This is a genomic window from Bacillus sp. FSL K6-2971, from assembly GCF_038006405.1.
Taxonomy (GTDB): Bacteria; Bacillota; Bacilli; order Bacillales; family Bacillaceae; genus Bacillus; species Bacillus pumilus.
Genome location: NZ_JBBOVD010000001.1, coordinates 2,693,776 through 2,924,461, shown reverse-complemented (window position 1 = coordinate 2,924,461; position 230,686 = coordinate 2,693,776). Strand labels below are relative to the sequence as shown.

Here is a 230,686-nt window from a genome sequence, read left to right as displayed (position 1 = left end):
ATCTTCCTGCACTCGCAGAAAACGTACGTGATCTACTCTTAAACGGAATACATCAATCTTAAAGACATTTTGAAAAAGGATGATTGACATGGAAAAGATACTCACCTTACATCATGAAGGACAGACAGCACTTATCACGATTCAGCATCCACCAGCAAACGCCTTATCTTCCCAGCTGCTCACCGAGCTTAATGACATGTTTGACCAGCTCGAACAAAATGAAGAAGTAAGAGCCATTGTGATCCACGGAGAAGGTAGATTTTTCTCAGCAGGTGCTGATATTAAGGAATTTACGACGTTACAGGAAGAGTCTGACTATTCAAGCCTTGCAGACAGAGGGCAGCAGGTCTTTGAACGGATTGAACAATGTCCAAAACCGGTCATTGCTTCAATTCACGGAGCTGCATTAGGCGGGGGCCTTGAGCTTGCCATGTCTTGTGATATCCGAATCGCAACAAAAGATGCGAAGCTTGGATTGCCGGAACTAAACCTCGGCATCATTCCGGGATTCGGCGGTACGCAGCGCCTGCCGCGCTATGTTGGTTCTGCTAAAGCGCTGGAAATGATGGGTACAGCTGAACCGATTACAGGTGAAGAAGCATTCGCCTGCGGACTCGTTTCAAAGCTGGCAGAAACAGAGGAAGAGGCGCTCGAAGCAGCCAAAACACTTGCGTCAAAATTTGCAACGAAAAGTCCAAAGTCACTCGAGTATGTGCTGGATTTATTGAATGCGACAAAATTGTATTCATATGATGGCGGTATGAAGCTAGAAGCCAAAAAGTTCGGTGAGATTTTCCAATCGAATGACGCCAAAGAAGGTATACAAGCCTTTATCGAAAAGCGCAAACCGAATTTTAAAGGGGAATAAAGGATTCAAACGAAACAAGGGGGAGAAATGGATGAATATATTTGTTTTGATGAAGCGTACGTTTGACACGGAAGAGAAGATTTCCATTCAGTCTGGTGCAATTCAAGAAGATGGAGCAGAGTTCATTATTAATCCTTATGACGAGTACGCCATAGAAGAAGCCATCCAGCTTCGCGACGAGCACGGGGGAGAAGTGACCGTTGTGACAGTTGGCAGTGAGGATGCGGAAAAGCAGCTGCGAACAGCGCTTGCTATGGGCTCCGATCAAGCCGTTTTATTAAATGTGGAAGACGACTTAGAAGAGTGGGATCAATATTCAGCTTCTACGATTCTTTACCATTATTTAAAAGACAAAGAGGCTTCCTTGATTTTAGCAGGGAATGTGGCAATTGACGGGGGCTCTGGACAGGTTGCCCCGCGTCTTGCTGAATTACTTGGGTTTTCATATGTCACAACAATTACAAGTATTCAAATTGACGGCGGCTCTGCTTCGATTGAACGAGATGCAGAAGGTGATGTGGAAGTCATTTCTGCTGAGCTCCCGCTTGTTGTCACTGCGCAGCAAGGTCTCAATGAGCCTCGCTATCCATCATTACCTGGCATTATGAAGGCAAAGAAAAAGCCTTTAGAAGAATTGGAACTGGATGATTTAGATCTGGATGAAGACGATGTGCCATATAAAATCAAAACAATTGAACGTTTCTTACCGGAGAAAAAAGAGGGTGGCAGGGTGCTGAGCGGTGAGCTTCAGGATCAAGTCAAAGAACTGACGCATTTATTAAGAAATGAAGCAAAGATCATCTAAACATCCACTTTACGATATCACGAGAACAAGGGGGAACTTGAAAGATGAGTAAAAAAGTTGTTGTACTTGGAGAAAGTCGTGACGGTAAATTAAGAAATGTGACATTTGAAGCCATTGCTGCCGCTCATCAAGTGGCAGTTGGCGGTGAAGTCATTGGCGTGTTAATAGGGGAAGACGTCAAAGACCTAGCGAATGAACTGCTTTACTATGGAGCGGATCATGTCATGATTGTGGAGCATCCGCATCTTTCATATTATACGTCAGATGGTTTCGCGCAAGCACTTCAAGCCATATTAGATCAGGTCAACCCAGATGCCGTCCTCTTTGGCCATACGTCTATCGGAAAAGACTTGTCGCCGAAAATAGCTGCACGCTTGCAGACTGGTCTCATTTCAGATGCGATTGATGTAAGCGTTACCGGAGAACATCTTGTTTTCACAAGACCGATTTACTCTGGAAAAGCCTTCGAAAAAGTGATTTCAACAGATCGTCTGCTTTTGGCGACTATACGCCCGAACAATGTGGCACCTCTTGAGCGGGATGCCTCACGAAGCGGAGACATTACACCCGTTTCTGTCGATATTCAGAACCTGCGAACGATCGTGAAGGAAGTCATTAAAAAAACGTCAGAAGGTGTAGATTTATCTGAAGCAAAGGTCATCGTCGCCGGGGGACGCGGGGTCAAGAGCAAGGAAGGGTTTGAACCGCTGAATGAACTCGCTGAGACGCTGGGCGCAGCAGTCGGTGCCTCGCGTGGTGCCTGTGATGCAGACTACTGTGATTATGCCCTGCAAATTGGGCAAACAGGCAAGGTCGTCACATCTGATCTCTATATTGCGTGCGGGATATCAGGGGCGATTCAGCATTTAGCTGGAATGTCTAACAGTAAAGTCATTGTAGCGATTAACAAAGACCCAGAAGCCGAGATCTTCAAAATTGCCGATTACGGAATCGTCGGTGACTTGTTTGAAGTGGTACCGCTTTTGAATGAAGAGTTAAAAAAGATGAATATCCACTCGTAACGCTCATACACTCAGAATGCCTAGGTATTCTGGGTTTTTTTGTATGTAATCAATACACAAAGGAGCGGTTGACAAGTGAAGGGGACAGTAAAAGTCAATGACGTGATCGGACGTATTTCTAAACACATCTATGGACATTTTCAAGAGCATTTAGGAAGAGGGATTTATGACGGGATTTGGGTCGGAAAAGATTCAGAGATTGAGCATATTGAGGGGATTCGGACTGATGTGTTAAAAGCCCTTCAAGCATTACATATTCCGGTGCTTAGGTGGCCGGGCGGCTGCTTCGCAGACGAGTATCATTGGGCAAATGGTGTGGGAGATCTCAGCGAACGAAAGCCGATGGTGAACACTCATTGGGGTGGTACGGTTGAATCCAATGCATTTGGTACGCATGAATTTATGAAATTGTGTGAGCTGCTTGAATGTGAGCCTTATATTTGCGGAAATGTGGGAAGTGGGACTGTTCAAGAATTAGCAGACTGGATCGAGTACATCACTTTTCCAAAGGGAACACCTATGTCTGATTGGCGCATTCAAAATGGAAAACAAGAACCTTGGGATTTGACCTATGTTGGTGTAGGAAACGAAAGCTGGGGCTGCGGCGGGAATATGACGCCTGAATACTATGCCGATTTATATAAACGATATCAAACGTATGTGAGAGAGTTTGCAGGTCAATCCATATACAAAATTGCGTGCGGCGCCAATTCAAATGATGTGAATTGGACAAAAGTATTAATGGAGCGGGCCGCACCTTGGATGGATGGACTCAGTTTGCATTACTACACTGTACCTGGTACGTGGGAGAAGAAAGGGTCAGCGACTGAATTTGATGAAGATGAATGGTTTATCACGTTGAAAAAAGCCTATGAGATGGAACGGCTTGTCGTGGATCATGGAGAGATCATGGATCGTTATGATCCAGACAAGCGAATTGGGATGATTATTGATGAATGGGGAACATGGTATGACCCAGAACCAGGGACGAATCCAGGATTTTTGTATCAGCAAAACACACTAAGAGACGCACTTGTTTGTGCCCTTCATTTTCATATCTTTCATCGTCATTGCCAGCGGATTCATATGGCGAATATTGCCCAGACAGTCAATGTTCTGCAAGCAATGGTGTTAACGGAAGACGAAAAGATGCTTCTGACGCCTACGTATCATGTGTTTCACATGTTTCAAGTGCATCAAGAGGAGGAAGCACTTGAAGTGGAATTCGTGTCAACGCCTTATGAACGCAGTGGTGAAAAAATACCTCAGGTTAGTGTGTCAGCTTCGCGTTCGTCAGATAAGATGCATATTAGCTTCTGTCACCTGAATCCACATGAACAAAACGAAGTATCCCTAGCCATTGAAGGTTTGGATGCAGAAACGAAAGTCACAGGCCGCGTGCTGACAGCAGACCGCATGAATGCGCACAACACATTTGATGATCCTCATGCTGTCCAGCCAGTAGAGTTTCAGCAATTTGCTGTAAAACCCGGTGAGTTGACCATAGAGCTGCCGCCAATGTCTGTGGTGATGATTACGATTGATCTCGCTTGATCGCATATTTAAATGTTTGATGAGCAGGATGTTGGGGCATCTTACATTGTAAACAAAGCGGAAAGGGAGTTATTTATATGCTTAGAACGATTCTCATGATTATCGGTGCAATTGTTGTCATTGGTGCGATTGTACGGTTTGTTTTTTAATTCATTTCATAAAAAAAGATTCGTAAGCATTTCATTCGCAAGTCACATTGGTAGATGCTATACTAAAAATCATAATTTACATTGGAGGAATGAATAATGGCAATCGTAAAAGCTACTGACGCAACATTTTCACAAGAAACTGCAGAAGGTGTTGTTCTTGCTGACTTTTGGGCACCATGGTGCGGACCTTGTAAAATGATTGCTCCAGTTCTTGAAGAACTTGATCAAGAAATGGGCGATAAAATGAAAATTGTAAAAGTTGATGTAGACGATAACCAAGAAACTGCTGGTAAATACGGCGTGATGAGTATTCCAACACTTCTTGTTTTAAAAGACGGTGAAGTCGTAGAAACGTCTGTTGGTTTCAAACCAAAAGAAGCACTTGCTGAGCTTGTTAACAAACATCTATAAACCTGTCTATGCCCTAGCGGCATACTCACTGAAGCGGTTCTCGTAAAGACGAGAGCCGCTTTTCTTTCAACATGGTATAAAACAAATGTTCGTGATACACTAGAAGGAGTGAAAGAGGAAAACAAGGACGGATGAAAATATGAACAAAATGATCAAAGAAAAGCTATCGGTCTTGCCAGATCAACCAGGCTGCTATTTAATGAAAGATCGACAAAATACAGTCATTTATGTGGGGAAGGCAAAGGTCTTAAAAAATAGAGTACGCTCTTATTTCACTGGATCTCATGATGCCAAAACGCAGCGGCTTGTCAGTGAAATTGAGGACTTTGAATACATTGTCACCTCTTCTAATATCGAGGCACTCATTTTAGAGCTAAATTTAATCAAAAAATACGACCCAAAATACAATGTCATGCTCAAGGATGACAAAACGTATCCTTTTATTAAAATTACGAATGAACGGCATCCTAAGCTGATCGTCACACGCAATGTGAAGAAGGATAAAGGGAAATATTTCGGACCATACCCGAACGTACAGGCAGCACGTGAAACGAAAAAACTGCTCGACCGTTTATATCCTCTCAGAAAATGTGCCACCCTCCCTGATCGCGTCTGTTTATATTATCATCTTGGACAATGTCTCGCGCCATGTGTGTATGACATTTCTGAAGAAACGAATAAGCAGCTCGTGGACGAAATCATAAGGTTTCTAAACGGAGGACATCAGCAAATCAAAAAAGAACTCACCGAAAAGATGCAGGAAGCCGCCGAACAACTAGAGTTTGAACGGGCAAAAGAACTGAGAGACCAAATCGCTTACATTGACTCTACGATGGAAAAGCAGAAAATGACGATGAGCGATTTATCAGATCGAGATGTTTTTGCATATGCCTATGACAAGGGCTGGATGTGTGTCCAGGTCTTCTTCATCAGGCAGGGGAAATTGATTGAACGCGACGTCAGCCTGTTTCCTATGTATCAAGACCCTGAGGAAGAGTTTCTCACGTTTATGGGACAATTTTATGCAAAGAACAACCACTTTCTTCCGAAGGAAATTTTGGTGCCAGATAGCGTAGATCAAGAGATGATTGAACAACTGCTTGAGACGAACGTTCATCAGCCGAAAAAAGGAAAGAAAAAGGATTTGCTTTTACTTGCTCATCAAAATGCCAAAATTGCCTTAAAAGAAAAATTTTCGCTCATTGAGCGTGATGAAGAGCGGTCCATTGGTGCGGTGAAGCAGCTTGGAGATGCGCTAAATATTTATATGCCTTACCGGATTGAGGCATTTGATAACTCGAATATTCAAGGTGCAGACCCGGTTTCTGCCATGGTTGTCTTTCAGGATGGGAAGCCGTATAAAAAGGAATACCGAAAATACAAAATTAAAACCGTCACAGGTCCAGATGATTATGCATCGATGCGTGAAGTCATTAGAAGGCGATATACCCGCGTGTTAAAGGATGAGCTCCCGCTACCAGATTTGATTTTAATTGACGGAGGAAAGGGACAGATCAATGCAGCGATAGATGTGCTTGAAAATGAATTGAATCTGTCTGTCCCAGTAGCAGGTCTAGTCAAAGATGAAAAGCACCGGACGTCGAATCTGATGATGGGCGATACACTGGAAATTGTTGCACTAGAGCGGAATAGCCAGGCCTTCTATTTATTGCAGCGTATTCAAGATGAAGTACACCGGTTCGCGATTAGCTTTCACCGGCAACTGCGCGGAAAAAATGCATTTCAATCTATTTTAGACGATGTGCCAGGTATCGGAGAAAAGCGTAAAAAACAGCTTCTTAAACATTTTGGCTCTGTGAAAAAGATGAAAGAAGCCTCTATCCAAGACTTTCAGGAGGCTGGCATCCCGAAACAAACGGCCGAGCTTTTAATGGAAGCGTTAAAAAAATAGATTGTACTTTTTCCAAAAGTCTGTTAAGATTGTGACTAAATTTAATAAATGAACGTGTTGTTTGTTGAAGATAGAGGTGCGAACTTCAAGAGTAAGCCTTCAGAGATCGATGGGGTCTAGGAAGAGGGCTGAAAGGGGAGCGTCGCCGAAGTGAATAAAATCCACTCATTTTATTCGCTGGCTGTACATTGAAGAAATGTAGGGCTGTCAAGAATTTATTTCTTGGAGGGCTATCTCATTGTTTGCATCGTTTGATGATGATTATAAAGCAATGGGAGATCTGTTCTCTCATTGCTTTTTTTATTTGCAGTGAGCAGGCAGTCTCCAAAGCCGCTTCTTGCCTCTTCTCTCACACGTGATCTTTTGAAAAAGGGTGGTAGACATGGGACTAATTGTACAAAAATTTGGCGGAACGTCTGTTGGATCGACAGAAAAAATTCGCAATGCTGCAGAAAGGGTCATCGCTGAACGCGAGGCCGGACATGATGTGGTTGTGGTTGTGTCGGCAATGGGTAAATCAACGGATGTTCTAGTAGACCTAGCGGAAGAACTCACAGATCATCCGAGCAAAAGAGAAATGGATATGCTGCTTGCAACTGGAGAGCAAGTGACCATTTCCTTATTAACGATGGCGCTGCAAGCAAAAGGCTATGATGCCATTTCCTTTACAGGCTGGCAGGCTGGTATGAAAACAGAGCAAGTACATGGTAACGCAAGAATCGTCGATATTGATGAATTAAGAATAAAAGAGGAATTAAGTGCTGGGAAAGTGGTTGTTGTGGCAGGCTTCCAAGGAATTGCAGATAATATGCATATCACAACACTTGGACGTGGTGGATCAGATACGACAGCTGTGGCACTTGCTGCTGCACTAAAAGCGGATAAATGTGATATTTACACAGATGTATCAGGTGTGTTTACGACAGATCCGCGTTATGTACCGGCCGCGCGGAAACTTGCAGGTATTTCATACGATGAGATGCTCGAACTGGCTAATTTAGGAGCTGGCGTCTTGCATCCAAGAGCTGTCGAATTTGCGAAAAATTATCAAGTCCCACTAGAAGTCCGTTCTAGTATTGAAAATGAATCGGGTACGTTAATTGAGGAGGAATCATCCATGGAACAAAATTTAGTCGTCAGAGGCATTGCATTTGAGGATCAGATTACACGCGTGACGGTGTGCGGTCTTTCAAGCGGTCTCACCACATTGTCGACCATCTTTACGACACTTGCGAAGCAAAATATCAATGTCGATATCATCATTCAGTCCGTCACAAGCACCAATCAGACGTCGATCTCTTTCTCTGTGAAAACGGATGATTTGTCTAAAACAGTTGAAGTGTTAGAAGAATATAAAGGAGCACTTGGCTACGAACAGATCGAGACAGAAAGCAAATTAGCCAAAGTATCCATCGTTGGATCTGGTATGGTCTCAAATCCAGGTGTAGCCGCTGAAATGTTCGCTGTGTTAGCGGAAAAAGATATACAAGTGAAAATGGTCAGTACGTCTGAAATCAAAGTCTCAACAGTGGTTGGCCGGGACGATATGGTCAAAGCAGTTGAAGCACTGCATGATGCGTTTGATTTATCAAAGGTAGCTGCGCATTCTTAAAGAGGCAGGGAGGTGTATCTCATGAAAGAGTGCACCTCTTTTTTATATTCGAAACCGCCGCATACAAGAAAGGAAAACGTGCGTAAACCCATTCACTAAGTATGCTATGATAGAAGAAGACAAACAAAAAAAGGCGTGACCTGAAGTCCGCGCCTTTCATAAAGAGTGTTAGCTAGGGTCTCTTAAATCCCATTTAACGGTTAAAATGACTTTATCAGCACGCTTTTTCACTTGTTCATAAGATTCAGCCACGTGCTCGTTGAGAAGCTGGATTTGTTCAGCAATAAAACCTGCTTCCATCTGAAAGCATGGCTCCTTTTGATAGGTGAGTCGATTTGATACAAGTGGACCTTCGAGCTCAAACTCAATTTCCTGTTTTTTCGAATGGACCATCGTGAGAGTTCCCCATCCGGCATCATGGAAAAATTCGGGGATTTTCTCCCATGACTCTTGAGGAAATTTACGAGCAAGCAGCTTACCCGCAAAATACATCATAGATGAATGATCCTGACCAAGAATATCAGGCAGCAGAACTTCGCGTATCAGCTCGTAGGCAAATCCATTGACTTCAATTTCTTTTAGCTGTTCTAAGTTAGATTCGAATTTATTCATTGTACGGCTCCCCTCTTTCAACAATTTATTATAGCTTATGTGAGCATATGATGACAGAGTTTTCCCTGAAGTCTAAGAAATTCTTATTGTAGTAAAACGAATTTTGATTTAAAACTTTTAAATTTCGGAAAATTTTAATTTATGTACGCGGTTTCTTGACGCTTTTTTGACATAGGAGTAAAATGAAATTGTCAATAAATTTGAATAAAGTGCTTACAATTGAAAGAAGCGGGGGTAAGACAATTTTCAGCAATTGCACTTTTTACTAGGGGGTAAAGTAATGTCGGGGAACAAAGAATTTTTTTATCGGAGATTGCATTCTTTGCTTGGCGTCATTCCGGTCGGTCTATTTTTAATTCAGCATTTAGTGGTGAACCACTTTGCGACGAGTGGACCAGAGGCGTTTAACAAAGCTGCACACTTTATGGAACAGCTTCCATTCAGATATGCACTTGAGCTGTTCGTGATTTTCTTACCACTGATCTATCATGCTGTTTATGGGGTGTACATAGCCTTTACGGCACAAAATAACACGTCTCGCTTCAGTTACTTAAGAAACTGGTTGTTCAGACTGCAAAGGGTTTCAGGTATCATCACATTGATTTTTGTCACTTGGCATGTATGGGAAACGCGAATTCAAGCGCAGCTTGGAGCTGAAGTGAACTATGACATGATGGCGAATATTTTAAGCTCTCCATTTATGCTAGGCTTCTATATTGTCGGCGTTTTATCTACTATTTTCCACTTTGCTAATGGCTTGTGGTCATTTGCTGTCAGCTGGGGAATTACTGTTTCACCACGCTCACAAAGAATCTCCACATATGTGACATTAGGTATATTTATAGCGCTTTCATATGTAGGGCTAAGAGCAATTTTCGCTTTTGTTTAAGAGGAAATAGATTAGTAGAAGAGGGAGAGGGGCTACAATGAGTAATTCTAGCATCATCGTTGTCGGAGGCGGCTTAGCTGGTCTTATGGCAACTATTAAAGCAGCAGAAGCGGGAACAGCTGTTAAACTATTTTCAATCGTACCTGTAAAACGTTCGCATTCTGTATGTGCACAGGGCGGAATCAACGGAGCGGTGAATACAAAAGGTGAAGGGGATTCACCTTATGAACATTTTGATGACACGGTGTATGGCGGAGACTTCTTAGCCAACCAGCCGCCAGTAAAGGCAATGTGTGAAGCAGCGCCGTCCATTATCCACTTACTTGATCGGATGGGTGTTATGTTTAACAGAACACCAGAGGGATTACTGGACTTCCGCCGTTTCGGGGGAACACAGCACCACCGTACAGCATTTGCTGGAGCTACAACAGGTCAGCAGCTATTATATGCACTTGATGAGCAGGTTCGCCGCTATGAAGTAGCAGGACTTGTCACGAAATATGAAGGCTGGGAATTCCTTGGCGCTGTGTTAGATGACGAGGAAGTATGCCGAGGCATTGTCGCGCAGAACTTGACGACAATGGAAATTGAATCCTTCCGTTCAGATGCAGTGATCATGGCAACAGGCGGTCCTGGAATCGTGTTCGGAAAATCAACAAACTCCATGATTAACACTGGCTCTGCTGCATCTATCGTCTATCAGCAAGGGGCTCATTATGCAAATGGAGAATTCATTCAAATTCATCCAACAGCGATCCCTGGAGATGACAAGCTTCGTCTCATGAGTGAATCGGCTCGTGGTGAAGGTGGACGTGTTTGGACATATAAAGACGGGAAGCCTTGGTACTTCCTTGAAGAGAAATACCCGGCATACGGAAACCTTGTACCGCGTGATATCGCAACGCGTGAGATCTTTGACGTATGTGTCGAGCAAAAGCTTGGCATCAACGGAGAGAACATGGTATATCTCGATCTTTCTCATAAAGATCCAAAAGAACTTGATATTAAACTAGGCGGCATCATTGAAATCTATGAAAAATTCATGGGTGATGACCCGCGTAAGCTTCCAATGAAAATTTTCCCTGCTGTTCATTACTCAATGGGCGGATTATGGGTTGATTATGATCAAATGACGAATATCAAAGGCCTATTTGCTGCCGGTGAATGTGATTACTCTATGCACGGCGGAAACAGACTTGGTGCAAACTCACTGCTTTCAGCCATTTACGGCGGAATGGTCGCTGGACCAAATGCTGTGAAGTACATTAGCGGCCTTGAAAAGTCTGCGGAAGACCTATCTTCTGCAACATTTGACAGCGCTGTGAAGAAAGAGCAGGAGAAATGGGACAACATCCTCGGCATGGATGGAACAGAAAATGCGTACGTGCTTCATAAAGAGCTTGGAGAATGGATGACGGATAACGTCACAGTTGTTCGTTACAATGACAAACTCTTAAAAACAGATCAGAAGATCGAAGAACTAATGGAGCGCTACAAGCAGATCAACATCAATGATACAGCTTCATGGAGCAACCAAGGCGCTGCCTTCACACGTCAGCTTGACAACATGCTTCAGCTGGCAAGAGTCATTACGATCGGGGCTTACAACCGAAATGAAAGCCGAGGCGCACACTACAAACCGGACTTCCCAGAGAGAAACGATGAAGAGTTCCTAAAAACAACGATGGCTACGTTCAAAGGAAAAAATCAAAAGCCTGCATTCCACTATGAGGACGTCGATGTATCGTTAATTGCACCTCGTAAACGAGATTACTCGAAGAAAAAGGTGGAGAAATAAGATGAGTGAAAAAAACACGATTCAATTCATAATCACACGTCAAGATACAGCAGATGGAAAGCCTTATGATGAAGAATTCGAAATCCCTTACCGCCCAAATATGAACGTCATTTCCGCACTCATGGAAATTAGACGGAACCCGGTCAATAAACAAGGGAAAAAAACAACGGCGATCAACTGGGATATGAACTGTCTTGAAGAGGTGTGCGGAGCTTGTTCTATGGTCATTAATGGAAAACCGCGCCAATCATGTACAGCCTTGATTGACAAGTTAGACCAGCCGATTCGTCTTCAGCCGATGAAGACATTCCCGGTTGTGAGAGATTTGCAGGTTGATAGAAGCCGGATGTTCAATTCCTTGAAAAAGGTGAAGGCATGGGTACCGATTGATGGTACGTATGATCTTGGTCCTGGACCAAGAATGCCTGAGAAAAAACGTCAATGGGCATACGAGCTTTCTAAATGTATGACATGTGGTGTCTGCCTTGAAGCTTGTCCAAACGTGAATGATAAGTCTTCCTTTATGGGACCTGCACCGCTTTCGCAAGTTCGTCTATTTAACGCACATCCGACAGGTGCGATGAATAAGTCTGACCGTCTAGAAGAAATTATGGGGGACGGTGGTCTTGCGAACTGCGGGAACTCCCAAAACTGTGTGCAGTCTTGTCCGAAAGGAATCCCGCTGACAACGTCAATTGCTGCACTTAACCGAGATACAACTTTACAAGCATTCCGTAACTTCTTCGGAAGCGATCACGCAGAATAACATTACATTCAGTCCTCTTTGCCAATCATGATGAGTGTTTAAGAGAGGCTGGATGCAACATATAAACAAACGCCTCTTCCAATACGGGAGAGGCATTTTGTTTCCAAATAAGGAGATGGTCAAGTGAGATTGCCGTCATATATTGAAGAACCGTTTGAAGAGTGGAGGGCATCCTTTCGATTTTATGTCGAAACGACCGTTCGTTTTTCAGAAACGGATATGTTTGGCCATATGAACAATGTTACCCCTTTTGTGTATTTTGAAGAGGCGCGCATTGCCTTTTTTCAAAAAACAGGAATTGTTGATAAACGGATGAAACGTGTGAGAGAAACCATGACAGTCGTCGCTAACCTGCAATGTGATTACATCAAGCAGGTAGAGATTGGAGAGAGGCTTCGTGTGTATGTCAAGCCGGAAAAGGTAGGCTCAAGCTCACTCATTCTTCATTATTTAGGAGAAAATGAGCAGCAGGAACCATGCTTTACAGGCTCAGTCACCATGGTGCAAATTAGTAAAGACACAGGCACATCAGTCCCATTTACTGAAAAAGAAAAAGAGACATTTCAGGCGCAGCGAAATGAGTAGCATGCTGGCTCATCAACGTGTACGCTTCATTTTGTTATAATAAAAGCATCATATCAAGAAGAAACAAGAGGAGAACATATGAAGATTTTTCAATATGACACCATTGATAGTACAAATAATGAAGCAAAAAGGCTTATGCAGCAAGGAGAAAAGCCTTCATTTGCTGTCTATGCACGCCAGCAGACAGCAGGAAGAGGCAGACTCGGCAGGCCGTGGGAAACAACTTTAGGGAATGTGGCGGTAACCATGACAGTCTTACCGCCAGAAGAACTCTCCACCCAGTCAACGATCGCCCCGCTGACAGCACTAGCAATCTATGATGTGCTGAAACCACTCATAAGAGCGAACGATCAACTGGCGATCAAATGGCCGAATGATATCCTCATTAATGAAGCAAAGGTATCCGGCACATTAATTGAAGCAGACCGCAGCGCCATTTATATCGGTGTTGGCATCAATGTAGAGACGAAGCCGGAGCATGTCCCGTACAAAACCATTTGCTTATTAGAGCTGACAGAGGTGAAAGCCGATCAGCTAGTGAAAGACCTGGCAGCGGCTTTTAAAAAATACCATACACGCTGGCAGAATGAAGGGTTTGAAGCACTCACTGCCCTCTATAATAAACGGTTATATCGTCTCAACAAGCCGCTTCGCATTTCGTTAGATCGTGAAAAACAAACATGGGAAGAAGGCATTTGCTGCGGCGTTAACCGCTTTGGGCATCTTCAGCTAAAAGATGATAAAGGACAGATCAAAGCTCATTCTGCCGGAGATATTGATGCCCCGCTTCAACATTAAAAAAAGCAGACGATGTTCTCGTCTGCTCAGCGTGTAGACAAACCCTCGCATTCGTTGTCAGGTCTGCGCGCTGGTGCTCGCGAATGTTCAATTCGCTCCGCAAAAGTAGCTGCCCTTCCTAGACTTCAAAGGTTTTCTATCACGCTGAAAAGAAGACAAAGTGCTAAAATAAAAATCATTTTAGCACTTTGTCAACAATCTAAGCAGACGATGTTCTCGTCTGCTTTAGGCTTCTCTTTTAATATGAGGCTGCACAATATAATCTTGTTTCGTAAAGACAACCCCGTCTAGTATTTCTCTTGCGGTTCGAATGACTTTGACTCTGTTTTGAGACACGTCAATGTCCGTTTGCATTATCCCAGCAGGATGCCCAATTCGAAGCGTATCATGTTGTCCATCATAAAGCTGTGCAGGAAGCGTATGTTCCATAAAACAGCTGGCTGACACGCAGACAGAGCCGGTAATGGCAAGCGCTTGGTGTGGTCTTTGCATCGATAGCATGCGTACGACGATATCCATATCGGCTGCTCGTCTCATCACTCCGTTTGTATCCACATAATCAGCAGGCTCGCTAATGATCGCAAGCTTCGGAACAGCTGGTGACTGTAATGTCGCCATGTCTTTTGGTGCAAAGTGACACATTTCAGCAGCGATGGAACGAATCTCTTCTAAATCATCCAGTAATTCGTCTGTAAACTCTTCAGGCAATTCAGTTCCTTTTAAATGAAGATCCTTCGCTCGGACAAAGGCAATGGGATTTGCGATGTCAACGATCGAGATCGGAATCTCTCCGAATTTTGTCTGAATCGTATCCATGCGGTTCCCTGTCGGAAAGGTTTTACCTGTCACAGCGCCTTCAGGATTTTCAAAAGATAAATAAATGGGAGAACCTGTCCCTTTTACTCCTGGAATTTCTGCCTGTCCCTCAAATTTTACTTCTCCATTTTCGACTTCGACCTCTGCTGTAATGACTTTATTTGTGTTGGTATTGAGGATACGTACAGTCGTAATGGGCTCAACCGCTTGAACAAGTCCTTTAATGATGGCGTAAGGTCCAACCGCTGATGAGATATTCCCGCAGTTCCCTTTAAAGTCGACATATCTCTCATTGATGCTGACTTGTGCAAACGTATAGTTCACATCCACATCTGGACGTGTGGCTTTATCGATAATGGCCACTTTGCTTGTTAAAGAATTACCGCCGCCGATTCCATCGACCTGCAAACGGTCAGGGCTGCCCATAATGTCTAGTAGAAATGCCTCGAGCTCATCGTGTTCAAATGGTGCATTGTTTGCTTGAATGAATACCCCTTTACTTGTACCGCCTCGCATGATTGTGATTGGAACTTTTCTCATTACTCTCACCCTCAATTTTTTAATGAACTGTTTATCTAATCAAAATGGTAAAGTATAATAAGAAATAAGTTAAATACATTATTTTAAGATGAATCAATAAAATTTTTTTATAACTAGTGAAAAAGGAGGGCACACAATGGATGAGAAAGACTGGCGGTTTTTAAAGGTGCTTTATGAAGAAAAGAACATCACAAAGGCGGCAGAAAAATTATTTGTCTCTCAGCCTGCCTTAAGCTATCGGTTGAAGCAGCTTGAAGAAGAGTTCGATATGAAGCTTTTCTTTAAAAGAAAACGAGGGATTGAATTTACGTCAGAAGGCGAGTACTTGGCTGCATACGCAAATGACATGCTCAAACAGCTTCAGCAAACGAAAGATGGCATGCTGAATATGCAAAAAAAGGTCAAAGGGACAATCCGGTTAGGGGTCTCAAGTAACTTTGCTCAGTATAAGCTCTCAGAAATTTTAAGAGAATTTTCTAAGCAGTATCCACATGTTCAATTCATGGTGAATACAGGCTGGAGCACGAAAGTCATGGATTTATTAGGCACATCAAGTGTCCATTTAGGGATTTTAAGAGGGGATTACGACTGGAATGGAGAGCGGTTTTTGCTCGATAAAGAGCGGCTTTGTATCATTTCAAAATCAGAAATCCAGCTGAAAGACCTCCCAAATCTGCCGCTCATTGACTATCATACAGATAGTTCATTAAAACGATTGATTAACAGATGGTGGCAGGAAACGTTCACCATGCCTCCACTTGTGACGATGGAGACAGACCGCCAGGATACATCAAAAGAGATGGTCAAGCATGGTTTAGGCTATGCCATTGTCCCAGAAATTTGCCTCAGACCAAGTGATGAGCTATTTGTAAAAGGTCTTTCGTATAAAGATGGACAGCCCGTTTTAAGAGATACATGGCTTATGTACCAGCCAGACTCCCTTCATTTATCTGTTGTGAAAGCATTCATTGAGTTTTTAAGAAGTCAGCAAGGCTGATTATAAAAAAAATTTATAGAATATACGAAAAAATCAATATTTTCATTATGAAAAAAGCTATTATATCCTTGAAATAGAAAGCGCTAACATATAGATCGCAAGTGCAAGGGGGCGCTTGCAGATCATGTAAAGAAGAGGATGGAGGGATATAAAGTGCTAGCTATTTTAGGGATCTTAATGGTCTTGACATTTACATTTCTTATTATGACGAAACGTATGCATCCGGTGGTGGCTCTAACCGTTGTACCTATCATATTTGCATTGATCGGTGGCTTTAACAAAGGATTAGGGGACATGATGCTTGATGGACTGAAAACTGTTGCACCATCAGCTGCTTTATTGTTATTTGCCATTTTATTCTTTGGTGTCATGCTGGATGCTGGATTATTTGATCCTCTGATTAAACTCATTTTACGTATTGTAAAAGGTGATCCTGTCAAAATTGCTTTTGGGGTAGCGATTTTGTCTATGCTTGTTGCTTTAGATGGTGATGGAACAACAACGTATATGATCACCGTATCAGCAATGCTACCACTTTTCTTAAGAATTGGGATGAACCCATTAATTTTAGGAACGATTTCATTATTGTCTTTAGGAATTATGAGCGGAATGACGCCTTGGGGCGGTCCGGCTACCCGTGCCATCGCGGCGCTTGGATTAGATGCTGGTGAATTTTTTATTCCATTAATTCCAACAATGGTTGGAGGCGGTCTTTTTATTCTTTTTACTGCGTATGTGCTTGGAAAAAAAGAGCGGAAACGAATTGGGGTTGCAGAGATTCAGTACAAAGAAGAGGCCTCGATCTCCCCTGAATTGGCAGCGTCAATAGAAGATGGAGTAGAAGATATGAAAAGACCCAACCTCATTTGGGTGAACTTCTTCTTGACGATTGCGGTGATGGCGACACTTGTTTTAGATATCGTACCGATTCCAGTTCTCTTCTTAATTGGATTTGTCATCGCTCTCATGATCAACTATCCAAAGGTTGAAGATCAGCGCGAGAGAATTTTGTCGCATGCAGGAAATGCCTTAACGGTCATTACCCTTGTGTTTGCAGCAGGGATTTTCACAGGCATTTTTTCGGGGACAAAAATGGTGGAGTCCATTGCTCATTTGGTCATTTACATGATTCCGGATTCCTACAGCTCATTTTTTCCGCTGATTGTTGCTTTGACGAGTATGCCATTTACATTTGTTCTTTCAAATGATGCTTATTATTTCGGGGTGCTGCCCATTCTGGCTGAGGCCGGTGCAGCATACGGAATTGATCCGGTGGAGATTGCACGTGCCTCTATTATCGGACAGCCTGTTCACTTGCTGAGCCCTCTTGTGGCTTCAACGCTGCTTCTTGTCAGTATGCTGAACAAAGATATTGGTGATTTGCAAAAATATGCACTGCTGTGGACTGTGTTAACTGCCCTTTTTACAACGCTTATTGCTTTGTTAACTGGAGCCATTTCTATCTTTTAAATATGTGTATGAAAAGGACGATGTCTCAGGTAGGAGACTCGTCCTTTTTTGTGCGGATAAAAGCGCACAAAATGGACGCTCATATGCGGGATTTCTTGATTTTAACGTCACCTACCTCGAGCAACCGGCATATGATATCTCGACTATACAGAATCCCATTCTATAGAGACTAGAGCTCTCACCTTAGCAAGGAGGGTTACAATACTTGAAGGAGAAAGAGTTTCAATCCAAGCCGCTATTAACCAAAAGAGAAAGAGAAGTATTCGAATTGCTCGTCCAAGATAAAACAACAAAAGAAATTGCAAGCGAGCTTTTTATTAGCGAAAAGACTGTTCGAAATCATATTTCGAATGATAAGCATACCCTTTGCAAACCAACCCCTCTAATAAATAAAAAAATGACTCCGAAAGTCATATGTTAATAAGTTACACAAAAGGATTATAATTGAATCTAAGAAAGCAATTACTTAGATATTAGATCAAAAATTCATACTTCTGCGACAATTTCCGACAACATTTTTTTGTACTTCATGATAAATTTAACAATGGTAAGGTGATCATATATGACAAGTACAATCGCGAAAGACTTACGGACACATTTAAGAAACTCAATAGAAATGTCTAAAGAAAGTCAAAAACAAGTTGCAGCAAAGCTTGGTATAAGCAGTAGTTATTTAAGTAAATTTTTAAATGGCAAAGATGTCTCGTTCTGGATTGTTCATAAGATCATTAATCACATTGACAAAGCGAACGAAATTGAACTTATTTTGAATTATTTTAAAGAAGGCATTAGTTCTAAAAATATTCCTGCTGCTTTGGAATATTGTTATTCCAAACAGTTGTACGATTATACAAGTGTTATTGCACGAGAGTATAAAAGCAAAAGGAATCCCAAGACTCAAGAGTTATGTTCTTTATATTCATTAATGATTGAGTCGAGATTTACATTTGAAAGGATTGCTTTTTTAGATAACTTGAGAAATTTCAAAACCACATTTTTGGAAACTGAGATCATGGTGAAGGTCTTACAAGTTTATTACTATTATTTGAATGGTCTTTATGATTTAACCATATATACTATTGATCAAATAAATGACTTGTTGTTTCAGATTAGTGATCCGTTTCTAAAAATGGCATATGGCGCTAGATTAGATGAAATTCAGGTTAATATTTACTTAAAGCAAAAAACAGAATTATTCCAATCAAGAAAAATAGCTAACAGGATTTTGGATAGAAATTTCAGTACGGCTCACAATATTACTGCTTATCATATTTTAGGTCTTTCATATTTTCTGGAATCTTATGAACAATCAATATCTTATTATCTTAAATGTATTGACCTTTATTCAAACTTCCCTGATAGGCAGGCCGAAATAATTGAGAATAAAGAAGAGATTGCTTTTCTTCAAAAATACTGGAATAAGAGAATCAATGATGAATTTGCAGCTGTGAGTGAATTTACCATTTTGTTAAAAGATGATGGAGATTTAAGCGAATATTATAAAGATGAAAAATATCATAAATATGCACTTCTTTTTGATGGAATAAAAGAATCTTCATCAGAAAAATTACTATTATCACATCATTATTTTTCAAAAAGCAAAGATTATTTCAGGGCAAGTTTTCCAAAAAATGAATTGAATAGAATTGGATTTAGGTATACACTCTAAGAGTTAGGGGGTGCTATACATGACTAAACGTTTCAATGTAATTGTTTTAACAGTTACACTAGGAGCAACAATAGTTGTTTCGGAAATTCACTCACTTATCACTAACAACCCAGAAACAATATATGAAACAAAAGATGTAAGACCGGGAATGTAAATATAAGATGTTAAAAAGACGTTACCTATAATCAGGTATCGTCTTTCGTGTTTTCTGGGGAAGTTTCCTGTTTTCAAAAAAAACGAAAACAGGAAATTCTTTTAAATATTTCTAATATGGATTAAAATATAAACAGAACAAATGTTCCTTGGAGGGAAGAGAAATGGCTATAAAATATGAAGAATTAATGGAAATCTTAGAAGCAACAAAAAAAGAAGATCAAAATCAATCCTCTTCAGGTGAATCGTCTTCAAAAAATTTAGCTTTAGAAGCTCTGTAATTTTTAAGGGCATCTAACATGAAATTACGTTCATCATCTGTTATTTGTTTGCCCTCTGCATCTATAATGTTTGCATTTTTGATATTCTCAAGAGTTAGTTCTTTCGCGAAAACTACTTTTTCAGCCTCTTTACCCATTTTTTCAATGTCCTTTGAATTTGTTACAAAGTACGTGGGATCAACATTGAAAAAATCTGCGAGTTTTGTCAAAGCTTCCAAAGAAGGTTTTTTAATTTTTCCCGTTTCAAGTTTTGATAAGTAGCCGTTACTTAAACCAACTTCATCAGCAAGTTTTCTGATAGACAGCTTTGGCTTTTGTTCTTCTCTTAGTCTTTTTAAGTTTATTCCGATTAACTCATTTTTCTTTTCATCCATAAAATAAAGTCACCTCGATTTAACGCTACTGATTAGTAACAACAACTTTAATTATATCATGTTTAAGATTCCTATAAGAAACATTTATGAAATTTATGGTTGCACTTAAAGTAGAAGGATGGTATATTTTACTTGTGCTTCCTAAAGGAAGCGTTCAGGAGGTGAAAACAATGGACCGTGAACCTGTTTCTTTTGCAGAAAAAATCAAAAAAATAAGGTCAGAAAGAAATGAAACTCAACGCCAATTCGGCTTGGTTACAGGGTTTTCTAGTTCTTATATTTGCAAGCTAGAAAAAGGAAGAGCTAACCCGTCGCACTCTTCTTTAGTTAAATTAAGCGAAAAACTAAATTTGCCACCAGCTTATTTTTTTTAAACTAAGTGCTTCCTGTAGTAAGCGAAATTCGAAGGGTAGTCCCTCCGTCCACATTGCATATTATGTTTCGAGGTGATCTTATGGCTCAAAGAAAAAAAAAGAAAAAAAGCAACCTGTTCGTGGGAGAGGTTTTCTTTGGAACAGAAGATCGAGAAAAACTCTTTATTGAAGCAGTAGCGCCATATTACACAGTAGTAAAAAAAGAAAAACTTAAAGAAATAAAAGAGGCTTGAAACTATTTGTTTCACCTTTTTTTGAAGGACAAGCTTAATCAAAAAAAGAGGTGAGTAACTCGTGGCAAAATTTCGCCATGTCTATACAACTTTTTGGCAAGATCCCAAAGTTACAGAAGAACTAACACCAGAAGATAGATATTTTTATCTGTACCTTATTACCAATCCTAACACTACTCAAATAGGAATATACCCAATTACCAAAAAGCAAATGGCTTTTGATTTAGGATATTCCATTGAGTCGGTCAACAGCTTGATGGATCGTTTTGTAAATCATCATAAACTGATCCTTTATAACAATGACACAAGGGAAATGGCAATAAAGAATTGGCCTAAATACAACTTGAATAAAGGTGGAAAGCCAATCTTAGACTGTGTCACGAAAGAATTAAGAGAGGTTAAAGATAAATCTCTTATGAGGGTACTTTATCCAAAAATCGAGAACACCAACATTCGGGATTTATTTGAACGATACGCCGACGATACGTTACACGACACGCCGACGACAAGTGGACAAGAAGAAGAAGAAAAAGAAGAAGAAAAAGAAAAGAAAGATATATTGTCGGGCAACCCGACTGCGGATGAATCAGAAATCCCATTCAAACTCATAACGGATCTTCTCAATCAAATGTCAGAGAAAAATTACCGTCACACTACACCAAAGACACAGCAACTAATAAAAGCAAGGTGGAACGAGGGATTCAGGTTCGAGGACTTTAAAAAGGTCATCTTAGCAAAGTGCTATGAATGGCGTGATAACCCTGACATGAGTAAATTTCTTCGTCCCGAAACACTTTTTGGGACAAAATTCGAAGGTTACTTAAACAACAGTGATGAGGTGATAAAGCGTGCACAGCATAAAGGCGGTGGCAGCCGAAGTAACCGACAAAATGACCTTCCATTCTGATTATTGTAATAAGCACACATACACTCGTGGCAGTGAAGATGTTGTAAAACCTGTCCGAATGATGGTGATGAACGGGAAAGTTATTTGCCCTCGATGTGAACTGGAAGAAGAATCGAAGAAATTGCAAAAAGACTTAGAAAGTCAAATTGAATATAGCCAGCGGCAGAAAAAATATAACACGTTGGAAAAACGAAGCATGTTCAGGGATCGAACTGTCTCTCAAGCAGCGTTTGATAATTACGATGTATCTGAGCCAGAAGAGACAAAGAATAAAAAACGAATGATGGATCTTGTTAAACACTTGCAACAAGGTGAAGTGTTCAACATATTTTTGCAGGGCCATCCGGGAGTGGGGAAGAGTCACCTTGCATATGCAGCACTTAAAGAACTTAATGTGCCTCCAGATCCCAACAACCCTAAAGACAAAGGTCAATCATGTTTGTTTATCAATATGGAAGATGCTGCTACGGCAATTAAAGATTCATTCAGCAACAAAGAGAGCAAGTACACAGAAGCATATGTGACTCAGTTGATGGGGGAAGCCGATTATCTCGTGATAGATGACATCGGTGCAGAAACAGGGTCTGAACATTCGGATAGTAAAGCCAGTGATTTCATTCATCGCCTCATCTACAAAGTCACATCCGCTAGGCAGGATAAAGTGACGATCTATACCACAAACCTGACTAGCGAAAAGCTGTATCAAATGTATGACAGCAAGTTAGTATCACGCATCACCCAAAAGCAGCAGTACATCATTTTTAAAGACACATCGGACAAGCGTAAAGAAGTATTGCCGTTCTAAGGGAGTGTAAAACATGAGCAAAATCACATCTGAGAAGGTTGATAGTTTAATAGATCAGCTGAAAGTAAGTCTGAACGAATATAAAAAACATAAGGAGGCGCGCTGAAATGAAAAAAGGCGGCAGAAAACCAACACGCTCAGAAAGAAAAATCCTAGTAGTGAATGGGTTGAACCCTCGTTACTGGCACGTGGAAAAGAATCTGGCAGCATCCATGCATATTGTGCATAAAGAGGTTGGGCGAAGAAAGGAAATTGCGAAATGAGTGTCATTAGAATCATTTTGGATCATGTCAATTTCGAATGGACGATTGTTGGCCTCAAGAGATTTTTGGATTACTGGTACGAAGGCAGATCGATCGAAGAGATGGCGGAGTTATTTAACCGACCATCAGAAGAAGTGTTGCTACTGATGATTGATTTTTCGAAAAGAGGAAAGATCAAGGAGCGTCCTAACGGTGTCGGCGCAAACGAGCCTATCTATATCAAAAAAAGCGCAATGAGCTACAAAAAAAGAGATTTACGCAGGCTGTTTGAACAACAACCGGTTTACTACGCTTGTCCGCACAGCGATTTCATATGGGATGAAAAAGACATTATTTTATTTAGACAAATGTGGCAGGAACATGAGCCGATTAGACACATCGCAAATCGTTTGGCCCGCAATGTCCATGACATCCTGTTGCTGATTATAGATCAAGCCGAACTAGGCAAGATCGAACCACGTAAAGGCGGCGCACTAGGAAAGGAGTACAAGCATGAAAAGAAAAAGCATCCTGTTGCCATTTGAGAAAGCAACGGCAAGACAACTCGAAGTCATTGCGAGATATGAAGATTGTCCGAAACAGCTAAAAACAGTAGCTGTTCGCCACCTCAAAAAGAGGGGAGGCATCAAGTGATGACCAGTGATGATAGAGCGTTAATGATCGAGTGGTTGAGTCTCAACAATGTTGGTCGCGAATATTGCGAAAAACTATCAGACGAAGAACTCGAAAGAATCTTTAATCTCAACGTTCCGCAACGTGATGAATAAAAGGAGGTGAGCATATTGGAAACTGTAGTGAATCCATACAAAGCAGGTCCAGTGAAAGCGTGGGTTATGTCAGAGGATGAACTAGAAGCATATAGGCAGCAGCACCCACCAAAACCATATAAAAAGAGACTCAAACGTAAAGACTGGCGTTGGAAGCGCACAGATCAATCCGTTGAATCTCAGTGGTAAGAATTCACATCTGTTCAATGTGAGTAATTAAAACTTAGGAACCTTAATTATATCACATTGGAGTGAAGATTGTGAATAGACCACAGACTGTCTCATTAACAAAAAACGAGCCTTTCACAACAGTAGTTGAACAAGGAAAGGTGCAAGTGATCGTGCTGGACGGGATCAACAACACTGCGCATTACATAGAGGCTCCAGAACACGGTCACACAATCATTGAAACGATTAAAGGGAGTTTTGACCGAGTTAGATTTGATTTCAGTTATAAAACTAAACAATAGCAGGGGTTCATCCCCTGCGGGGGAGGAACCACGATGTTATCAAAAGATCAATTAAGCGTTGAGGCCCTTTCGCATGAGGTCGAATGTTTAAAAAGAGAAATAGAGAAAAAGAATGATGCTCTTTACTCATTCTCACAGTTTTTCTTAAACGAACTGGATTGGGAGCAGAAACAATTTAAAAGAACTAAATCTGAGTTTCACAGAGGTGGATCAGAAGTCCTGAAAAACCTTGAGAAGCATTATGAATTTGTTTTTATGAAGCGATTGGACGGTGAAAAAGTATGAGTCAGAAACTCAAAAAAGGCGACATGGTAGTCATGCATACATGCGTGGAAGCGGTGCTAAACGAAGGAAGAGTATGGAAGTGTAAAGGTGATGAATTTAATCCAAGCGCACCTGCTGTTTTCCTAGAAGGTTTTTCAGGACACTTCGCTACTGAATTTCTTCAAAAAGTAGACGTGCCTGTCATTGAGTCAGAAATGGACCTATACAACGAGATTCAGAGATTGAAAGGCGAATTAAGAAAGTCTAATAGGAAGAACGAACAGTATTTGAACGAGTGGAAAAAAGCCGAGACACAGGCGAATTTAGCTACGGAGCAACTAGCCGATGTCACCATTGAACTGAAAAACTTACAGCGATCTTTACTAATGGAGGCGGGGAAATAATGAGTCTTTCAATTACTACTTCTTCAAAAATCGAGTTAACTAAAGAACAAGCCAAGGCGGTAGAAGCAGGCGTGAAATATTACGAATCACACGGGATGGAACGTGGCGTTAGATTAAATGGATTGTTTGTATTTGAACATTGGCTAGTAAAAAGAGGCGATACACCGCCGTGGGAACTATTATTCACACCTTTAAATGATGTTGATCCGCATGACTTAATGAGTGCTTTAACAAATGGCTATGTGGTGAAGGAGGAGCAACGATGAGTCTACCAAAACATATCGAGCTTTCACAGACTGTCAAAGCCTGCAAACATCAAGCGATCACGATTCAGGATGCTGCTGTCCATCTTAAAGTGCCGGAAAACGTTGTACCAATGCTGGTGCGTGAAAATGATGACCTTGTAATAGAGGGTAATGTCGTCATGGCTAAAAGGGAATCAAACGGGCCTGTTATTTTCACGCTACTGTTTTTCATGGGGATTATTGCGGTTGCTGGGTTAGTCGGAAACTAGAAAGGGGTGCGATATGGAACTAAATCAAATCATTCAAGGTGATTGCATAAAAGTTGTTCAATCGCTGCCACCGGATACAATTCAAACCGTGATCACAAGCCCGCCTTATTGGGGGTTAAGAGACTACGGCATGACTGAACAAATCGGTTTAGAAGAAACCGTTCAAGAATACATTCAAAAGATCGTCTCTTTATTCAGAGAGATTAAGAGAGTTTTAAAAGATGATGGCACCGTCTGGCTGAATCTAGGTGACGCTTATGCTGGAAGCGGCCGCGGAAGAATTGCGAATGGCCGTACTCATCCAGGTACTGAACATAAACAATCTATTGGTCAAAGAAGCGGCGTTATAAATCTTTCAAACAAAGTAGTCGGATTAAAATCAAAAGATTTAATAGGCTTGCCGTGGCGTGTCGCTTTCGCTCTTCAAGAAGATGGCTGGTACCTGAGAAAAGACATCGTTTGGAATAAACCCAATGCCATGCCGGAGAGTGTGAGGGATAGACCAACAAGCTCACATGAATATATTTTTCTTCTCTCAAAATCACAAAAGTATTACTACGATTATGAAGCAATTAAAGAAGAAGCTGCCTATAAACCGTTTCCGGATCCACCAAGAGGATCACGAGGCGCATTCGGAATGGAACAACAAGGGCGAAGAGAAGACAAGCCCCGTGGTTCATTCAAAGGGAAGTATGGTGACTTAGCATTCAGAGCTATCAGAAATAAGCGGAATAAGCGTTCAGTATGGACCGTTGCAACCAAGCCAACCAAAGACGCTCACTTTGCAACATATCCAGTGGAGCTGATAGAGCCGTGTGTATTAGCTGGCTGCCCTGTTGATGGCATTATATTGGATCCATTCATGGGATCAGGAACAACGGGCATAGCGGCACTCAAGCATAGTAGAAATTTTATCGGAATTGAATTGAATCCTGAATATATAAAGATCGCAAATAAACGCTTAAACGGCGTGCAAATCGAACTGTTGCACCATCTATAAACAGCCTAGCGGCTTAGGAGGAAACGGTATGAGTGAACAAGTGTTAAAAGATTTTGAAACGCTCAGGGAAGCGGTTGATTTTATAAAAGAAGAACTGAAAAAAACGGACGAGCGAAACACAAGAAACCTAAATGTAATTCGAACCTTGGACCCTAGTTCAGCATCAGAAACTATGGAGGAAGGTAACATGCACGATGAATTGTTTCTACTGTATTCGCTCGATGATGGTGATTCTTTCTTCGTCTTTGAATCAGATTATGATTTAGAAAGTTGGCTAGAAAGTGATGCATGGGATGATTGGAACTTATGGGAACGTAAAGATATTGAAGGTTCGTTGAATGAAGAGTTAATGATATGGAAGTTTCATAGAGATATTTGTAAAGAAATGTTTGAGTCTCTTTACAGAGATTCAAAACCATTTATAAACGGATGGTCAAGACAACGCAAACACATTGAATTCCGAGCAGTTCCATCATTCTCGTTAAATTAAATCGAAAAGGGGCCAACTTAAATGAACCTACAAAAAATGTTTGAAATGCAAAAAGAGCTAGATGACCGCATCATCCGAGAAAAAGGGCTGGAAGGTCAAGACCTTCTTCCTAACACATATGTTGCACTTATCACCGAACTAGGCGAATTTGCTAATGAAGGTCGCTGGTTCAAGCATTGGAGTAATATTCAAGAGCCTAAACAACCTGAATACAACTGGATGACATATAGGGATGATCTTGAATGGAAGCCTGAATACGGTTATAAATCCTATCCGTTGCTAGAAGAATATGCGGACTGCCTACACTTCTTCTTATCAATTGCCCTTAAAAAGGGATGGAAAGAGGAGTTAAATGTATCAGAAGAAGCGATTGTGGATTTCAAAGAAGCAGGATTTGACGGAGGGCTTTCAGGAGTTTTCGTGGAGATGCAATGGAGCTTATTGAATTCTCGAATGCTCAAGGATGAAGAAAGTAAAAAACAACACTTCCATATAGCTTGGGGATTGTTCTTGGCGATTGGAGTCGTTGGCTTCGGCTTCACACCTGAACAAATAGAAAAAGCGTACATGGAAAAGAACGCCGTCAATCACAAACGGCAGCAGGAGGGATACTGATGGATATTGTTATCAGATACATTTTCAAGCATCGTTTTTCAGGAAACATTGAGATCAAAAAGTATTCTACTAGTCAACTAGAAGCGCGGGTAGCAAAAAAGCTGTCACCGTGCTTCGATGAAACTGAATACGAATTGATCTCTCGTGATCTATGCGTACCCTTAGAGCAAAAACTAGATGTCTTTGTAGGTGACTTAATCAAAGTTTCTCATTTCGCAGGTGATTATGTGGCTGTTGTGAAATTCGGAAAATATGAACAGGATGGGAGCGGCAATGAGTACGAACCTTCAAAATGTGTAGGTTTTTATGCGGAAGCGGTAAATCCAAAGGCCACTGATGAAGACGGTTTTGAAGTTGTACCTGAATATCTCGTTCAAAACTCAATGATTGAGCTTGATTACTATCAACGTATAGGCAACATCTATCAAAATCCTGATCTATTGGAGGAAGCAGAGTTATGAAGAAAAGAGAAGAACTCAGAGAGTTACTTGAAAACTTGTCTTGCGAAAAAAACCTTTTGGCGCAGCAGAGGATCATTAGAGAAATTTTGAAAATGTTCGACGAGAAGGAGGAAGCACGATGAACGAAAACAACCCGATTATATCATCTGTAATTACAAAGCTACACAAGCAGCAGGAAAAAGGCCTGAAAAAGTACGGGGGTGAGGTCAAAACCTCCTCCTATGATTTGAAAGGCTGGATGAAACACGCTCAAGAAGAGACGCTTGATTTTGCGACATATCTCGAATCTGCAATTCAGCTACTTGAGGAACAGGCTAAAAGCAAAAAAGAAGAAATGAAGTTTTATGAGGTAAACGAGCCGTATTACGCACTGATCAAAGCGAAAAACGATGAAAATGCTATGACAATCTATACTGATGTTGTCGCTGATGATAATGGCGGATTATCAGAAGAAATAACCGAAGTTACAGAAGCATATGCAGCAATCATATACAGCCGAGTAAATGGAGAGGACAACAATGTGATCCCGGTCAAAGAAGTGCTTGAGCATTTAACAAACGAAGAAGAAATGGTGCTGATCATTGACGGGAGCCTACTATGAAATATTCAATTTTGAGTGTTCGTGATGCTTCTAAATATGTTCCAAGAGATCAACTAACGAAATTTTTGGAGCATCTAGTAGAGGTGGAAATGTATATAGAAGAAGGTCGGAAAAAAGATGGAAAAAAGCCTTCTAACAACTATGTGATTATTAATCAAGATGAGCCATATATCCATGAAATAATTGACGTTATGAAAAGAAATGGGCACTGGGAAGGGGAATGAATCATGGGATTAGATTTTACTCATTGCGCTGCACATTGGGCATACAGCGGATTCGGTAATTTTAGAAGAAAGTTAGCAGCATGTATCGGAATGAATTTAGATGATATGCAGGGCTTTGGTGGAGATATACCATTTGAGAACTATGATGATGACATCATTCCATTGCTGGATCATTCAGACTGTGAAGATGACTTACCGCCTGACGTTTGTAAAACTGTTGCTGCTAGATTGCGTCAACTTGTCCGTGATTGGCCGGATGATGATAGAGATAAAATCAACGCTCTCTATCTTGCAGAGGGAATGGAACTAGCGCATCAACAAAATGAACCATTGGAATTTAGATAAGAGGGGGAAAATGATAATGAAAAAACTACTAATCACACTAACTATTATTATTGCGGCGGTGCTTTATGCGCCGTCTGCTGCGGCAGTATGGTCAAACTGGCAAACCGAGGGATATGGTCATCAAGCACGAGTCTTTACCGATGACACCAATTACTATGCAGGAGCAAAAACGGTCGATTGGAGAGCGGAAAAGAAAGGAGCGAGTACGCTTTATTACACCGCTGGCGTTTACAAAAAGCGAAGCGGTGGCGGTTTAACAGATACGAATCTTGTGCAAAGAGGCAGCTTCAAAGCGGCCACGCCTCTAAAGTCGTTTAGTGTTAAAGAAATCCGCAAACGCACTGGCAAAGGAACATACGTGATCCAGCTGGACTGCTACACGGATTCAGCAAAAAAGAAGTATATCGGAACGTTTGAATCAGTTAAATTTAATATCCGATAGGCGGTAGCGGAATGGATGAGAAAAAAGAGTTAGAAAAAATAAAAGAGTCTTACTCAGATTGTGTTGATATGGCACTGTCTGTGGGTGAGACTTTACCCTATTACGATATAGAGGTATCCGATATGGCGTTCCTTATTAGACTGGCTGAAAAGGGTCTGAATAGCGATAGGGAGTTAAGAGGCTTATACGAATGTGTGAAAGTAATGCAGGAAATCAAATTAATATGTGTAAGGGCAAAACATCATTATGTCGAAAAAAAGGACATCGAAGATATTTTGAAATTACTTGAAGGCATAGTATGAGATTGGAGGTAGCGGAATGAAAGCAGAAGAATTGCACAGCTACTACTGTGAAGATTGTGATGAATGGACATACATTGACGAGCTTAATCATCCGGGAAACATCTATTGTGCTCACTGTGGTGAAGCAAATGTGAATATCAGCGCAAAGGATTACGAATTATTGAGATATGCAAGGTCGAAAGTTTTCGAATGACTATAAAAAGCGGCACGAGCCAAAAGGAGAATAAAGTATGAATCCAAGACAAGCATTTAGGAATTTCTTTAAATTTCAGTTAGAGAATGGAGAAGGTCTATCGGAATTAAAGCTTAATGAAAAAGACATAGAGAAATTCATAAACGGCGCGGAAGATGATTCGTTCTTTTACGATAAATTAGATGATTTTTTGAAGGAATTCATTGAGGATCATGGTGATGAATACGGAATCGAATTTAATTAATCAAACAACTAAATAAGTCCAAGACGGAGAGCCTGCGGACACTGATCAACACCTTTTACGGGTGCTGGTTGGTGTCCGTTTTTTATTTGTCTGAAAGGAGAGGCACCATGAAGAAGGAGAAACCAAAAAAACAGCCGCAGAAGCTCACTGACAGAGATTTAAGAGAGTTGATGGGGCAAAACATGCAGAGGTTAAAACGAGCCAAAGGCGGGGCAATGCGCAGAAAATAAAGGGGGGATTATCATGAATCAAACAAGTTTAGACATTCCGCAGATCGACGAGGAAAAAACAAGATTAAAAATGGAAAAAATGATGGAAAAATATAAAATGCTTAGGTTACAAACGCCGGAAGACTTTCTTCCGAAGATCACAACAACATATACCATTACACCGCCTAGTTTTTCCAATCAGTTTCATTCATCGACCGAGGATGCAGCCCTTAAAAAAATGGATTGGGAAATCGAGCGTGATCAATTCATGAAACGGATTCAGCGTGCAATTAATCGCCTTACGCAAAAAGAGCGCCGCATTTTAGTTATGCTCTATATGCAGGATGAAGAAATGTTCGATTACGAGATTTATGTGGACATGGGTCTCAGCCACCGGAACTATTACCGATTCAAAAATAAAGCCTTTTACCGTTTAGCCTTCGCGCTTAGGGAAGAAGTGTACAAGGGGGACAAGTCATGAATTTTGTTCAGCCCATAAGAGACTTTGAAAAGGTGGAGCAAATGAAGGCTTATCTAAAAAGGAAAAACCGAAGGAATTATATATTGTTCATATTGGGGATCAGTACCGGCTTAAGGATATCTGATATCCTTAAGGTCAAAAAAGAAGATTTGCTGAAAACACATCTGATCCTCAGAGAAACAAAAACAAAGAAGCGAAAGAGAATTCGTATACCGCCATCAGTTAGAAATGAATTGATTGCCTATGCTAAGGACCTAAAAGACGGTTCATACGTGATTAAAAGCAGGCAAGGGGAAAATAAAGCAATAGATAGATCTGTGGCATATCGGATTCTTAGAGAAGCGGCTGAACAAGTGAACATTACTGAAATTGGCACGCACACATTAAGGAAGACCTTCGGCTACCATTTCTATAAACAGACAAAGGACGTGGCAATGCTTCAAGAAATATTCAATCATGCCAGCCCAGATATTACATTGAGATACATCGGAATCAACCAAGACAACATGGATTCCGCAATGATGAAGTTTAAGATATAATTTTTTTTAGATATATCTGCACCAAAAAATATCAAAGAGTGCAGTCATTAAAGAAATTCCGAAAAAGGTTTATGTGGCAAGGATTTCAGCGATCCCGTGAGTGCAACACGCTATGTTTTATAATGCAGTCAAATTTACTCAGGAGGAAGATGATAAGCATGAACATTGAACAGGCAAGAAATCGAATTAGAGAATTGGAGAATTTCATAGAGATGGTGGAGAATTACAATGCCGATACGTTCGAAAAAGAAGCGGTTAAACTCTATGTGTTGAATGAAAGCGTCAGCAAGGTTGCGGATGAACTTAACGATAAAGGGTACAGAGTTGGGAATAGGAAAGTGATTGGTAAAGATGTTTCTGATATCCTTAGAAGTAAAGCCGAAGATGATTTGCACGCTTTGGCCAATAAAATGTTTAGTAGGAATAAAAATAAAGCTTCTAGGAGGTGGTGAATAAAATGATTAAAGCTATCACAAAAGGTAATTAATTTAAGAGCGGCTTCCATTGCGGAGGTCGCTTTTTTGATTGGCATGAAAATGGCACATTTTTGGCACGATCTTGGCACAGCATTTTGTCTGAGAGCGGTTATAATGGTATTAGGTGATAAATTGAGAGCGGCTTCCATTGTGGAGGTCGCTTTTTTATATGGAGGTGTTAGCTGTGGTAGAAGTAACTGTAATTTCTATGGAGCGACACATGAAAGAAGAAGTTGAGGAGTTATATCGAGGAGCAGATTTACTCATACCGTTTAAGAGTGTTCCTTATGTCGTTGTGAATGCTGAAATTAAACACAAGGGCAATATGATTAAATCAGAGTATACATTCCTTGATGCCGAGGATATGTCTTTCAAGGAAGCGCAAGAGCGCATAATTGATATGCTGATGAATGGTCTTGCTGATTGAATCTGCGTAATAAAGACAGGAGGTAACAGTATGAGCGACAAAAATAAAACAACCCCTGCGGCAACAGACAAAGGTGTAGGGGGTAGTGCTGCAGTCAAAAAGTGGGTTGCACAGGCTATAAGCATCACTGGAATTTCTCCATCCTATGCAAAAGCATTAGAAACCATTGCCATGAAGGAATCAAGCGGAAACCTGACGGTTGATGATGAACGAATGCAAGCTGAACAGCTTTTGAATGATATTAATTCTGGAAATATCTCAATTAACGAAGCAAGGTCTGTTCTAGGTTTGCCACCGTTAGCGAATATAGAAGCTAATCTAAAATATATTGCTTTTCAAAAAGAAGAAAAGAGAATGACGAATAAGAACATTATTGTTTATTCAAAAAAAGATGGCGTCAACAGACTATTACCTATTGACACCAACGATTTGATTTCTTTGACAAAAATCGTTGAAAAGAATTATCCGACAGAGAAAGATTTTATCTATGCCTTAGTGCAAGGTGTAGAGATTAAATTATTCTAAGCGAGTGAAATAAATTACAGGAGGTAATGGTATGACAATAGAACCGCCTTTAGGTGTTATTCCTAAGTGGATACATGATGAACGTAGAGTCGAAGATCTAGCGGCAGCTATTGAACGAAGAATATCAGCAAGATCAGAAATTCCCCTTGAGTGGTTTGAAGAGTATAACAACCTCATCAAGCATCAAGTGAAGAAATAAATGTGAAGCGCCTTTCCATTGGATAGGTGCTTTTTATATGGAGGAGTTATCTGTGGTAGAACTCTTAATCTTAAAAGGATGTTCAAAGCAATGCACAAGGACTTTCATTGTAGGGAAAACTACAAGGCATGCAAGAGCGCTATGGCAAGATTTAAAAAAGAAATTTCCACAGTATAAATACCCGCGCTATGTTTCTAGGGATGCAGCAATGTTAGACGGGGTGAATCCTAGCGAAACAATTTTAATTTTACTGCCGGGCTATTATCGAAATCCAATAATCAACTGCTATGAATTTCAATGGTTAAAGGAGAATGCTATTGAAGTAATTCATATCAATGAGGAGGAAATCAAATGAAAATATTAGTTATTAAAACGAATTGTATACTAGATCAGGGGACAAAGGAGAACATTAGAGAAGAAGCTATGAAAGCAGCACAGACTGGTATTATGATTCTTGATGGGGGAATGTGTTTGGATGTTATTGAAGTAGACAAGTCAACTCTATTAGATGAAAAGAGAATTGCAGCGAGTTTTGAACAAGCAATGAAAAAAGTTAGGGAAATGACGGTAGATGGAAAATATGTTCCGTACGAAGAACGCAAAATTGATAAAGATGATCTAGTTTGGGACAAAGAACGAGGGGTCTACATTCTCCAAAAAGGTAATATGAAATGAATGATGTTTTGTGCGAGAAATGCCAAACATATTATGCTGTGGAAGTGAGAGAGATAAAAGAAGCGAAAGGAATTGTAGTTCAATTCTTTCTTTGTCCTCATTGCGGAAACGTAAATATTGTTTCTGTAACGAATAAAGTCATACGTCAGAAATTGCGAGAATTGAGGAAGGCGCGCACCTTTTATGAACAAGCAACGACACATAGAAGCGCACAACGGCGTTTTGAAAAGTATACACAGTTACATGAAAGTGTCAAACGTCTTATGCTGCCTTTAATTGATAAAGTAAAACAACAATATAGTTAATTAGCATCCTTCGGGGTGCTTTTTATTTTGGGGAGGGACACAACGTGGACAACTCACTCAGGGAACTAATCATCAACACAGCAATTGGACACGCAATAAGGACAGACCAATTGTATAACGGTCTTAAAGCCCTTAATAAAAGGGGATGCATATGGGCGGATGGGGAGATCATCAGGGGGTTAGGGATGCTTGGGTCTTATGGTGTGAGGGATAGGCAAGCTATAGACAGCCTCCTACATGTCAGCCAGACTCTGTCCTATGAAGCAGCTCGATCCTATCTAGCATCATATCAAAAAGAGTACAGGGAGTTTTATGCCGTACAGAAAGTAGGGCATCTCCATGCCTTTGTTTTGTTTGCAATGATAGATCAGTGGGAAGCTGGTGAATCCAATGCCACCTAAACCATTGAGAGAGTGTAAGGTGCGAGGGTGCAGAGATTTAACAAGGGATGGTTATTGTCCTGCTCATGCTGATGGCAAGCAGCAGGAAGCGAAGTATTACAACAATCATGTTCGAGATAAACAATCAACAAGTTTTTATAAATCAAGAGAATGGAAACAGACAAGACAACTTGTTCTAATGAGAGACAATTACCTTTGTCAAAGCTGTTTAAAACAAAATCGTGTCGTACCTGCTGACATGGTTCATCACAAGATCGAACTTAAACAAGATTGGGGCAAGCGATTAGACCTAAACAACCTTGAAAGCTTGTGTAATAGCTGTCACAACAAGGTTCATGGTAAGCGAGGGTCATAGGTACCCCCCGGCGTTAAATCCCTAGAAAACGGCTTTGTGAAGATCGGTGAGCCGTCGTCTGCAAACAAACACCGCTTTTCAAAGTTTCCAAAAACACGAAAAACCCCCTCGGTGAAAATACCGAGAGGGCTTGGTATGACTGGTTTTGTTGTTAATTCGATCATAGCATGATTATGCTCAAAAACAAGCATAAATTTCAAAAATTTGAAACGGAATGAGGTGAAAAATATGCCGAGACCTGCAAAATCCGCAACGCTTCAATTGATACAAGGTAACCCAAACAAGAAAAATACTAACGAATTGGAAATGCGTGCTGAGCAAGAACAGAAAATGAAAATGCGATCAAACAATATCAAACCTCCATCCTGGTTAGATAAGGTTGCAAAAAAGGAATTTAAACGGATTGCCGAGCTATTAAAGGAAGTGGACATTATAACGGAGGCAGACATCAGCATGTTGGCCGCCTATTGTAATGCCTATTCTCAATATATTTCTATTACCAAGGTGATAGAGGAAGATGGACTCATGGTTCATAAAGATGGATTTGATGAGGACGGAAATCCAATTGAATTGATTGGAGAAGAACACCCATTATTGAAAAGACAAAAGAACTTCTTTGATCAAATGAAGTCAGCTGCAAATGATTTTGGTCTTACTCCATCAGCCCGCGCAAAACTAGCGATCACCAAAACGCAGGAGATTCGGGAAAAGACGGCTGCTGAGAAGGAGTTTGATAACGTGTGACAATTAAGCAGTTTATGATTGATTACTCAAATGATGTTCTACAAGGGGAAATTGTAGCTTGCCAAAAACACATTTGGGCTTGTCAACGTTTTTTGAATGATGTTGAACGAGAAGGAACAGAAGAGTTTCCGTATGTATTCGATGAAGAAAAAGCACGCAGATTTCTTTTTTGGATGACTCAATTTAAACATACCAAAGGGCCATTAGCAGGCGAGAATATTGATCCTGATCCTATTCAGATTTTTATTTTTGGCAATGTCTATGGATGGGTCCACAAAGATACTGACACTCGCCGTTTTACAACTGTATATTGGCAAGTTGGCCGTAAAAATGCAAAGACTCAAAGTTTAGCAACTGTTGGGTCTTATGAAGCAATGGCGCTTGGAGAAAGTATGTCGGAAGTGTATATAGGTGCCACCAAAAAAGAGCAGGCCAAGATTTGCTGGAAAGAAATAAATGCTCAAATTGAGGGTAGCGATCTTCTCAATAAACCATCAAAAAAATATAAGGTAGCATATGGGACAATTGAACATATTAAAACAAAATCAATTATCACACCACTTGCAAAAGATGCCGGGAAAACAGGAGATGGATTTAATCCCCAATGTGGAATTATTGATGAATATCATGCTCACCCAACATCAGAAATATATGATGTTATTGAATCGGGTATGGGAGCAAGATCACAACCTTTAATGGTAATTATCACAACTGCTGGACCTGAATTGAATAATCCTGCTTACCGTGTCGAGTACAATTTTGCTTCTCGTCTTTTAGATCCAAATATGGTAGAGAAAAATGACCATTACTTTGCAATGATTAATGAGTTAGATGCAGATGATGATATTAAAGACGAGAGTAAATGGGAAAAAGCGAATCCGATACTTGCAAAACACGAGTTTGGCATAAATTATTTAAGACGGCGTTTGGAAATGGCTTTGAATGTACCGGAAAAAATGCGTGATTTCCTCACCAAAAATATGGATATTTGGGTGAACATGCGATCAAACGGATATATGGATATGCAAGCATGGTCTGATTGCGGGTTGAGTGAGGGTCTACCAGATTTAAAAGGTAAGGAATGTTATGCAGGGATTGACCTATCAAAACGTATTGATTTAACAGCCGCCAGTTTTGAATTTCCACTCGAAAATGGGATGTATTATGTTACAGCGCATGGCTTTATGCCAGAAGATACGTTTCATGAAAGGATGAAAACTGACAAGGTACCGTATGATTTGTGGGTCAAAAAAGGTTGGCTAACTCTTACTGATGGTGCTGTCGTTGACTATGACTATATTCGTGCGTACATCAAAAGAATGGAAATAGAAAAAGGGTGGAAAATCAAAGAGATTGGATATGATCCATATAACGCAACGCAATTTGCGCAACAAATGGAAGCTGATGGATATGTCATGATCGAGATTAGGCAAGGGGTGCAAACCTTATCTGAGCCGACCAAAGATTTACGTGAGAAAGCTAAATCGCGAAAATTAATCCATGACAACAATGATCTATTAACGTGGGCGATGGGGAATGCCGTCACGAAGATTGACGCGCAGGAGAATATCATGCTTGATAAATCAAAATCGTCACAACGTATTGATCCAGCAGCTGCACTTATAAACGCTCATGTGAGAGCCAGTCAAGTAAATCAGCATTTTGACTTAAATGAATATATCCAGTCTGGCCAATTTAGTTTTTAGAAGGAGAGCTGTTGAATGAAAGAGTGGTCAAAATACTTAGAGGATGTTTTTCTTATACTTGGAATGGTTTTAATTGCAATTGCATGTTTTAGAATATCAGTAAACACCGGGCTTTTTGTCTCAGGTGTTTTTTTCGTTTCCACTGCTTTTTTAATTAGCAGAATCACCCTGAATCAAAATAAAGAAGATGAAATAGATAGGGGTGAATGAATTTGTTATTACGAGGACGACCGAAGATTGAAAATCGTGTAGCGGAAGAAGATAGCGGGTCTCTATTGAATCCTGCTAAGTGGTTTCGAAACATATTTGCTGGTGTTGAAACGTCATCAGGGGAGCATGTCTCTTCTGAAAATGCGATTTTACATCCAGATGTGTACGCTTGTGTGAAAGTGCTTGCCGAAGATGCAGCCAAACTCCCTATAAAATTATTTCAGAGCAAAGAAGGAAGCGTAAAGACTATTCAAAACGACATTAGCAGGATGATTTTGCATAAGGTAAACCCGTATATGACCAGTTTTACGTGGAAAGCTCTTGTCATGTTAAGAATGGCAACCTGGGGGAACAGCTACAATCGTCTTGTCTATAATAGTGATGGTGATGTCAAAGCGATTTACCCACTTAATCCCGAGTCAACAAATACAAATATTGACCCGGATACGGGGAAAGTTTGGTACTCAACTACGATCAATGGAAAGTATATTGAACTGCACTATCATGAAGTCCTGCACTTCAAAAACCTATCTTTAGATGGCATCGTAGGTCAAACACCTATATCTGTTATTCGAGATAATATTGGATCAAATAGGGCAGCCACAAAATTCAATGCTAAGTTTTACAAAAATGGTGGGGCACCGTTTGGTGTCATCAAAACACCGTCTTTGTTGAATAGAGAGAGTAAGAAGGTTCTTAGAGATGATTGGGAAGAAGTCAACGCAGGTCAATCCATTGCGGTACTTGATGCGGGTCTTGATTATTCACAAGTAACAATGCCTATGAAAGATGCTCAATTTATTGAATCTATGAAATGGAATCGTCAGCAAATAGCCTCCATCTATAAAGTGCCACCTCATAAAATTGGGGAATTGGACCGGGCGACCTTTTCGAATATCGAGTCACAGTCTTTGGATTACGTGAAAACAACCTTGCAGCCTATTGTGACAAATATTGAACAAGAATTGAACGATAAAATCCTTACTCCTGCTCAATTAAAAGAAGGCTTTTATTTTAAATTCAATTTGGAAACAGAATTACGTGGAGACAGTAAAACAAGAGCTGAATTTTACGAAGTCATGCAGCGTGTAGGAGCATTCACTATTAATAAAATCCTAGAAAAAGAGGATATGACAGGTATTGGAGAAATCGGAGATGAGCATTTTGGCAATTTGAATCTAGTTCCCCTTTCAATCATGAAAGAATATCAATTAAGCAGGGTGAGTAATAAGACTCTGGAAGGGGGTGATAGAGATGAAGAAAAAGAAGAAGTATTGGAACATGAAACCACTGAATGATGTTTCTGCAGAAATAACTTTGTATGGTTCTATTACTGGAGAAGGTTGGTTTAGTGAAAGTTCTTCTAAAGCATTTCAAGCAGATTTGAAAGATTTGGGCGAAGTCGCTGAAATTGATCTTTATATTAATTCACCGGGTGGTGATGTATTTGAGGGACAAGCAATTCACTCGATGCTGCAGCGGCATAAAGCGAAGATCAACGTTTATGTCGATGCGTTAGCAGGAAGCATAGCTTCTGTCATTGCAATGGCTGGCGACACTATCACGATGCCGAGTAATTCAATGATGATGATCCATAACCCTTACATGGGTATGATCGGTAATGCAGCGGAATTTAGAAAAGCTGCAGAAGACTTGGACAAAATCACTGATAGCATTGTTTCAACCTATTTGGCAAAGGCAGGAGAGAAACTAGAAGAATCGACCTTGCGCGACCTTTTAGATAATGAAACATGGTTAACAGCTGATGAGGCGTTGCAATATGGGTTAGCTGATGCAGTCACCGAGGAGAAAAACGTTGCAGCTCAGATAGATGAGAACATTGTTTCTCAGTTCAAAAATATACCTGCTAAGATCGTTGCAAAACTATCCAAAGAACCTGAAAGCAATCAAGAGAACATCATAAACTTGAAACAACAACAGAATGCCATACATGCAGCACTCCTAGAAATTTAGGGGTGTTTTTTTATGGGAAATTTGAGGAGGAAACCATTTTGAAAAAATCAAAAACACAGAACAAATTGCTACGCCTGCCTATCCAATTCTTCGCTAAGGAAGGTATGACAGTAAAAGAAAGAGAACTACGCCAATCTTTAGCGGAAAAACGTGATATGATCATGGCCCTAAATGATGAGGGCAAGGTTGATGAAGCGAAAACTATGCTTGCTGAGGCGCAGGTTTTGAAAGAACAAATTCAAAACTATGAAGAAATGCGAAATATGTACGTTGATTACGGTGATGAGGATCAGCAGGATGATCAGGGTGTTAAATCGCAGGTTGTTTCAAACGATGTCAGCGGTAAACAAGTATTAAATCATACAGAATTATTTGCTGATGCCATCATGAAAGGTAAGGCACCAAAACCATTGGCTGCAATGAAAGAGTCTGTGGATGAAGATGGAGGCTTAATTGTACCAGAAGACATCACCACAAAGATCAACGAAAGACGACGTCAATTTGATACGCTGGCTAATCTGGTTGATGTTATTCCAGTTGGCACAAATAAAGGTGCAAGAACGCTTGAGAAAAATGCTGATATGCAGCCTCTGGTCGACATTGATGAATTAGAAGATATTGAAGAATTGGAAAATCCAAAGTTTGAGAGAATTAAATACGACATTAAAAATCGAGCTGGTATTTTAGTTCTTTCAAATGATCTATTGAGTGATACGAGGGAAGCCCTCATGCAATTCTTAGTCAATTGGTTGGGAAAAAAATCAGCTGTTACACGCAACGTGAACATCTTGAAAGTATTGAACAAATTAGACAAAAAAGCTGTTTCCACCACAGATGACATTAAAGACATTACAAATGTACAGCTCGATCCAGCTATCAATGAAACTTCTGTATTTGTCACAAACCAGTCAGGATTTAACTATCTTGATAAGTTAAAAGACAACCAAGGAAGATACCTTTTACAGCCAGATCCAACAAACAAAACAAAAAAACTATTATTTGAAAAAACTGTACATGTGATTTCAAATAAATATCTTCCAAATGGCGGTAAAACAAAACCTAAATATCCTCTGATTATTGGTGATTTGCGTGAAGCAGTAAAACTTTTCGACCGTCAGCAGTATTCCATCCGATCTACTGATGTAGGTGGAAAAGCGTTTTATAGAAACTCAACAGATGTACGAGTTATCCAAAGGGATGATGTTGTGCTATGGGATGAAGAAGCTGTCGTGTTTGCTGAATTTACTGGAATTGAAGTCATTGATGAAAAGCCACCTGAAACTGATGATGATAAAGCTGTAGACGCTGGAAAATAAACAAAAAATGAAAGGAATTGATCTAACATGGCAAAAGATTTTTTGAATGAAAGTAATGGAGTATACACATCTGCAGAGGAGGGGGTAGACGGTAAGCCTATCACGCCTGTTTATGTAAAAGGAAACAGTGAAGAAAATCCTCTTATTGTTAAGGGATTAAAAGGTGATCCTGGTGAACAAGGTCCTCAAGGTCCTCAAGGTCCAAAAGGTGAAAAAGGGGATCAAGGAGAGCAGGGGCCGAAAGGTGATAAGGGTGACGCAGCAGTATTAGAGTCTGGCTCTATTAAAAATGAACATCTAAGTGATGGCTCAGTAAATTCCCGGACGATCGGCAAAGGCAGCGTTATGTTGGAAAATCTCAATTCTGCTGTAAAAGACTTGATCACCGAATTGCAAAATAGAGTCGAAGCTTTAGAAAACCCAAAATCTGATTAAAGGTGATGCCAAATGACTGAGGCAGAACAAAAAGAGCTTGAAAAAGCCAAAAAATACCTCCGCATTGATGGTGATGCGGAGGATGATTTGATTTTACATTTTATCGCTGCAGCAAAAGAGTACATCAGCTCTGCAACGGGTCTGAAATTTCCTAATAATTTAGCACGAGCAGAACTGGCCGTTATGTCTTTTGTGACTCACTGGTATGAGAATAGGCAAATATCCGGAACGACATCAAATCTTGATGGTGTGCTCACAACAATGGTCAATCAACTCAAATACTTGGTTGTGGATGGTGAAAAAGATGCTGAATGACATGAGACATCGCATCCAGTTTCAGCAGAAAAAAGAAAAGACTCGTTTACCTGTCGATGGTGACAACGGTTGGGAAACCGTGGTTGAATGCTGGGCCAAAGCAGAGGGATTAAAAGGTGCTGAATATTATGCGGCAGCTGCTATCCAAAAAGAACATACAATCAAGTTCACCATTCGCCACCGGGAAGACATTGACGAACATATGAGGATCTTATTCAAAGGGAAAACCTACGAAATTGAGTCTATATTACCGAATCATTCAAGGCTTCATTTCCTCACAGTTAGGGCAAAGGCGGTGAAGTGATGTTTAATTTACAAATCGATGGCTTAGAGGAATTAGAAAACGCCATTGGCAACATGCAAAGAAAGGTCAGCAAGATGCATAAAGAAGCTCTTACAGCTGGCGCAACAGTCATAAAAGATGAACTTCACCCAAACACACCAAGGTCCGACAAAGCACAGAAACACATGCAAGATGATCTTAATATTACGCGGCTTCGTACTGATGGAGACGGGATAAAATACGTCGCGGTTGGTTGGCCGAAATCTAAGTCGAGGAAGGATACTCAATGGAGAATCCATTTCCCTGAATTCGGTACATTACATCAGCCTGCGCAAAAATTCTTTACAAGAACTGTTGATGCAAAATGGGATGAGGCTATACGAAGAGTAGCAGATAAATATCGACAGGCGCTGAGTAAACTATGATCAATCAAAATTTAATAAGGCGTGCAGATACTTGCAAGAATGCCATTTTTGAAGCGTTGGAGAATGATCCAGCGCTTTTGTCTTTAATAGACAAAGGTGACATCTATGAGCTTGCAGTCCCAGAGGGTACAAAGTCGAGTCCGCCGTATGTTGTGCTGCAAGAAATCAACTACAAACCGATCAAATGGGCTGATAACAGGCCCATACAAGATAGTGCAACCTATCAAATAGATGTTTATCACAATGCCGATCCGCAACCCATCATGGCTGCAATCGGGGATGTGATGGAACGTTTAGATTTTGCGCCCACTATACCCATCAATGACTTTTTAGAGAAAGAGAGATTGATAAGAAAAGGGTATCGTTTTGAAAAAAATATAATACTAGGAGGCTAACTATGGCTGAGTACAGTTCAGTAACTGGTTTGGAAAATGTTCAGTTTGCACCACTGCAAAAGAAAGGGAAATTCTTTGTGCCTACTGAAATTTTAAAATACGAATATGCAATCAATATGAAGGTGGAAACTGAAACATCAACCGAAAAGCAGTACGCAGATAACAAACTGGTTGATTTAGTGGTTTCAACTGGTTCCACTAAGCTTGAAATTGAAATGCGGGATCTGCCTATGGAAATTCTTGCGAAGCTGCTAGGAATCGAACAGGACAAAAACGGGTTGTACTTGTTCAAAAAGAACATTACCCCACCATGGGTCGCAATGACGTTTGAAGGTCCAAAAGCAAACGGGAAGTCTCGTCATGTCGGTTTAGTAAAAGGGCGTTTTTCTCTTCCAGGCGATGAGTGGAAGACAAAAGAAGATAAGACAGATTTCCAAACCATTAAACTGTCTGCGGAATTTGTTGATCGTGAGCAGGACGATCTTTTTAAAGTGGTCACAGATGAAGATGCAGAAAACTTTAATCTTGATGCCTTTTATAAATCAGTTTTTGGTGATGCATACAAAGACGAAACAGAAAAAAGCAGCAGTGTTGATATTGGAAAAGGTGCTTAGAGGGCTGATAAGCTCTCTTTTTTAATTGGAAAATAAAAAATAAGGGGGAGTCACTATGACTCAGAAAAGAATCACTATCAAATTATGGTCTGATGCAGAACAAAAAGAAAAAACCTATGTAGCGCCACGCACAAGTGCTAAAACACTTCTAGATGCTTTGCGTTTGAATAAAAAGGCCGAGGATACCGCAGAGGACTTGGAAAAAAGCATCAAAGTATTAGAAGAACAGATTAAATTCATGGTTGATATTTTTGGAAAACAGTTTACTTATGATGAATTTGCCGAAGGATTACAGTCATTTGAAATTTCTGCTGAAATCAGTCGCGTGTTGGCCGAAGTAGTTGGTTATAAAAAAATTGATGAAGAAGATCCCGATTTTTTGCAACCGACGGAGACTGGAGCTACGAGCGAGCAATAAACCAAATGCAGAATATTTATAAACAGCTCCTAGAACAGGGATGGAGAATGAAAGAAATTGATGAAATGGATATTTATCATTTCTTAGAATTGAACGCTGAATCAAGAAAAAATAAAGAAGTTACGATTGATCAAATATTCTAAGTCTTGAAATCTTCGTCAGGAAAGCGGGGTGATACATAAATGACTCAAGCAATTGGCAATATGGTCGCTAAGGTCAATCTGGATGATTCGGGTTTTAATAGAGGTATAACAGGGCTTCAAAGGCAATTGAGATTGACCAACTCTGAAATGAAGGCATCTGCGGCCATTTATAAAAATACTGGTGATAAATCAAAGCAATTACAATCGCAAGTAGAGGGACTTAACAACAAATATCGCCTTCAAGGTCGAATTGTTCAGGAACATCGAAAACGATATGAACAGCTTGTGAGAGAAAAGGGCCGTGATGCGCGAGAAACACAAATACATGCCCGCAAACTGAATGACTCCATCGCTGTTCATCAAAAGCTAGAAAAAGAATTGCGAGATGTATCTAAAGAATTTGAGCATTTGCAAAGCACCGGCAATAAAGCAGCTGGTGTTTTTTCTGTTTTTAAGAAGAACGCTGGAGAAGTATCAGAAGAGTTACAATCTGTCTACTCTGCTGCGGGAATGGCAGGGAAGGCATTAACAGGTATCGGTGTAGCAGGCACCGTCGCAATAGGTGGAGCTGTTAAAGTGGCCGCAGACTTTGAAAAGGCTATGAGCAGGGTCGGTGCTGTGGCGAATGCATCGAATGACGAGATGGGCCGTCTCACAGAAACGGCGCGTCATTTGGGGGCTACGACACAATTTACAGACGGACAAGTTGCCGAAGGAATGCAATACCTTGCAATGGCTGGTTATAAGACAAATAACATCATTGGTGCTATGCCGGGCTTGCTTGCTACTGCGGCAGCAGGGCAAACAGATTTAGGTGTAACAGCAGATATTGTATCTGACATCTTAACGGAATTTCACATTGCTGCAGAAGATACAAACCGTGTGGCGGACGCCATGACCTACACGTTCACCAACTCAAACGCCACGCTTCAACAGATTGGACAAACAATGAAATACGCGGGGCCAGCAGCAAAAACTGCGGGTGTCAGCATGGAGGAGTTAGCGGCCGCAACAGGTATCATGGCGAACAGTGGAATCAAGGCAGATATGGCAGGTACCGCATTACGATCCACATTAACGAGGCTTGCAGCACCTCCGAAGCCAGCAGGTAACGCGATACATGAACTTGGCCTTAGTGTTACTGATGCCAGTGGCCGTATGCGACCATTGTCAAATATCATTGATCAGATCAATGATAAAACGAAAAATTATACAGAAACCGAGAAAATCCGAATCGCAAAACAATTGGCTGGTCAACATGCCTTATCTGGTTTTATCACTTTGCTTCATGCAGGCGGTGATAAGATCGACAAGTTCACTAAGCAGATTGAAAACAGTGGCGGTGTGGCTGAAAAAGTGGCAAAAGGTCAAATGGACAACCTTGCGGGGTCAATGGAGTACCTGCGTTCTGCAGCAAATAACGCAGTCATTTCATTGGGTAATCAGTTTATACCAGTGATCCGCGCCACTACAGATGGATTAACAAAGATCGTTAACTGGTTTGATCATTTGCCTCCTTCTGTTATGCAAACAATTGCCGTTACTGGTGCAGCCGTAACAGCTTTCAGCCTTTTAGGTGGGGCTTCATTATTGTTGTTGAGTGCCATTCCTAGGATGGCCGAAGGATGGAGAGTGCTTAGAACTGCTGGGACGTATCTGACAGGCACTGTCAGAGGATCATCAACAAGTCTTGGAGTATACACGACACAAGTTACTGCAGCTGGGGTTGCTTCGCGAACTGCTGCAACTGGTATCAACACAGCTGCAGCATCAACGGCCGTTATGTCCACTCGTATGGGACGTTTACAACAAAACACTGGTTTAGCGACTACACGCATGGGCCGTCTAAATCAAACGGCCACAAGAACATCAAGGACAATGCGTGGACTTGGCGGCGCGTCTCGAATTGCTGGCGGTGGTTTAATGATGTTTGGTGGGCCTATGGGTATGATTGGAGGTCTTGCTCTCTCTTTTCTTCCTGAGATACTCAAATTCGGTAAAGGTATAGTCATGGCGGGGGTAAACGCAGTAAAAGGTGCAGGAGGATTTTTGAAACTTGCAAAGGGCGGTTTTGGCCTGTTTAACATCCTAAAAAAAGGCGCAGGTGTTGTGAGTTTGCTTAGAGGCGGCTTATCGTTGCTTGGTGGTCCTGTAGGTCTTTTAATAACGGGAGTCACGCTTCTTGGTGAAGCAGGGTTTAAATATTATGACAACCTTGAAAAACGAGTCTTACCAGCAACAATTGATTTTGGCGATAAAGTGTCTGAATCCACTTCGAAAGCTGTAAATGCTTATTCGGAGATGGAGACAAAAGCCAATGCCAAATTAAATAGCCTTTATCTCAATCAAACGAAGATAACGGATAAGATAGCTGACAACTTGAATAAACGATTCTCAAAAATGGCTGACACTATAAAAAAAGGCTATCAAGATAGTGCTGACAAATCCCTTGACGTTTTAGGTGATTTCTATTCGAAGAACAATTCTCTAAAAAAGAAAGATGAGGAAAATATTCTCAATAAAATTAAAACGGGCAATGAGAAGAAGCAGAAGCAAATAGAAAAATACGAGAGCCGAGTCAAAAAAATATATGACAAAGCAGCAAAAGAACATCGTTCTCTCACCCAAAAAGAATGGGATGAGGTCAAAGGCATCACCCAAAAGATGAGTAAAGAAGTCGAAACGGCTCTTACAAAAAGCAAGGATGAGCAAACGCTCATTTCTAAAAAGCTAAAAGAAGAGTCGTCTACTTTGTCGGCCAAACAAGCAGCCGCGACAGTTAAAAATAGTAAATCAGCAAAAGACAAAGTTATTAGTAATGCTGAAAAACAATACAATGCAGTTGTGAAAGCTGCAGATGACCAGTATTACGTCAAAGGTACTATTACCAAAAAGGAACATGATGCTACGGTAAAGGCAGCGGAAAAACAAAAAGAAAAAACAATAAATGAAGCTGAAAAAAGTCATAAGGGCGTTGTAAAAGAAGCGAAAAAACAGGCTGCAGGACATATCGAGCAAGTTGATTGGGAGACTGGTGAAGTTCTCGGCGCTTGGGATACGTTTCTTGTGGATTTAGCAGGTGTGGTCAATACCATTACTGGTGGTATTAATAAAGTTCTTGAATTCATGAACTTAAAAACTATCCCAACTTGGAAACCTAAAGGATATGGGGGCAAAAAGGATGGAGCAAAGCATTCTTACGCCAAAGGAACTGACTATCATCCGGGTGGCCGCGCGCTTGTAGGTGAGGAAGGATATGAGCTTGCTCATACTCCGGGTATTGGAACATATATGGTCGGCGTTGGTGGCCCTCAAATTTGGGATTTACCTCGCGGAACATCGGTACTGCCACATGACGAGACCAAAAAAGTCACTTCACAGGGATTACCGGGTTATGCTGGCGGCGTTGGTGATTTCTTTAAAAAAGGTGTTAAAAAAGCTGGTGAAGTAGTCGGCAAGGTGAAAGATTTTGGATCAGATATGTTTGATCTTGTGATGGCTGGTCCAAAGAAAATTATCAGCAATATATTTGGTGGTCTTATCCCGTTTAAAACTGGTAAAGGAATAGATGGTCTTGGAACAGGTATTTTAAAGACGATCCAAAAAGGTGCTTTGGGGTTTCTAACGAAATCATTAGGTGATTTTGGAGGGGACGGAGGGTCATTCAAAGGTGTAGGTGGTAGTGCTGCGGTCAAAAAGTGGGTTGCACAAGCTATCGGTATCACAGGCATTTCCCCATCCTATGCAAAAGCATTAGAAACCATTGCCATGAAGGAATCAAGCGGAAACCCGACATTAGTTAACAGATGGGATAGTAACTGGAAAGCAGGACACCCATCACAAGGGCTTATGCAGTTTATACCAAGTACATTTTCTGCATACAAAAAGCCCGGATACGGAAACATCAAACATCCAGTTCATCAAATTGTTGCCGCGATTAACTATTTAAACAAAAGATACGGCGGAATATACAATCACCCGGGTCTTAAATCTATGGCGCGCGGTGGCCCTTACATCGGTTATGCATCTGGTGGTGTCATTGACAATCATCAAATTGCGCAACTGGGAGAAAACGGCTGGCGAGAATATGCGATCACGACGGAGCCTAAGTATCGTAAACGCTCTTTACAGTTATACTCTAATCTCGGTAAAGAGCTTGGAGTGCCTAGTTTTGGGGATGGTATGATCTCCACGGCTTTACAGATGCTTGACCGTATTAGTAACAAAGGAGACAAGCCTCAGAGCAGGCAGCAAGACGGATCTGACATGAGACAGATGATTGAGAATCAAAACAAGCAAATTGGTCTGATGGCTCAACAAATAGACCTGCTGTCTCAAGGATTAATGATGATGCAGAAGGGGTTTGAACAATTAATTGCGAAGGACCCTAACTTCAAAATTGATGGGCGTAAAGTTGATCAAACCACTGGAGACAGATACAGAAAAGAAGCATTTATGAGTGGGGTGAGGTAGATGGAATTGTATATTGATTTTAACAATGGACTGGGTGAGCAAAGCCTAAATGACTTGCTTCCTCATTTTCAACCGTTGAGTCTGACACCTGCCTCACCAATTGTTGAATTTGAGAAAGTGACATTACAGAGAGTGAATGGAATCATTTTGCCACAGCATCCACGGGACGTACAGTACAAAGAGAGATCAATTCAAGTTGAAATATACATGAACTCTAGAATCGCTGAGAATTTTTATAGTTATAGAAGTGAGCTTTATGCTTTATTGGTTAAACCATACCCTTATTTTATTTCTTGTGATTTATTCCCTAATAGGCGCTTTCGAGTTACTTGTGAGGGGAACTTTTCAGTGCCGAAAGAAAAAGAAAAGAATCACGTTGTGTTTACTGTAGAATTTACGGATGTTTTAGGGGCAGCAGAATCAAAAAGTACATCACTAAATCCTCAAGCATTCGAGGGTGAGCGATGGAGTCCCGGAATGAATATTGAGATGCGTGATGACCTAGAGTATTCATTCAAGAATAAAAAAACGTTCAGCATATATAACATTGGAGATTTTAGTATTAACCCACTTTGTCATGATTACCAAGTCACGTTGAAAGCTAAAGGAAAAGGTGTGACTATCATCAATCATACGACAGGTGAGCGTTTGAAAATTGAAGATGAATTATCTAATTCAAGGGAAGTTTCTTTTGTGAAACAGTACACCATTGCGAACAAGAAGCGTCTAAAGACATCTGGTAGGCTTCCCTCACTTGATATTGGACGTAACGACTTTGAAATACAAAACGCAAGCGAAATTGAAATTGTTTTCGACACGAGATTCTATTATGCATAAGGAGGGATGGCATGGCTGCGGCTGATTTTATCAAAAAACTGGCACCGGGAGCGCAAAAGGTTTACAAAAAATACAACGTTCTTGCAAGCCTTGTCATTGCTCAAGGGTGCCTTGAAAGTGGCTTCGGAGCAAGCGATCTATCTAAACAAGCTTACAACCTCTTTGGAGTCAAAGGGACTTATAACGGAAAATATGTATTAATGTGGACCAAAGAACAGGACAAGCACGGCAATGAAACGAGAGTACAAGCGCGCTTTAGAAAGTATCCATCATATGCTGAGAGTCTCGCGGATTTAGGAAGTTTGTATACTCGTTTGAGTCGATATAAAGATGTGGTAGGGGAAAAAGATTATAAAAAGGCTACTGCAGCAGTTTCAAAAGCTGGTTACGCCACTGATATCAATTATGCTACAAAATTAAACAGCATCATCTTTACTTACAAGCTCACACAATATGATAATTTGGATGATCTACCAGAAGAACCGAGTGAACCAGAAACACCAACGGGCCCTGAGTTTCCAAGTAAGGAATACGATGGGATAGACATGCCACTCAATCAAAATTTGCCGTCTGATGTGGATTTTCCACAGCTTCACGTATCAAGTAAGGATGGAAAGGATGTCATAGAGATCACGGGCGTGTCTGTTGATTTTACAGCCGATCCAACAGGTAAAAAATCGTTTAGTTTTACACTGCCACGCACACAGGAAAATGGTGCAGAGTTTGAGCTGTTAATTGTTGACAATGTTTTATATCTTGATGAAAAGAAATATAATCATCAAAAATACTACATTACGAATGTAAGTTTGCATCAGGAAAATGGAGTGCTAACAAAAACGGTTACAGCTGCGCATATTTTCTCCGTTCTGTTAATTAATAACAGAATTGAAAAAACAGTTTCTAAGAAATTAAGCATAAAAGAAGCGCTTGATATTGCTCTTAAAGGAACTGATTTCAAGTATGTCATACATGCAAAAGCGGGTGAAATTCCTTCCGCAGAACAAGAAAACTTCGGTGAAAAGAATTCCACAGAATTGATGGATGAAATCATTGAAGATTATGGCATAGAGTTAGACGTGGATAATTACAAAATCCATGTTTACAAAAAAATGGGACAAGAAATAGACTTTGTGCTTGATAGTCGTTATAACATGCCAGGCATTACTATTACGACAGATTCTCAGAATTGTACCACTCGTGCGTGGGGATACGGCGCACAAAAAGAAACAGATTCCGTCTCTGAATCAAAAGGTGATGGCAAAACGAAAGAAGATGGTAAAGAAGAGTCAAAAGAAGAGAAAGAGCCTGAGTATATATTTGAACCAGTTCTATATATTCATCCTGATGAAGACAAATTTTTGATCGAAGGTAAACCACGCTGGGCGGAGCCGATAAAAGATGAGAGATACAAAAAATCTAGCAGCATCATTTCAGCATTAAAAAAGCATGTAAATCCATATCCTGAAATGACAGTAGAGGTGGAGTTTCAGAAAATATATGAACCAAAACTTCTTGAAATTGAACAAGATTTCTGGTTAGGTGACACGATACATGTCATCGCTGACACTGCAGACGGAATAACCTTTGAGGATGATCTAAGGGTCGTATCAATTCAGCATAACCCTCTCAATCCGTATAGCAGCCCAACGATAACATTTGCGAACTTCCGCAAGGACATTCAGCGTATTAATGTAGACCAAGTGAAGAAAATGAAAAATTTACAACGGTATATAAATGACATGCTCAAGACGCTTAGATAGGGTCTTTTTATTTTTGCCAAAAAGGAGAGTGAGAACATGGTAAGGCTGAGAAAACAATATGATACAACCCGAAACTCGAAATACGCAGAGCAGCTGCGAGAGGATATGCAGTCTATAGAAACTCATTTGAATCAGAATGCAGATGATTTGAAACGGCATAAAACAAACGATATAGCTCATACATCGAATCAAATCAAACATGGGTTATTCTCTGTTGCCAATCGAATAGACAACATGTGGTCAAGGATTATCAATCTAGTATTAAATCACGATGGAAAAGATGTTAAAGAAGTGGTTGATATTCGTGTCGCTAGGGATGCATCCATTCATCCCACCGCAAAAGATCGTCTTGATTATGATTTCCAAATACTTGAGCAAGAAATTGAAGATTCTGCAGTTTCTCTCAATCTCAAAAAATTCATCAAGAAATACGGGAGCTTCACAGCGGGCTTTAAAGCTGCGCTAAGCCTTGCGAAATTATATCCTGTGCATATTGTCGTGCCACCCGGAAAATACAAGCTGATGGAAACAGCACGCATCTATAAAAATACACATTTAACCTTACAAGCTGGTGCCGTTATAAGGCGTGGCTTTGTAGGATCAATGCTTGTAAATGGGGATAAAGACGATCGGACTCAAGGTTATAATGGCCACGGAAACCTACTGATCGACGGTCAAGGGGTGTTTGATAGTGCAGGGGGAGAGATCAAAGAGCAATGTTCAGTCTTGGGATTCGCTCATGCTGAGCGCATTATCATCCGCGACATCACAATCAAGGATGTGTGCGGCGGTCATGCGTTTGATTGTGCAGGTAATAAACACGTATTAATAGAGAATGTATGGTTTAAAGGTTTTGCTGATTATAAAGGCGACAGATGGTTTTCTGCTGCTGTCCAGCTGGACTTGATGAGATCGGCGGGCAACTTCGGTGCATTTGGAGCTTATGACCAAACCGTGAGCAAGCATGTTACCGTTAGGGATTGCTATTTCAGCAGATCAGAGAATCTAGGAGGATATGCGAGGGGGATAGATTCTCACACCAGCACTGATGGCTTTTGGTATTCTGATATTCGTATCGAAAACAACGATTTTGAAGATACGACCGAGTACGCAATTTCAGGGAACAAATGGGAAGACGTTTTAATAAGCCGAAACCGATTTAAAAATTGTGCATCCGGCGTAAGGCTCATGATTCCAAGAGTTGAATCGGTTTACACGCAAGATGCAAACGGCAATCCTACGAACAGGGTCAACAAGGTAAAGCGTCTATCAGTCAAAGATAACACCTTCACCAATATCAAAGTGCGTCATGCCATTCAGGTATATGGCCGTAAAGGGATTCAAAAAATTGACGACGTGGATGTTTCCGGTAATAAAATCAATGGCGTAAAGGTCAAGCACGCTATCCATTTATCAGACGTGGATGGCTTTTTGGTGTCTAACAACCAATTTAGAGACATCAAACATCACGGGGTACTCTTAACACGCTGCAGCAATGGTAAAGCTGATCTAAACGTTGGACGAGACATCGAAGGAAACGGCGTGCGTGTGGAATTAGGTAGTAAAAATATTGATATAACTTACACAACTTTACGTGAAGTTGGATATTCAGGGATTTCTGTTTCAGGTGATTCAGAGGACATAAACGTTGATTTCAGCGATATTCAAAACGCCGGTAAAAGAACATCATCCTCAAACCCGTATTACGGAATTATCTTCATGGATGGAGTCACAGATTCAGCAGCAAGATTCAACAAAGTGCGCGGAAAAAAATGCAGATACGCGATGTATTTTACTAGCAAGTGTTCTCGTATTCAGCATTTCGGCAATCGACTTAAAGGAGCTGGCGCAGAAGGCAGCTTGAAAGATAATAGTGTCGATCCAATTAAAACAATAGAAAATGTAATTTGAGTGAGGTGATAACAAATGATTCATAAGAACGGTCCACTTGATTTCAATGTAAACGCATATACCAGTTCAAGTGTATCAACCAGTATTAATTTTTGGACACAAGATCGACAGACAGCTAGATTAGTATTTCATCTCACGAAAGACGGAGTTCCATTGCCTCTGGCAGCTGTCACAGGCAAACTTGTATTAGTTATGGCCGACGGCAGCCGATTCATTCGAGACGTAACTATTATTGATCGAGTGGAAGGTCAAGCGGAATACATCTTGTCTGATCAAGAGATCAAGCATTATGGAGACGTACAAGCTGAGTTGAATTTGTACTATGCAAATGATCAATCTTTGTCTGTGCATCAGTTCTCTTTTAACATTTCAAAGTCCCTCATTGATCAAGATATTGTGCCGATAACGGAGTATTACGTGGATGAGTTTGAGGCATTAAGAGCTAAGATAAATGAGCTTTACGATGAGTCTATTAAAACGATTGCAGATTTGAGGGCCAAGTTTGAGGACTTGGAAAAGATCGAAACAAAGGAAGGCGCGCAGTCTAAAGTAGATGCTGCGCTTAAGGCAGCCAATAAATACACGGATGCTCACGCGGAAACACCTGCTGGTGCAAAAGATAAAGTAGCGGCGGCGCTGGAAGCGGCAAAAGAATACGTTGATCCGCACCTTGAAAACAAAAAGATTCACGTAACGGAATCAGAAAAAAGTAACTGGAATAACGGCCAGCTGCACAGGCTTACACCTAACGACGGTAAAGTTGCAAGGTTGCCAAACGGTACTGATATTTTTTTACTGCCAACGGGTTTTTATATGGGAGCAAATCTGATAAATCTGCCTGTAGAGAATGATTCCAGTTTCTATTACATTGAAGTTTTAGAAACATCATATGTACAAAATGAAGTTAATTACAAAAGGATTATTGCCACGAGATCATTTGATAATATGACTTGGATTGGCACGTTCCATGCACAAGGCTTTCGAGGATGGAAACGTCTCTTAACAGACGGAGATGATGTAACGATGCTAAAAAAACAAGTCGCTCTCCTTACATTACAGCTTTCGCAGTTGCAGAAAGGCGGGGCATCATGATTTATCCAACGGCTGCCGATATAAAAGTATTTTGGGATTGGGGCGTTTACACTCTTGAGATCATGCGGAAATATGTCGCATTAGAAGTAATAACAAAAGAAGAGTTTGAGCAGATCACTGGCGTTTCGTTTGATAAGCCAGCTGCTTCTGCGGATTTAGGAACAACAGCATCTTAACAGGTGCTTTTTATTTTGCCTTCGAAAGGAGGTGGACAAAATGAGGGAGTAGGTGAGTGAAATGGAAATGGATTTGGCGCAGTATTTAATGACACAAGGACCGTTTGCGGTGTTGTTTTGTTGGGTGCTGTTTTATGTGCTCAACACAACAAAAGAGCGTGAAAACAAACTTATTGAGCAAATAGATGCTCAAAACCATGTGCTAGAAAAATTCAGTGAGAAATATGACGTTGTCATTGAAAAACTAGATCGTATCGAAAGAAACCAAAAATAAAAGAAATGGGGAATTGAATATGAATAATTTAGACAAAGGCACTGTGATCCGTACGGTGCTTCTTTTAGTTGCTTTGATTAATCAGTTTTTAGTGATGTTTGGAAAGACACCTTTACCATTGGATGAAGAATCAGTAAACAATTTAGCAGATGTTTTATATGTAGCTGGCTCAACACTCTTTACAACGGTTATGATGCTCATCACATGGTTTAAGAACAACTATGTGACATCTAAAGGAAAGAAACAAAAAGAAGTCCTAAAACAAAAAGGATTAACGAAGTAAAGGGCTGCCCTAGGCGGCTTTTTTTATCCAAAAAATGATTGGAGAGATTTAATATGACAAAGAAAATTATGATTGATCCGGGACACGGCGGGCACGATCCAGGAGCGACTGCAAACGGATTAAAAGAAAAAGACCTTGTACTAACTATCGCAAAGAAAACAAAAGTGATTCTTGAAAAGGTGTATGGGGCATCAGTTAAGCTCACACGATCAACCGATGTTTATATTGATCCGTCTCAAAGAGCAAGACTAGCAAATAATTGGGGTGCTGAGTATTTTGTTTCAATCCATATCAATGCTGCTGGTGGCACAGGCTTTGAGACGTTTCGTTTTGATAAGCTATCAGCAGCATCCAGCACTGGCAAGCAGCAAAAGATCGTACATGATGCGATCTATAGAAAAATTAAAGGTAAAGTAGGGGACCGTGGTACCAAGTCTAAAGATCTTGCAGTATTGCGAGAAACAAATATGCCAGCGATTCTAACCGAGAACCTTTTTATTGATCGTAAAGAAGACGCAGCGCTGTTAAGACAAGATTCGTTCCTGAACCTATTGGCCGAGGGTCATGCTGATGGGATTGCGGCAGCCGTCGGACTCAAAAAGGTATCTTCTTCAACTAAAACAAAGCCTAAAAAGGAAACGGCGCCAAAAGGCGTTAAAATGGCCGTGGTGAAGCCGAATGCTGACGGGTGGCTATGGGTCTATGATAAGTCAAGTTGGTCAGCAAAGCACAAAAAAGTAAAGTCGGGAGAGGCTTTTACAATTGATAAAACCGTCAACGTAAACGGATCGAAAATGTATAAACTGAAATCAGGACTGTACATCACTGCTGCCACGAAATACGTTCAGGTAAAACAAAAGTAAATGAAAAGCCCTTCCTTATCGGAGGGGCTTTTTTTGTTTGGTATTTAATTAACGCTATCAATGTTAGTATCTACTTCTGAAATCCACTTTTTTGTTTTGGTCGTTTTGTACTTACCTTTAACATATATTTTTGTTGTTGCTTGATACTCTGCTTTGGTATATTTCTTAATCCATCTGTACTTTTGTACTGACTTTAATTTTATATCACCTTTTGATGCTACATAACCGGTTACCATTCCAGTAAATGCAACTGCTGCAGCTGGACCAAGTTGAAAAGTTGCGGTTAAATATCTTGTAATATGGTACATACCGGAGGATGCAGCTGATGCAACTACATAAGCTGGTATAGTGTAAGTTGAAGTAAATTGACCGTCCCATTTTGCTTGAGCTTCCAATTCAGTGTTTAATAAATTCTTGTTGATTAAAGAAGATTCGTAGTTTACTTGTTTTTTCGGAATCACTTCATTATGCTGCGCCATTAAAGGAGTACTTACAGAAAACACTAATACCACAGACAAACATGCAAGAAACAAAGATTTGAAGATTTTCATCAACCCTCTTTCTGGAAAAAATGTAATTCATTTATAATTATAGATAAAAAAGTCTTTTAATGCCAGCTTTTATGTAATAAAATGTATATGATTTATACAAAGGGGTGAGATGGTGGTGAAGCATTTTTTAACGGCAATCGCAGTGGCTGTAGTTGTGGGGATAATTGTTTATGTTGCAGATGATCGCTTAAGTATGTTTCCATTGATGTTGATTTTAGCGGTTGCGATCTATATCGTAAGCAGGATTAGTGAAACGCTGATTAAGAAATATTCAAAAGAAGATAGTCATTAACACAGCCCCTCCATTGGAAGGGCATTTTTTATTTAAATCGCCATTCCTTCTTCTCCTTATCCCACGCCAGTTCATTTCTAGTCATAAGGTTTCTAACGGCTTTTCTAATGGACTTTTCGTCTTTACCTGTTTTCCGTTTAAGCTCATCTATTGATGGGTTTCGTCTGAATCTGCTCATGTTATAGATGATTCTGTATAACTTCCTTTCAAGATCGGTCACGCCGTACCCTCCTATAAAAGAATGTATGTTCGATTATAAATGTAAATAAAAAACCCTTCAAGTCGAAGGGTCATCTTAAAGAAGATACTTTATCAGTGATTATCATTTGTTCTCCTGAACGTTCGTATGAGAATTTAGCTAATATTTCATCTTCATCTATATAAGGAACTTTCCAAAATACAGCGATTTGGTTAATCGTGTTATTGTCAGTTCCAATTTTTGAAGCTAAATCATCACTAAACATTTCCACCATGTTATAAGAAGTTTGAGCAGAATTTTTAAAATCAAACGACAGGTAAACAAGAGCGATTAGTTTGTTATCTTGGTCAGTACTCATATCTTGATTAATTTCGATCTTTTCAATTGAGGCAGTCTTGTAATTATCCTCTACAATAGATTCAATTTCATATTCCGCCTCACTTTTCAAAGTAGACAGTTCTTTATCCTTCTTTTTAGTAACTTCTGCAGCATTGTCTTTCTTACTTTTTTGTTTAACTTTTGAGGAGTTCTTAATTTTAAAATTAATTTCAGCAGTAGCTACTCGACCATTTTCACCGCTAACATTAGAACCCGCAAGATTAGCCCCATCTTCTCCAAAAATCTCTTTAACATGGTCAGTTTGCAGATTTTCGGGTAACGTTTCTACATAAGCAATATACTTCCCTCCGTCAAAATCCTCGCCTTCTTCATTAGAAAATTGATAATCAAACATTCCACCTTCTTTAACTATTCCCTTAGCTAGCTCGCTTTGATCAGAATTTGGTGCATCTAAGTAAATGTTTATTTTTGTCTCTTTAGGTAAGTTGCTTTTTCCGCTAATGAGAATTTTTTTATTGTCTTTAATTTTTTTATTCAAGGTGATCTTTACATTTAATTTTTCTTTAGTTTTAATGCTTTCTTCTTTTTTACTGGAGTCACTTGTGGATGTGTTTTCTGCTTTGCCACAAGCAGTTATGAATAAGGTACATGTACACAAAATTAAAAGGAAAAAAGTTTTAATAAGATTCAATATAGACCCTCCGAAACAAATATTTTCCAGATAAGTCTATCATATTATTGAATTAATAAGAGGATGAAATAATGTTTTTTTCCAAATTGAGAATATTACGGAATTGACATTCGAGATGTTATAATTTAGTAAGAACAATTAACAATTGGGGTGTGTTATATGTATTTCCGCAAAAAATCATTAGTTGAAGAAATCATCAAATATGACGACTACCCTTATAAAGTTTATACAAGGGTTTCGACGGACAGAGATGAACAAATAAGTTCTAAAGAAAACCAGATCGACGTTTGCAGGTATTGGATCGAACAACATAATTATGAATGGGATGACCGTTCTGTTTTGTTAGATGATGGTATTAGCGGAACCGTCCTTGAAGATAGGGCAGCAATGAAATACATTTTTTCATTGGCGAAAAAGAAAGAAATAAAAATGGTGATTTTTAAATCCATCACACGTCTTGCACGTGACCTAAAAGATGCGTTATATATCAGAGAGATTCTAGTGTCTAATGGGGTTCGTGTCGTTACACTCGAAGAAGATTATGACTCCCTTTACGAGAGTAAAGCGTCAATGAAATTTGAAATGTCTGCCCTGTTTGCGGAGCAGTTACCTAAGTCAATGTCAGTCAATATAAGTGGTGTACTTGCAGCAAAAGCAAGGCGTGGGGAACATTCTGGTCGAGTACCCTATGGTTATATGAAAGAAGGCAAACACCTTGTGATTAACGAAAATGAAGCGCAAGTTATTAGATTGATTTTTCATCTTTATAATAACGAGGGCTTGGGCCAGAAAAGGGTTACATACGCTTTGCAAGAAAAATGTAAGCTAGGTGAAATACCACCTCCAAAAAAACGTAGCAATTGGCAGCTTACAACAGTTCAAACAATATTGAAAAACCCTATATATTGCGGCGTGCATATAGCTAATAGGCATACTACAATAAAAGTTGATGGTCGAAAAAAATTTATTAGGAATCCACCCGAAAAGTGGAATATTTACGAAGACTTTTGCCCTCCGATTGTATCGAGAGAGGATTGGGAAAAAGCAAACAATAAACCTACTGTCAATAAAAAAACTAAATTCACACCGTGGAATGAGTTGAGACAATTACTCATTTGCGGTAAATGTGGTTCTAACATGGTCATTATTCAAACAAGTAGAGTCAAACAAAATGGAGAAAAAACGTATTGGAAATATGTTAAATGCAGTAATTTCAGAAGAGCGGGTCAAGAAGGTTGTGTTAACCATGTTCCAATTACTTATGAAGAGGTTAGGGATTTAATCATTGAAAACCTCATCGAATTCTCCAAGGATATATCACACGATTTTAAAAGAAATGCTTTTGAGCAAAAGGAAAAACAAATTAAATCAATAAAAGTAGAGTTAAAATCCTTAGAGACTCAGAACAAAAGGTTATTGGAGTTATACTTGGAAGATCAATTGATTACCAAATCCGAGTTTCAAATAAAACGTAATGACATTCAATCTAAAATAACTATGCTTGAGCAGAGTTTATTTTCATTACAACAAGTACAGGATGAGAAAAATTCAATGGTTGAAATGAAGGCAGTTCTCCGAGAACTTGAGGATAGGGAAAAAGATTTAAAGCATGTGTTTGACAAACTCATTGACCGTATCGTCATTCATCCTAACGGGAAGATGAACTTTCACTATAGATTTAAATAATCATCTACGCTATAATCATTTGCAAAAGGTATGCATTCCAAATGCCATGCAAAAGCTAGGAGTCAAAGGTCGTTCACAGGCCGTAGTCGAGCTTCTGCGTATGGGTGAGCTAGAGCTCTAAAGTCAGCCGGTTTTCCTTCCATACAAGGGAGGAACCGGTTATTTCTATATGGTTTCCATGAGTCTCTTCTTGCATTTTCTCTGAAAAACGAGGAAAATAGGAATGTACGTTTTAATCAAAGTGAGATGCTATAGTGAGGTATCAATGAAATGGAAACGAATGAGTTCGACCATGTAGCAGAGATTGAAAAATCATTGCGCCATATTGCTGCAATTATTAAGCAAAAAGGCAGAGAAATCCTGAATCAATATACGATTACACCTCCTCAATTTGTAGGGCTTCAGTGGCTTTATGAATTCGGAGATATGACAATAGGTGAGCTATCACAAAAGATGTATTTGGCTTGCAGTACAACCACCGACTTAATTGATCGAATGGAAAAAAGTGAACTTGTCGAACGAGTAAAAGATCCTTCTGACCGCCGCGTGGTTCGCATTCATTTATTGCCTGAAGGCGAGCGGATCATTCAAGAAGTGATTGTTAAACGCCAAGAATACGTCAGTGAACTTCTAGGGGCTTTCTCAGAAGAAGAAGCCATCGTTTTCAATCAATCCTTAACGAAACTACAGCAGCAAATGAAAAGAAAATGAGGCGATTTTGTTGGATCAACCAATTGGCGTCATTGATTCCGGCGTCGGCGGTTTAACCGTTGCAAAGGAAATCATGAGACAACTGCCAAAAGAAAAAATCATTTACGTAGGCGATACAAAACGGTGCCCGTATGGCCCACGGAAAGAAGAAGAAGTTCTTCAATATACTTGGGAAATGGCACACTACTTATTAAGACATCACCATATTAAAATGCTCGTCATCGCATGCAACACAGCGACGGCAATTGCCCTTGATGAAATCAAAGCAACACTCGATATCCCGGTCATTGGTGTGATTCAGCCCGGTGCTCGCACAGCGATCAAGGTGACAAACAACCAGCAGATTGGTGTCATCGGTACAGCCAATACGATCAAAAGTGAGGCTTACAAAGAAGCTCTGCTATCTTTAAAAGCAGGACTAGCGGTTCAAAGTCTGGCATGTCCGCTGCTTGTTCCCTTTGTGGAAAGCGGTACATTTTTAGATCAGACAGCAGATGAAGTGGTGAAAGATTCCCTTGAACCGATGAAAGAAACAGGAATTGATACACTCATTCTTGGCTGCACACACTATCCGATTTTAAAAGAGTCGATTCAGCGCTTTATGGGCAGTGATGTAAGCATCATTTCATCAGGGGATGAGACCGCTAGGGAAGCGAGTACAATTCTTTCCTATAAAGGACTGTTAAACACTTCTAAGGAAGCGCCTGTTCATACATTCTATACAACAGGGCAGCAGCAAAATTTTGAAAACATCGCTCGTGACTGGTTTGGCTACCTGCCAGGGAAGGTCGAAACCGTATCACTCGAACACGTCTATCAGCAATAACCCGCTTCTTCTTGTGGTGGGTTATTTTTTTATGAAAAGGGTCTAATCCGCAGAGGGAGCTCGTATACATAGTAGTACAAACTACTAGAGGAGGGTGAAGTATGCTGAAAAAAGGATCTACAGCAGCTGTGACGTGTATCGCGTCAGCCATGCTTTTGTCAGGATGCGGATTGTTTCAAACAGACCAAGCGAAAACAGAGATTGACCCGCCACAAAACGTCACATATGTGAAAGATAATAAAGAAGATAAACAAACAGCCAAAGAAGGAAAAGAAGAGAAGCAGGCAGATACAGTCATGAGAGAATTATATTTAATTGATAAAAACGGGTATGTCGTCTCTCAATCCATGCCACTGCCGAAAAATGAAGGAAGTGCCAAACAAACCCTTGAATACCTTGTGGACGGAGGACCGATTTCGAACCTCATGCCAAATGGATTCCGGGCTGTTTTGCCGGCCGACACGAGCGTATCTGTCGATATTAAAGACGGAACGGCCGTAGTGGATTTTTCAAATGAATTCAAAAACTATAAAAAAGAAGATGAACAGCGCATCCTGCAATCTGTCACTTGGACGTTAACACAGTTTGATTCTATCGCCAAAGTCAAATTGAAAATGAATGGTCATGAACTAAAAGAAATGCCTGTGAACGGTACACCGATTTCAGATGATTTAAGCAGAGAAGACGGTATTAATATTCAGCACGAGGCTGCTGCTGATATGACATCGACAAAGCCAGTGACGGTTTATTACTTAGCTGAATCTGATGAACAGACGTATTATGTTCCGGTGACCAAAAGGGCGCCAAAAGATGAGGATGATCAAATTACAGCGGCCATTGATGAGCTCGTTTCTGGACCAAGCAAAAAAAGCCATTTGCTCACAGACTTTGATCAAGATGTCAAGCTGAATGATATCCCGAAAGTAAAAGACGGGCATGTGACACTTGATTTCAACGAATCCATTTTCGGCAGCGCGAATGAAAAGAAAAAGGTGATTTCACAAAAAGTTCTTGATAGCATTGTGCTCACATTAACAGAGCTGCCGGACGTCAAAAGCGTCTCCGTTAAGGTAAACGGCAAGGCTGAACTTGTGAACGAAAAAGGAACAGAGCTGACAGAGCCAGTTTCAAGACCAGAACAAGTGAATACAGGTAGTTTTTAACGGCACACATTGATATAATGGAGAAAAAGAGGCATGCATATTCGCTGCCTCTTTTTTATTCCAAGCGATTAGAACGAGCCGAGGTTGTCAAAGTTAGTAGGAGAACCCCGCTGGCATACGCGCGGAATGTATATTGTAACGGAGGTAAATCATGAGATTAGATGAAAGACACTATGATGAATTAAGAAAAGTTGAAATAGAGGCAGGCTACATTACGCATCCAGAAGGCTCTGTCTTAATCTCAGCGGGCAATACGAAGGTGATTTGTAACGCATCCATCGAAGACCGCGTACCTCCTTTTTTAAGAGGAGAAGGAAAAGGCTGGATTACAGCAGAATATAGCATGCTTCCAAGAGCAACTGCTCAAAGAACCATTAGAGAATCATCTAAAGGAAAAGTGACAGGACGTACAATGGAAATTCAGCGATTAATTGGACGAGCACTCCGTGCAGTCGTTGACTTAGAAAAGCTTGGCGAACGCACGATTTGGATTGACTGTGATGTCATTCAAGCAGACGGCGGCACACGCACAGCATCCATTACAGGTGCTTTTGTCGCCATGACACTTGCGATTCAAAAGCTTCGAGCAGAAGGAGTCATCAAACAAAACCCGATCACTGATTATTTAGCGGCGATATCCGTCGGAATTGATTCTCAGCAGGGTCTTCTGTTAGATTTAAATTATGAAGAAGATTCTTCAGCTGAAGTAGATATGAATGTTATCATGACAGGCGCTGGACGCTTTGTTGAACTTCAAGGCACAGGCGAAGAAGCGACATTCTCAAGAGAACAGCTAAACGGACTGCTTGATTTAGCCGAAAAGGGCATCAAAGAATTAATCGAAAAGCAAAAAGCAGTGACAGGAGAAGTCATCGAATAAAAAGAAGGGTTTGATCAGGATGAAAACAGCCATCATTGCAACGCACAATGCGGGCAAAGCGAAAGAATTCAAAGCCATTCTTGAGCCAAAAGGATTCACGGTCAAAACACTAGCAGACATCAGCTTTACTGAAGAAATTGAAGAAACAGGACATACCTTCGAAGAAAATGCCATTATCAAAGCCGAGGCGATTCAAGCCAAAGCGGGTGAAATGGTCATTGCAGACGATTCTGGTTTGTCGATTGACTATCTTGGCGGAAAACCTGGCGTCTATTCAGCCAGATACGCTGGAGAGCATAAAAACGATGCTGAGAATGTAGAAAAAGTGCTGAGCGAACTTCAAGGCATTGAAAAAGAAGACCGCACAGCTAGATTCAGATGTGCCCTGGCTGTCAGCATACCAGGTAAAGAAACAAAGACGGTAGAAGGATCAGTAGAAGGTTTTATCGCAGAGGAACCAATCGGCGAAAACGGCTTCGGATATGACCCAATTTTCATCGTCAAAGACAAAGACCAGACGATGGCCGAATTATCACCAGAAGAGAAAAACAAGATCAGCCATCGAGCGGTCGCGCTTCAAAAGCTTTCATCACTGCTAGACGCAAATGAATAAGGGGGAATGAAGCCATGAAGATACTCATCATTAGTGACAGTCATGGACTCACAGACGAACTTCAAACCATTGCCAAACGGCATGCGGCTGAAGTCGACATGATGATTCACTGTGGAGATTCAGAACTCGAAACGAACCACCCAGCACTCGAAGGATACAAAGTCGTCAAAGGAAATTGTGACTTTATGGGCGATTTTGAAGAAGAGCTCCTGCTCCCACTTGATGGAGGCGGAAAACTATTTCTCACTCACGGACATCTGCATGGCATCAAACAATCCTTGCTTCAAGTCTACTACCGTGCAGAAGAGCTAGGTGCAGACATCATCTGCTTTGGCCACTCGCACATCCCAGGCAGTGAGTGGCTAAGAGGTAAACTACTCATTAACCCAGGCAGCGTGCACCTGCCAAGAGTGCGAAAAGAGCGCAGCTACGCTATACTGACACTAGATGGAAGCGAAGCAAACGTACAGTTTTTCACAGACGAAGGTCAGGTCATACAAGACCTCGAAAACACTGTCACATTGGAAGGTATTTCATAAGGGTGCAGCATTTGCCCCTTGTGAAAAAACTTTCGAAAAACCGTTGACTTTAAAGAACAATAGTAATATAATAAATCTTGTCGGTGAGGTACTCACCAACAGAACACTACATAACAACATGTCCCAGTAGCTCAGCTGGATAGAGCAACGCCCTTCTAAGGCGTCGGTCGGGAGTTCGAATCTCTCCTGGGACGTAATTATTTACAGTATCAAGCCTTGATATGACATGGTTTTGGGCTGATAAGGGATGCTAACGCAGATTAGAACACTGTGGGAGTATCCCCTTTTTTATGCCTACAAATATTTCAGCAACTGTTCTGTTACCTCCAATTCATTTTTTAACTGGAGGAGACAGTATGACAAAGAAAAAAGGCATCTTTGATGTAGATGCAGACATTAATCTGTTTAAACAAGGAAATATTACAGGTATACAGGAAAAGTTATCAGGTGCTAAGGCATCTACAACAGTTACAACAAGTAAGAGAGATGGCTAAGACTTAGACAATGTTATGAATATAATTATTCAGCAAATGACAGTTAGTGGATACAGAGAGAGGACTATTACTGACTACATCAGCTATATGGCTCACTTTAGGAAGGCTACAAATGTAGAATATATTGAGGATATTACAACAGATAGCATATATCTGTGGCTTGATTCAATGGCTGTTTCAAATCAGACTAAGCTAACAAGATTAAAATGTCTCAAGGCTATATTAGGTAAATGTTTCAATAATGGGTGGTTCAGCTCAAAGTTTTGGCATGGCATCAATATCAAAGTTGATAAGCAGGTTAAAAAAGGTGCTAAAAAAGATGATGTAATGGTTCTGTTATCTTTGTTAGACTTAAATATAGGTTTAAGGGATGCTGTAGCAGTCCTTACTCTTTATAGAACAGGTGTAAGGATTAACACACTTGGGCAATTAGAAGAAAGACACATTGATTTTGAAAATAAGTTACTCTGTATGGAAGGTACAATTTTAAAAAATCATAAAATTTTAAAGTTACCTCTTGATGATGAATTGTTACATTTGTTAATGATACTTATAAGCCAAAACAATAAAATTAGAGCCTATTATGGTCAAAGAAACTCATACTTATTTATTGGGTACAAAGGAACTTCTCTTAATACAAAGTTAACAAACAATGCTATTTCTAAGCAATTAAACAAATATGCTAAAAAGTATAACTTACAGAATATTAATCCTCATGCCCTTAGAACGGGTTATGCAAAGAGCTTGTTAGACAAAGGGGCAAACCTTGCATTAATCTCGAAAGCCTTAGGACATTCAAATTTAGCTGTAACAACTCAGTATCTAGATTTAGATGTTGAGGAAGTTGTTGATAACCTCAGGGAATATTTATAAGTGTCTTTACCTCCTGCTAAATTTGGTAGGGGGTTGGCTTTTAAAATTATCCACTCTCTAATGAGCTGTATTATAAAAATGCAGAAAAGGGTTCAAGTCTTTTAATATTTTATTTAGAGGTTAATACAGACACATTATAAATATTGTATGAGGAGCTGTTAGGATGGGCTGGACAATAGGTTATATGAGGGGAAGTACAGATAAGGAGTCACAAAAGTTTGACAGACAGCAAGTACAGTTAGAGGCTTTGGGGTGTAATCATATCTATGCAGACAGAATATCAGGAGCAAAGAGAGACAGACCTGAACTTAACAGGATGCTCTCTGATCTACAGGCAGGAGATACAGTTTACATAGTGGAGATTTCAAGATTGAGCAGGAGTACAAAGGACTTACTTGAGATAGTGGAGGCAATTAAGACAGCAGGAGCATCCTTAAAGAGTATTAATGACTCTTGGCTAGATACATCTACAGAAAATCCAATGTCAGACTTTCTTTTAACTGTAATGGGAGCTTTAGGGCAGATGGAAAGGCAGATGATACAACAGAGGATTAAAGAGGGTGTCAAAGTAGCTCAGGAAAAAGGAGTTAAGTTTGGCAGACCAACAGCTAACAGGAACAAGGTAGTCTATGCCTTGGAGCTGTATCATTCAGGTAGGCACACTACCAGAGAAATAGCAGACATTACAGGGGTCAGTAAGGCTACATTATATAGAAAGTTAAAGGAGCAGGCTTAAGTGCCTAGCTCTTTTTTTGTAAAATTTTGTTGAAAAAAAGAGGGTTTAGTGTGTAGAATTGTAATTATATTGTAGTAGTTGTAAAGGTTGTGTAAATAATATGCCTGAAAGAAGAAATTTAACACCTCAGGAAAATGCCATATTGTTAGCTGAGGTTGGGAGTTTGTGTCCTATTGATGCAAAAACTTTAACTTATGAAAAGAAGGGTAGACAGTATAAGTCATGGGAAGGTGCTCATATATATCCTCTAAATCCTACAGAAGAAGAAATAGAATTATTAAAGGATGAGGAGAGAATACATGAGGATGTAAATAACATAAGAAATTTTATAGCTTTGTGTAAAGAATGCCATACAAGATATGACAATCCCAGAACAGTTGAAGAATATAGGCAGTTATTAAGCATAAAGAAAAATATCTTGTCAAAAAAAGAGACAAGGTCAAAATATGCTGATTACCAAATAGAAAAAGAAATAAAAGAAGTTATTAAATCATTGGTGGAGGAGTCAGATGAGGAATTATACACCCCATTAAATTATGATGCCTTACAATTAGATATTAAAGCTGATGATACATTATCCAGAATGACAAAAAATAGAATCAGGCATGAGATAACAGAAAATTATATATATATTAGACAACTGTTTAAAGAAATGGACAGCCAATACCCCAGAAAATTCAAGTCTATAGCATCCCAAGTTAGGTCATTCCATGACAATATGAGTGTAACAGAGCCTTCTCAGGAGGTTATGTATGATCTTCTTACTGAGTGGTTGTATAAAAAAACTGGAAATATTTCTAAAGGTGCTTGTGCCATTATCATCTCATTCTTTATTCAAAATTGTGAGGTGTTTTCATGATAGTACCTAACAAAGTAATTAGATTTAATGAGTCAATTATTGGAAAAATGACCATTATTCTTAACTTTTTATCAGAGAAAGAAATGACAGTAAAGGAACTGTTTTTTATAACTCAAGATTACTTTGATGAAATTGATGAATTCATATATTCACTTGATGCTTTGTTTCTACTTGATGCCATTCAAGTAGATTTTGATAAAGGAGTAGTTACATATGTTAACTAGGATAAAAAGTGCAATATTTGCAGAAGGAACTATAGATTTCCATGAAGGGTTAAATGTTGTATTAGGGGATAACAAAGGCTCTAACTCTATTGGTAAATCAACTTTACTTATGATTATAGATTTTGTTTATGGTGGTAATACATATATTTCCCACAATAGTGATGTTGTTGCAAACTTAGGACATCATGAGTTTGGCTTTACATTTGAATTTAATAAGACTAAATACCATTATGTAAGAGGCACAGAAAATTCAGAGGTTGTCTATGAGAGCAATAATAAATATGAAAGATTAGTTGGAATCAGTGTTGATGACTTTACAAAGCAATTAAAGAATTTTTATGAACTTGAATCAGAGCAATTAAGTTTTAGATCTGCTGTGAGTAACTATTCTAGAGTTTGGGGCAAAGAGAATAATAATGTTAAAAAACCATTACATAGCTTTGCTCAAGAAAAATTCACTCAAACTGTAACCAGTTTGATTAAGCTTTTTAATGAATATGATGCCATTGAATTACAGGACAAGGCAGTAAAGAATCTTGAAGATCAAAGAAAAGTATTAAATAAGGCAGGTAAACACAAGTTAATTCCTAAAATAAATAAAACTAAGTTAAAGAAGAACTTAAAAGAAATAGAGGCATTAACTAAAGAAATAGAAAGAATAGGGAAAAGTGCATATAGCGGCTCAGGTGATATTAGTGAGATTGTTTCAGGAGAAATGATAACAATTAGGGAAAAAAAGAAAAAACTTATAGATGAAAAAGAGTATTATGTTTCAAGGTTAAATAGAACAAATAAAACTATTGAGAAATCTTCAGTTGCTGGCTTTGAAAGCCTCTTAGAATTTTTTCCAAATGTAAATGTTGATAAATTACATAATATAGAATCATTTCATCAAGGCATCAGCTTTATACTTACTGATGAATTAGAGAATGCCAAAAAAGAACTGGCAGATAAAATAAATGAGCTAAATAAAGAAATTGATAAAGTAGTTAAAAAGCAAGATCAGCTATTAAAGCCAGATGAGGAACTTACTGTATTTATTGATAGTTTGATTGAAATGTCCTCAATGCTAAAGAATTTACAGCTTGAAAATGATTACTACAATAAATTGGCAGTAATAAAAGAAGATATTAAAACCAAGAAAAGTGAGCTTGAAGAGTTAAAGGAAAAAATTGTTGAAAGAATTAGCAGGGCAATCAATAAAAAACTAACAGAGATTAATGACTTAATTCATGAGGATAAAAGAACAGCTCCTAAGTTAAATTTGTCTTATAACAAATATGATTATGAGGTCTTTGATAACACAGGAACAGGTAAAGCATATGCCAATCTTATTATTTTTGACTTAGCAATACTCACACTTACTAAAATGCCATTTATAATGCATGACTCCTTTTTATTTAAAAATATTGAAAATGAGGCTGTTGAACATATTATAAAATTTTATAATTCAATTTCTAAACAAGTGTTTGTAGCAATTGATAATACTGATATGTACAACAAAGAAACTCAGAAGATATTAGAGGAGAAAAAAGTAATTCAGCTATCTAATGAAAAGTTATTAACCACTAAGGATTGGGGAGATAAGAGTAAGAAAGAAACTGAGTAAAAGTGTGATTAAATATAGCAATAGAAAGTATTATTAAGATATTATGCTAACTTAAGGGGAGCGCTTACATAGAATATTTTGGAGGCTTATTATAAATACTGCTGTTGAAGAACCATCTCTAAAAGAAGAAGAGTTTAACCAAGTTCTAGGTTTATGGTTGATACTCGGGGTTCAAGTAATGGTTGTCGGAGCTTTTTTGTATACTGGTATACATTATGCCCAAAAAATTTTAAGTTCGAACAAAAACTACAAATTATTAGAAAAGCTTTTTTATAGCTATCTTTTAGAGAAAAACTTGAATACTTCAGTAAATAAAAAAGCAAAAAAGTCTAAGAAGAGAAAATAAACAAAAAATTTGCAACTAATCAATAAAATGTTATTAACCAAGAGCACAGAAATAATAAGCTATTTTAAGATGTCATGATTACAATAGGCTTCGGCCACGGAATGTATCCAAGCTTTTGGGGACTAGATGAAAATGGAGAACCTGCTTGCCTTGTGACGGATTTTCTTATCATTGAATGACGAGAAACCCATGAAATCATGGGTTCTTTTTTTGTTCTTTGATCATAATTTCAGTGTGTTCATAGATATATCATCAAGTGTATAATGAGGTTTTATACGAAAGTGACTTCAGCCACTTTCGTCCTGCGAACGATTTTAAGAGCCAATTAGTCCCGGCGAAATTTGTTCAACTCTTGCCCAATCAAATATGGTTTCGATTTGCATTTGATTCTTACAGTTTATTTTTAATAACCCTTCATTCTCTGTTGTGCTAATCTCAAAATGATGAATTATATTATTATTTCCTAAGTGATTAATTTTTAAATCCGTTACACCAATGAATGATAATTCAACGTAGACAACATCAAAATTTCCCCAACGTTTAGGTTTATTCTTCACGGAGTCTTTTGTCATTAGTCTTATAAATAGGGTAGGACCATCTCTGTTTAAATCAACATTCATGATTTCTGCGTTTTTAAAATGAGGGATCCCCCCGAAAATTTGAGTCATCGCTTGTGGGTTCATAAATTTTTCTTCTCTAATCATTTGGATACTCCTCGTTTGGGTTATTTATTGTTTCTTCTTTCAAAATAATAATGGTCTTCTACACCTTCAACTTTACCATTGCGTGTGTTGTTTTCAGGTCTTACATTGTGGTGTGAAGGTTGATTTCCGACGCCACCTTCTCCAAAATCGTGACCATTTGAATGATCCTGAATAACAATCTTCTTACCATTAACTTCATACGTAAGTTCTCTCGTAAGAATTGGTTGGTTTTTTTCATTTAATAATCGTTTTCCATTCTTATCTGTTAAGGGCACCATCTTTTGACTTTCAGGATTCTGTGTTCTTGGTATATTTAATTGGCGTTTAATTTCTTTTAAACTAGCTTTTCTAGATTCATGATGGTTTTTATTTAAGTTTTTCGGTACGTCTAGTGTTGCTTTAGTTTTTAATTTATTACTTACACCATTTAGCCCAAACGGCAAAAGCATTCCAAGCGCCGCGTTCATACTCGCTTCCTGCTGTTCTTTCGAAATCTTATTTCCAAACATGTCTCGTCCTGTGATCGCTTCGCTGAAGCCATTGGTGGCGGTGAGGCCATATAAACCTTTTTGAGATGTTTTCAGGGCGTCAAAGGATTTTTGTGATGTCTTGTAGATGTCGACTGCCCTAACTGCGGCTGACGTGGCTTGAGTCGTTTTGTAGACAGCTTTTCCGCCTTTGAAAATGCGCCCTGCCCAACCCACGATAGGGATGTAGCCGGCTGCTGCCATGCCGCCTGCCGCGACTCGCTGGCCTGCGGTGAGCTCTTCGCCTGTGATTGGATCAACGCCTGTTGTAGCACGTTTTGCATCGTTCACACCTGTCAATTCATTGACGATATTTTCGCCATAATCAAGTGCTTTTTCATACCAAGGGCGGTTGGCGAGTGCTTCTTGTTCTTTTGCGATCTCGCGGGCTTCCTCTTGTTCTTTTTTGATTTTCAGATATTCAGAAGTTTGCTTCTCAATATCGCTTTTTGCCTTGTAGATTTCACTATTTTGATACGCTTTTTTGTCAAAGTTCATAGGCGAAATGGATTTTCCGTCATTTGTCGCATTCATCATTTCTGCGTACAATGCCATTGTAGCTTGCTGCTCCGTCTCTGACAAAGCATATTCATCTTTTAAATTTTGATCAAGCTCTCGTAGGTCTTTCACTGTCTTTTTTCGCTCGTCTTCCGCATCTGCAATTTTTTCATCAAAGGTTTGACTATCAAATACCTCTAGAGAAATGAGGTCGTCGATGTCTTGAAAAATCGTTTTAAGCGCCTTTTTTTGATCCTTCACAATGCTTTTGGCATTTTTGATGCCCATATGTACAGCGTTGTCTAAAAAGTGTTCTTCTACAAAGGTGTCGCCGCCAAAGTTTGTATCATCTAGTGTCCCAGAAACACCTTCATGAAAGGCTTTTTGCTTATCAATGAAGCTGATAAACATATCTACATTTCCAGCCAATTCTTTATAGAAGCTTTTAATGTTATCGGCACCTTTTCCAGTGAAATCATCACCGAGGTTAGCCACGCCTTGAAGTGTCTTTTTTAAATCTACCATTTGTTCACGGAGTTCCTGGTAGTGTTTTGCCCTTGCATCCATGGCACTTGTTAGTGCTTTTGCATCAAGTATTTTGCCCAGAAAGGTTCACTCCCTTCTCACATAAGTATGTTTTATTTTAACAATATAAAAAAATGTAATGAATAGGAAAAAAGTAGTGAGTGATAAAGCTTTAAATACATTCTATTGGTCAACACTTTGCTGAAGTAGTATGACCTCTCCATGAAAGAAGTCAACGCTTTCCTATCCTGGTACAAAAAGCGTGATGCCGGAGAAGGACCAGGGTTTTATGAAATTGATGAGCATGACAACAATAAAGGTCCCTTTGAAAGTAAAAAGGATTATGTGGTGTTCAAAAACATTCTCATGTTCGAAGTCAATAAATATAAGAAGTAATTGAAATCAAAGCCATCTAGGCAAACTAGGTGGCTTTTGTGTTTATTCGACAGCTTTCACCAATTTTAAGGCAAATTTAAGCTCGGATTTCATTTCAAATACATTAAATCTTTGTTACAATAAGACAGCTTTGCGCAAAAGTGGCGTTCAAAGGTTCGACAACTTTTTTATCATTTCTTAAAAATTTTATGTTTTGATATGAAACTCTTTGAATGATTCATGCGTCTCTATAAGTGTCAAAAGAAAAGAGGTTATCAATATGCTATTCAAAAAGCTATCAGAAAATAAGTCTGTAAAATGGATAGGATATACGAGCTTTTACTTACTTATTTTGCTATTATTGTTCTTTATTTACGGATTCCACACAGCTAATACGGGATCATTCATTTACAACGATTTTTAATTGGAGATTAAACTATGAAACTATTACACACGATTCAAGAATACCAACAAACGAAACCAACACAGCCAGCATTTGTTTCTCAACAGGCTTCGATCACATATGATGAGCTTTGGCATCTATCAGACCAAATGGCTGGTGCGATCGATGCAGTCGCAACTGGCAGTGCACCTGTCATTGTATACGGTCATATGGAGCCAGAGATGCTCATTTCTTTCTTAGGCAGTGTGAAATCAGGCAGACCTTATATTCCGGTCGACATCTCAATCCCTGCCGAGCGTATCGTCTCAATTATTGAAAGCTCAAAAGCCAGTCTGTTGATTTGTGCAAATGAGCAGAATGTACTGGATGTAGAAGAACACATTGAAGTGAAAAGTGCGGCATCTCTTTTAGCTCTTGAAAAAGAAGCACCGCCATCCACGCAGTGGGTTCAACAGGATGATGTTTTTTACATCATTTATACGTCTGGCAGTACCGGAAAACCGAAAGGCGTTCAGGTAACAGCCGATAATTTAGAAAGCTTTACAGAATGGATGTGCCGAGACTTCCCAATTGGCGGGGGACGCACGTTCTTAAATCAAGCACCATTTTCTTTTGACTTATCAGTGATGGATTTGTATCCAGCGCTTCAATCAGGCGGCACGCTTTACTGTTTAGTGAAAGATCTAGTGAATAAGCCGAAGGATATGTTTGCAGCACTTGGTCAATCTGACGTTGAAGTGTGGACATCAACCCCTTCATTTGTGCAAATGTGCTTAATGGACCCTTCCTTTACAGGGGAGCTTTTACCAGAGCTGAAAGTTTTCATGTTCTGCGGAGAGGCACTTCCTGTATCGGTAGCAAGTGCACTCCTTGAGCGTTTTCCAAAAGCGCAGATCTTTAATACGTATGGTCCGACTGAAGCAACTGTTGCGATCACATCGATTGAAGTCACGCAGGCCATTCTTGATCAGCACGATTCTTTACCAGTCGGCTATGCCAAACCGGATACAGATATCGTCATTTTAGATGAAGAAGGCAAGACCCTTCCTGATGGTGAAAAAGGGGAAATTGTCATCGTGGGGCCAAGCGTCACGAGAGGCTACTTAGGTGAACAAGCCTTAACGGATAAAGTGTTCTTTGAATACGAAGGGCGCCCTGCTTACCGCACAGGTGATGCAGGTGTGGCGCAGGATGGTTTGATTACGTGCCACGGTCGTCTGGACTATCAAATTAAGCTGCACGGATACCGAATGGAGCTTGAAGAAATTGAATATCATGTGAGCGAGACAACGTATGTCAATGCTTGTGTGATTGTGCCGTTCCAGCCAAACGGTCATGTGGAGTACTTAATTGCAGCCATTGTTCCAGCAGCACATTCTTTTGAAAAGGAATATCAGCTGACAAGTGCAATTAAGAAAGAAATGGCGGATTCACTGCCTGCGTACATGATTCCAAGAAAGTTTATCTATCTTGAGCAGCTGTACATGACGCCAAACGGGAAGGTTGACCGTAAAAGAATCGCGAAAGAGGTTCTTCTATGATTCCGTTTAGTTCATTCTTTTTCTTCATTCTAATTGCTGTTCTTCTTTTGCCGACGATCATTCTTGGTCTTCGCGGCAAAAGAATGCAGGGCTACAACATGTTTGCAACGGTTGTGGCACTCGCGCTTATTTTCTCAAAGGATGCACATGGCGCGCTGCTGCTCTTCTTGTTTACAGTGTGGCAAGTCTTGATCATCCGCTTGTACCTTTCGTACCGGTTGAAAGCAAATCAAGCGTCTGTCTTCTATATGGCAGTGGTGGCATCGATTTTGCCGCTTGTACTATCAAAGGTTTTACCGTTCTTTTTAACTCATCAGCCGCATCAACCGCCGCCAATGAACTGGCTGAGCTTTTTAGGGATCTCGTACTTAACATTTAAAGGTGTTCAGTTAATTATCGAGACAAGAGACGGCTTGATTAAGAAGAAAATTCCGATTCACCGTTTGGTCTATTTCATTGTCTTTTTCCCGACGATTTCATCAGGTCCGATTGATCGTTACCGCCGGTTTGAAAAGGATATGGATACGCCGCCTGAAAAGGAAGCGTACAGTGATCTTTTATACGCCGGTATGCATAAAATTTTTATCGGCTTCTTATATAAGTTCATTATTGGTTATCTGATTCACACGTATATTCTGATGAATATTCATCACATTAGCAGCAGTCACTTTGTTCAACAGTTAACGTATATGTACGCATACAGTATGTATTTGTTCTTTGACTTTGCTGGCTATACAGCATTTGCTGTTGGTGTGAGTTATATGATGGGCATTAAATCACCAGAAAACTTTAACAAACCGTTTATCAGCCGGAACATTAAAGACTTCTGGAATCGCTGGCACATGTCCTTGTCCTTCTGGTTCAGAGACTACGTGTTTATGAGATTTGTGTTCTTTATGACAAAAAAGAAGTGGATCAAGAACCGTATGGCTGTATCAAATATTGGGTACTTTGTCCTCTTTCTATTGATGGGTGCTTGGCATGGTCTAGCACTTCAATATATTATTTACGGACTATATCACGCAGTTGTGATGTCCGGTTACAATTTATTCGAAAAATGGAATAAAAAACACAAGTGGTGGCCGGATAATAAGGTCACAATGGTTGTGTCGATCATTATTACATTCCATGTGATTTGTTTCGGATTTTATATTTTTTCAGGAAAACCATTTCATCATTAATGATTAAGGGAGTAGAAAATTATGGAATTTAAAAATCAAGTATACGGTATTATTGCAGAGGTTTGTCAGGACGACGTTGTGAAAGAAAATCCAGAGATTGCAATTTTTGACGAGGGTCTTCTAGATTCATTTGGTACAGTAGAACTGCTTATGGCCATCGAAAGTCAACTTGGAATTACTGTTCCGATTACAGAGTTTGATCGTGATGTGTGGGATACACCGAATCACATTGCTGAGCAGCTGGCAGAGATGAAGTAATGAAAAAGCGTTTTTTTGGGCCGCTTATTTTAGCGGCTGTTCTATTCATTGGTGTTCTTCTTGTACCAAATGCATGGCTCTCACATCTGATCCCAAAAGACAAATTACAAAAGTCAGCCACAGAATTAGATCCGGGGATGTTCCAAGGGCTTTATTTACAAGATGAAATGCTAAAAGATCCAACTTATTTGCCGATCTATGGATCTTCTGAACTATCACGTTTTGATCCATATCACCCTTCGAATTTCTTTCATGAGAACCCTCAAGGGTTTACACCTTATCTTATTGGAAAAGGTGGATCGCAATCATTAATTCATGCGATGAACTTCGCAGCGCATATGGATGAGTTAAAAGGGAAGAAGCTTGTATTTATCGTGTCCCCGCAGTGGTTTGTAAAATGGGGATCTGACGAAAATCACTTTGCACCGAACTATTCAGCGCTTCAAGCACTGAATCTTGCTTATAATAAACAAATTGATCCAACTGTGAAAAAAGAACTGATTAAGAGAATCATGACGTTTAAAGCAGTAAAGAACGACATGGTCATCACAGAGCTTTTTAAAGCAGAGCTTTCTGGGAACAAATTCGCTTATGGCGCGATTTCTCCTATTGCAAAAATGTATTATGGCATGCTTCAAAAGAAAGACATGTACTATACAATTGGATCAGGGAAAGAGCGTAAGCTTCATCCGTCTCCATCAGTCAAAGGAAAAACATGGACTGAGCTTGAAAAAGAAGCGAGCGTTTTTGGTGCGAAAAGAGCAGGGGACAACCCGTTTTATATTAATCAAAAACTGTTTGAGCGCAAGCTGAAACCGATTATGAAAAAGATGAAAGATTCTCGTGAAGACCACTCTTATGCGGAATCACCAGAATACAAAGATTTTCAAATCATGCTGGATATTTTAAAACAGGCAGGGGCAAAGCCTTTGTTTGTGACGATTCCTGTCAACGGAAAATGGTATGATTATACCGGTTTTCCAAAAGAGGGACGTACAGAGTATTATGAGAAAATCAATCGTCAAATACGTGATAACGGGTATGAAGTCGCAGATTTGACTAAGCATGAGTATGATCCTTACTTCTTTAAAGATACGATTCACGTGTCTTATAAAGGATGGGTGTACATCGATAAGGCAATCGAAAAGTTTTACAAAGAGCAGTAGAATGCAGCAGCTTTCTGCTGCTTTTTGTTTGTCGAATCGGCGGATATCTTGTATAAAGAAGGGAAAAGGGCTATGCTTTAAATGGAGGCGATATGATGAATCGTTCTGAGAAAAAAGAACTATTGAAGCGTTCAAAGAAGCATTTTAATGATCATGCCTTTTGGGAAAAGTTAAAAAAGACGGCACAAAAAGCTGGTGTCTCTCTTGTCTATGCTGTGCTATTACTTTACTATACATTGCAAAAACCTGAAGTACCTGTCAAAGCAAAAACCCTTATTATTGGGGCGCTCGGATACTTTATCCTTCCAATTGACCTTATTCCCGATACATTGATTGGTGTCGGCTATACAGATGATTTAGGCGCGATCACATTTGCTCTGATTCAAGTAGCGGTCTACATTGATGATGATGTGAAAGGAAAAGCGCAGGACAGGCTGTCAAAATGGTTCGGTGAAAAAACCGATACGTCTCTGATTGATCAAAAACTTTAAGATGGCGGGATGCCGTCTGCACACTGAAAAGAAGACAAAGGGCTAAAATCAAGATCATTTTAGCCCTTTGTCAACAATCTGAAGCCTCCACAGCTGGAGGCTTTTTTTCATTACCCTAAAAATTTCACGCAAACTGGATGAGGGACTGAGATGTCTGATTGTAAGACAGTAAGTCGTCCTGTTTCTTTGTCGCGTTTGTATAACACTAGGTTGCTAGATTCTTGGTTTGAACCAACGAGGAATTCTTCAGTTGGATCAAGCACAAAGTCTCTAGGCCAGTTTCCTTCAGAAGAAGCAATCTCGACAAGACTTAATTGGCCTTCAGCGTCTGCTTTAAAAATCGCAATACTGTCATGTCCGCGATTTCCTGCATAAACAAATTGGCCGTCTGAAGAGACGTGAATCGCACTGCCTTGATTGTTCTCTGTAAAGTCGCTTGGAATGGTTGCGATCGTTTGGATCTCTTCGAAATGACCATCTTCAAAGTAACGAAGCACAATCACCTCTGAGCTTAGCTCTGTCATCACATATGCCACAGGTTTCGTTGGATGGAATGTGATATGACGAGGCCCGGTGCCTGGTTTTGTTTCAAATGTATGAGCAAGCTCGAGTTTGCCGTCTTCTTTCTTATACGTATAAATGCCATCTGTCCCAAGGTCAACAGCCACTGCAAATTGTTCATCTGGTGTCAGACCCATAAAGTGAGTGTGTGGTTTTTCCTGACGATCTTCGTTAGGGCCAGTTCCTTCATGCTGCGCCTGTGACAGAGTGCGGATCACTGAGCCATTTTCAGCATCGATTTCATACATCTCTGCTGTTCCTTTATGATAGTTTGCTGTAAAAGCTGTTTTTGTTTGACTGTCCACGCTGACGTGACAAGGAGAAGCGCCTTCGGCAAGTTCTTGGTTGATGAAACGAAGTGTGCCGGTTTCTGCATCAATTTGATAAGCAGCCACGCCGCCCTGTGATCCTTCTTTCACAACAGCATACACAAACTTTTGAGAATCTGAAACGGTTAAATATGTAGGATTTTCAAGTTCAGCAGCTACTTCTACTTTCTCAATCTGCTGTTTGTCCGTATTTAATGTAAAAGTATAAATGCCTTTACTGTCTCCCTTTGTATACGTTCCGATATAACCTCTGATGTTAGCCATGTATTGCCCTCCTTCTATAAGATGCTCTCATTCTATCATAAATTCATAGGAAAACGCTTTAGAAAGGCATGACGAAAGAAAATCAAAAGCGTTGGAATCTACCAGTATTCATTAAAAAAGATGTGAAAAAATATGACAAACGTTTTCTCAAATGAAAAGCGTTCAGGTAAAGTAAATAAATTGAAGAAAAAATACAAAAAATTTTAAGTTTTTTCATTCCTTGTCTAGCAAAGGTGTAAGCGTATACATTTAATTTTGATTAGTCTAAATTGTCTAATAATTTTAAAAATGCTGTTGACACTGTATGGAAAGCGGCGTAAGATGGGTTCAACAAAAGCTAAACAAACACTCAGAGCAAGCGTGAGACGCTTCAATATAAAATGTCTGAAAATTCAACTACTTTTTGTTTGAAAGAGAGGGTGCTCACTGAAAATGGAAGACCAAAAGGAACAGTGGATCTTTTTAAACGATGAACTCGTGAAAAAAGAGGATGCGAAAATTTCAGTTTATGATCATGGCTTCTTATACGGTGACGGTGTGTTCGAAGGGATACGCGTGTATAACGGAAATATCTTTCGAATGAAAGAACATTTAGACCGCCTGTATGATTCCGCCAGATCGATTATGCTGAACATTCCATATTCACTTGAGGAACTCACGGAAAAAATGATTCATACAGTTGAAAGGAACGGCCTAAAGGATGCCTATATCCGTCTTGTTGTCTCAAGAGGAGCTGGTGATCTTGGTTTAGATCCAAACAACTGCGGGAGAGCCAACACAGTGATCATTGTAGAGCCGCTGGCCATCTTTCCAAAGCACCTATATGAAACAGGGATTGACATTGTGACGGTACCGACGAGACGAAATCGTCCAGATGTACTGAGTCCAAAAGTGAAATCATTAAATTATTTGAATAACATCCTTGTCCGAATCGAAGCCCATATGGCCGGTGTGAGTGAAGCGCTGATGCTGAACGATCAAGGGTACGTGGCAGAAGGTTCTGCAGACAATGTGTTTATTTATAAAAAAGGTAAGCTCTATACACCGCCAGGTTATATCGGCGCTCTTGAAGGCATCACAAGAAATGCCATCATGGAGATTGCAGAAGACTTAGGCTACGAAGTGAAAGAAGAACCATTCACAAGGCACGATGTGTATACAGCAGAAGAAGCTTTTCTAACAGGAACCGCAGCCGAAGTGATCGCCGTTGTAAAGGTTGACGGCCGTACAATCGGTGAAGGAAAACCTGGGATCCACACAAACAAACTTCTTGAACAATTCCGCAAGCGAGTAGTTGAAGAGGGAGAAAAAGTCGTTTTTACAGATGAAAACATTCACGCAAGCTAAATAGATATCGATAAACGTTGAAGAGGACTAGTAGTTTTAGAGTCAGTATCTACAGAGAGCCGGTGGTAGCTGGAAACCGGTGTTACTTTCTAAAATGAACTCACCTCTGAGTGTCTGCTTGAATTGATAGTAGGGCAGACCGAGTGACATTGCTCACTCGTTACCAAAATGGATGAAAGATGTCCATGAGACGGCAGCAGATGTTGCCGTGAACAAGGGTGGTACCGCGAAAAACAAAGCTTTTTCGCCCCTTTGACCTAGTGAAAAGTAGTGTCATTGTGGGGTGAGAAGGCTTTTTTATATGGTTAAAATCACGATCTTGAATAGAAAAGGGTGAAAAAACTTGACTGAAGCAAGACAAAGAGGAGGAAAACAAATGGGGACAAATGTACAAGTGGAGACGGAAACATCTAAAGCACCACAAACGATGAACGGTGCACTCATGCTAATTGAAGCACTTAAAAGAGAAAAAGTAGAAGTCATTTTCGGATATCCAGGCGGAGCGGTTTTACCGATCTACGATAAAATTTATGATTCTGGGTTATTTCATGTCCTGCCAAGACATGAACAGGGAGCGATTCACGCGGCAGAAGGATACGCAAGAGTATCAGGCAAGCCGGGTGTTGTCATTGCAACATCAGGACCTGGAGCGACAAACCTTGTCACAGGAATTGCAGATGCAATGATTGATTCACTTCCTCTTGTTGTCTTCACCGGGCAGGTGGCAACCTCAGTTATTGGATCAGACGCTTTCCAGGAAGCAGATGTGCTCGGCATCACAATGCCTATCACAAAGCACAGCTATCAGGTGAGAAATCCAGAGGAATTACCAGGTGTCATTAAAGAAGCGTTCCACATCGCAACGACAGGGAGACCTGGTCCAGTCTTGATTGATATTCCAAAAGATGTGGCAGGTATTGAAGGAACGTTTGAATACGATCAGCCAATCGATTTACCTGGTTATCAGCCAAAAGTGGAGCCGAACTATTTGCAAATTCGCAAATTAGTAGAAGCTGTCAGTAGAGAGAAGAAACCGGTCATTCTAGCAGGAGCTGGCGTTCTTCATGGCAAAGCATCTGAAGAATTAAGGCAGTATGTAGAGCAGCAGCAAATCCCAGTCGCTCATACACTGCTAGGACTTGGCGGCTTTCCGGCAAAGCATCCTCTTTTCCTAGGGATGGCTGGTATGCATGGCACATATGCGGCGAACATGGCTCTTCATCAATGTGATTTGCTCATTTCAATCGGTGCGAGATTCGATGACAGGGTAACTGGCAATCTCAATCACTTTGCGAAACATGCGAAGGTAGCACATATCGATATCGACCCAGCAGAAATTGGCAAGAACATTCATACTCATATCCCGGTTGTTGGAGACAGTAAGCTAGTCCTTGAAGAGTTGATTAAGCAAGACGGGAAGCAAGGAGAGTCAGACGAATGGAAAAACCAACTAGATCAGTGGAAGGAAGAATATCCACTCTGGTACGTTGAAAACGAAGCAGAGGGCTTTAAACCTCAAAAGCTGATTGAATACATTCATCAATTCACAAAAGGTGAAGCCATTGTGGCAACTGATGTTGGACAGCATCAAATGTGGGCAGCGCAGTTCTACCCATTTGAAAATGCAGATAAGTGGGTCACATCTGGGGGCCTTGGTACGATGGGCTTCGGTTTACCGGCAGCCATTGGCGCTCAGCTGGCTGATCAAGAGGCAACGGTTGTGGCGATTTTAGGAGACGGAGGTTTCCAAATGACCCTGCAAGAACTTGCCGTTATCCGTGAGCTGAACCTTCCAGTGAAAGTGATTGTTCTAAATAATCACAGCCTTGGAATGGTAAGACAATGGCAAGAAATTTTCTACGAAGAACGCTACTCATATTCTAAATTTTCAGAGCAGCCAGACTTCGTTAAATTATCTGAAGCTTATGGCATTAAAGGAATCAGAATCTCATCAGACGAAGAGGCGAAAGAAAAGCTTGAAGAAGCGCTAACCTCTAGAGAGCCTGTTTTCATCGATGTCAATGTAGCAAGAGATGAAAAAGTATTCCCGATGGTAGCACCGGGGAAAGGACTTCATGAGATGGTGGGGGTGAAACCTTGAAAAGAATTATTGTGTTGACTGTATTAAATCGATCAGGCGTACTGAACCGAATCACAGGCCTTTTTACCAAACGACACTACAACATTGAAAGCATTACGGTCGGCCATTCTGAGATTCAAGATGTATCACGCATCACGTTCGTCGTCCATGTAGACCAAGAGAAAGACATCGAACAGCTGACAAAACAGTTGAACAAACAAATTGATGTTCTCAAAGTAACAGACATTACAAACCAATCAATCGTCCAGCGAGAGCTGGCTTTGATAAAAGTCGTTTCTGCACCAGCATCTAGAATGGAGATCACAGGGGTCATTGAACCGTTTAGAGCTTCTATTGTAGATGTGAGCAGAGAGAGTGTCGTCATTCAGGTGACAGGTGAGTCTTCAAAAATTGAAGCACTCATTGAATTACTTAAGCCATACGGCATTAAAGAAGTCGCCAGAACTGGCACCACGGCCTTTGCGAGAGATAATCAGCAAAAGCCGCAACAAAATAAAACAATTTCAATTGTCTAAACAAAAGGAGAGAGTCAAATGGTAAAAGTATATTATAACGGTGATATTCAAGAAAACGTATTAAATGGTCAAAAGGTTGCCATCATTGGATATGGATCACAAGGTCATGCACATGCATTGAACTTAAAAGAGAGCGGCGTAGATGTCATCGTCGGCGTGAGAAAAGGCGGATCTTATACAAAAGCACAAGAAGACGGCCATCAAGTATTCACAGTAAAAGAAGCGACAGCACAAGCAGATGTCGTGATGGTACTACTACCAGATGAGCAGCAAAAGAAAGTATATGACGAAGAAATCAAAGATCAATTAGAAGCAGGCAACTCACTTGTTTTCGCACACGGATTCAACGTTCACTTCCATCAAATTGTTCCTCCTAGTGACGTAGATGTGTATCTTGTGGCTCCAAAAGGTCCAGGACATCTTGTGAGAAGAACATATGAGCAAGGCGCTGGTGTACCTGCACTATTTGCTATCTATCAAGATGTATCTGGTCAAGCGAAAGACAAAGCACTTGCTTATGCAAAAGCAATCGGTGGAGCAAGAGCGGGCGTTCTTGAAACAACATTTAAAGAAGAAACGGAAACGGATCTATTCGGTGAGCAAGCAGTCCTTTGCGGGGGTCTTACTTCACTAGTGAAAGCAGGATTTGAAACATTAACAGAAGCAGGTTATCAGCCAGAGCTTGCATACTTCGAGTGTCTACATGAACTGAAACTGATCGTTGATCTTATGTACGAAGAAGGATTAGAAGGCATGAGATATTCAATCTCTGATACAGCACAATGGGGTGACTTCGTATCAGGACCACGCGTTGTGGATGCAAACGTAAAAGAATCGATGAAAGCTGTCTTGACTGATATCCAAAACGGAACATTTGCAAAAGAATGGATTGTTGAAAACCAAGTGAATCGTCCACGTTTCAATGCGATCAATGCTAATGAAAATGAGCACCAAATTGAAATCGTCGGAAGAAAGCTTCGTGAAATGATGCCTTTCGTCAAACAAGGAAAGAAAAAGGAAGCGGTGAGCGTCGGTGCGGAAAATTAATTTTTTTGACACAACACTTCGAGATGGAGAACAATCACCAGGAGTGAACTTAAATGCACAAGAAAAGCTAATCATTGCAAAGCAGCTTGAGCGCCTTGGGGTTAATATCATTGAAGCGGGTTTTCCCGCTTCATCCCGAGGGGATTTCTTAGGCGTACAAGAAATTGCTAGAACGATCAAAAACTGTTCAGTTGCTGGTCTTGCGAGATGTGTAAAAGGTGACATTGATGCTGCATGGGAAGCATTAAAAGATGGAGTGGAACCAAGAATTCATATCTTTATTGCTACTTCTGATATTCACTTGGAGCATAAACTAAAGAAAACACGTGAAGAAGTCGTAGAACAGGCTGTCTCCATGGTGAAATACGCGAAAGAACGTTTTCCAGTTGTCCAGTGGTCAGCAGAAGATGCGTGCCGTACAGATCTTGCTTTCTTAGCAGAAATTGTAGAGAAGGTCATCGACGCTGGAGCGAGTGTCATTAACTTGCCAGATACAGTTGGATATCTAGCGCCAAAAGAGTATGGCAATATTTTTAAATATATGAAGGAACACGTTCCAAATATCGACCGCGTCAACTTGTCTGCTCACTGTCATGATGATCTAGGAATGGCTGTAGCAAACTCACTTGCAGCCATTGAAAATGGAGCAAATCAAATTGAAACGGCTGTTAACGGAATTGGAGAACGTGCAGGAAATGCCGCATTAGAAGAAATTGCAGTCGCTCTTCATATTCGAAAAGACTTCTACAAGGTCGAATCAACGATTCAATTGAATGAAATTAAGCGTACAAGTGATGTAGTGAGCAAATACTCAGGAATGATTGTACCGCGTAATAAAGCAGTCGTTGGCAACAACGCTTTTGCACATGAATCAGGTATCCACCAAGATGGTTTCCTCAAAGAAAAAACAACCTATGAAATCATTTCTCCAGAGCTTGTCGGTGTGACAACAGACGTACTTGTCCTTGGGAAACACTCCGGAAGACATGCGTTTAAAGACCGCATGAAAACGCTAGGTTTTAAACTAACAGAAGAAGAAATCAATAAGTTCTTCGAAACCTTCAAGAACTTGACAGAGAAGAAAAAAGAAATCACAGATGATGATTTGATTTCTATTATATTGGAAGAAAAAGTAGCAGACCGAAAAATTGGCTACGAATTTGAAAGTCTTCAAGTGCATTATGGAACAGAACAGATGCCGACAGCAACGGTCTCTTTGAAAAATCAAGAAACGCAAGAAGTCATTCAAGAAGCAGCTACAGGCGCAGGCAGTGTAGAAGCTGTGTACAACACGCTGGAGCGCTGTATGGAGGAAAGAATTCATTTGCTAGACTACCGTATTCAATCAAATGGAAAAGGCAGAGATGCACTAGCCGAAGTATATGTCACTGTTTCAATAGAAGGAAAAGAAACAGCAGGACGCGGTGTGGCGCAAGATGTGCTGGAAGCATCAGCGAAAGCCTACGTCAATGCAGTAAACAGGCATTTAATCTTTAAATCAAATCTCATTGAAATTGAGAAACATCACGCGATCTCATAGGAAAGGAGGTAGGTCCTCATGAAAAAGAAAATTGCACTTTTGCCCGGCGATGGAATCGGACCGGAAGTTGTGACATCAGCGGTCGCTGTCCTCAAAGAGACAGCGGCTCAATTTAGGCACGAATTCGAATTCGAAACGGCGCTCATTGGTGGTATCGCAATAGATGAAAAAAACAATCCGCTCCCAACAGAAACGGTTGATGTATGCAAGAGCGCTGATGCGATTTTATTAGGAGCAGTCGGCGGACCAAAATGGGACCAAAACCCACCAGAGCTTCGTCCGGAAAAAGGCTTGCTCGCCATTCGTAAACAATTGGACTTATTTGCCAACATCCGTCCTGTTAAAGTGTTCGATAGCTTAAGCGAGGCGTCACCGCTAAAACAGGATCACATTAACGGAGTCGATTTTGTCATCGTTCGTGAATTAACAGGCGGTCTCTATTTTGGTGAACCAAGCGAACGCTACACAGATGAAGAAGGAAAAGAAGCTGCGGTTGATACGCTTCTTTATACAAAGGAAGAGATTGTCCGTGTACTAAAAGAAGCATTCGACATGGCGTTAACGAGACGGAAAAAAGTAACGTCTGTGGATAAAGCAAATGTTCTGGCTTCTAGTAAACTATGGCGGGATGCGGTAGAAGAAGTGGCTTCTCAATATCCAGACGTTGAATTTGAGCACATGCTCGTTGATAATGCCGCCATGCAGCTGATTTATAAGCCTGCACAATTTGATGTCATTGTGACAGAGAATATGTTTGGTGACATTTTAAGTGACGAGGCTTCAATGATTACTGGATCACTCGGTATGCTACCATCTGCTAGTCTATCAAGCACCGGCCTCCATTTATATGAGCCGATTCATGGATCAGCACCCGATATTGCGGGGCAAAACGTCGCAAACCCTCTGGCAACTATTTTGTCGGCAGCAAGCTTGCTTAGAACATCCTTTGCGTTAGAAGAAGAAGCGGCTGCCATAGAAGAAGCTGTGGAAGTTGTTCTTGCCTCTGGCAAAAGAACAAAGGATTTATCGACAAAAGAGGGAACGTATCAAACAACTGAAGACATCACTCATGCAGTTGTAGACGCACTAAAGCAGCGCGTGAAAACAATTGTATAAATAGAATCTTGTGGAATTAGGTAGAGGGAGGAAAAGGGTTATGCCTCGAACAATCATCGAAAAAATATGGGATCAGCACGTTGTCAAAAGCGGCGAGGGGAAACCAGACCTTTTGTATATTGATCTGCACTTGGTGCATGAAGTCACATCACCTCAAGCGTTTGAAGGATTAAGACAAAAAGGGCGCAAGGTGAGAAGACCTCAAAATACGTTTGCAACAATGGATCACAACATCCCGACTGTGAATCGATTTGTGATCAAAGATGAGGTTGCTAAAAAACAAGTGAGTGCTCTAGAGCGTAACTGTGCTGAATTTGGTGTCCGTCTAGCTGACCTTCACAGTGTAGACCAAGGAATTGTCCATGTCGTTGGACCAGAGCTTGGTTTGACACTTCCAGGAAAAACAATCGTTTGCGGAGATAGTCATACATCCACTCATGGCGCATTTGGCGCACTTGCTTTTGGAATCGGTACAAGTGAGGTTGAACATGTACTTTCCACACAAACACTTTGGCAGCAGCGTCCGAAAACATTAGAAATTAGAGTAGACGGAAAGCTACAAAAAGGGGTAACGGCCAAAGATGTCATTTTAGCAGTCATTGGTGCGCATGGCGTGAAGTTCGGATCAGGTTATGTCATTGAATACACAGGGGAAGTATTCAGAAACATGACGATGGATGAACGTATGACCGTTTGTAATATGTCGATTGAAGCAGGCGCAAGAGCAGGATTGATTGCACCTGATGAAGTCACCTTTGAATATTGCCGCGGCCGCAAATATGCACCGCAGGGAGAAGACTTCGAAGCAGCGATTAAAGAATGGGAAGAACTTAAAACAGATCCGGGTGCAACCTATGATAAAACGATTGTTTTAGATGGGAATGAGATTTCACCAATGGTCACATGGGGAATTAACCCAGGAATGGTGCTGCCTGTAGATGCATCCATCCCAGGACCTGAAGATTTTGCGCAAGAGGATGACCAAAAAGAAGCGATTCGTGCGTACGAATACATGGGTGTTCATCCGCATCAGCGTATTGAAGATATTACGATTGAGCATGTGTTTATTGGCTCATGTACGAACTCAAGAATGACTGACTTACGCCAAGCAGCTTCTATGATAGAAGGACAAAAGGTAGCTGAACATGTCAGAGCGATTGTCGTGCCTGGCTCTCAAAGCGTCAAATTGCAAGCAGAAGAAGAAGGTCTTCATGAAATCTTCCTTGAAGCAGGATTTGAATGGAGAGAATCTGGCTGCAGTATGTGTCTAAGCATGAATAACGATGTGGTACCAGAAGGCGAACGCTGCGCATCCACATCAAACCGTAACTTTGAGGGTCGTCAAGGAAAAGGTGCGAGAACGCATCTTGTCAGCCCGGCAATGGCTGCAATGGCTGCAATACATGGCCGATTTGTCGATGTCAGGAAGTTTAATCAAGAGAAAACAGTCGTGTAAGGAGTTGTCATAAATGGAGCCTTTAGTCACACACAAAGGAAAAGCCGCTGTGCTTAACCGTATCAACGTAGATACAGATCAAATTATTCCGAAGCAATTTTTAAAAAGAATTGAACGAACAGGTTATGGCCGGTTTGCCTTTTTCGACTGGCGGTATTTAGCCGATGGCAGCCCAAATTCTGATTTCGAACTGAATCAGCCGATTTATGAAGGTTCATCCATTTTGATCGCAGGAGAAAACTTTGGCTGCGGATCATCAAGGGAACATGCCCCTTGGGCACTTGATGATTATGGTTTCAAAATTGTCATCGCACCATCATTCGCAGATATTTTTCACCAAAACTGTTTTAAAAATGGGATGCTTCCGATTCGTCTTGATTATGATGTGTGGAAAACATTCGCTGCGTCATATGAGAACAAAGGGTATGAGATGACGGTTGATCTTGAAAAACAGCAAATAGAAGATCACGAAGGGAATATCACTCCTTTTGATGTGGATCCTCACTGGAGAGAAATGCTCCTGAATGGCTATGATGAGATCTCATTAACTTTACTACTAGAAGATGACATTCAAGCATTTGAAGATAAGCGCAGCAGCTGGCTGCGTGCGTAAACAACAAGAAGACGTCCGCCCGAGGTGTGACGGCTTCTTTTTTGCATGAAAACCTCTCGTTACTTGTGTTTACTAACCTTCGTTGGTAAACTGATAAAAAATATGCGCCCGAAAGGAAAGTAAGCATGAAACATGACAAGAAGAAAGATAATGTCATTTTGTTTCCTGGTCTGAAAGAAAGACTGATTGAAAAAGGAATGGCAGCATTAAAAGATAAACAGTATCAAGAGGCGCTTCACTTGTTTTCAGAAGCAAAATCTTATGATGACGATGAAGAATCCGATATTCATCTCGGTATGGCGATTTGTTTTCTGGAGCTGGGCGAGCTGCAGGATGCAAAACGTGTGTGTGAAAAGATGCTGAATGAGGGATATGGTCATTACTTCACCGTGCTTCAAGTGTATATGACAATCTTAATTCAGCTGAAAGAATATGAAGAAGTGAAGCGGACAATTGAGGCAGTACTTGAGGAAAACCACCTTCCAGCAGAAAGCGCAGAGCATTTTTACAAGCTGCTCGAATTTAGTAGAAAAATGATCGAATCGCCTGAACAGATTTTAGATGAAGATGAGGAGGTCGGCAGTGAAATCAATATAGATGATATGCTCGAGCGGCCAGAAGAGCAGGTGCAGTTCATCCATTCGCTGAAAGACCGAAACATCACGCCGCACATGGGTCTATTAAATACGATCCTACAAAAGCCTGATGGAAACCCTTTGGTCAAATCATTGATTTTGCAGCTTCTGTCAGATCATGATGTGGCAAAGCCGGTTCATGTCACGAAATTCGGTGATTCTTTAACGCTTGTTCCTTCTGAGGCTGTTAAACCAGAGCAAATGCCGCTGCTTCAGCAAGTCCTTCGTAAGCTCGATGACACACTTGGCAATGAGAACCCAACCCTTTATCAAGGCGTGGAAGAGTTATGGCGCCGGCACTTATTTGTGCTATATCCATTTCTTCCTAAATACACAGATCCGAATCTTTGGGCAGCAGCACTTCATAAAGTCGGTTATGAAATGCATGGGATCGAGATTGACCTCGAAGAATTGCATCTATTGTATGAATTTGATGAACGAGAGCTGAGAGAAGCTTGCACAATGCTGAAAGATATTGAAGAAATTTCTTATTTGTAATTTGTCGATTTAGTTGAAAGACGGACTTGTTATGTTATAATATAATGGTTGTATTTGTGCATATATCGTGCAGTTGTCGATTCCAATGGTTGAAAGACGATATGTATAATCAAGTCAAATGTTGTATACATAATACCGCTTCTTTAGCGGCGTGCGTGGTTTTTAATTGGACGAAGTCTTTATGATGCTTTAGAATGTAACAACGCACAATCTGAATAGATTTTTGGAGGGAAACACACATGTCAGTAAAATGGGAAAAACAAGAAGGTAACGAAGGCATCTTAACGGTAGAAGTTGATGCTGAAACATTTAACAAAGCACTTGATGATGCGTTTAAGAAAGTTGTTAAGCAAGTATCAATCCCTGGATTCCGTAAAGGGAAAGTACCACGTGGTCTTTTCGAACAGCGTTTTGGTGTAGAATCTCTTTATCAAGATGCATTAGATATTCTTCTTCCAGTTGAGTATCCAAAAGCAATCGACGAAGCTGGTATCGAGCCAGTTGACCGCCCTGAAATCGATGTTGAGAAAATCGAAAAAGGCGAAAGCTTAATCTTCACTGCAAAAGTAACAGTGAAGCCTGAAGTGAAACTTGGTGACTACAAAGGTCTTAACGTAGAAAAAGACGACGCTACTGTCACTGATGAAGATGTACAAGAAGAGTTAAAAGGCATGCAAAACCGTCAAGCTGAGCTTGTTGTCAAAGAAGAAGGCGCAATCGAAAACGGCGATACAGTTGTTCTTGATTTCGAAGGATTCGTTGATGGAGAAGCATTTGAAGGTGGAAAAGCTGAGAACTACTCTCTTGAAGTAGGTTCTAATTCATTCATCCCTGGTTTTGAAGAGCAGTTAGTTGGTCTTGAAACTGGAGCTGAAAAAGATGTAGAAGTCACTTTCCCAGAAGAATACCATGCTGAAGACCTTGCAGGTAAACCAGCTGTATTCAAAGTGAAAATTCACGAAATCAAAGCAAAAGAACTTCCAGCACTTGACGATGAGTTCGCGAAAGATGTTGATGAAGAAGTAGAAACTCTTGCTGAACTAACTGAAAAAACAAAGAAACGTCTTGAAGAAGCGAAAGAAAACGAAGCAGAAGGTAAACTTCGTGAAGAGCTAGTTGAGAAAGCTTCTGAAAATGCGGAAGTTGACATCCCACAAGCGATGGTTGACACAGAGCTAGACCGTATGATGAAAGAATTCGAACAACGCCTTCAAATGCAAGGAATGAACCTTGAGCTTTACTTCCAATTCTCAGGACAAGATGAAAATGCGCTGAAAGAGCAAATGAAAGAAGATGCTGCTAAACGCGTAAAATCTAACCTAACACTTGAAGCGATTGCTGCTGCAGAAAACTTACAAGTGTCTGATGAAGAAGTAGAAGAAGAGCTTTCAAAAATGGCTGAAGCATACAACATGCCAATTGAAAATATCAAACAAGCGATCGGATCTACTGACGCAATGAAAGAAGATTTAAAAGTTCGTAAAGCAATTGATTTTCTTGTAGAAAACCGTTAATATGGTGCATAATAATAAAACAGGGCGCGAGTGACTCGTGCCTTGTTTTGTACAATTTTTGACTTATCATCGCTTCTTTTGGAAACGATAGTGTAAGTCGCATCTTTCTGTTATACATATCTCGATGTGCAGTGTTAGAAACACATCATTACCGTCTTTTAGGAAAGTATGGTAAAATGCATACATACTGGACCCAGAAAGGTAGCTGACTGTTAGCTACAGGCAAGTGAAGAAGAATAAGGGGTGAAAGAATGTTTAAATTCAACGAGGAAAAAGGTCAATTAAAATGCTCGTTTTGCGGAAAAACGCAAGATCAAGTGCGTAAACTGGTCGCAGGACCTGGCGTATATATATGTGATGAATGTATCGAGCTTTGCACGGAAATAGTTGAAGAAGAGCTCGGCACTGAGGAAGAAGTTGAATTCAAGGATGTTCCGAAGCCTCATGAAGTTCGGGAGATTCTTGATGAATATGTCATCGGCCAAGAAAATGCGAAGAAATCCTTAGCTGTAGCGGTTTATAATCACTACAAACGGATCAATTCCAACAGCAAGATTGATGATGTTGAGCTTTCGAAAAGTAATATCTCTATGATTGGGCCAACAGGAAGCGGTAAAACATTACTTGCTCAAACGCTTGCTCGTATTTTAAATGTGCCATTTGCGATTGCAGATGCAACATCACTAACTGAAGCAGGTTATGTTGGTGAAGACGTAGAGAATATTTTACTAAAGCTGATCCAAGCAGCCGATTATGATGTAGAAAAAGCGGAAAAAGGCATTATCTACATCGATGAGATCGATAAAGTAGCAAGAAAATCAGAAAACCCTTCTATCACTCGTGATGTCTCTGGGGAAGGTGTTCAGCAAGCACTATTGAAAATTCTTGAAGGAACTGTCGCTAGTGTACCGCCTCAAGGTGGACGTAAGCATCCTCATCAAGAATTCATTCAAATCGATACAACAAATATCCTCTTTATTTGTGGTGGAGCCTTTGACGGCATTGAGCAAATCATCAAACGCCGCCTTGGTCAAAAAGTCATTGGATTCGGTGCGGAAAATAAAATCGAAGATCTTGAAAAAGAAGTTCTTCTATCAAAAGTACTCCCAGAAGACTTGCTTCGCTTCGGTTTAATCCCAGAATTCATCGGTCGTCTACCGGTTATTGCAAGCCTAGAGCCGTTAGATGAAAAAGCACTTGTAGAGATCTTGACGAAGCCTAAAAATGCACTCGTTAAGCAGTATACAAAAATGCTTGAGCTTGATGATGTAGAGCTAGAATTTGAAGAAGATGCTCTTAGCGAAATTGCGAAAAAAGCAATTGAGCGTAAAACAGGAGCTCGTGGTCTACGTTCAATCATTGAAGGCATCATGCTTGATGTGATGTTTGACCTTCCGTCACGTGATGATATTGAAAAATGTGTCATCACTGGTGCAACAGTTGCTGATGGCGAGTCACCGCGTCTTGTGTTAAAGGACGGCACAGTTGTCAATAAAGATACGAAAACATCTGCATAAGAGTAGTCTCACTCCTGAATCTTTTTGATTCAGGAGTTTTTTATTTATCGATGAAGTGGTGTTTATTCCGTCCAGCTCTAGGAAATACTAGCAGACAGAAACCAATACATACGAAAGATAAAGGAGGGAGCACCGATTGAGCTGGACAGGAATCGTACTATTCATACAGCTGTTCTTTGGTATCGTCATCGGGCTGTACTTTTGGAACTTACTGCGAAATCAGCGCACACAAAAGGTGACGATAGACAAAGAGTCAAAGAAAGAAATGGAAGCACTCAGAAAGATGCGATCAATCAAGCTGAGTGAACCTTTATCAGAGAGAGTCCGGCCAAAGGGGTTTCAGGATATTGTAGGGCAGGAAGACGGCATTCGTGCACTAAAAGCGGCACTATGTGGGCCGAACCCACAGCATGTCATCGTCTACGGACCACCGGGAGTCGGTAAAACAGCCGCTGCCCGTCTTGTGATGGAAGAAGCAAAGCGTCACGCTGATTCACCGTTTAAAAAAGATGCGGTCTTTGTAGAGCTCGATGCCACAACCGCGAGATTCGATGAACGAGGCATTGCAGACCCGCTTATTGGTTCAGTGCATGACCCAATTTACCAAGGGGCAGGGGCAATGGGACAGGCAGGCATTCCGCAGCCAAAACAAGGAGCCGTCACACATGCTCATGGCGGGGTTCTGTTTATCGATGAAATTGGCGAGTTGCATCCGATTCAAATGAACAAAATGCTCAAAGTGCTGGAAGATCGAAAAGTCTTTTTAGACAGTGCATACTACAGTGAAGAAAATACCCAAATCCCGAATCACATTCATGATATTTTCCAAAATGGACTTCCGGCTGATTTTCGATTGATTGGTGCCACGACAAGAACACCTGACGAAATTCCACCAGCGATCCGGTCAAGATGTCTGGAAATTTTCTTTAAAGACCTTGACCAGCATGAACTGAAAATCGTCGCTGCCAAGGCTGTCCAAAAAATTCAAAAGGAATTAAGTGATGAAGGGCTTAACCTGTTAACCTCCTATGTGAAAAATGGACGTGAAGCCGTCAACATGGTGCAGATTGCCGCTGGCATGGCGGTCACGGAAAACCGAAAAGACATCACGATCGAAGATGTAGAATGGGTCATTCATTCGAGCCAGTTGACACCAAGATATGAACAAAAAGTACCGGAAAAGCCAAAAGTGGGGGTAGTCAATGGACTGGCCGTTTATGGACCAAACAGCGGTGCCTTGCTTGAGATTGAAGTGAACATCTGTAAGGCGCTTGAAAAAGGCAGTATCAACATTACAGGCATTGCAGAAGAAGAAAGTATTGGCAATCAATCGAAATCCATTAGACGAAAAAGTATGGCCAAAGGGTCAGTCGAAAATGTATTAACGGTGCTACGAAATTTAGGTATTCGGACAAATGAATATGACATTCATATTAATTTTCCAGGCGGTGCCCCTATTGATGGGCCGTCTGCTGGGATTGCCATGGCGACCGCAATCTTCTCAGCCATACATCAAATCCCGATTGATCATCTAACAGCCATGACGGGTGAAATCGGATTGCAAGGTCAGGTGAAGCCGATCGGTGGTGTGATACCGAAGATTAAGGCAGCGAAGCAGGCTGGTGCCACAACCGTCATTATTCCTTATGACAACCAACAGTCAATCTTAAAAGAGATTGAAGGGGTCACCATTGTGCCTGTGAAGCACTTCCAAGAAGTGCTGGATCAGTGTCTGGTTAACCCGCCAGACGAGAAGAAAGATGGACTAGAAGACGAAATGAAAAGAAAATCTGTTTAATCCCCATCACATATGGGGATTTTTTAGTGAAATAGATCTTTTTTTCTTTTTCAAGATAAAAAGAAAGGGTATACTACGGTAAGATCAACATTTCTTAAGTCTTTTACATTGTACAAGACTGAAACAGGTATATTATAATGATTCATACTAGTGACGGAGGTGTCAATCAACATGGCAGATGAAATCAAAAAGAATGTTCCGCTCCTTCCATTGCGAGGTTTGCTTGTTTATCCAACAATGGTCTTGCATTTGGACGTTGGACGCGAAAAGTCTGTTCAAGCATTAGAACAGGCGATGATGAACGATCATATGATTTTTCTAGCAACACAGCGGGAAATTTCAATAGATGAACCAGGTGAAGAGGAAATTTTCAAAGTCGGCACCTACACAAAAATTAAACAAATGCTGAAGCTGCCAAATGGAACGATTCGTGTACTCGTTGAAGGCCTAAATCGAGCACAGATCGAATCATATGTCGAGCTGGAGGACTATACGTCTGTCGACATTAAAGAATTGGCAGAAGAAGAATTAAAGGACGCAGAAGCAGAAGCACTCATGCGTACATTGTTAGATCACTTTGATCAATACATAAAAATTTCAAAAAAAATCTCAGCTGAAACATATGCAACAGTGACGGATATTGAGGAACCGGGGAGAATGGCAGATATCGTTGCTTCTCACCTGCCGCTCAAACTAAAGGACAAACAAGAAGTACTGGAAACAGTGGATGTCAAAAAACGGCTGAACCGGGTCATCAGCTTAATTCACAATGAAAAAGAAGTACTCGAGATTGAAAAGAAAATCGGGCAGCGCGTGAAACGTTCAATGGAACGGACGCAAAAAGAATATTATCTACGTGAACAAATGAAAGCCATTCAAAAAGAGCTTGGAGACAAAGAAGGGAAAACTGGCGAAGTCAGTTCTTTAATGTCTAAAATCGAAGAGTCGAGCATGCCGGATTCTGTTCGTGAAACGGCGCTCAAAGAATTGAACCGTTATGAAAAAATTCCTTCAAGCTCTGCTGAGAGCTCTGTGATTCGAAATTATATTGATTGGCTGATCGGTCTCCCGTGGGGCATCTATACAGAAGATCGTCTAGATTTAAAGCTTGCAAGTGAAATTTTAGATGATGAGCATCACGGGCTGGAAAAGGTCAAAGAACGGGTGCTTGAATATCTTGCTGTACAGAAGCTGACCAATTCATTAAAAGGACCGATTCTTTGCTTAGCAGGACCTCCTGGAGTAGGGAAAACATCACTTGCCAAATCGATTGCCAAATCACTTGACCGAAAGTTTATCCGTATCTCCCTTGGCGGTGTGCGTGATGAATCCGAGATTCGTGGACATAGAAGAACGTATGTAGGTGCGATGCCAGGCCGTATCATTCGCGGAATGAGCAAGGCAGGAACGATGAATCCGGTCTTCCTTTTAGATGAAATTGATAAAATGTCCTCTGATTTTAGAGGTGATCCATCTTCTGCGATGCTCGAAGTCTTAGACCCAGAGCAAAATCATAACTTTAGCGATCACTATATTGAAGAAACATTTGATTTGTCTCAGGTGTTATTTATTGCCACTGCCAACAATTTAGCAACCATTCCAGGTCCACTTCGTGATAGAATGGAGATTATCACGATTGCAGGGTATACAGAGGTTGAAAAAGCAGAAATTGTGAAAGATCATCTTCTGCCGAAGCAGCTAAAGGAGCACGGATTAAAGAAAGGGAACTTGCAGCTTCGTGAAACAGCGATTTATGATACGATTCGCTATTACACAAGAGAAGCTGGTGTTCGTGGATTAGAGCGTCAGCTTGCGGCGATATGCCGTAAAGCGGCAAGAGCGATTGTGGCTGAAGACCGCAAACGCATCACGGTGACAGAAAAGAACTTATCTGAATTTCTCGGAAAAAGACTTTACCGTTATGGTCAGGCTGAAACGACAGACCAAGTGGGAGTTGTCACAGGACTTGCGTATACCACTGTTGGCGGAGACACCTTGTCAATTGAGGTATCACTTTCTCCGGGTAAAGGCAAGCTGTTGTTAACAGGTAAGCTTGGTGATGTCATGAGAGAATCTGCACAGGCGGCATTCAGTTATATTCGTTCCAAAGCAGATGAACTGAACATTGATCCTAATTTTAATGAAAAGCATGATATTCATATCCATGTTCCAGAGGGTGCGGTTCCAAAGGACGGGCCATCAGCTGGTATCACCATTGCGACGGCTCTTGTATCAGCCCTCACAGGACGACCTGTGTCAAAAGAGGTTGGTATGACAGGAGAGATTACGTTAAGAGGAAGAGTGCTTCCAATTGGCGGACTAAAAGAAAAAGCATTAGGCGCACATCGCGCAGGACTGAAAACCATTATTCTTCCAAAGGACAATGAGAAGGATATTGATGATATTCCTGAAAGTGTGAGAGAAGGACTAACCTTTATTCCAGTCTCGCATTTAGATGAGGTGCTTGAGAAAGCGTTGGTAGGAGAGGGAAGATGAAAGTAACAAAATCAGATATCGTCATCAGTGCGGTAAAACCAGAGCAGTACCCGAGCGGGGGACTGCCTGAAATCGCTCTTGCTGGACGATCAAATGTTGGGAAGTCCTCGTTCATCAACTCATTGATTAATCGTAAAAATTTAGCACGTACGTCTTCTAAACCAGGTAAGACTCAAACGCTTAATTTCTACATCATCAATGATATGCTCCATTTTGTGGACGTTCCAGGTTACGGCTTTGCTAAAGTATCAAAGACAGAGCGTGAAGCCTGGGGTAGAATGATCGAAACGTATATTACAATGCGTGAAGAATTAAAAGCAGTCGTCCAAATTGTGGACCTGCGTCATAAGCCATCAGTAGATGATGTGAACATGTATGAATTCCTGAAATATTACGGAGTTCCTGTGATCGTCATCGCAACAAAGGCGGACAAAATTCCAAAAGGCAAATGGGAAAAACATGCGAAAGTCGTCAAACAGACACTCGACATTGCCCCATCAGATGAACTAGTCCTATTCTCTTCTGAAACAAAAAAGGGAAAAGACGAAGCCTGGAATGCCATCCTTGCGAAGATTAATAACTAAAAAAAGGCATCTGTCATGAGCAGATGCCTTTTTATTGTATAAGTTATTTCCTTTTTAAAAATAATAAGAGGAGACTGACAGCAATCAGTACATAAGGCCAGTACAATTCAAAACCGGAAGTAGGGATCGAAAGGGAACTTAGCTGTTTTGTAATTTGCTGAAAGAAATAAAGGAACAGACCGAGTGCAATGAGAACAACACTTTCAATACGATATTCTTTTTTCTGAGATGATTTCACAAAAAGAGCAAGTCCAACGATGAATACGATCATCGTAAATGTGTCTGGCCAGTAGTCCAATTTTGGCTGAAGAATAAAGTGTAGCGAAAGGCCCGTCATCAGCATACCGATAAACACATGAGCGCTTTCTTGCTCCTTCTTTCCTTGATATAAGAAAGCAAGGCCAAAAAGCAGTACGAGTGTATACCATTTCTCTTGGTCCTTCCAAATGTCAAATTGACTTCCTGAGAGAATGGCATATAGCGCTACAGCCAGCAAAGTGAGCGGTAGCAAAATGGATTTCTTCTTCAAAGATGTCACCTTCTTTTAAGCAGATCATTTGTCCGCACGCGCCAAATCTGGTAAATTGCTTGAAGTGATGATATGGCTTAATGGGTGTCGAACATTTTTCTACTATATCACAACATTTTTGAAATCTGTTCACAATTTTCATCCAGTTAAAAATGAATATATGTTATAATCACTATAAATAATAAATTCTATATTGTAATTATTATAAATTAGACAGGGCGTTGGGGGTGCAAGCTGAAGTTATGCATATTCTTGTTGTGGGTTTAGATTATAAAACAGCCCCTGTTGAGATACGGGAACAGCTGAGCTTTGAACCGAGCGAGCTCGGAACAGCGATGTCCAAGCTTAAAGAAGAAAAAAGCATTCTAGAGAATATCGTCATCTCAACATGTAATCGAACAGAGATCTACGCAGTGGTAGATCAGCTTCATACTGGACGGTTTTATATAAAAAGATTTTTAGCTGATTGGTTCGGTTTAGAAAAGGAAGATGTCTCGCCATATTTGAAGTTCTATGAAAATGATGGAGCGGTCGAGCATTTATTCCATGTGGCCTGTGGACTTGATTCCATGGTGATTGGCGAAACACAAATACTTGGTCAAGTGCGCTCTAGCTTTAAAGTAGCTCAAGAGGAGAAGACCATTGGTACCGTTTTCAATTATTTATTCAAACAGGCGGTCACCGTTGCAAAACGGTCTCATGCGGAAACAGACATTGCGTCTAATGCCGTGTCTGTCAGCTATGCAGCTGTCGAGCTTGCGAAAAAAATCTTTGGACGTCTTTCTGATAAACATGTCCTGATTCTTGGTGCGGGTAAAATGGGCGAACTAGCGGCTCAAAACCTTCAAGGTCAAGGGATTGGTCAAGTAACGGTTATCAATCGAACGTATGAGAAAGCAAAAGAATTGGCAGGCCGTTTTTCAGGAGAGCCTAAAAGCTTAAACCAATTGGAAAAAACATTATCCGAAGCTGACATTTTAATTAGTTCCACTGGTGCGAAACAATTTGTCATTACAAAAGAAATGGTCGAAAGTGCGAATAAAAAGCGGAAGGGCAGACCTCTATTTATGGTGGATATTGCTGTCCCTCGTGATTTAGATCCAGCCATTTCTGAAGTAGAAGGTGCTTTTTTGTATGACATTGATGATCTTGAGGGCATCGTGGCAGCTAACTTAAAAGAGCGTCGTGCGGTGGCTGAGCAGGTTGAGCTTCTCATTGAAGCAGAAATTGTGGAATTTAAGCAATGGCTGAATACGCTTGGTGTGGTTCCTGTCATTTCTGCACTTAGAGAAAAGGCGCTAACGATTCAAGCGGATACGATGCAGAGTATTGAGCGAAAGCTTCCGAATCTCACACATCGTGAAATGAAGCTATTAAATAAACATACGAAAAGCATTATCAATCAAATGCTGAAAGATCCTATCTTAAAGGCAAAAGAAATTGCCGCAGAGCCGAATGCAGAAGAAAAACTTTTACTGTTCAAAGAAATCTTTGATTTACAGGTTGAAGATGAAGAGCAAAAGGCGGAGCCGATGCAGGTGGAGCAAGGGTCATTTCAGCTGTTTAAACCAAATATGGCACAAGGCTTTGCTACAGTTGCCAGTGAGTGATTAAGCGATGATGGAATCCATTGTAGCGAGACTAGGCGAAGCGACGACCTTGATCTATGCACTAAGTGTCTTGTTCTATTTCATAGATTTTCTTCAACACAACCGGAAGGCTGGAAAAATGGCTTTCTGGTTGCTTTCTATTGTCTGGCTGCTGCAAACAGTCTACATGTTCTATATTATGATGGAAACAGACCGATTCCCTGTGTTGAATGTAGCAGAGGGGTTATATTTTTATACGTGGGTGCTTGTGACACTTTCACTTGTTCTCACAAAAATATTGCGTGTTGAATTTATCGTCTTTTTTACAAATGTCATCGGTTTTTCCTTGATGGCGATTCACACCTTTACACCATCTGATCTCCACTCAGCAGAACTAACTGGGAAGCTGACGAGTGAATTGCTTGTGATTCATATTACGATGGCGATTTTATCATACGGTGCCTTTTCACTTTCATTTGCTTTCTCTCTACTCTATCTCTTTCAATATCGTTTGCTGAAAAAGAAAAAATGGGGAAAATGGCTTCTGAGAATTGAAGATTTATCGAAACTTGATCATATGGCATACGTATTAAACATTATTGGCGTGCCGATGCTCTTACTTAGTTTGATTCTTGGCATCATTTGGGCATATGTTTCGTATGATACGTTGTACTGGACAGATACAAAGGTGCTTGGTTCGTTTATTATGCTGTTTTTATATGGTGTTTACTTATATATCAGATTGGTGAGAAATATGCAGGGCAAAGTCGTGGCACTGTGGAATGTCGGTTCATTCTTTGTGCTGATGATCAATTATTTTCTGCTTGGTAGCTTATCAACCTTTCATTGGTTTCAATAAATAATGATGAGTCTTAAGGGCATTGTCGGGAGGAAGACGAATTGCGTACAATTAAAGTAGGTTCTAGAAGAAGTAAGCTTGCAATTACACAAACAAAATGGGTCATTCAAAAGCTGTCTGAACTAAACCCTTCTTATTCTTTTGAAATAAAAGAGATTGTGACAAAGGGTGATCAAATTTTAGATGTGACCTTATCAAAGGTTGGCGGAAAAGGACTGTTTGTCAAAGAAATTGAACAGGCGATGCTGAATCACGACATCGATATGGCAGTTCACAGTATGAAGGATATGCCGGCTGCTCTTCCTGAAGGATTAGTCATTGGCTGTATTCCTGAGCGTGAAGATGTAAGGGACGCTCTAATTTCGAAGGATCATCTGCGTCTTCATGAGCTGCCGAAGGGTGCTATTGTGGGAACGAGCAGCTTACGGCGCAGTGCCCAGCTTCTTCAGGAAAGGCCAGATCTGAACATTAAATGGATTCGAGGAAACATTGATACACGATTGGAAAAGCTGAAAAATGAAGAATATGATGCCATTATTCTAGCGGCTGCCGGTCTGTCCAGAATGGGATGGAGCAAGGAGGTCGTGTCTGAATTTTTATCTCCTGAGACTTGCCTGCCCGCAGTTGGTCAAGGCGCTTTAGCAATTGAGTGCCGCGGAGATGATGAAGAGCTATTGCAGCTTCTCGCTCAATTTACGAATGAATACACAAAGAAAACGGTTCTCGCAGAAAGAGCCTACCTCAAACAAATGGATGGCAGCTGTCAGGTGCCGATCGCTGGCTATGCAACGATGAATGAGCGTGATGAAATTGAACTGACGGGTCTTGTGGCATCTGCTGACGGACACACGATTATTCGAGAAACTGTATCAGGCACTGACCCTGAAGCAATTGGAACAGCATGTGCGAAGCAGATGGCTGATAAGGGAGCAAAGGATTTAATCGACAAGGTGAAAAAGGATCTGTCCTCCCAATGACCATAGGGCAATCGCTTCACGGACAGACGGTGCTTGTCACTCGAAATGAACGTCAAGCGGGTGTGTTTCAGCAGAAGATTGAAGAGCTGAACGGCCATGCTGTTTTAACCTCTCTTATTCGATTTGAGCCTACGCTCACAAATGAAAAAGCGCAGGCCTTTTTAAAGGACTTAGAAAATAGCCAATGGCTTGTTTTCACGAGTGTAAATGGCGCGTCTTTTTTTCTGAGCTACATAGAAGACCATCATTTACATAAGAGTTTATCCCATTTGAAAGTGGCTGCGGTAGGTGAGAAAACCTCTGCCTATCTTGAGCAGCACGGCTTGAAGGTGGATGTAGTACCAGAACGATTCATAGCGGAAGAGCTCGCAGATGCGCTGCTTGACCATGTGCGTCTGGGAGAGCGTGTGTTTGTAGCAAAAGGACACCTGTCTCGAGATGTCGTGAAGAAAACGCTTGTTCCACTTGGCATAGAAGTAAAGGAATGGATTTTATATGAAACGGTCAAGGATGAGGAAGGAATTGCCGCTCTCAAAACGGCAATGACGAAGCAATCATTTGATTTTATTACATTTACGAGCTCATCCACTGTCCATTCATTTATGCATGCCATGGAGGCAGATGCAGCGAAGCTGGCTGCTTCTGACACCTGTTTTGTGACGATCGGTCCTCTGACAAAAGAGGCACTGCTTCAATACGGGATTTCTTCTGAAACCCCAGATACTTATACGATAGACGGAATGCTTGAATTGATGTGCCGTTTATCTGAAAGGAAGTTGAACCAATGATGAAATTTAACAGACACCGCAGACTGCGGACAAGTGCAGGAATGAGAGAATTAGTCAGAGAAACCTTTTTAAGACCATCTGATTTCATTTATCCGATCTTTTTTGTAGAGGGAGAAAATGTCCGAAAAGAAGTCCCTTCAATGCCGGGTGTTTATCACATTTCAGTGGACCTTGTAAAAGAAGAAGTCCAAGAGCTTGTTGAACTTGGCATCAAATCAATTATTGTATTTGGTGTTCCAGATCATAAAGACCATGTGGGCAGTGAGGCGTATCACGATCATGGCATTGTGCAAAGAGCGACGCTTGAGATCAAAAAGCATTTCCCAGAGCTTGTGATCATTGCAGACACTTGCTTATGCCAATATACAGATCATGGACATTGCGGGATTGTTGAAGATGGTGAAATTTTAAATGATGAATCTCTTCAGCTTTTAGCGAAAACAGCTGTTAGCCAAGCGCGCGCAGGTGCAGATATCATTGCGCCTTCAAATATGATGGACGGATTTGTGGTTGCCATTCGTGATGCGCTTGATGAAGCTGGCTTTATTCATGTACCTGTCATGTCATATGCTGTGAAATATGCAAGTGCGTTTTACGGTCCGTTTCGTGACGCAGCGCATAGCACACCGCAGTTTGGAGATCGTAAAACATACCAAATGGACCCTGCAAACCGTTTAGAGGCACTAAGAGAAGCGCAGTCTGACGTAGAAGAGGGAGCTGACTTCCTCATTGTGAAACCATCTCTTTCTTATTTAGATATTATGCGTGATGTCAAAAATGAATTTACACTCCCAGTTGTTGCATACAATGTGAGCGGAGAATATGCAATGGTCAAAGCCGCTGCTCAAAATGGGTGGATTTCTGAAAAAGAGCTTGTTCTTGAAATGCTGACAAGCATGAAACGTGCAGGAGCAGAACTCATCATTACGTATCATGCAAAAGATGCAGCAAAATGGCTCTCAGAATAAAGAACGGATAGATAGGAGGACATTGAAATGGGACGTAGCTATGAAAAATCAAAGCAAGCATTTGAAGAAGCGCAGCATTTAATGCCTGGCGGTGTCAACAGCCCTGTGCGTGCATTTAAATCAGTGAACACAGACCCGATTTTTATGGAGCGAGGCAAAGGCGCCAAAATCTATGATATTGATGGAAATGAATACATCGATTATGTCTTATCATGGGGACCACTTATTTTAGGGCATACGAATGACCGTGTGGTTGAAAGCATTCAGCGAGTGGCAGAAAAGGGGACAAGCTTTGGTGCTTCCACATTAGTTGAAAATGAATTAGCTAAGCTTGTATCAGAGCGGGTTCCTTCTATCGAAGTCATTCGTATGGTCAGCTCTGGTACAGAGGCAACTATGAGTGCACTTCGTCTAGCTCGAGGCTTTACAGGCAGAAATAAAATTGTGAAATTTGAAGGCTGCTATCATGGACACGGCGATTCCTTGCTCATTAAAGCAGGTTCAGGCGTCGCAACGCTTGGGCTTCCAGATAGCCCAGGTGTACCTGAAGGGACTGCAAGCAATACGATCACAGTGCCTTACAATGATTTAGAAAGCATTCAAGTTGCATTTCAGGAATTTGGAGACGATATTGCAGGTGTCATTGTCGAGCCGGTTGCAGGAAATATGGGGGTTGTCCCTCCGCAAGACGGTTTCTTACAAGGGCTGAGAGACATCACAGAGCAATACGGAGCTTTACTCATTTTTGATGAGGTCATGACCGGCTTCCGTGTGGACTATCACTGCGCGCAAGGCTATTTTGGCATCACACCTGATTTGACGTGTCTTGGTAAAGTGATTGGTGGCGGCCTCCCGGTTGGCGCTTATGGCGGAAGAGCGGATATTATGAGACAAATTGCGCCAAGCGGTCCAATTTATCAAGCAGGAACGTTATCTGGTAACCCACTTGCGATGACAGCAGGCTTAGAAACCTTAAAACAGCTGACACCTGAGTCTTATGAAGAGTTTAGACGAAAAGGAGACCGGCTGGAAGAAGGCATTTCAAACGCGGCGAAAACACAAGGAATTCCATTAACGTTTAACCGTGCGGGTTCGATGATTGGATTCTTCTTTACAAATGAAGAAGTGGTCAATTATGACAAAGCCAAAACAGCTGATCTCGCTTTATTTGCTGAATTTTACAAGGAAATGGCCGACCACGGCATCTTCCTTCCGCCTTCTCAATTCGAAGGACTATTCCTGTCAACTGCTCACACAGATGAAGACATCGAATATACGATTGAGACAGTGGAAAAAGTATTTCAAAAACTACGTCGATAAACGAAAGCTGATATGGAGACATATCGGCTTTTTTGTGTTGCTGAAAACCAATCATATTTTCACTGCCTCTCACATACATCTGTATTGACATCTAATTTTATTTTGAAGGATTAGATGAAAGGAGGACACCGACTTGTCTCAAAACAATCGATTACAGTTTTCAGTAGAAGAATCAATCTATTTCAAAAGCGGACAGGAAGTCAGTGAGCTGCTGTCTATTTCTCTCGATCCTGACATTCTCGTTCAAGAAGTGAATGATTATGTTTCGATTAGAGGTTCACTCGAGCTAACAGGAGAATACAACATAAATCAAGAGGAGCTATTGGGTGAATTGAGTTCCTATGCATCATACAGAGAAGCTGATGAGGTGAAGGTCAGAGAAGACGGGACGGCGGAGCTTCTGCATCAATTCCCAGTCGATATCACGATTCCTAAAAACAAAATCAGTCATTTAAATGATGTGTTTGTGTTTATTGATGCGTTTGATTACCAGCTGACAGAAAATCGTTTGCTGACCATTCAAGCTGATCTAGCGATTGAGGGTCTTTTAGACGAGGAAACGCCTCAAGCGCCTGTAGAGGAGCCGTATGAATTTGTTCATCGTTCTGAAGAAGAATATGGCGACGTGACCTACGATTATCAGCTGCAGCCAGAAGATGAAGAGCAAGAAGAGCTACAAAACTATGAACGTGAGATTGATGAGGATCAGGCTGTATTACAGCATGACACACGCGCCGAAGAAGAAAAGCAGGAAGAAGAAATTGAGATAGAGCTGGTGAGTAGGGAAGAAGAAACCGAAGAACTGGAAGAATCGGAAGAACGGGAGGAAACGGAGAGCCAAGAAGAAGTGGCGCTTGGTTATCGCTCCTTACCTGATGCTCAGGTGCAAGAACCACCATTTTTTGAACCGCCTAAGCTCTTAGAAGAAGAGAAACGGGAGGATACATTCTTTGAGTTGGAAGTGAGAAAAGATCCCGAAGCAGCTGAAGAGCTGGAAGAAACGGTTCAGCCGTATCCAGTATTTGAATCACCCGCTTATCACGTGGAAGAGGAAGAGGCGCAGGATGATACGTACCAGCTCGGACGGTTATATGAACGAGAAGCACCAAAAGTATATGAGTCAGCTCAAGAAGAAGAGGAGTTTGAAGAAGACGTGAGAGAAACGTCTGGCAGTGAAAACTCTCTTTATTTAACAAAGCTGTTTGCTAAGCAGGAGGAGGAAGATTTTTCTCGCATGAAAATATGTATAGTTCAACAAGAAGATACGGTCGATCGTATTTGTGAGCGATATCAGTTGAATGTGCAGCAGCTCCTTCGCACAAACTCATTATCGATGGATGCGGAGCTTGAAGAAGGGCAGCTTCTTTATATTCCTGAATATCAAAAAAGCAATGCCTAACAAGAGATGACCGATCGAGAAAATGTGGTGAGTGAACGTGGATGAGATCCAATCTGTCCTATACGAATACGGGCTTGAGGCGGAATACGTTGAACCTGTCAGTCCTGCTGTCGTCAAAGTGTATACAAAGCAGGGCGTATTTGCCTTAAAGCGAGTAAAAGCTAACAGGCATATGCAGTTTACAGAGCAAATGCTTGAACTAGAATCAAAGGGCTATCGCTCTTTTGTGCCGATTTATCGGACGAAGAGCGGTTCTTTTTTCTCAAGTCATCGTGAAAGCCAGTACGCATACTATCTCATGCCTTGGCTGACGAATGAAAAGAGAGAAGAGCAGGACGATAAACATGAATATTTATTTCAAGAAATTGCAAGACTTCATAAGCGGACTGAAGTGATGATGGATATCACAGAGCAAGAGATCGAAGCGCACTACACACAAATCAAGACCAAATGGGAAACAGAGAAAGACATGTATGAACGATTCATAGAGCGGGCAGAGCAAACTTGGTATATGTCGCCATTTGAACTGGCTGCTGCGATGTATTTTTCAGAGGCGATGTCTGCCAGCGAATTTGCCCTTGAACGACTAGAAGACTGGCATGAAGAAATGAAAGATAAAGAAACAACACGTGTTGTGTTAAATCATGGGCAGCTGTCGATTCATCACTTTTTGTATAATGATGTGGGTACAGGACATTTCACCAATTTTGAGCGGTCTAAAAAAGCCGCCCCGATTTATGACCTTCTGACCTTTTACTTTCGGACATTCAAAACCTATCCCACATCTTGTCCTGAATGCACTTCCTTGTTTTATACGTACCAAAAAGGAAATCCTCTTCGGGAGGAAGAGCTTCATTTGTTTCTTAGTTACCTTGCTTATCCGCAAGGTCTGTTTGATACAGTTAAAACCTATGAAGCAGGCGGGCAGGATGAGATGGAAAGCTGCCAACAGCTGTTAAGAGCGTATTGGCAGATGAAAAATTCAGAGCCGACCGTCATGAAAATTCACGAGATTGAGCAGGCTAGACGGCTTGAAGAAGAACAGAGTGCCTCGTCATCAACGGAATGACGAGGTTATTTTGTGTTCATATTGGCCGGTACATAAGCGCGAGTGTTTAAAACCAATCAAGGTGAAAGGCGCAGGCGAGAAAAATGAGAATACCTAGGATGAGGACGTCAAATGTTGTGGGAAAAATGATCGTACGAAACCCTTGAAATATTGCAATCGGGAGAACGACTTGGGAGGCCACTGCCCGAATTTGTCTCAGCCAGGGGGGAAGTGTGTAAGGATTGATCTTTTTCAAAGCAAACGCCCTCCTTCTTTATTTTGTTATTATCATATGGGCAAAAAGGCAAAGGGTGCTTGCCCAATTTGTATAAAGAAGAAGAAAAGCGGAAAAGATGATTGACGAAAACAAAAGGCATTTAGTAATATAAATAAAAGATGAGTATGTGCTGATGAACGTGATATATCGTAAGCGTGGATCAGGAAGAGTACAAGCAAGACCCTAAAGAGAGGGAGACCATGAGCTGAAAGGTTTCCTAGGATGTACTTGTTTGGAAGGTCGCCTGTGAGCTTAATTTCTTGAATGAACAAGTAGAGAAATTCGGGAGAACCCCGTTATCCTTTAGAGTGTATGGGACACGTCTATGTGTTCCATGAAAAAAGGTGGTACCGCGAAAAAGCTTTTTCGTCCTTTTATAAGGATGAAAAGGCTTTTTTTATGTTTCATCAGCCGAAAAAATGTGGAGGTTACATAAATGGAAACAAATAATCAAGAAATGCCAACAAAGTACGACCCAAATGCGATTGAAAAAGACCGCTATACGTACTGGCTTGAAGGAAAATTCTTTGAAGCACAAAATGACAAAACGAAAGATCCATATACAGTCGTCATTCCTCCACCAAACGTGACAGGAAAACTGCACCTTGGGCATGCGTGGGATTCTACACTTCAAGACATCGTGACACGTATGAAGCGGATGCAGGGCTATGACGTTCTATGGCTTCCAGGAATGGATCATGCCGGTATTGCGACCCAAGCAAAGGTTGAGGCAAAGCTTCGCGAAGAAGGCGTAAGCCGTTATGACCTTGGCCGGGAGAAATTTGTGGAAGAAACGTGGAAATGGAAAGAAGAATATGCGGACTTTATTCGCAGTCAGTGGGCGAAAATGGGACTTGGTCTTGATTACTCACGTGAACGTTTTACATTAGATGAAGGTCTGAATAAAGCGGTACGCCAAGTGTTTGTTCAATTGTATGAAAAAGGGCTTATCTATCGTGGAGAGTACATCATTAACTGGGATCCAGCGACGAAAACGGCACTTTCTGATATTGAAGTCATTTATAAAGATGTTCAAGGCGCGTTTTATCACTTAAGATACCCACTTTCAGATGGCACGGGTTCAATTGAAATTGCGACGACAAGACCTGAAACAATGCTCGGAGATACAGCCGTTGCCGTGCATCCTGATGACGAACGTTATCAGCATTTGATTGGAAAAACAGTGGTCTTGCCAATTACAGGACGCGAGATTCCAATCGTTGCTGATGACTATGTCGATATGGAATTTGGCTCAGGAGCTGTGAAAATTACACCTGCTCATGACCCGAATGACTTTGAGCTTGGAAATCGCCATGATCTAGAGCGTATTCTTGTCATGAATGAAGATGGCACAATGAATGTAAATGCACTGCAATACAAAGGAATGGACCGCTTTGAATGCCGTAAACAGCTTGTTAAAGATTTGCAAGAAGAGGGTATTTTGTTCAAAATTGAGGACCATATGCATTCAGTTGGTCATAGTGAGCGAAGCGGAGCTGTCGTTGAACCTTATTTATCTACTCAATGGTTTGTAAAAATGCAGCCGCTGGCAGACGAAGCCATCAACCTTCAAAATGGGGACGACCAAGTTCAATTTGTTCCAGACCGCTTTGAAAAGACGTATTTACACTGGATGGAAAATATCCGTGACTGGTGTATTTCTCGTCAGTTATGGTGGGGACACCGCATACCAGCTTGGTATCATAAAGAAACGAAAGAAGTATATGTTGGACTGGAAGCACCAGAAGATTTAGAGAACTGGGAACAGGATAACGATGTGCTTGATACATGGTTTAGTTCAGCGCTTTGGCCTTTCTCTACAATGGGCTGGCCGGATGCAGATAGTGAAGACTTCAAACGCTACTATCCAACAAACCTGCTTGTTACAGGCTATGACATCATTTTCTTCTGGGTCTCTCGCATGATCTTCCAAGGTCTTGAATTCACAGGAGAAAAACCGTTTAAAGATGTTCTGATTCATGGGCTGATCCGTGACGAGCAAGGACGGAAAATGAGTAAGTCGCTAGGTAACGGAATTGATCCAATGGAGGTCATCGACAAGTACGGTGCAGATTCATTAAGATATTTCTTAGCAACTGGAAGCTCACCAGGTCAGGATCTTCGCTTTAGCTTTGAAAAGGTTGAATCCACTTGGAACTTTGCGAACAAAATTTGGAACGCATCACGTTTTGCTTTAATGAACATGGATGGCTTAACGTATGATGAGCTTGATTTAACTGGAGAAAAATCAGTTGCTGACCAATGGATTTTAACTCGCTTAAATGAAACGATTGAAAGTGTCACACAGCTAGCTGACAAGTATGAATTTGGTGAAGTGGGCAGACATTTATACAACTTCATTTGGGATGATTTCTGTGATTGGTACATTGAGATGGCGAAGCTTCCGCTTTATGGAGAAGATGAAGCAGCGAAGAAAACGACTCGTTCGATCCTTGCGTACGTATTAGATCAGACGATGAGACTTCTTCATCCGTTCATGCCATTCTTAACAGAAGAAATCTGGCAGCATCTTCCGCACGAAGGTGAATCGATTACTGTAGCGTCTTGGCCTGAGGTGAAACCGGAGCTTTCAAACGAACAAGCGTCTGCTGATATGAAACTGCTTGTGGAACTCATCCGCTCTGTTCGTAACATCCGCAGTGAAGTGAATACGCCAATGAGCAAACAGGTGGAGCTTTACATTAAAGCTTCTACATCTGATGTGCAGGAACGCTTAGAGAAAAACCGTTCATATATTGAACGCTTTACGAACCCAAGTGTACTTGAAATTGGTACAGATGTTCCAGCTAGTGATAAAGCGATGACGGCTGTTATTTCTGGAGCAGAGCTCATTCTGCCGCTTGAAGGCTTAATCAACTTAGATGAGGAAATCGCTCGTCTGCAAAAAGAACTTGATAAGCTGACAAAAGAAGTAGAGCGCGTCCAGAAAAAGCTTGGCAACGAAGGCTTTATGAAAAAAGCGCCTGAAAGTGTCGTAGAAGAAGAGCGTGCGAAAGAACGTGACTATGTCGCAAAACGCGAAGCTGTTCAAAAGCGTATTGAAGAGCTGAAAGCATAAGGTTGAAAAGACGGCTCCTAACAAAATGGAGTCGTCTTTTTTGAAAATTTCGGATGAAATGAGAGATGACATTGTTTACAACCTATCATGAAGCCATTGAGTGGATTCACAGTAGACTGGCCTTTGGTGTAAAACCGGGTCTTGAAAGAATGAAGTGGCTGATGAACAAACTAAGCCATCCGGAACAACGCATAAAAGCGTTACATGTTGCAGGTACAAATGGAAAAGGTTCAACGATTGCGTTTACTCGTTCCGTTTTACAGGTAGCAGGCTATTCAGTCGGCACCTTCACCTCCCCGTTTATTTTAACGTTCAATGAACGAATCAGCGTGAACGGAGCACCTATACAGGATGAAGAATGGCTGAGTTTGGTGAATAAAATCAAGCCTTTTGTTGATGAGTTAGATCAAACAGAGCTTGGCGCAGCAACAGAGTTTGAAATCATTACCGCATGTGCATTTGCTTATTTTGCCGATGTGCAGCAAGTAGACTTTGTCCTATTAGAGACAGGACTTGGTGGAAGACTTGATTCAACAAATGTTGCCGTACCTATCTTAACAGCGATTACGTCGGTTGGTCATGATCATATGGCGATTCTAGGTGACACACTTGAACAAATTGCATCTGAAAAAGCAGGCATTATCAAAGAGGGTATTCCGATGATCACCGCAGTTCATCAACCGGAAGCACTTGCGGTCATTCAAAACATCGCAAAAGAAACGAAGGCGGAATGCATTTCATTACAGGATACTTGTACCTTCAGTCATCAGCAGCCAACAGAAACAGGAGAACGATTTACGCTAAGCACATCAAAAAGGCAGTATCCGCAGCTTGAAACAGGGTTAATCGGAACGCATCAACAGCAAAATGCTTCCCTTGCTGTTCTACTCATTGAATGGCTGGAGCAAGAAGGCTATATTAGCGTGACAGAAGAGCAGGTATATGAAGGTATTCGGCATGCTGTTTGGGCTGGGCGATTTGAAAAAGTCAAAGATCATCCACCAGTGTATATAGACGGCGCTCATAATGAAGAAGGAATCGACCGTTTAATTGAAACCGTGCAAGCCCATTTTTCTAGTAAACAAGTACATGTCTGTTTTAGTGCTTTAAAAGATAAGCCGTACAAGCAAATGATTCAAAAGCTTGAAACAGTTAGTTCCTCTATCCATTTTGTTTCATTTGATTTTCCAAGAGCTGAATCAGCGGAAAAGCTTTATGCGTGCAGTCAGTTAGAGGCAAAATCGTATGATGATGACCCTCGTGCAGTGATTGAATGGATTCAGAAAAAGAGTGATGATCCTTCAGCGGTGATTATAGTGACAGGCTCTCTTTATTTTATTTCAGATATACGAAATCGTATGTTCGGGTAACGAAAAGACGCAAATGGCTTTGATGCCTCCTGCGTCTTTTTCTTTTTATATGTAGAATAGGGGGAAAATCATATTTTCACTAGATGCTTTAGTGGGTAGGGTCATGGTAAAATCCAATCTATCTTATTACCGGAAGGAGCACCACATATGATTGAGATTTTTCTGTTTCTTGCAGGCATCACGATGGGGTCGTTCTTTCATCTCGTTGGCGAAAGACTGCCAGTGAAGCGATCTATTATCTTCCCTCGATCTCACTGCACAGCCTGTAAACAGCCGCTATCCCTGCACGAGATGGTTCCGCTCGTTTCTTATGCTGTATGGAAGGGGTCTTGTAAACATTGCGGCATTCAGCTGCCTAAGCTATATCCAATGGTTGAGCTGCTGACAGGCGGTCTTTTTTTGTTCATTTATAGGATCGCTGGTTTTTCGTTTGAAGGTCTTTTTCTTGTGATTCTTTGTAGTTTATTCGTGATTGCTGTCGTGAGTGATCTTCTCTATATGAGGGTTCCGAACGAGCTGTTTCTCTTCTTTTTCCCTCTTTTCGTCATATACCGCACGCTGGAACCGCTTCTTATTTGGTGGGAAGGGGCGGCTTCTCTGATTTTTAGCATTCTTTTGTTTTCTAGTTTAGATTATTTTAAGCCGAATAGTATGGGCGGAGCTGATATGAAGCTATTCAGTGTGCTTGCGTTTTGCTTTGGCTTCAAGCCGTTCCTTCTCATGCTTTTTCTCTCATGTATCGCTGGAATGGTTTATGCAAGGGTCTTTTCCTTTCGAGTAAACGAGCCATTCCCTTTTGTTCCTTCGATCACTATTTCTTTTTTGATGTATCTTTGTGGTGCTCCTGTCTTGTTTTTATTTGGCTAGTCGAAGGGGTGAAAAAATTGGCGAACACTTTTTTGCCCTGCCGACAAAAGTCTTGTTCTTTTTTTTTACTGCTATGGTAAAGTGTGAAACAGAAAGAAGGACGGGTTAAATTCGCGCTGATTCATTGGACAGAAAGGTCTTTCTTACAAACATGTCAGAAAGCGGGGAATGACAGTGAAAAAGAGGCAGGCAAAAAAACAAGGGCTAAAGGTCAATATTAATGGCAAGGAAGAAATGGTGCATGAAGATGATCATCAGCCTCCAAAACAGCAAGAGGATCAAGTGACGTTTTCGAATTGGGAGGAAAAGAGACATTCGGAACAGGAGACAGCGGCTTCTCAGGAAGATTCGTCTAAACCGAAAGAAGAAGATTTCCAGTGGGATGATGCTGCTGATCATATTTATCATTCTGATCCAAAAGTCGTCACACCTTATCAAAAGAAAAAAAGCTCCTTTGATCAGAAGTTCGGTAAAAATCGCGGTCCCTTCAAGAGAGTGATGACAACGATTGTGTTTGCGGTCGTTCTTGGGACAGGCCTTGGGGTGTTTGCGCTTAGTTTAAGTCAAGATGGTACACCAAATCCTTCAGGTGGAGATATCAGTGTCTCGGCATCTGGTTCTGAAAATCAATCATCGATGAAAGCTGGCGGGGATGCGCCGAATGCAGGTACTACAGATGAATCAAAAGAGAACAAAGATGAAAAAAGTGCCTCTGGCAGTTTATCAACCTTTGTTGTACAGGCTGGGAAATTCTCTTCTGAAAAAGGAGCAGATGACTTAGTTGGCAGTTTAAAAGATGCAGGGTATGCAGGGAAAAAGATTTCCATGGATGATGGATATTATGTCATTGCCGGGCTTGCGACAGAGCAGGGGATGACAAGCGCTGTAGGGAAGAAATTGATTGATCAGCACTTTGAGGCGTGGGGAGGAAAGGAGCTCTCATTTCAAGTACCGGATGAGCTGACTAGTTTAATAGAAAAGGCATCTGTATTATCATCCAAAGTAATTGCAGGCGATGAAGTGGATCAAAAGGAAGTCACGCAGCTAATTTCTGAGCTTGAAAGTGCCAAAACAGAGGATGCACCGGCTAAAAGCAGTTTGCTGAAAGCTGTGCAGCTATTAAATGATCCAACCGCTGAAAACGGCTGGAAATCTCAGCAAGCATTGCTTGATCAATTAAATACGTAAAATCATTTTTTAAGAAACGAAACTAGTCAAAAAATGACTAGTTTTTTTCTTTTGCATCCAACATAATGATGAAGGTACATGAAAAATGAATTTTCGTAAATTGTCGGTAAGATGTACATTTGCTAGGATGAATGGGTATCTTACTTCTTAGGCTAAACCCTGAAAGGATGAACAAACATGAACCAATTGATTCTCGCATCGCAATCACCTAGAAGAAAAGAATTGCTTGATCTAGCAGGGTTTTCTTATGACATTCAAGCAAGTCATTTAAAAGAAGAAATAAATCGAAACCTTTCCCCTGCTGAGAACGTCCAATGGTTGGCAGAACAAAAAGCAAATGATATTCAAAGATTAAATCCCAAAGCTGTGGTCATTGGTGCAGATACAATTGTTGCAATTGACGGCAAATATCTTGGGAAACCAAAAGATAAGAAAGAAGCGGCTTTTATGCTTCAATTATTATCAGGAAAGACACATCAAGTCTTGACGGGTGTCACGGTTCAGTCAGAGAATAGAAAAGAAACATTTTATGAACAGACAGAAGTGACATTTTGGACGCTGACTCAAAATGAAATAGACCGCTATATTGATACGGGTGAACCCCTTGATAAAGCGGGAAGCTATGGCATTCAAGGGAAAGGCGCACTGTTTGTTCAAAAAATAGATGGTGATTATTTTTCCGTTGTCGGTCTACCTATTGCGAAAACAGTCAGAGTGCTTGAAACCTTTGGAATCACCCCTTTTTGAAGACAGGAAGGAATTCTAAAAGGAGTGGTCACCCTGAACGATTTCCCTATGCTGCTAAAGCATCTCCCTCATGATGAAAAACCGAGAGAACGATTTATCAAATACGGGCCCAGCAGTTTGTCAAATCATGAACTTGTTGCGATCCTTCTAAGAACAGGCACAAAAAAAGAATCAGTTCTCCAAATTTCTGCAAGACTTCTGCAAACATTTGGCGGGCTTCGCTCTGTAAAAGAAGCCTCAATTGAAGAAATGTCGAAGATTCGAGGAGTTGGAAAGGCGAAGGCGATTTCTCTTTTAGCTGCTTTAGAACTCGGCACTAGATTACACCATCAAACGACGGATAACCGCTATGTGATCCGCACACCAGAAGACGGAGCGAATTTTGTGATGGAAGATATGAGGTTTTTACAACAGGAGAATTTTGTTTGTTTATATCTGAATACTAAAAATCAAGTTCTTCATAAACATACTGTGTTTATTGGAAGTCTGAACTCATCCATCGTTCACCCGCGTGAAATTTTCAAAGAGGCCTTTAAACGTTCGGCCGCTTCATTTATATGTGTGCACAACCATCCATCTGGAGATCCGACGCCCAGCAGGGAAGATATTGAAGTTACACAACGACTTTTTGAATGTGGAAAGCTGATTGGAATACAGCTGCTTGATCATCTGGTCATAGGTGATCAAAAATTTGTGAGTTTGAAGGAAAAAGGGTATTTGTAACACTTTTTTTTTCAATGTTTTACGATATAATAGAGTTTATGAGTTTTTCCCTAAAGGGAATTTTGGTTTAAGAAAGGAAGATACATACATATGTTTGGAATTGGTACAAAAGACCTTGGAATAGATCTTGGAACAGCGAATACGCTTGTTTTTATTAAAGGGAAAGGCATTGTTGTAAGAGAACCTTCGGTCGTAGCTTTGGAAACTGATACGAAGTCTATAGTGGCGGTTGGAAATGACGCGAGAAACATGATTGGCCGTACACCTGGTAATATTGTGGCACTTCGCCCAATGAAAGACGGAGTCATTGCAGATTACGAGACGACAGCAACAATGATGAAATATTACATTAATCAAGCATTAAAAGGCAAAGGGCTTTTTGCTCGTAAACCTTACGTGATGGTATGTGTACCATCTGGTATTACAGCTGTAGAAGAGCGTGCAGTTATTGATGCAACAAGACAAGCTGGTGCACGTGACGCATACCCGATTGAAGAGCCATTTGCTGCGGCGATCGGTGCTAACCTGCCTGTATGGGAGCCAACAGGAAGTATGGTTGTTGACATTGGCGGCGGTACAACAGAGGTAGCCATTATTTCTCTTGGCGGTATTGTGACATCACAATCAATCCGCGTGGCAGGAGATGAAATGGATGATGCGATTAGCAGCTACATCCGTAAAACGTATAACCTGATGATCGGTGATCGTACGTCAGAAGCTATCAAAATGGAAATCGGTTCTGCGCAGCCTGATGTACATGATGAAATGGATATTCGGGGCCGTGATCTTTTAACTGGTCTGCCAAAAACAATCTCGATTACAGCAGATGAGATTGCAAAAGCGCTTCGCGATACAGTGGAAACAATTGTTGATGCGGTGAAAATGACACTTGAAAAAACTCCGCCTGAGCTGGCAGCAGATATTATGGACCGTGGAATCGTCTTAACTGGCGGCGGTGCATTGCTTCGTAATCTTGACAAAGTCATTAGTGATGAAACGAAGATGCCAGTCATTATTGCAGAAGACCCGCTTGACTGTGTGGCAATCGGAACAGGAAAAGCACTAGAGCATATTCATTTGTTCAAAGGAAAATCAAAAGATAATCGATAATCGGGCGTAAATAAAGAGGTGTAAGACATGCCGCAGTTTTTTATGAATAAAAGATTAATGTTGCTCCTTGTCTGTGTCATCGTACTGGTGGCCATGATTGGTTTTTCAGTGAAAAGCGGCAGAGGTGCTTCATGGCCGGAAAAATTAGTGGGGGATACGACAGGCTTTTTTCAAGGTGTCTTTCATAAACCATCACAATTTATCGCCGGTATTTATGGGAACGTACAAGATTTAAAGAACACATACGATGAAAACGAACGTCTTCGAAAAAAACTTGATGGACAAACCCAATATGAGGCGAAGCTTCAAGAACTAGAAGATGAGAACAAAAAGCTACGCAAGCAGCTCGGTTATGTGAACTCTATTCGTGATTATACGCCAATTCTATCTACGGTTATCGCGAGAAACCCGTCCCTTTGGGATAGCTTTGTCATGATTGATAAAGGGAAAAAACAAGGCGTTGACAAAGATATGGCGGTCACAAATGAGAGTGGTGCGTTAATTGGGAAAATTGAAAGTGATAAGCTCAACAATTTTACTTCGACTGTAAGGTTGCTAAGCTCTACTGACCAAAATAATAGAATTTCAACGAAAATTTTTGCGAAAAAGGGCAAAGAAGAACTCAACGGAATTATTAACGGCTATGACAGTAAGAAAAAAATGCTGACAATGAATATTCTGAAATCTGATGCAGATGGAGATGTCAAAAAAGGAGATCTTGTTGAAACATCTGGAGCAGGGGGCGTATTCCCTCAAGGCTTGACGATTGGTAAGGTGAGTGAAATCGAGCCAGATCATTACGGCCTGACAAAAATCATTTATGTAGAACCAGCGGCTGAACTCAACAATTTAGACCGCGTGATTGTGGTGAATCGCAGCTCAAGTACGGCAGATGCATCAGAATTGACGAAGGAGGAAGGCTCGTGAGACGTGTCCTTCTTGCTTTCGTCATGTTGTTTATCTTCGTATTTGACAGTATTTTTGTCGATCTAGTGAAGCTCCCATTTGTTTCAGACAATCAAATTTTAGCTCCTCATTTCATCTTACTCGCACTTGTATTTATGACGGCTTTTGTGAATCAAAAATATGGTGTGATTTTCGGTTTTATCTTTGGACTTTTATATGATATTTCGTATACAGGCATACTTGGTGTTCATATGTTTGGCTTTGGAGCGCTCTGCTATTTGCTAGCGAAAGCCTTTAAAGTTTTGCAAACGAATATGTTAGTGGTCGTCTTTCTGTCGATTATTGCTGTTTCCGTGATGGAGTTTTATGTATACGGCGTTCAAGCGACAATTCAACCAGGTATTATGCCGTTTAATACGTATGTCATCGAACGCTTTATTCCAACGATTCTTTTAAATACTGCTGCGTCTCTCATACTTGTTGTGCCGCTTAGGCTCTTTTTCATCAATATGAAACAAGGACTGATCGACGAATAAAAGCAGGAGTTTGTCCAAATACGGCGAAATGAGTATGTTGTTGAGGTGAGCATCTTGAAAACTCAAAAACAGCAATATGTGACAATAAAAGGTACAAAAAACGGATTAACATTACAGTTAAATGATGACTGTTCGTTTGATGACCTTCTTTCTGGCTTGCGAGAGGTTCTTTTACTTGAGCAATATACAGATGGAAGGGAAGGTCATAAGGTTAATGTGCATATTAAGCTTGGTTTTCGGTATTTAACAGAGGATCAGGAAATGCGTTTGACTGAAGCAGTCTCTGAAAATGAACATCTCGTCATTCACTCTATTGAAAGTGACGTCATGTCAACTGAAGAGGCGAGACGATTAAAAGCAGAGGCCGAAATTACCTCTGTAGCCAAAATTGTGCGCTCTGGACAGGTACTGTATGTTGAAGGAGATCTCTTATTAGTAGGAGATGTCAATCCTGGCGGAACGATTCGTGCAGGGGGAAATATTTTTGTGCTCGGCGCTTTAAAAGGCGTGGCACATGCTGGATGTAATGGGAATAAACAAGCTGTCATTGCGGCATCTCATATGATTCCAACACAGCTTCGCATCGCACAAGTGTTTAACCGTGCACCAGATCAAAAAGAAGATGGAAATGAAATGGAATGTGCTTATTTAGATATAGATGGCAACATGATCATTGAACGCCTGCAGCAATTGGCTCATATAAGACCTAATCTGACAAGGCTTGAGGGAGGAATGTGAAATTGGGCGAGGCTATTGTGATTACCTCAGGAAAAGGCGGCGTTGGCAAAACAACAACATCTGCAAACTTAGGCACAGCACTAGCAATTCAAGGGAAAAAGGTGTGTCTAGTTGATACCGATATTGGCCTTCGGAATTTAGATGTCGTGATGGGGCTTGAGAACCGCATTATTTATGATCTAGTCGACGTAGTAGAAGGAAGATGTAAAATTCACCAAGCGCTTGTAAAAGATAAGCGTTTCGAGGATCTTTTGTATCTTTTACCCGCTGCTCAAACAAGTGATAAAACGGCTGTAGAACCAGAGCAGATCAAAGAATTAATTCAATCATTGAAACAAGACTTTGATTATGTCGTCATTGATTGCCCTGCTGGAATTGAGCAAGGCTTTAAAAATGCTGTATCTGGTGCAGATAAGGCAATTGTCGTGACGACGCCTGAGATCTCAGCTGTGAGAGATGCCGACCGTATCATCGGCTTGTTAGAACAAGAAGATATCGAACCACCTCGTTTGATTGTCAACCGTATTCGTACACACATGGCGAAAAGTGGCGATTCAATGGATGTGGATGAAGTTGTCCATCACTTATCGATTGATCTTCTTGGCATTGTCGCTGATGATGACGACGTGATTAAGGCTTCAAACAATGGTGAACCGATTGTCATGGATGCTAAAAATAAAGTCTCGATTGCATATCGTAATATCGCCCGCCGCGTACTAGGCGAATCTGTTCCACTTCAATCATTTGAAGATGAAAACAAAGGAATGTTTGCTAAGCTGAAAGCATTTTTTGGTGTAAGAGCTTAATAAGCATTCAGGTAAGATGAGACCGATTCGATCAGAATCGGTTTCAGCGTGTAGACAAACCCTCGCATTCGTTGTCAGGTCTGCGCGCTGGTGCTCACGAATGTTCAATTCGCTCCGCGCCAGTGCTCGACCCTTCCTAGACTTCAAAGGTTTTCTATCACGCTGAAAAGAAGACAAAGGGCTAAAATAAACATCATTTTAGCCCTTTGTCAACAATCTAAGACCGATTCGATCAGAATCGGTCTTTTTGTTGCATATCAGATGAGGTCGTCACATAAAATGTACAAACTGTTTGTATGTAAAGGGTGATCTCATGAAAAGAGTGGACGAGTACCGAAAGAAAATCGCGCAGCGCCGCAAAACGAAGCAGTCAGCTGCTCCATCTAAGAAGACGACTTTTAAGAAAAAAGAAGATATCCCTCCATGGGTCATGCTGACAGAGGAAGAAAAGCATTCAGGGTCGTCTTCCTTTGAATCGTCGTCTCATCAGCCGAAGAAATATCAGCATCCGCTATTTAACCCCAATGCCTTTGTGCTGAAGTGTTTATTATCTGCATCCCTTGTCTTGATTGCAGCCATTTCATTTAAAGGTCAGGCAGGGCCGTTTCAGCAGCTGAAGCCGATCATTACGCAGACCTTTGAGCAAGATTTTCAATTTGCTGCTGCCAATCGCTGGTTTGAGAAAACAGTTGGAAACCCCCTTGCCTTTTTAACAGACAAAAAGGAAGACCAAAAAGATGTACAAGCGAACCAAGAACTGGCCGTACCTGCTTCTGGAAAAGTGCAGGAATCCTTTATGCAAAATGGAGCAGGTGTCAAAGTCGAAACATCGGCTGAAGCGATTGACAGTATGAAGGAAGGCTATGTAGTAGAAGTGAAAAAGAAAAGTGACACAGGGCTGACAGTGGTCGTGCAGCATGCGGATAACAGCTATAGCTGGTACGGTCAATTAAAGGAAGCCAATGTGGCTTTATACGATTTTGTCGATAAGGGTGAGAAAATTGGCCAGATCTCACTTGATGATCAAGGAAAGGGCACATATTACTTTGCCATTAAGCAAAATGAACAGTTTATCGATCCTATTCAGGTGATGACCTTTGAATAGATGGCTGATCATGCTGACGAAAATTCACATTCATCCGCTGCTGTGGATTGTAATGGCGTTTGCGATTCTCTCTGGTCAAATCAAGCCGCTGCTTTGTCTGCTCATTATCGTCTTTGTCCATGAGCTTGGACATGCAGCGGCTGCTTGCTATTATCATTGGCGCATTCGGCGGATTTTTCTACTCCCGTTTGGCGGAGCGGTAGAAGTAGAAGAGCATGGGAACCGCCCGCTAAAGGAAGAGCTGGCGGTCATTTTATGCGGGCCGCTCCAGCATGTACCGCTCCAGCTTATGGCATGGTTTTTCATGGAAGCTTCTTTTATTTCACACGACATTTTTACGATGTTCACTTTTTATAATATGGCGATTTTCCTTGTGAATCTTTTGCCGATTTGGCCGCTAGATGGCGGAAAATTATTCTTTTTGCTCTTATCAGCATATTACCCGTTCCAACGTGCACATGCCCTTGCCATAAAAGGCTCCCTTGTCTTTTTCATTCTATTGACAGGCGGATTACTTTTGTTTGCGCCGCTTCAATTTAACGGCTGGGTGCTGCTTACCTTTTTAGCCTATTCACTCGTGATGGAGCACCGGCAGCGGCATTATGTCAGGGTTCGTTTTTTACTAGAACGCTATTACGGTAAAAAAGAGCAAAAGGTAGAAAAGCTGATTCCGCTGAGAGCGAGCGCTGAGGAAAAAGTATATGAAGTAATGGCGCGATTCCAAAGAGGCTGTAAGCATCCGATTATTATTGAAAGAGATGGAGTGAAAATGAGCCAGCTTGACGAAAATGAACTGCTTCATGCGTATTTTTCAGATCGAAGAACCACCTCCTCAATGGAAGAGCTTCTTTTGCCGTACTAGTGATGAAAATACGTTGACATTCTGCGTCTAATTTGATATATTTTTTAATGTTATGGATATGTAGCACCCGTGCTACAACCGCGCGAAGCAGGTGTAAAGAGCCTAAGGCCCCCTGTATTCGGCGAGTCTGAGTTTATTAGGAGGTGCAGAGATGTACGCAATTATCGAAACTGGTGGTAAACAAGTAAAAGTTGAAGAAGGTCAAACTGTTTATGTTGAAAAACTAGCTGCTGAAGCAGGTGAAACAGTAACTTTTGAAAACGTATTGTTTGTCGGCGGAGACACTGTCAAAGTGGGTAACCCTTCAGTTGCTGGAGCAACAGTAACGGCTAAAGTTGAAAAACAAGGTCGCGGTAAGAAAATTACTGTGTTCAAGTACAAACCGAAGAAAAACAACCACAAGAAACAAGGTCATCGTCAACCTTACACTAAAGTTGTTATCGAAAAAATCAACGCTTAAGGCGTGTGAGTGATATGATCAAAGCAACCATTACTCGGTCGGCAGCAGATGAAAGCATTACGTCTTTTCAGATGACTGGACATGCCGAGTTTGCTGAAAAAGGTCAGGATCTCGTTTGTGCAGGAGTATCTGCTGTTGTTTTCGGCTCAGTCAATTCAATTATTGCACTGGCAGGATTGGACCCTCTGCTCGATATTGGTGACGAAGGCGGCTATTTCTCTTTTGAATTGCCAGCTGATACAGATCCAGTATCCTTTGAAAAAGCCCAGCTGCTTTTAGAAGGCATGGTCGTTTCCTTAGAAACAATCGAACGAGATTATCACGATTATGTGAGAATATCTACAAAAAAATAGGAGGTGAACTTCATGCTTAGATTAGATCTTCAATTTTTCGCATCTAAAAAAGGGGTAGGTTCTACAAAGAACGGACGTGACTCTGAGTCTAAACGTTTAGGCGCTAAACGTGCTGATGGTCAATTCGTAACTGGTGGTTCTATCCTTTATCGTCAACGTGGAACTAAAATCTATCCAGGTGAAAACGTTGGACGCGGAGGCGACGACACTCTTTTCGCTAAAATCGACGGAACAGTTAAATTCGAACGTTTCGGTCGTGACCGTAAAAAAGTGAGCGTATATCCTGCGGCACAATAATTGCTAAAAACTCCGGTCATTGACTGGAGTTTTTTTCACTTTTTACAAGTAGTATCGAAGATGAAAAAGAGATGCACTCCATCAATATCAAAGAACGTTTGCTGACTTTGCCTCATTTTCTCCTATAGATCAGAAAAAACAACCTTTCCTCACATAACTAGTGTTTTTCTATGCTGTCTTCTCTGTTATAATTCAGGGAGACATAGTGATGATAAGACTCCTAAAAGAGAGACCAAACGATTGGGAGTGCGATAATGGAAGAGATATCAAGTAAACAAAACGAAAAATTAACTCACGTTGCATTAACAAATGAATTGATCTATCTGCTCAGTCGTTCAAGACATGACTGGATGAATAAATTGCAGCTGATCAAGGGCAACTTGACATTAGAAAAATATGACCGTGTGTTTGAAATTATAGAAGAAATGGTCATTGAAGCACAGCATGAATCCAAACTCTCAAATTTAAAAATTCCCCAATTGGCCTATTACTTTCTAACATTTAATTGGGAGTCGCATTTTATCACCTTAGAATACGAAGTGCTTGGTGAAACCCGAGACTTATCAGCATATGAATCGCAGCTGCTAACGGTATCACAGGAGTTGTTTTCGATATTCGATCAATCAGTTTGCCAAAAAACTGAAAATCATTTAACGGTCACGTTCCAAACAGATCATGAAGAGAATGATGTGGTCTTATATTTTGATTTCAAAGGAAAATTAACAAGTTTGGATGCGTTAAATGCGTTTCATGACGCAAACTATCCATGTATGAGTGTAGTTCAATTTCATGTGACAAGTCATGAGTCCATGATCGAGCTTTGTTTGAGGCAAGAATGAGATATGTGATGCAGAGAAACGGAGGAAGTTATGTTTGTAGATCAGGTTAAAGTGTATGTTAAAGGCGGTGACGGCGGAAACGGTATGGTGGCGTTTCGTCGTGAAAAATATGTGCCAAAAGGTGGACCGGCTGGCGGCGATGGTGGAAATGGTGCAGATGTTGTATTTGAAGTAGACGAGGGACTTAGAACATTGATGGACTTTCGTTACAAACGCCATTTTAAGGCGGATCGCGGCGAGCACGGAATGAGTAAAAACCAGCATGGTCGAAATGCGGAAGAAATGATTGTCAAAGTTCCGCCCGGTACAGTTGTGACGGATGCAGAGACGGAACAAGTACTCGCAGACTTAACAGAGCATGGACAGCGGGCAGTCATTGCAAAAGGCGGACGAGGCGGACGAGGAAATTCACGTTTTGCAACACCGGCAAACCCTGCGCCACAGCTTTCTGAAAATGGCGAGCCAGGTAAAGAGCGTGACGTCATCTTAGAATTAAAAGTACTTGCAGATGTTGGGCTTGTTGGTTTCCCAAGTGTCGGGAAGTCAACGCTGCTTTCAATTGTCTCTTCTGCGAAACCGAAAATTGCGGATTATCATTTCACTACGCTTGTGCCGAACCTAGGAGTTGTCGAAACAGATGATAACCGAAGCTTCGTCATGGCGGATCTGCCAGGACTGATCGAAGGCGCGCACGAAGGCGTTGGCTTAGGTCATCAATTTTTACGCCACATTGAGCGGACACGTGTCATTGTCCATGTGATTGATATGTCAGCACTTGAAGGACGTGACCCGTACGAAGATTATGTGACGATTAATGAAGAGCTTGAGCAATACAATATGAGATTGACTGAGCGTCCACAAATCATTGTAGCGAACAAAATGGACATGCCAGATGCAGCTGACAATCTAGCGGCATTTAAAGAAAAATTAACGGATGACTATAAAGTGTTTCCAATTAGTGCGATCACAAGAGAAGGGCTTCGTGAGCTTTTATTTGAAATCGCCAATCAGCTTGAAACAACACCGGAATTCCCGCTTTATAATGAAGAGGAACTGTCTGATAACCGCGTGATGTACAGGTTTGATGAGGGAGATGCACCATTTGAGATCACAAGAGATCCTGATGGTACATTTGTCATAACGGGTAAAGCACTTGAGCGACTGTTTAAGATGACAGATTTCTCAAGAGATGAGTCCGTGAAACGATTCTCTAGACAACTGCGCGGAATGGGCGTCGATGATGCCTTACGTGAGCGTGGTGCACAAGACGGCGACATCATTCGTCTGCTTGAATTTGAATTTGAATTTATTGATTGATCAAAAGGAGGGTCCAGTCCATGGGCTCTCCCGTTTTTAAAAGGGGAGAAAACAGGTGAAAGAAGAAACGTTCTATTTAGTAAGAGAGGATGTCCTTCCAGATGCGATGCGAAAAACGCTTGAAGTTAAAAAGCTTCTCGATCGCAAAAAAGCGGATTCAGTTGCTGATGCTGTTCAACAAGCGGATTTAAGTCGCAGTGCTTTTTATAAATACAGAGATGCTGTTTTTCCATTTTATACGATGGTGAAAGAGCAGATCATCACATTGTTTTTCCACCTTGAGGATCGGTCTGGGGCTCTGTCAAGACTGCTTCAAATTGTGGCTGACTCTGGCTGTAATGTGTTATCCATTCACCAAACGATTCCGCTGCAAGGAAGAGCAAATGTCACCCTATCCATTAGCACGGCTGGTATGGCAGATGATATCAATACAGTCATGAATCAATTAAGAAAACTTGAATTTGTCGAAAAAGTTGAAATTCTAGGTTCTGGGGCGTAAAAGGAGAGATCATAGCAGATGAAGCAATTAACTGTAGGTTATTTTGGACCAGAGGCAACATTTACTCATTTGGCCGTATGCTCTTGCTTTCCAGCAGATGCAGTGCAGCGTGCCTATGCAACGATTCCGCAATGTATGGATGCTGTGTCAAAAGGCGAAGTCGATTTGGCGGTCGTTCCACTTGAAAATGCACTCGAAGGATCTGTGAACTTAACGATTGATTATTTAATTCATGAAGAAGCGCTGTCCATTGTTGGTGAAATGACAGCACCGATTCGGCAGCATTTGCTTGTCCACCCATCAAGAGCGGAAAGCTGGGAGACATTAGATGTGATCCAATCACATCCGCACGCGATTGCCCAGTGTCATCAATTTCTGAAAAAGCAGTACCCGGATATTCCGCATCGTCCAGTTGAATCAACAGGTTATGCAGCGAAATATATCAGTGAGCATCCGGATGAGGCTGCTGGGGCCATTGCGAATGAAATTGCCGCACAAACGTATGGTTTAACGATTGCAAAAAAAGACATTCATGATTATCCGCACAATCATACACGCTTTGTTATTTTACATAAAGATCCTAAAGCATCGTTCCCAATGAATGCAGGGTTCTCATCGAAGCCAAAAACGACCATTGTCGTCAGTCTGCCAAAGGATGACCAATCAGGTGCATTGCACCGCGTGTTATCTGCCTTTTCTTGGCGAAATCTCAACTTGTCAAAAATTGAATCTCGTCCAACAAAAACTGGTCTTGGACACTATTTATTTATTATAGATATAGAAAAAGAAATGGATGATGTCCTTGTCCCTGGTGCGATTCAGGAATTAGAAGCGATTGGCTGTGAAGTCAAATTGCTCGGCAGCTACCAAACATATGAACTAACGAATGAAAAATAGTGTCCTATAAGGGACACTATTTTTTTAGTCTTTAATTAAAAAGCCAGCATCATCGAGCGCTTGGATGGCTTGGTCAAGCTGCTTTTGACTGTAAGAAGTGAGTGTATGTAAATGCACGCCGTCTGTTAGTTCTGACAAGTAGGAGGCGCCCGTGTTAGAAATGTGATGAACGAAATCAGCTACTTGCTTGCGGGTGCTGACGCGAATAGAGGCCGTTAGTTCACCGTAAACAGGGTGCTCTATAATCACATCTTTTACCGTCACACCAAAGTCTACAATTAAGGTCAGTTCCTCTTCTGTACGAACAGGATCATGCTTGCAGGCGATGATTTGTTCAATTTCTCTTTCTGGCGCATGCTGAGATGCCATATACACATAGCCTTGACTTGTGGCAATAATGGGTTCGTTTTTTGCTTTCAATAGTGAGATATCTTGTACAATGACTTGTCGAGAGACAGCCGCCTTTTTAGCCAAAAAGCTTCCGGTGAGCGGTGTATCTGTTTCTTTCAACCACTCTAAAATGGCGTTTCTTCTCTCTTCGCCAATGAGTTTCCTCTCTTGCTCCACGTCTTATGCTCCTTTCTTCTCCTTTTGCAATTGTTCAAATGTATGCAAAAGCTGATCGATGTCCTCTTTTGACGACTTCGATCCAAATGATAGTCGAATGAATTGAAGAGCATCACGATCTGATACGTGCAATGCCTTCACAGCCGGGGAAGGATGATGATAACCAGAAGCACATGCGCTTCCAGTCGATATACAAATCCCATGCCGGTTACATGCTAACATTACATATTGTCCTTCAAACCCTTCAAAAAAACAACCAATAATATGAGGCAACATAGGGCGATTGCCATTGTTCTGAAGTGTACGAACAGGAAGCTGTCTCATTTTCAGCTGCTGATGAAAATAATCACGAAGCTGCTCATTTTGCCGCTTTTGCTCATCTAGCTTAAGTATCAATTGTTCGCTCGCAGCAGCAAAAGCACCGATGCATGGAACGTTCACTGTTCCAGGGCGGAAGCCATTTTCCTGAACTGCACCTGAATATAGTGGCTTCCAAGGAACATGAGCACCCATATAGACAGCACCAGCGCCCTTAGGTGCATACACTTTATGGCTCGATATGGATACAGCATCAACCCCAAGCTCCTTGATGGACACACGAACCTTTCCGAATGTTTGCACGGCATCTGTATGAAAAAGAATGTGCCTTTCTTTTAAAATGGGTGCTAATTCAGCGAGCGGCTGGATAATCCCTGTTTCTGAATTAGCATGCTGGATAGATACTAATCCTGTTTCAGGCAATAATGCATCTTTGAGAATGTCCTGAGTGATGATCCCATCTTGATTCGGTTCAATGATCGTAACCTTCGCGCCAAGACGCTCTAAGCTCTTAACCGCATGATGAACAGAAGGATGCTCTACAGAAGTTGTGATGACATGCTGCCTGTCTGCTGGCAGACCATTTGCCATCGATTGAATCGCAAGAAGATTGGATTCCGTTCCACCGCTTGTAAAGTAGATGCCCTCTGGTTCGCCCTCAAGAATGGCAGCGATTGATTGTCTGCTGTAAGTCAGTATGTCATTTGCTCTTCCACCTGCATCATGTAGACTACTTGCATTCCCGTAGCAATCTTTACTTAGCTGCTGAAATACATGCAGTGCCTCCTCCGAAACAGGTGTAGAAGCTGCGTAATCTAAATAAACCAATCCATCCATCTCCTATGAGAAAATTTTTTCTTGTATTTATTGTAGTGTTGTGTAATGATATGTGTCAAGACAGGTGTAAATGACAGGAGGGGCGATGGTGTCATCAATCAAAAAAATCATTGTGGTGGGATCAGGCATTGCAGCGCTTTCCTTTGCAAAAACCATTTCAGCAAGCTGCCAAGTCATCATGATGACAAAAAAACAATTTTCCTCTAGTAATTCCATGCTTGCACAAGGAGGAATCGCTGCTGCCTTTTCAGCACAGGATTCTGTTCATCAGCATGTACAAGACACATTAGCTGCCGGCTGTGATCACAATGATGAAAGGGCGGTACAAGAGATTGTAAGTCTTGGAAAGCATATGGTGGAGCAGCTCGTAGAAGAAGGCTGTCCATTTGATCAAACGGAGACGGGCGTGCCGCAATTAGGTAAAGAGGGGGAGCATACGACTCATCGCATTTTGCATGCAGGAGGAGACCAAACAGGTAAAACCCTCGTGCAGTATTTAAAAAATCAGCTTGGCTCACATATTCATTTATATGAAAATTCCCATGTCGTTGATCTGCTCGTTCACGAAGGAACCTGCATAGGAGTGGTCTGGAAAGACGAGAAAGATCGCGTACATACTATGACCGCAGATGCCGTTGTTTTATCCACGGGCGGCTGCGGCTCCCTATATGAAACAAACACAAATGACCCTTCTATAACAGGAGACGGACTGATGATGGCTTATCGAGCCGGAGCACAATTAGCTGATCTCGAATTTGTTCAATTTCATCCCACCCTCTTGACGATCGCTGGAAAAACAGTCGGTCTCGTTTCAGAGGCAGTCCGAGGAGAGGGAGCCTATTTAGAAGATGAAACAGGCAGGAGGATCATGAAAGGCATTCACCCACAAGCTGATTTAGCGCCTAGAGATATTGTCGCTAGAGCTATTTTTCATGAGCAGCAATTAGGTCATGATCTGTATCTCAATATCAGCGAAATTCCACATTTCTCAGTTCGTTTTCCAGCCATTGCTGCAATGTGTGAGCGGGCAGGTGTCGATATGGCAAGCGGCAGGCTCCCAGTTTCCCCTGGTATGCATTTTTTAATGGGCGGAATCTGCGTGAATGAATATGGCGAAACGACGCTTCCATCTCTTTTTGCTATCGGAGAAGCAGCCTGTACAGGCTTACACGGAGCGAACCGATTGGCGAGTAATTCTCTCTTGGAAGGTCTCGTTTTAGGAAACAAAGCGGCACAGAGAATTGAACAAATACCTAAAAAGAAAAAAACAATCCCTTCTTTCTCTATTCAAGAAGTATGGTCCGTGCCAGAGATTTCAGGGGATCAGTTGAGACAATGGATGACGACATATGCCGCAATTGTAAGAGAAGAAAAAGGGCTAAAGACCTTGCTTCAAACATTACAGCAAGTCCCTTATCAGCAAGTGAATGTGAAGAATATCACAAGCCGACAGATCGAATTAAGTAATCAATGGACATTAGCGATTTGCCTTGTGAAGTCTGCATTACTTCGTACAGAAAGCAGAGGCGGCCATTATCGAATGGATTATCCAAAGCGGAATGATGCTTTGTGGAGGAGCATGCAGATTGTCCATGAAAAAGGCCACATTCACATGATGAAAAATGAAAGGATCGGTGCCAAATGGAACGTTTACAGTTAAAACAAATGCTGACTCATTTTTTCACAGAAGATATTGGCTTTGGAGATGTATCTGCTGATGGCATTTTTGGAGAAAAGAAAGGAACAGCCTATATCATCGCAAAACAATCGGGTGTATTGGCAGGTTCTCAAGTCATTGACATAGGGTACCGCCTGCTGAATGAACAGATTCAGGCTGAGTTGTTTTTTGAAGAAGGTGATTGGATTCATTCAGGGGCAGTGCTGGCGAAAATAAAAGGACCAGTCAGCGACTTATTAAAAGGAGAACGGGTCATTTTGAATGTCTTGCAGCGCATGACAGGTATCGCCACTTTAACACATGAAGCAGTGCAGCGATTATCGGACCCGTCGATTACGATTTGTGATACGAGAAAAACGACGCCCGGCTTGCGTATGTTAGAGAAATACGCTGTGAAGACAGGTGGGGGAAAGAATCATCGCTTCGGCTTATCAGATGGGGTAATGATTAAAGATAATCATATCGCCGCATGCGGCTCTATTCGTGAAGCAGTAGAGAAAGCAAGAGCATATGCCGGTCATATGGTGAAAATTGAAGTAGAAATTGAATCAGAAACGCAGCTAAAGGAAGCCATTGATGCAAAAGCCGATGTCATCATGTTTGACAACTGCTCTCCGGACGAAGTCAAACGTTTTAAACAAATGACGCCTGAGACAATTCTGACCGAGGCTTCAGGAGGTATCACGCTAGAGACATTGCCAAGTTACAGAGGGACAGGTGTCGACCTTATTTCACTTGGTTTTCTGACACATTCTGCTCCAGCATTTGATTTTAGTATGAATATGGAATTCAGTCATAAAGGGGGAACAACTCATGTCACTGCTTGATGTACTTGCGAATCAACATGCAGCCATGATGCCAGAAGAATATAAACACCGCTCTGTTGATGAGATGAAGCAGCGTGTGTTAGACATTAAACGAGCCTTTGGATCAAAGCTTTTTATACCAGGGCATCATTATCAAAAGGATGAAGTCATCCAATTCGCAGATGCAACAGGAGATTCATTGCAGCTCGCACAAATAGCCGCGGACAACAAGGAAGCGGAGTACATTGTGTTCTGCGGTGTTCACTTCATGGCTGAAACGGCAGACATGCTGTCAAATAAAAATCAAAAGGTTCTATTGCCAGATATGAGAGCAGGCTGTTCAATGGCAGATATGGCAAACATGAAACAAACGGATAGAGCATGGGAGCAGCTCACTGATCTGTTTGGGGAGACAATTCTTCCACTTACGTATGTCAACTCAACAGCTGATATTAAAGCATTTGTCGGAAAGCATGGCGGGGCCACTGTGACATCATCAAACGCTAAAAAAGTGCTGGAGTGGGCGCTCACACAAAAAGAGCGGATTCTGTTTCTCCCTGATCAGCATTTAGGGCGTAATACGGCCTTTGATTTAGGCATTTCACTTGAAGAAATGGCTGTCTGGGATCAAATAGAAGAAAGGCTCATCACCGATCAGCCGCTTTCCCGCATCAAGATGATTTTATGGAAAGGCCATTGCTCTGTCCATGAGAAATTTACGGTGCGAAATATTGAAGAAACGAGAAAAAGAGACCGTGACATTCTAATTCTTGTCCATCCAGAGTGCACGCATGAAGTCGTCACGGCTTCTGATCTTGCCGGTTCAACGAAATTTATTATTGATACGATCAAGGAAGCACCAGCAGGAAGCAAGTGGGCGATTGGAACAGAGATGAATTTGGTTAAGCGGATCATAGATCAGCATCCAGATAAACAAATCGAATCCCTCAATCCGGATATGTGTCCATGTTTGACGATGAATCGGATCGATCTCCCTCATTTGTTATGGTCACTAGAAAGCATAGAGAAAGGTGATCCGGTCGGTTTGATTCAAGTCAATGAAGACACGACAAAAGACGCTTTACTTGCACTGAATAAAATGCTCGCCATTAAATAATGAATCAGCCCCTCCTATCAGAAAACAAGTTTTTATCATATTAGCTTGTAAATAGGCATAAATTTATGGTGAAACATATTGTACTTCTGACATAACCGTTACGTTCACGTTTTGCATAGGAGGGGAAAACGTTGAAAATTCATATTGTGCAAAAAGGAGACTCCCTTTGGAAAATTTCAAAGAAATACGGAGTCGACTTTCAAGAATTGAAAAAACTAAATTCACAGCTCAGTAATCCAGATTTGATCATGCCGGGTATGAAGATCAAGATTCCATCTAGTGGTGTTCCTGTAAAAACAGATCATCAGAAAGCAAAAGAAATGCCAAAGCCGAAAGAACATCCGTATGTGAAAGAAAAGCCAAAAGATGTCGTGCAAGTGCAAGATACGAAGCCGAAAGAAAAGCCAAACGAACCTGTACCTTATGTACCGCCAGTGCCAAAGATCGAGCAGCCAGTTTTTCCGCAAGTCGATGTGAACTATTATCAGACCAATCTCTACCAGCCATTCACGCCTCCTCCCAAAAAAGAACATCATGAGAAAAAAGATCACGTTCATGAAAAGAAAGATCATGCTCATGACAAAAAGGATCATAAAGATCATGTTCATTATGAGAATAAGGAGCATAAAGATAACAAGGATCATTTCCATCATGAAAATAAGAACTATCAAGATAACAAAGACCATTTTTATGATGAAAATAAAGGTCATTTAAAAGATGATGTGGCAAAGGGGTATGATCCGTTTATTCATATTCCGCATCAAAAGGAGGAGGGAAAAGATATGGAACACAGCAATTACCCAAACCTTCCTAATTTTCCGCAAATGCCGAATGTAGGAGGCGCAGCGGTAGGGGGAATGGCTGAGAATAAGGAACATCATCACCATCACCAGCATCATGACGCATATGATCCTTATTATGGTCATGGTCATTACATGCCGGCAATGTATCCATATCCGCAGCAAATGGTGCCAGCATCGCCAATTTTACCAGGGTCAGGTCTTTGTTATCCTATCCAGCCTTATTATCACCATCATCACATGATGCCATATCCATACCCAGCGCAGCCATATTTTCCTGCGTATCAAGCGCCAGCTTATTACGGAGAACATTATGAACATCATGCAAACGACGGGCATCACTGGCACCATCATATGCATCCAAATGCCAATGCCAACGCAAATGTCAATGCGAACGTGAATCAAGGCTTTTATCCAAATGTTTCAAATGAAGCTTACGGCAAGGAAGACTGCGGATGTGATGATGGCATGAAGCAGCATCAGCCGTGGCCAGGACATTACCCGAATCCTGTACCTTATGGCCAAATGGGGGCTTATCCAGCTCAGCCTTATATGCAGCCATATCCAGGTCAATCTGTTTTTGCAAGACCAGAGGAAGACGAAGAAGAGTAATGACAGAAGGAGCGATCTCAATCGTTCCTTTTTTTGTTTATAACTGACAGCTTGATTTTTTCCCGAACTGTACATGCTAAAACAGAGCCTGTTTCGCGCTCATGAGATTGAATTTGTACAGGGGGTTTTTCGTTTGAGACAAAAATGGCAAAAAACGATCGCATTAGTGCTTCTTCCTATTGGGTTAACGGCATGTGGTGCAAATGACAATGCAGGTGTAGATACACGACAAAATCAATCAGGTCAGCCAGTCGGATATCATTCGAATAACCGTGTGGATGACAATAACCAAGATCATCAAGGGCCAGTTTCAGAGCTCATGGAGGGAATGAACGGTGGGAATACAACGAATGTTGATTATCGCACCCGTCCTCAAGCTGATGATCGAACGCCTCTCGCAGGTGGAGATGGACGCTACAGTCATGGAGATATGAACTATCATAACCAAATGTCGTTCTCTGGCTACGATAAACAAGAGAACGTGCAGCGTTCAAGAAAAATTGCCAATCGCGTCAATAAAATGAACCACGTTGCAGACTCACAGGTGATGGTAACTGATGAAAGTGTGTATATTGCCATTAAATCAGATGGACGTCTAACGTCAGAAGGCGTATCACAAGTGGAAGAAGCAGCGACTCGTTATGCGGATGGAAGAGCTGTCCAAGTGATTAAAGACGAGGGTGCTTTCACACGCTTTAGAGATATGAGAAGAACACAATTTGAAACAGGTCAAACAGGCATGACTCGATAGGTTGAAGAATAAAAAAGGCTAAAGTTCCTCAAGAACTTTAGCCTTTTCTTAAAAATAAACCTTAATGCCTATATAAAATTCGTAAAAGAAATAACAGCCAAATCCAAGTAATAAAATACCAGCAATAATGGATGTCCATTTGATCATCGTTCGATTCATCACTTTTCTTGTTAAGGATATAAGGGTGAGAAGACCGATGTCATGAAGGAGAATCCCTGCCAAAATACCGCCTGATGCCAGCATAAATTCAGATGAATCTGTTTTTGTATATGCATCTGCCAGTACAGCTCCGAATACAGAAACCCAGAACACAAGGTTTCCAGGAGACACCGCGACAAGCAAGCCGTTTCTGTACGTTTTTGCGAAAGATTTATTGACTTTTTCGCCAGCTAAATGGATGTCTTGATCCGCATGTTTAATGGAATCGTATGCGAGAATCATTAAGAATATAGCTCCGATCAGCCAGAGCGGGATTTGGACAAATGGCAGTGATAAAAACTGAGCAAATCCAGCATATAAAGCCAAGATTAGTAGGAGATCGATGGTCATACCGCCTGCTCCTACAGTTAAACCATGAAAGAAGCCGTTTTTTAATCCCTGTTTTGTCATTTCAACCGTGATCGCTCCAACTGGCAAAGCAATTGAGAATCCTATGACGATAAATGTGAGAAATGTTTGCAATCGACTAGAACTTCCTTTGAAAAAGTTTGTATAAAAATTCTCCGTTTAGATTAATTATACATAATAGGAGAAAAGGATCAATGGTTATTTCAGATTTTATCTAAATGTTTGGGATAGATGATGTATATAAAGGTGTATATCAAGCTGGCTTTATCTCTTTTGTAGTGGAAAGGAACTATTTTCCTAAAACTTCTTTTTTTCATGGCATCTCTATGCTACACTGTTGTGGAAATGAATAAATGTGACTAGGGGTGCCCGCGGCTGGGCTGAGAGAGAAGTGTATGCTTCTTAACCCTTTGGACCTGATCTGGCTCGTACCAGCGTGGGGAAGTTGAAGATGATACATGTGTCATATGAATGACATTCATGTTTATTTCTAACGACGAAACCAGGTTCTGTTCATAGAGCCTGGTTTTTTTGCTGGTGCTGATTCCATCCTGTCCGGTGACAAGAAGAGAAGGAGAGAACAGCAAATGAAAGAAAAGAAAAATACCCTAACAACTCAATCCTTATTATCAAGCTTTGAAGGCAGCCGAAAGGTGTATGAGAAAGGGTCAAGACCTGACATTTTAGTGCCAAAAAGAGAGATTGTCCTTTCACAAACGGTGACGCAGGCAGGAAATATTCAAAATGAACCGATTCGTGTGTACGATACGAGTGGACCTTACACCGATGAGCGTGCTCATATCGATGTTACAAAGGGGCTTCATCGTCTGAGAGCGGCATGGATCGAAGAAAGAGAGGATACAGAAAGCTATGAAGGACGTCATGTAAAACCTGAAGATAACGGATATCGCTCCAAAGAGAAAGCGTCACATCATCATGTTCTTACTGATTTTCATCATGAGCCGCTTCGCGCAAAAAAAGGTGCCTGTGTGACGCAAATGCATTATGCAAAAAAAGGTATTGTGACGCCTGAAATGGAGTTCATCGCGTTAAGAGAAGGGCTAAGCCCTGAGATCGTGAGAGAGGAAGTAGCCAGCGGAAGAGCGGTCATTCCAGCGAATATTAACCATCCTGAAAGTGAACCGATGATTATCGGAAGGCATTTTCATGTCAAAATCAATGCGAACATTGGTAATTCAGCTGTGACATCATCCATTGATGAAGAGGTAGAAAAGATGACGTGGGCCATCAGATGGGGTGCAGACACCATGATGGATCTGTCTACAGGAAAGGACATTCATACAACGAGAGAATGGATCATTCGCAATTGCCCAGTCCCAGTAGGCACCGTTCCCATTTATCAGGCGCTTGAAAAAGTGAATGGCGTGGCAGAAGATTTGACGTGGGACGTGTACAGAGACACGTTAATTGAACAGGCAGAGCAAGGAGTAGACTACTTCACGATTCATGCGGGAGTGCGGTTAAGGTATATTCCGCTGACAGTCGATCGGGTGACCGGAATTGTTTCAAGAGGCGGTGCCATTATGGCAAGATGGTGTCTTGCCCATCATCAAGAAAATTTCCTTTATACCCACTTCGAAGACATTTGTGAGATTATGAAAACGTATGATATTGCTTTTTCACTTGGAGACGGACTCAGACCAGGATCAATAGCTGATGCCAATGATGAAGCGCAGTTTGCAGAGCTGGAAACGTTAGGTGAATTGACAGAGATCGCTTGGAAACATGATGTACAGGTGATGATTGAAGGGCCTGGACATGTTCCGATGGATAAAATCAAAGAGAATGTAGACAAACAAATGGAGATTTGCAAAGAGGCACCATTTTATACATTAGGACCTCTTACAACAGATATTGCTCCGGGATATGATCATATTACATCTGCTATCGGCGCAGCTATGATCGGCTGGTATGGGACAGCGATGCTATGCTATGTGACGCCAAAAGAGCATTTAGGTCTGCCGAACAAAGAAGATGTAAGAGAAGGTGTGATTGCCTATAAAATTGCTGCACATGCTGCTGATCTAGCAAAAGGACATCCTGCTGCTCAAAAGCGCGATGATGCTTTATCGAAAGCAAGGTTTGAATTTAGATGGCGGGACCAATTCAACCTGTCACTTGATCCAGAAAGAGCGATGGCGTTCCATGATGAAACATTGCCTGCTGAAGGCGCTAAGACTGCCCATTTTTGCTCGATGTGCGGACCGAAGTTTTGCAGCATGAAAATTTCCCATGATATTCGCAATCAATCAGAAGAAGTGAAAAAAGAGATGGAGAAGAAGGCGAAGGAGTTTATCAGCCAAGGAAGTCAAATATATTCATCCTAAAAAAGAACCTCGCACGCATGTTGTGTGGGGTTTTATCAGATCGCGGATAAGGCTTTTCTTAAGAGGTGGAAAAATGCCTTTAATGCAACCCCTATCATGTCCAGACTCGGAATAAGGGCATCTGTTAAATGAAACACGACTGTTTGTCTTTCTGGAGATGTTCGTTTCTTTTTCCGTTTCATAAAGAAAACCTCCTTTTAAATCATATACTTCTTTGCAAAGAAGAGGGATAGAGATGTTGTTTGAATTTAAACAAAATTTAAACTTCTTGTGTTTGACAGGAAAGAAGGAGGGGAAACGAGTTGAGTAGAGAATGAATGAAAAGAGCCGATCTATTTGGCAAGCTAACAAGAGAGAGTGGAAGGTGATCTTATGATGAAAGTATTTAAGGTAACATTTCATATGAACAATGGGGAAGTGCTTGATTTCGAGCTAAAACGTCCAGCTACCTATGATGTGTATAAGAAAATTGAAGAAGCCAATCATTGGTTTAAGCTGAATAATGAAATCATTAACTTATTAAATGTGAATAGCATCCATGTTGAAACAGATTGACACAGAAAAGCCGCTCAGTGAGAGCGGCTTTCATTATGCAGAGAAATCATTCCGATTATTAAGCTGACCGCGGGACAGCCAGTTCTTTTTATATAAATAAGCAATCACTTCAAGCCATAGACGCGGTGCTTTTTTCGGGAAAAAAGGTTTTTGATAATAAGCGTAAGCGGCTTTTAAATCATCCCACTGATGGCAAGCTTTTGTTTGTGTGAAACGGGCAACATCGATGACCCTGACCTGTCCTTCCTTTGTTAAGATCAGATTCCTCAGATGGATATCAGAAGGGTTCAATCCTTTCTCGCGTGCTTCTTCTAGCGCATCATCGACTTGCTCAATCATTTGTTTTTTAATAGGAATCCCCTTTGTGAGGCATTCATAGAATGTATATCCTTTAATATATTCCATTAAAATATACTGATCCCCAGATTCATAAATCTCAGGGTAGTAAGACGAACCAGAGAGCTTTTCATAAATAGCGGCTTCTTTGCGGGCAATATGCTGATAAGAAGGGAAAAAGACTTTTAGCGCCATTTTCTTGCCGTCTTTTTTGTATGAAAAGACATAGGCACTTCTTCCTTTGCCGCACAGCTCAAGCTCTGCCGGTTTAAAGGCAAGCTTATGAAGACGTTTATCCTCATGATACTGAATCGATTCGGCTAATCTTTTGACTTCTGACATTGACTTCACCTTCTTTGGTTTCAGTTTATGCGGCTGAAAAACGAATGATGAAAAAACCGAGCATTCGATAAAGCAATGGATTGTATAAAACATACCATTTACGAATGAAGGATACAACGAAAGACTCTTCCCATATATTCATGTCATCGATTTGGTTAATGTTTAGAAAAATGGGTCAAACTACATATGTCATGCATCGATCTCATGTTCTAAAGAGGTGTAAATAGTGAAAGTGAAGATGAAATGTTTCGTTACAGGACTTATCATGACAAGTGTGCTTTTTTTCGCTGCGGATATGGAAGGAAAAGAACACTTGCAAAAGCAGTCAAACTCGATCACCGTGCAGCTTGAAAAAGTCTATCTAGACGGAGATGTGAGTATTGAAAGACACCGGGCATCATTAGAAGACAAAGACACATTCTGGTCGCAGTATAAAGGCTGGACGCTAGTAGAGCAGAAAGAGGATTTTGCGCTTTTTAGAAAGCAAATTGATGATATCTCTCCATTAAGTAAAGCAAATGGATATATCGGATTATCAGAGGACGGTGTGATTTCTACGTTTCATGGAAGGCCTGACGGCTGGGCGGAGCCCATTCATCTCTTTTTTCAAATTGATACGTCCCGTTTAGAAAGTCATGTGGAGGAGCAGCTTCAGCAAGGCATTCCTTTTCGAACAAAGGATGAATTTGAGCATGTGCTTGAAGTCATGAAGCCTTACCGAAATGAAATATCGTTTTAAAGCGTATAACAGCTTGCTGGTGTGAAGGCCGCAAGCTGTTTTTCGTAGTGTCATCGTAAAAATGCATTGAGCGAACGTATGTTAACTTTTATTGCGGTTTTCTTCTCGATTTATGTTACAATGAAGAACAGTCAAAGAGGTGAAAACGGTGATAGAGTTTGTAAAAGGGACCATTGATTATGTGTGCCCGCAATATGTTGTCATAGAAAACGGCGGAGTGGGATATCAAGTCTATAGCCCAAACCCGTTTATCTATCAAATAAATAAACAAGAAACAATTTATACGTATCATTACATAAAAGAAGACGCTTTTTCGTTATATGGATTTCAAACACGAGAAGAAAAAGCGCTGTTCACAAAACTGTTAAATGTCACAGGGATTGGGCCGAAGGGGGCTCTAGCGATTCTTGCTTCCGGTGATCCAGGCGCTGTCATTTCAGCGATAGAACGTGAAGATGAAGCGTTCCTGATTAAGTTCCCTGGTGTTGGCAAAAAGACAGCTCGCCAAATCATTCTCGACCTAAAAGGAAAGCTAGCTGATGTCGTGCCCGAAATGATTGGCAACCTATTTAATCACGAGGACCATATTCAGGTCGAAACGCAGCAAACGGCATTAGACGAAGCGCTTGAAGCCTTAAGTGTTCTCGGATACGGTGATCGCGAAATTAAAAAGGTTCTTCCATTGTTAAAAGAAGAAAAGAATCTCACAACCGATCAATATGTGAAAAAAGCTTTACAAAAAATGTTGAAATAGGGTGATGTCTCATGGATGAACGGCTCGTCTCAACTGAAGCAGACAACCATGAATCAGCCATTGAGCAAAGTCTGCGGCCACAGACACTTAGCCAATATATCGGTCAGCAAAAAGTAAAGGATAACCTCAGCGTGTTTATTGAGGCTGCCCGTATGAGGCAGGAAACACTCGATCATGTCCTTTTATATGGACCGCCCGGACTCGGGAAAACAACGCTCGCGTCGATTATTGCCAATGAAATGAATGTTCAGCTGCGTACAACATCTGGACCAGCGATTGAACGTCCTGGTGATTTGGCGGCGATTTTAACGTCTCTTGAGCCAGGTGATGTGTTGTTTATAGATGAAATTCATCGCTTGCAGCGCTCAATTGAGGAAGTGCTTTATCCGGCCATGGAGGATTTTTGTTTAGATATCGTCATTGGCAAAGGAGATACAGCACGCTCTGTACGGCTTGATTTACCGCCATTTACCCTTGTAGGTGCCACGACCCGCGTCGGGCTTTTAACAGCGCCGCTTCGTGACAGGTTTGGGGTACATGCAAGATTGGAATACTATGAGCAAAGAGATTTGGCTCACATTGTGGCAAGAACAGCCGAGCTGTTCGAGATTGGGATCGATCTTCGCTCAGCCGAAGAGATTGCAAGACGTTCCCGCGGTACGCCGAGGGTTGCCAACCGTCTGCTCAGAAGAGTAAGAGATTTTGCGCAGGTGCTTGGGAATCATGCGATTACCGAGGACATTGCGGAAGATGCCCTTGAGCGCCTTCAAGTCGACAAGCTTGGTCTTGATCATATCGATCATAAGCTGCTTTTAAGTATGATTGAAAAATTTAGAGGCGGTCCTGTTGGGCTTGATACGATCTCAGCGACAATTGGAGAAGAATCACATACGATTGAAGATGTGTACGAACCGTATTTACTGCAAATTGGTTTCCTGCAAAGAACACCAAGAGGACGGGTTGTCACAAGAGAAGCGTATGAACATTTTCAAATGGAGGTTCCGAATCGTGACTGAATTCCCTAAAATATTGATGATTTTAGGTGGTGTCCTTTTTGCCGCAGGATTAGTATTTCAATTGGTTGGTAAGCTTCCAGGTGATATTTTTGTGAAAAAAGGAAATGTGACGTTCTTTTTTCCTGTGATCACATGCATTGTCATTAGCATCGTGCTCACGATATTACTTAATATCTTTGGACGGATGAAATAACGTTAACTAGTTAACTACAGAATAGGTGAAGGAAATGAAGCTAGAACTATTTGATTTTGATTTACCAGAAAGATTGATTGCACAAGTACCGCTTGAAAAACGAGATGCATCAAGACTGATGGTCTTAAACAAACAAACGGGTGAGGTGACACACGATACATTCTCACAAATCACCGATTATTTTCAAACGGGTGATTGTCTCGTTTTAAATAATACGCGCGTTTTGCCGGCACGTTTGTTTGGAATGAAAGAGGATACAGGTGCAAAAGTTGAACTTCTTCTCTTAAAACAAGAGGAAGGCGATAAATGGGAAACACTTGTAAAACCAGCCAAACGGGTGAAAAAAGGAACAGTTATCACCTTTGGTGATGGACGGCTTCAAGCGGTATGTACAGAAGAATTAGAACATGGTGGCAGAAAAGTTGAGTTTCAGTATACCGGCATTTTTTATGAAGTACTTGAATCCCTCGGTGAGATGCCGCTGCCTCCTTATATTAAAGAGCAGCTTGACGATCGTGAACGCTATCAAACGGTGTATTCGAAAGAGGTTGGCTCCGCTGCTGCTCCAACTGCTGGTCTTCACTTTACAAACGAGCTGCTGGATGCGCTGAAAGCAAAAGGTGTGCACATCGCATTCATTACACTGCACGTGGGGCTTGGTACTTTTCGTCCGGTCAGTGCAGATCGTATTGAAGAACACGAAATGCACGCAGAGTTTTACGAAATGAATGAAGAAACAGCGGCAGAGCTTAATCGCGTTCGCAAGGAAGGCGGGCGGATTATTTCAGTGGGGACAACGTCAACGAGAACGCTAGAAACCATTGCAAGTGCGCATGATGGCGAATTCAAAGCGTCAAGCGGCTGGACGTCAATCTTTATTTACCCAGGCTATACATTCAAGGCAATTGATGGTATGATCACGAATTTCCATCTGCCCAAATCCTCGTTAATCATGCTTGTCAGCGCATTAGCTGGACGAGAGCATGTCCTAAAAGCGTACAATGAGGCTGTAAAAGAGGAATACCGATTCTTCAGCTTTGGCGATGCCATGCTGATTCAATAACATCATACAACAAAGACAGGAGGGCTCATTTTTGTCGCAATTACCGATACGTTATGAGTTCATTAAATCATGCAAACAAACAGGTGCACGACTAGGGCGCGTTCATACACCACACGGCTCCTTTGACACACCTGTATTTATGCCGGTAGGTACACTGGCTACAGTCAAAACGATGGCGCCTGAAGAATTAAAGGCAATGGAAGCAGGCATCATCTTAAGCAATACGTATCACCTATGGCTTCGTCCAGGTCATGACATTGTGAAAGAAGCAGGCGGCCTGCACAAATTTATGAACTGGGATCGAGCGATTTTGACCGATTCAGGCGGATTCCAAGTATTCTCTTTGAGTGAATTTAGAAAAATTGAAGAAGAAGGCGTCCACTTCCGTAATCATTTAAATGGAGATAAGCTGTTCCTTTCTCCTGAGAAGGCCATGGACATCCAAAATGCGCTTGGCTCTGATATTATGATGGCATTTGATGAATGCCCACCATATCCAGCAGAATACGATTATATGAAACGATCTGTAGAGCGGACAAGCAGATGGGCAGAACGCTGTCTAGAAGCGCATCAGCGTCCAGAGGATCAAGGACTGTTTGGAATTGTCCAAGGCGGAGAATACGAAGAGCTTCGCAAACAAAGTGCACAAGATCTGGTTTCACTTGATTTCCCAGGCTACGCCATCGGAGGCTTATCTGTTGGTGAACCAAAAGATGTGATGAACCGTGTACTCGAGTTCACAACGCCATTGTTACCAACAGACAAGCCAAGGTACTTAATGGGTGTCGGCTCACCAGATTCCTTAATTGACGGTGCCATTCGCGGTGTAGATATGTTTGACTGCGTGCTGCCAACGCGAATTGCCAGAAACGGTACGTTGATGACAAGCGAAGGACGTCTTGTTGTGAAAAATGCAAAATATGAGCGTGATTTCAGACCAATCGATGAAAACTGTGACTGCTACACATGTAAAAACTACACACGCGCTTATATTAGACATTTAATCAAAACAAATGAAACGTTCGGAATTCGATTAACAACTTATCATAATCTTCATTTTCTGTTAAAATTAATGGAGCAAGTGAGAGAAGCTATCCGTGAGGATCGTTTAGGTGATTTTAAAGAAGAGTTTTTTGAGCGTTACGGCTTTAACGAACCGAATGCGAAAAACTTTTAACGCATAAACGAAAAGGCTTTACAATGCTTTAGAAAGGGGTGAAATAGAATGGATGGTGGTATGGGTTCAATCATTATGATTGTTGTCATGTTTGCTGTGCTTTACTTCTTATTAATCCGTCCACAGCAAAAGCAACAAAAAGCTGTGCGTCAGATGCAGCAATCTTTATCAAAAGGCGATAAAATCGTCACAATCGGTGGTTTACACGGTGAAATCGACTACATTGATGAATCAAAAGTGGTCATCAAAACAAGCGAAAACAACCGTTTAACTTTCGATCGACGTGCTATTAGAGAACTAGCTGACAAAGGCTAATCCTCCGATACATAGCCATAAAAAAAAGAGCGATATATCCGCTCTTTTTTTATTTGCCTCGAAGATTGACGCCAATCATTCCGCCGAGCATACAAATTCCTAGAAATGCCCCATGATAGATGAACTGCTCTGGTGAAAAGGTTTCTCCAAACCCTAAATATTGAAACAAAAATACAGTGAGAGAAAAGATCATAGAAGTGATCGCACCAATGAGCCAGCCGCGCTCCTTTGCTTTTCCTCCAGAAATGATCCCCCCTAATAAAAGCGCCACAAAGGACAAAATCATAATCATCCATTTAAACGATGATTCCTGCATACTTGTGAAGGTAAGCATGAGCGATACAAGTAAGCTTGTGGCAATCATCACGATAAAAATGGCCATTAAGCCGGATAAAATCCCTTTTCCGATTTGTTTCGTTTCCTGCATGTGATTCGTCTCCTCTCCAATTGACCGAAGCTTGTCTTTTACTAAAATGTATTCACTATGAAGAAAAAATAGACATGTTTCTCACGATAAAAACAGAGGCTTTCTTTTCTACATAAATAAAGGGTTTTGACACAAGCTATGTTAGAGAAGGAGGGTTTACATCACATGCAGGACATCTTGATTATCTCCATGAGAACAATCATTTTATATTTTCTTATTTGGTTTATTTTTCGGTTAATGGGCAAGAGAGAAATTGGCGAATTGAGTATTTTAGATCTTGTCATTTTTATGATGATCGCAGAAATTGCGGTTCTCGCCATAGAAGAAGTCGAGGATCACATGTTACATACGGTATGGCCGATCCTGCTGTTAACCTTCATTCAAATCACACTCGCCTACCTCTCATTGAAATTCCAAGGTGTCCGGCGCTTTCTTGACGGTAAACCGGCCCTGCTCATTATCAATGGGAAAATCGACGAGGGTGCGATGAGAAAACAGCGATACAATTTTGATGACCTGCTCATTCAATTAAGAGAAAACAACATCGATAGCATTCAGGATGTGTCTTACGCCATTTTAGAGCCATCTGGAAAGCTTGCGGTCGTTGAAAAAGAAAACAAGCACACACACGGAGCGCTTGAGCTGCCACTTATTGCTGATGGCGTTGTACAGCACGATCATTTGAAGCAAATTAATCAAAATGAACAGTGGCTGAAAGATGAGATTGCCAAAAGGGGCTATCATGAAATTGATCAGATTTCCTACTGTAGCTTTAATCAAAAGACATTTTATATTGATTTGAAAGATGAAGTGATCAAGAAGACATGAGCTAAAGCAGTTTCCCTATAAACGGGATACGGCGAAGCTCTTCTCGCTTCACTAGCCCTAGACAGATTAATAGAATGACATACAGCGCGCACGTAACAAAGATCAGTATCACAAGCTCAATCGGGGCAGAAAAGAGCCCATTTACTTGAGATTTCAGCCAAAGGCTGACAGCCCCAGTGCCGATGATCACAAGAACGCATATCCCATATTCCTTCATTGGTAAATGAATAGGCAGTACTTTACCGACAGTTGCCGCATGAAGCAGCGTGACAAGGACGATGCCGATTAATATTGCAAGTGCTGCCCCCATAATGCCAAAGCCCGGCTGTGAAGCAAGGACAAAAATCATTCCTGTTTTCACAACAGCACCTATCAGACTATTTGTCATCGCCGCACCAGCTAAATTGAGTGCTTGCAAGACGGCTTGAAGCGGCCCTTGAAAATAATATAGAAGGAAAAATGGTGCCATGAATTTTACATAAATAGCCGCATGCGATGAACCATACATAAAGAGCGTTAAATCTTCTGCGTAAACGAAAAGAATAATACAGGAAATACCTCCGCTGAGTAGACAAAGACGCATCGCCTGCTTCAGCCTGTATTCGACCGTTTTGCGTTTGTTCTGCTCCATTCCTTCACTGATCGCTGGGACCAGTGCAGTGGAGAGAGAATACGTAATAAAGCTAGGCAGTGTCAACAGAGTTAGCGCAAGACCAGTCAACTCTCCGTATTGTCTTGTTGCCTCGACAGCCGCATATCCAGCAATGGCAAGACTTTGCGCGACAACTATCGGTTCTAAAAACCACGAAATATTCCCGATAAAACGGCTGCCTGTTGTTGGCAGGGCAATACTCATCAATTGCTTAAACGTGTCCTTACCGTCATGAATCGCCTTAAAAAATCGTTTTCGAATACGAATGGTCTTTTTATAACGAAAGGCAATCAGTAAATAAGCAAGTGAAATCATCTCTCCAATAACAGATGAAATCATCGCACCTGCTGCTGCATATTCAATCCCATAAGGAAGGAAAGCTGTTGTACATACTGCCACTAGAGAAATTCTTGCAACCTGTTCCAGTACTTGAGATATGGCAAGCGGGCTCATTTGCTGTCTGCCTTGAAAATACCCTCTTAGCACACTGGAAATGGCGATGACTGGGACAACGGGCGTAATGGCAAGCAGTGGATAGACCGTTCTAGGATCTGTCAGCATATTTTCTGCCATGATGGGTGCAAACCATAAAAAGAGCGGCGTGAATATCAGGCTGAGTGTCCCTGTTATCGCAAGGGACATGACAAGAATACGTTTTGTTTTCTGTTTGTCACCCCGGGCTTCTGCTTCTGCGACAAGCTTACTAATAGCGACAGGCAGTCCGAATTGTGTGAGCGTCACAGCGAGAAAAAAGGTAGGAGCAGCCATCATATAAAGCCCGACTCCTTCTTCGCCAATGAACCTTGCAATGACAATTCGATTGACAAAACCCAATATTCTCGTGATAAAACCTGCTAAAATTAAAATAATTGTCCCTTTTAAAAACGTTTGCTTCGTCAAATCAAAGATCACCTGCCTTCTCAAACGACATAGAATCATATACAATAAGATATGCGTGTATATCGTCCAAGCATGACAAGTCTCTCGATAAAAACTGAAAAGGGGGAGCATCCCATTGACACAACATCCGGCTGCAATTTACAAAGACCATTTAAAGCCTTTTCTGTTCAGTAAGCTTGAAGAATTCATCGTTTTGGGCTATAAAGATGTAGATTTAGAGGAATTATGGTCATACTTAGAGAATAAGAAGTGGAAGAAAAAACAAGAGTATCCGATTCATGAAATGGTTGCAGATATTTTATCTGTGAAAATTGGCGAATTTATGAACTATGCAACCGTTCAGTCGTTTAAAACGTCTGCTTTTTTGGACAGTGAAGATGGCAAGAATATGCTAGATGAACTGTTGAAATAAGCCATCTTAATGGATTCAGGTGTTTAAGGAGGAAATACATAATGAAAAAAGGGCGCATTCTTGCGTTTTTCTTAGTGGTTCTGTTAATCGGAACTGGCGTAGGCTTACTAACAAAGCCTGTTGCGAAAGATATGACGCTAGGGCTGGATTTGCAGGGTGGATTTGAAGTCCTATATGATGTACATCCAGTGAAAAAAGAGGATAAAATCACAAATAGTGTCCTCGTCAGTACAGTGGAGGCTTTAAACCGAAGAGCCAATGTGCTAGGTGTAAGTGAGCCGAACATCTCGATTGAAGGCAACAATCGTATCCGCGTGCAGCTTGCGGGAGTAAAAGATCAAAACAGAGCTAGGGAGATTCTTTCCACTGAAGCACAGCTATCCTTCAGAGATACGAATGATAAAGAACTCCTTAACGGGGCTGACCTGGTCGAAAACAGTGCAAAACAAACATTCAGTCAAACGAATGAGCCAATTGTGACGGTTAAACTAAAGGATGCGAAAAAATTTGGTGACGTCACAAGAAAAGTAGCGGCGATGGCGCCGAATAACCAGCTTGTCATTTGGCTTGATTACCACAAAGGAGATTCCTTCAAAAAAGAAGTCTCAAAATCAAACCACAAATATGTCTCTGCGCCGAATGTGAATCAAGAAATTAACAGCAGTGACGTGCAAATTGAAGGGAAATTTACTGTTCAAGAGGCAAAGGACCTTGCAAGTATTTTAAATGCCGGGGCATTGCCAGTGAAATTAACAGAAAAATATTCAACATCTGTGAGTGCACAGTTTGGTGAACAAGCACTGGACGAAACAGTGTTCGCAGGAATTGTAGGAATCGCATTTATCTTCTTATTCATGCTGCTTTATTACCGATTACCTGGTCTTATCGCTGTCATCACACTTTCAGCTTATATTTACATTACGCTTCAAGTGTTTGACTGGATGGGTGCAGTCATGACGCTGCCTGGAATTGCGGCATTGATTCTAGGGGTAGGGATGGCTGTTGATGCCAACATTATTACTTATGAGCGGATCAAAGAAGAGCTCAAGCTCGGCAAATCAGTCCGTTCTGCTTTCAGATCAGGGAACCGCCGATCATTTGCAACCATCTTTGATGCAAACTTAACAAGTATTATTGCCGGCGGCGTGCTGTTCTTTTTCGGGACAAGCTCGGTAAAAGGATTTGCAACGGTGCTCATCCTATCGATTTTAACTAGCTTTATCACAGCTGTCTTCCTATCAAGATTCCTTCTCGGTCTTCTTGTTGAAAGTCGCTATCTTGACCGGAGAAAAGGCTGGTTTGGTGTTCGTCAAAAAGACATTATGAACATTCATGAAACAACAGAAACCACCGAGCCAAAAACGCCATTTGATAAGTGGGATTTCGTCAGCAAACGTAAAGGATTTATGATTTTCTCAGCTACTATCACCATTGCGGGAATCATCGTTCTTTCCATCTTCAAGCTGAATGCGGGAATTGACTTTACAAGTGGAACTAGAATTGATATCCAAAGTGATCACAAGCTGTCAACTGAACAAGTCGAGCAAGACTTTAAAAAGCTGGACCTTGAGACAGACAGTGTCGTGTTATCGGGTCAAAAAGAAAATCAGGCAGCAGCGAGATTTGTCGGTGTGCCGAACAAAGAAAAGATTGCTGAAGTGAAAGATTACTTCAAAGATAAATACGGAACGGAGCCGAACGTAAGTACAGTGTCTCCGACTGTTGGGAAAGAACTTGCCCGAAATGCATTATATGCTGTCATCATTGCTTCAATAGGGATCATTTTATATGTATCCGTTCGATTTGAATATAAAATGGCCATTGCAGCGATTATTTCACTGCTGTATGACGCGTTCTTTATCGTGGCCTTCTTTAGTATTACGCGTTTAGAGGTAGATGTCACCTTCATTGCGGCGATCCTCACAGTCATCGGATATTCGATCAACGACACGATCGTCACCTTTGACAGGGTTCGTGAACAAATGAAGAAGCGCAAACCAAAAACGATTGAAGATCTATCGTACATTGTGAACTTAAGTTTACAGCAAACCTTTACGCGATCTGTCAACACGGTATTAACCGTACTTGTCGTTGTGATCGCACTGCTTATCTTTGGATCAGCGTCAATTACAAACTTCTCCATCGCCTTACTTGTCGGTCTGTTAACAGGGGTGTACTCATCTCTATATATCGCAGCGCAAATTTGGCTCATGTGGAAAGGCCGTGAGATGAAAAAACCGGCGAAGATTGATACTGAGCAAGATATTTAATTGAGTGAGACTGCCCAAGCGGCAGTCTTTTTTCATTAGTTTTTCCGAAAATAAGACGATTCGAAAAAATATTTCGGGTATCGTTGATCTTGAAATGGTCTTTTGCTATAATGACATACGTTTAGACAAGTATAGAAAGCAAGTGTCCGTTTGAGGCATTTGGCTTTATTCATTGAAGGGGCTGTTATGAAGGTTCGGGAAACTGAACTGCCAGGTATCGGTCACAAAGCCGAAATGATCACAAAAAATAATGAGAAGCTTGCCATCATTACACACGATGACGGCAGGAGAGAAATGTATCATTTTCAAGAGGACGATCATGAAGAATCTATTTCTGGTATCTTGCTAAACGATGAAGAAGCAAGTCAAATTGCAGCAATCTTAGGCGGCATGGTATATAAGCCGAAAGCGTTTGAAACTGTAGAAGTAGCCATTGATGAACTGATGATTGAATGGTTTAAGATTGAAAAGAATGCACCAGCTGTTCAGCAAACCATCGGTGACCTGAGTGTCCGCCAATATGATCAAGTAACAGTCATCGCTATCGTGAGAAAATCATATGAGAAAATGTGAAATCCAGGACCTGAAACGGTCATTGAAGAAGGGGATACCCTTGTTATTTCTGGAGCTAAGACAAGAAATAAAGAACCTCATTAATGAAAAACTCAGCAGCTAATTCATGCCCATGCTGATAGATTTTCTTCCGCTCATTTCTTTCTGTGTTTAAAAAGGACAATAAAAAGGGAAGAATAAAAGAAAAAGCTTGGGGGATATGTAGATGAACAAACAACAATGGACCATCATACTCGCATTTATTTTCGTATTAATTGTCTCAGTATTTGCCGTGATCAATGTGCGGCCAGTGCAAGTTGACTACTTATTTGGATCGGCTGAATGGCCGCTGATTCTTGTCATTATTGGTTCTGTGCTCATGGGCGGACTCATTGTGGCTTTTGCAGGGATCTTCCAAATTGTGAAACTAAAACGTGAACTAAAGGCTTTAAAAGCTGAGCGTGCAGCCGCACCTGCACCTGCTGTTTCGAATAAAAAGGTCGACAAAGACGTTCAAAAGAAACCGAATGTGACGCCTTTAAAAGAACAGCCAGCATCATTTGACCGGAAGGAAAAATAATCTTCCAGCACAATTTCATAAAATAAAAATTGAAACCCCTCAGGCCACTCTAGTATAATAGTGTGGTTGAGGGGTGAATTTATGTTATTATCCAAAATGCGCTGGGAATATGAACATCCAAGCGAAGAAAAAGTGAAATCACTCTCTGAAAATCTGAATATTTCAGCGTTGACTGCATCGCTTCTTGTAAAAAGAGGACTCGAAGAAGTAGAAGAAGCGAGGTCTTTTTTATTTGATCAAAAAGCCGAATTTCATGATCCATTTCTTTTAAAAGGAATGAAAGAAGCAGTAGAGCGCATCAACAAAGCGATCGAAGAGCAGGAATCGATTGTGATCTTCGGAGACTATGATGCGGATGGTGTGACAAGTACGTCTGTGCTTTTACATACATTAAAAGAGTTGTCTGCGAAAGTAGACTTTTATATTCCAGATCGATTTAAAGAAGGCTATGGGCCTAATGAACAGGCTTTTCGATATATCAAAGAGCAAGGCGCATCGCTTGTCATCACCGTCGATACAGGCATTGCAGCTGTAAATGAAGCACGTATTGCAAAAGAAATAGGGTTAGACCTGGTCATTACAGATCATCATGAACCAAGTGAGGAGCTTCCTGAGGCACTTGCGATTGTCCATCCTAAGCAGCCGGGATGTGAGTATCCGTTTAAAGAACTTGCCGGTGTAGGCGTAGCGTTTAAAGTGGCGCATGCTCTTCTTGGAAAGCTGCCAACTCAGCTGTTAGATCTTGCGGCAATTGGGACAATAGCGGATCTTGTGCCGCTTCATGATGAGAATAGATGGCTCGCTAAAAAAGGGCTTATGCAGCTTAGGCAGTCGAATAGACCGGGGCTGAAGGCGTTATTAAAAGAAGCAGGTGCTACTCTTGAAGAAGCAAATGAGGAAACGGTCGGCTTTCAAATTGCGCCAAGGCTGAATGCTGTAGGGCGAATTGAACAGGCCGATCCAGCTGTTCATCTTCTCATGACAGAGGATAAGGATGAAGCAGAAGAACTCGCTCGTTTTGTACAAGAACTGAATAAAGAACGTCAAAAAATTGTGAGTACGATCACAGAAGAAGCCATTCAAATGGTGGAAGAGACAGGTGATGACCAGTCTGCAATCGTTGTAGCGAAAGCTGGCTGGAATCCGGGTGTTGTCGGAATTGTTGCCTCTAAATTGACGGATAAATTTTCTCGTCCGGCGATTGTGCTTGGAATAGATGAAGAGACGCAAATGGCAAAAGGATCAGCGCGGAGTATTCCTGGCTTCGATCTATTTTTCCATTTAAGCAAATGCCGCGACATTCTGCCGCATTTTGGCGGGCACCCGATGGCTGCGGGTATGACACTTCGGGCGGATGATGTTCCTTTACTAAGGGAAAGATTAAATCAATATGCGAATGAAACGTTGACAGAAGAAGATTTTATTCCGATTCAGCGGGTTGATGCTGTATGCAAGGTAGACGAATTGACGGTTGAAGCGATTGAAGAAGTGGGGATGCTGTCACCATTTGGCATGCAGAATCCAAAGCCGTTCATCATGATTGAAGATGTGAGACTTGAAGAAATCCGAACAATTGGAGCAAATCAGAATCATATTAAAATGTCTCTGAAAGATGAAGATAAGCTGCTTGACTGTGTCGGTTTTCATCAAGGTCAATTAAAAGAAGAAGTTGTCACAGGTAGCCGCATTTCCGTCATTGGTGAAATGTCCATCAATGAATGGAATAACCGGAAGAAACCACAGCTCATGCTAAAAGATGCCCGAGTAGATGCATGGCAGCTGTTTGATTTGCGCGGCAAAAAGGATTGGGAAAAGACCATCTCCACGCTTGATCCAGAAAAATATGTGGTGGTCTGTTTTGACGAAGAAACAAAACAGGATGTCAATATCCCGATTCATCATGTCCATGCAGAAAATGTTTCAACATTCGATGTAGAAGGCAAGTATGTCGTCTTTGCAGATGTTCCTGCAGATGAACACTTGCTAAGGCAGCTGTTAGAAAACCAAAAGCCAGCTAGAGTTTATACGGTTTTCCAAAGAAAAGAAGATCATTTCATGTCCGCTTTCCCTAGCCGTGATCAATTCAAATGGTTTTATGGATTCTTGTTAAAACGAGGAAGTTTCCCTCTCAAGGAACAAGGAATGGAGCTTGCGAAACATAGGGGCTGGACAAAAGATACAATGATTTTTATGACAAAGGTGTTTTTTGAACTTGGTTTTGTTAAAATAGAGAATGGTGTGCTGTCAATAGTACGTGATGCCCCTAAAAAAGATTTAACAGCATCAGCATCCTATACAGCAAAACAACGATTGATGGAACTCGATCAAACACTAACATATTCCTCAGCCAAAGAGCTGAAGGAATGGCTGAATAGCATGATGAGCGAAGTCTCACCTGTGCTTTGACGTACGAGGAGGAAAAGGAAAAGATGGATTTAAAACAATATGTGACAGTTGTACCTGACTACCCAAAGGAAGGTGTACAATTTAAAGATATTACAACGTTAATGGATAAAGGCGAAGTGTACCGTTATGCAACGGATCAAATCGTTGAATACGCGAAGGAAAGAGACATTGATCTCATTGTTGGACCTGAAGCGCGTGGATTCATTATTGGCTGCCCTGTAGCATACGCACTTGGTGTAGGTTTTGCACCGGTTCGTAAAGAAGGAAAGCTTCCTCGTGAAGTCGTTAAAGTCGAATACGGCTTAGAATATGGGAAAGATGTATTAACGATTCATAAAGATGCGATTCGTCCTGGTCAACGTGTATTGATTACAGATGACTTACTTGCGACTGGTGGAACAATTGAAGCGTCCATCAAGCTTGTAGAGGAATTGGGCGGCGTTGTGGCAGGAATTGCATTCTTGATTGAGCTGACGTATCTGGACGGCAGAAAGAAGCTTGACGGTTACGACATCTTGACGTTAATGCAATACTAATGGAGTTTTACGAAAAAAGCACTCGGTAAGAAGGGTGCTTTTTTCCTATCAAAAATCTTTTAGCGGACTTCTTCTCTTTACATCTATCGAATTTTTCTTGATAATAAACTACAATACAGTTTTCATTTAAAAAGGTGATTCCATGGCGAACGAACAAGTTTTAACGGCGCAGCAGGTCATTGACAAGGCAAGAGAATACCTGTCCGCTGAACATATTCAATTTATAGAGCGAGCATATGAATATGCTGAAAATGCACATAAGGAGCAATACCGGAAGTCTGGTGAGCCTTATATTATCCATCCAATTCAAGTGGCGGGGATTCTTGTTGACCTTGAAATGGACCCATCGACCATTGCAGGCGGTTTCCTGCACGATGTTGTCGAGGATACAGATGTGACATTACAGGATTTAAAAGAGTATTTTAACGAAGAAGTTGCGATGCTTGTTGATGGTGTAACAAAGCTCGGGAAGATTAAATATAAATCACAAGAAGAACAGCAGGCCGAAAACCATCGAAAAATGTTTGTGGCAATGGCGCAGGATATACGCGTCATCTTGATTAAACTGGCAGACCGTCTGCACAATATGAGAACGCTCAAACATCTTCCTCAGGAAAAGCAACGTAGAATTTCAAATGAAACTCTTGAAATCTTTGCACCGCTTGCGCACAGATTAGGGATTTCAAAGATTAAGTGGGAGCTTGAAGATACAGCGCTCCGTTACTTAAATCCGCAGCAATATTACCGGATCGTGAATCTCATGAAGCGCAAACGAGCGGAACGTGAGGAATACTTGGATGAGGTTGTCAATGAAGTAAAAGATCGTGTGTCAGAGGTAAACATCAAGGCTGAATTTTCCGGAAGACCAAAGCATATTTATAGTATTTATCGCAAAATGGTCCTGCAAAATAAGCAGTTTAATGAAATTTATGATCTGCTGGCCGTTCGTATTTTGGTTGACAGCATTAAAGACTGCTATGCCGTGCTCGGGATTATCCATACATGCTGGAAGCCGATGCCAGGCAGGTTTAAGGATTATATTGCAATGCCAAAGCCGAACATGTACCAATCGCTTCATACAACAGTGATTGGGCCAAAAGGTGACCCGCTTGAAGTTCAAATCCGAACAGTGGAAATGCATGAAATTGCAGAGTACGGAATTGCTGCGCACTGGGCATACAAAGAAGGAAAAGAGTCAGCAGAATCAACGGAGGAAGCTGTCTTCCAGAAGAAGCTCTCTTGGTTTAGAGAAATCCTTGAATTCCAAAATGAATCGACAGATGCAGAAGAGTTTATGGAATCGTTAAAGATCGATCTCTTCTCTGATATGGTGTTTGTCTTTACTCCAAAAGGAGACGTCATTGAACTGCCATCGGGTTCCGTGCCGATTGACTTCTCTTACCGGATTCACTCGGAAATTGGGAACAAAACGATCGGTGCGAAGGTCAACGGAAAGATGGTCACGCTCGATCATAAATTGAAAACAGGTGACATTATTGAAATTCTGACATCAAAGCACAGCTATGGGCCAAGTCAGGATTGGGTCAAACTTGCCCAAACCTCCCAAGCGAAGCACAAGATCAGACAGTTTTTCAAAAAACAGCGCCGTGAAGAAAATGTCGAAAAAGGCCGAGAACTCGTGGAGAAAGAAATCAAAAACCTTGAGTTTGATGTCAAAGACATCCTGACAGCTGAAAACCTGCAAAAAGTGGCTGACAAATTTAATTTTTCAAACGAAGAGGATATGTATGCAGCGGTTGGTTATAACGGAATTACTGCACTCCAAGTCGCCAATCGTTTAACTGAAAAAGAAAGAAAACAAAGAGATCAAGAAGAACAAGAAAAAACGGTTCAAGAAGTGACAGTAGAGCCAAAGACATATCACGGGAAGAAACGAGAAGCAGGTGTAAGAGTCAAAGGGATAGATAACCTGCTTGTCCGCTTATCTAAGTGCTGTAACCCTGTTCCAGGTGATAGCATTGTTGGTTTTATTACGAAAGGCCGAGGCGTATCTGTTCACCGTGATGACTGTCCGAACGTGAAGACAGGAGAAGCGCAAGAACGGTTAATTCCGGTAGAGTGGGAGCACGAACAGCCTGCTCGAAACCGTAAAGAATACAATGTGGAAATTGAAATACTAGGATATGATAGACGCGGCTTACTCAATGAGGTGCTTCAAGCAGTCAACGAAACCAAAACGAACATCTCGTCGGTTTCTGGTAAGTCTGACCGTAACAAAGTGGCGACGATCCATATGGCGATCTTTATCCAAAACATTAACCATTTGCACAAAGTGGTAGAACGCATTAAACAAATCAAAGACATCTACTCTGTTCGCCGATTCATGAATTAGAAAGGAAGTATATCGTCTATGAGGCTTGTTGTGCAGCGTGTGACAAGTGCATCTGTGAAGGTAGAAGAAGAGATCACAGGTGCCATCAATGAAGGATATATGGTACTCGTTGGTGTCACACACGAAGATACAGAAGAAGATGTGCATTATTTAGCTGATAAGCTTGCACATTTACGTATTTTTGAGGATGAAAACGGGAAAATGAATCATTCGTTATTGGATGTAAAAGGAAGCGTGCTGTCTGTGTCTCAGTTTACTCTTTATGGTGATACGAGAAAGGGCAGAAGGCCAAATTTTATGAAAGCAGCCAAGCCAGATGCTGCGAACGCCCTTTACGAAAGTTTCAATAAAGCCCTTAGAGAAAAAGGTATTCATGTAGAAACTGGCCGCTTTGGCGCGATGATGGATGTGTCATTGACCAATTCAGGGCCTGTGACTATCTGGATGGATAGCAAAGAATAGATTCACTTTAGACTGTAGATAAACTCTTGCAGGAGTTTGTTTAGAGTCTTTTTCTTTTGCGATCAAACAAAAAAGAGGCGCAGTGGCCTCTTTTTTCTAGCGGAAATATTGTTTTAATCCTTCTGTCATTCCTTCTGTGACTCGTTCTTGGTAAGAGGCGCTATAAATGATGGCTTCCTCCTGAGGATTGCTTAAATAGCCGAGTTCATATAAAAGAGAAGGACGTTTGTTTTCTCTTAACACAAAATAATCTCCGAATTTGACACCCTTATCAGGGATTTGAGAGCGTTTAGCGACTTCTGTATGAACGTTTGTCGCTAATTGCTGGTCTTTTGCTGCTTGATAATAATATGCCGTACTTCCTCTGACACTTGGGTCCATAAAACTATCATAATGAAGACTAATAAATGCATCTGCATTTCTGTAATGAGATGTTGCAACCCTCGATTGAAGGCTGATAAAAGTATCTTCACTTCTTGTTAAATAGACATTTGCACCAGAAGCCCTTAATTTTCCTGCCAGTAAATTGGCGGTTTTGATGGTAATGTTCTTCTCAAACGCACCATCTGCTCCAATCGTGCCGCTGTCTTTTCCGCCATGACCTGGATCAAGAACAATCGTTTTTCCTTTTAAAGAACCAGTTCCTGATGAAGAATCCTGCTGTGGTCTTGGTGCCTCGCTGCTATTTTTATTCGTTTGAACGACCCAGCTTGCCACATAACCAGTTCCGCCGTTAGATAGTGTCACCTCGTACCAGTCACCTTGCGTGCGAACAATTTGATAGGCAGCGCCTTTTGTGGCTCTTTCTGCAATCTGAGCAGAGGTAGAAGCACTTTTTCGAATGTTGGTGCCATCGTAGACAATGTACGCTTTCTTTTGGGAAGCCGAAGAAGATGGATTCTTTTCACCAGCCGAACTCGCTCCATTGCTTGTGACGATGTAATAGCTTGCTGCCCAGCCTTTCACGCCTTTTGCCTCAATTTCATACCAGCCGTTCTGCTCGCGCAAAATGGTGATCTGTGTGTTGCGGGCAAGTGAAGCGACGACTTGTGCATTTGGTGCCGCCGATTGCCTTACATTCAAGCTCGATACGCCAACTGTGCCTGTCTGTTTAGAGCGAGAGGACTCGCCAGAGCTTGATTGAGCAGCTTTTTGGCCGCCTGACACATAATCAGAGTGAACCCAGCCTACTGCTTGTTTATACGAAATTTTTGTCCATTCGCCGCTTGTCTGCAGCTTTTTAGCGGAAGCGCCTTGCGGGAAAGGTCCGACGACTTGATAGGAAGTCCCAGGGCCTGTCCGTATGCGAAGATCAGAGGCTGTCGATGTAATGGAACCGCTGCCTGCTGAGCTTTGATTTTGCGTCTTTGGCTTAGCGGAGTTTTGGCCGCCAGATGATGTCGTAATCAGCCATGAGACGACCCACCCTTTTTGACCGTTCGATAGCCCGATCTGCACCCATTCTCCTTGTTTCGTGAGAATGGGATAGCTTTCTCCGCGCTTCACAACAGCTGCGATTCCATAGCTTAAGCCAGGGCCCGTTCTCACATTGATTTCATCTGTAGCGACCACAGCTTGATCTGTTTGTGCTGTAGCATGTGTCATAGGCAAAGTACTTGCAATGAGAACAAAACAGGTAAGCAGCATCATCATTTGATTGTGTTTTTTTAGTTTCAAAACGGTGTTTTCCCTCCCTTGTAAAACCGATGAATGTAAATTCGTTATGTAATGGACTAATTCCTTGCAGTTTCCCTAATAAAAATGAATCAATCTGTTTATACTAAATAAAAACGTGATAAAAGGATGTACAAACATGAGATTAAGTAGAAAATTAGGACGAGTGCAATATAATGGACATCGTGATATCGATCGCTGGCAGCACGACGAAATGGATCAACCAGGCTTCCTTGAAGAAACCGCATCTGAATACGGATGTACGTCAAAAGAAGAGCTGGAAAAGAAAAAGAGGCCCGGCAAGGGTTGACAGAGTGGCAGCACCGACCTTATTATAATATAAATCAACACACTTGAAAATTTAAAATGTGGAACTGATGATAGAGAATAGTAGGGTAAATTGCGTGAGCAGAGAGGAATCGCCTTAGGCTGAAAGCGAATCCGCATGGCATTTATCACGAAAGAACACTCTGTAGGTTTCCTGCTGAACGCTCTAAAAATGAGTCAATAGGCGGAGAACGTGAATCTGCGTTAAGGATTTGAGCGGGAACATGGCTAGATCATGTTCCAACTAGGGTGGCACCACGGGTATAACTCTCGTCCCTACTATACACATAGTAGAGGCGGGGGTTTTTTATATGTCCACATAAAAAAATGAATGATGGTCGTAGGAGGACGAAAAATGAGTTTTAATATTCCAAGAGGCACACAGGATATTTTACCTGGAGAGTCAGAACGCTGGCAGTATGTTGAACAAATTGCAAGAGATACATGTGCGGCCTTTCAATACAAAGAAATCCGCACACCGATTTTTGAGCATACAGAGCTGTTTGCACGGGGAGTAGGCGAATCAACCGATATCGTTCAAAAAGAGATGTATACATTTGAAGATAAAAAGGGGCGCAGCATCACCCTTCGTCCAGAGGGAACGGCATCAACCGTACGTTCTTATGTTGAAAATAAATTATTTGCACAGCCGGCGCAGCCAACAAAGCTGTATTACATTGGGCCAATGTTCCGCTATGAACGTCCGCAAACGGGAAGATATCGTCAATTTTATCAGTTTGGGATTGAAGCGATCGGTTCAAAGGATCCAGCCATTGATGCAGAAGTTATTTCCCTTGCGATGAGTGTTTATGAGAAAGCAGGTCTTTCAAACTTAAAGCTCGTCATTAACAGCCTTGGTGACAAAGAGAGCCGTGCAGACTACCGCAAGGCACTTGTTGAGCACTTTGAGCCAAGAATCGATGAATTCTGTCATGACTGTCAAACCCGTTTACATCAAAATCCGCTGCGAATTCTTGATTGTAAAAAGGATCGTGACCACGAATTGATGGCAACGGCTCCATCCATTCAAGATTACTTAAATGATGAATCACGGACTTATTTTGAAAAGGTCAAACAATACTTAACAGATATAGGCGTTGAATATGTCGTCGATCCGAACTTAGTGCGCGGCCTTGATTACTACAATCACACGGCATTTGAGATCATGAGTAATGCTGAAGGCTTTGGTGCGATTACCACATTAGCCGGCGGAGGCCGATATGATGGACTTGTTGAAGGAATTGGCGGTCCTGAATCACCAGGAATCGGTTTTGCTATGAGTATTGAGCGTTTCCTATCAGCAATCGATGCTGAAGGAATTGATCTTCCACTGCAAGATGGCATTGATCTATACATTGCTGCACTCGGTGATGATGCGAAAGATTACGCTGTTTCATTATTAAATCGTCTGAGAAAAGAAGGCATTTCAAGCGAAATGGACTATACAGGGAAGAAATTAAAAGGACAATTTAAAGCGGCTGATCGATTAAAAGCCAAGTTTATTGCAGTCCTTGGTGAAGATGAGCTGGCGCAGCACATTGTGAATGTAAAAGATACGACAACGGGTGAACAAATTGAAGTGAAGCTTGATGAGCTGATTCAAATGATGAAGGCCCACAAGAAGGCGTAAAGAAGGAGTGGAATGTTTGTGTTTGGTAGAACTTTTTATTGTGGAGAAGTAACAGAAGACCAAATCGGTCAAACCGTTGTATTAAAAGGGTGGGTTCAAAAAAGACGTGACCTTGGCGGACTAATCTTTATTGATCTGCGTGACCGTACAGGAATTGTACAAGCTGTTTTCAATCCAGACCTTTCAAAAGAGGCACTCGAGACAGCAGAATCGATTCGTAATGAATATGTCCTTGATATTAAAGGAACGGTTGTCGCAAGAGAAGAAGCAACGATCAATCCAAATCTAAAAACAGGGAAAATTGAAATACAAGTCGAAACGGTCAGCGTGTTAAATGAAGCGAAGACCCCTCCTTTTGTTATTTCAGATCAAGCGGACGAGGTATCAGAAGATGTGCGCTTAAAATACCGTTACTTAGACCTTCGCCGTCCTGCTATGTTTGAAACGATGAAAATGCGACATGAAGTCACAAAAGCATTCCGCCATTTCTTAGATGACAACGGCTTTCTAGATATTGAAACACCGATTTTAACTAAAAGTACGCCAGAGGGTGCACGTGACTATCTTGTTCCAAGCCGTGTACACGAAGGAGAGTTCTATGCCTTGCCTCAGTCCCCGCAATTATTTAAACAATTGCTGATGGTCTCAGGAATGGATCGATACTATCAAATTGCCCGCTGCTTTAGAGATGAAGACTTGCGTGCTGACCGTCAGCCGGAATTCACACAAGTCGATATCGAAATGTCCTTTATGAGTCAAGAGGACATTATGACGCTTGCTGAAGAGATGATGTCAAAGGTGATGAAAGATGTCAAAGGCGTAGATTTGACATTGCCATTACCTCGCATGACTTATGATGAAGCGATGAACTCTTATGGTTCTGATAAACCAGATACACGTTTTGAGATGAAGCTTGTCAACATTTCAGACACGGTAAAAGACTCTGATTTCAAAGTCTTTAGCGGAGCTGTAAAAAATGGTGGAGCTGTGAAAGCCATCAATGTCAAAGGGGCTGCAGCGAACTACTCAAGAAAAGACATTGATGCCCTTGGTGCATTTGCTGCGAACTACGGTGCAAAAGGTCTAGCTTGGCTTAAAGCAGAAGGGACAGAATTAAAAGGGCCGATTGCTAAATTCTTTGACGAAGCAAAGCAAGCAGAATTAAAAGAGCAGCTTCAAGTCGAAGAAGGCGACCTTTTACTCTTTGTTGCAGATAAGACGTCTGTTGTCCATGACGCACTTGGCGCCCTTCGCCTAAAACTCGGCAAAGAGCTTGAACTCATCGATGAGTCTGTATTCAACTTCTTATGGATTGTTGATTGGCCGCTGCTTGAAAAAGATGAAGAAGAAGGCCGCTTCTATGCTGCCCATCATCCTTTCACAATGCCAGTACGCGACGATCTTGAATTAATTGAGACAAGCCCAGAAGACATGAAGGCACAGGCATACGATCTTGTCCTGAATGGCTATGAGCTTGGCGGAGGTTCGATTCGTATTTTCGAAAAGGACATTCAAGAAAAAATGTTTAGCTTACTTGGGTTTTCAAAAGAAGAGGCTTATGAACAATTCGGCTTCCTTCTAGATGCTTTTGAGCACGGTGTTCCTCCGCATGGCGGAATCGCGCTTGGTCTTGACCGCTTAGTGATGCTGCTTGCCGGCCGCTCTAACCTAAGAGACACGATTGCGTTTCCGAAAACGGCAAGTGCGAGCTGCGTGTTAACAGATGCTCCAGGCCATGTGAGCGAAGCGCAGCTTGATGAGCTAAGTTTAGCCATTAAAACAAAAGTAAAACAGTAAAATAGACGCATGGATATAGGCATGTAAACGCTTGAAAAAGCGGCATGCCTATGATATGCTTTCTTCAATCAATAAATAAAGTCCTGATACGTACGGTGGTTACCTAGTTTTGACCGAACATTTTTTTATACGGGAGCTTGCCTTTCCTTTCTGCATAAATGCCTCTTTAGAGGACTTATAAAGTCAGGAAGAAAGCACCCACCTGCATGGTGCGGGGTTCAAAACGAAGGAAAAGCTGGCGGCGTTGTCGGGACTTTTTTGTGTTTTTTTCTTTTTCAGAAGGATGACGAAGAAGGTTGAATATGATATGATTCTTTCGATTCATTTTAAATAAAGGTGGAGTGAGGCACTTGTTACATCAGTTTTCAAGAAACGAGCTTGCCATTGGCAAGGAAGGCTTAGATATATTAAAAAACAGTACAGTGGCAGTGCTTGGTGTGGGCGGCGTTGGTTCATTTGCAGTTGAGGCACTCGCTCGTTCAGGTGTTGGCCGTATTGTTCTTGTTGATAAAGATGATATTGATATTACAAATGTAAATCGTCAGCTGCCAGCATTGCTTTCAACAGTTGGTCAGCCAAAGGTTGACTTAATGCAGGCGAGAATCGCTGATATTAATCCAGAATGTGAAGTTGTTGCACTCAAGATGTTTTATACAGAGGAAACATATGAGCAATTTTTTGAATATCCGCTTGATTATGTCATCGATGCGTCAGATACGATTCACTATAAAATTCATTTAATGAAAGAGTGTCTGAAACGCAATGTGAACATCATTTCAAGTATGGGAGCAGCAAACAAAACAGATCCGACCCGCTTCAAAATTGATGACATTTCAAAAACACATACCGACCCAATTGCAAAAGTCGTGAGAACGCGTCTACGTAAAGAAGGGATTCGTAAAGGGATTGAAGTCATCTTCTCTGATGAAAGTCCGATTGTGATTCGCGAAGATGTCAGAAAAGAAGTTGGAAATGATGAAGCGAAGATTCGCAAGGCACAAATGCCGCCATCATCCAATGCATTTGTCCCGTCTGTTGCAGGATTGATCATGGGTGGTCATGTCATTATGCAGCTTTTGAAAGATATTCCAATTACACGTGTGAAAGATAAATAAACAGCCCACCTGCTAATAGGCAGAGGGCTTTTTTTATTTTTGGCGTTTTAAGTTCTCATATACCTGTTTCAGTGCGCCTTCAAATTTACCTGTTTGCTTCGGTTCATAGTATTGCTTGTTTTTCAGCGGATCAGGTAAGTACTGCTGCTTCACCCAGCCGTTTTCATAATCGTGTGGGTATAAGTAATCGACACCTCTGCCGAGTGCTGTAGCTCCTTTGTAGTGAGCATCCTTTAAATGAACAGGGATTTCACCAATTTTCCCTGAACGAATGTCACCAAGTGCCGCATCGATCGCCTTATATGCTGAGTTGGACTTAGGAGAAAGACACAGTTCAATGACTGCGTTAGCCAGCGGAATTCGGGCTTCCGGGAAGCCGACTCTTTCTGCTGTTTGAACAGCGCTTAACACACGAGGGCCTGCCTGCGGACTAGCTAAGCCAATATCTTCGTAAGCCATCACGAGTAATCTCCTTGAAATGCTTTCAAGGTCTCCTGCTTCAATCAGTCTGGCAAGGTAATGCAGCGCCGCATCTGCGTCAGACCCTCTAATGGATTTTTGAAAAGCCGAGAGGACATCATAATGAGCATCACCATTCTTATCATGTGAGAAACTTTTTTTTTGTAAACATTCTTCTGCTGCGGCAAGAGTGATCATAATATGCCCAGCCTCATCTGCTTTTGTCGATAAAACAGCTAGTTCTAACGCATTTAAAGCAGAGCGTACGTCTCCGCCGCATCCATTGGCAAAATGATTCATCGCTTCATCGTCTACTGCCACCTCATACCCGCCAAGTCCGCGATGTTCATCCTGTAACGCTCTTGTTAATGCAGCCTTGATTTGCTCTGTTTCAAGCGGTTTTAGCTCAAATATTTGTGTCCGGCTTCGAATGGCAGGGTTGATCGCATGATAGGGGTTAGCCGTCGTTGCGCCAATTAAAATGATCATGCCATTTTCTAAATAAGGAAGAAGAAAATCCTGCTTTCCTTTATCAAGCCTGTGAACCTCGTCTAAAATGAGGATGACCTGGCCGCTCATTTTTGCTTCAGCGGCGACAGCTTCCATATCCTTTTTGTTATGAATGACCGCATTCAACGTCCGAAACGCAATGCTTGTACTGCCAGCGATCGCCGTCGCAATCGATGTTTTTCCGATGCCCGGCGGTCCGTATAAAATCATCGAGGATAAATGTTTTGCCTCGACCATTCGTCTAATAATTTGACCTTCTCCAACGAGATGCTCCTGCCCAATGATGTCTTCAATATGACTTGGGCGCATCCGGTACGCTAAAGGTTTCATGATTATCTCTCCTAAAGCAATGTCTTGTTTGTATAGAGTACCGAAATTTCTTCAAATAGAAAAGGGATGCGTCCTCTTATCGCGCTCAGAACCGGCAAATGAAAGTTGGCTGAAAGTATGATATAATTGCTTTTGGTCTATATAAGCGTATATGAAATCAGAAAAATAATTGATGACATAGAAATAGAAAACGCAGAGGTGTTTAACTTGAAAATTTCTACTAAAGGCAGATATGGTCTGACGATCATGATCGAATTAGCCAAAAAACATGGCGAAGGCCCTACATCATTAAAATCAATCGCTCAAAACAATAATTTGTCTGAGCATTATTTAGAGCAGCTTGTATCACCACTTCGGAATGCTCGTCTTGTGAAAAGTATTCGCGGTGCATATGGCGGCTATGTTCTTGCACATGAACCAAACGAGATCACAGCCGGTGATATTATTCGTGTATTAGAAGGACCGATTAGTCCTGTCGAAGTCATTGAAAACGAAGAACCAGCAAAGCGTGCACTTTGGATTCGGATTCGTGATGCAGTAAAAGACGTACTGGACAATACAACTCTTGAAGACTTGGCAAGCTATCAAGATGACGAGGATCAAGAGGCGTATATGTTCTATATTTAGATCAGAGGTGTACCGGGAATGGAACGTATCTATTTAGATCATGCAGCCACAACGCCGATGGATCAGCGTATTGTGGACAAGATGATGCCTTACTTTACAGAGATATTTGGCAATCCCTCTAGTATTCATTCATATGGGCGCGAGGCAAGAAAGTGGCTCGATGAAGCAAGAGAAGTGATTGCAGGAGAATTACACTGTAAACCACAGGAGATCATCCTCACAAGTGGAGGAACAGAGGCGGACAACCTGGCGATTACAGGTGTGGCCATGGCAAGACAGCATGAAGGAAAACATATCATCACAGCAAAAACAGAGCATCATGCGGTGCTGCACACATGTGAACGCCTAGAGAAGCTAGGATTTGACGTGACATATTTAGATGTGGATGAAACTGGATTGATTCATCTTGAACAACTAAAACAAGCACTAAGAGATGATACGATTCTTGTGACCATCATGTACGGCAATAATGAAACAGGTGTGATTCAGCCAATCAAAGACATTGGCGAGCTTTTACACAATCACACTGCTCATTTTCATACAGACGCCGTGCAGGCGTTTGGAACAATGCCAATCGATGTAGCAGACCTTCATATTGATCTCTTATCTGCTTCTGGCCATAAGCTAAATGGTCCAATGGGAACGGGCTTTTTATATGTAAACGAAGGCGTGAAACTTTCTCCGCAAATTTTCGGAGGAGAACAAGAAAGAAAACGCCGTGCTGGCACTGAAAATGTGGCAGGGATCGTCGGACTTGCAGAAGCTGTTCAATTAACGAAGCAAAATAGAAGAGAAAAAGCCATGCATTATGGTAAGCTCAAAGAAATCATGCTACAAGTATTCGAAGAGGAATCACTCGATTTCTCTATCAATGGGCACCCGGAAGAGACATTGCCGCACATTTTAAATGTTCATTTCCCGGGCGTTTCTATCGAATCGTTACTTGTGAATTTAGATATGGAAGGAATTGCTGTTTCAAGTGGATCTGCATGTACGGCTGGATCCGTCCTTCCTTCGCACGTGTTAAGCGCCATGTATGGCGAAGAAGCAGACAAGCTGACGTCCTCAGTCAGAATAAGCTTCGGTCTTGGGAATGAAGAGGATCATGTGAAGCAGGCGGCGCGCAAGATAGTAGCTGTTGTCAAACGCTTAGCCAAATAAACGTTCCTCTTTTGTTCGTGTGTGTGAAAAATGAAACAGCCAGGCACCTGAAGAACGAAACGCACATGCTGTTTCATTGAAAATGGAGTTGATGAAGATGACAAAAAGACCAGAAGACACAAGAGTTGTGGTCGGTATGTCCGGAGGAGTCGATTCATCAGTTGCTGCTCTTATGCTAAAGGAGCAAGGCTATGATGTAATCGGCATATTTATGAAAAACTGGGATGACACAGATGAAAATGGTGTATGTACAGCAACGGAGGACTATGAGGATGTCATCCGCGTATGTAACCAAATTGGAATCCCTTATTATGCAGTGAATTTCGAGAAGCAATATTGGGACAAAGTGTTTCAATATTTCCTTGATGAATATAGAGCGGGCAGAACGCCAAACCCTGATGTCATGTGTAACAAAGAAATTAAGTTCAAAGCGTTCCTTGAGCACGCATTGTCACTCGGTGCGGATTATTTAGCAACAGGTCACTATGCGCGCGTCGACAGAACGGGCGATGAAGTCAAAATGCTAAGAGGTCTTGATGCCAACAAAGACCAAACGTATTTCTTAAATCAGCTGACTCAGGAACAGCTTGATAAAGTCATGTTTCCAATCGGTGATCTAGAGAAAAAAAGGGTTCGTGAATTGGCAAAAGAAGCAGAGCTCGCAACAGCAACGAAAAAAGATTCAACGGGTATTTGCTTTATTGGAGAAAGAAACTTTAAAACGTTCCTCAGTCAATATTTGCCTGCACAGCCTGGCGTGATGCAGACGATGGACGGAGAAGTCAAAGGGGAGCACGATGGACTGATGTATTACACGATCGGTCAGCGCCAAGGTCTTGGCATTGGCGGTAGCGGTGATCCTTGGTTTGTCGTTGGAAAAGACTTGGAACAAAATATCCTGTTTGTCGAACAAGGTTTCCATAATCCACTTTTATATTCTGAAAGCATTTCAGCCGTCAATATTAGCTGGACTCGTCCTCATATTGTCGGTGAAAACGGTGAATTAACCTGCACAGCTAAATTCAGATACCGTCAAGAAGATCACCATGTGAAGGTGAAAATGACAGGTGAGCAAGAAGCGATGGTCATCTTTGATGAACCCGTTCGTGCTGTCACACCAGGACAAGCGGTTGTCTTTTATGATGGCGACGAATGTCTCGGCGGCGGAACAATTGACGATGTCTTTAAGGACGGCCAAAAGCTGTCGTACGTGTAACATGTTTTCAAAACCTCAACGTCGCTGTTGAGGTTTTTTAATGAAAGGATGAGAGAGCGAATGAATCATAACGAAATCGGCATAGAAGCCTTAAATCAGGGGAACATCGAAAAAGCAGCAGAAGCTTTTACGAAAGCCATTGAAGAAAGCCCGAAAGACCCGGTTCCATATATTAACTTTGCGAACTTGCTTTCAAGCATTAATGAATTTGAACGTGCGTTAAACTTCTTTCAAAAAGCAATAGAACTTGATCACGCCGCAGCTGCAGCCTATTACGGGGCAGGAAATGTATACACATTAAAAGAAGACTTTATGAAAGCAAAAGACTATTTTGAACAAGCACTACAAGCTGGGATGGAAAATAGTGATTTATTTTATATGCTGGGGCAAACGCTCATCAAATTAGAGCAGCCGAAGCTTGCGATGCCTTATCTTCAGCGTGCCATCGAACTGAATGAAGATGATAATGAAGCAAGATTTCAATTTGGCATGTGCTTAGCTAATGAACAATTGCTGGAAGAAGCGGTGACGACCTTTACCGAGGTGATCGTGCGTGATCCGCAGCATGCAGATGCCTTTTATAATTTAGGGGTTGCGTATGCATACTTAGAGAAAAAAGACGCAGCACTTGAGATGCTAGGAAAAGCCATTGACGTGCAGCCTGACCATATGCTGGCACTACATGCGCAAAAGCTGATTCAAGAAGCAGAATAGACGGAAGGAGGGAAGACCTGTGCAGGAACATCCAGATCAAATGAAGCTTGAGGACGAACCGTTTTTAAAAGGGACAGTTCAAGCCGTTATTTTCCATAATGAAAGTAATTTATACTCGGTGTTAAAGGTGAAAGTCATTGAAACATCGGAAAACTTAGAGGAAAAAACAGCATCTGTCACAGGCTACTTCCCAGCACTTCATGAGGAAGAAACTTACACCTTCTATGGCAAAGTCACAAGCCATCCGAAATTTGGTGAACAGTTTCAGGCCACTCATTTTCAAAAGGAAGTACCGACAACAAAGCAAGGAATCATTCATTATCTCTCAAGTGATTTATTCGAAGGGATAGGGAAAAAGACGGCGGAAGAAATTGTAGGGCAGCTTGGCACCCAGACGCTTCATAAAATTATGCGTGACCCAGCGGTTTTGTATGACGTTCCGCGCTTATCAAAAAAGAAGGCAGATAAGCTGGCCGCAGCGCTCCAGGAGCATCAAGGATTGGAACAAATCATGATCAGCCTGAATCAATACGGCTTTGGTCCGCAGCTCAGCATGAAGATTTATCAAGTGTACGAGAGTGAGACGCTGCAGAAGATTGAAGAAAACCCGTATCAGCTCGTCAAGGATGTCGAAGGGATCGGATTTATTAAGGCGGATGAACTTGGCGCTAGAACCGGCATCTCAGGAAATGACCCAGAGCGAATCCGTGCAGCCTTGCTTTATACAGTGGAGACAGCCAGCCTTCAGGACGGTCATACGTACATACAAACAAAGGATTTGATCGTCGAAACCCGAAAACTGCTCAATCAGACAGGCAATGAGTACAAAGTGACGGAAATGGACGTCGCCAATCAGATCATTGCACTTGGCGAAGGGAAAGAGATGATCATTGAAGATGAGCGCTGCTATCATCCGTCCTTATTTTATGCCGAGCAAAGTGTCGCCAAACGTATACAAAAAATCGTCTCCCAAACGGAATATGCAGATCAATTCCCTGAATCAGAATTTCTGCTAGCTCTTGGTGAGCTCGAGGAACGGCTGGGCGTCCAGTATGCACCGACACAAAAGGAAGCGATTCAAAAGGCGCTCATGTCCCCAATGCTGCTTTTAACAGGCGGACCTGGGACTGGGAAGACAACAGTCATTAAAGGGATTGTTGAGCTTTACAGCGATCTTCACGGGGTATCTCTTGATCCGAGTGATTACAAAAAAGATGAATCCTTTCCATTTGTGCTTGCGGCGCCAACTGGACGAGCAGCTAAACGGATGACAGAATCAACAGGGCTTCCAGCTGTGACGATTCACCGGCTGCTTGGTTGGAACGGGTCAGAGGGATTCTCGCATGATGAAGAACAGCCGATTGAAGGAAAGCTTGTCATCATTGATGAATCAAGTATGCTAGATATTTGGCTTGCGAATCATTTGTTTAAAGCCATTCCTGATCATATCCAAGTGATCATGGTGGGGGATGAACATCAGCTTCCGTCAGTCGGACCAGGCCAAGTGTTAAGAGACTTGCTTGCATCACAAGCTGTGCCAGCTGTTACCCTGACAGATATTTACCGTCAGGCAGACGGCTCCAGCATTGTTGAACTTGCACATGATATGAAAAATGGCGTCCTGCCAAAGGATATTACCGCACGTTCAAAGGATCGATCTTTCATAAAATGCTCAGTTGATCAAATGAAAGAAGTGATTGAGAAGGTCGTCAGCAATGCTGCTCAAAAAGGCTATTCAGCTAAAGACATTCAAGTGCTTGCGCCTATGTATAAAGGAAAAGCAGGCATTAATGAGCTCAATAAAATGCTGCAGCACATTTTGAATCCTAAAAAACCAAAGGGCAGAGAAATCCCATTTGGTGATGTGGTGTACCGGACCGGTGATAAAGTGCTTCAGCTTGTGAATCAGCCGGAGAACAATATTTTTAACGGTGATATTGGCGAGATTGTCTCGATTTTTTATGCGAAAGAAAACACGGAAAAAGAAGACATGGCTGTGATCTCCTTTGATGGGAATGAAATCACCTTTACAAAAAAGGATTTTCATCAATTTACACATGCCTATTGCTGTTCGATCCACAAATCACAAGGCAGTGAATTCCCCATCGTTGTGCTTCCAGTCGTGAGAAGCTACTATAGAATGCTTCGGCGAAATCTGCTGTACACAGCCATTACACGAAGTAAAAAGTTTTTAATTCTGTGCGGCGAGGAATCAGCACTGGAGTGGGGCGTGAAAAACAATGAGGATTCGCTCAGACAAACGTCCTTAACGATGCGGCTCGTGCAAACCGAAGAAGTTATGGATGCGGAGCTTGCAGCACTTCAAAAAGAACTGCCGTTTAGCGTGCATGATGCAAATATCGGTATGGAGGGAATCACTCCATTTGATTTTATGCATGAATAAAAGGCTTCCAGATGGGAGCTTTTTTAGCATGAAAAGAAATCCTCATATTTCGTTCATGGAAGCCATTTCTTCGTATGAGTCTTGACGCAAACGCACACGATAAGACTGTTCCGCAAAAGGTGGTTGAGCACATTTTGAGAACATGTCGAGAGCTTGAAGGAATGTCAATCTATACAGGTGAAACGTCTCATTCACTTGGTTCGATAAAAGATATTTGTTTATTAGCCGGAGGCAACTGCGGAGGATATGTGTTAGATGGGAAAAAGAAAGACTGTGCACTCGTTCCATTCTCGGCTGGGGATCAGCTGACAGACAAGGGCTTATATGTGAGCTGCCAGGAGGGAATAGGCATGGAATCCTCCGCCCCATCCTTCTTATTTTCGAAATTGAAAAAGAAAATGATGCAGTCGCCTGACGGTGAAAATTTAGGCATTTTAGAAGATGTATACTTTTGCACAAATTCGGGCACAATCGTAGCATATGAACTCTCGGACGGCTTCTTTACAGAGCTATCAGGGATTCGAAAACAGCTTCAGGCTGCCGGAACCTTGATCAACGTTCAAAAGGAAGCACTTGTTCTAAACCGAACGTAAAGAGGTGCTGATTATGCTCATTTGCCCAAATTGCAAATGTAAAGACATCGGAAAAATTGGGGTCAATCAATATTATTGCTGGGGCTGTTTTATTGAATTGACGCTGTCAAAAGGCAAAATATCTACACACCAAGTGGAAGAAGACGGAACACTAAGCAGCTTAGATGATCTGTTTAGTGATGATGAACGTTCAATTCAACTATAAGTGTTAAGGGGGAATTTCGAATGGGCAAAATGACTTCTTCACTATTAACGCTTAGTGCAGGTGCACTCGCATATCACTTTGCAAGCCGATATGATATGCCATCAAAGCGGGATATGAAAAAGCTAAGAAAACGCGTTATGAGAATGATGTAAGCAAATAATTGTTGGCAAAGGGCTAAAATGACCTTCATTTTAGCCCTTTGTTTTCATTTTCAGCGTGATATAAAACCTTTGAAGTCTAGGAAGGGCGAGCATCGGAACGGAGCGAATTTGACATTCGTGAGTACTGGAGCGCAGACCTGACACCGAATGCGAGGGTTTGCCTACACGCTGAGACATCCGCCAAAAGCGGATGTCTTTTTTATGCCTGCCTATATTCTAATCGGCGCGCGAGTAATGATAAGCTGAAATTGACGACAAAATACATCATTGCCGCTAATAAGAAAATGGGCAGTAAGTAAGATTGGCTCTGACCGTTTAATATTTGAGCGTGATGCAATAGTTCTGGAAGGGCAATCACAACGGCAAGCGATGTATCTTTTAAAAGAGAAATAAATTGACTGACAATCGGCGGTACCATTCGGCGTAAAGCCTGCGGCATAATAATCATTTTTAACGTTTGGATATAGGTTAAACCAGAAGACCTGGCTGCTTCGATCTGTCCCTTATCAATTGATTTTAAACCGCTTCGAATAATTTCTGACAGCATTGCTGATTCAAATACGGTTAAAGCTGCAATAGCTGAGGCTGTAATGCTCAGCTTAATGCCGATTTCGGGCAGTGCAAAATATGTGAAAAAGATGATCAATAAGAGCGGCAGGTTTCGAATGGTTTCGACGACGACTGCAACGATCTTTGATAAAACTGGAATTTGAGCGAACCGTAATGTGCCAATGACTAATCCAATGAGAAAGCTCAAAATGATGGAGATAAAAGCCACTTTTAAGGTGACAGCAAATCCTTCAAGTAAAAAGGCGAGATGATCAGGCTGGTAGGCACCTAGAAAATCCATGGTGTTTCCTCCTTTCTAGTGGCTTCTTGCTAATCTTTTTTCTAAATAACCAACGCCTAAACTGAGCGGAATTGTTAATAGCAGATAGAACATGGCAACAAAGATGTAGACATCGAATGTTACAAATGTTCTAGAAGCGATGAGGTCTCCTTGATACATAAGATCAAACCCTGCAATGACACCTAAAATAGAGGAGTTTTTGACAAGGTTAATAAATTGATTCCCAAGAGGGGGAATGACAATTTTAATTGCTTGCGGCAGAATGATATACCGCATCGTCCCGCCATAGGATAGACCTGAAGCACGGGCTGCTTCCATTTGTCCAAGCGGTACAGCTTGTATCCCTGCGCGAATGGCTTCAGCAATAAAGGCAGAGGTATAAATGGCAAGGGCAATTGTGCCAGCGGTGAAGCCATCTGCTACAATGCCTAGCACGGGTAATCCAAAGAAGAAGACAAATGTAATCAATAATAACGGAATATTCCGAACAAATTCCACGTAAGCCGTTCCTAACCAGTTGAGCGGCCTAAGTGGCGCAATTCTCATAATGGCAATGAGTGTACCGATCAAAAAGCTTCCAATCAAAGCAATGACACTTGCACCAATGGTATATTTAAAGCCTTCTACATAAAGATGAAAATTTTCAATAAGAATGGAAAACCGTAGCAATCAGTTCACTTCCTTCCTGATCAACAGGTGAGCCAATGAGCGGCTCACCCTGAGAGAATCATTCTTCACAAGTCAAACGGTTATTCTTTGATCCATTTTTGATGAATCTTGTCATACTCTCCATTGTCTTTTAAGGTTTTTAGGGCTTTATTGATCGCAGCTGTTAATTTCTGATCACCTTTTTTCACAGCAATACCATAAGGCTCATCTGTAAAGGTGCCGCCGACGACTTCGTAATTTGAATCCTCATCTGCCATACCAAATAAGATCGCATTATCGGTTGTCAGCACTTGCCCTTGGTTTGATTTTAAAGCTGTAAAAGCCTCCTGATAGTTCTCAAATTCTAATACAGACGCTTTAGGTGCTTTCTCGCGGATATTTTGAGAAGAAGTAGATCCTTTCACTGCAAGCACTTTCGTCCCTTTTTTAAGATCATCAATCGATTGAATGTCGCTTCCTTTTTTCACAAGCAGTGATTGTCCTGCTTCAAAGTAAACATCTGAGAAATTGACTTCTTTTTTACGCTCTTCGGTAATCGTCATGGTCGCGACGATCGCATGAATATCTCCTTTTTGCAGTAGTGGAATTCTCGTTTTTGATGTCACTTCTTTGAATTCTGCTTTTCCTTCATCACCGAGCATTTCCTTTGCGATAGCTTTTGCAATATCGATATCAAACCCTTCGATATCTCCACTGCTAGGATTTTTGAGACCGAAGAGACGTGTATCATTCTTGACCCCGAATATGATTTTTTTGTCTTTCTGAATGGTTTCTAAAGAGCTTCCTTTTTTTGCATCAGTCGAGCCTTTTTCAGCAGATCCGCAAGCAGCCAATGCAGCAATACAGCAAGTCATAAAGAGTAGTAGGCCAAAGCGTTTCATTTTTTTCATCAAATCATTCCCCCTAGTGATTTAAAATACGGCTTAAAAAGAGCTGAGCGCGTTTCTCACGCGGTTTCTCATAAAATGCAGCCGGTGTTGACTCTTCAAGAACTCTGCCTTCATCAATAAAGACAATACGGTCGGCGACTTCTCTGGCAAATCCCATCTCATGAGTGACGACAACCATGGTCATTCCTTCTCGGGCGAGCTGCTTCATCACATCTAGTACCTCTCCGATCATCTCTGGATCAAGTGCGGATGTCGGTTCGTCAAACAGCATGACCTCTGGCTTCATCGCAAGCCCTCTTGCAATGGCAACACGCTGCTGCTGTCCGCCTGAGAGTCTTGAAGGGTAGGCGTCCGCTTTATCAGGAATACCGACTTTATTTAAATAAAATTCGGCTGTTTCCCTCGCTTCTTCCTTGCTCACCTTTTTCACCTTCATTGGCGCAAGCATAATGTTTTCAAGCACCGTCTTATGAGGGTAGAGGTGAAAATGCTGAAACACCATCCCAATATTTTGCCTGACAAGATTGATGTTGGTCTTCGGATGCTGAACAGGCACTTCGTTGACGAGTACCTTTCCCTCATCAATGCTTTCAAGACGATTGATGCATCTGAGCATCGTGCTTTTACCTGATCCTGAAGGACCGATGATCACGACAACCTCACCTTTTTGAATATGTAGGTTAATGTCTTTCAGTACATGGAACTGGCCATAATGCTTGTTGACTTCTTCGAATGTGATCATGAAGAACCTCCTCTTGTACATGATGGAATATTCAGTGTAGACATTTTAGTGACTTTGGATGGAGCTGTATGTTTCATGTGTATTCATTTTTAACAAAGTTAGGACAAATTTTATTTACATGGATAATTACAGAAGATGGATAAACAATAAGAAAAGAGGTGAAAAAGGTGAAGAAACGTCCGGTCCAATTTCTGATATATGCCGCAGGGGTCCTGCTTGTCCTTGCATCCTTGCTCATTTTACTGCAGCTCGACGAGTTATGGATGCCTATTTTTTTGTTGTTCAAGGCGGTTCTAATTCCGCTTCTCATTGCCATTTTTATTTCTTATCTGCTTTATCCGATAGTGGAAAAATTGCACGAGGGGGGCTTACCAAGGACTGTTAGTCTCTTATTGATTTATGTACTGTTTTTTGGCGGGATTGGGCTTGCGGTTTATAAAGGAGCGCCTGTCATGATCAAGCAGTTAAATGAGTTGTCAGAACAAATTCCTGTGCTTGCTGAAACGTATAATGGCGCTTTATCACATATTCATCATCATACAAGCCATTGGCCTGACGGACTTCACGACCGTTTGGATCGCTTAATTGTTCAATCGGAGACATATGCAGCTAACGGCGCGGAGCGGATGATTCTTAGCTGTAAAGTATTACTTGATTACGCATTAATTGCAGCACTCATTCCTTTTCTTGTTTTTTATATGGTGAAGGACATGAATACGATGAAGCGGGCTGCATGGTATTTGACGCCGCCATCTTTTCGGAAGAGGGGACATGCGTTTGTGAAGGCAGTTGATGAATCACTTGGTAATTATATTAGAGGGCAGCTACTTGTCTGTTCATTAATTGGGGGGGCAGCAGCCATTGTGCTTTGGCTGTTTCATATCCCGTATCCGCTTGTCCTAGGTATGCTGATTGGTGCAACGAATGTCATTCCGTATTTTGGACCGATTATCGGTGCGGTTCCCGCTGTCTTTATTGCGTTTACCATCTCGGTTAAATCGGTTATGATTGTGCTGATTACAGTAGCGGTGCTGCAATTTTTAGAAAGCAACATCCTCAGCCCGATCATCGTAGGGAGAAGCCTTCATATGCATCCTGTCGTCATTATGCTTGTCTTAATTGCAGGAGGAGAGTTATTTGGTTTAATTGGCATGATTTTAGCCGTACCAACTGCCGCTATAATCAGAGTGATCATTGTGCAATATATTCTCATGAGACGAAGCGTTCATTGACAAGAGGAGCCGAGTTGTCTATAATAATTTCGATTCATACTACATACTGAATTCAATGACGGACCCGAGTACGTTAAAAAGCTGTTGCAGAGAGAGGCTTTGTTTTGCTGAGAAAAGCCTTATCAGACCTTTAACGGAAGCTAGTCCCGAGTGCAGATAAACACTGCCGCTCTCTTCCGGCGTTATCGGATGTGAAGGTGATAGACGAATAGGTCTATAATCAGGGTGGTACCGCGAGAGCATCTCGTCCCTGTGTAAGTCGTTTTGTGCTTGCATAGGGCGGGGTGTTTTTTCGTTTGTGTGGAGATTGATGAATGATAAGGGAGGATTTTTGAATGAAAACTTTAACTTCAGCGCAAGTACGCCAAATGTTTTTAGACTTTTTTAAAGAAAAAGGACATGCTGTAGAACCGAGTGCATCACTCGTACCGCATGATGATCCGACACTTTTGTGGATCAACAGCGGCGTGGCAACATTAAAGAAATACTTTGATGGCCGCGTTGTACCTGAAAATCCGCGTATTTGCAACGCGCAAAAATCGATACGTACAAATGATATTGAAAACGTAGGAAAAACGGCACGCCATCATACGTTCTTTGAAATGCTCGGCAACTTCTCTATTGGTGATTATTTTAAAGAAGAAGCGATCGAATGGGCGTGGGAGTTCCTTACAAGTGACGAGTGGATTGGTTTTGACCCGAATTTGTTATCTGTCACTGTCCATCCAGAGGACGAAGAAGCGTATGTACTATGGAGAGATAAAATTGGTGTACCAGAAGAACGTATTATTCGCCTTGAAGGCAACTTCTGGGATATTGGCGAGGGCCCAAGTGGACCGAATACCGAAATTTTCTATGACCGCGGTGAATCATACGGTGACGACATGAACGATCCAGAATTATATCCCGGCGGAGAAAATGAGCGTTATCTAGAAGTGTGGAACCTAGTGTTCTCTGAATTTAACCATAATCCAGATGGGTCATACACGCCGCTTCCGAAGAAAAACATTGATACAGGGATGGGTCTTGAACGAATGGTATCTGTCATTCAAAACGTGCCAACGAATTTTGATACAGATCTATTCATGCCAATTATTCGTGCAGTTGAGACCATTTCTGGAGAAAGCTATGGCGAGACAAAGGAAAAGGATACAGCATTCAAAGTCATTGCGGACCACATCCGAACGGTTGCTTTTGCTGTAAGTGATGGAGCGCTTCCTTCCAATGAAGGCCGCGGGTATGTGTTAAGACGTTTGCTTCGCCGTGCAGTGCGTTATGCAAAAACGATTCACATCCATCGCCCGTTTATGTTTGACCTAGTTCCAGTTGTGGCGGAAATCATGAAGGATTTCTACCCAGATGTACAAGCGAAAGAAGAATTTATTGCGAAAGTCATCAAGAATGAAGAAGAACGCTTCCATGAAACACTGAACGAAGGCTTAGCTATTTTGTCAGAAGTCATCAAAAAAGAAAGAGACAAAGGCAGCACGCAGATTTCAGGTGAAGATGTATTTAAGCTGTATGATACGTATGGATTCCCTGTCGAGCTCACAGAAGAATATGCAGAAGATGAGAATATGACAGTGGATCGAGAAGGCTTCCAGGCTGAGATGGAGAAGCAGCGTGAACGTGCAAGAAATGCGAGACAAGATGTCGGCAGTATGCAGGTTCAAGGCGGCGCTTTAGGAGATATTAAAGTAGAAAGCACATTTGTTGGCTACGAAAATCTAACGGCAGATGCCCGTATTGTCGAATTGCTTCAAAACGGTGAAATTGTTACAGAAGCACATGAAGGCGATACAGTGCAAATTTTGTTAGATGAAACACCTTTCTATGCGGAAAGCGGCGGACAAGTGGCTGATAAAGGGACATTGAAAAGCGCTGAAGTGATCATTGACATCAAAGATGTGAAAAAGGCGCCAAATGGTCAGCATGTTCATGAGGGAGTAGTCGTAAGCGGTACAGCCAAAAAAGGACTTGAAGTCACTGCGGAAGTGGAACCAGCTCTTCGAAAAGGCATTGTGAAAAACCATACAGCGACACATCTTTTGCATCAGGCGCTAAAAGACGTTTTGGGTAGCCACGTGAACCAGGCAGGATCATTGGTGAATGAAAATAGACTTCGCTTTGACTTCTCTCACTTTGGACAAGTCACAAAAGAAGAATTGTCTCAGATTGAAAAAATGGTGAACGAAAAGATCTGGGAAGGCATCTCTATTGCTATTGACCTGAAGCCGATTGCTGAAGCAAAAGAAATGGGTGCAATGGCGCTCTTTGGCGAGAAGTATGGTGATATTGTCCGAGTTGTCCAAGTAGGCGATTACAGCATCGAGCTATGCGGCGGCTGTCATGTGCAAAATACTGCGGAAATCGGGTTGTTTAAAATTGCATCTGAATCGGGTATTGGTGCTGGAACACGCCGGATTGAGGCGGTGACTGGTAAAGGGGCATACGAAGAATTAAATGACCAGCTGACGATTTTAGAGCAGGCAGCGAGTGAGCTGAAGTCAAATACGAAGGATGTACCAAAACGTATCGCGTCATTACAGGCAGATTTAAAAGAGGTTCAAAGAGAAAACGAATCTCTTCTTGCAAAATTAAGCCAGGCTGAAGCAGGCTCTATTTTAGAGAAAGTGACAGAAATCGGCGGAGTAAAAGTGTTAACTGAAAAAGTAAACGCGAAAGACATGAACCATTTAAGAACAATGGTTGATGACTTAAAAGCCAAATTAGGATCAGCTGTCATTGTGCTCGGAGCCGTTCAAAACGGAAAAGTAAACATTTCAGCAGGAGTGACAAAAGACGTCATCGAAAAAGGTCTGCATGCAGGGAAACTTGTGAAACAGGCAGCTGAAATCTGCGGCGGAGGCGGAGGCGGACGCCCAGACATGGCACAAGCAGGCGGAAAACAACCGGAAAAGCTAGAAGAAGCACTGGCAATTGTCGAAGAATCTGTCAAATCCGTTTTATAATCAGGCGATGTAGTGTAGAATAATGGTATTAGATGAGCGGTTAGAAAAAAGCTTGCTAGTAGAATGTTGGAAGAGAGGTGCAAGAAGCAGTGAGTTCATTTGATAAGACAATGAAGTTTAACTTCTCTGATGATTCAGCTGAAACCAATGTGAATGAAGTGCTCATTACAGTATATGATGCACTCCAAGAAAAAGGATACAACCCGATCAATCAAATTGTCGGATACTTGCTGTCAGGCGACCCTGCTTATATTCCAAGACATCAGGATGCTCGCAACCTAATTCGTAAACTAGAACGAGACGAATTAATTGAGGAATTGGTTAAATCGTACTTAGAGACACATAAAGAGGCGTAAAACATGAGAATTTTAGGCTTAGATTTAGGCACGAAAACCCTTGGTGTTGCGATCAGTGATGAAATGGGCTGGACAGCGCAAGGGATTGAAACAATTAAAATTGATGAAGCAGGCGGAGACTTCGGTCTCAGCCGCCTGTCCGAAATCGTCTCGCAATATGGAACGGATAAAATTGTACTTGGTTTTCCAAAAAATATGAACGGTACGGTCGGTCCTAGAGGCGAAGCCAGCCAATCATTTGCGAAAGTGTTAGAAAACACGTACAATGTTCCTGTTGTGCTTTGGGACGAGCGTCTGTCGACAATGGCAGCGGAAAAAATGCTCATCTCTGCAGATGTGAGCAGACAAAAGCGTAAAAAAGTCATTGATAAAATGGCGGCTGTTATGATCCTGCAAGGGTACTTAGACAGCTTAAATTAAAATGAGGTGAATCAAATGGAACACGGAGAAAAGCAAATTACAATCGTTGATGATAATGGAAATGAACAGCTTTGCGAAGTACTATTTACTTTTGAAAGCGACCATTTTAACAAATCATATGTTCTTTACTACCCAATTTCTGAGCAAGACAATGAAGAAATTGAAATTCATGCATCAAGCTTCACGCCGAACGAAAACGGTGAAGATGGCGAGCTAGAGCCTATTGAAACGGATGAAGAGTGGGACATGATTGAAGAAACGTTAAATACGTTCTTAGATCAAGAAGAAGACGAAGAATAGAACGAATAAAAGGCCTGTGAACGGATCTTAGTGATCTTTCTTCACAGGTCTTTTTTTGCGATCAATATGTTAACTTTATTTTATTTTATGTTGACATAATAAACTGTACCTTTTACTCTATTTTTAACAATGTATTGAGTGAGGGGTATGGAAATTGAAAATTCAAGATATGATGCAAATGGCGCTAATGACTGCGGTTATCGGGATGTTAGGATTGATCCCGCCGATTTTACTTACGTTTACACCTGTACCCATCACATTGCAAACGGCAGGTCTTTTGCTTGCTGGGGGGCTGTTAAAGCCAAAACAGGCACTGATCAGTTTACTTCTGTTTCTCTTGGTTGTGGTAGCAGGCGCACCTCTTTTGTCAGGTGGCAGAGGCGGAATAGGGGTCTTTTTTGGACCAAGCGGTGGATTTTTACTTGCTTATCCAGTGGCTGCCCTCATGATTAGTTTGTGGATCAACCGTCTGAAAAAAATAACCGCTCTGCGTCTTTTTATGATCTATGCGGTATGCAGTATCGGAATTTTGTATCTATGCGGCATTCCTTTTCAAGCGATGATGATGGATATCAAGGTCACTCAGGCAGCTCTTCTTAGCCTGATTTATATTCCAGGTGATCTCATCAAAGCGGGCATATGTGCCGTTCTCACGGTGAAAATCATTGCGGCGATGTCATATCGAAAAAGGGATGTGCATAAAGGGAGGCGTGCAGTTTGAACAGAATAACGGAAAGCTATACATTACATGCAGAAATGAACCCAGATCATATCGCCATCATTGATGGACAAGAAAGGATCACTTATCAAGATTGGTATGAGCGTGTCCGGCTATCAGCGCAATGGTTACAACAAACGGCTCATGAGCAAAAAAGAGTCGCTTTTTTATTATCAAATGGTGCTTCTTTTCTCCAAATATTTGCTGGCGCTGCTTCTGCAGGGTGGACAGCTATCCCGCTTGATCCGAGATGGAGCCATGAAGAATGTGTAGAAAAGCTTTTGTTAAGTGAGGCAGCTCTCGTCATTATCGAGGATCGATATTTAAATAGATTTGAAAAGTACAGCGAAGACATGCATGTTCTTTCTTTATCTAAATGGAAGGAAAAAATGAGCCTTATCACACAAGGTCCATCTAACAAATGCGTCAGCGAGAACGACCCTATCTTTTATATGGGATTTACGTCAGGATCAACGGGTTCACCTAAAGCCTTTATCAGGCGTCAGCAGTCATGGATCGAAAGCTTTCGAACGACAGCTGGTACATTTGGAATCACTCATCAAGATCATGTTCTTATAACAGGTACACTCTTATCCTCTCACTTTTTATATGGTGCCATCAGTACATTATACTTTGGCGGTACAGTGACGCTTTTAGAAAAATTTACGCCAGTGAAAGCGAAGAAAGCCTTACAGACAGGAGACATTACTGTGATGTATACTGTTCCGACAATGACAGAATCGTTGCTGGAAATAGACGCTTTTGAGAGAGATAATCAGCTTCTTGTCATATCATCTGGAGCAGATTGGGGCATTCCTTCAAAGAAACAACTCGTGACCAACTACCCGCATGTGACATTTTTTGATTTTTACGGCACATCAGAGTTAAGCTTTGTTTCCTACTTATCTTCAAATGACTTTTTGCAAAAACCTTCTTCTGTCGGACAGTCTTTCTCTCCCATTCAAATTGAAGTGAGGCGAGCTGATCAAACTGTCTGCCAGCCAAATGAGATAGGAAGAATTTATGTGAAGAGCCCAATGTCTTTTGCAGGCTACTTACATGAAGTGAAACCGCCGGAAGAGTGGATAACAGTTTATGATATGGGCTGGCTGGATGAAGACGGCTATTTATATATGAGCGGACGTGAAAATGGCATGATCGTCTATGGAGGGCTGAATATTTTTCCAGAGGAAATTGAGCGTGTGCTAAATGAACAGCCAGAGGTGAAGCGATCGGTTGTAGTTGGCGTTCCTGACCCATATTGGGGTGAAATCCCTGTTGCCATTATTGAAGAAGGACAGCACACAAAGAGGATTCGGCAAGCTGTCAAAGAAAAACTGGCGGCCTACAAGGTGCCTAAAAAATGGCTTGTCATTGATCAAATAATTGAAACATCCGGCGGAAAAATAGCACGTGTCAGCATGAAAAAGTGGGCGGAGGAACAATTGTCATGCAAGCAGTAATTGTACAAGCAAAACGGACACCCTTCGGTGATAAAAACGGGATGCTGAAGGATTATCGTCCAGAGCAATTAGCCGCGCCCCTTATTCAGTATTTGTCTAAAAGGATGACACCGGACGACATCATATTAGGAAATGTTGTAGGAGGCGGCGGGAATATGGCTCGTCTGTCCTCATTAGAAGCAGGGCTTTCTTTAGGAGTACCTGGTATGACGGTTGATAGGCAGTGTGCTTCAGGTCTAGAAGCAATCCGAACAGCTTGCGTCATGGTTCAATCAGGGGAAGGTTCAATGTATATCGCTGGCGGAACTGAGAGCATTTCCAGATCACCAATGAAAGAAAGAGCACGCTTTTCACCGGAATGGATAGGAGATCCGGCTATGGGAGAAGCAGCAGAGCTGACCGCTTCGAGATTTTCTGTCACAAGAAAAGAACAAGATGACTATGCGCAATTAAGCTGGGAAAGAAGTATAGACGCAATCAAACGTGGTACATATTCTGAAGAAATCGTTTCGATTGACGGACTGAGCATAGATGAAGCAGCCGCGAAAATAAGGCCGATGGCGAAACTGATCCAGCGGGCAAAGCCTGTATTTTCACCGGGAAAAGGATCTGTGACTGCCGCCAATAGCTGCAAAGAAGCAGATGGTGCAGCAGCGGTCGTTGTGATGGAAAGAGTGCTAGCGGAGGCAAATGGGTTTCAGCCAATGCTGCGATATGCCGGAAGTGCTGTTGCGGCAATGCATCCCAATTTTCCAGCTGCTGCGCCGATTGATACGATGAAGAAACTTCTAGATCAAGAGAAAATCAAGGCAGAAGATGTTGCACTGTTTGAAATCAATGAAGCTTTTGCTCTGAAAATAGCGCTGATTGCTCGTACGCTGGATATTCCTTATGACCGAATCAATAAAAGAGGCGGTGCACTTTGTCTTGGGCATCCATATAGTGCATCGGGCGCTGCGATGATGGTGAGACTATTTTATGAAGCGCGCACCTTACCGAATGGAAGCTATGTCATGGCTGCTATTGGGAGCGGTGGCGGCATTGGTTTAGCCGTATTATGTCAAGTTCTGTCATGACATGCATGAGCAAGTAATTGCCGAACTCCGTCGAATCATGTACTATAAAAGCGAGATGTGAGGAGGGCCATGCATGTTTTCAGAACAAAAGAAACGACCATTTTTCAAAAGGAAAATGGGGATCGTCCTGTTATCTGTTCTTGCTGTCATCATCATTGCAGCATTATCAGGCTTTTTATATGTTAAATCAGCACTTGGACCGGTCGATCAAAAAAGCAAACAAACGATTAATATTCATATTCCTAATGGGACATCTGTCCGTGAGATTGCGGGCATTTTAAAAGAAAATGGGCTCATTTCGAATGACACGATTTTCACTTATTATGCAAAATACAAAAATGCGTCCGGCTTTAAAGCAGGATACTTTCATTTGAAACAAACGATGGACGCAGACACGCTGATTCAAAAGCTGACATCTGGAGGGACAGACTACGCCTTTCAGCTTGTGATTCCAGAAGGAAAACAGCTGTCTGATATTGCGGTAGTTATTGCAAATCAGACGAATTTTTCAGCGAAAGAAGTGGAAGCGAAGCTGGATGATCCTGCGTTTATTCAAACGTTAATGAAAAAATATCCGAAAACGGTGACTTCACAGGTAAATGGCAAACAGGTGAAACATCCGTTAGAAGGTTATTTATTCCCTGCGACGTATCCATTTTATCGTGAGGATGAATCACTCGAAACGATCATTGAAACGATGATTAAACAAACAGATCAATACGTGAAAACGTATGAAAAAGGCATGAAAAAGAGAAACATGTCCATACATGATGTGTTAACGATGGCATCACTGATTGAAATGGAAGCAACAGAAAAGACGGATCGCGCTAAAATCTCCAGTGTATTTTATAACCGGTTGAAAAAGGACATGCCGCTTCAAACCGATCCAACCGTTCTCTATGCACTAGGTGAGCATAAATCCCGTGTTTATTACAAAGACCTTAAGGTGAAATCTCCTTATAATACGTATAACAACAAGGGGCTGCCGCCTGGACCTATTGCAAATGCTGGCGAATCTTCATGGAAAGCCGCACTGCATCCAGATAAAACAGATTATGTGTACTTCCTTGCGAAGAAAAATGGAGAAGTCGTCTTTACAAAAACGTTAAATGAGCACAACAAAGCGAAAGCCAAATACATCACAGGCAGCAATTAATGTACATGTGAATCGAAAAAGACTGTAGACAATACAAGATTGCCTGCAGTTTTTTTCGTTGGAATATCCAATTTATAGGTTCGCAATTACCACTTCTTTGTGGTAAAATATATCGGGTTGTTTTACTTAGATGAACGAAAGATTGACGAGAAAGAGAGCTGCAACAGGCAGGACTCTTCTTTTTCAGGTCATGAAGGAGCTAGACAAATAATGACTATCGAAGATGATCAAATGAATGATTATATTGAACATTTAATTCACCCAAGTCCTGATGCAATCGCTCAATTAGAGGCATATGCAAAAGAGCATCATGTGCCAATTATGGAAAAGGTGAGCATTGAACTTTTACTGCAGCTGCTGTCGATGAAAAAGCCGAAGAAAATTCTTGAGGTTGGGACAGCGATAGGTTACTCCGCCATTCGAATGGCGACAGCTCTACCAGCTGCTGAAATTTTTACGATTGAGCGAAATGCGAAACGCTATGAAGAAGCGACACGGAACATTGAGGAATTAAAGTTAAAAGAAAGAATACACGTGTTCTTTGGTGATGCCATGGAATCGGCTAAAACAGTCCAAACGATGGCGCCCTATGATGTGATCTTTATTGATGCCGCAAAAGGGCAGTACAAACGTTTTTTTGAGCTGTTTGAACCGATGCTTGCTCATGACGGAATGATTATTACAGACAACGTATTATTTAAAGGCTTAGTGGCAACGAACTATGAAGAAGAAATAGAAGATAAACGAAAAAAACAATTAATTGGAAAAATTGATCGATACAATCAATGGCTTATGTCAAACCCTGATTTCCAAACGTGCATTATTCCAGTGGGAGACGGGATCGCCATTAGTACAAAAAGAGGTGACCAATCATGAAAAAACCAGAATTGCTTGTGACGCCAAGCAAGGTGTCAGACGTACTGCCATTAATCGAGGCGGGAGCTGATGCATTCTTAATAGGCAAACAAACATACGGTATTCGTCTTGCAGGCGAGTTTTCAAGAGAAGATGTGAAACAGACGGTTGAGCTTGCACATGCGCATCACAAAAAAGTGTTTGTGGCGATGAATGCGATTTTTCATAATGATCGTGTGCAGCTTCTTGGAGATTACTTAACCTTTCTCGACGCATTAAACGTAGATGGCGTCGTTTTTGGAGACCCAGCAGTGATCATGGCCGCCAAAGAAACAGGGGTAAGCCTGAATCTCCACTGGAGTACAGAAACGACTGGGACAAACTATTACACTTGTAACTACTGGGGCAGAAAAGGTGCAACGCGTGCTGTTCTTGCCAAAGAACTGAATATGGACAGTGTCATTGACATCAAAGAAAATGCCGAGGTGGAAATCGAAATTCAAGTCCATGGCATGACATGTATGTTTCAATCAAAACGTACGCTCATTGGCAACTACTTTGAATATCAGGGCAAACAAATGGACGTCGAAGGCAGAAATATGGAGGAAGGACTATTCCTTCATGATCAAGAGCGTCAAAACAAATACCCTATTTTCGAGGATGCAAACGGCACTCATATTATGAGTCCAAATGATGTGTGTATGATTGACGAATTAGAGGAATTTGTTGATGCAGGCATTGACTCCTTTAAAATTGACGGAATTTTAAAGTCACTTTCTTATATGACAGAGGTGACGTCTCTATATAGAAAAGCAATTGATTTATTAGCGACTGACAAAGACGCGTATGAAGATCAGAAAGAGGACTGGGTGAAGCGGATTGAAGAGATTCAGCCAGTGAATCGTTCGATTGATACAGGGTTCTTCTTTAAAGAAACGGTTTATTAATATAAGAGGAGGCAGAGGAAATGGCACTATTGAAAGACGGTATTTCTGAAATGATTGACGGGAAACGTGTCATTACAAAAAAACCAGAACTGCTTGCACCAGCAGGAAACTTGGAAAAGCTGAAAATTGCTGTACATTACGGAGCAGACGCGGTCTTTATTGGCGGAAAAGAATTTGGGCTTCGCTCAAATGCCGATAACTTTTCAATTGAAGAAATGGCTGAAGGTGTCGCATTTGCAAACAAATACGGTGCACGAATTTATGTGACGACGAATATCTTTGCCCACAACGAAAACATGGACGGGCTGGAGGAATACCTTCAAGGGATTGAAGGCGCTGGAGTAGCGGGCATTATTGTGGCTGACCCGCTGATCATTGAAACGTGTAAACGTGTCGCACCGAAGCTTGAAGTCCATTTAAGCACACAGCAATCTCTTTCGAACTGGAAAGCTGTTCAGTTTTGGAAGGAAGAAGGGCTTGAGCGTGTGGTGCTGGCTCGCGAGACAAGTGCGCTGGAAATTAGAGAAATGAAAGAAAAGGTCGATATTGAAATTGAAACGTTCATTCACGGTGCGATGTGTATTGCTTACTCTGGCCGCTGCGTGCTCAGTAACCATATGACGGCAAGAGATTCTAACCGCGGGGGCTGCTGCCAGTCCTGCCGCTGGGATTATGATCTTTATAAACTAGAAGGTTCTGAGGAAGCGCCATTATTTGGAGAGGAAGACGCACCATTTGCGATGAGTCCAAAAGACTTAAAGCTTGTCGAATCCATTCCTCAAATGATCGAAATGGGAATTGACAGCTTAAAAATCGAAGGACGGATGAAATCAATTCATTATGTAGCAACTGTCGTGAGTGTGTATCGCAAAGTCATCGACGCCTATTGTGCGGACCCAGACAATTTTGTCATTGAAGAGGAATGGTTAGATGAATTAGATAAATGTGCAAACCGCGATACAGCACCAGCCTTTTTCGAAGGTGTACCAGGTACGGATGAGCAAATGTTTGGTATTCATGGAAAGAAAACGACATTTGATTTCGCAGGTCTCGTTCTTCATTATGATGAAAAAGAACAAATCGTCACATTGCAGCAGCGTAACTTCTTTAAAGCTGGTGACGAAGTCGAATTTTTCGGACCAGAAATTGAGAATTTCACATGCAAAATTGAGACGATTTGGGATGAAAAAGGAAATGAACTAGATGCCGCTCGTCATCCGCTGCAAATCGTCAAATTCAAGCTCGATCAAAAAGTATACCCTAGCAACATGATGAGAAAGGGGAAATAACAGGCACATGAGGAGTAAACCAGTTGTCATTGGAATTGCTGGCGGCTCGGGTTCAGGTAAAACGAGCGTCACCAATTCAATCTATGAAAAATTTAAAGGACATTCCATCCTCATGCTTCAGCAAGATTTATATTACAAAAATCAAAGTCATATGCCATTTGAAGAGCGTCTGCTTACGAACTATGATCATCCGCTCGCATTCGACAATGACCTGATGTTTGAGCATTTGGAACAGCTCTTAAGGTACGAATCCATTGAAAAACCAATATATGATTTCAAGCTCAACACACGTTCAGAAGAGACTGTCCATGTTGAACCAAAGGATGTTATCATCGTTGAAGGCATCTTTGCACTAGAAGACGAACGCCTAAGAGACTTAATGGATATTAAACTGTATGTCGATACAGATGCAGATCTACGCATCATTCGCCGCATTTTACGCGATACGAAAGAAAGAGGCCGTTCAATCGATTCTGTGATTGAACAGTATGTATCTGTTGTCAGACCAATGCATAATCAATTCATTGAACCGACGAAGCGATACGCTGACATCATCATCCCAGAAGGCGGCCAAAACCATGTGGCGATTGACCTCATGGTGACAAAAATTCAAACGATTCTTCAAAGCCGAGCAGAGTAACTGATGTTGAAAAGACCTTTACATTGTAAAGGTCTTTTCAACATCATCCAGCGTGTAGACAAACCCTCGCATTCGGTGTCAGTCCTGTGCGCCGATGCTCACGAATATTAAATTCGCTCCGCTTCTGTGCTCGTCCTTCCTAGAGTGCAAAGGTTTTCTATCACGCTGAAAAGAAGACAAAGAGCTAAAATAAAAACCATTTTAGCCCTTTGTCAACATCAGCATAAAGAGAGTAAATACCAATATTTCACTTGTTTCTAAAAGTAGAAGCTGCTTAAATATTTTAAGAAGTAACACTTTGAATGAAAGATTTGATATGATAGGAAAACAATGATGTGAAATAGATGTAGAAAAATGTCGTTTTCAAGCTGAATATTGAAGTGGTTTCGATTTTGTAAAAGTATATTAAAAAAACGACAAACAAACCATCACAAATTTTCAAACAATTCTTGATCAAAAAGCAATTATGTAATAATATAGCATAGACATATCGTACACTGACCATATTATGTATTGGGAAGATGGAGAATGGATAAGCTATTCTTCTACATATGATCGAAATGGCGAACGAGGTACAGGAGCTTCCTGTGCCTTTCCACAGTTTGTGCGATGAAGATAGATCATCTTTGGGCCACTGAGAGTGGTTCTGTCTGAAAAAAGGCATAATAGTTGCATCTAAAAGGGACGCCATGTAAGATGGACTTTTACAAATATGGGACAGAAGGAATGAGGGCATGAAGAAGTCCTCATTCTTGTATATTTCAGTCGTCACTCACGTGCAGAAAGTATGTATGATGAGGATTAATAGAAGGAGTGAATGATTCATGGCACAAGAGAAAGTATTTCCAATGACAGAAGAAGGAAAACGAAAATTAGAAGAAGAGCTTGAACATTTGAAAACGGTTAAACGTAAAGAGGTTGTAGAGCGAATTAAAATTGCTAGAAGCTTTGGAGACCTCTCTGAAAACTCGGAATATGATTCTGCTAAAGAAGAGCAAGCGTTTGTAGAAGGGCGTATCACTACGCTTGATAATATGATTCGCAATGCCAAAATTATCGAAGATGAAGGAAACTCAAATATTGTCTCACTTGGTAAAACAGTCACTTTCGTTGAATTACCAGACGGAGAAGAAGAGTCTTACACAATCGTCGGAAGTGCAGAAGCTGATCCGTTCGAAGGAAAGATTTCAAACGATTCACCAATTGCAAAAAGCCTGTTAGGCAAACAAGTAGACGACAAAGTAACCGTTCAAACACCTGGCGGAGAAATGTTCGTCCAAATTGTAAAAATTTCATAATTACGTTTATACGATAAACACCTCGTCCACAATAGGGACGAGGTGTTTTTATGCGCAAAAAACGTAGAATTCAATGGACAGGTGCTGTTATTTTTATGCTGCTGCTTGGTCTTCTCATCAGACTGGCAGAAATTCAACTGTTTTTCACAGAATCTTTTTCAAAGCTTGATATCAATTTAATACAAGAAAGTGTCAAACAGCGTACAGAAGAAGTGGTCATTTCAGATGGCCGCGGTGAATTTTTAGATCGAAACGGCGAGGCGCTTCTCACAAAAGAACAGCCTGCAGTGATCTTATTTCCTTTCCTGCAATATGATCTTCCTCATTTAAAACAAACCGCCTCTATTCTTGAGATGAAAGAAGATGAACTCAAAAAACAGCTGACAGAAACCAAAAAACCTCTCATTCTCAAAGATGACATCACGAAAAAAAAGCTGAAAGACATCAATGATATGAAATATTCAGGTGTGTACGGCGTATATATGAAAGAGAAGGACAAAAAAAGACTTGCCCTCCACACATTAGGCTTCACGAGTGAAAATCCAGAATTGCTCAGAAAGCGTTATCCTGACAAAAAAGAGCTTTCCATCCGTACAGAAATCGGCACTTTTGGGCTGGAAAGTACCTTTGACGAATTTCTATTACCCGAGCAAGACACAAAATTGTTATATCATGTGGACGGAAGGGGAAACCCTTTGTTTGGGATGGACGTCAAATATACAGCAGAGGCTCATTCATTTTATCCTCTTCAAGTTCAAACAACAATTGATGAAAACATGCAAGCTGAAATGGAGAAAGTTCTGAAAGACCAAGGCGTCGAAAAAGGCGGGGCCGTTCTGCTCGATATTGAAAGCAGCAGTGTGCTGGCGATGGCAAGTACGCCAAACGTCACAAGCAAAAACCGGCATGAAGCAAGAAATTACATGCTGACTGCCATGGCACCAGGTTCTGTCTTTAAAACCGCTGTACTTGCCGCAGCAATCGAAAAAAACCTCGACCAGCCACAAACGATGTATGACTGTCGAAAGAATTTATATGGAGAGCCAGAAGGAACGCAGGAAGTGCTGAATCTGTCTGAGAGCTTTTCGCAGAGCTGTAATTATACCTTTGCAACACTTGCTGACAAGCTGATCCAAACAGATGATCAAATCATCGAAAAGACGGCTGCAAAGCTTGGACTCATTGATCGAGCTGGCTGGGAAGGGGATGTCTATCATAAGCAGCATTTCAAACAGTTTGATCGTGAAGAAACCGGCAATGTGTGGGGGGATAAAAGAGACAAGCATGTCAAAAAAGCCATTGCTCAAACCGCAATAGGGCAAAAAAATGTCAAAACGACTCCTTTGCAAATGGCCAATATGATGGCGTCGATTGCGAGAGGCGGAGAACGAAAAGAAGTGAAAATCGCTGAAAAAGTGCTGTATCAAAACGGAACAACGATGTTAACCTTTCAAAACAAACGACCAGAAGGAGGCAGTATTGACCGCTATACAGCTCAAAAGCTGCAAAAGTACTTAAGGCAGGTGGTGACATCTGACAAAGGAACAGGAAGAAGGTTTCAAGACCTTCCATTTGATGTGGCGGGGAAATCAGGCACTGCCCAAACCGGCAGTAAAGATAAAAAGGGGAATCCGCTTTATCATAAATGGTTTGCTGGATACTTTCCGGTGGAAAAACCAAAATACGCCCTAGTCGTTGTTCACCTTGATGAGGCAAGTGGCCGGGCTAAGACAAATGATGCGTTTTATGATATTGTAAAAAAGGTCAACGAAATTGAAAAGAAACAGACATAGAACATTCCTTCATGTCATGTTAGAATAGTAACGACTTAGGGAACAGAGGCAAAGGAGTGCAGAGATTTTGAGTAGAAATTCTCGATTTGAACATCGTGATAAGCGCAGAAAGGCCAATATGGTGCTTAACATATTAATTGGTATCGTTGTGGTGCTTATTTTGGTGGTCGCAACGAGTTTATTAATTTTTAATAAACCGAAAGACACAGATGTAGCGAAAGAACCATCTAAAACAGCGCCTGCAACAAGTGAAAATAAACAAAAATCAGATGAAGATGTGAAAGATCAAAAGAAAGACACATCCGATGATTCAGATGCAACAAAAGATGACTCATCTGATCAAGACGACGATACGAAGAAGTCAGATGATGAAAAAGAGCCTAATAAAGATGCGTTAAAAGATGCCAAAGAAACAGATGGCGGCAAAACGAGTGACGTAGACAAAACATACGAAAGCGATGACTGGGAGCCTGTAGGAACAGAGCAATCCGGTTCACATACAGCAACCTATGATTCTAACTCAGAAGACTGGAAAGAAATGATGAAAGCCATGTCCTATGCGACGGGAATTTCAGAAGATCAAATGACAGTTATTTGGTTAGGAAATAACGGAGGCCCTCAAGATGCAAAGGGAACCATCCGTGACAAATCAACAGGCGAACGCTACCGCGTGGAAATCACATGGATAGATGAAAAAGGCTGGAAACCTGTAAAGGTTGAAAAATTAAAATAAACATAAAAAAAGATAGCAGCCATGCTATCTTTTTTTAGATATTCGCCTTAAAATGAACAACCGCTGTATACAAAATCCGGTCATCGATCACAGTCGTTTGATGACTGACAGAATGAACGGTCAGCAGAATTGCCTGATTATGTTCAATTTGTTTTTGGATCTTTTGTTCAAGTTCTTTTAAAGACGATGCTTCAAAGAATTCAATTTTATCCTTTAGAAAATCCAACTGAAAATCCATTTGATTCACCTCTCCATACTCTTCATTCATCTTAATCTCTCTCCTTTAAAAGAGCAAATATTTTTCTACCCCTCCCAGTATTTTTTAGTAGGAAAGAAACTGAAGATGTGGTAGGATAGGAACTGTTCGACGAATTAAAACATACTATACGCATAGGAATAAATAGATAAAGTGGAGGGAAAGAAAATGGGACGTGAGTTTCTTTCTGTATTTGATCATTGGGCTGACTCTTATGACGACACGGTAAGTGGTCATGATGAGCAGTATGAAGAAGTGTTTCGCCGGTATCCGTTTATTTTAAAAGAAATTGTTCGCCGTGTAGGTCAAGATGTTCTTGAGTTTGGAAGTGGCACGGGGAATTTAACAGCGGCACTGCTCGCAGCTGATAAGAACGTATTTGGTGTTGAACCATCAGACGCCATGAAGAAAGCGGCTCTTCAAAAGGGTATACCCGATGTGTTTCATGATGGGGATTTTTTATCATTTCCAGCGGCGCCATTTGAGCCTGATACAATTGTCAGTTCATATGCTTTCCACCATTTAACGGACGAAGAAAAAAAACAAGCCATTCACACCTATAGCAACATCCTTCACTCAGATGGTAAAATAGTCTTTGCTGATACAATGTTTCAAAATCAAGCAGCACATCAAGCTGAAATTGACAAAGCGAAAGCGGCAGGATTCGATCAGCTTGCTGAGGATTTAGAAACGGAATATTATCCATCCATCGATGTGCTAAAGCAAATCTTTGAAGAAGAAGGTTTTAGTACGTCCTTTCATCAAATGAATGATTTTGTTTGGATCGTAGAAGCGAAGAAAAGGGAATGAAAGGATGTTTTTGATTTGAAAATCGCAGTCATAGGTGCAATGGAAGAAGAAGTGACGATATTAAGAGATCAACTAAAGAATGCTACACAAGAAAACATCGCTGGGTGTGAATTCACAACAGGTGTTTATGAAGATAAAGAAGTGATTTTATTAAAATCAGGGATTGGAAAAGTGAATGCAGCGGTTAGCACAACACTTCTGCTTGACCGCTTTCAGCCGGATTATGTGATCAATACAGGATCAGCTGGCGGTTTCCATCACACATTAAATGTAGGGGATATTGTCATCTCTACTGATGTTAGACATCATGATGTGGATGTCACGATCTTTAATTACGAATACGGACAAGTACCAGGATTGCCAGCTGCTTTTGTTGCAGACGAAAAGCTTGTGAAGCTGGCAGAGGAATCGGCTTTAGAGATCGATCATATTCAAGTGGCAAAAGGTACGATTGCAACTGGAGATTCGTTTATGAATGATCCGGGTCGTGTAGCGTTTGTGAGAGAGAAGTTTCCAGAGCTATATGCGGTGGAAATGGAAGCCGCAGCCGTTGCACAAGTTTGCCAGCTCTTTGGAACTCCATTTGTTGTCGTTCGAGCGCTATCTGATATTGCAGGGAAAGAATCCAATGTCTCATTTGATCAATTTCTTGAGCAAGCAGCGATTCACTCAACCGACCTTGTCTTGCGTATGATAAAGCAAACTCAATAAAAGAAGGGGATTCCCCCTTCTTTTCCATACAAAGGAAGGGAATCATATGGCTGTCATACAGGATATTACAGAATTAATTGGCCGCACACCGCTTTTAAAACTGTCAGGAATCGGCATCCCGGAAGGTGTAGAGGTATATGCAAAGCTTGAAATGATGAATCCGGGTGGAAGTATTAAAGATCGTTTAGGTGATATGCTCATAAGAGAAGCATTGGCATCTGGCAAATTGCGCCCTGGCGGAACCATCATTGAAGCAACTGCTGGAAACACAGGAATTGGGCTTGCCCTCAGTGCAAGAAAGCATCAATTGCGGACTATTTTTTGCGTACCAGAACATTTTAGTCAAGAAAAACAACAGCTCATGAAGGCGCTCGGTGCAGACATTATTCATACACCAAGAAAAGAGGGCATGAAGGGTGCGATTGATCGAGCCCTTGAACTAGAGGCAAGCCTTGACAATGCCTATTGCGTTTTACAATTTAAAAACCAAGTAAATCCATTGACTTACTATAAAACGCTTGGTCCAGAATTATGGTCCGACCTGCAAGGAAACATCGATGTATTCGTGGCAGGAGCGGGATCTGGCGGGACTTTTCAAGGGTGTGCTGCCTATTTAAAAGAGCAGCATCCTGCGTTAAAAACAGTTGTTGTCGAACCTGAAGGATCGATTTTAAATGGAGGAGATCCGGGTCCGCATAGAACGGAAGGAATCGGCCTTGAATTTATCCCAGATTATATGGAATCTGCTTTATTCGATGAGATATATACCGTCAGTGATGATGATGCTTTCCAAATGGTGAAAGAAGCTGCTGAAAAAGAAGGCGTTCTCATCGGGAGTTCTTCGGGTGCCGCGTTATTTGCCGCTTTAGAAGAAGCGAAGAAGGCAGCACCTAGGACAGTCATCGTCACCATTTTTCCTGACAGCAGTGAACGGTATTTAAGTAAAGGCATTTATGAGGGAGGAAAATAAAATGAAACCAAAAACAATGATGATACACGGCGGAACAACTGGTGATGAAAAAACGGGCGCTGTGTCTGTACCTATATACCAAGTGAGCACATATAAGCAGCCGAAAGCAGGCGAACATACAGGATATGAATATTCAAGAACTGCGAATCCAACAAGAACGGCACTAGAAACCGTCATTCGTGACCTTGAAGGAGGAGCAAACGGCTACGCATTTGGTTCAGGAATGGCTGCCATTACGGCAGTGATGATGCTGTTTAACAGCGGAGATCATATTGTCCTGACAGATGACGTATACGGCGGAACGTACCGCGTCATCACAAAGGTACTCAACCGTATTGGCATTCAAGCGACCTTTGTTGACACAAGTGATCCTGAAGCAGTGAAAAAGGCGATTTTACCTGAAACAAAAGCGGTTTACATTGAATCACCAACCAATCCTTTACTGAAAATGACTGATCTCAAAGCGATCGGCCAATTGACAAAAGAAGCCAACATCTTAATGATTGTTGATAATACATTTTTCACACCTTATTACCAAAGGCCGATTGAATATGGGGCGGACATCGTTCTGCATAGTGCCACTAAATATTTAGGCGGTCACAGTGATGTCGTAGGTGGGCTTGTTGTAACAGCGACGGAAGAGCTTGGGGAAGAACTGCATTTTGTTCAAAATTCTACTGGTGGAATTCTTGGACCGCAGGATTCATGGCTTCTCATGAGAGGAATCAAAACGCTTGGACTAAGAATGGAAGCACATCAGCAAAATGCACAGAAAATCGCTGAGTTTTTAGAACAACATCCAGCAGTCACACGTGTTTATTACCCAGGTCTTGATGCTCACCCTGGACATGAACTTGCAAAAACGCAAGCATCAGGCTACGGCGGCATGATCTCTTTTGATATTGGAAAAGAAGAACATGTCGATGTGTTTTTAAGTCAGCTTAAGCTGTTTACGATCGCAGAAAGCCTTGGAGCGGTTGAAAGCTTAATCTCTGTTCCTGCTCGAATGACTCATGCGTCCATTCCAAAAGACCGCCGCGAGGAGCTTGGCATCACTGATGGGTTAATTCGTATATCCGTCGGGATTGAAGATGTGGATGATTTACTGAATGATATGAAGCAGGGACTAAACGCACTAGTGAATGGATAGATTTACATGCCACTACCTTTCTTTTACTATGTTAAGCTATCAATAGACATGTTAAACAGGAAGGTGATTCAAGTGAAGAAAAAGTGGAGTGGTTTAGTGACAGATTACAAGCAGTACGCTTTTATTTTGCTTGCTGTCAGCACCTTTTTATATATTGGTACGATCATACCAAACCAACACATCGAAGCATCTCCAAAAATGCTGATGATGGGAATTGATTGTGTTTTCTTATTAGCAGCTTTTCTTTGTGTGAGACGCGCGATCTTTTTTCAAAAGAAACTGCAAGAACTAGATGAAGATTAATTCGAAAAGTCTCCTCATTTACGTGAGGAGGCTTTTTTGATTGTATTGGACAATCGGACAAGAATAAATGTAGAAATTTAGTCAAACACACAAAAATCATCTTTTTTACTAAAAACAGGTTTACAAAATGGTGCTTGCTGGATATACTAACAAAGTAATTAAAAACGTAAAGGAGGCTGAAGAATATGTTATTCGTTTCTATTGTCATCAAATCAACAAATAATTTCATCATGTCATCAGCCTGTGGAAGAGCTCGTGTCCTTCCTTTACCTTATACGGTGCACACGCTTCAAAACTGTTAAAGTAAACGAGGATTTTACGTATCATCCATTGCAGGTTGGAAGACACTGTCTTTTGATCTGCATTTTTGTGTGCCCGCAGGTCAACTGACAAAGAAGATCTGCGGGTTATTTCGCGTGCTGCGAACTGAAGGGAGGTGAGCGTATATGACAATCCATTTATTTTTTATCACATTGACGATCCGACGAAAATACAAAGACATTGAAACAGTTCTTTATGAACAACAAGTCGAAACATTTTATGAAGAAATGAAGCAGAAACAACTAGAGTATATGAACTAAAATACGAAAAGAAAAATGCGAAAAGGAGGAGATTGACATGTTTATGATGCTTGCAATGCTTAATTGTTATACTATGGAGAAGGATCAGGTTTAGACACGCTCCACATTGATCATCTGCACATATGATATCCGTAAAAGGAGAGTGTGAGGTGATCAACGAATGTCGATGTCACCATATATGAGGTTTCCGTCAGTGGGGCACGGGTATACATCCATTCCGCATTCCTTAAAGCATGGATACGGTAATCCGTACCGAATGCAAAGAGAGCAAGAGGAAATGCTCAGACAATATATGTATCAGTACCGAGCTTATTGGTATTAAAGAAAAGGAGCAGGAAACGTTATCGTTTCCTGCTCCTTTTACATTAGCAAATCCAACTTGCACCGATGATGATCAACAAAATGAACAGTACAACAAGCAAAGCGAATCCGCCTGCAAAACCGCCACCGTAACCACCGCAGCCTCCAGAATAACCGCCACCAAAGCCCATAATCTAGCACCACCTTTATCTAATCAAGATACATTCATAAAATATGCAGCTCATGCAGAAAACGAAATCAATCTGAGCACAATTAATGAAAACGCCTATTCGGATTAAATTTTTTAAAGTTCTGCGAAACATTTTCTGAAAAGATGCCGTCTAATCAATAACAAATAATTAGGACTAGGTCTTAAACTTTGTTAGGCGTGAGCCGATATGAAAAGTAAGAAAATTCGTAAATAGTTTTATTTACTGGAGCAAAGCAGGTGTTAACATTGATTCAAAGCTGGATTGGAAAACAAATGAGGGAACCAAAAGGCTTGTTCTCAAAATGGGTTGCCCGCTATATGGAAAAAAATCATCATAATATCAATGAATGGACGATTCAACTCTTAAATATACAAGAAAATGACCGGATTTTAGAAATCGGTACTGGAAGAGGCATGACATTATCGAAGGTAGCAGAGAAACTTGATCGCGGTAAAGTATATGGAGTGGATGCCTCTCGTCATATGATCAAATATGCAAAAAGAAAACATAAGAAGCTTGTGGAACAGGATAAAGCCGTCGTGACTCTTGGTAAAGCCGAGCATTTACCTTTTGAAGACAGATCATTCAATAAATTATTTACGGTGCAGACCATTTATTACTTGAAGGATATTGAGCAAGTCATGAAGGAAGTGTACCGTGTTCTTCAAGTGGATGGAGAAGTATTCTTATCTTTCCAACAGCAGGAACTGATGAAGGAACAAAAGCGGTCACAATCTTTTTCATCGTATAGTGAACAAGAGATTAGCCGCCTATTTTCAGCGTATCACTTCAGAGAAGTTTCGGTTTATCACTATGATACATACATCTGTATCAAAGCGTTAAAATGATGAAAATATTTCCCAGGTAATGAACAAGCATTCTAAAAGAGGCTCTTCGTGAGAGGAGCTTCTTTGCGTGTAATTGAATCATGTTTGAACGAATTAAAAAAGTCTCTTCACCAGAAGAGACTTTTGTATATGATGTAGGCGCCAGCCAGGTGTGTAAGGAATGATAGTATATATAAGGAATTTGTTTGTCGATTAAGGATACCTGTCTGGCTTATTTCTTATATCGACACCGTTCTTCAAAAGTTTAGCTTTTTTTTCAATATTTTCTTTTTTATTTGACTGGAAGATACATTTTTCTCTCCGTGATAGACATTTTTCGCTTTTTTTTTATCAATTGTGCCATTTGGAGCAGGGAATTGCTTCATAAATAGAGAAAATTGTAGAGACTTCATTTTTAAACAAAAAGGGAGGAATGAAAACATGTCGGGAAACAAAGGTGTCGTTTATAAAGGAGCAGGAAATGTAGCAGTTGAGGATATTGGATACCCTGATTTGATTTTAAGAGATGGCCCGGGTGTACCGAAAGCCAATGTGGGGCGCAAATGTGAGCATGGCGTCATTTTAAAAGTAGTGACGACGAATATTTGCGGAAGTGACCAGCACATGGTGAGAGGTCGTACGACTGCGCCTGCAGGACTAGTCCTTGGTCATGAAATTACAGGTGAAGTCGTTGAGGTTGGACGAGATGTGGAGTTTATTCAAAAAGGAGACCTTGTGTCTGTTCCCTTTAATATTGCTTGCGGACGATGCGTCATGTGTAAGGAACAAAAAACCCATGTGTGCTTAAATGTAAACCCGGACCGTCCAGGCTCTGCCTATGGATACGTCGATATGGGCGGATGGGTTGGCGGCCAATCCGAGTACGTCATGGTCCCATATGCAGATTTTCAGCTGCTCAAATTTCCAGACAAAGATCAAGCGATGGAAAAAATACTTGATCTGACGATGCTTTCCGATATTTTCCCGACAGGTTTTCACGGTGCTTATACGGCTGGAGTAAAGCCTGGTTCAACCGTATATATAGCCGGTGCAGGGCCAGTAGGTCTTGCCGCAGCGCATTCCGCTCAGCTTCTTGGCGCTTCTACGGTCATTGTCGGTGATTTGAATGAACAAAGGCTGGAGCAGGCCAGAAGCTTTGGCTGTGAGACGATCAATTTAAGAAAACATGATCGAATCGGCGAACAAATCACCAATATCTTAGGAGAGCCAGAAGTAGACTGTGCCGTCGATTGTGTCGGCTTTGAGGCTTCAGGTCATGGAGATCAAGGAGAAGCGCCTGCAACCGTTTTAAATACAATTATGGATATTACCAAAGTTGGCGGTAAACTTGGAATCCCAGGGCTTTACGTCACAGAAGACCCAGGTGCAGTGGATGCTGATGCAAAAGTTGGATCACTGAAAGTGCGAATTGGACTCGGCTGGGCAAAAGCCCATACCTTTGTGACAGGCCAAACCCCTGTCATGCAATATCACCGCAGTCTAATGAAATCCATTTTAAGCGGAAGAGCACAAATTGCCAAAGCCGTGAATGCGACCGTCATTAACCTTGATCAAGCCCCTCAAGGATACAGCGACTTTGATTCGGGTGTGGCGAAGAAATTTGTCATTGACCCGCATGGGATGATTTCTAAATAATGAATCAATGAGAATAATCGAAAAAACTTACGGGAGAGTGTATCCTGTAAGTTTTTTTGTGTAAATAGACTTTTAAGATTCAGAGTAAATATAAGAAACAAAACATACACTGATTAGCTTTGTTTAGTTATTTAGAATGATCAAATCTCTTCAGTAAGTGCCAATATCGGTTTTATCCATAACAGTGTAACAGCGCTATTGATGTATCGAATTATGGTATTAATGATGATCATGTTTGGGGCTGTGGCCAACTTACAAATCGTTTGGACTTTGGCCGACTTGTCGATGGCCATTATGGCAATTGTCAATTTGATTGCAATTGCTATCCTAGGAAAATATGCTTTTGCCGCTTTAGATGATTATATTCAACAAAGGCTGTTAGGCAAAAATCCTGTCTTTTATGCATCTAGCATTCCAGGTTTAAAAGAAATAGAGTGGTGGGGAGCAGAAAAACAAACGGCTCACTTAACAAACTTAAATGAAGGAGTAGAAAAATCATGATGAATTTTGAATATCATTGCCAAACAAAAATGATGATGGGGACTGGTCAATCAAAAGAAATCGGATCTATAGTAGAGAATATTGTATTGCCGGGCGCCACAGTGATGATTGTGACAGATTCTGGTGTGAGAAACGCAGGGCTCATTCAGCCTATTGAAGCGTATTTGCAGGAAGCCGGTTATTCCGTTTTTATATTTGATCAAGTATCTCCAAACCCTAGAGATAATGAATGTCTAGCTGGTGCAGAGCTCTTTAGAAAAGAACAAGCATCAGCGGTCATTGCGATTGGTGGCGGAAGTCCAATGGATACGGCGAAAGCGATTGCTTTATTAGGTCCAAATGGCGGCATTCCTGAAGATTATATATCAGGGAAGAAGGCGTATGCTAATCTATCTCCATTAATTTGTATCCCAACAACGGCTGGTACTGGTTCTGAGGTGACCCGTTCATCTGTCATTACGTTAGCTGCTTCACATAAAAAAATCACATTAAAGCATGGCTTGCTTCGGCCAACCATTGCGATTTTAGATCCTGCTCTTACATTGACGGTGCCAAAAGGCATAACAGCCGCAACAGGCGTGGATGCATTGGTACATGCTATTGAAGGCTATTCATGTAAAGTAACAAATCCTATTTCCAAAGCAATGGGTTCAAGTGCAATGGAGACAATTGTAAAATACTTACCCAAGGCATATGAAAATGGATCTGATCTAGAAGCGAGATATAAAATGCAGGAAGGGAGCTTACTTGCTGGCTTATGCTTCGGTTCAGCCGATGTCGCAGCCGTTCATTGCTTAGCAGAAGCACTTGGTAGTCTTTATGATACACCTCATGGTATCGCAAACGCGGTATTTTTGCCTTATGTTATGCAATTCAATGCAGTTGAAAACAAGGTACTACACGCAGAGCTTGCCAAAATAATGAGCTTTGCAGATAAAACGGACTCAGATGATGTGGCGATTCAAAAATTAATTGATGGCATGTATACATTCACAAAAAATTTAGGTATTCCAGCACTAAAAGACTTATCTTATGTTAAAGAAGAGGATTTTGAAAAAATGGCTGAATTAGCAGAACAAAACGGCTCTACATCAAGCAATGTTCGTACCGTTACGAAAGCCGACTACTTAGATATTTTAAAGGCTGCTTTTTAAATTCACCATATAGAAAAATAGAATGATCAATGAGTTCCCTAGGAACACCTTCCTCATGACACGATCACTTGGAGGGTGTTCTTTTATGTTTCATGTGGCTAGGTATCGTCTATATATGAGTGGTATGATAGACGACAACATCTGATGGAGAAAGGGTTGGATAAACAATGAAATTTCACAATAAAACCGTTATCATCACAGGCGCAGCCAATGGAATTGGTGAAATGATCGCCTGGGGCTATGCTAAAGAAGGAGCACGAGTGGTGCTTGCGGATATAGATGAAGAGAAGGGTAAGCGCTTGGAGGAAGAGTTAAAAAAAGAATCATTAGAAGCTTATTTTAAGAAAACGGATGTGAGGCAAGAAAAGGAGATTCAGCAGTTCATGTCGTTTGCGGCGGAGCGCTGTAAAACGATTGATATTCTCATTAATAATGCTGGTGTCATGTGCACAGTATCGCCTTATGAATTAACGCTTGATGAGTGGGATCGTGTGTTACAGACGAACCTAAGAGGGACTTTTTTATGTGCAAGAGAAGCAGCACGTTATATAAAAGAGAATCCAAAAGGCGGTTCTATTGTGAACATTTCATCCACCCGAGCGACCATGTCAGAGCCAAACACAGAAGCATATGCTGCATCAAAAGGTGGAATATCGGCGCTGACTCATGCCTTAGCGGCTTCTTTTAGTCCGGATCATATCACGGTGAATAGCATTTCACCTGGATGGATTGAAACGATGGATGAGGAGAATCTTCGAGAGATCGACCACAAGCAGCATCTTTCCAATCGAGTCGGCACGCCAAAGGATATTGTGAAGGCTTGCTTTTATTTAACCGATGAGGATAATCAATTTGTGACTGGCACAGATTTAGTCGTTGATGGCGGCATGACGAGAAAGATGATCTATGCTGATTAACTCGAAAAAAACATTGACGCTTTGATCAAGGCGCTGTACAATATGTAACAATTCAGCTGAAGATCGTGATGAAATAAAGACACAGCGCAAATAGAGAAGAGTACATCATGAGCCGTCCCGCACAGAGAACTCCGTGAAGCTGAGAAGGAGCCGGGCAGCATGATGGAACCAAGCCTCTTAGCTCTTCACCGGATTCCTTCGGATGGTGGTGCAGCGACATTCTCCCGTTACAGAGATGGGTTCATGATGACCTGCTAAGGTTCATCTGGCAACAGATGAATAAACTGAGGTGGCAACGCGGAGTAAATCCCGTCCTCAAGACAGAAATGTCTTGGGGGCGGGATTTTTTTATGACAAATAGGGGGAAAAGCTATGAAAAAACATTGGCGGGATATGAGTTTGCTTCTTGGAGCCATCGGAATTGCGAACATAGGAGAATGGATTTATATGATTGCTCTCCATCTGCTTATTTTTCAAGAAACGGGCTCTGTGCTGGCTGTCACAGCCGTCTATATGCTGAGACCGGCTGCGGCTCTTTTGACAAACAGCTGGTCTGGCAGTTTGATTGACAGGCTGAATCAGCGGAAAGTGATGATCAGCTTAGATATCAGCCGGGCTATCCTGATCGCATGTATACCCTTTGTGTTATTTTCAGGACATCTGCTTACCCTGTATGTGATGATGTTTCTTATTCAAATGGCACAAGCGATGTTTCATCCAGCTTCGATGGTCTATATGACAGGATTGATCCCGGCGAATAACCGAAAACGGTTTAATGCCATTCGCTCATTATTACAATCGGGTGGATTTTTACTTGGACCCGCTGCAGCAGGTCTGCTTTTTTTAATCGGTACACCTGTTTTTTCAATTTATATAAATGCGATCTGCTTGTTTGTATCTGCTCTGTTAACGATGTGCTTACCGAATTTGCTCAAACAAGATGCTGACCAAAAGCGCTTTTCTCTTTCGATGTTAAAAGAGGATGCGAAGCTTGTTCTTCGGTTTAGTTTGACATCACGCCAAGTTATGGCGGTGTATTTATTATTTAGTGCCGCTATCACGGTACTTCCTACTGCCATTGACTCTCTTGAAACAGCCTTTGCAAAAGAAGTGTTGCTGTTAACTGATACACAATATGGTCTTCTTGTGAGTATAGCTGGGGCAGGCATTATCGCAGGGGCAGGTCTCAATTCGGTGATTGTGGAGAAGCTGCCTGTTTCGATCATGCTAGGGATTGGCAGTTTGTTTGTGGCATGTGGCTATCTCATTTATGCTTTTTCCAGCACATTGTTTGCAGCCGCTGTTGGATTTTTTATATTAGCATTCTTTTTAGCATTTGCGAACACAGGTTTTATGACTTTCTATCAAACGAATATCCCGGTAGAGGTGATGGGGAGGGTAGCCAGTTTTTATGCTTTGATTGAAGCTATTCTGACGATCATGCTGACAGGTGTCTCTGGTGGACTTGCACATGTTTTATCAATCCGAACCTCCGTTGTCACCGGGTGTGTATGTATGCTTCTTGTCTGTTTATTGCTATGTTTTGTCATCTTTCGTTCATTGACTGGCAAAAAGATAGTGCATCCTACTTAGAAAATTAAAAAAATTATGTTATGATTATTTAAGTAAGTTAATGAAATTGATGAGAAAAGGAGTCTTACACATGAAAGCACTACGCTGGCACGATCAAAAGGACATTCGACTAGAGGAAATTGATGAACCAAAAGTTGCTCCAGGAAAAGTGAAACTTAAAGTAAAATGGTGCGGCATTTGTGGTAGTGATTTACATGAATATCTAGGAGGACCTATCTTCATTCCAGTGAATGAACCTCATCCACTGACAAAAGAAAAAGCTCCTATTACACTGGGACATGAATTTTCTGGTGAGGTTGTTGAAGTAGGAGAAGACGTCAGCAATTACAAAGTAGGCGATCGAGTGGTTGTTGAGCCTATTTTTGCAACTCACGGACATCAAGGTGCTTACAACTTAGATGAAAACATGGGCTTTTTAGGACTTGCCGGAGGCGGCGGTGGATTCTCTGAATATGTATCTGTCGATGAAGAATTACTTCATTTATTACCAGACGAAATTTCATATGAGCAAGGGGCACTTGTAGAACCTTCAGCAGTTGCTTTATATGCGGTTCGTTCTAGTAAAGTACAAGCTGGCGATACAGCGGCTGTGTTTGGTTGCGGACCAATTGGCTTGCTTGTTATTGAAGCATTAAAAGCAGCTGGTGCTACTGATATTTACGCAGTAGAATTATCTAAAGAACGCCAAGAAAAAGCGAAAGAGCTTGGAGCGATCATTGTTGATCCTTCTCAATATGAAGATGTTGTTCAAGAAATTGCACGCCGTACAAACGGTGGCGTCGATGTTTCTTTTGAAGTGACAGGTGTACCTGTTGTATTGAAGCAAGCAATCCAATCAACTAGAATTTCAGGTGAAACAGTCATTGTGAGTATTTGGGAAAAAGGCGCAGAAATTATGCCAAATGACATTGTCATTAAAGAACGTACAGTCAAAGGAATTATCGGCTACAGAGACGTATTCCCATCTGTATTAAACTTAATGAGAAAAGGCTATTTCTCTGCTGATACGCTCGTCACAAAGAAAATCAAGTTGGATGATGTGATCGAAGATGGTTTCCATGCATTAATCAATGAAAAAGATCAAGTGAAAATTTTAGTTAGTGCTGAATAGTAAGACAACGAAGGGGAATGGCAAAAGCCATTCTCTTTTTTATTCATAGTGATCAATCAATGGAAAGAGCAGGACAATTTCCTTTAACATACTTAAAAAAGGTGAATAAATGGATCAAAAAAAGTCGATCAGGTTCTCGTGCCTGATCGACTTTTTTATCGTCCAAGAGATCTTCCGTACACGCTGACTCGTTTCTCTAATAAAGCAAAAGCGAGTTCAAAGAAAATGCTCAGCAGCCAATAGATCAACGCAGATACGAGGTATGTTTCTAAAAACTGATAGCCATCATTTGCAATAATCCGGGAAATACCCATAATTTCAAGTACACCAATTGTAAACGAAAGAGATGTAGCTTTTAATAACTGAATGAGCTGATTTCCTAGATTCGGTAAGGCAACCACAAATGCCTGTGGCAAAATAATGCGCATCATTGCTTGGCGTGTCGTCATCCCCACAATTTTTGCTGCTTCAAGCTGCCCTTTGTCTACCGCAAGAAGTGCACTCCGAACAACCTCTGTTAAATGGGCGGCTGAATGGAGGCTGAATGTCATAAGGGCAACAGCTAATGGGGAGACCATATCTGGATGAAAGGTCAGCCCGAATGTATCGTTCACTTTGGTTAGAACAAAAGGAAGTCCATAAAAGAAAGCGAACAACTGAACAATAAGAGGTGTTCCTCTAAAAAAGGAGACATAAAGCGTCACAAGCTGCCTGAGTACAGGAATGCGAAAGAGACGAATGAAAGCAAAAACAGATCCAATCATTAGGCTTACAGCCATGGAAACGAGTGCAATCAATAAAGTAAAAGGAACGCCTTTTAGAATAAGAGGTACTTGGTCAATCGCAAATGGAATATCAATGGTTTGCATCAAAATTGCCTCCTTAACGTGACAGGCTGGTGCGGCCTTTTACAAATTTCCTTTCAAGCAGCATGGTGATCAGTTCAATACTCATACAAATGAGCCAATACACAATCGCAATGATCACATACACCTCAAACATACCGATTCCGTAGTTATTTCCTAAGATGATCTTCACCTGTCCCATGATATCAATGAGCCCGATTGTAAAGGCAATCGCTGTGTCTTTCACGAGATCAATGGTGTAATTTCCGAGGTTCGGCAGTGCAATGAGGAAGGCCTGCGGGATAATGATCCTAATCAACGCCTGTGTATCTGTCATCCCAACAATGTAGGCGGCCTCGAGCTGATCCTTCCCGACAGATGAATACGCACTGCGAAAGACTTCAGATAAATAAGCGCCCGTATGTAAAGAAAACGTCATCATTACAAATAGCACACGATCCCAATGATTGATTTGAATCCCTGCCACAAGCAAAAGCTGAGGCAGGCCAAAATAAATCAAGAAAAGCTGAACAATTAAAGGCGTACTCCGTGTAAAAGATAAATAAATAACAGCCAATTGCTTCAGTACTGGGATTTGTTTGATACGAATACATGCAAATAGCAAGCCGATGATGATGGCAAAAAACAATGACACGATAATAATGAAAAAAGTGAGTGGCAGGCGTTCAAGCACCTGTAAAAAAATGCGCAGCCAATCTCCAGCTGTAAACGTCATGACGCTTCCTTCCTTTCTTCATTTTGATCGCCTTGCTCTGAGATGTCATCAATATCTTGAAAGAAATCAACCCCAAACCACTTTTTCGCCAGCTTAGGCAGTGTTCCATCATCAATCATCTCTTGGGTGATCCGGTCCAAATCTTCTGCAAGCTGCTTCTCGCTTGGCTGTAAGACAAGATAGATAGGCTCCTTTGACACAATGCCGCCAACTTTGACCTTTAGGTTTAAATGCTTTTGAATGGTATCAAAGGTTGAAATGTTCATAAATGCTGCATCGGACCGTCCGCTTTCAACGCGCTTTAAGTTAAGTTCATTTGAAGGGCTCTCAATAGTCGTCAGCGGAATATCCGGATCATGTTCTTTATTATATTGATTTAAAATCGAACGCAAGCCTCCGCTAGGGCTGACAGGAGCCAGCTTTTTAGATGTCATGTCATCAAGCGATCGAATCTCCTTGTCTGATTCATTCACAATTAAACCTGTCATCGAATAACCATACGGGACCTTAGGGTAAAGGAAACGCTTTTCACGTTCAGGATTACTAAAAAACCAATTAGCCGCCATTTCAAACTTCCCTGCGCCTACACCAATTAAATTGGATTCTTCCTCGCCAAAAATGTAATCAAAATGTACGTGAGGAAGTCTTTTTTCCATTTCATTTAAATAATCAATGTTATAGCCAATCGGTTCGTTTCGGTCATTTGTTGCTAAAAAGGGTGGATTGACCTCTGCACTCAGTGCGACTTTTACAATTTTTCTACCATCATCTGTCGTGGTTTTCACACTGCTGCAGCCCAGCAGAGAGAGAAGAAACAGAAGGACACCGGCCATCATGAATACTGTCTTTTGTTTCATTTGTCTTTCTCCGATTCTTGCCACATGCCGCGATGAATTCTTGATAAAAATTGTTTCGTTCGTTCATGCTGTGGCTTCAATAGGACGTCTTCTGGTGAGCCTTTTTCAACGATTTCGCCATCTGCCATAAAGATCACCGTATCCGCCACGTCCTTTGCAAAAGAAATTTCATGCGTCACAATGACTATTGTCATCCCTTGGCTCGCAATATCTTTGATCATTTCAAGAATTTCTCCTACCATCTCTGGGTCCAGTGCCGACGTAGGTTCATCAAACAAAAGCACTGAAGGGGTCATCGCAAGTGCACGGGCTATGCCAATTCGTTGCTGCTGACCACCGGATAATTCACTCGGAAATGCATCCTTTTTATGAAGCAGTCCAATCCGCGTTAAAAATTGCTCTCCGACCTTTTCTGCTTCTTTTTTAGACATGTTTTGAGACACGATCAATCCTTCTGTAATATTTTCAAGTGCTCGTTTATTCTGAAACAAGTGATAATGCTGAAACACCATAGAGGATTGCTGCCTGAGTTTTAGCAGATCTTTTTTATGATATCGTTCAAATTGGATCGTGGCTTCACCAACCGTCAGCTCTCCTTTGTCTGGAATATCGAGGCTGTTTAAGCTGCGAAGAAGTGTTGTTTTTCCTGATCCGCTCGGTCCAATAATGGCGACCACTTCACCTTCTTGTACGGTGAAATCAATGCCTTTTAACACATGGGTCTGCCCATAAGATTTATGTAGATTAGTAGCTGAAATCATAAAAGCATCACGTTCCTTTGACATATGTACTTAATATTGATAAAATTTAACACATTAAATCCTATAAGTAAAGTGTGTTTTATTTATTCCGATTGGAAAAATCAGATATGATAGATTGTGAGATATAGAGGAGTTGGATACGTTTTGTCTAAAGCATTATTTGTCGATACCGATTTTCAAAAAACATGGCTCAATCAACTAGAATCTCTTCGTGAAACGATCGAACAAACGGCAAAAGAACATGATGAAGGCGCTTATTTTCCTGAAAAAAATATTGAATCATTAATAGAGATGGGCTATACAACGTTGTCTCTTCCTGCTGAATACGGAGGCGGAGGTCAATCTGTGAAGGATATGGTTCTGTTTCAAGAGACGCTTGGCAGTATGGACGGAGCGACTGCCTTATCAATCGGCTGGCACCAAGGGGTTGTAGGCGAAATTTACGAAAAGAAACAATGGAATGAGCAGCAGCTACAATTCTTTGCGGAAGAAGTGAAGAAGGGCGCCCTTGTCAACCGTGCCGTGAGCGAGGCGCAGACAGGCAGTCCAACAAGAGGCGGGAAGCCTGGGACAACAGCCACTAGATCAGGTAATGAGTGGATCATCAATGGACGTAAAATTTTCACAACGATGTCACCAGCACTTACATACTTTTTAGTCGGCGTATGGATCGAGGAAAAAGAGGCGATGGGATTCTTCTTAATTCATCGAGACACAGAAGGTGTTTCAATAGAAGAAACGTGGAATGTTGTGGGCATGAGAGGAACTGAAAGTCATGATTTAATCTTAGATCAGGTGAAGGTTTCAGATGACATGCTTGTTGAGGTACAAAAAGGGCCGCGGGGTGGTATGCTAAATCCTTGGATTGCACATATTCCGTCCTGCTATTTAGGCATTGCACAAGCAGCAAGAGACTATGCTGTTCAATATGCCATCACCCATTCACCGAATAGCATCAACGGCACAATTAGTGACCTGCCAAATGTCCAAACACTGATTGGTGAAATTGACTTACTATTAAAACAAGCACGCCACGTTATCTACTCAACGACCACATTGTATGAAAAACCAGAGAAAAGAGAGCTGTTAATCAATGAATTTGGTGCTGTGAAGCATACCGTCGTTAATCATAGTTTGCAAGTTGTCGATAAAGCTATGCGTTTAGTCGGCGCGAAAAGCTTAAGTCTAGACTGTCCACTGCAGCGTTACTATCGAGATATTCGTGCCGGGCTCCATAACCCGCCAATGGACGATATGACGATATCAAAAATCGCGAAGCAGGCCATTCAAGAGAAAAAAGAGAGCTAATATACAGCAAAAAGCCGGATATAAACCGGCTTTTTTTATTTGAAAGAAAAGAGGACAAGCGTACCTTATGTCCCATCGCTTAAGCATGCTACAATCATGGCAATCATGAGAAAAGGAGCGGTTGTCTTGAAGAAAAAGTATATAAAATGGTTGTTTTCTGGCATCGTGCTGATGGCACTTTGTATCAGCCAGTCGTCATCAACTGAAGCAAGATCACCAGCGTGGTCAGTAGATGAATTCTTTAAAAATCGGGAAGGCACGTTTGTGATTCAAGAAGTAAAAGAAAAGTCCCCTTGGGTGTATAACAAAAAAAGAGCGAAAGAGCGCTTTGCGCCCCAATCGACATTTAAGGTAGCAAATGCCTTAATCGGACTCCAAACGGGCGCAGTGAGAGATGAATACGACATCAAATATTGGGATGGTGTAAAAAGAGAAATTGACAGCTGGAATAGGGATCATACATTAGGATCTGGGATGAGAGATTCAGTCGTCTGGTACTATCAAGCCATGGCGCGTGACATTGGAGAAGAACGAATGACTCGTTGGGTGAAAGCCATTCATTATGGGAACGAAGACATATCTGGCGGAATCGATCAATTTTGGTTAAGCAGTACCCTGCGAATTTCTCCTATCGAACAAGTTCGTTTCCTCAAACAACTATATGAAGAAACTCTTCCATTTGACCTAAAGACCATGAGAACAGTCAAACGAATGATGGTACAAGAAGAAGAGAAACACGCCACCCTTTACTGAAAAACAGGCTCCGGCTCAGGCATCGGCTGGTACGTAGGCTTTATCAAACATGAAAACAAAACCTACATCTTCGCCACAAATATCGAAGGCACCGGAATAGAAGCAAAAGACATCACCTATCGCATTTTGAAAAAATATCATTTGATTGAAGCATCCGTTTAGGGTGCTTTTTTTATGTGAAAAAGGGGATATATTGATAAGTTGATGATATATGGTTTAGTTTGAAAGAATGATATATTTATAGAAATATATTGAAGTATCATTTTGAATGTATTATTATATATGGCGTAATGTTACAAATGTTACAAATATATGATAAGGAGATTAATATGAACCTAAAAAGAAAAGTAAATTGGAAAAGAAATATTGCAGCACTACTAGCGTTTGTGATGATTTTATCAATGTTTCCTACTGATATTTTTGCAGAAGGACATGACAAAAATACAAAATCAAGTCATAACAGCTTAGAAGAATTAGATAATTCAAAAGCTCTGGAAATGGCAGGTATTGACGAAAATGAAATTGGAAAGGATGGAGAAGTTCTTTCAAAAAGAACAGAAAACAGCAAGCTTTTTTATGAAGGAGAGGGTGTATTTACACAAGAGGTTTATCCTGATCCTATTCATATAAAAGAGGCTCCAGATGCTGAGTGGGAGGACATCTCTCCAGAATTAAAGACGATCTCGAAAAAAGAAATAGAAACAGAAAATGCGAAATTAGAAACAACTTTTCAAAAGCAAATGAAACAAGGACTATATGCAACATTTGAACACAAGAAGCATCAAATTGAATTTTCAATTTTAAACGCTTCAGGGAAAAACAAATCAGAAATCAATTCCAAAGATACCTCTGCACAATTTAAAGAGAACACCAACGAGCTTACATATGAAGAGGTATTTCCAAATATAGATTTACGATCATTTACCTTTAATGAAAACAACAAAGAAGATATTGTACTCAATCAATATGATGGCTACAATTCATTTACATTTAAAATAAAGACTGATCTAACTGGGGAAATTGAGGAAGACGGTTCTATTACATTTTATGATCAGAAAAAACGGACCATTTTTCAAGTCCCTAAACCGTTTATGACGGATTCTAATTTAGATGAAAAGTCAGGTGAAGTGGCTCGCTCAGAAGATGTGAGCTTTAAACTAGAAAAAGAAGACGATGGTTATTTACTTCGTGTGACAGCAGATGAAAAATGGCTCAAAGATCCTGAACGAGTTTATCCTGTGTCTATCGATCCTTCGACTTCTTTATCTGTGTCAGCAGACACATTTATCATGAGTAAGTACCCAACAACAAATTATTCATCCTCTACGCAAAAATGGGATGCTAAACTTAAAAGTTATGTACTCAAAACAGGTTATTACGATAAAACAACTGGTACAAACTATGCGTTTATGAAGTTTAATTCATTCAAGCCGATTCAAAATATGAATGTAACAAAAGCGACGCTTAAAACATATGTTGCTCATTCATATTACGGGACGAAGGCTACTGGTCTTTGGCTGGATACAGTGAATGCCAACTATGACCATACAAAACTAACATGGAACAATAAACCAAGCTCCAAAAACATCGGCAAAGCCAATGTATATAAAGGACAATGGGCGAGCTATGATGTGACATCGACCATCAAAGCTTGGAATAGTGGGACAGCCAACTATGGATTTAAATTACATGCGAATGGAAATAAACAAGACCATTGGAAAAAACTGATCTCATCAACAAACTCAACCAAAAAACCAGTCATTGAAGTAACGTATACCATTCCACAGGCAAATGCACCAACTGTAAAAGGTTTTAGTAATGGAAATGGAACAGGTTACTTCAATTTAAGTTGGAAAAAGGTGTCTGGTGCTAAAGGCTATAAAGTATGGCTATATAACGGAAAAGAGTATGAAGCCATTTCAGTTGGAAATGTAGCATCATGGAGTACAAAAGGAAAAAATATATGGCCGACAGCAAGCGAGATTGCAGCTAAAAAATATAAACTTCATTTAGATGGAAAAGGTGGCACTGAATTAGCAGTTGATCCTTCTCCAGTTTACAAAAACTCAGGCGGCAATTATGCGACAAGTAAAAATTATTGGGTAGCTGTAAGTGCAATTTTTGACCAAGGTGAAGGCGCAATGTCAGCAAAAGTAAAACCTGTCGTGCCAAATGTAGCTAGAGCGAAAGCACCTAGTACAAAAGGCTTCAATAATAACAACGCAACAGGTTACTTTGATCTTTCTTGGAATTCAGTTTCCGGTGCGACCGGTTATAAATTACAAATGTTTAATGGGAAAAGCTACGAGACATTGGATCTTGGGAATCAAACATCATGGTCAACAAAAGGGAAAAAAGTATGGCCGACAGTTGCTGAGATCAAAGCAGGTAAATATGCATTGCACCTCAAAGATGGCAAAGGGGCGGAGCTTCCAATTCATCCTGGTGCGACTTACAAAAATGCTGGAGGAGATGCGGCTCAAAAACATTATTCCTTCAGAGTGATTGCCTACAATAAAGATGGAGAAGCTATTGCTTCACCGCCAGCTGGACCAACTTTACCTGATTTATCTAGACCGAAAGCTTTATCTGGATATGCTTATACCAATACAAAAGAGAGCCAAACAGGTTATTTCAATTTACATTGGGACAAAGTGAAAAATGCAAAAGGATATAAAATTAACATCTATAATGGTAAGGCATATCAATCATTTGATGTGGGTGATGTCGATCACTGGACAACACAAAACAAGAATATTTGGCCGACTCCTACTGAAGTTAAAAGTGGGAAATATGTGCTTCATACAGATGGAAAGGGCGGAGAATTAGCGCTAGACCCATCACCAGTATATGAAAATGCGAATGGAAATTATAAAGGACGCAAGAACTACTCCTTTACCCTTTCCGCCTACGATGCAAATGGAGAAACCATTCCGACACCAGCCTTTAACCCGACATTCCATGAAGGGGCCGAATTTCTTGGAACAGAGGATTACTGGTCGATTATTGATATACCAGACGGTCAGCTTAATGGTGCAACTGGTAATGTCATTGTCAGTGAAGAAGAAATGTCGATTGATGGAAGAGGACCGGGACTTGGAATTGCTCGCACCTACAACAGTTTAGATGCAGCTGACCATCTGTTTGGTCAAGGGTGGTACGCAGATGTAGAAACAAGCATCACGCCAACAAAAGAAGGGGCCATCTATATTGATGAGGATGCCACAACTCATGTTTTTACAAAAAAAGCAGATGGTACGTATCAACCACCAACAGGTATTTTCCTTGAATTAACGGAATCAAAAGATGAATACATGTTAAAAACGAAGGATCAAACCTTTGCGCACTTTAGTAAAAACGGTGGGAAAATCACCAAGGTTGTAGATGGACATAAAAATACAACGACATACAAATATAACGAAAACAATCAGCTCACATCAATAGAAGATGCATCTGGCCGAAAAATAACAATGGAATATGATGAAGATGGTCATATCATCTCGGTTCAAGCACCAAAAGGAAAAAAGCTTTCATATAAGTATGATGCAGGCTTCCTAATGAAAGTCATTGATTCAGATGGAACGAGTATCTCATATGAATACGACAAAGAAGGCAGATTGATTAAACAATTCTCTCAAAACAGCACAGAAGATCAGCCTGTTTTTACAGAATACCAATATGAAAATCACCGTTTAGTCAAAGCGATCAATGCAAAAAAAGAAACCTTTGAGTACGCATATGATTTATCTAAAAAGACACTCATGCTGACGCAGCCAAACGGCCGGAAAATACAGTATACGTATAACGAAGCAGCCAACCCGATTCAAGTTGTAGATGATGCGGAAGGGCTTAAAATTACGACTAAAACGAAATATGAAGGAAACCAAATCGTAGAAGAAACTGACCCCAATGATGTAGAAAAAGGAAAAACTACAGAAAGCTATTCGTATGACAAAAATGGCAACGTCATTCAGGCGAAAGATGCTTACGGGACAGAAACCTACGAGTATAACAAAAATAATGATGTCACTAAAGTGAAAGATACAGAAGGGGATATTACAGATATCGCCTACGATGGATTAGATGCTGTATCTGAGACAGATCAAAGTGGAAATATGTCTTCAGCAAGCATTTATGACTCGTACGGGAATTTGGTACAAACGAGTAAAGAACTTGCTGCAGGTGCGAGTATATTGAAAAATGGCAGTTTTGAAGATACGCTAACTGGCTGGAAGCTTACAGCATCTAAGGATGACGGGAAATTAGCGCAAACAGCTGGAAAAAGTGGTGTGTTATCTGGTAATCGAGTGTTAGAGATCAGTTCACAATCCACAACGGAAGGAACCGAACTTGGCTATTCTTCTGCTACTCAAGAAGTAATACTAGAGCCAAATACGACGTATACACTGAGTGGAAAAATAAAGACAGAGCTAACGAAAGCAAGAGCATTTTTTAACATTGATTTAAGAGATACAAATAATAAGCGAATTCAATGGATCAGCAATGGCTACAGCACATTATCAGGCAAAAACGATTGGACAAAACGCCAAGTCACGTTTACGACGCCATCTCATGCAGGCAAAGCTGTGATCTATATGGAAGTGGATCATCGAGATAAGGCTGGAAAAGGAAAAGCTTGGTTCGATGAGATTCAGCTAGAAAAAGGCGAAGTTTCATCAAGTTATAATCCAGTAAAAAATAATTCCTTTACGGATAAAACAACAAGCTGGAGTGGGTCAGGTGGTTCATTAGATAATGAAGAAGGCTTTAACGATGACGTTTCGTTAAAAATGACAAGAACCTCTTCAACTCAAGCAAATGCCATCTATAAACAATCTGTACCGATTGAACAAAGTGCGAATGATCAATCTGTGTATGTCACATTGACTGGGATGTCTAAGGCTGAAAGTGTCAAAGCCTCAAATGAAAATGATTACTCACTTCAAGCGTCCGTCACGTATACAGATGGCACAACAGGAACGTTTAATGCGAAATTCCCAACCGGTACACAAGAGTGGAACCGAGCAGCGGTTGTCATACCAAAAACAAAACCATTGAAAAAAGTCGACGTTCAGATTGTTTTCCAAAAAAGCGCGACTGGAACGGTTTGGTTTGATGATATCCGTCTAGTAGAAGGTAGTCTTTTAACGAAAACCACTTACGACGAGAAAGGGAACTATGCTGTTAAAGAAGAGGATGAGCTTGGTTACTCATCTCAATCTACCTACGACGAAACGGGCAAAAAGCTTTCTGAAACCGACGCGAAAGGCGAAAAAACAACATTCGAATATGACCAGGCTGATCAGCTGAAGAAAATCACTTTGTCTAACGGGACATCCATTGTGAGAACGTATGATAAAGAGGGCAATGAACAGTCGAAAACCATTCGTGCAGAGTCAGATCAGACGTATCAATTTGAATACGACCTTATGGGCAAATTGACAAAAACCATTGATCCATTAGGAAATGTGTTAAAAAGTGAATATGATGCGAATAGCAACTTAATCAAAACCATTTCTGCTAATGGACATGAAGTGTCTCTCACGTATGATGGAACAGACCGAGTGAAATCCAAGTCATACAATGGGACAGAAAAATATCACTTTAGCTATGATAAAAACGGGAACGAAACAACGGTTGTCAACAAAGAACAAAACACAACCAAAAACAGAACGTTCGACCAACAAAACCGCATCACAAAGTTAACGGAGCGCAGCAGCAGCCAAACTTGGACGTATCCAACCAATTCAGATAAACTGAAATACTTTGAGTGGACACACGGAAATCAAAAAGGAACGAACCAATTCAGTTATAATAAGCTTGATCAAATGACGCAGATGAAGGATTCGAGTTCTACGTATTCGTTTGATTATGATGAAAACGGAAATGTCCAGTCCTTTATTACAGGTAACGGCAGTGGTGCTAGCTTTGCTTATGATGAGCGCAACTTAATCAATGATTTGCACATTGGAACAAGCCAAGGCACGACGATCTTAAACGAAGCTTACGAATATGATCAAAATGGAAACAGAATAACGGTTGATCAAGGAAGCAACGGGAAGATTCGTTATGAATATGGAAAATTAGATCAATTGATCAAAGAAAGTCATCCAGATGGCACGGTCATTGAGTACACATATGATGGGTTTGGAAACAGAAAAACAGTTACGACTGAAAAAAATGGCACTAAAAAAACAATCAACGCATCATTCAACATCATGAACCAACTGACAAAGGTAAATGATGAGACTTTAACTTATGACAAAAATGGCAACCGAACGTCTGACGGACAATTCCTTTATGAATGGGATGCAGAAGATAACATAACGGCCATCACGAAAAAAGGCGAAGACAAGCCACTTGTCACTTACAAATATGATGAGCGTGGATACAGAATTCAAAAAACAGTGAATGGAAAAGTCACCAATTACTTTTATGACGGCGACAGCCTGAATGTTTTATATGAAACAGATGGAGACAACAAAGTCACAAAATTATACACATACGGTGACAGTGGACAACTCCTTGCATTCACACAAAACGAGAAAAAATATTTCTATCACTACAATGCACACGGTGATGTCATAGCCATCACAAATAGTGCAGGAAAAATCGCCGCTGAGTACGAATACGATACATGGGGCGTTCCAACAAAAGTAAAAGAAGATGAAGAAGTAAAAGGAAACCCATATCGCTATGCTGGTTACCGCTTCGACGAAGAAACAGGACTTTACTATTTAATCGCCCGATACTATGAACCAAAAAACGGCGTATTCTTATCACTTGACCCAGACCCAGGAAGCGATGGAGATTCACTAGATCAAAACGGATATACCTATGGAAACAACAACCCAGTCATGAATGTGGACCCAGACGGCCATTGGGTATGGTTTGTTGTCAATGCAGGATTTGCGGCATATGATGGATACAAAGCACATAAATCAGGAAAAAATTGGAAAGGCGTGGCGGCTGCAACCGTATCAGGATTTTTGGGTGGTGGAAAATTAAAGGGAGCGAAAAGGGCTTATAATTTTACGAAAAGTAGCGGAAAACGAAAAGTAAAGAGTGTTGATTGGGACCATATCAAATCAGGTCACTCTGCAAAATCTAAAAAGAAAAATAAGGGAAAATTTAGAAGTAATAAAACATTAAAAAGAACTACACGGGATACCTTGAAGACGGGAAAGGCTAGAGCTGGGAATAAACCTGGCTCAACAGTTTATGAGAAAACTTATAAAAAATATGTTGGTGTCAATGGGAAAGGAAAAAAAACAAAGAGAGTTAGAGTGGTAGTCCAAAAAGATGGTACTTTAAGAACAAGCTTTCCATATTAGGAGTTGAGATTATTGATAAGTAAAATAACTACAGAGAAAGTAATTGATTTTCCAAAAGAAGATCTAATTTATTTTAATGTTGGAAGAGATGAGAAAATATATAAGGTATTTCTTATTGATGATCAACTAATACTTCAAGTAGTCAAGGATCATATTATTATAATGAATAAATCATTAAATGAACTTGATTCTGATAGCTATATTTATTTAATACAAGAAATAAACGATACCATTGTCATTGTGTTTGAACAAGATTATATATGTAAAATAAATTTTTTAGATTTAAAACAAAATAATATGGTAGAAATATGTTCATTTTTACTAGGTGTCAATACATTTCATCTGGATGAAAATGGATTATTATGGATTGGTATGTCAGAAGAGGGGATATTTGATGAATTAAATCCTAAGGGTAAAGGAATTTACTGTATTAACTTAATTATAGGAGAAATGTTATTTGAGGAAGAATTTAAAGGGATAATGTATGAATGCTCTTCAATACAAACTCTAGGTTCAGAACTATACACTAGCTATGAAGAAGAGCAAACAATTGTTATTTCAACTTTTTCTTACGATTTAAACCCTGAAAATCAGTCATGTCAAAAAAAGAAAATGTACCACCTAGATAGAAAAGAATACAGGTACTGTGACCAACTATATGTTTCTGAGAGTCAAATCTTGTTATTTAATAATATGGAAAATAAACAGTATGCTTTTAAAATAGTTGACGATGAAATGTTTATTATGAAATTATTTTTAGATGGAATTGATCCCTCACAGTGTGATCCTACTTACAAAGTAGTTGGAGAATATCTTTATATTTTGGTAGAAAATAAGCTATATAGAAGTAAATTAATTTAGTAGTAAGAATGTCATGAATTACTTTTAGTATTAAATTTAAAACCCTCTCTAGGAATTAGGGAGGGTTTTATACTGGAGGAAAAGTTGAAGAAAGTTAAATTAAACACGCTGACCAAAGAATCTATCGCAGATATCGAAAAGAGATATCAAATATCGCACTGAATCTAGTGAAAGAAAAACAAGCAAAATTTAAAGATTTAGGTTTACGATCAATGCTGAATTTGGACGATTCGTATATGGAAAAAAATCTAGAGGGAGAGAAATTCAAGTCTCAGATTGTTTTACAGCAGGTTATCATTCATCCATATATTTTTCAGTAGATTATCTAAATGGCGAAGAGTTTCATGATGGTGAAGAAGGTGATCAAGGTTATTGTATAGACCATCTTGATATTTGGATTTGTGTATCCAATAATCTCGTGAGCAAAAAAGGATATTTAATAGAATTTGAAAATGAAGCAGATTTGCGGGGAATGATTTTACCATTAATTGATGAACTTTATGAAGAAGCAACAGAAATTCTTCAATTTCTAAGCAGCTAGGATTTTTTCAACCGGTCTAAAAGGAAGAGAAATGGTGCTTCAATGGGAACAAGATAAAGAAGAGCATTTGCAGTAAAGAAAGCAAAGGAATAAAATAAGCAAACATTCAAGGCCAAGGTGATTAAAATTTTATTAGGAGACTTATAAGAAGTGTATTTGAAAAATATACAATTAATGTCAGATGACGATCGTGGAATTTTAGCTAGTCAATCCCTTTGTATGACTGAAATGTTTTTATATGAATTAGAAAAGAAATTTCAAACGAAAGATTGTGAGGCTATTGTTTTGATATGTGGATCTTTTAAAGACTACAAATTAATTAGTACCTCAAAAGAAGAACCTAACATGCTATTTTTAAAAAATACGTATGAGCTAGAAGTACCCTTTTGTTACAGTGAATTTGAAAATGCAATAAATAAGAAAAAAATCTTAGCAGAGATTTTGGAAAATGGGATGCTCTATCTGTGTGAACTAAAAAAATGGGGCAGTCAGCTAGTCAAAGCGACATTTAAGAAAATGAAAGAGAAGGAATATAAAGCGGAGATTAAAGGGAAAACAAAACTAAGTCCCGATAAAAAAAAGAAAGCTCACCCACTTATCGAATTAGATTTAAATCAGTTTACTCTTTATCTTGTAGTTGAAGATAATAAACGAAATATCTTAGATAAAAAATTAATTGCTGAAACCGATACCTACTTAGAAGAAATTTCTTATCATATGAGAGAGCTTAAATGGTTAACGGATCATGAAGTGGCACTTTTCAAACGTGCAAATAAAACAGTTTATACAAGTATACGTTTATCGTGATAAAGCGAAATGAGAATAGCATACATAACACTTGATGAAATAAAGAACGCAATATATAAAGAGTGTATTCTAAATGGGCTTTTGGGAAGAAGAACATAAGAAAAAGAACATCATGATTGGTGATGACGGACTAGATATTTTTGAAGAAGCGATCGAACAATTCTATGAAATGACTGAGGAACATTTGGAAAGAAAGCCAACGATTGATGAGACGCTTTTGACAATCATGACGGTCTTAAACAATGGAGGCAGTCACTATTTTGATGATTTAAATGAGAAAGAAGTAATGGATATTAAAGTAACAACTAAAAAAGCAAAAACTTTATCTAAAATAGAACCATTGAACTCCCATTAGAGGACATTGGAAAAATGAGCTATGCTTTAATCATTTCAGGTGAGGGAAAAAAGCAATATGATGATATTTTAATTCAATACTATGATTTATTCGTTGATGAAAGAATAGAAAAAAAAAGAGTTAAAACAATTGATGAAAAAAGAGAATGGGCTATTTGTTGCAAATTCAGGTTTGACAGGCTTTTTAAATGGTTCATGGAAAGTCATCACAAAAATAAATCAAGATTTTATAAAAGAAGAGGATCTACAAAATCTGAAATTCGTGGAATACCGAGATGGAAATTATTACGTGAGCGAGGGAAAAGAAGGTTCCATTGCACCTGTTATGGACTTAGAGATTGCTGATTCAACAACGGCTAAAATGATATTTAACCCGATTGGTATACTTAGCGAATACACTATTAAAAGCATTCTTTCTTTATATTTTAAAGGTATGTCAATGGAGGATATTATCAAATATGAAATATAGGCAGTTTACAACGTGAAGTGAGTGTTGAGTAAGGAATGATGTAATTAATGGACGAACTAAAAATGCTAGACTGTTTAAATAAAATACGAAAAGTCTTAGAGGGGACGATTACCAGAGAACAAGTATCTGATTGGGCTGAAATTTACATTTCTGCAGACGATCCAGAAATAGCCGATGATCAAGTTTGGGATATGTTGATTCTTTTGAGTGGAATTGATTTGAAAGATTCACCTCATTCTTACTTGCATTGTGCAGATGATTTGAATGACTGGATAGAAAAGTACCAATAGTTCCTATATATCAGCTTGCTATATTCTTATGGCTAAGGCTCAATCTAAATAAAAGGAGTGACGCTTGTCCATGCATCCGAAAGAATTAGAAACCACCATCCAATTACCTGCGAAAAAACGTTATGACTATTTCATCAAAAAGATTGTTGATTTTGAAGAGGTTTGGTCATTAAGAAACGAGAAGGGATGGGTGATGTCAGAGGATGAATATGGTGTAACGCAGCTTCATTTTTGGCCGACAAAGGAGCATGCCGCTTATTGTTCGATTGAACCATGGGGAAAATCTATGCCAGAAATGATTGATTTAGACGATTTTATAGAAGAGTGGCTGCCGGGAATGATAGCAGATGGAATCAATCCGTCCATTTTCTATAATCGAAATGATTCGGTGTCAATTGAAATTCAAACATTAAAAGAAGATATAGAGGAAGAATTAAAAAATTACTAGTTCGACAAGAGTGGAGGTAGTTGTTTGAAACGGCTTGAAGACTTATTTATTCGTTCAGAAAAAGAATTCAAATTCTATAAGAATTTAGTAGACCATGTGTTTGACACAAATAAGATGCTGCCACAACAAGTCTTCCGGAAGACATTTGATTGTTTTTTGTTTCAAGAGTTTGATTGGGCATTGAGTGATGATATTTTACCAACCATAAAAGAGTTATCAGCTGTTACACAAGATAGAGAATTTTTGACTGCAGTCCTTCAACCAGATCCAGCCGAATATTATTTGAAGGAATTTGGGTATTATAATTGGCTGAAAGCGAGTGTGGATATTACAGGTGAGGATTATGTAAATGCACTATGGACGCACCCAAAAGAGTCAATAGCGGATGATATCATAACGAATTCATACATAGTGATCTGGTTATCGCATTCTTTGCAGTGGGCGATTTGGGCAGATAGAGATATGGAAATTTGTATCATTGGGATGGTATCAACAAAAGATTCTGTGCAAAATAGGTTATTAAAAGAAGGCTGGAAACCACTGAATCACCCTGTTTTAGCAAATTGGCTTGAAGGATTATTGAAGGATCAAAAAATATTCGATGACTATTTCACTCAAATGCTATCTCATTATGCGTCATGTTAAAGCGGTGAAATGGAGTATTAATGACTGATGATAGACCCATCCGAAGATATGAAAGGAGCGTAAAGTGAAACATTTGTTTATATCCGATCCAAAAGAACTTGAACATGTTTTATTGTTTGTTCATTCGCTCGTTCACAGTACAAAAACATTCCCTGATCAAGTGTTGAAAACGAACCCCCCTCATTATTTATTCGAAGAATTCCATTGGTTGTTATCAGATGATAGCTGGGAAATGTTAAAAGGTTTAGCTTTGAATCATCATGATGACTATATACTCATGGCTGTATTAGATGAGCAGAAGAGCATGGATGATTATTATCGTGATTTTGGTTATTATCCTTGGGTGAAAATCCCATTAAACCTCACGCCAAGTGATTACCTTGATCTCTTAACGGATTATCCGATAGAGAGTGTAAATGATAGCATGATGGATATTGCTTCACGTGTGATATGGGTTTCCCCTTCTGCAAAATGGATCATTTATGGCGAAAGAGGTTATGAGATAGGAGTATTAGCGATTCATCAATTAGAACAGATGAATAAACAATTGTTAAAAACGTGGAGAACTTTAGATGAGATTGTATTAGATTGGATTTCAGTTGTATTTCCGAATCAAAAACTTCCTGATGATTTTAGAAAAGAACTTATTCGAAATTATAAAACTAAATAATAAATTTTACATATATCTACATGTTCTATGTATTTGAAGATAAGGTTATTCATTGTAAATATAAACACGAACACTGACTGGAGATTATGGTCAGATTTTGATAGTGTAGAATATTTTTAGTTTCGTCTGATGTTTTAAATTGATGAGGTGGAGCAAGTAATGAGAATCGTATTAGCAAATGAGAAAAATTTATTCGAAGTAAATGAATTAATGAAGAAAATCAATTTAAACGTAGAAGAGTATCATTGGGTCATAAGTGATGTGACACTCACAATGCTTCATGATCGGCAAAATCAATCCCATTCAGAAGTAATGCCAGATTATACGGATTTTTTATTTCTGAAGGGTGAACATTTCAAAAAATTCTTACATGACTATTCCTATTCTTTTATTTTCGCTGTTTTGACCGCATTGCCTCGTCATGTAGATCATTTGAATATCAGTTCAATACCTCAAATTGAAGATAATGAACGATATTGGAACGTGAATTATACACCCGTTATTCCTCAAGCTGTGTTTGAAATCGGATTTTTTGATTCGACAGATGTTATTTTTACAGGAGATCAGAATATCTTAAGCAAATTTCGAAAAAAAGCGGACTTTATTTCATTTGAAGAATATTTACAAACTCCGTGACAAGATAAGAATAGAGTTCATCCTGAAAAAATAGGGGAATACGTTAGGGGAGTGAATGAGTTGTTTAGCAGTATAGAGAAATGGATCGATTATTTAGATGGTGTCTGTGATGTACTGGCACTCTCATTTGATTTTTTTAGTAAAGAACTAGTCATAAGCATTAGTATAACTGAAATAAATGATGCTCGGCATCATGAATTGCGATTTATGAATGTGGCAAGTCTTTATTATAATGGGGGTGAAGGTAATGATAGATTTGAAGAATTGATACAAGAAGAGATGAATTGGCAAATTTTCGAATGCAGTTACCATCCTCAAGGGATAGGGAACCTTAAAAATGAACTACTTGAAGAATTTGAAGCAAATGCAAATTTTCTATTTAACATCAATGGGATGTTACTCGCAATAGAATCGAAAAACGTATGTTTCGACTCACAGGAATTTATTTGCAGTGTATAGGAAGATCTCATTAGCGTCTAAATAAGAATTAAAAACATTCAGAGAATGGGGAAAGATCCATGAAAATCAGCCGTGATAAACAAGATTTATTCGATGATTTAAAACAACGTTATCAATACTTATTAGATTATGCTTATCCAGATGATATCGTCTCTTTTGAAGAGGAAACTGGTATATTTTTAGATGATTTTTATATGTTTTTTTCACTTGTTGCAGGCAGCTTAAGTTATGTGGTCGATCATAAACGAATACCGAAAAAACAGTTAAACGTGCTGCGTCAGTCATTTGAAGAGCAATATCCCCAAATCAAATCGTATCAACATATCCTTGAATCGTATCCTTTATTGCATTCCTATGTTCAATACCATGAAGAAACAAGAAAACGAATCATTGCACTTATACAATAACCTCTTGGAGGACAAACGATGACATGGTTTCTAAATGAAAAAATCCAGAAACAAATCCCTGATTTCAATATCAACCATCTAAAGCAAATCAATGAATTTCACTACTTTAAAGAGTATAATGAACATTACGACTTGATCAACTGTATTGTTCTACACATCCCATATGATTCCCCGAATCTGCAAGCAGACATTCATCTGAAATTCACCAATGTCTCTTCTGTTCAAATCAAAGATTTGGAGTTAACAAATGATGACTATATTTTATTGGACATTCAGCTTTTGGATAGAGGCTGGGAAAACATCAATTACTTTGTCGAAGACTATGAAGAACAGTATTTTTCTTTTTATTGTGAAACGGTTCAAGTCATACAAGTCGTTTCAAATGAATCGGGCTAGTCTCTCTACATATGTGCGAATCATGCTTCTCCATCCCAACATAGAAAGGTGCAATGACATTGAATCGAATGATGAAATGGTTTTTATTTGCGGCAGTCATCGCTGGCTTATTGGTATGTGCATTCTTTGTGTTCCGCTTCAACCAGCCTAAGCCGACGACAAACATCCATTATGCAGACACACAAAACAAACAGCAAACACTCGATATGTACATGCCAAAGGGCAAAGATGAAGACAAAAAGAAGAAGCACCCAGTCATGATCTATCTCCATGGCGGCGGCTGGACAGGCGGAGATAAGAATAGAGTTGCTTCAAAGGCGGATTATTTTACTGGTCAAGGGTATGTGTTTGTTTCGATGAATTACAGGCTTCACCCTGATGCCAACTATGAGCAGATGGCAGATGATACGGCAAACGCCATCAAATGGGTCAAGGATCATGCAGATGAGTATCAAATTGACTCATCAAAAATCAATGTCATGGGTCACTCAGCGGGCGGTCATTTGACAGCACTGGTGGCCACAGATTCGACTTACTTAAAGCGTGTGGGACTGTCGCCAAAAACGATCAATTCCATTGTTGTTCTAGACGGACCGTTAAACCTCAATCAATTTATACAAGCCATCCCATCGTACAAAAAAGTCTTTGGCAAACAAGAGGAGAATTGGACAAAGGCATCACCTGTCACTTATATGAATCAAAAGAATGTACCTCCAGTCTATTTGGTTACAGGCTGGCAAAATCCTGAGGTGTACCGATTTGCAGAAAAACTGAATCATGATAAAGGTTCTAAGTTTGTCTTTCGGGTCCATTCGCTGAGCCACAGTGACTTGAATAAATGGTTTGGATCAGACAGAGCGCCAAAAGAAGCACAAAAAATGACAGAGGCTGTCATGTCTTTTGTGAATAAACAGAATCAATAACGAAGACCGTATGCTCGACAATCTAATTTGCCGCAGTATATGATAAAGCGTAAATGGTTTGAACCAAAGGAGTGTATGTTGTTGTCATCACGTATGGAAAATAAAGTGTTCAATTGCGAAAAAGAGCTGACGCTGAATATTATCGGCGGTAAGTGGAAAATGCTGATTTTATGGCACCTTGGCAGAGAAGGGACAAAACGATTTGGTGAGCTAAAGTCGTTAATGCCTGGGATTACGCAAAGAATGCTTGTCAATCAGCTAAGAGAATTAGAGGAAGATCATATTGTGCATCGGGAGGTTTATCCTGTCGTTCCGCCAAAGGTTGAGTATTCACTCACAGAACTAGGAGAAAGCTTAATGCCGATTTTAGAGTCGATGTATGATTGGGGAAAACAGTATCTCGACAGCAATTTTTTAAAGGATGATAAATAGAAAGACTACCGTTGTAGACAAAGAGCTAAAATCACTTTATTTTAGCTCTTTGTCTTCTTTTCAGCGTGATTTGAAAACCTTTGCAGTATAGGAAAGGCGGCATCACAACATAGACCTGACACCGAATGCGAGGGTTTGTCCGCGCGCTGAGATACTGGTCGAAAGACAGTATCTTTTTTGTAACCATATGCGAAAAAGTATAGTATGTAAAAAAAAAGTGCGTACTTGGATTGCTTCCATCCTGTTGTTATACTCATTTCATCGTTCAAGAAGCCCTATTCACGGAGCTCTTGAAGATGAGATGAAAAAACGGGAGTGAATGTTCATGAAATTACAATTAGCATTAGATTTAGTGAATATACCAGAAGCGATTGAGCTGATCAAAGAAGTAGAAGGATCTATCGATGTAGTCGAAATTGGAACACCTGTTGTGATCAACGAAGGCTTGCGTGCCGTCAAAGAAGTCAAACAGGCATTTCCAAACTTACGTGTACTCGCCGATCTGAAAATTATGGATGCGGCCGGCTATGAAGTGCAGCAGGCATCCGAAGCTGGAGCAGATATCGTGACCATTCTTGCAGCGGCAGAAGATATGTCCATTCAAGGAGCGGTGAAAGAAGCGAAAGCAAGAGGGAAACAGATTTTAGTGGATATGATTGGTATCAAAGATATCGCTGGCCGGGCAAAAGAGCTGGATGAGCTAGGAGTCGATTATATTTGTGTACACACAGGCTATGACCTGCAAGCGGTTGGACAAAACTCATTTGCTGACCTTATGACCATTAAACAAGTCGTCAAACAAGCAAAAACAGCCATTGCAGGCGGAATTAAGCTTGATACGTTACCTGAAGTCGTGAAATTAAACCCTGATTTGATCATTGTCGGCGGCGGTATCGCAAGCCAGGACAATAAAGCAGAAGTGGCCGCACAAATGAAGCAGCTGATCGCACAATCATGAAGACCAGTGACTATGTAAAAGCCATTTTAAATGAGCTTTCTGAGCACTCGCCCGCTATTCAAGACGATCAAGCAGAGCGGCTTGTTTCAAGCCTTTTAACTGTAAGAAAGGTCTTTGTGGCAGGTGCTGGCAGGTCTGGTTTGATGGGAAAATCATTTGCCATGAGACTCTCGCATATTGGAGTCAAGGCTTATGTGGTCGGTGAGACCAATACACCTTCCTTTACTGAAGAAGATCTCTTGATTGTGGGGAGCGGATCTGGCCGAACAGAGACTTTGCTTGTCCTTGCAAAAAAGGCGAAAGCAATTGGCGGAAAAGTGGCAGCTTTCACGCTTTCTGCTGAGTCACCTCTAGCTGATCTATCGGATAAAGTCATCTTACTGTCAGGTGCACCAAAGGATCAACAGGAAGGAAGCCATCATACCATTCAGCCAATGGGCTCGCTATTTGAGCAAGCGCTACTTCTGACATACGATGCGGTCATTTTACGTTTAATGGAAATAAAAGAACTTGACACTCATAAAATGTACGGTCACCATGCCAATTTAGAATAGTCATTTTCAAAGCCTTTCCTTTCTTAAAAGGAGAGGTTTTTTCATTTCAATCAAGATCAGAATCTTGACATAACCGATTTGTTGTAACTATAATTGTTACATCGTTAAAGAAAAAGCGTAAACACGGAAGGAAGATGAAGATGAAAGTACAAATCTGGTCAGATATCGCCTGTCCTTTTTGTTATATAGGAAAAAAACAACTAGAAACAGCGCTTGAACAATTCCCTCAAAAGGAACAGGTAGAAATCGAGTTTAAAAGCTTTGAGCTTGATCCACATGCACCTGCTCAGGTCGATTTTGATGTCCATGATATGCTCGTCAAAAAATATGGGATGAGCCGCAGCCAGGCCATGGCGATGAATGAGCAGGTGAAGCAGGCCGGCAAAGAGAAAGGAATCGATTTTCAATTTGATCCACTCGTGTTGACAAACACCTTTGATGCCCACCAGCTGGCGCAATATGCTGGTCAAATGGGAAAAGGCGATTTCGTCATGGGAGAGCTGTTTCAAGCTTATTTCACAGATGGAAAGCATGTTGGTGATCGTCAAACCCTTTTAGATATTGCAAAAAAAGCAGGTCTTGATTTGCAGGAAGTACAGCAAGTTCTAGGCGGCGAAGAGTTTGCAGATCATGTCCGAAAAGACGAACAAGAAGCGAGACAGCTTGGTATCAATGCTGTTCCGTTTTTCTTGATCAATGGCAAATATTCAGTGGCAGGTGCACAGCCAGCCGATACCTTCCTGCGTGCACTTGAAACGGCTTGGACAGAAGAAGCAGCTCAAGCTGATAAAGCGGCTTCTAATTCATTTGAAGCAGCATGTGCAGATGGCGTATGCGCAGTGCCTGCCCCTAAAGAAGAGATCTAATCATATAAAAAATGAGCCTTCTCCAAAAAGGGCTCATTTTTTTCTTGCATTCATTTGTTTGATCGTTTCACCTGGAACCAATTCAGGTTCGTAAAAGGTTTGATGAGGGAGATTCTTCTTCCCTTGCACCTTTTTAATCATCCAGTCTGCTGCATCCCGGCCCATTTGCTCCTGAGGGTGCGTCAGTGTTGTCAGCTTCACATGGGCATTTTTCTGGGCAATATACGAATTATCCTGTCCAATAATGGAAAGATCCTCTGGAATGGACAGACCGATGTCACTGCATACATTGGCAACTTCTAATCCAACCTCATCGTTATAGCAAACAAGGGCAGTCAGCTCATGCTGATGCTTTAATAAGAAAGTTTTAATATCATCCCCCAAATGCTGCTTCGATTCTGTATCGAAAAAGAGGACGTGCTCAGGCAGGAAATTAAGCTTGGCTTCACCGAGCGCTTGAATATAGCCCTTCATTCGGTACTTTCCCTGTAAATCATCTGTTTTTGAGATCAGGCCGATTTGCTGATGTCCCGAGGTGATCAGCTCTTTTGTGGCTAAATAGCTGGACTTCACATCATCCAAACAGAGAAAAGGAACCTCTAACTGCTCATAATAGGCATTGATCATAATGAGCGGTACATCCTGTTCTTTAAAAGATAGGTAGTACGAGATGTTCGGGTTGTATAAATTGCTTTTCGTCGGCTCGACAATGAGTCCGTCCACACCAAAGGACAGCATCATTTCGAGCGCTTTTTTCTCCTGTTCTACATCATTATTCGTACTCGCCAGTAACAACGAATAGTTCTCTTCGTTTAATCGGCTTTCAATGCCTCGAATGATGGAAGGGAAAATGTAATCGGATATGTATGTCGTGATAACCCCAATCGTTTTCATATGCGCATGTCCCGCAGGCTTTGTTTGATATTGATTGGTCACAAATGTGCCTGAACCTTTCTCACTTCGCAAAAAACCTTCGCTCGACAATTCTAAGATGGCCTTTCGCACTGTATGCCTGCTCACTTGATACATCTCCTGCAGGCTTGATTCAGTTGGAATACGTTCCCCGATCCGGTAATCCCCTGTAAGTATTTTGCTTTTTATATCATCGATAATGATCTGGTACTTCTTTTTCATCGTTTCACTTCTTTCTCAGTTGATCATCTACTCGGATTGAGAAGAAATTGTATGGACATATTTTAACATGGTTGTCGAATCAAAAACAGGCGCTTTCCCTTTCTGACGTTCCAGCTTTAGAAAAGTGCAGGTTTTTGTCATATTTTGTATGTACAACTATATTTATTATTGACATATGTACGTACAAATATTATATTGTGAATGTGCACAGAGAATCAATGAATCTAGAAAATTAAAATTGAAACCGCTATCAATCATGGAGGTGAACGCAGAATGAATCATGAAAAGACGACCAAAGCCTTAAAAGAAGGACGGACATCTTTAGGGATTGAATTTGGTTCAACACGAATTAAAGCCATTTTAATAGATGAAGCGTTTCAGCCAATTGCCCAAGGTGCATTTGAGTGGGAAAGTTCTCTCCAGGAAGGAATTTGGACGTACAACTTAATTGATATCATTACAGGTCTTCAAGTAGCGTACCGAGAGATGAAAGAGCAAGTCGAGCAAAGGTATGGCGTGACCATTCAAACCATTGGCTCAATTGGGGTATCAGCTATGATGCATGGCTATGTGGCATGTGATCATACAGGAGAGGTCCTCGTTCCGTTTCGCACATGGCGGAACGCAACAACCATTGAGGCGAGTCAAAAACTGACGAATGTCTTCCAATTTCATATTCCAGAAAGATGGAGCATTGCCCATTTGTATCAAGCCATATTAGAAGAGGAAAAACATCTTTCCCGTTTAGAATATATGACCACTCTATCAGGATACATTCACTGGCTTTTAACAGGAAAGCAGGCCATTGGCATTGGGGATGCATCAGGCATGTTCCCAATTGATGAACAAACGAAAGATTACAATGAAGAAATGCTCCATCAATTTGAAGACTTGATCGCAGAAAAAGGCTATCCGTGGAAGCTCCGTCACCTTCTGCCGCATGTTTATTTAGCAGGCGAGGAGGCTGGCGTGTTAACGGCAGCAGGAGCAGCCATTTTAGATCAAGGCAAACACTTACAGCCAGGGATTCCATTTTGCCCCCCGGAAGGTGACGCCGGAACGGGCATGGTGGCAACAAACAGTGTAGAAAAACGGACAGGGAACATTTCAGTTGGGACATCTGTTTTTGCCATGATTGTGCTAGAGCAGGAGCTAAAGGGTGTGTATCCAGAAGTGGATATGGTCACAACGCCGGACGGACTGCCAGTTGCAATGGTTCATGCGAACAACTGTACAAGTGACTTAAATGCTTGGATGAATATCTTTAGAGAGGCATTTGACGCACTAGGCGTGCAAGTGTCGTCAGAAAAGGTATACGAAACCTTATTACAGCAGGCGTTAGAAGCAGATCGAGATGGCGGCGGGCTCTTAAGCTATGGCTATTATTCTGGTGAAAATATTACAAGACTGCCAGAAGGAAGACCTCTTTTTGTCAGATCAGCTGAAAGCCGCTTTAATCTGGCTAACTTCATGCGTACCCATCTTTTTTCTGCTTTTGGCGCAATGAAAATAGGGATGGACCGTTTAAAAGAACATGAACAGGTTGCGATTGATCGGTTATTAGGGCATGGAGGGTTATTTAAAACACCGCTCGTTGGTCAAAAAATGGTGGCAGCAGCGCTTGATACACCTGTATCAGTCGTTTCTACTGCGGGAGAAGGCGGTGCGTTTGGAATGGCTGTCCTCGCTTCCTATATGGTCCATCATCAAAAGCAAACATTGGCTGAATTTCTCACGCATCAAGTGTTTGCCCATACATCAGAAGAACTGATAGAACCCGATCCACTTGATGTCAAAGGCTTTGGCGAATTTTTAAAGCGCTATCAAGACGGCCTTCCGATTGAAGAGGCGGCAGTAGCATATCTGATGTCAAAGAAAGGAGTGACAACCGTATGTTAGAACGCTTAAAAGAAGAAGTATACGAAGCCAATTTAGATTTGCCGAAATACGGACTTGTGAAATTTACATGGGGTAATGTCAGTGCGTGTGATCGTGACAGCGGTCTATTCGTTATTAAGCCTAGCGGTATAGCGTATGACCAATTATCAGCAAAAGACATGGTTGTGGTCGACTTTGACGGTGAAGTAGTGGAAGGGGAATACAGCCCTTCATCAGATACTGCAACACATGCTGTCCTTTACAAACACTTTGAGGAAATTGGCGGTATATCACATAGCCATTCCATGTGGGCAACCGTTTGGGCGCAGGCAGGTCTCGATTTACAGGCAATGGGCACAACACATGCCGATACATTTTACGGCGCTGTTCCGTGTGCTCGATTTCTGACAGAAGAAGAAGTGAATCGTGGTTATGAGGTAGAAACGGGCCGGCTGATCATCGAAACGTTTGAGAAAAGAAACTTAGATGTGATGGCGGTGCCGGGTGTATTGCTTCAAGGCCACGGCCCATTTACGTGGGGGGAAGATGCAAAAAGTGCGGTCACAAACAGTGTGATTTTAGATGAAGTCGCCAAAATGAATTTGTTTGCAAAGCAATTAAATGAATACGCAGAACCTCTTCCGCAGCGAATTTTAGATAAACATTACTTAAGAAAACACGGAGAACATGCGTATTACGGACAAAAACCTTCAAGATAAAGAAAAGAGGGATATCTATGTTAACAAGTCAACATAAAGAATGCTGGTTTATTGTCGGATCACAGCATTTATACGGAGATGAAGCACTGCAGAAAGTAAAAGCAGATGCACAAAAAATGACGGATGCCTTAAATGAGAGTGGTTTACTTCCTTATCCAGTGATCCTTCAGGAGCTGGCTGTCAGCGCGGATCAAATCACAAAGCTGATGAAAGAGGTCAATTATCGTGATGAAGTTGTCGGCGTCATGACGTGGATGCATACATTTTCACCGGCAAAAATGTGGATACGCGGGACCAATCTTTTGCAGAAGCCTCTTTTGCATCTTGTCACACAGTATTATGAAAAAATTCCGTGGGACACGATCGATATGGACTATATGAATCTTCATCAATCTGCCCATGGAGACAGAGAATATGGCTATATCAATGCACGTTTAAATAAACAAAACCAAATTGTTGCCGGTCATTGGTCTAAGCCGGATGTGCAGCAACAAATCGCTGAATGGATGGACGTGGCAGCTGCCTATCATGAAAGCTTTCAGATTAAAGTGGCTAGGTTTGGTGACAACATGCGCCACGTGGCTGTAACAGAAGGCGATAAAATTGAAGCCCAGATTCAACTAGGATGGACCGTTGATTACTTTGGCATAGGCGATCTCGTCGAATATGTGAGTGCAGTAGAAGAAGCAGAGGTAGATGCATTATTTGCGGAATATTTAACGCAATATGATGTGGATTATGGAACGTATTCAGTTGAAGATTGGGAAAAAAGTGTCAAGGAGCAAGCCCGATATGAGATTGCCATCCAACGCTTTTTAGATGAAGGCGGCTACAATGCCTTTACGACGAACTTTGAAGATTTACATGGAATGAAGCAGCTGCCAGGGCTTGCGGTACAGCGGCTGATGGCAAAAGGGTATGGCTTTGCCGGGGAAGGCGATTGGAAAACGGCTGCGCTGGACCGGTTATTAAAGGTGATGAGTCATCATCAATCCACTGGTTTTATGGAGGACTACACGTATGAAATGACCTCTGGGCAGGAAGCAGTGCTGCAATCTCATATGTTAGAAGTAGATCCGG

258 protein-coding genes, 1 tRNA gene, 1 other RNA gene, 5 pseudogenes, 2 riboswitches and 5 other annotated features (2 of these 272 running past the window's edge) are annotated in these 230,686 nt (G+C 41.1%); of the genes and pseudogenes, 234 read left to right on the top strand and 31 right to left on the bottom strand.

The genetic code is table 11. The annotated features are described in order from the left end of the window. From MHI33_RS15690 to MHI33_RS15655, 8 genes are all read left to right on the top strand, one after another. Positions 1-62: the 3' portion of a TetR/AcrR family transcriptional regulator gene (locus MHI33_RS15690; protein WP_003216590.1), read on the top strand. 523 nt of this gene lie to the left of the window's left edge; only the last 62 of its 585 coding nucleotides appear in the window; the start codon falls outside the window, past its left edge; its stop codon occupies positions 60-62. 26 nt (positions 63-88) lie between these two features. Then, a complete protein-coding gene (locus MHI33_RS15685; protein ID WP_003216795.1) occupies positions 89-868 on the top strand; it encodes an enoyl-CoA hydratase in 780 nt (259 codons plus the stop codon). A 31-nt stretch (positions 869-899) separates the two neighbouring features. Then, positions 900-1,673: an electron transfer flavoprotein subunit beta/FixA family protein gene (locus MHI33_RS15680; RefSeq protein WP_340912463.1), complete on the top strand. Its 774-nt coding sequence runs from the start codon at positions 900-902 to the stop codon at positions 1,671-1,673. A gap of 44 nt (positions 1,674-1,717) precedes the next feature. Next, positions 1,718-2,695, top strand: coding sequence for an electron transfer flavoprotein subunit alpha/FixB family protein (locus MHI33_RS15675; RefSeq protein ID WP_340912460.1), 978 nt, complete (start codon positions 1,718-1,720; stop codon positions 2,693-2,695). A 75-nt stretch (positions 2,696-2,770) separates the two neighbouring features. After that, a complete protein-coding gene (locus tag MHI33_RS15670) occupies positions 2,771-4,249 on the top strand; it encodes an alpha-N-arabinofuranosidase (RefSeq protein WP_340912457.1) in 1,479 nt (492 codons plus the stop codon). 245 nt (positions 4,250-4,494) lie between these two features. Then, complete coding sequence (gene trxA / locus MHI33_RS15665) at positions 4,495-4,809, top strand: thioredoxin (RefSeq protein ID WP_034320855.1); 315 nt, start codon at positions 4,495-4,497, stop codon at positions 4,807-4,809. A gap of 139 nt (positions 4,810-4,948) precedes the next feature. Then, positions 4,949-6,721, top strand: coding sequence for an excinuclease ABC subunit UvrC (uvrC, locus tag MHI33_RS15660; protein ID WP_340912453.1), 1,773 nt, complete (start codon positions 4,949-4,951; stop codon positions 6,719-6,721). A 63-nt stretch (positions 6,722-6,784) separates the two neighbouring features. Continuing rightward, a riboswitch (Lysine riboswitch) is annotated at positions 6,785-6,962 on the top strand. 141 nt (positions 6,963-7,103) lie between these two features. After that, on the top strand, positions 7,104-8,333 hold the full coding sequence (locus tag MHI33_RS15655; RefSeq protein WP_340912450.1) for an aspartate kinase: 1,230 nt from the start codon (positions 7,104-7,106) through the stop codon (positions 8,331-8,333). 168 nt (positions 8,334-8,501) lie between these two features. On the opposite strand, the gene MHI33_RS15650 is transcribed toward MHI33_RS15655, so the two are convergent. After that, entirely contained in the window at positions 8,502-8,945 is a 444-nt protein-coding gene (locus tag MHI33_RS15650) for a YslB family protein (protein ID WP_003216293.1), read from the bottom strand. Positions 8,946-9,225: 280 nt separating this feature from the next. On the opposite strand from MHI33_RS15650, the gene MHI33_RS15645 reads away from it, so the two are divergent. The 5 genes from MHI33_RS15645 (at position 9,226) to MHI33_RS15625 (ending at position 13,781) form a co-directional block, all read left to right on the top strand. After that, a complete protein-coding gene (locus MHI33_RS15645; protein ID WP_044139954.1) occupies positions 9,226-9,834 on the top strand; it encodes a succinate dehydrogenase cytochrome b558 subunit in 609 nt (202 codons plus the stop codon). Positions 9,835-9,871: 37 nt separating this feature from the next. Continuing rightward, the gene (sdhA, locus tag MHI33_RS15640) at positions 9,872-11,632 is read left to right on the top strand and encodes a succinate dehydrogenase flavoprotein subunit (RefSeq protein WP_003216403.1); all 1,761 of its coding nucleotides are present in this window, start codon (positions 9,872-9,874) and stop codon (positions 11,630-11,632) included. A 1-nt stretch (position 11,633) separates the two neighbouring features. After that, entirely contained in the window at positions 11,634-12,398 is a 765-nt protein-coding gene (sdhB, locus tag MHI33_RS15635; RefSeq protein WP_003216443.1) for a succinate dehydrogenase iron-sulfur subunit, read from the top strand. A 123-nt stretch (positions 12,399-12,521) separates the two neighbouring features. Continuing rightward, complete coding sequence (locus MHI33_RS15630; RefSeq protein ID WP_065098555.1) at positions 12,522-12,983, top strand: acyl-CoA thioesterase; 462 nt, start codon at positions 12,522-12,524, stop codon at positions 12,981-12,983. 78 nt (positions 12,984-13,061) lie between these two features. Next, on the top strand, positions 13,062-13,781 hold the full coding sequence (locus MHI33_RS15625; protein WP_044139956.1) for a biotin--[acetyl-CoA-carboxylase] ligase: 720 nt from the start codon (positions 13,062-13,064) through the stop codon (positions 13,779-13,781). Between the two features lie 225 nt (positions 13,782-14,006). Here the strand turns inward: MHI33_RS15625 and MHI33_RS15620 are convergent, their stop codons facing one another. Further along, on the bottom strand, positions 14,007-15,137 hold the full coding sequence (locus tag MHI33_RS15620) for a 2-methylaconitate cis-trans isomerase PrpF family protein (protein ID WP_065098554.1): 1,131 nt from the start codon (positions 15,135-15,137) through the stop codon (positions 14,007-14,009). A 136-nt stretch (positions 15,138-15,273) separates the two neighbouring features. Here MHI33_RS15620 and MHI33_RS15615 point away from each other — a divergent pair, with 136 nt between their 5' ends. The 5 genes from MHI33_RS15615 to MHI33_RS15595 all read left to right on the top strand — a co-directional run bounded on the left by MHI33_RS15615 (position 15,274) and on the right by MHI33_RS15595 (position 19,427). Next, positions 15,274-16,134, top strand: a complete 861-nt coding sequence (locus MHI33_RS15615; RefSeq protein WP_340912442.1) for a LysR family transcriptional regulator — start codon at positions 15,274-15,276, stop codon at positions 16,132-16,134. 153 nt (positions 16,135-16,287) lie between these two features. Beyond that, positions 16,288-17,604 carry a CitMHS family transporter gene (locus tag MHI33_RS15610; protein WP_044140038.1) on the top strand — a complete coding sequence of 439 codons (1,317 nt, stop codon included), beginning with the start codon at positions 16,288-16,290 and terminating at the stop codon, positions 17,602-17,604. A gap of 205 nt (positions 17,605-17,809) precedes the next feature. Further along, a complete protein-coding gene (locus MHI33_RS15605) occupies positions 17,810-18,025 on the top strand; it encodes a helix-turn-helix domain-containing protein (RefSeq protein ID WP_340912440.1) in 216 nt (71 codons plus the stop codon). A 141-nt stretch (positions 18,026-18,166) separates the two neighbouring features. Beyond that, positions 18,167-19,273, top strand: a complete 1,107-nt coding sequence (locus MHI33_RS15600) for an AimR family lysis-lysogeny pheromone receptor (protein WP_340912437.1) — start codon at positions 18,167-18,169, stop codon at positions 19,271-19,273. Positions 19,274-19,292: 19 nt separating this feature from the next. Beyond that, the gene (locus MHI33_RS15595) at positions 19,293-19,427 is read left to right on the top strand and encodes a hypothetical protein (protein ID WP_017358233.1); all 135 of its coding nucleotides are present in this window, start codon (positions 19,293-19,295) and stop codon (positions 19,425-19,427) included. A 225-nt stretch (positions 19,428-19,652) separates the two neighbouring features. Here MHI33_RS15595 and MHI33_RS15590 read toward each other — a convergent pair whose 3' ends face one another. Further along, on the bottom strand, positions 19,653-20,081 hold the full coding sequence (locus MHI33_RS15590; RefSeq protein WP_340912433.1) for a helix-turn-helix domain-containing protein: 429 nt from the start codon (positions 20,079-20,081) through the stop codon (positions 19,653-19,655). Between the two features lie 170 nt (positions 20,082-20,251). Between MHI33_RS15590 and MHI33_RS15585 the strand changes: the two genes are divergently transcribed. The 61 genes from MHI33_RS15585 to MHI33_RS15285 all read left to right on the top strand — a co-directional run bounded on the left by MHI33_RS15585 (position 20,252) and on the right by MHI33_RS15285 (position 55,238). Further along, positions 20,252-20,455, top strand: a complete 204-nt coding sequence (locus MHI33_RS15585) for a helix-turn-helix domain-containing protein (protein WP_340912431.1) — start codon at positions 20,252-20,254, stop codon at positions 20,453-20,455. 80 nt (positions 20,456-20,535) lie between these two features. Next, entirely contained in the window at positions 20,536-20,688 is a 153-nt protein-coding gene (locus MHI33_RS15580; RefSeq protein WP_340912430.1) for a hypothetical protein, read from the top strand. Between the two features lie 61 nt (positions 20,689-20,749). Beyond that, complete coding sequence (locus MHI33_RS15575; RefSeq protein ID WP_340912427.1) at positions 20,750-21,595, top strand: conserved phage C-terminal domain-containing protein; 846 nt, start codon at positions 20,750-20,752, stop codon at positions 21,593-21,595. Beyond that, a complete protein-coding gene (locus MHI33_RS15570; RefSeq protein ID WP_340912424.1) occupies positions 21,537-22,400 on the top strand; it encodes an AAA family ATPase in 864 nt (287 codons plus the stop codon). The genes MHI33_RS15575 and MHI33_RS15570 overlap by 59 nt, the downstream gene beginning before the upstream one ends. Before the next feature lie 107 nt (positions 22,401-22,507). Further along, entirely contained in the window at positions 22,508-22,663 is a 156-nt protein-coding gene (locus MHI33_RS15565) for a DUF6906 family protein (RefSeq protein WP_162837042.1), read from the top strand. Beyond that, positions 22,660-23,187, top strand: coding sequence for a hypothetical protein (locus tag MHI33_RS15560; RefSeq protein ID WP_340912418.1), 528 nt, complete (start codon positions 22,660-22,662; stop codon positions 23,185-23,187). The genes MHI33_RS15565 and MHI33_RS15560 overlap by 4 nt, the downstream gene beginning before the upstream one ends. After that, positions 23,156-23,296 (top strand): hypothetical protein, encoded by a 141-nt coding sequence (locus MHI33_RS15555; protein WP_277518900.1) that lies wholly within the window; start codon positions 23,156-23,158, stop codon positions 23,294-23,296. The genes MHI33_RS15560 and MHI33_RS15555 overlap by 32 nt, the downstream gene beginning before the upstream one ends. After that, on the top strand, positions 23,296-23,430 hold the full coding sequence (locus MHI33_RS15550; protein WP_155114469.1) for a BH0509 family protein: 135 nt from the start codon (positions 23,296-23,298) through the stop codon (positions 23,428-23,430). The genes MHI33_RS15555 and MHI33_RS15550 overlap by 1 nt, the downstream gene beginning before the upstream one ends. Positions 23,431-23,445: 15 nt before the next feature. Beyond that, positions 23,446-23,619 carry a hypothetical protein gene (locus MHI33_RS15545; protein WP_340912412.1) on the top strand — a complete coding sequence of 58 codons (174 nt, stop codon included), beginning with the start codon at positions 23,446-23,448 and terminating at the stop codon, positions 23,617-23,619. A 71-nt stretch (positions 23,620-23,690) separates the two neighbouring features. After that, positions 23,691-23,900, top strand: coding sequence for an XtrA/YqaO family protein (locus MHI33_RS15540; RefSeq protein ID WP_340912409.1), 210 nt, complete (start codon positions 23,691-23,693; stop codon positions 23,898-23,900). A 33-nt stretch (positions 23,901-23,933) separates the two neighbouring features. Then, positions 23,934-24,185: a hypothetical protein gene (locus MHI33_RS15535; RefSeq protein WP_340912406.1), complete on the top strand. Its 252-nt coding sequence runs from the start codon at positions 23,934-23,936 to the stop codon at positions 24,183-24,185. Beyond that, positions 24,182-24,568 (top strand): hypothetical protein, encoded by a 387-nt coding sequence (locus MHI33_RS15530; protein WP_340912403.1) that lies wholly within the window; start codon positions 24,182-24,184, stop codon positions 24,566-24,568. The genes MHI33_RS15535 and MHI33_RS15530 overlap by 4 nt, the downstream gene beginning before the upstream one ends. Next, complete coding sequence (locus MHI33_RS15525) at positions 24,568-24,834, top strand: hypothetical protein (RefSeq protein WP_340912400.1); 267 nt, start codon at positions 24,568-24,570, stop codon at positions 24,832-24,834. Before MHI33_RS15530 ends, MHI33_RS15525 begins: the two co-directional genes overlap by 1 nt. Beyond that, positions 24,831-25,082, top strand: coding sequence for a hypothetical protein (locus MHI33_RS15520; protein WP_340912398.1), 252 nt, complete (start codon positions 24,831-24,833; stop codon positions 25,080-25,082). Before MHI33_RS15525 ends, MHI33_RS15520 begins: the two co-directional genes overlap by 4 nt. A 13-nt stretch (positions 25,083-25,095) precedes the next feature. Continuing rightward, positions 25,096-26,082: a DNA-methyltransferase gene (locus MHI33_RS15515; protein WP_340912395.1), complete on the top strand. Its 987-nt coding sequence runs from the start codon at positions 25,096-25,098 to the stop codon at positions 26,080-26,082. Positions 26,083-26,110: 28 nt separating this feature from the next. After that, positions 26,111-26,572, top strand: coding sequence for a hypothetical protein (locus MHI33_RS15510; protein ID WP_340912392.1), 462 nt, complete (start codon positions 26,111-26,113; stop codon positions 26,570-26,572). 21 nt (positions 26,573-26,593) lie between these two features. Further along, positions 26,594-27,187 carry a dUTP diphosphatase gene (locus MHI33_RS15505; RefSeq protein WP_340912389.1) on the top strand — a complete coding sequence of 198 codons (594 nt, stop codon included), beginning with the start codon at positions 26,594-26,596 and terminating at the stop codon, positions 27,185-27,187. Beyond that, on the top strand, positions 27,187-27,648 hold the full coding sequence (locus MHI33_RS15500; RefSeq protein WP_340912387.1) for a hypothetical protein: 462 nt from the start codon (positions 27,187-27,189) through the stop codon (positions 27,646-27,648). Before MHI33_RS15505 ends, MHI33_RS15500 begins: the two co-directional genes overlap by 1 nt. Then, positions 27,645-27,770, top strand: a complete 126-nt coding sequence (locus MHI33_RS15495; RefSeq protein WP_260857004.1) for a hypothetical protein — start codon at positions 27,645-27,647, stop codon at positions 27,768-27,770. Before MHI33_RS15500 ends, MHI33_RS15495 begins: the two co-directional genes overlap by 4 nt. Continuing rightward, positions 27,767-28,249 (top strand): hypothetical protein, encoded by a 483-nt coding sequence (locus MHI33_RS15490; protein ID WP_340912383.1) that lies wholly within the window; start codon positions 27,767-27,769, stop codon positions 28,247-28,249. Before MHI33_RS15495 ends, MHI33_RS15490 begins: the two co-directional genes overlap by 4 nt. Further along, a complete protein-coding gene (locus tag MHI33_RS15485) occupies positions 28,246-28,473 on the top strand; it encodes a hypothetical protein (protein ID WP_268452757.1) in 228 nt (75 codons plus the stop codon). The genes MHI33_RS15490 and MHI33_RS15485 overlap by 4 nt, the downstream gene beginning before the upstream one ends. Before the next feature lie 3 nt (positions 28,474-28,476). Further along, positions 28,477-28,818 carry a hypothetical protein gene (locus tag MHI33_RS15480; RefSeq protein ID WP_268452759.1) on the top strand — a complete coding sequence of 114 codons (342 nt, stop codon included), beginning with the start codon at positions 28,477-28,479 and terminating at the stop codon, positions 28,816-28,818. 16 nt (positions 28,819-28,834) lie between these two features. Next, positions 28,835-29,260 carry a hypothetical protein gene (locus tag MHI33_RS15475; protein WP_340912380.1) on the top strand — a complete coding sequence of 142 codons (426 nt, stop codon included), beginning with the start codon at positions 28,835-28,837 and terminating at the stop codon, positions 29,258-29,260. 11 nt (positions 29,261-29,271) lie between these two features. Next, positions 29,272-29,562, top strand: a complete 291-nt coding sequence (locus tag MHI33_RS15470; RefSeq protein ID WP_319610316.1) for a hypothetical protein — start codon at positions 29,272-29,274, stop codon at positions 29,560-29,562. 16 nt (positions 29,563-29,578) lie between these two features. Beyond that, complete coding sequence (locus MHI33_RS15465; RefSeq protein ID WP_268456086.1) at positions 29,579-29,755, top strand: hypothetical protein; 177 nt, start codon at positions 29,579-29,581, stop codon at positions 29,753-29,755. Positions 29,756-29,792: 37 nt separating this feature from the next. Continuing rightward, on the top strand, positions 29,793-29,999 hold the full coding sequence (locus MHI33_RS15460; protein ID WP_217012874.1) for a hypothetical protein: 207 nt from the start codon (positions 29,793-29,795) through the stop codon (positions 29,997-29,999). 107 nt (positions 30,000-30,106) lie between these two features. Continuing rightward, positions 30,107-30,229, top strand: a complete 123-nt coding sequence (locus tag MHI33_RS15455; protein WP_017358206.1) for a hypothetical protein — start codon at positions 30,107-30,109, stop codon at positions 30,227-30,229. A 13-nt stretch (positions 30,230-30,242) separates the two neighbouring features. Beyond that, on the top strand, positions 30,243-30,689 hold the full coding sequence (locus tag MHI33_RS15450) for an ArpU family phage packaging/lysis transcriptional regulator (protein WP_340912374.1): 447 nt from the start codon (positions 30,243-30,245) through the stop codon (positions 30,687-30,689). After that, complete coding sequence (locus tag MHI33_RS15445) at positions 30,686-31,228, top strand: site-specific integrase (protein WP_340912372.1); 543 nt, start codon at positions 30,686-30,688, stop codon at positions 31,226-31,228. Before MHI33_RS15450 ends, MHI33_RS15445 begins: the two co-directional genes overlap by 4 nt. 158 nt (positions 31,229-31,386) lie before the next feature. After that, positions 31,387-31,680 carry a hypothetical protein gene (locus MHI33_RS15440; RefSeq protein ID WP_268507825.1) on the top strand — a complete coding sequence of 98 codons (294 nt, stop codon included), beginning with the start codon at positions 31,387-31,389 and terminating at the stop codon, positions 31,678-31,680. 208 nt (positions 31,681-31,888) lie between these two features. Continuing rightward, positions 31,889-32,131: a hypothetical protein gene (locus MHI33_RS15435; RefSeq protein ID WP_340912370.1), complete on the top strand. Its 243-nt coding sequence runs from the start codon at positions 31,889-31,891 to the stop codon at positions 32,129-32,131. 30 nt (positions 32,132-32,161) lie between these two features. Then, positions 32,162-32,656, top strand: coding sequence for a hypothetical protein (locus MHI33_RS15430; RefSeq protein ID WP_340912369.1), 495 nt, complete (start codon positions 32,162-32,164; stop codon positions 32,654-32,656). Positions 32,657-32,687: 31 nt separating this feature from the next. After that, a complete protein-coding gene (locus MHI33_RS15425; RefSeq protein ID WP_340912367.1) occupies positions 32,688-32,855 on the top strand; it encodes a hypothetical protein in 168 nt (55 codons plus the stop codon). Between the two features lie 37 nt (positions 32,856-32,892). Next, positions 32,893-33,210, top strand: coding sequence for a hypothetical protein (locus tag MHI33_RS15420; protein ID WP_065098259.1), 318 nt, complete (start codon positions 32,893-32,895; stop codon positions 33,208-33,210). Next, positions 33,207-33,530, top strand: coding sequence for a hypothetical protein (locus tag MHI33_RS15415; RefSeq protein WP_340912364.1), 324 nt, complete (start codon positions 33,207-33,209; stop codon positions 33,528-33,530). Before MHI33_RS15420 ends, MHI33_RS15415 begins: the two co-directional genes overlap by 4 nt. Next, complete coding sequence (locus MHI33_RS15410; RefSeq protein WP_340912362.1) at positions 33,527-33,835, top strand: transglycosylase; 309 nt, start codon at positions 33,527-33,529, stop codon at positions 33,833-33,835. The genes MHI33_RS15415 and MHI33_RS15410 overlap by 4 nt, the downstream gene beginning before the upstream one ends. A 44-nt stretch (positions 33,836-33,879) precedes the next feature. Continuing rightward, positions 33,880-34,236 carry a hypothetical protein gene (locus MHI33_RS15405; RefSeq protein WP_340912359.1) on the top strand — a complete coding sequence of 119 codons (357 nt, stop codon included), beginning with the start codon at positions 33,880-33,882 and terminating at the stop codon, positions 34,234-34,236. Then, on the top strand, positions 34,226-34,591 hold the full coding sequence (locus MHI33_RS15400; RefSeq protein WP_340912356.1) for an HNH endonuclease: 366 nt from the start codon (positions 34,226-34,228) through the stop codon (positions 34,589-34,591). Before MHI33_RS15405 ends, MHI33_RS15400 begins: the two co-directional genes overlap by 11 nt. Positions 34,592-34,819: 228 nt before the next feature. After that, a complete protein-coding gene (locus MHI33_RS15395) occupies positions 34,820-35,335 on the top strand; it encodes a phage terminase small subunit P27 family (RefSeq protein WP_003216465.1) in 516 nt (171 codons plus the stop codon). A 14-nt stretch (positions 35,336-35,349) separates the two neighbouring features. Next, positions 35,350-37,041: a terminase large subunit gene (locus tag MHI33_RS15390; RefSeq protein WP_340913853.1), complete on the top strand. Its 1,692-nt coding sequence runs from the start codon at positions 35,350-35,352 to the stop codon at positions 37,039-37,041. A 15-nt stretch (positions 37,042-37,056) separates the two neighbouring features. Further along, positions 37,057-37,251, top strand: a complete 195-nt coding sequence (locus tag MHI33_RS15385; RefSeq protein ID WP_144626667.1) for a DUF1056 domain-containing protein — start codon at positions 37,057-37,059, stop codon at positions 37,249-37,251. 2 nt (positions 37,252-37,253) lie between these two features. Next, entirely contained in the window at positions 37,254-38,549 is a 1,296-nt protein-coding gene (locus MHI33_RS15380) for a phage portal protein (protein ID WP_340912350.1), read from the top strand. After that, positions 38,506-39,225, top strand: a complete 720-nt coding sequence (locus tag MHI33_RS15375; protein ID WP_319610305.1) for a head maturation protease, ClpP-related — start codon at positions 38,506-38,508, stop codon at positions 39,223-39,225. The genes MHI33_RS15380 and MHI33_RS15375 overlap by 44 nt, the downstream gene beginning before the upstream one ends. Positions 39,226-39,263: 38 nt before the next feature. Then, on the top strand, positions 39,264-40,541 hold the full coding sequence (locus tag MHI33_RS15370) for a phage major capsid protein (RefSeq protein ID WP_340912344.1): 1,278 nt from the start codon (positions 39,264-39,266) through the stop codon (positions 40,539-40,541). A gap of 27 nt (positions 40,542-40,568) precedes the next feature. Beyond that, the gene (locus MHI33_RS15365; RefSeq protein WP_340912341.1) at positions 40,569-40,976 is read left to right on the top strand and encodes a collagen-like protein; all 408 of its coding nucleotides are present in this window, start codon (positions 40,569-40,571) and stop codon (positions 40,974-40,976) included. 12 nt (positions 40,977-40,988) lie between these two features. Continuing rightward, entirely contained in the window at positions 40,989-41,291 is a 303-nt protein-coding gene (locus tag MHI33_RS15360; protein ID WP_217012940.1) for a head-tail connector protein, read from the top strand. Then, entirely contained in the window at positions 41,281-41,595 is a 315-nt protein-coding gene (locus MHI33_RS15355) for a phage head closure protein (protein WP_017358187.1), read from the top strand. The genes MHI33_RS15360 and MHI33_RS15355 overlap by 11 nt, the downstream gene beginning before the upstream one ends. After that, positions 41,595-41,999, top strand: a complete 405-nt coding sequence (locus MHI33_RS15350; protein WP_340912336.1) for an HK97-gp10 family putative phage morphogenesis protein — start codon at positions 41,595-41,597, stop codon at positions 41,997-41,999. The genes MHI33_RS15355 and MHI33_RS15350 overlap by 1 nt, the downstream gene beginning before the upstream one ends. Beyond that, the gene (gene gp17, locus MHI33_RS15345; protein ID WP_065098249.1) at positions 41,996-42,394 is read left to right on the top strand and encodes a tail completion protein gp17; all 399 of its coding nucleotides are present in this window, start codon (positions 41,996-41,998) and stop codon (positions 42,392-42,394) included. The genes MHI33_RS15350 and gp17 overlap by 4 nt, the downstream gene beginning before the upstream one ends. Before the next feature lie 2 nt (positions 42,395-42,396). Next, a complete protein-coding gene (locus MHI33_RS15340; RefSeq protein ID WP_340912332.1) occupies positions 42,397-43,008 on the top strand; it encodes a major tail protein in 612 nt (203 codons plus the stop codon). A 55-nt stretch (positions 43,009-43,063) separates the two neighbouring features. Next, entirely contained in the window at positions 43,064-43,426 is a 363-nt protein-coding gene (gpG, locus tag MHI33_RS15335) for a phage tail assembly chaperone G (protein ID WP_017358183.1), read from the top strand. 5 nt (positions 43,427-43,431) lie between these two features. Then, positions 43,432-43,569: a hypothetical protein gene (locus tag MHI33_RS15330; RefSeq protein WP_173407663.1), complete on the top strand. Its 138-nt coding sequence runs from the start codon at positions 43,432-43,434 to the stop codon at positions 43,567-43,569. Between the two features lie 39 nt (positions 43,570-43,608). Continuing rightward, a complete protein-coding gene (locus tag MHI33_RS15325) occupies positions 43,609-48,042 on the top strand; it encodes a phage tail tape measure protein (protein WP_340912323.1) in 4,434 nt (1,477 codons plus the stop codon). Further along, complete coding sequence (locus tag MHI33_RS15320) at positions 48,043-48,879, top strand: phage tail domain-containing protein (protein ID WP_340912321.1); 837 nt, start codon at positions 48,043-48,045, stop codon at positions 48,877-48,879. A gap of 11 nt (positions 48,880-48,890) precedes the next feature. Beyond that, positions 48,891-50,639 (top strand): phage tail protein, encoded by a 1,749-nt coding sequence (locus MHI33_RS15315; protein WP_340912319.1) that lies wholly within the window; start codon positions 48,891-48,893, stop codon positions 50,637-50,639. Between the two features lie 36 nt (positions 50,640-50,675). Next, complete coding sequence (locus MHI33_RS15310; RefSeq protein WP_340912315.1) at positions 50,676-52,550, top strand: right-handed parallel beta-helix repeat-containing protein; 1,875 nt, start codon at positions 50,676-50,678, stop codon at positions 52,548-52,550. Between the two features lie 15 nt (positions 52,551-52,565). Beyond that, complete coding sequence (locus tag MHI33_RS15305; protein ID WP_340912313.1) at positions 52,566-53,642, top strand: phage baseplate upper protein; 1,077 nt, start codon at positions 52,566-52,568, stop codon at positions 53,640-53,642. Beyond that, positions 53,639-53,818, top strand: a complete 180-nt coding sequence (locus tag MHI33_RS15300) for an XkdX family protein (protein WP_034325267.1) — start codon at positions 53,639-53,641, stop codon at positions 53,816-53,818. Before MHI33_RS15305 ends, MHI33_RS15300 begins: the two co-directional genes overlap by 4 nt. A gap of 61 nt (positions 53,819-53,879) precedes the next feature. Beyond that, positions 53,880-54,092, top strand: coding sequence for a BhlA/UviB family holin-like peptide (locus MHI33_RS15295; protein ID WP_034325266.1), 213 nt, complete (start codon positions 53,880-53,882; stop codon positions 54,090-54,092). Positions 54,093-54,111: 19 nt separating this feature from the next. Beyond that, positions 54,112-54,375, top strand: a complete 264-nt coding sequence (locus MHI33_RS15290) for a phage holin (protein WP_340912307.1) — start codon at positions 54,112-54,114, stop codon at positions 54,373-54,375. A gap of 53 nt (positions 54,376-54,428) precedes the next feature. Continuing rightward, positions 54,429-55,238, top strand: a complete 810-nt coding sequence (locus tag MHI33_RS15285) for an N-acetylmuramoyl-L-alanine amidase family protein (RefSeq protein ID WP_340912305.1) — start codon at positions 54,429-54,431, stop codon at positions 55,236-55,238. A 44-nt stretch (positions 55,239-55,282) separates the two neighbouring features. On the opposite strand, the gene MHI33_RS15280 is transcribed toward MHI33_RS15285, so the two are convergent. Then, positions 55,283-55,789, bottom strand: coding sequence for a hypothetical protein (locus MHI33_RS15280; RefSeq protein WP_340912302.1), 507 nt, complete (start codon positions 55,787-55,789; stop codon positions 55,283-55,285). Positions 55,790-55,898: 109 nt separating this feature from the next. On the opposite strand from MHI33_RS15280, the gene MHI33_RS15275 reads away from it, so the two are divergent. Continuing rightward, positions 55,899-56,081: a hypothetical protein gene (locus tag MHI33_RS15275; RefSeq protein ID WP_340912299.1), complete on the top strand. Its 183-nt coding sequence runs from the start codon at positions 55,899-55,901 to the stop codon at positions 56,079-56,081. A 28-nt stretch (positions 56,082-56,109) separates the two neighbouring features. Here the strand turns inward: MHI33_RS15275 and MHI33_RS15270 are convergent, their stop codons facing one another. Both MHI33_RS15270 and MHI33_RS15265 read right to left on the bottom strand, forming a co-directional pair. Further along, positions 56,110-56,301: a hypothetical protein gene (locus MHI33_RS15270; protein ID WP_340912297.1), complete on the bottom strand. Its 192-nt coding sequence runs from the start codon at positions 56,299-56,301 to the stop codon at positions 56,110-56,112. 70 nt (positions 56,302-56,371) lie between these two features. Then, positions 56,372-57,310, bottom strand: a complete 939-nt coding sequence (locus tag MHI33_RS15265) for a hypothetical protein (RefSeq protein ID WP_340912294.1) — start codon at positions 57,308-57,310, stop codon at positions 56,372-56,374. 159 nt (positions 57,311-57,469) lie between these two features. On the opposite strand from MHI33_RS15265, the gene MHI33_RS15260 reads away from it, so the two are divergent. The 16 genes and pseudogenes from MHI33_RS15260 to MHI33_RS22090 all read left to right on the top strand — a co-directional run bounded on the left by MHI33_RS15260 (position 57,470) and on the right by MHI33_RS22090 (position 69,048). Further along, on the top strand, positions 57,470-58,996 hold the full coding sequence (locus MHI33_RS15260) for a recombinase family protein (RefSeq protein WP_340912291.1): 1,527 nt from the start codon (positions 57,470-57,472) through the stop codon (positions 58,994-58,996). 34 nt (positions 58,997-59,030) lie between these two features. Next, positions 59,031-59,117 (top strand): annotated as a pseudogene (gene gerE / locus MHI33_RS15255) (spore germination transcription factor GerE); the annotation flags it as partial. Positions 59,118-59,266: 149 nt separating this feature from the next. Beyond that, the gene (locus tag MHI33_RS15250; RefSeq protein WP_003216546.1) at positions 59,267-59,707 is read left to right on the top strand and encodes a MarR family winged helix-turn-helix transcriptional regulator; all 441 of its coding nucleotides are present in this window, start codon (positions 59,267-59,269) and stop codon (positions 59,705-59,707) included. Positions 59,708-59,714: 7 nt separating this feature from the next. After that, positions 59,715-60,533 (top strand): glutamate racemase, encoded by an 819-nt coding sequence (racE, locus tag MHI33_RS15245; protein ID WP_106032636.1) that lies wholly within the window; start codon positions 59,715-59,717, stop codon positions 60,531-60,533. 101 nt (positions 60,534-60,634) lie between these two features. Continuing rightward, a complete protein-coding gene (locus MHI33_RS15240; protein ID WP_340912289.1) occupies positions 60,635-61,696 on the top strand; it encodes a GerMN domain-containing protein in 1,062 nt (353 codons plus the stop codon). 151 nt (positions 61,697-61,847) lie between these two features. Further along, positions 61,848-62,576: a ribonuclease PH gene (gene rph / locus MHI33_RS15235; RefSeq protein ID WP_044139960.1), complete on the top strand. Its 729-nt coding sequence runs from the start codon at positions 61,848-61,850 to the stop codon at positions 62,574-62,576. A gap of 10 nt (positions 62,577-62,586) precedes the next feature. Further along, the gene (locus MHI33_RS15230; RefSeq protein ID WP_189318710.1) at positions 62,587-63,189 is read left to right on the top strand and encodes an XTP/dITP diphosphatase; all 603 of its coding nucleotides are present in this window, start codon (positions 62,587-62,589) and stop codon (positions 63,187-63,189) included. Between the two features lie 14 nt (positions 63,190-63,203). Next, positions 63,204-63,728, top strand: a complete 525-nt coding sequence (locus MHI33_RS15225) for a YfcE family phosphodiesterase (RefSeq protein WP_044139962.1) — start codon at positions 63,204-63,206, stop codon at positions 63,726-63,728. Positions 63,729-63,848: 120 nt separating this feature from the next. After that, positions 63,849-63,922: transfer RNA gene (locus tag MHI33_RS15220), tRNA-Arg, on the top strand. 162 nt (positions 63,923-64,084) lie between these two features. Beyond that, a complete protein-coding gene (locus tag MHI33_RS15215) occupies positions 64,085-64,222 on the top strand; it encodes a hypothetical protein (protein ID WP_223249542.1) in 138 nt (45 codons plus the stop codon). A 15-nt stretch (positions 64,223-64,237) separates the two neighbouring features. Beyond that, positions 64,238-65,095, top strand: a complete 858-nt coding sequence (locus MHI33_RS15210; RefSeq protein WP_223249541.1) for a tyrosine-type recombinase/integrase — start codon at positions 64,238-64,240, stop codon at positions 65,093-65,095. A 163-nt stretch (positions 65,096-65,258) separates the two neighbouring features. Further along, positions 65,259-65,831, top strand: a complete 573-nt coding sequence (locus MHI33_RS15205) for a recombinase family protein (protein ID WP_044139963.1) — start codon at positions 65,259-65,261, stop codon at positions 65,829-65,831. Positions 65,832-65,931: 100 nt separating this feature from the next. Then, the gene (locus MHI33_RS15200) at positions 65,932-66,690 is read left to right on the top strand and encodes an ABC-three component system protein (RefSeq protein WP_044139964.1); all 759 of its coding nucleotides are present in this window, start codon (positions 65,932-65,934) and stop codon (positions 66,688-66,690) included. Continuing rightward, entirely contained in the window at positions 66,687-66,914 is a 228-nt protein-coding gene (locus tag MHI33_RS15195) for an ABC-three component system middle component 7 (protein WP_044139965.1), read from the top strand. Before MHI33_RS15200 ends, MHI33_RS15195 begins: the two co-directional genes overlap by 4 nt. Then, complete coding sequence (locus tag MHI33_RS15190) at positions 66,904-68,523, top strand: DUF2326 domain-containing protein (protein WP_044139966.1); 1,620 nt, start codon at positions 66,904-66,906, stop codon at positions 68,521-68,523. Before MHI33_RS15195 ends, MHI33_RS15190 begins: the two co-directional genes overlap by 11 nt. Positions 68,524-68,943: 420 nt before the next feature. Continuing rightward, on the top strand, positions 68,944-69,048 hold the full coding sequence (locus MHI33_RS22090; RefSeq protein WP_080772955.1) for a DUF4241 domain-containing protein: 105 nt from the start codon (positions 68,944-68,946) through the stop codon (positions 69,046-69,048). Between the two features lie 135 nt (positions 69,049-69,183). On the opposite strand, the gene MHI33_RS15185 is transcribed toward MHI33_RS22090, so the two are convergent. After that, positions 69,184-69,573 carry an immunity 50 family protein gene (locus MHI33_RS15185; protein ID WP_044139967.1) on the bottom strand — a complete coding sequence of 130 codons (390 nt, stop codon included), beginning with the start codon at positions 69,571-69,573 and terminating at the stop codon, positions 69,184-69,186. Between the two features lie 20 nt (positions 69,574-69,593). Continuing rightward, entirely contained in the window at positions 69,594-71,165 is a 1,572-nt protein-coding gene (locus MHI33_RS15180; RefSeq protein ID WP_445661780.1) for a T7SS effector LXG polymorphic toxin, read from the bottom strand. A gap of 168 nt (positions 71,166-71,333) precedes the next feature. Between MHI33_RS15180 and MHI33_RS15175 the strand changes: the two are divergent. From MHI33_RS15175 to MHI33_RS15145, 7 genes and pseudogenes are all read left to right on the top strand, one after another. Further along, a pseudogene (locus MHI33_RS15175) lies at positions 71,334-71,519 on the top strand (Kelch repeat-containing protein); the annotation flags it as partial. Positions 71,520-71,772: 253 nt separating this feature from the next. Further along, entirely contained in the window at positions 71,773-71,922 is a 150-nt protein-coding gene (locus MHI33_RS15170) for a teichoic acid D-Ala incorporation-associated protein DltX (RefSeq protein ID WP_024427820.1), read from the top strand. A 14-nt stretch (positions 71,923-71,936) separates the two neighbouring features. Next, a complete protein-coding gene (dltA, locus tag MHI33_RS15165) occupies positions 71,937-73,442 on the top strand; it encodes a D-alanine--poly(phosphoribitol) ligase subunit DltA (protein WP_065098550.1) in 1,506 nt (501 codons plus the stop codon). Continuing rightward, a complete protein-coding gene (gene dltB, locus MHI33_RS15160; protein WP_065098549.1) occupies positions 73,439-74,623 on the top strand; it encodes a D-alanyl-lipoteichoic acid biosynthesis protein DltB in 1,185 nt (394 codons plus the stop codon). Before dltA ends, dltB begins: the two co-directional genes overlap by 4 nt. 21 nt (positions 74,624-74,644) lie before the next feature. Next, entirely contained in the window at positions 74,645-74,881 is a 237-nt protein-coding gene (gene dltC / locus MHI33_RS15155; protein ID WP_003216498.1) for a D-alanine--poly(phosphoribitol) ligase subunit 2, read from the top strand. Continuing rightward, positions 74,881-76,047: a D-alanyl-lipoteichoic acid biosynthesis protein DltD gene (gene dltD / locus MHI33_RS15150; protein WP_065098548.1), complete on the top strand. Its 1,167-nt coding sequence runs from the start codon at positions 74,881-74,883 to the stop codon at positions 76,045-76,047. The genes dltC and dltD overlap by 1 nt, the downstream gene beginning before the upstream one ends. A 95-nt stretch (positions 76,048-76,142) precedes the next feature. Further along, entirely contained in the window at positions 76,143-76,538 is a 396-nt protein-coding gene (locus MHI33_RS15145; protein ID WP_065098547.1) for a YkvA family protein, read from the top strand. 110 nt (positions 76,539-76,648) lie between these two features. On the opposite strand, the gene MHI33_RS15140 is transcribed toward MHI33_RS15145, so the two are convergent. Then, entirely contained in the window at positions 76,649-77,692 is a 1,044-nt protein-coding gene (locus MHI33_RS15140) for a lactonase family protein (RefSeq protein ID WP_065098546.1), read from the bottom strand. A gap of 432 nt (positions 77,693-78,124) precedes the next feature. Between MHI33_RS15140 and ilvE the strand changes: the two genes are divergently transcribed. The 14 genes from ilvE (at position 78,125) to yihA (ending at position 96,469) form a co-directional block, all read left to right on the top strand. After that, the gene (ilvE, locus tag MHI33_RS15135; protein WP_044139975.1) at positions 78,125-79,039 is read left to right on the top strand and encodes a branched-chain-amino-acid transaminase; all 915 of its coding nucleotides are present in this window, start codon (positions 78,125-78,127) and stop codon (positions 79,037-79,039) included. 8 nt (positions 79,040-79,047) lie between these two features. Further along, positions 79,048-79,294: a binding site (T-box leader), on the top strand. A gap of 121 nt (positions 79,295-79,415) precedes the next feature. After that, positions 79,416-81,140 (top strand): acetolactate synthase large subunit, encoded by a 1,725-nt coding sequence (ilvB, locus tag MHI33_RS15130; RefSeq protein ID WP_340912271.1) that lies wholly within the window; start codon positions 79,416-79,418, stop codon positions 81,138-81,140. Continuing rightward, complete coding sequence (gene ilvN, locus MHI33_RS15125; RefSeq protein WP_003216637.1) at positions 81,137-81,655, top strand: acetolactate synthase small subunit; 519 nt, start codon at positions 81,137-81,139, stop codon at positions 81,653-81,655. The genes ilvB and ilvN overlap by 4 nt, the downstream gene beginning before the upstream one ends. Before the next feature lie 18 nt (positions 81,656-81,673). Further along, positions 81,674-82,702 (top strand): ketol-acid reductoisomerase, encoded by a 1,029-nt coding sequence (ilvC, locus tag MHI33_RS15120; RefSeq protein WP_113767515.1) that lies wholly within the window; start codon positions 81,674-81,676, stop codon positions 82,700-82,702. Then, positions 82,689-84,242, top strand: a complete 1,554-nt coding sequence (locus MHI33_RS15115; RefSeq protein ID WP_113767514.1) for a 2-isopropylmalate synthase — start codon at positions 82,689-82,691, stop codon at positions 84,240-84,242. Before ilvC ends, MHI33_RS15115 begins: the two co-directional genes overlap by 14 nt. 18 nt (positions 84,243-84,260) lie before the next feature. Continuing rightward, on the top strand, positions 84,261-85,358 hold the full coding sequence (gene leuB / locus MHI33_RS15110) for a 3-isopropylmalate dehydrogenase (RefSeq protein ID WP_044139979.1): 1,098 nt from the start codon (positions 84,261-84,263) through the stop codon (positions 85,356-85,358). 40 nt (positions 85,359-85,398) lie between these two features. Continuing rightward, a complete protein-coding gene (gene leuC / locus MHI33_RS15105) occupies positions 85,399-86,814 on the top strand; it encodes a 3-isopropylmalate dehydratase large subunit (RefSeq protein WP_044139980.1) in 1,416 nt (471 codons plus the stop codon). Positions 86,815-86,827: 13 nt separating this feature from the next. Continuing rightward, positions 86,828-87,427, top strand: a complete 600-nt coding sequence (gene leuD, locus MHI33_RS15100; RefSeq protein ID WP_340912264.1) for a 3-isopropylmalate dehydratase small subunit — start codon at positions 86,828-86,830, stop codon at positions 87,425-87,427. A gap of 125 nt (positions 87,428-87,552) precedes the next feature. Beyond that, the gene (gene ddcA, locus MHI33_RS15095; RefSeq protein WP_065098542.1) at positions 87,553-88,560 is read left to right on the top strand and encodes a DNA damage checkpoint antagonist DdcA; all 1,008 of its coding nucleotides are present in this window, start codon (positions 87,553-87,555) and stop codon (positions 88,558-88,560) included. Positions 88,561-88,799: 239 nt separating this feature from the next. Beyond that, entirely contained in the window at positions 88,800-90,074 is a 1,275-nt protein-coding gene (gene tig / locus MHI33_RS15090) for a trigger factor (RefSeq protein WP_003216748.1), read from the top strand. A gap of 251 nt (positions 90,075-90,325) precedes the next feature. After that, a complete protein-coding gene (clpX, locus tag MHI33_RS15085) occupies positions 90,326-91,591 on the top strand; it encodes an ATP-dependent protease ATP-binding subunit ClpX (protein WP_044139984.1) in 1,266 nt (421 codons plus the stop codon). Between the two features lie 136 nt (positions 91,592-91,727). Further along, complete coding sequence (gene lonB, locus MHI33_RS15080) at positions 91,728-93,389, top strand: ATP-dependent protease LonB (protein ID WP_012010784.1); 1,662 nt, start codon at positions 91,728-91,730, stop codon at positions 93,387-93,389. A 171-nt stretch (positions 93,390-93,560) separates the two neighbouring features. Further along, positions 93,561-95,885, top strand: coding sequence for an endopeptidase La (gene lon / locus MHI33_RS15075; protein ID WP_113767509.1), 2,325 nt, complete (start codon positions 93,561-93,563; stop codon positions 95,883-95,885). Next, positions 95,882-96,469 (top strand): ribosome biogenesis GTP-binding protein YihA/YsxC, encoded by a 588-nt coding sequence (yihA, locus tag MHI33_RS15070; protein WP_003216344.1) that lies wholly within the window; start codon positions 95,882-95,884, stop codon positions 96,467-96,469. The genes lon and yihA overlap by 4 nt, the downstream gene beginning before the upstream one ends. 43 nt (positions 96,470-96,512) lie before the next feature. On the opposite strand, the gene MHI33_RS15065 is transcribed toward yihA, so the two are convergent. Next, the gene (locus tag MHI33_RS15065; RefSeq protein ID WP_340912257.1) at positions 96,513-96,998 is read right to left on the bottom strand and encodes a hypothetical protein; all 486 of its coding nucleotides are present in this window, start codon (positions 96,996-96,998) and stop codon (positions 96,513-96,515) included. A gap of 242 nt (positions 96,999-97,240) precedes the next feature. Between MHI33_RS15065 and hemA the strand changes: the two genes are divergently transcribed. The 8 genes from hemA to ysxE all read left to right on the top strand — a co-directional run bounded on the left by hemA (position 97,241) and on the right by ysxE (position 105,967). Then, positions 97,241-98,608: a glutamyl-tRNA reductase gene (hemA, locus tag MHI33_RS15060; protein WP_340913849.1), complete on the top strand. Its 1,368-nt coding sequence runs from the start codon at positions 97,241-97,243 to the stop codon at positions 98,606-98,608. Between the two features lie 7 nt (positions 98,609-98,615). After that, complete coding sequence (locus MHI33_RS15055; protein WP_340912254.1) at positions 98,616-99,446, top strand: cytochrome c biogenesis protein; 831 nt, start codon at positions 98,616-98,618, stop codon at positions 99,444-99,446. A 41-nt stretch (positions 99,447-99,487) separates the two neighbouring features. Beyond that, entirely contained in the window at positions 99,488-100,423 is a 936-nt protein-coding gene (gene hemC, locus MHI33_RS15050; protein ID WP_126740777.1) for a hydroxymethylbilane synthase, read from the top strand. Further along, complete coding sequence (locus MHI33_RS15045) at positions 100,420-101,211, top strand: uroporphyrinogen-III synthase (RefSeq protein ID WP_065098537.1); 792 nt, start codon at positions 100,420-100,422, stop codon at positions 101,209-101,211. Before hemC ends, MHI33_RS15045 begins: the two co-directional genes overlap by 4 nt. Next, complete coding sequence (hemB, locus tag MHI33_RS15040; protein WP_340912249.1) at positions 101,208-102,179, top strand: porphobilinogen synthase; 972 nt, start codon at positions 101,208-101,210, stop codon at positions 102,177-102,179. Before MHI33_RS15045 ends, hemB begins: the two co-directional genes overlap by 4 nt. A gap of 27 nt (positions 102,180-102,206) precedes the next feature. Further along, positions 102,207-103,499 (top strand): glutamate-1-semialdehyde 2,1-aminomutase, encoded by a 1,293-nt coding sequence (hemL, locus tag MHI33_RS15035; RefSeq protein ID WP_106066909.1) that lies wholly within the window; start codon positions 102,207-102,209, stop codon positions 103,497-103,499. Between the two features lie 133 nt (positions 103,500-103,632). Next, the gene (locus MHI33_RS15030) at positions 103,633-104,898 is read left to right on the top strand and encodes a LysM peptidoglycan-binding domain-containing protein (RefSeq protein ID WP_044139992.1); all 1,266 of its coding nucleotides are present in this window, start codon (positions 103,633-103,635) and stop codon (positions 104,896-104,898) included. A 37-nt stretch (positions 104,899-104,935) separates the two neighbouring features. Further along, positions 104,936-105,967, top strand: coding sequence for a spore coat protein YsxE (gene ysxE, locus MHI33_RS15025; protein WP_044139993.1), 1,032 nt, complete (start codon positions 104,936-104,938; stop codon positions 105,965-105,967). 46 nt (positions 105,968-106,013) lie between these two features. Here ysxE and MHI33_RS15020 read toward each other — a convergent pair whose 3' ends face one another. After that, positions 106,014-106,202, bottom strand: a complete 189-nt coding sequence (locus tag MHI33_RS15020; RefSeq protein WP_003216497.1) for a hypothetical protein — start codon at positions 106,200-106,202, stop codon at positions 106,014-106,016. 168 nt (positions 106,203-106,370) lie between these two features. Next, positions 106,371-106,600, top strand: a binding site (T-box leader). Positions 106,601-106,659: 59 nt separating this feature from the next. Between MHI33_RS15020 and MHI33_RS15015 the strand changes: the two genes are divergently transcribed. From MHI33_RS15015 to pheA, 20 genes are all read left to right on the top strand, one after another. Beyond that, complete coding sequence (locus MHI33_RS15015) at positions 106,660-109,302, top strand: valine--tRNA ligase (protein WP_044139994.1); 2,643 nt, start codon at positions 106,660-106,662, stop codon at positions 109,300-109,302. 65 nt (positions 109,303-109,367) lie between these two features. Beyond that, entirely contained in the window at positions 109,368-110,672 is a 1,305-nt protein-coding gene (locus MHI33_RS15010; protein WP_340912242.1) for a bifunctional folylpolyglutamate synthase/dihydrofolate synthase, read from the top strand. Positions 110,673-110,819: 147 nt separating this feature from the next. Beyond that, the gene (locus tag MHI33_RS15005) at positions 110,820-111,539 is read left to right on the top strand and encodes a prepilin peptidase (protein ID WP_044139996.1); all 720 of its coding nucleotides are present in this window, start codon (positions 110,820-110,822) and stop codon (positions 111,537-111,539) included. Between the two features lie 168 nt (positions 111,540-111,707). Then, complete coding sequence (locus MHI33_RS15000; protein ID WP_106065691.1) at positions 111,708-112,727, top strand: SPOR domain-containing protein; 1,020 nt, start codon at positions 111,708-111,710, stop codon at positions 112,725-112,727. Positions 112,728-112,904: 177 nt separating this feature from the next. Beyond that, a complete protein-coding gene (locus tag MHI33_RS14995) occupies positions 112,905-113,474 on the top strand; it encodes a Maf family protein (protein WP_340912240.1) in 570 nt (189 codons plus the stop codon). A gap of 48 nt (positions 113,475-113,522) precedes the next feature. Further along, a complete protein-coding gene (radC, locus tag MHI33_RS14990; RefSeq protein WP_044139998.1) occupies positions 113,523-114,197 on the top strand; it encodes a RadC family protein in 675 nt (224 codons plus the stop codon). A 90-nt stretch (positions 114,198-114,287) separates the two neighbouring features. After that, positions 114,288-115,307, top strand: coding sequence for a rod shape-determining protein (locus MHI33_RS14985; RefSeq protein ID WP_003216532.1), 1,020 nt, complete (start codon positions 114,288-114,290; stop codon positions 115,305-115,307). Positions 115,308-115,334: 27 nt separating this feature from the next. Continuing rightward, complete coding sequence (gene mreC, locus MHI33_RS14980) at positions 115,335-116,234, top strand: rod shape-determining protein MreC (protein WP_003216396.1); 900 nt, start codon at positions 115,335-115,337, stop codon at positions 116,232-116,234. Then, positions 116,231-116,749: a rod shape-determining protein MreD gene (gene mreD, locus MHI33_RS14975; protein ID WP_034661648.1), complete on the top strand. Its 519-nt coding sequence runs from the start codon at positions 116,231-116,233 to the stop codon at positions 116,747-116,749. The genes mreC and mreD overlap by 4 nt, the downstream gene beginning before the upstream one ends. Before the next feature lie 54 nt (positions 116,750-116,803). After that, positions 116,804-117,487 (top strand): septum site-determining protein MinC, encoded by a 684-nt coding sequence (gene minC, locus MHI33_RS14970; RefSeq protein ID WP_340912239.1) that lies wholly within the window; start codon positions 116,804-116,806, stop codon positions 117,485-117,487. Positions 117,488-117,489: 2 nt separating this feature from the next. Beyond that, complete coding sequence (gene minD, locus MHI33_RS14965) at positions 117,490-118,293, top strand: septum site-determining protein MinD (RefSeq protein ID WP_003216504.1); 804 nt, start codon at positions 117,490-117,492, stop codon at positions 118,291-118,293. A gap of 313 nt (positions 118,294-118,606) precedes the next feature. Further along, a complete protein-coding gene (locus tag MHI33_RS14960; protein ID WP_340912236.1) occupies positions 118,607-119,398 on the top strand; it encodes a M23 family metallopeptidase in 792 nt (263 codons plus the stop codon). Beyond that, positions 119,391-120,260: a M50 family metallopeptidase gene (locus tag MHI33_RS14955; RefSeq protein ID WP_044140001.1), complete on the top strand. Its 870-nt coding sequence runs from the start codon at positions 119,391-119,393 to the stop codon at positions 120,258-120,260. Before MHI33_RS14960 ends, MHI33_RS14955 begins: the two co-directional genes overlap by 8 nt. Positions 120,261-120,326: 66 nt before the next feature. Then, positions 120,327-120,399, top strand: a sequence feature (ribosomal protein L21 leader region). Between the two features lie 12 nt (positions 120,400-120,411). Further along, complete coding sequence (gene rplU, locus MHI33_RS14950) at positions 120,412-120,720, top strand: 50S ribosomal protein L21 (protein WP_003216781.1); 309 nt, start codon at positions 120,412-120,414, stop codon at positions 120,718-120,720. Between the two features lie 14 nt (positions 120,721-120,734). Further along, complete coding sequence (locus MHI33_RS14945; RefSeq protein ID WP_065098528.1) at positions 120,735-121,073, top strand: ribosomal-processing cysteine protease Prp; 339 nt, start codon at positions 120,735-120,737, stop codon at positions 121,071-121,073. Positions 121,074-121,085: 12 nt separating this feature from the next. After that, positions 121,086-121,370, top strand: a complete 285-nt coding sequence (gene rpmA / locus MHI33_RS14940; protein WP_003216586.1) for a 50S ribosomal protein L27 — start codon at positions 121,086-121,088, stop codon at positions 121,368-121,370. Positions 121,371-121,624: 254 nt separating this feature from the next. Continuing rightward, complete coding sequence (locus MHI33_RS14935) at positions 121,625-122,209, top strand: sporulation initiation phosphotransferase B (protein ID WP_012010758.1); 585 nt, start codon at positions 121,625-121,627, stop codon at positions 122,207-122,209. Positions 122,210-122,239: 30 nt separating this feature from the next. Beyond that, complete coding sequence (gene obgE / locus MHI33_RS14930) at positions 122,240-123,526, top strand: GTPase ObgE (protein WP_012010757.1); 1,287 nt, start codon at positions 122,240-122,242, stop codon at positions 123,524-123,526. 55 nt (positions 123,527-123,581) lie between these two features. Beyond that, the gene (locus MHI33_RS14925; RefSeq protein ID WP_003216269.1) at positions 123,582-124,025 is read left to right on the top strand and encodes an ACT domain-containing protein; all 444 of its coding nucleotides are present in this window, start codon (positions 123,582-123,584) and stop codon (positions 124,023-124,025) included. A gap of 18 nt (positions 124,026-124,043) precedes the next feature. After that, a complete protein-coding gene (pheA, locus tag MHI33_RS14920) occupies positions 124,044-124,922 on the top strand; it encodes a prephenate dehydratase (RefSeq protein WP_034661622.1) in 879 nt (292 codons plus the stop codon). 24 nt (positions 124,923-124,946) lie between these two features. Here pheA and MHI33_RS14915 read toward each other — a convergent pair whose 3' ends face one another. Next, entirely contained in the window at positions 124,947-125,489 is a 543-nt protein-coding gene (locus MHI33_RS14915; protein ID WP_050943655.1) for a transcription repressor NadR, read from the bottom strand. Positions 125,490-125,492: 3 nt separating this feature from the next. Then, positions 125,493-126,635, bottom strand: a complete 1,143-nt coding sequence (locus MHI33_RS14910) for an IscS subfamily cysteine desulfurase (protein WP_185107066.1) — start codon at positions 126,633-126,635, stop codon at positions 125,493-125,495. 94 nt (positions 126,636-126,729) lie between these two features. On the opposite strand from MHI33_RS14910, the gene nadB reads away from it, so the two are divergent. From nadB to MHI33_RS14885, 5 genes are all read left to right on the top strand, one after another. Then, positions 126,730-128,304 (top strand): L-aspartate oxidase, encoded by a 1,575-nt coding sequence (gene nadB / locus MHI33_RS14905; RefSeq protein WP_340912227.1) that lies wholly within the window; start codon positions 126,730-126,732, stop codon positions 128,302-128,304. Then, positions 128,286-129,149, top strand: a complete 864-nt coding sequence (nadC, locus tag MHI33_RS14900) for a carboxylating nicotinate-nucleotide diphosphorylase (protein WP_265208121.1) — start codon at positions 128,286-128,288, stop codon at positions 129,147-129,149. The genes nadB and nadC overlap by 19 nt, the downstream gene beginning before the upstream one ends. Then, positions 129,136-130,245: a quinolinate synthase NadA gene (gene nadA / locus MHI33_RS14895; protein WP_340912222.1), complete on the top strand. Its 1,110-nt coding sequence runs from the start codon at positions 129,136-129,138 to the stop codon at positions 130,243-130,245. The genes nadC and nadA overlap by 14 nt, the downstream gene beginning before the upstream one ends. A 131-nt stretch (positions 130,246-130,376) precedes the next feature. Next, complete coding sequence (gene safA, locus MHI33_RS14890) at positions 130,377-131,657, top strand: SafA/ExsA family spore coat assembly protein (RefSeq protein WP_185107060.1); 1,281 nt, start codon at positions 130,377-130,379, stop codon at positions 131,655-131,657. Between the two features lie 133 nt (positions 131,658-131,790). Continuing rightward, complete coding sequence (locus tag MHI33_RS14885; RefSeq protein ID WP_185107058.1) at positions 131,791-132,408, top strand: YhcN/YlaJ family sporulation lipoprotein; 618 nt, start codon at positions 131,791-131,793, stop codon at positions 132,406-132,408. Between the two features lie 48 nt (positions 132,409-132,456). On the opposite strand, the gene MHI33_RS14880 is transcribed toward MHI33_RS14885, so the two are convergent. Then, positions 132,457-133,089, bottom strand: a complete 633-nt coding sequence (locus tag MHI33_RS14880) for a LysE family translocator (RefSeq protein WP_113767489.1) — start codon at positions 133,087-133,089, stop codon at positions 132,457-132,459. Between the two features lie 237 nt (positions 133,090-133,326). Beyond that, positions 133,327-133,435: riboswitch (TPP riboswitch) on the top strand. A gap of 127 nt (positions 133,436-133,562) precedes the next feature. Here MHI33_RS14880 and thiC point away from each other — a divergent pair. Continuing rightward, positions 133,563-135,323: a phosphomethylpyrimidine synthase ThiC gene (thiC, locus tag MHI33_RS14875; protein WP_065098519.1), complete on the top strand. Its 1,761-nt coding sequence runs from the start codon at positions 133,563-133,565 to the stop codon at positions 135,321-135,323. 35 nt (positions 135,324-135,358) lie between these two features. Here the strand turns inward: thiC and MHI33_RS14870 are convergent, their stop codons facing one another. Further along, the gene (locus MHI33_RS14870) at positions 135,359-135,505 is read right to left on the bottom strand and encodes a hypothetical protein (protein WP_003216600.1); all 147 of its coding nucleotides are present in this window, start codon (positions 135,503-135,505) and stop codon (positions 135,359-135,361) included. A gap of 190 nt (positions 135,506-135,695) precedes the next feature. Between MHI33_RS14870 and MHI33_RS14865 the strand changes: the two genes are divergently transcribed. Then, positions 135,696-135,878 (top strand): hypothetical protein, encoded by a 183-nt coding sequence (locus tag MHI33_RS14865; RefSeq protein ID WP_003216799.1) that lies wholly within the window; start codon positions 135,696-135,698, stop codon positions 135,876-135,878. 33 nt (positions 135,879-135,911) lie between these two features. On the opposite strand, the gene MHI33_RS14860 is transcribed toward MHI33_RS14865, so the two are convergent. Then, entirely contained in the window at positions 135,912-136,556 is a 645-nt protein-coding gene (locus tag MHI33_RS14860; RefSeq protein ID WP_044140016.1) for a serine/threonine protein kinase, read from the bottom strand. 238 nt (positions 136,557-136,794) lie between these two features. Between MHI33_RS14860 and MHI33_RS14855 the strand changes: the two genes are divergently transcribed. The 7 genes from MHI33_RS14855 (at position 136,795) to yajC (ending at position 141,813) form a co-directional block, all read left to right on the top strand. Further along, positions 136,795-137,295: an intercompartmental signaling factor BofC gene (locus MHI33_RS14855; protein ID WP_181462012.1), complete on the top strand. Its 501-nt coding sequence runs from the start codon at positions 136,795-136,797 to the stop codon at positions 137,293-137,295. 148 nt (positions 137,296-137,443) lie between these two features. Beyond that, positions 137,444-138,049, top strand: a complete 606-nt coding sequence (gene ruvA / locus MHI33_RS14850) for a Holliday junction branch migration protein RuvA (RefSeq protein WP_044140019.1) — start codon at positions 137,444-137,446, stop codon at positions 138,047-138,049. An 11-nt stretch (positions 138,050-138,060) separates the two neighbouring features. Continuing rightward, a complete protein-coding gene (gene ruvB, locus MHI33_RS14845; RefSeq protein ID WP_340912211.1) occupies positions 138,061-139,065 on the top strand; it encodes a Holliday junction branch migration DNA helicase RuvB in 1,005 nt (334 codons plus the stop codon). Next, entirely contained in the window at positions 139,058-139,258 is a 201-nt protein-coding gene (locus MHI33_RS14840) for a DUF2905 domain-containing protein (protein ID WP_012010741.1), read from the top strand. The genes ruvB and MHI33_RS14840 overlap by 8 nt, the downstream gene beginning before the upstream one ends. A gap of 34 nt (positions 139,259-139,292) precedes the next feature. Next, positions 139,293-140,321, top strand: a complete 1,029-nt coding sequence (gene queA / locus MHI33_RS14835) for a tRNA preQ1(34) S-adenosylmethionine ribosyltransferase-isomerase QueA (RefSeq protein ID WP_044140021.1) — start codon at positions 139,293-139,295, stop codon at positions 140,319-140,321. A 31-nt stretch (positions 140,322-140,352) separates the two neighbouring features. Continuing rightward, positions 140,353-141,498: a tRNA guanosine(34) transglycosylase Tgt gene (gene tgt, locus MHI33_RS14830; protein WP_044140022.1), complete on the top strand. Its 1,146-nt coding sequence runs from the start codon at positions 140,353-140,355 to the stop codon at positions 141,496-141,498. A gap of 48 nt (positions 141,499-141,546) precedes the next feature. After that, positions 141,547-141,813: a preprotein translocase subunit YajC gene (yajC, locus tag MHI33_RS14825; RefSeq protein ID WP_003216659.1), complete on the top strand. Its 267-nt coding sequence runs from the start codon at positions 141,547-141,549 to the stop codon at positions 141,811-141,813. Between the two features lie 49 nt (positions 141,814-141,862). On the opposite strand, the gene MHI33_RS14820 is transcribed toward yajC, so the two are convergent. Then, on the bottom strand, positions 141,863-142,240 hold the full coding sequence (locus tag MHI33_RS14820; RefSeq protein ID WP_044140023.1) for a TIGR04086 family membrane protein: 378 nt from the start codon (positions 142,238-142,240) through the stop codon (positions 141,863-141,865). 165 nt (positions 142,241-142,405) lie between these two features. On the opposite strand from MHI33_RS14820, the gene MHI33_RS14815 reads away from it, so the two are divergent. Beyond that, entirely contained in the window at positions 142,406-143,068 is a 663-nt protein-coding gene (locus MHI33_RS14815; protein WP_044140024.1) for a DUF421 domain-containing protein, read from the top strand. Position 143,069: 1 nt separating this feature from the next. Here MHI33_RS14815 and spoVB read toward each other — a convergent pair whose 3' ends face one another. Then, positions 143,070-144,620 carry a stage V sporulation protein B gene (gene spoVB / locus MHI33_RS14810; protein ID WP_044140025.1) on the bottom strand — a complete coding sequence of 517 codons (1,551 nt, stop codon included), beginning with the start codon at positions 144,618-144,620 and terminating at the stop codon, positions 143,070-143,072. 115 nt (positions 144,621-144,735) lie between these two features. On the opposite strand from spoVB, the gene MHI33_RS14805 reads away from it, so the two are divergent. The 8 genes and pseudogenes from MHI33_RS14805 (at position 144,736) to dtd (ending at position 154,191) form a co-directional block, all read left to right on the top strand. Further along, positions 144,736-145,032: a post-transcriptional regulator gene (locus tag MHI33_RS14805; protein WP_003216788.1), complete on the top strand. Its 297-nt coding sequence runs from the start codon at positions 144,736-144,738 to the stop codon at positions 145,030-145,032. Positions 145,033-145,073: 41 nt separating this feature from the next. Continuing rightward, positions 145,074-147,302: a protein translocase subunit SecDF gene (gene secDF, locus MHI33_RS14800; RefSeq protein WP_340912205.1), complete on the top strand. Its 2,229-nt coding sequence runs from the start codon at positions 145,074-145,076 to the stop codon at positions 147,300-147,302. A 186-nt stretch (positions 147,303-147,488) separates the two neighbouring features. After that, a pseudogene (locus tag MHI33_RS14795) lies at positions 147,489-147,978 on the top strand (cation:proton antiporter regulatory subunit). Between the two features lie 102 nt (positions 147,979-148,080). Continuing rightward, entirely contained in the window at positions 148,081-148,434 is a 354-nt protein-coding gene (locus tag MHI33_RS14790) for a LapA family protein (protein ID WP_044140026.1), read from the top strand. An 81-nt stretch (positions 148,435-148,515) separates the two neighbouring features. Further along, a complete protein-coding gene (gene recJ, locus MHI33_RS14785) occupies positions 148,516-150,840 on the top strand; it encodes a single-stranded-DNA-specific exonuclease RecJ (protein ID WP_340912201.1) in 2,325 nt (774 codons plus the stop codon). 23 nt (positions 150,841-150,863) lie between these two features. Beyond that, on the top strand, positions 150,864-151,376 hold the full coding sequence (locus MHI33_RS14780) for an adenine phosphoribosyltransferase (RefSeq protein ID WP_003216770.1): 513 nt from the start codon (positions 150,864-150,866) through the stop codon (positions 151,374-151,376). A gap of 142 nt (positions 151,377-151,518) precedes the next feature. After that, complete coding sequence (locus MHI33_RS14775; protein ID WP_044140028.1) at positions 151,519-153,729, top strand: RelA/SpoT family protein; 2,211 nt, start codon at positions 151,519-151,521, stop codon at positions 153,727-153,729. Positions 153,730-153,747: 18 nt separating this feature from the next. Continuing rightward, positions 153,748-154,191 carry a D-aminoacyl-tRNA deacylase gene (gene dtd / locus MHI33_RS14770; RefSeq protein WP_044140029.1) on the top strand — a complete coding sequence of 148 codons (444 nt, stop codon included), beginning with the start codon at positions 153,748-153,750 and terminating at the stop codon, positions 154,189-154,191. Positions 154,192-154,287: 96 nt separating this feature from the next. Here dtd and MHI33_RS14765 read toward each other — a convergent pair whose 3' ends face one another. Next, positions 154,288-155,844, bottom strand: coding sequence for an N-acetylmuramoyl-L-alanine amidase (locus tag MHI33_RS14765; protein ID WP_445661791.1), 1,557 nt, complete (start codon positions 155,842-155,844; stop codon positions 154,288-154,290). A 160-nt stretch (positions 155,845-156,004) separates the two neighbouring features. Here MHI33_RS14765 and MHI33_RS14760 point away from each other — a divergent pair, with 160 nt between their 5' ends. From MHI33_RS14760 to MHI33_RS14740, 5 genes are all read left to right on the top strand, one after another. Beyond that, on the top strand, positions 156,005-156,175 hold the full coding sequence (locus MHI33_RS14760) for a YrzK family protein (RefSeq protein ID WP_157957781.1): 171 nt from the start codon (positions 156,005-156,007) through the stop codon (positions 156,173-156,175). Between the two features lie 58 nt (positions 156,176-156,233). Beyond that, positions 156,234-156,473: a binding site (T-box leader), on the top strand. A gap of 74 nt (positions 156,474-156,547) precedes the next feature. Continuing rightward, complete coding sequence (hisS, locus tag MHI33_RS14755) at positions 156,548-157,822, top strand: histidine--tRNA ligase (protein WP_003216423.1); 1,275 nt, start codon at positions 156,548-156,550, stop codon at positions 157,820-157,822. An 18-nt stretch (positions 157,823-157,840) separates the two neighbouring features. Further along, positions 157,841-159,619, top strand: a complete 1,779-nt coding sequence (gene aspS, locus MHI33_RS14750; RefSeq protein WP_126740758.1) for an aspartate--tRNA ligase — start codon at positions 157,841-157,843, stop codon at positions 159,617-159,619. A gap of 77 nt (positions 159,620-159,696) precedes the next feature. Next, positions 159,697-159,877, top strand: a non-coding RNA gene (gene ssrS / locus MHI33_RS14745) — 6S RNA. A gap of 92 nt (positions 159,878-159,969) precedes the next feature. Further along, entirely contained in the window at positions 159,970-160,734 is a 765-nt protein-coding gene (locus MHI33_RS14740; RefSeq protein ID WP_044140034.1) for a tRNA threonylcarbamoyladenosine dehydratase, read from the top strand. 33 nt (positions 160,735-160,767) lie between these two features. Here MHI33_RS14740 and MHI33_RS14735 read toward each other — a convergent pair whose 3' ends face one another. Further along, the gene (locus tag MHI33_RS14735; RefSeq protein ID WP_065098515.1) at positions 160,768-162,033 is read right to left on the bottom strand and encodes a replication-associated recombination protein A; all 1,266 of its coding nucleotides are present in this window, start codon (positions 162,031-162,033) and stop codon (positions 160,768-160,770) included. Between the two features lie 207 nt (positions 162,034-162,240). On the opposite strand from MHI33_RS14735, the gene cymR reads away from it, so the two are divergent. The 8 genes from cymR (at position 162,241) to MHI33_RS14695 (ending at position 169,105) form a co-directional block, all read left to right on the top strand. Beyond that, positions 162,241-162,660, top strand: a complete 420-nt coding sequence (gene cymR / locus MHI33_RS14730; RefSeq protein WP_044139599.1) for a cysteine metabolism transcriptional regulator CymR — start codon at positions 162,241-162,243, stop codon at positions 162,658-162,660. Positions 162,661-162,678: 18 nt separating this feature from the next. Next, positions 162,679-163,821 (top strand): cysteine desulfurase family protein, encoded by a 1,143-nt coding sequence (locus MHI33_RS14725; protein WP_003216474.1) that lies wholly within the window; start codon positions 162,679-162,681, stop codon positions 163,819-163,821. A gap of 97 nt (positions 163,822-163,918) precedes the next feature. Next, positions 163,919-165,037, top strand: a complete 1,119-nt coding sequence (gene mnmA, locus MHI33_RS14720) for a tRNA 2-thiouridine(34) synthase MnmA (RefSeq protein ID WP_113767481.1) — start codon at positions 163,919-163,921, stop codon at positions 165,035-165,037. 60 nt (positions 165,038-165,097) lie between these two features. Beyond that, positions 165,098-165,751, top strand: a complete 654-nt coding sequence (locus MHI33_RS14715) for a tetratricopeptide repeat protein (protein ID WP_185107042.1) — start codon at positions 165,098-165,100, stop codon at positions 165,749-165,751. Positions 165,752-165,770: 19 nt separating this feature from the next. Next, positions 165,771-168,155, top strand: a complete 2,385-nt coding sequence (recD2, locus tag MHI33_RS14710) for an SF1B family DNA helicase RecD2 (RefSeq protein ID WP_065098513.1) — start codon at positions 165,771-165,773, stop codon at positions 168,153-168,155. A gap of 134 nt (positions 168,156-168,289) precedes the next feature. Beyond that, on the top strand, positions 168,290-168,748 hold the full coding sequence (locus MHI33_RS14705; RefSeq protein ID WP_065098677.1) for a PRC-barrel domain-containing protein: 459 nt from the start codon (positions 168,290-168,292) through the stop codon (positions 168,746-168,748). 13 nt (positions 168,749-168,761) lie between these two features. Then, positions 168,762-168,953: a hypothetical protein gene (locus tag MHI33_RS14700; RefSeq protein WP_003216308.1), complete on the top strand. Its 192-nt coding sequence runs from the start codon at positions 168,762-168,764 to the stop codon at positions 168,951-168,953. Between the two features lie 20 nt (positions 168,954-168,973). After that, complete coding sequence (locus tag MHI33_RS14695; RefSeq protein ID WP_283923848.1) at positions 168,974-169,105, top strand: YrzQ family protein; 132 nt, start codon at positions 168,974-168,976, stop codon at positions 169,103-169,105. 208 nt (positions 169,106-169,313) lie between these two features. Here MHI33_RS14695 and MHI33_RS14690 read toward each other — a convergent pair whose 3' ends face one another. The 4 genes from MHI33_RS14690 to MHI33_RS14675 all read right to left on the bottom strand — a co-directional run bounded on the left by MHI33_RS14690 (position 169,314) and on the right by MHI33_RS14675 (position 172,265). Continuing rightward, positions 169,314-169,964 carry an amino acid ABC transporter permease gene (locus MHI33_RS14690; RefSeq protein ID WP_065098512.1) on the bottom strand — a complete coding sequence of 217 codons (651 nt, stop codon included), beginning with the start codon at positions 169,962-169,964 and terminating at the stop codon, positions 169,314-169,316. Positions 169,965-169,979: 15 nt separating this feature from the next. Continuing rightward, positions 169,980-170,633: an amino acid ABC transporter permease gene (locus MHI33_RS14685; RefSeq protein WP_003216507.1), complete on the bottom strand. Its 654-nt coding sequence runs from the start codon at positions 170,631-170,633 to the stop codon at positions 169,980-169,982. A gap of 80 nt (positions 170,634-170,713) precedes the next feature. Beyond that, positions 170,714-171,523, bottom strand: coding sequence for a transporter substrate-binding domain-containing protein (locus MHI33_RS14680; RefSeq protein WP_065098510.1), 810 nt, complete (start codon positions 171,521-171,523; stop codon positions 170,714-170,716). Between the two features lie 13 nt (positions 171,524-171,536). Further along, positions 171,537-172,265, bottom strand: a complete 729-nt coding sequence (locus MHI33_RS14675) for an amino acid ABC transporter ATP-binding protein (RefSeq protein ID WP_044139592.1) — start codon at positions 172,263-172,265, stop codon at positions 171,537-171,539. 167 nt (positions 172,266-172,432) lie between these two features. Here MHI33_RS14675 and MHI33_RS14670 point away from each other — a divergent pair, with 167 nt between their 5' ends. The 16 genes from MHI33_RS14670 (at position 172,433) to MHI33_RS14595 (ending at position 189,513) form a co-directional block, all read left to right on the top strand. Then, positions 172,433-173,497, top strand: a complete 1,065-nt coding sequence (locus MHI33_RS14670) for an AI-2E family transporter (protein ID WP_065098509.1) — start codon at positions 172,433-172,435, stop codon at positions 173,495-173,497. 46 nt (positions 173,498-173,543) lie between these two features. Continuing rightward, positions 173,544-173,752: a binding site (T-box leader), on the top strand. Positions 173,753-173,832: 80 nt separating this feature from the next. Then, a complete protein-coding gene (gene alaS, locus MHI33_RS14665) occupies positions 173,833-176,469 on the top strand; it encodes an alanine--tRNA ligase (protein ID WP_340912181.1) in 2,637 nt (878 codons plus the stop codon). A gap of 89 nt (positions 176,470-176,558) precedes the next feature. Continuing rightward, complete coding sequence (locus tag MHI33_RS14660) at positions 176,559-176,825, top strand: IreB family regulatory phosphoprotein (RefSeq protein ID WP_024718370.1); 267 nt, start codon at positions 176,559-176,561, stop codon at positions 176,823-176,825. A 3-nt stretch (positions 176,826-176,828) separates the two neighbouring features. Continuing rightward, positions 176,829-177,245 (top strand): Holliday junction resolvase RuvX, encoded by a 417-nt coding sequence (ruvX, locus tag MHI33_RS14655; protein WP_003216519.1) that lies wholly within the window; start codon positions 176,829-176,831, stop codon positions 177,243-177,245. Positions 177,246-177,260: 15 nt separating this feature from the next. Next, positions 177,261-177,545: a DUF1292 domain-containing protein gene (locus tag MHI33_RS14650; protein WP_003216483.1), complete on the top strand. Its 285-nt coding sequence runs from the start codon at positions 177,261-177,263 to the stop codon at positions 177,543-177,545. A gap of 154 nt (positions 177,546-177,699) precedes the next feature. Then, complete coding sequence (locus MHI33_RS14645) at positions 177,700-178,266, top strand: biotin transporter BioY (protein WP_065098507.1); 567 nt, start codon at positions 177,700-177,702, stop codon at positions 178,264-178,266. Further along, positions 178,263-179,726 carry an acyl-CoA synthetase gene (locus MHI33_RS14640; RefSeq protein ID WP_340912178.1) on the top strand — a complete coding sequence of 488 codons (1,464 nt, stop codon included), beginning with the start codon at positions 178,263-178,265 and terminating at the stop codon, positions 179,724-179,726. The genes MHI33_RS14645 and MHI33_RS14640 overlap by 4 nt, the downstream gene beginning before the upstream one ends. Continuing rightward, complete coding sequence (locus MHI33_RS14635) at positions 179,714-180,802, top strand: acetyl-CoA C-acyltransferase (RefSeq protein ID WP_340912175.1); 1,089 nt, start codon at positions 179,714-179,716, stop codon at positions 180,800-180,802. Before MHI33_RS14640 ends, MHI33_RS14635 begins: the two co-directional genes overlap by 13 nt. Positions 180,803-180,875: 73 nt before the next feature. Next, complete coding sequence (gene mltG / locus MHI33_RS14630; protein ID WP_065098505.1) at positions 180,876-181,958, top strand: endolytic transglycosylase MltG; 1,083 nt, start codon at positions 180,876-180,878, stop codon at positions 181,956-181,958. 210 nt (positions 181,959-182,168) lie between these two features. Next, complete coding sequence (locus tag MHI33_RS14625) at positions 182,169-182,834, top strand: O-methyltransferase (protein WP_003216230.1); 666 nt, start codon at positions 182,169-182,171, stop codon at positions 182,832-182,834. After that, the gene (locus MHI33_RS14620; RefSeq protein ID WP_065098504.1) at positions 182,831-183,760 is read left to right on the top strand and encodes a peptidase U32 family protein; all 930 of its coding nucleotides are present in this window, start codon (positions 182,831-182,833) and stop codon (positions 183,758-183,760) included. The genes MHI33_RS14625 and MHI33_RS14620 overlap by 4 nt, the downstream gene beginning before the upstream one ends. Positions 183,761-183,780: 20 nt before the next feature. Further along, positions 183,781-185,049 carry a peptidase U32 family protein gene (locus tag MHI33_RS14615; RefSeq protein WP_065098503.1) on the top strand — a complete coding sequence of 423 codons (1,269 nt, stop codon included), beginning with the start codon at positions 183,781-183,783 and terminating at the stop codon, positions 185,047-185,049. A 7-nt stretch (positions 185,050-185,056) separates the two neighbouring features. Continuing rightward, complete coding sequence (gene udk, locus MHI33_RS14610) at positions 185,057-185,689, top strand: uridine kinase (protein WP_065098502.1); 633 nt, start codon at positions 185,057-185,059, stop codon at positions 185,687-185,689. An 824-nt stretch (positions 185,690-186,513) separates the two neighbouring features. Then, positions 186,514-186,987 carry a transcription elongation factor GreA gene (gene greA / locus MHI33_RS14605; RefSeq protein ID WP_003216248.1) on the top strand — a complete coding sequence of 158 codons (474 nt, stop codon included), beginning with the start codon at positions 186,514-186,516 and terminating at the stop codon, positions 186,985-186,987. A 50-nt stretch (positions 186,988-187,037) separates the two neighbouring features. Next, positions 187,038-188,780, top strand: a complete 1,743-nt coding sequence (locus MHI33_RS14600; protein WP_340912170.1) for a peptidoglycan D,D-transpeptidase FtsI family protein — start codon at positions 187,038-187,040, stop codon at positions 188,778-188,780. Positions 188,781-188,847: 67 nt separating this feature from the next. Continuing rightward, positions 188,848-189,513, top strand: a complete 666-nt coding sequence (locus MHI33_RS14595; RefSeq protein WP_340912167.1) for a YrrS family protein — start codon at positions 188,848-188,850, stop codon at positions 189,511-189,513. A 34-nt stretch (positions 189,514-189,547) separates the two neighbouring features. Here the strand turns inward: MHI33_RS14595 and MHI33_RS14590 are convergent, their stop codons facing one another. Beyond that, entirely contained in the window at positions 189,548-189,751 is a 204-nt protein-coding gene (locus MHI33_RS14590) for a YrzA family protein (RefSeq protein ID WP_034620637.1), read from the bottom strand. Between the two features lie 186 nt (positions 189,752-189,937). On the opposite strand from MHI33_RS14590, the gene MHI33_RS14585 reads away from it, so the two are divergent. From MHI33_RS14585 to MHI33_RS14555, 7 genes are all read left to right on the top strand, one after another. Further along, positions 189,938-190,579: a class I SAM-dependent DNA methyltransferase gene (locus MHI33_RS14585; protein ID WP_340912165.1), complete on the top strand. Its 642-nt coding sequence runs from the start codon at positions 189,938-189,940 to the stop codon at positions 190,577-190,579. Positions 190,580-190,594: 15 nt separating this feature from the next. Then, positions 190,595-191,290 carry a 5'-methylthioadenosine/S-adenosylhomocysteine nucleosidase gene (gene mtnN, locus MHI33_RS14580; protein ID WP_044139580.1) on the top strand — a complete coding sequence of 232 codons (696 nt, stop codon included), beginning with the start codon at positions 190,595-190,597 and terminating at the stop codon, positions 191,288-191,290. 46 nt (positions 191,291-191,336) lie between these two features. Continuing rightward, positions 191,337-192,260: a PLP-dependent cysteine synthase family protein gene (locus MHI33_RS14575; protein WP_340912161.1), complete on the top strand. Its 924-nt coding sequence runs from the start codon at positions 191,337-191,339 to the stop codon at positions 192,258-192,260. A 1-nt stretch (position 192,261) separates the two neighbouring features. Continuing rightward, positions 192,262-193,410 (top strand): bifunctional cystathionine gamma-lyase/homocysteine desulfhydrase, encoded by a 1,149-nt coding sequence (locus MHI33_RS14570; RefSeq protein ID WP_340912158.1) that lies wholly within the window; start codon positions 192,262-192,264, stop codon positions 193,408-193,410. 72 nt (positions 193,411-193,482) lie between these two features. Continuing rightward, entirely contained in the window at positions 193,483-193,713 is a 231-nt protein-coding gene (locus MHI33_RS14565; protein WP_041815772.1) for a YrhC family protein, read from the top strand. Between the two features lie 446 nt (positions 193,714-194,159). Then, the gene (locus MHI33_RS14560) at positions 194,160-194,294 is read left to right on the top strand and encodes a YrzI family small protein (protein WP_065098496.1); all 135 of its coding nucleotides are present in this window, start codon (positions 194,160-194,162) and stop codon (positions 194,292-194,294) included. A 166-nt stretch (positions 194,295-194,460) separates the two neighbouring features. Next, positions 194,461-194,616, top strand: coding sequence for a hypothetical protein (locus tag MHI33_RS14555; protein ID WP_223250656.1), 156 nt, complete (start codon positions 194,461-194,463; stop codon positions 194,614-194,616). 43 nt (positions 194,617-194,659) lie between these two features. Here MHI33_RS14555 and MHI33_RS14550 read toward each other — a convergent pair whose 3' ends face one another. Continuing rightward, positions 194,660-194,716, bottom strand: coding sequence for a YjcZ family sporulation protein (locus MHI33_RS14550; protein ID WP_269793919.1), 57 nt, complete (start codon positions 194,714-194,716; stop codon positions 194,660-194,662). A gap of 335 nt (positions 194,717-195,051) precedes the next feature. Between MHI33_RS14550 and MHI33_RS14545 the strand changes: the two genes are divergently transcribed. From MHI33_RS14545 to MHI33_RS14515, 7 genes and pseudogenes are all read left to right on the top strand, one after another. Continuing rightward, positions 195,052-195,654 carry a class I SAM-dependent methyltransferase gene (locus MHI33_RS14545; protein ID WP_065098495.1) on the top strand — a complete coding sequence of 201 codons (603 nt, stop codon included), beginning with the start codon at positions 195,052-195,054 and terminating at the stop codon, positions 195,652-195,654. Positions 195,655-196,074: 420 nt separating this feature from the next. Then, positions 196,075-197,289, top strand: a complete 1,215-nt coding sequence (gene fdhA / locus MHI33_RS14540) for a formaldehyde dehydrogenase, glutathione-independent (RefSeq protein ID WP_050943691.1) — start codon at positions 196,075-196,077, stop codon at positions 197,287-197,289. Positions 197,290-197,448: 159 nt separating this feature from the next. Beyond that, positions 197,449-197,790, top strand: a pseudogene (locus MHI33_RS14535) (alanine:cation symporter family protein); the annotation flags it as partial. Then, positions 197,787-198,944, top strand: coding sequence for an iron-containing alcohol dehydrogenase (locus MHI33_RS14530; protein ID WP_065098493.1), 1,158 nt, complete (start codon positions 197,787-197,789; stop codon positions 198,942-198,944). The pseudogene MHI33_RS14535 and the gene MHI33_RS14530, both read left to right, overlap by 4 nt. Positions 198,945-199,111: 167 nt before the next feature. After that, positions 199,112-199,861: an SDR family oxidoreductase gene (locus tag MHI33_RS14525; RefSeq protein WP_065098492.1), complete on the top strand. Its 750-nt coding sequence runs from the start codon at positions 199,112-199,114 to the stop codon at positions 199,859-199,861. 372 nt (positions 199,862-200,233) lie between these two features. Then, positions 200,234-201,454: an MFS transporter gene (locus MHI33_RS14520; RefSeq protein ID WP_065098491.1), complete on the top strand. Its 1,221-nt coding sequence runs from the start codon at positions 200,234-200,236 to the stop codon at positions 201,452-201,454. Between the two features lie 70 nt (positions 201,455-201,524). After that, positions 201,525-202,565, top strand: coding sequence for a 2,3-butanediol dehydrogenase (locus tag MHI33_RS14515; protein ID WP_003216411.1), 1,041 nt, complete (start codon positions 201,525-201,527; stop codon positions 202,563-202,565). 155 nt (positions 202,566-202,720) lie between these two features. Here MHI33_RS14515 and MHI33_RS14510 read toward each other — a convergent pair whose 3' ends face one another. Genes MHI33_RS14510 through MHI33_RS14495 form a run of 4 tightly spaced genes read right to left on the bottom strand, consistent with a single transcriptional unit; the run spans position 202,721 to position 205,764 of the window. Beyond that, entirely contained in the window at positions 202,721-203,434 is a 714-nt protein-coding gene (locus MHI33_RS14510; protein WP_065098490.1) for an amino acid ABC transporter permease, read from the bottom strand. Between the two features lie 13 nt (positions 203,435-203,447). Continuing rightward, entirely contained in the window at positions 203,448-204,146 is a 699-nt protein-coding gene (locus MHI33_RS14505; RefSeq protein WP_003216763.1) for an amino acid ABC transporter permease, read from the bottom strand. Next, a complete protein-coding gene (locus tag MHI33_RS14500; RefSeq protein ID WP_065098489.1) occupies positions 204,143-205,003 on the bottom strand; it encodes an amino acid ABC transporter substrate-binding protein in 861 nt (286 codons plus the stop codon). The genes MHI33_RS14505 and MHI33_RS14500 overlap by 4 nt, the downstream gene beginning before the upstream one ends. Continuing rightward, complete coding sequence (locus MHI33_RS14495) at positions 205,000-205,764, bottom strand: amino acid ABC transporter ATP-binding protein (RefSeq protein WP_445661779.1); 765 nt, start codon at positions 205,762-205,764, stop codon at positions 205,000-205,002. The genes MHI33_RS14500 and MHI33_RS14495 overlap by 4 nt, the downstream gene beginning before the upstream one ends. A 144-nt stretch (positions 205,765-205,908) precedes the next feature. Here MHI33_RS14495 and MHI33_RS14490 point away from each other — a divergent pair, with 144 nt between their 5' ends. The 20 genes and pseudogenes from MHI33_RS14490 to MHI33_RS14395 all read left to right on the top strand — a co-directional run bounded on the left by MHI33_RS14490 (position 205,909) and on the right by MHI33_RS14395 (position 225,875). Next, the gene (locus tag MHI33_RS14490; protein WP_065098488.1) at positions 205,909-207,072 is read left to right on the top strand and encodes an acyl-CoA dehydrogenase family protein; all 1,164 of its coding nucleotides are present in this window, start codon (positions 205,909-205,911) and stop codon (positions 207,070-207,072) included. Positions 207,073-207,243: 171 nt separating this feature from the next. Next, positions 207,244-207,987: pseudogene (gene blaBPU / locus MHI33_RS14485) on the top strand (BPU family class D beta-lactamase). Between the two features lie 167 nt (positions 207,988-208,154). Beyond that, complete coding sequence (locus MHI33_RS14480) at positions 208,155-215,159, top strand: DNRLRE domain-containing protein (protein WP_340912142.1); 7,005 nt, start codon at positions 208,155-208,157, stop codon at positions 215,157-215,159. A gap of 12 nt (positions 215,160-215,171) precedes the next feature. Then, positions 215,172-216,020 carry a hypothetical protein gene (locus MHI33_RS14475; RefSeq protein WP_065098486.1) on the top strand — a complete coding sequence of 283 codons (849 nt, stop codon included), beginning with the start codon at positions 215,172-215,174 and terminating at the stop codon, positions 216,018-216,020. A 691-nt stretch (positions 216,021-216,711) separates the two neighbouring features. After that, on the top strand, positions 216,712-217,368 hold the full coding sequence (locus tag MHI33_RS14470) for a hypothetical protein (protein WP_265208145.1): 657 nt from the start codon (positions 216,712-216,714) through the stop codon (positions 217,366-217,368). Positions 217,369-217,441: 73 nt separating this feature from the next. Next, positions 217,442-217,723: a hypothetical protein gene (locus MHI33_RS14465; protein WP_340912137.1), complete on the top strand. Its 282-nt coding sequence runs from the start codon at positions 217,442-217,444 to the stop codon at positions 217,721-217,723. A 132-nt stretch (positions 217,724-217,855) separates the two neighbouring features. Beyond that, positions 217,856-218,191 carry a hypothetical protein gene (locus MHI33_RS14460; protein WP_340912134.1) on the top strand — a complete coding sequence of 112 codons (336 nt, stop codon included), beginning with the start codon at positions 217,856-217,858 and terminating at the stop codon, positions 218,189-218,191. Between the two features lie 47 nt (positions 218,192-218,238). Beyond that, the gene (locus tag MHI33_RS14455; RefSeq protein WP_065098483.1) at positions 218,239-218,481 is read left to right on the top strand and encodes a DNA-binding protein; all 243 of its coding nucleotides are present in this window, start codon (positions 218,239-218,241) and stop codon (positions 218,479-218,481) included. Positions 218,482-218,551: 70 nt separating this feature from the next. Continuing rightward, complete coding sequence (locus MHI33_RS14450) at positions 218,552-218,929, top strand: DUF2750 domain-containing protein (protein WP_065098482.1); 378 nt, start codon at positions 218,552-218,554, stop codon at positions 218,927-218,929. A 24-nt stretch (positions 218,930-218,953) separates the two neighbouring features. Next, a complete protein-coding gene (locus MHI33_RS14445; protein ID WP_065098481.1) occupies positions 218,954-219,574 on the top strand; it encodes a hypothetical protein in 621 nt (206 codons plus the stop codon). A 64-nt stretch (positions 219,575-219,638) separates the two neighbouring features. Next, positions 219,639-220,244, top strand: coding sequence for a hypothetical protein (locus MHI33_RS14440; RefSeq protein WP_065098480.1), 606 nt, complete (start codon positions 219,639-219,641; stop codon positions 220,242-220,244). A gap of 159 nt (positions 220,245-220,403) precedes the next feature. Further along, complete coding sequence (locus MHI33_RS14435) at positions 220,404-220,880, top strand: hypothetical protein (RefSeq protein ID WP_065098479.1); 477 nt, start codon at positions 220,404-220,406, stop codon at positions 220,878-220,880. A gap of 60 nt (positions 220,881-220,940) precedes the next feature. Beyond that, complete coding sequence (locus MHI33_RS14430; RefSeq protein ID WP_065098478.1) at positions 220,941-221,339, top strand: YxiG family protein; 399 nt, start codon at positions 220,941-220,943, stop codon at positions 221,337-221,339. A 59-nt stretch (positions 221,340-221,398) separates the two neighbouring features. Further along, positions 221,399-221,746 (top strand): YxiJ family protein, encoded by a 348-nt coding sequence (locus tag MHI33_RS14425; RefSeq protein WP_340912128.1) that lies wholly within the window; start codon positions 221,399-221,401, stop codon positions 221,744-221,746. A gap of 18 nt (positions 221,747-221,764) precedes the next feature. Continuing rightward, complete coding sequence (locus MHI33_RS14420) at positions 221,765-222,142, top strand: hypothetical protein (protein ID WP_065098476.1); 378 nt, start codon at positions 221,765-221,767, stop codon at positions 222,140-222,142. 53 nt (positions 222,143-222,195) lie between these two features. Beyond that, positions 222,196-223,065: an alpha/beta hydrolase gene (locus MHI33_RS14415; protein ID WP_065098475.1), complete on the top strand. Its 870-nt coding sequence runs from the start codon at positions 222,196-222,198 to the stop codon at positions 223,063-223,065. Between the two features lie 75 nt (positions 223,066-223,140). Further along, complete coding sequence (locus MHI33_RS14410; protein WP_065098474.1) at positions 223,141-223,497, top strand: winged helix-turn-helix transcriptional regulator; 357 nt, start codon at positions 223,141-223,143, stop codon at positions 223,495-223,497. 325 nt (positions 223,498-223,822) lie between these two features. Beyond that, the gene (gene hxlA, locus MHI33_RS14405; protein WP_003216301.1) at positions 223,823-224,455 is read left to right on the top strand and encodes a 3-hexulose-6-phosphate synthase; all 633 of its coding nucleotides are present in this window, start codon (positions 223,823-223,825) and stop codon (positions 224,453-224,455) included. Beyond that, positions 224,452-225,009 (top strand): 6-phospho-3-hexuloisomerase, encoded by a 558-nt coding sequence (gene hxlB, locus MHI33_RS14400; RefSeq protein ID WP_065098472.1) that lies wholly within the window; start codon positions 224,452-224,454, stop codon positions 225,007-225,009. Before hxlA ends, hxlB begins: the two co-directional genes overlap by 4 nt. A 140-nt stretch (positions 225,010-225,149) precedes the next feature. Then, complete coding sequence (locus MHI33_RS14395) at positions 225,150-225,875, top strand: DsbA family oxidoreductase (protein WP_065098471.1); 726 nt, start codon at positions 225,150-225,152, stop codon at positions 225,873-225,875. 33 nt (positions 225,876-225,908) lie between these two features. Here MHI33_RS14395 and MHI33_RS14390 read toward each other — a convergent pair whose 3' ends face one another. After that, complete coding sequence (locus MHI33_RS14390; protein ID WP_065098470.1) at positions 225,909-227,009, bottom strand: GntR family transcriptional regulator; 1,101 nt, start codon at positions 227,007-227,009, stop codon at positions 225,909-225,911. Positions 227,010-227,282: 273 nt separating this feature from the next. Between MHI33_RS14390 and MHI33_RS14385 the strand changes: the two genes are divergently transcribed. The 3 genes in view from MHI33_RS14385 to araA are tightly spaced (at most 17 nt apart) and all read left to right on the top strand, a layout consistent with a single transcriptional unit that may run on beyond the window. Continuing rightward, a complete protein-coding gene (locus MHI33_RS14385; protein WP_106066931.1) occupies positions 227,283-228,908 on the top strand; it encodes a xylulokinase in 1,626 nt (541 codons plus the stop codon). Beyond that, a complete protein-coding gene (locus tag MHI33_RS14380) occupies positions 228,902-229,606 on the top strand; it encodes an L-ribulose-5-phosphate 4-epimerase (protein ID WP_065098468.1) in 705 nt (234 codons plus the stop codon). Before MHI33_RS14385 ends, MHI33_RS14380 begins: the two co-directional genes overlap by 7 nt. Before the next feature lie 17 nt (positions 229,607-229,623). Beyond that, positions 229,624-230,686: the 5' portion of an L-arabinose isomerase gene (gene araA / locus MHI33_RS14375; protein ID WP_340912122.1), read on the top strand. It continues 359 nt past the right edge of the window; the window shows 1,063 of its 1,422 coding nt (coding positions 1-1,063); it begins with the start codon at positions 229,624-229,626; its stop codon lies beyond the right edge, outside the window.

Coding starts and splice junctions, on each gene's coding strand:
- MHI33_RS15685 (WP_003216795.1), top strand. CDS start 89: ATGGAAAAGATACTCACCTTACATCATGAAGGACAGACAGCACTTATC.
- MHI33_RS15680 (WP_340912463.1), top strand. CDS start 900: ATGAATATATTTGTTTTGATGAAGCGTACGTTTGACACGGAAGAGAAG.
- MHI33_RS15675 (WP_340912460.1), top strand. CDS start 1,718: ATGAGTAAAAAAGTTGTTGTACTTGGAGAAAGTCGTGACGGTAAATTA.
- trxA (WP_034320855.1), top strand. CDS start 4,495: ATGGCAATCGTAAAAGCTACTGACGCAACATTTTCACAAGAAACTGCA.
- uvrC (WP_340912453.1), top strand. CDS start 4,949: ATGAACAAAATGATCAAAGAAAAGCTATCGGTCTTGCCAGATCAACCA.
- MHI33_RS15655 (WP_340912450.1), top strand. CDS start 7,104: ATGGGACTAATTGTACAAAAATTTGGCGGAACGTCTGTTGGATCGACA.
- MHI33_RS15650 (WP_003216293.1), bottom strand. CDS start 8,945: ATGAATAAATTCGAATCTAACTTAGAACAGCTAAAAGAAATTGAAGTC.
- MHI33_RS15645 (WP_044139954.1), top strand. CDS start 9,226: ATGTCGGGGAACAAAGAATTTTTTTATCGGAGATTGCATTCTTTGCTT.
- sdhA (WP_003216403.1), top strand. CDS start 9,872: ATGAGTAATTCTAGCATCATCGTTGTCGGAGGCGGCTTAGCTGGTCTT.
- sdhB (WP_003216443.1), top strand. CDS start 11,634: ATGAGTGAAAAAAACACGATTCAATTCATAATCACACGTCAAGATACA.
- MHI33_RS15625 (WP_044139956.1), top strand. CDS start 13,062: ATGAAGATTTTTCAATATGACACCATTGATAGTACAAATAATGAAGCA.
- MHI33_RS15620 (WP_065098554.1), bottom strand. CDS start 15,137: ATGAGAAAAGTTCCAATCACAATCATGCGAGGCGGTACAAGTAAAGGG.
- MHI33_RS15615 (WP_340912442.1), top strand. CDS start 15,274: ATGGATGAGAAAGACTGGCGGTTTTTAAAGGTGCTTTATGAAGAAAAG.
- MHI33_RS15600 (WP_340912437.1), top strand. CDS start 18,167: ATGACAAGTACAATCGCGAAAGACTTACGGACACATTTAAGAAACTCA.
- MHI33_RS15595 (WP_017358233.1), top strand. CDS start 19,293: ATGACTAAACGTTTCAATGTAATTGTTTTAACAGTTACACTAGGAGCA.
- MHI33_RS15590 (WP_340912433.1), bottom strand. CDS start 20,081: ATGGATGAAAAGAAAAATGAGTTAATCGGAATAAACTTAAAAAGACTA.
- MHI33_RS15585 (WP_340912431.1), top strand. CDS start 20,252: ATGGACCGTGAACCTGTTTCTTTTGCAGAAAAAATCAAAAAAATAAGG.
- MHI33_RS15580 (WP_340912430.1), top strand. CDS start 20,536: ATGGCTCAAAGAAAAAAAAAGAAAAAAAGCAACCTGTTCGTGGGAGAG.
- MHI33_RS15565 (WP_162837042.1), top strand. CDS start 22,508: ATGAAAAAAGGCGGCAGAAAACCAACACGCTCAGAAAGAAAAATCCTA.
- MHI33_RS15560 (WP_340912418.1), top strand. CDS start 22,660: ATGAGTGTCATTAGAATCATTTTGGATCATGTCAATTTCGAATGGACG.
- MHI33_RS15555 (WP_277518900.1), top strand. CDS start 23,156: ATGAAAAGAAAAAGCATCCTGTTGCCATTTGAGAAAGCAACGGCAAGA.
- MHI33_RS15550 (WP_155114469.1), top strand. CDS start 23,296: ATGACCAGTGATGATAGAGCGTTAATGATCGAGTGGTTGAGTCTCAAC.
- MHI33_RS15535 (WP_340912406.1), top strand. CDS start 23,934: ATGTTATCAAAAGATCAATTAAGCGTTGAGGCCCTTTCGCATGAGGTC.
- MHI33_RS15530 (WP_340912403.1), top strand. CDS start 24,182: ATGAGTCAGAAACTCAAAAAAGGCGACATGGTAGTCATGCATACATGC.
- MHI33_RS15525 (WP_340912400.1), top strand. CDS start 24,568: ATGAGTCTTTCAATTACTACTTCTTCAAAAATCGAGTTAACTAAAGAA.
- MHI33_RS15520 (WP_340912398.1), top strand. CDS start 24,831: ATGAGTCTACCAAAACATATCGAGCTTTCACAGACTGTCAAAGCCTGC.
- MHI33_RS15515 (WP_340912395.1), top strand. CDS start 25,096: ATGGAACTAAATCAAATCATTCAAGGTGATTGCATAAAAGTTGTTCAA.
- MHI33_RS15510 (WP_340912392.1), top strand. CDS start 26,111: ATGAGTGAACAAGTGTTAAAAGATTTTGAAACGCTCAGGGAAGCGGTT.
- MHI33_RS15505 (WP_340912389.1), top strand. CDS start 26,594: ATGAACCTACAAAAAATGTTTGAAATGCAAAAAGAGCTAGATGACCGC.
- MHI33_RS15500 (WP_340912387.1), top strand. CDS start 27,187: ATGGATATTGTTATCAGATACATTTTCAAGCATCGTTTTTCAGGAAAC.
- MHI33_RS15495 (WP_260857004.1), top strand. CDS start 27,645: ATGAAGAAAAGAGAAGAACTCAGAGAGTTACTTGAAAACTTGTCTTGC.
- MHI33_RS15490 (WP_340912383.1), top strand. CDS start 27,767: ATGAACGAAAACAACCCGATTATATCATCTGTAATTACAAAGCTACAC.
- MHI33_RS15485 (WP_268452757.1), top strand. CDS start 28,246: ATGAAATATTCAATTTTGAGTGTTCGTGATGCTTCTAAATATGTTCCA.
- MHI33_RS15480 (WP_268452759.1), top strand. CDS start 28,477: ATGGGATTAGATTTTACTCATTGCGCTGCACATTGGGCATACAGCGGA.
- MHI33_RS15475 (WP_340912380.1), top strand. CDS start 28,835: ATGAAAAAACTACTAATCACACTAACTATTATTATTGCGGCGGTGCTT.
- MHI33_RS15470 (WP_319610316.1), top strand. CDS start 29,272: ATGGATGAGAAAAAAGAGTTAGAAAAAATAAAAGAGTCTTACTCAGAT.
- MHI33_RS15465 (WP_268456086.1), top strand. CDS start 29,579: ATGAAAGCAGAAGAATTGCACAGCTACTACTGTGAAGATTGTGATGAA.
- MHI33_RS15460 (WP_217012874.1), top strand. CDS start 29,793: ATGAATCCAAGACAAGCATTTAGGAATTTCTTTAAATTTCAGTTAGAG.
- MHI33_RS15455 (WP_017358206.1), top strand. CDS start 30,107: ATGAAGAAGGAGAAACCAAAAAAACAGCCGCAGAAGCTCACTGACAGA.
- MHI33_RS15450 (WP_340912374.1), top strand. CDS start 30,243: ATGAATCAAACAAGTTTAGACATTCCGCAGATCGACGAGGAAAAAACA.
- MHI33_RS15445 (WP_340912372.1), top strand. CDS start 30,686: ATGAATTTTGTTCAGCCCATAAGAGACTTTGAAAAGGTGGAGCAAATG.
- MHI33_RS15440 (WP_268507825.1), top strand. CDS start 31,387: ATGAACATTGAACAGGCAAGAAATCGAATTAGAGAATTGGAGAATTTC.
- MHI33_RS15430 (WP_340912369.1), top strand. CDS start 32,162: ATGAGCGACAAAAATAAAACAACCCCTGCGGCAACAGACAAAGGTGTA.
- MHI33_RS15425 (WP_340912367.1), top strand. CDS start 32,688: ATGACAATAGAACCGCCTTTAGGTGTTATTCCTAAGTGGATACATGAT.
- MHI33_RS15420 (WP_065098259.1), top strand. CDS start 32,893: ATGGAGGAGTTATCTGTGGTAGAACTCTTAATCTTAAAAGGATGTTCA.
- MHI33_RS15415 (WP_340912364.1), top strand. CDS start 33,207: ATGAAAATATTAGTTATTAAAACGAATTGTATACTAGATCAGGGGACA.
- MHI33_RS15410 (WP_340912362.1), top strand. CDS start 33,527: ATGAATGATGTTTTGTGCGAGAAATGCCAAACATATTATGCTGTGGAA.
- MHI33_RS15400 (WP_340912356.1), top strand. CDS start 34,226: ATGCCACCTAAACCATTGAGAGAGTGTAAGGTGCGAGGGTGCAGAGAT.
- MHI33_RS15395 (WP_003216465.1), top strand. CDS start 34,820: ATGCCGAGACCTGCAAAATCCGCAACGCTTCAATTGATACAAGGTAAC.
- MHI33_RS15390 (WP_340913853.1), top strand. CDS start 35,350: ATGATTGATTACTCAAATGATGTTCTACAAGGGGAAATTGTAGCTTGC.
- MHI33_RS15385 (WP_144626667.1), top strand. CDS start 37,057: ATGAAAGAGTGGTCAAAATACTTAGAGGATGTTTTTCTTATACTTGGA.
- MHI33_RS15375 (WP_319610305.1), top strand. CDS start 38,506: ATGAAGAAAAAGAAGAAGTATTGGAACATGAAACCACTGAATGATGTT.
- MHI33_RS15365 (WP_340912341.1), top strand. CDS start 40,569: ATGGCAAAAGATTTTTTGAATGAAAGTAATGGAGTATACACATCTGCA.
- MHI33_RS15360 (WP_217012940.1), top strand. CDS start 40,989: ATGACTGAGGCAGAACAAAAAGAGCTTGAAAAAGCCAAAAAATACCTC.
- MHI33_RS15355 (WP_017358187.1), top strand. CDS start 41,281: ATGCTGAATGACATGAGACATCGCATCCAGTTTCAGCAGAAAAAAGAA.
- MHI33_RS15350 (WP_340912336.1), top strand. CDS start 41,595: ATGTTTAATTTACAAATCGATGGCTTAGAGGAATTAGAAAACGCCATT.
- gp17 (WP_065098249.1), top strand. CDS start 41,996: ATGATCAATCAAAATTTAATAAGGCGTGCAGATACTTGCAAGAATGCC.
- MHI33_RS15340 (WP_340912332.1), top strand. CDS start 42,397: ATGGCTGAGTACAGTTCAGTAACTGGTTTGGAAAATGTTCAGTTTGCA.
- gpG (WP_017358183.1), top strand. CDS start 43,064: ATGACTCAGAAAAGAATCACTATCAAATTATGGTCTGATGCAGAACAA.
- MHI33_RS15330 (WP_173407663.1), top strand. CDS start 43,432: ATGCAGAATATTTATAAACAGCTCCTAGAACAGGGATGGAGAATGAAA.
- MHI33_RS15325 (WP_340912323.1), top strand. CDS start 43,609: ATGACTCAAGCAATTGGCAATATGGTCGCTAAGGTCAATCTGGATGAT.
- MHI33_RS15320 (WP_340912321.1), top strand. CDS start 48,043: ATGGAATTGTATATTGATTTTAACAATGGACTGGGTGAGCAAAGCCTA.
- MHI33_RS15315 (WP_340912319.1), top strand. CDS start 48,891: ATGGCTGCGGCTGATTTTATCAAAAAACTGGCACCGGGAGCGCAAAAG.
- MHI33_RS15310 (WP_340912315.1), top strand. CDS start 50,676: ATGGTAAGGCTGAGAAAACAATATGATACAACCCGAAACTCGAAATAC.
- MHI33_RS15305 (WP_340912313.1), top strand. CDS start 52,566: ATGATTCATAAGAACGGTCCACTTGATTTCAATGTAAACGCATATACC.
- MHI33_RS15300 (WP_034325267.1), top strand. CDS start 53,639: ATGATTTATCCAACGGCTGCCGATATAAAAGTATTTTGGGATTGGGGC.
- MHI33_RS15295 (WP_034325266.1), top strand. CDS start 53,880: ATGGAAATGGATTTGGCGCAGTATTTAATGACACAAGGACCGTTTGCG.
- MHI33_RS15290 (WP_340912307.1), top strand. CDS start 54,112: ATGAATAATTTAGACAAAGGCACTGTGATCCGTACGGTGCTTCTTTTA.
- MHI33_RS15285 (WP_340912305.1), top strand. CDS start 54,429: ATGACAAAGAAAATTATGATTGATCCGGGACACGGCGGGCACGATCCA.
- MHI33_RS15280 (WP_340912302.1), bottom strand. CDS start 55,789: ATGAAAATCTTCAAATCTTTGTTTCTTGCATGTTTGTCTGTGGTATTA.
- MHI33_RS15275 (WP_340912299.1), top strand. CDS start 55,899: ATGGTGGTGAAGCATTTTTTAACGGCAATCGCAGTGGCTGTAGTTGTG.
- MHI33_RS15260 (WP_340912291.1), top strand. CDS start 57,470: ATGTATTTCCGCAAAAAATCATTAGTTGAAGAAATCATCAAATATGAC.
- MHI33_RS15250 (WP_003216546.1), top strand. CDS start 59,267: ATGGAAACGAATGAGTTCGACCATGTAGCAGAGATTGAAAAATCATTG.
- MHI33_RS15240 (WP_340912289.1), top strand. CDS start 60,635: ATGCTGAAAAAAGGATCTACAGCAGCTGTGACGTGTATCGCGTCAGCC.
- rph (WP_044139960.1), top strand. CDS start 61,848: ATGAGATTAGATGAAAGACACTATGATGAATTAAGAAAAGTTGAAATA.
- MHI33_RS15225 (WP_044139962.1), top strand. CDS start 63,204: ATGAAGATACTCATCATTAGTGACAGTCATGGACTCACAGACGAACTT.
- MHI33_RS15215 (WP_223249542.1), top strand. CDS start 64,085: ATGACAAAGAAAAAAGGCATCTTTGATGTAGATGCAGACATTAATCTG.
- MHI33_RS15210 (WP_223249541.1), top strand. CDS start 64,238: ATGAATATAATTATTCAGCAAATGACAGTTAGTGGATACAGAGAGAGG.
- MHI33_RS15205 (WP_044139963.1), top strand. CDS start 65,259: ATGGGCTGGACAATAGGTTATATGAGGGGAAGTACAGATAAGGAGTCA.
- MHI33_RS15200 (WP_044139964.1), top strand. CDS start 65,932: ATGCCTGAAAGAAGAAATTTAACACCTCAGGAAAATGCCATATTGTTA.
- MHI33_RS15195 (WP_044139965.1), top strand. CDS start 66,687: ATGATAGTACCTAACAAAGTAATTAGATTTAATGAGTCAATTATTGGA.
- MHI33_RS15190 (WP_044139966.1), top strand. CDS start 66,904: ATGTTAACTAGGATAAAAAGTGCAATATTTGCAGAAGGAACTATAGAT.
- MHI33_RS22090 (WP_080772955.1), top strand. CDS start 68,944: ATGATTACAATAGGCTTCGGCCACGGAATGTATCCAAGCTTTTGGGGA.
- MHI33_RS15185 (WP_044139967.1), bottom strand. CDS start 69,573: ATGATTAGAGAAGAAAAATTTATGAACCCACAAGCGATGACTCAAATT.
- MHI33_RS15180 (WP_445661780.1), bottom strand. CDS start 71,165: ATGGATGCAAGGGCAAAACACTACCAGGAACTCCGTGAACAAATGGTA.
- dltA (WP_065098550.1), top strand. CDS start 71,937: ATGAAACTATTACACACGATTCAAGAATACCAACAAACGAAACCAACA.
- dltB (WP_065098549.1), top strand. CDS start 73,439: ATGATTCCGTTTAGTTCATTCTTTTTCTTCATTCTAATTGCTGTTCTT.
- dltC (WP_003216498.1), top strand. CDS start 74,645: ATGGAATTTAAAAATCAAGTATACGGTATTATTGCAGAGGTTTGTCAG.
- dltD (WP_065098548.1), top strand. CDS start 74,881: ATGAAAAAGCGTTTTTTTGGGCCGCTTATTTTAGCGGCTGTTCTATTC.
- MHI33_RS15145 (WP_065098547.1), top strand. CDS start 76,143: ATGAATCGTTCTGAGAAAAAAGAACTATTGAAGCGTTCAAAGAAGCAT.
- MHI33_RS15140 (WP_065098546.1), bottom strand. CDS start 77,692: ATGGCTAACATCAGAGGTTATATCGGAACGTATACAAAGGGAGACAGT.
- ilvE (WP_044139975.1), top strand. CDS start 78,125: ATGGAAGACCAAAAGGAACAGTGGATCTTTTTAAACGATGAACTCGTG.
- ilvB (WP_340912271.1), top strand. CDS start 79,416: ATGGGGACAAATGTACAAGTGGAGACGGAAACATCTAAAGCACCACAA.
- ilvC (WP_113767515.1), top strand. CDS start 81,674: ATGGTAAAAGTATATTATAACGGTGATATTCAAGAAAACGTATTAAAT.
- leuB (WP_044139979.1), top strand. CDS start 84,261: ATGAAAAAGAAAATTGCACTTTTGCCCGGCGATGGAATCGGACCGGAA.
- leuC (WP_044139980.1), top strand. CDS start 85,399: ATGCCTCGAACAATCATCGAAAAAATATGGGATCAGCACGTTGTCAAA.
- leuD (WP_340912264.1), top strand. CDS start 86,828: ATGGAGCCTTTAGTCACACACAAAGGAAAAGCCGCTGTGCTTAACCGT.
- ddcA (WP_065098542.1), top strand. CDS start 87,553: ATGAAACATGACAAGAAGAAAGATAATGTCATTTTGTTTCCTGGTCTG.
- tig (WP_003216748.1), top strand. CDS start 88,800: ATGTCAGTAAAATGGGAAAAACAAGAAGGTAACGAAGGCATCTTAACG.
- clpX (WP_044139984.1), top strand. CDS start 90,326: ATGTTTAAATTCAACGAGGAAAAAGGTCAATTAAAATGCTCGTTTTGC.
- lon (WP_113767509.1), top strand. CDS start 93,561: ATGGCAGATGAAATCAAAAAGAATGTTCCGCTCCTTCCATTGCGAGGT.
- yihA (WP_003216344.1), top strand. CDS start 95,882: ATGAAAGTAACAAAATCAGATATCGTCATCAGTGCGGTAAAACCAGAG.
- hemA (WP_340913849.1), top strand. CDS start 97,241: ATGCATATTCTTGTTGTGGGTTTAGATTATAAAACAGCCCCTGTTGAG.
- MHI33_RS15055 (WP_340912254.1), top strand. CDS start 98,616: ATGATGGAATCCATTGTAGCGAGACTAGGCGAAGCGACGACCTTGATC.
- MHI33_RS15045 (WP_065098537.1), top strand. CDS start 100,420: ATGACCATAGGGCAATCGCTTCACGGACAGACGGTGCTTGTCACTCGA.
- hemB (WP_340912249.1), top strand. CDS start 101,208: ATGATGAAATTTAACAGACACCGCAGACTGCGGACAAGTGCAGGAATG.
- hemL (WP_106066909.1), top strand. CDS start 102,207: ATGGGACGTAGCTATGAAAAATCAAAGCAAGCATTTGAAGAAGCGCAG.
- MHI33_RS15015 (WP_044139994.1), top strand. CDS start 106,660: ATGGAAACAAATAATCAAGAAATGCCAACAAAGTACGACCCAAATGCG.
- MHI33_RS15010 (WP_340912242.1), top strand. CDS start 109,368: ATGACATTGTTTACAACCTATCATGAAGCCATTGAGTGGATTCACAGT.
- MHI33_RS15005 (WP_044139996.1), top strand. CDS start 110,820: ATGATTGAGATTTTTCTGTTTCTTGCAGGCATCACGATGGGGTCGTTC.
- MHI33_RS15000 (WP_106065691.1), top strand. CDS start 111,708: ATGACAGTGAAAAAGAGGCAGGCAAAAAAACAAGGGCTAAAGGTCAAT.
- MHI33_RS14995 (WP_340912240.1), top strand. CDS start 112,905: ATGAACCAATTGATTCTCGCATCGCAATCACCTAGAAGAAAAGAATTG.
- radC (WP_044139998.1), top strand. CDS start 113,523: ATGCTGCTAAAGCATCTCCCTCATGATGAAAAACCGAGAGAACGATTT.
- MHI33_RS14985 (WP_003216532.1), top strand. CDS start 114,288: ATGTTTGGAATTGGTACAAAAGACCTTGGAATAGATCTTGGAACAGCG.
- mreC (WP_003216396.1), top strand. CDS start 115,335: ATGCCGCAGTTTTTTATGAATAAAAGATTAATGTTGCTCCTTGTCTGT.
- MHI33_RS14960 (WP_340912236.1), top strand. CDS start 118,607: ATGAAAAGAGTGGACGAGTACCGAAAGAAAATCGCGCAGCGCCGCAAA.
- rplU (WP_003216781.1), top strand. CDS start 120,412: ATGTACGCAATTATCGAAACTGGTGGTAAACAAGTAAAAGTTGAAGAA.
- MHI33_RS14945 (WP_065098528.1), top strand. CDS start 120,735: ATGATCAAAGCAACCATTACTCGGTCGGCAGCAGATGAAAGCATTACG.
- rpmA (WP_003216586.1), top strand. CDS start 121,086: ATGCTTAGATTAGATCTTCAATTTTTCGCATCTAAAAAAGGGGTAGGT.
- MHI33_RS14935 (WP_012010758.1), top strand. CDS start 121,625: ATGGAAGAGATATCAAGTAAACAAAACGAAAAATTAACTCACGTTGCA.
- obgE (WP_012010757.1), top strand. CDS start 122,240: ATGTTTGTAGATCAGGTTAAAGTGTATGTTAAAGGCGGTGACGGCGGA.
- pheA (WP_034661622.1), top strand. CDS start 124,044: ATGAAGCAATTAACTGTAGGTTATTTTGGACCAGAGGCAACATTTACT.
- nadB (WP_340912227.1), top strand. CDS start 126,730: ATGGTGTCATCAATCAAAAAAATCATTGTGGTGGGATCAGGCATTGCA.
- nadC (WP_265208121.1), top strand. CDS start 128,286: ATGGAACGTTTACAGTTAAAACAAATGCTGACTCATTTTTTCACAGAA.
- nadA (WP_340912222.1), top strand. CDS start 129,136: ATGTCACTGCTTGATGTACTTGCGAATCAACATGCAGCCATGATGCCA.
- thiC (WP_065098519.1), top strand. CDS start 133,563: ATGAAAGAAAAGAAAAATACCCTAACAACTCAATCCTTATTATCAAGC.
- MHI33_RS14870 (WP_003216600.1), bottom strand. CDS start 135,505: ATGAAACGGAAAAAGAAACGAACATCTCCAGAAAGACAAACAGTCGTG.
- MHI33_RS14865 (WP_003216799.1), top strand. CDS start 135,696: ATGATGAAAGTATTTAAGGTAACATTTCATATGAACAATGGGGAAGTG.
- MHI33_RS14860 (WP_044140016.1), bottom strand. CDS start 136,556: ATGTCAGAAGTCAAAAGATTAGCCGAATCGATTCAGTATCATGAGGAT.
- MHI33_RS14855 (WP_181462012.1), top strand. CDS start 136,795: ATGAAATGTTTCGTTACAGGACTTATCATGACAAGTGTGCTTTTTTTC.
- ruvB (WP_340912211.1), top strand. CDS start 138,061: ATGGATGAACGGCTCGTCTCAACTGAAGCAGACAACCATGAATCAGCC.
- queA (WP_044140021.1), top strand. CDS start 139,293: ATGAAGCTAGAACTATTTGATTTTGATTTACCAGAAAGATTGATTGCA.
- yajC (WP_003216659.1), top strand. CDS start 141,547: ATGGATGGTGGTATGGGTTCAATCATTATGATTGTTGTCATGTTTGCT.
- MHI33_RS14820 (WP_044140023.1), bottom strand. CDS start 142,240: ATGCAGGAAACGAAACAAATCGGAAAAGGGATTTTATCCGGCTTAATG.
- MHI33_RS14815 (WP_044140024.1), top strand. CDS start 142,406: ATGCAGGACATCTTGATTATCTCCATGAGAACAATCATTTTATATTTT.
- secDF (WP_340912205.1), top strand. CDS start 145,074: ATGAAAAAAGGGCGCATTCTTGCGTTTTTCTTAGTGGTTCTGTTAATC.
- MHI33_RS14790 (WP_044140026.1), top strand. CDS start 148,081: ATGAACAAACAACAATGGACCATCATACTCGCATTTATTTTCGTATTA.
- recJ (WP_340912201.1), top strand. CDS start 148,516: ATGTTATTATCCAAAATGCGCTGGGAATATGAACATCCAAGCGAAGAA.
- MHI33_RS14780 (WP_003216770.1), top strand. CDS start 150,864: ATGGATTTAAAACAATATGTGACAGTTGTACCTGACTACCCAAAGGAA.
- MHI33_RS14775 (WP_044140028.1), top strand. CDS start 151,519: ATGGCGAACGAACAAGTTTTAACGGCGCAGCAGGTCATTGACAAGGCA.
- dtd (WP_044140029.1), top strand. CDS start 153,748: ATGAGGCTTGTTGTGCAGCGTGTGACAAGTGCATCTGTGAAGGTAGAA.
- MHI33_RS14765 (WP_445661791.1), bottom strand. CDS start 155,844: ATGATGATGCTGCTTACCTGTTTTGTTCTCATTGCAAGTACTTTGCCT.
- MHI33_RS14760 (WP_157957781.1), top strand. CDS start 156,005: ATGAGATTAAGTAGAAAATTAGGACGAGTGCAATATAATGGACATCGT.
- hisS (WP_003216423.1), top strand. CDS start 156,548: ATGAGTTTTAATATTCCAAGAGGCACACAGGATATTTTACCTGGAGAG.
- MHI33_RS14735 (WP_065098515.1), bottom strand. CDS start 162,033: ATGAAACCTTTAGCGTACCGGATGCGCCCAAGTCATATTGAAGACATC.
- MHI33_RS14725 (WP_003216474.1), top strand. CDS start 162,679: ATGGAACGTATCTATTTAGATCATGCAGCCACAACGCCGATGGATCAG.
- mnmA (WP_113767481.1), top strand. CDS start 163,919: ATGACAAAAAGACCAGAAGACACAAGAGTTGTGGTCGGTATGTCCGGA.
- MHI33_RS14715 (WP_185107042.1), top strand. CDS start 165,098: ATGAATCATAACGAAATCGGCATAGAAGCCTTAAATCAGGGGAACATC.
- MHI33_RS14700 (WP_003216308.1), top strand. CDS start 168,762: ATGCTCATTTGCCCAAATTGCAAATGTAAAGACATCGGAAAAATTGGG.
- MHI33_RS14695 (WP_283923848.1), top strand. CDS start 168,974: ATGGGCAAAATGACTTCTTCACTATTAACGCTTAGTGCAGGTGCACTC.
- MHI33_RS14690 (WP_065098512.1), bottom strand. CDS start 169,964: ATGGATTTTCTAGGTGCCTACCAGCCTGATCATCTCGCCTTTTTACTT.
- MHI33_RS14680 (WP_065098510.1), bottom strand. CDS start 171,523: ATGAAAAAAATGAAACGCTTTGGCCTACTACTCTTTATGACTTGCTGT.
- MHI33_RS14675 (WP_044139592.1), bottom strand. CDS start 172,265: ATGATCACATTCGAAGAAGTCAACAAGCATTATGGCCAGTTCCATGTA.
- alaS (WP_340912181.1), top strand. CDS start 173,833: ATGAAAACTTTAACTTCAGCGCAAGTACGCCAAATGTTTTTAGACTTT.
- ruvX (WP_003216519.1), top strand. CDS start 176,829: ATGAGAATTTTAGGCTTAGATTTAGGCACGAAAACCCTTGGTGTTGCG.
- MHI33_RS14650 (WP_003216483.1), top strand. CDS start 177,261: ATGGAACACGGAGAAAAGCAAATTACAATCGTTGATGATAATGGAAAT.
- MHI33_RS14635 (WP_340912175.1), top strand. CDS start 179,714: ATGCAAGCAGTAATTGTACAAGCAAAACGGACACCCTTCGGTGATAAA.
- mltG (WP_065098505.1), top strand. CDS start 180,876: ATGTTTTCAGAACAAAAGAAACGACCATTTTTCAAAAGGAAAATGGGG.
- MHI33_RS14625 (WP_003216230.1), top strand. CDS start 182,169: ATGACTATCGAAGATGATCAAATGAATGATTATATTGAACATTTAATT.
- MHI33_RS14620 (WP_065098504.1), top strand. CDS start 182,831: ATGAAAAAACCAGAATTGCTTGTGACGCCAAGCAAGGTGTCAGACGTA.
- MHI33_RS14615 (WP_065098503.1), top strand. CDS start 183,781: ATGGCACTATTGAAAGACGGTATTTCTGAAATGATTGACGGGAAACGT.
- udk (WP_065098502.1), top strand. CDS start 185,057: ATGAGGAGTAAACCAGTTGTCATTGGAATTGCTGGCGGCTCGGGTTCA.
- greA (WP_003216248.1), top strand. CDS start 186,514: ATGGCACAAGAGAAAGTATTTCCAATGACAGAAGAAGGAAAACGAAAA.
- MHI33_RS14600 (WP_340912170.1), top strand. CDS start 187,038: ATGCGCAAAAAACGTAGAATTCAATGGACAGGTGCTGTTATTTTTATG.
- MHI33_RS14590 (WP_034620637.1), bottom strand. CDS start 189,751: ATGGATTTTCAGTTGGATTTTCTAAAGGATAAAATTGAATTCTTTGAA.
- MHI33_RS14585 (WP_340912165.1), top strand. CDS start 189,938: ATGGGACGTGAGTTTCTTTCTGTATTTGATCATTGGGCTGACTCTTAT.
- MHI33_RS14575 (WP_340912161.1), top strand. CDS start 191,337: ATGGCTGTCATACAGGATATTACAGAATTAATTGGCCGCACACCGCTT.
- MHI33_RS14570 (WP_340912158.1), top strand. CDS start 192,262: ATGAAACCAAAAACAATGATGATACACGGCGGAACAACTGGTGATGAA.
- MHI33_RS14560 (WP_065098496.1), top strand. CDS start 194,160: ATGACAATCCATTTATTTTTTATCACATTGACGATCCGACGAAAATAC.
- MHI33_RS14555 (WP_223250656.1), top strand. CDS start 194,461: ATGTCACCATATATGAGGTTTCCGTCAGTGGGGCACGGGTATACATCC.
- fdhA (WP_050943691.1), top strand. CDS start 196,075: ATGTCGGGAAACAAAGGTGTCGTTTATAAAGGAGCAGGAAATGTAGCA.
- MHI33_RS14530 (WP_065098493.1), top strand. CDS start 197,787: ATGATGAATTTTGAATATCATTGCCAAACAAAAATGATGATGGGGACT.
- MHI33_RS14525 (WP_065098492.1), top strand. CDS start 199,112: ATGAAATTTCACAATAAAACCGTTATCATCACAGGCGCAGCCAATGGA.
- MHI33_RS14520 (WP_065098491.1), top strand. CDS start 200,234: ATGAAAAAACATTGGCGGGATATGAGTTTGCTTCTTGGAGCCATCGGA.
- MHI33_RS14515 (WP_003216411.1), top strand. CDS start 201,525: ATGAAAGCACTACGCTGGCACGATCAAAAGGACATTCGACTAGAGGAA.
- MHI33_RS14510 (WP_065098490.1), bottom strand. CDS start 203,434: ATGCAAACCATTGATATTCCATTTGCGATTGACCAAGTACCTCTTATT.
- MHI33_RS14505 (WP_003216763.1), bottom strand. CDS start 204,146: ATGACGTTTACAGCTGGAGATTGGCTGCGCATTTTTTTACAGGTGCTT.
- MHI33_RS14500 (WP_065098489.1), bottom strand. CDS start 205,003: ATGAAACAAAAGACAGTATTCATGATGGCCGGTGTCCTTCTGTTTCTT.
- MHI33_RS14495 (WP_445661779.1), bottom strand. CDS start 205,764: ATGATTTCAGCTACTAATCTACATAAATCTTATGGGCAGACCCATGTG.
- MHI33_RS14480 (WP_340912142.1), top strand. CDS start 208,155: ATGAACCTAAAAAGAAAAGTAAATTGGAAAAGAAATATTGCAGCACTA.
- MHI33_RS14465 (WP_340912137.1), top strand. CDS start 217,442: ATGGGCTTTTGGGAAGAAGAACATAAGAAAAAGAACATCATGATTGGT.
- MHI33_RS14460 (WP_340912134.1), top strand. CDS start 217,856: ATGAAAAAAGAGAATGGGCTATTTGTTGCAAATTCAGGTTTGACAGGC.
- MHI33_RS14455 (WP_065098483.1), top strand. CDS start 218,239: ATGGACGAACTAAAAATGCTAGACTGTTTAAATAAAATACGAAAAGTC.
- MHI33_RS14450 (WP_065098482.1), top strand. CDS start 218,552: ATGCATCCGAAAGAATTAGAAACCACCATCCAATTACCTGCGAAAAAA.
- MHI33_RS14435 (WP_065098479.1), top strand. CDS start 220,404: ATGAGAATCGTATTAGCAAATGAGAAAAATTTATTCGAAGTAAATGAA.
- MHI33_RS14425 (WP_340912128.1), top strand. CDS start 221,399: ATGAAAATCAGCCGTGATAAACAAGATTTATTCGATGATTTAAAACAA.
- MHI33_RS14420 (WP_065098476.1), top strand. CDS start 221,765: ATGACATGGTTTCTAAATGAAAAAATCCAGAAACAAATCCCTGATTTC.
- MHI33_RS14415 (WP_065098475.1), top strand. CDS start 222,196: ATGACATTGAATCGAATGATGAAATGGTTTTTATTTGCGGCAGTCATC.
- MHI33_RS14410 (WP_065098474.1), top strand. CDS start 223,141: ATGTTGTTGTCATCACGTATGGAAAATAAAGTGTTCAATTGCGAAAAA.
- hxlA (WP_003216301.1), top strand. CDS start 223,823: ATGAAATTACAATTAGCATTAGATTTAGTGAATATACCAGAAGCGATT.
- hxlB (WP_065098472.1), top strand. CDS start 224,452: ATGAAGACCAGTGACTATGTAAAAGCCATTTTAAATGAGCTTTCTGAG.
- MHI33_RS14395 (WP_065098471.1), top strand. CDS start 225,150: ATGAAAGTACAAATCTGGTCAGATATCGCCTGTCCTTTTTGTTATATA.
- MHI33_RS14390 (WP_065098470.1), bottom strand. CDS start 227,009: ATGAAAAAGAAGTACCAGATCATTATCGATGATATAAAAAGCAAAATA.
- MHI33_RS14385 (WP_106066931.1), top strand. CDS start 227,283: ATGAATCATGAAAAGACGACCAAAGCCTTAAAAGAAGGACGGACATCT.
- MHI33_RS14380 (WP_065098468.1), top strand. CDS start 228,902: ATGTTAGAACGCTTAAAAGAAGAAGTATACGAAGCCAATTTAGATTTG.